Source organism: Labedaea rhizosphaerae, from assembly GCF_004362825.1.
Lineage (GTDB): Bacteria > Actinomycetota > Actinomycetes > Mycobacteriales > Pseudonocardiaceae > Labedaea > Labedaea rhizosphaerae.
In genome coordinates this window covers 113,086-334,971 of record NZ_SNXZ01000004.1, presented here as the reverse complement: position 1 = coordinate 334,971, position 221,886 = coordinate 113,086, and the positions used below count along the sequence as shown (strand labels likewise).

The following is a 221,886-nucleotide window of genomic DNA, read 5'->3' as shown; positions in this document are numbered from 1 at the left end:
GCAGGTCGGGGATCAACTTCAGGTCGAAGGCGATGCCCGCGACCGTGGACACGACGCTCTTGGTGACGCTGTAAGCCATTTCCGGGATCTCGGGGTTGCCCCATCCGGCGATGCGCTCGCCGCTGTGGACGATCACGCCGCTGGCTCCGGACGCGGGCAGCAGGGGCCCGATCACCTCCCGGTGCGCACCGTCCTTCACCTGACGCGCCAGGTAGGCCCGCATGTCCTCGGTGCCCCGGGTGGCGCGCTCGGCCTGCGCGGTAGCGGCGGCGCGGACAGCGGGGAGGTCCAATGTCATGACTCCCTCTGGCGCACGTCCGCCAGCACGTCCGGCACCGGGCCGGGGTGGACGATGCCCAACCGCTGCGTCGCCCGCGTCATCGCCACGTACAAGTCGTTGTGCCCCAAGGGGTTCTCGGTCAGGATCCGGGCCGGGTCGGCGATCAGGACCACGTCGAACTCCAGGCCCTTCGCCTGCGCGGGGGTCAGCACGACCACCGGCGCGGTCAGGTCCGGCTCCGCGGCCACGCCCAACGCGGCCACCAGCGTCGCGTGGTGCGCCCGCGGGGTGATCACCGCGAGCCGTCCCGTCGTGTGCTCGGCGACCGCGGCCACGATCGACGACGGCAACGGGCCTTCGAGGCGCCACGGTTGGTGCCCGGTCGAGCGGACCGATCGCGCCGGCGTCAGGCCGGGGTGGTGCGCCGCGAACAGCTTCGCGGCCGCGGCCATGACCTCGGTCGGCGTCCGGTAGTTCACCGTCAGCTGCGCCAGCCGCCACCGGTCCTCGACGTGCGGGCCGAGCACGTCCGCCCACGACGTCGTGCCGGCCGTGGTCGAGGTCTGCGCGAGGTCGCCCACGATCGTCATGGAGCGGGTCGGGCAGCGGCGCATCAGCATCCGCCAGGCCATGGGGGAGAGCTCCTGCGCCTCGTCGACCACCACGTGCCCGTACGTCGGGAACCCGCCGTCGCCGAGCACGGCCGCGGCCTCGTCGAGCACCGGGACGTCGGCCTCGCTCCAACCGTCCGGCCACCCGAGCACCTCGGCGGCCACGTCCTCGGCGCGCAGGTGCGGCCAGACCTCGTCGAGCGCGTCGGTCACGCCGGGATCGGCCAGCAGCGCATCGCGCAGCGACGCCTTGTCGGCCTCGTCGAGCACCGTGCGGGGCGCCTGCGGCTGGTCCGGGTCGATGATCACACCGGCCGCCTCCAGCGCGCGCAGGTCGGCCGCGCCCAGCGTGCCGTCGGTGCTGCCACCGTCGAGCGCCTCGCCGGACTCGGTGAGCACGACCCGTTCCATCCGGTCGGCCAGCTCCCGCGCCAGCGCGTCGAGCACGTGCCGCTGGAACACCAGGCGTGCCGCGTTGTGCGGCAGCCCGGCCGCGCGGGCCGCGGTGATCGCCGCACCGGGATCGACGACCAGGCGCTGCTCCTCGAACTCGACCTCGAGCTCCCGCCGCCGCACGCGGGCGCGCACGGCGGCCGCGACCTGTTCCGGCGTCACGGTTTCCGTGGTGCCCGCACGTGTGATGACGGCGTCCGGGCGCATCCCGGCGATGGTCGTCGTGACCACCGAGTTCTCGCCGAGCCCCGGCAGCACCTGGCCGATGTAGTCCAGGAAGATCGTGCTCGGCCCGACCACGAGCACGCCCCGGCCGCGCAGCTGCGTCCGGGTGTAGAGCAGGCATGCCAAGCGGTGCAAGGCAACCGCCGTCTTGCCGGTGCCCGGGCCGCCCTGCACGACGAGCACGCCGGGGTGGTCGTCGCGCACCACACGGTCCTGCTCGGCCTGCAGCGTGGTGACGATGTCGTGCATCCGGCCGGTCCGCTCGGCGCCGAGCTCGGCCAGCAGCGCGGCCTCGCCGACCAGGTCACCGGGATCGCCGGCGTCGCCGTCCAGCAATTCGTCGTCGAGGGCGACGACGGTCCGCCCGCGCGTGGTGATGCGCCTGCGCCGGCGCACGCCACCCGGCTCGGCCGCCGTCGCGACGTAGTACGGGCGCGCCGCCGGCGCCCGCCAGTCGACCAGCAGCGGTTCGTCGTCCTCGTCCCGGAACAGGCCGAGCCGGCCGATGTAGGCGCGCCGGCCGTCGACGAGGTCGAGCCGGCCGAAGCAGAGCCCGTCCTCCACGGCCGCGAGCCGCGCCGATTCGCCTTGCCAGAACGCCTTCACATCGGGCTCGACCGCGACGGCCAACCGGTCGGCGGCCTGCGCCCGCAGGGCGTCCAACTGGTCGTAGAGGGTCGCGACGTACTGCTGCTCGTTGTCGATCTCGGTACTGGACAAGCCCCCACCTTCCGCGTGCCGGCCACCGAGGGTGCCTGTCCACATCGGCGAAAAACAGTCTTGTTCTTTTCTACGCGCTGAGTCGGACCCTCGGTGGCTGTCGTCCACAGGGGGCGGGAGACCAGCCGGATCCTGGTGCCACGCAAGGCAGTTCGCGCGAGTTCGGCCCCGCAGGCGGCGCCGCGACGGTGCTGGGCCGGAAAAGTTCGCTGACGTTGCGTGCCCGGCGCGCGCGACCGGTAAGCCATTGCGGCCGTGGACCGGACCATTCGCTAGGGTCGACGGTTGTCGGGCGCGCGTCGGGGGGCGCGATCAGCCACGCAACCAAGGAGTAAGAGCCATCGACAAGGGCCACCTGATCGCGGGGCGGTACCGGCTGCTCGAACTCGTCGGCAGCGGCTCGATGGGCATCGTCTGGCAGGCGCGTGACGAACGGCTCGACCGGACCGTGGCGATCAAGCAGTTGCTCGTGCGGCCGGGCCGCACCGAGGAGCAGGCCGACCAGGCGCGGCGCCGCGCGATGCGTGAGGCACGCATTGCGGCCCGGCTGCAGCACCACAACGCCGTCGTCGTCTACGACGTCGCCGAGCACCAAGGCGATCCGTGTCTCGTGCTCGAGTACCTGCCCTCGCGCAGCCTGTCGCAGGTGATCAGCGAGCGCGGTTCGCTGCCGCCCGAGGAGGCCGCCGCCGTCGGCGCGGAGGTCGCCGTCGCGCTCGCGGCCGCGCACGCCGCCGGGATCATCCACCGCGACATCAAGCCCGGCAACGTCCTCATCGCCCACTCGGGCACCGCGAAGATCACCGACTTCGGCATCGCGCGGGCCATCGACGACGGCACCATGACCCAGAGCACCGGCACGCTCGCCGGCACGCCGGCCTACCTGGCCCCCGAGGTCGCCCGCGGCGACGAGACCTCGCGCGCCTCCGACGTCTTCTCCCTGGGCGCCACGCTCTACCACGCCGTCGAGGGCGAGCCGCCGTTCGGCCGCGCCGAGAACCCGCTCGCGCTGCTCTACGCCGTCGCGGGCGGGCAGGTGCGCCCGATGTCCAAGGCCGGCCCGCTCACCCCGGTGATCACCAGCCTGCTGCGCCCCGACCCGGCCCAGCGGCCCTCGATGGAGGAGGCCGCTGCCGCGCTCTCGGAGGTCGCCTCCGGCGCGAAGGTCACCGCGCTGCCGCCCCGCACGGCCACCCGCACGATGAGCCCGGCGATGCCCACCACGCCGGCGACGCCGGTCACCCAGGCACCGCCGCCGAGGCCCCAGCGCATCCCGCCGACGCCGCCACGCCCGCAACCGGCGATCCTGCCGTCGACCCCGCAGACGCCCGCCCGCGGCATGGCGCAGCCGCCGAAGAAGGTGTTCACCGGGCGCCTGGTCGCGATCCTGGTCGCGGTCCTCGTGCTCGCCGGCGTCGTCACCGCCGTCGTCATCGCCGCGAACCAGCCCGACACCCCGGCCGCCGGTGCGACCTCGACGACGCCACCGCCGCCCGCGTCCTCGACGAGCACCAGCACCGCGACGACGACCACCACCAAGCCACCGGCGGTGCAGAGCAATGGCGTCGTCAACTACCAGCTGGCCGGCCAGCTGGTGATCGACTACTACAACGGCCAGCCCGACGTCGACGCGATGTGGGCGAAGCTGACCCCGCAGGTCCAGCAGAGCTTCGGCGACCTCAACGCGTTCAAGGCGTACTGGGCGCAGTACCCCGACCTCAGCGCGCGCAACGCCCGCGGCGTCACGCCCAACGGCGACGGCTCGGTCAACGTCCCGGTCGACGTGACCTACAAGGACGGCCAGAAGCAGCACAAGGTGCTGAAGGTGATCGCCCAGGGGACCACGCTGCTGATCGCCAGCGACGGCCACTGACTGGCCACTGACCGCCCACTGACCGGCCCCCGGGCAGGGGCGAAGCGCAGACAACTAGACTCGGGCGTCGACCTGGCAGAAGACCGCGCGCCCGGGTGCGCCCCCGCGGTGCGCGCCGCCACGTCTCGCACACACGTCAAGTCCCGAGGAGTCCAACCGTGAAGAGCACCGTCGAGCACCTCAGCCCGACGCGGGTCCGGATCAACGTCGAGGTGCCGTTCGACGAGCTCAAGCCGAACTTCGACGCCGCGTACCGCAAGATCGCCAAGCAGGTGCGCATCCCGGGCTTCCGGCCCGGCAAGGCGCCGGCCCGGGTCATCGAATCGCGCATCGGCCGCGCGCCGATCCTGGACGAGGTGGTCAACGAGGCCATCCCGGCCAAGTACATGGAGGCCATCACCTCCGGTGAGGTCCGCACCCTCGGCCAGCCCGAGATCGAGGTCACCAAGATCGAGGACGGCGAGCAGCTGGCGTTCACCGCCGAGGTCGACGTCCGCCCCGACATCACCCTGCCGGCCTTCGGCGAGCTGTCGGTGTCGGTCGACGACCTCGAGCTCACCGACGACGAGGTCACCGAGCAGCTCGACGAGCTGCGTGCCCGCTTCGGCACCCTGACCGGCGCCAACCGCCCCGCCGAGAACGGCGACTTCGTCTCCATCGACCTGTCGGCCACGGTCGACGGCGAAGAGGTCGAGGAGGCCAAGACCACCGGCCTGTCCTACGAGATCGGCTCCGGCGAGCTGGTCGAGGGCATCGACGAGGCGCTGATCGGCGCGTCGGAGGGCGAGACCAAGCAGTTCACGACCAAGCTGGTCGCGGGCGAGCACGCCGGCAAGGACGCCGAGGTCTCCGTCACCGTGCAGTCGGTGAAGGTGCGCGAGCTGCCCGAGCCCGACGACGAGTTCGCCCAGCTGGCCAGCGAGTTCGACACCATCGACGAGCTGCGTGACGACCTCAGGCAGCGCTTGACCCGGGTCAAGCGCATGCAGCAGGGCGTGCAGGCCCGCGACAAGATCCTGGACGCGCTGCTCGACACCACCGAGGTGCCGCTGCCGGAGAAGGTCGTCGAGTCCGAGATCGAGGTGCGCCAGCACGACGCCGTGCACGCCTTCGACCACGACGACGAGAAGTTCAACGAGTTCCTCACCGAGCAGGGCAAGACCCGCGAGGAGTTCGACGCCGACGTCCGCACCGAGGCGGAGAAGGCGGTCAAGACCCAGCTCGTGCTCGACCAGATCGCCGAGACCGAGCAGGTCAGCGTGAACGACGCCGAGCTGACCGAGCGGATCATCTACCAGGCGCAGCGCTTCGGCGTGAGCCCCGACGAGTACGTGCAGCGCGCGCAGCAGTCGGGCCAGCTCGGCGCGATCTTCGCCGACGTGCGGCGCGGCAAGGCGCTCGCGTCCGTGGTGCACCAGGCCACGGTGACCGACGCCTCGGGCGAGACGCTGGACCTCGTCGAGTTGTTCGGCCCGGCGCCCCAGCCGGCCGCGGCTCAGGCGGCAGATGGTGCGGACGTCACGGACGCCACCGATGTGACGGACGCCGCCGACGAGTCGGCCGAGGAGCCCGCCAGCAGCAACTCGTGAAGCTCTGAGCGAAAGTGGGCGGTGTCGGGAAGTCGGCGCCGCCCACGTTGGTTAGGGTCGATTACGAGATCAGTTCCGACCTCGTCTGGTCAACCAGAGGGAGAAGGCAGGCAGACGTGACGCAGCGACTCATCACCCCCCACATGCGGTCGGCGACCGCGGGGCTCAACCTGAACGACTCGGTGTACGAGCGGCTGCTCCGTGAGCGCATCGTCTTCCTCGGCTCCGAGGTCGACGACGACATCGCCAACCGGATCACCGCGCAGCTGCTGCTGCTCGCGGCCGAGGACCCCACCAAGGACATCACCTTCTACATCAACTCCCCGGGCGGTTCGGTGACCGCGGGGATGGCCATCTACGACACCATGCAGCTCATCGAGCCGGATGTGCAGACGTGGGCCATGGGCATGGCGGCCTCGATGGGCCAGTTCCTGCTGGCCTCCGGCACGCCGGGCAAGCGCTACGCGCTGCCGCACGCCCGGATCATGATGCACCAGCCGTCCGGCGGCGTCGGCGGCACCGCGTCGGACATCGCGATCCGCGCCGAGGTGCTGGTGAAGTGGAAGAAGGAGATGGCGGAGCTGACCGCCGAGCAGACCGGTCAGACGGTGGAGCGGGTCACCGCGGACGCGGACCGCGACCGCTGGTTCACCGCCGATGAGGCCAAGGAATACGGCTTCATCGATCACGTGGTCGCGCGTGCGAGCCAGACCAACTGAGCTCGCGAAGGAGACAGTGACATGAGCAACCCTTACTCCCCGCAGGCGCGGTACATCCTGCCCTCGTTCGTCGAACGGACGAGCTACGGGGTCAAGGAGTCCAACCCCTACAACAAGCTGTTCGAAGAGCGGATCATCTTCGTCGGCGTGCAGATCGACGACGCGTCGGCCAACGACGTGATGGCGCAGATCCTGTACTTGGAGTCGGCCGATCCGGATCGTGAGATCAAGATGTACATCAACTCGCCGGGTGGCTCGTTCACCTCGTTGATGGCCATCTACGACACCATGCAGTTCGCCCGGCCGGACATCGAGACCTACTGCCTCGGCCAGGCCGCGTCGGCCGCTGCCGTGCTGCTCGCCGCGGGCACGCCGGGCAAGCGCTACGCGCTGCCCAACGCCCGCGTGCTGATCCACCAGCCCTCGATGGAAGGCGCCTACGGTCAGGTCTCCGACCTGGAGATCCAGGCCAACGAGATCCAGCGGGTCCGGCGCTCCATGGAGGAGATCCTGGCTCGGCACACGAAGAAGTCGGCCGACGAGGTCCGCAAGGACGTCGAGCGCGACAAGATCCTCACCGCGGAGGAAGCCAAGGACTACGGGATCGTCGACGAGGTCCTGCCGTACCGGAAGCTCTCCACCGGCTGATTCGACCCCGGTGTGCCGGGTGCGTTACGCATCCGGCATGCCGGGATCGGCGGTGATGCTCCCCTTATGGGGGTGTTGGCAGGTACCGTCGAGAGCAACGCGCTCATCCCGGTGCCGGGACGGGTAGGACAGCAGCCAGGCGCACCGGGTTTCGACCCGGGACGTCGGAGGGGACAGAGGTCAGCGGTCATGGCACGTATCGGTGACGGCGGAGACCTGCTCAAGTGCTCTTTCTGCGGGAAGAGTCAGAAGCAGGTGAAGAAGCTCATCGCCGGTCCTGGCGTCTACATCTGCGACGAGTGCATCGACCTCTGCAACGAGATCATCGAGGAAGAGCTCGCGGAGGCCGGCGACGTCAAGCTCGACGAGCTGCCGAAGCCCGCCGAGATCCACGAATTCCTCGACCAGTACGTGATCGGCCAGGGCGACGCCAAGCGCACGCTCGCCGTCGCGGTCTACAACCACTACAAGCGCATCCAGGTCGGCGACCGCAGGCCGGAGGGCCGCGAAGGCCGCGACAGCCGCGAAGAGACCGTCGAGCTGGCCAAGTCGAACATCCTGCTGCTCGGTCCGACCGGCTGCGGCAAGACCTACCTGGCGCAGACGCTCGCGAAGATGCTCAACGTGCCGTTCGCCATCGCGGACGCCACGGCGCTCACCGAGGCCGGGTACGTCGGTGAGGACGTCGAGAACATCCTGCTCAAGCTGATCCAGGCCGCCGACTACGACGTCAAGCGGGCCGAGACCGGCATCATCTACATCGACGAGGTCGACAAGATCGCCCGCAAGAGCGAGAACCCGTCGATCACCCGCGACGTGTCGGGCGAGGGCGTGCAGCAGGCGCTGCTGAAGATCCTCGAGGGCACGACCGCGTCGGTGCCGCCGCAGGGTGGGCGCAAGCACCCGCACCAGGAGTTCATCCAGATCGACACGACGAACGTGCTGTTCATCGTGGCCGGCGCGTTCGCCGGGCTGGAGCGGATCATCCAGGAGCGGGTCGGCAAGCGCGGCATCGGCTTCGGCGCCGAGATCCGGTCGAAGGCCGAGATCGACGAGGCCGACTTCTTCTCCGACACGATGCCCGAGGACCTGATCAAGTTCGGCCTGATCCCCGAGTTCATCGGCCGCCTGCCCGTCGTGGCGAGCGTCACGAACCTGGACAAGGCCTCGCTGGTCTCGATCCTGACCGAGCCGCGCAACGCGCTGGTGAAGCAGTACCAGAAGCTGTTCGAAATGGACGGCGTGGAGCTGGAGTTCACCGAGACGGCGCTCGCCGCGGTGGCCGACCAGGCGATCCTGCGAGGAACCGGTGCTCGCGGGCTGCGGGCGATCATGGAAGAGGTTCTGCAGTCGGTGATGTACGACATCCCGAGCCGGACCGACGTGGCCAAGGTCGTCATCACCGAGCAGACGGTGCGGGAGAACGTGAACCCGACCATCGTGTCGCGCCAGCCCACCCGGCGCGAACGGCGCGAGAAGTCCGCCTGAGTCGAGCCTGCCGGGCCGCCGCGGTACGGCCGCGGGGTCCGGCAGGAAGACCTGGAAGTCGACCGGGCTACTCGCTGGCGACTGGTCCTTCTGATCGTGGTCGCCGGGCGATGACCAGCGTGCCGAGCAGGCACACGGGGATCACCAGGACGACCAGGAACGCCGTGTAGGTGTCCCTGCGTTCGTTGCACTCCTGGTCGAAGCCGGCCGCCATCGAGTCGAACACGGGCGACGGCAGGGACACCGACGGTTCGATGTGGAAACTCGTCCAGCTGTGCGGGGTCGTGTTCAGTTGCGCGTGATCGGTCGGCCAGCCGACGGTCGCCACCGCACCGCAGGTGACCTGCAGGTCGGGGATCGTGACGGGGCGGCCGGCGCTGTCCTGGGTGTTCTCACCTTCGACGCTGAACCGCGGTCCGCGGAACAACAGCACCGCCATCAAGATCAGCAGGACGACGACGATGCCGGTCGTGATGCGACGCGCGGTCTGCGACATGACGTGTGCTCCCCGGCCGAAGATCAGGTGCTGCGGGACCTTACCCGCCGGACGGCGGAGCGGGGTGCTGATCAGCGGATCCGCCTAGGCGGCCGGCTTCCGGCCCCACGCCGAGATCATCGGTGCCGCCGACAGGTGCAGCGCGTCCAGTTGCCCGAGGTGGGCATCCAGCTCGTCGGGGGTGGCCAGCCCCGCGTTGAGCAGGTCGCCGTACAACGCCGTCACCGTCGTCCGCTCCAGCGCCGCGCACTCCGGGCCGGTCATCGGGAAGTACCCCGACGCGGTCACGTCGGCCAGCCCGAGGTCCCGCAACGCGCCTGGAATGGTTCGCCCGCAAGCCAGCTCGATGCCGCGCGAGGCCAGCAACGAGTGCACCCCGGCACGCACCTTGTTCGCCAGTACCTCGGCCGGTCCGCGTTCGTCCGGGCAAGCCAGCGGCTGCAACCGCGGGTCGAGGTCCTCCACCACCAGCCAGCCACCCGGTCGCAGGGCTCGCACCATCGCCGCCAGGGCCTGCGCCCGGTCGGCGACGTCCGCGATGTCCGCGAGCACCATGCGCGCGTGCACCAGGTCGAACCCGCCACCGGGGATGGGATCGGCGCAGACGTCGTGGCGCAGGACGATCACCGTCGGGCCGGCCGCGGCCGCGACCACGGTGGTGTCGGTGTCCGTGGCCAGCACGTACCCGGCCCGCCCCGTGCGTCCGGCGAGCCAGTGCACGATCGACGTGCCACCGGCGCCGACTTCCCAGCAGCGCCAGCCCGGCCCGATGCCGAGCCCGTCCAGGTGCCCGGTGGTGATCGGGTCGAACAGGGAGGCCATCGCGACGACACGGTCGCCTGCGGGGAGCCGGTCGTTGTCAAGCAAGTAGCCCATGCCCGCACGACCTGACGTTCCCACAACGATCTCTACGGACCCATCCTAACGGCGGGAACGCGCTGGTGGAGACCCTTCGGGCCTCATCCGGCCACGCGCTGCGCTCCGGTGTAGACGTTCATGGAGTCCCCGCGCAGGAAGCCGACCAGGGTCATGCCCTGCTCGTCGGCCAGCTCGACGGCCAGCGACGACGGTGCCGAGACAGCGGCGAGCACGGCCACCCCGGCCATCGCGGCCTTCTGCACCAGTTCGAACGACGCCCGCCCGGAAACCAGCAACACGGTGCCCCGCAGCGGGACTCGGCCTTCCAGCAAGGCCCAGCCGAGGACCTTGTCCACGGCGTTGTGCCGGCCCACGTCCTCGCGGACGGCCAGCACGGCGCCGTCCGCGGTGAACAGGCCGGCACCGTGCAGGCCGCCGGTGGACTGGAACACGCGCTGGCGTTCGCGCAGCGTGCCGGGCAGGGCGGCCAAAGTGGACGGGCTGACCCGCACGGGGTCCTCCGCGGTCGGGAAGCGGGTCTTGAGGCGCACGGCGTCCAGCGCCGCCTTGCCGCAGACCCCGCACGACGACGTCGTGTAGAAGTTGCGCTCGACGCCGGTCTGCGGTGGTTCGACGCCCTCGGCCAGGGTGAGGTCGAGGACGTTGTAGGTGTTGCGGCCCTCGTCGTCGGTGCCGTCGCAGTAGCGGGCGAGGCTCACGTCCGCCGCGGCGCCGATCACGCCCTCGGTGAGCAGGAAGCCGTGGGCGAGTTCGACGTCGTGGCCCGGCGTCCGCATGGTCACCGCGAGCGCCTTGCCGTCGACCCGCAGTTCGAGCGGCTCTTCGGCGGCCAGCGTGTCGGGACGGCGGCGCACCTTGTCGCCGTCCAGGTGCACCACCGGACGGCGAACGGTCACGCGACCCATGACGACCGCCAGTACCACTGACCGAATAGATAGTGCATAAGGGTGATTCTCCACTTAATGTTGCTTGCGCACGCAATGACGCGGAGGTGTTCGCATGGCCGACGGCTTCCTCTCCCGCTCTCGCATCATCGCACCGCCAGGCTGGAGCCGGTGGCTCATCCCACCCGCGGCTCTGTCGGTCCACCTCGCCATTGGCCAGGCGTACGCCTGGAGCGTGTTCAAGGCGCCGCTGGAGAAGGACATGGGGCTCAGCGGCACCCAGAGCGCGCTTCCCTTCCAGCTTGCCATCGTGATGCTGGGGCTGTCGGCCGCGGTCCTCGGCACCAGGGTCGAGCGCAACGGCCCGCGCTGGGCCATGTTCATCTCGCTGCTGTGCTTCTGCGGCGGCTTCCTGATCGCCGCGCTCGGCGTCGCGACCGAGCAGTACTGGCTGGTCGTGCTCGGCTACGGCGGCGTCGGCGGGATCGGGCTCGGCATCGGCTACATCTCCCCGGTGTCGACGCTGATCAAGTGGTTCCCGGACCGGCCGGGCATGGCCACCGGCATCGCGATCATGGGCTTCGGCGGCGGTGCGCTGATCGCGTCCCCGCTGTCCAAGGCGCTGATGGACGCGTTCGGCGTCACCTACGACAAGGCGGGCAAGGTGCTCGCGGTCACCGACGGCTCGATCGCCAACGCGTTCCTCGTGCTGGGCATCGCCTATGCGGTCTTCATGGCGATGGGCGTATTGCTCGTGCGCGTGCCCGCCGACGACTGGAAGCCCGCGGGCCTGCGACGGGTCGAATCGACCCGCGCCCTGATCAGCACCGCGAACGTGTCCGCCGCCAACGCCATCCGGACGCCGCAGTTCTGGCTGCTGTGGGTCGTGCTCTGCCTCAACGTGACCGCCGGCATCGGCATCCTGGAACGCGCGGCACCGATCATCACGGCGTTCTTCAAGGACACGCCAGCGCCGGTGAGCGCCACGGCCGCGGCCGGGTTCGTCGCGATGCTGTCGCTGGCCAACATGGCCGGCCGGTTCGTCTGGTCGACCACGTCGGACGCGATCGGCCGCAAGAACATCTACCGGTTCTACCTGGGCGTCGGCGCCCTGATGTACCTGGCGATCGTGCTCACCACGAACGGCTCGAAGCTCGTCTTCGTGTTGTGCGCCATGCTGATCCTGTCGTTCTACGGCGGTGGGTTCGCGACCGTGCCGGCCTACCTGAAGGACCTCTTCGGCACCTACCAGGTCGGCGCGATCCACGGCCGGCTGCTCACCGCGTGGTCGGTGGCGGGTGTGCTCGGCCCGCTGATCGTCAACCGCATCGCCGACAGCCAGATCCGTTCGGGCAAGTCGGGGCCCGACCTCTACACGCTGTCGTTCTCGATCATGATCGGGTTGCTGGTGGTCGGCTTCGTCGCCAACGAGCTGGTGCGCCCGGTCAACCCGAAGTACCACGAGCCGCGCGACACGGGGGACGCCGCGGCCACGGCTGAGGAGGTGGCGAAGTGACCGAGCAGACCGGCGGGCGCACCGCGTTGCTGGTGATCGCCTGGCTGTGGGTGCTGATCCCGTTCGGCTACGGGCTGTACCAGTTGATCCGTTCGATCACCCAGCTCTTCAGCTGAGCCGCATACAGTTGTCACCATGACTACCGGGTATGACGTGGTGATCGTGGGTGGCGGGCACAACGCGTTGGTCGCGGCGGCCTACCTGGGCCGGGCCGGCAAATCGGTGCTCGTGCTGGAGCGCCTCGGCCACCTCGGTGGCGCCGCGGTCAGCGCGGAGGCGTTCGCCGGTCTACCGGCGCGGTTGTCCAGGTTCTCCTACCTGGTCAGCCTGCTGCCGGACCGGATCGTGGGCGAGCTCGGCCTGCGCATCGACCTGCGGTCGCGGTCGGTCAGCTCGTACACGCCGTGGACGCGTGACGGCGTCGAGAGCGGCCTGCTCGTCGAACGCCGGCCGACCGCGGCCACCGCGCGCTCGTTCCGCGAACGCACCGGCTCGGACCGCGAGTTCGCCCAGTGGCAGGAGTTCTACGGCCGGATCGAGGAGGCGGCGAAGGCGCTCGCGCCGACGCTGACCGAGCCGTTGCCCGACCGCGAGCAGGTGCGGTCACTGGTCGCCGACGCGGCCGGGTCGCAGCTGTTCGACGACCTCTTCGAGCGCCCGCTCGGCTACGCGATCGACGACTGGTTCACCGACGACCTGGTGCGTGGCGTGGTCGCCACCGACGGGTTGATCGGGACCCACACGTCGCTGTACGACCCGAGCCTGCTGGCCAACCGGTGCTTCCTGTACCACCTGATCGGCAACGGGTCGGGGGAGTGGCGGGTGCCGGTCGGCGGCATGGGTGCCGTCACCGACGAGCTCATCCGGGTGGCCCGCGAGGCCGGCGCGGACCTGCGCACCGGCGTCACCGTGACCTCGGTCGAGGCCGGGGAGAACGGCGGCCAGGTCCGGTTCACCGATGGCGACACCGAGCAGACGGCTGATGCCCGCTTCGTGCTGTCCGGCGTGGCGCCGGCCGTGCTCGACCGGCTGCGTGGCCGGGAGTCGAGCACCCCGCGCGGCGCCCAGTTGAAGATCAACATGCTGTTGACCCGGCTGCCCGTCCTGCGCAGCGGCATCGACCCGGCGCTGGCGTTCGCGGGTACGTGCCACCTGGACGAGACGGCGACCGACCTGGAGAACGCGTTCCGGGACTCGGCGGCCGGGCACGTGCCGGACCCGCTGCCGGGCGAGATGTACTGCCACTCGCTGACCGACCCGTCGATCCTGGGGCCCGAGCAGCAGCGCCAGGGCTGGCACACGATGACCCTGTTCGGCCTGCACCTGCCGTCGACGCTGTTCGAGGGCCGCAACGACGACCTGCGCAAGCAGCTGGCCGACGGGTACCTGGCCGGGCTCAACCGCTACCTGGCCGAGCCGATCGAGGACTGCCTCGCCACCGACGCGCACGGCGAACCGTGCGTGGAGGCGAAGACGCCGCTGGATCTGGAGGACGAGCTCAACATGCCCGGCGGCCACATCTTCCATGGCGACCTCAACTGGCCGTATGCCGACGAGAGCACCGACAAGTGGGGGGTGGCGACGGACGCGCCGAGCCTGCTGCTGTGCGGCAGCGGGGCCCGGCGCGGTGGAGCCGTCAGCGGCCTCGGCGGTCACAACGCCGCCATGGCGGTACTCGAGCGCTCTTAGGCGTTCGCGAGCTGCGCCTTGACCTGGTCGATCGACGGGTTGGTCAGGGCGGCGCCGTTCGGGAAGTGGACGGTCGGCACCGTCTGGTTGCCACCGTTCACCTTCATCACGAAGTCGGCGGCGGCCGGGTCGCGCTCGATGTCGACCTCGGCGTACTCGATGCCCTCGCGCTGCATCAGCGTCTTGAGCCGACGGCAGTAGCCGCACCACGTGGTGCTGTACATGGTGACGATCTCGGGGGCCTGCTGCGCGCTCACGGGCACCTCTCCTGTGGAGTCCTTCTACCTTCGTCGAAATTCAACGCCACGGGCCGCCCCCACATGCCCGCGCGTGACACCCGTCACAAAAGGGGCGTGGCCCCCGCGAAAGATCGCGGGGGCCACGCAAGCTGGGGTCACTCAGACGGCGCGAACGCCCTGGGCCTGCGGGCCCTTCTGGCCCTGGCCGATCTCGAACTCCACGCGCTGACCTTCGTCCAGCGACCTGAAGCCTGAGCCCTGAATCTCCGAGTAGTGCACGAACACGTCCGGCCCGTTGCCGTCCTGCTCGATGAACCCGAAGCCCTTCTCACTGTTGAACCACTTCACAGTGCCCTGCGCCATACCACTAACTCCCTAAATGTTGAGCCGTGCCCTCGTTGGTGATGGGCGCGGTCTCAAGGAGGCATACTGCCATCTTTCTCTCGGTTGGGCTCCCCCCAGAGCGCACTGAGTTGCTAAGAATCTGCGAACGGTGACCCTCCCGCGGGGCCGTCACGGCAGGCCGCGCGCTCGAGTTCCCGCAGCGCAGAGGCCAGATCACCGCCCGGGAAGGGCACTCGCCGGCGGGCCAGCAGCAGCACGTCCTGATCGACCGGGCGGACCACCAGGTAGAGCCCCCAGCCCCGGTCGAGCGAGCCCTTGGCCGCCGGTGCGGGCAAAACGGACAGCAGGACGTCGTTCTCGGACCGTTCCAGCAGGCGCACGCCGGGCAAACCGACCAGCGCGGCCACCACCTCGGCGTGCGCCCCCGGCCCCGACAGTCGGGTCCGCATCCCCGTGGTCGCCTCGAACGAGGCGAGCGTGCACCGGGCGAACGCGGTCCACAGCGCGAGGGCGGCGACCACCGCGACGCCGAGCAGCAGCCAGGTCAGCCACGTGGGGACCGACATGCCTCAGCCCGCGATCGACGCGGACAGGTCGGCCGAGCGGACGGCGGTGAGGAAGGCCTTCATCCGCCAGCGCAGGGTGTGCGCCTTGGTGGTGCCCCGCAGCGCCCTGCGCGAGTACCGGACCACGGCGATGCGCGCCTCGGTGCCGCCTTCGTCGACGTCGGTATGCAAGGCGATCTGCTGCCGGACGCCGGTCAGCACGCTGGATTGGGCCACCATCGGGTTGCCGTCGTCGATGATCGACCAGCCCCGGCCGGACACGGTGTCGCGGAAGATGCCGCGAAGGTCGGCGTCGGACAGGCGGGTGTGCACCAGCCGCGGCCGGAACGCGCGCCGCTTGGCGGTCTCGTACGCGGCGGTCACCGCGACCAGACCGCCGATCACGGCGATCAGGAGCAGTGCCCCGGCCGCCGCGCCGGACGCCGGGACGGCGAGTACTTGGGTGTGCATCGCGAACCTCCCGGTTGGGAAACGGAAAGCGGGTCCTTGTTGATCGTCGCCCTTGTTTCCGTCGGGTCCACTGGTTCGCGGTTGTTGTCCAGAAGCTGTCTATTCCCAGCGAATGCCGTAGGAGCGGCTGGGTTTGAGGCGGCGGAACTCCACCATGACCTCGCCGGCCTCGTCGATCCGGACGAGATCTCGCGGTGCCACCTTGTCCTCGATATCGCCTTGCAACACCCCGTCCAGCAACCAGACGTAGTTCGGTGGCCGATCGGAGGGGAACCGCACCCGCAGTTCGAAGTGGTCGCAGGGGTGCAGCGGCGTGCAGACGTAGTGCGGGCGCATCTGCTCGCTCGGCGCCCGGTACCGCAGCGCGACCTCGACCACCTCACCGCGGCGGAGCGGCGTGGCCAGGCGCAGCATCAACCCGATCCGGTCGGCGGCCTCGAGTTGCCTGCTGACCAGCGTGCCGCCGTAGAGGACCTCGACCGGCAGGTCCTCGGGCAACTCGACCTTGCTCATCGTCCAGGCGAGGTCGACCTCGCCGAGCCCGTCGCGTTCGGCGGCGACCCGGCGGAACTCGATCAGCTCCGGGGTCGGCCGGTCCAGGGAGAGGATCGAGCGCAGGCTCTCGGTGCGCCAGCCGCCGTCGCCGTCCTCGACCGGACCCGCGACAGCCGGGGCGAGCGCGAGTTCGGCGAGCTGGCGGATGCCCTCGTCGATGCGCCTGCGCACCGTGCGGTCGTCGCGTTGCAATTGCTCGGCGGCCCAGCGCACCCGGTCCTGGTAGAAGGGCAAATCGACGTCCTTCTGCAAGCCGAATGCGGCGACGACGCAGATCCGCAGGTCCTGGGGCAAGGACTCGGACAGCTCGCGAAGACGCCGCGCGACGGCTTGGCGTAACGACGCGCCGTCGGCTGCCGGGTCGATACCGAACACTTCTCGCAAGCCGGGGCCGATCCGCTCGGTCAGTGCGGCGGCCCCCATTCCGCGCCCCTTCCGCAGCGTCTTGAGCTCGGCGACCAGGTCGTCACGGGCGACCGTCATCTTGCTCCTCCCGGGAATGCGTCCGGTGGCTGCGCTGCTGTGCGACCTCCAAGCGATACCGCAATGACGACACGGTGTCCACTGCTGGACAGCAGTGGACACCAAACTGGACATCGCGGTATGCGGCCCTTGGTGTCCCACCCCCTATCGCCGGTCATCCGTTGCGTGTTTCCCGGTGCTCCCGGAAACGGTCAACTCATTGTTGCCGCCGGTCTTCGGTCGCATTCTAGGTATGCACAACAAATCGTTGTGACGCCACCCAGGCCAAACCAAAGGGGTGTCTCGTGAAAATCGTCTGCTCGGTTTCGACGGCCTGCCGGATCATTTTCCGGATGATTCTCGCCGGATTCGTGCTCGCCATCGTGGTCACCGGCGGCGAGCACGGGCCCGCCGGCGGGCCATCGGTCCCCTCGGCCCGGGTGACGCACTGCCAAGCGGGGGAGGAGGTGAACGACCCATGCAGTCGCACCTGATCCGGCTCATCCTCAAGCTCCTCGGCTGAGGTTGCCGCCGAACCGCCAGGAGCCGGGCGAGCGCGCGATCGCCCGGCAACGGGAACGATCAGGTGGATCAGTGGGAACCGAGGACGGCCGGGCCGCGTCGGAGCAGCCGAGGCCGAGGAGGTTTGTCCGATGGCGCCGGGTTTTGAGATGAACACCCAAGAGGTGGACGGGCACGCGAAGACCGCGTGCGAGCTGGCCGAACAGCTGCGTTCGGCCCGGACCACATGGGACGGCGCGACCCGCGACGGCGGTAACGCGTGCGGGATGGACATCACGTCGAAGGCGTACACCGCCATGCAGGACGCCTGGTTCGACGAGATCGGCGTCTACATCTCGGTGCTCGAGCAGCTGTGCGAGGCCATGCACACGGCCGCGCAGCAGTCAGGCTCCGACGACGACGCAGCGGCGCAGGCGCTCACCGCGGGCCGTGGAGGTCAGGGTGTCCAGTAGCGACTACGGGCAGATCACGACGATCGTCCACAAGCTGCAGGAGCTCAGCTCGCTGCTCAACCCCGTGAAGGTCGTGCAGATCGTCGTCGAGGTGATCCACCAGGTCGCCACGCCACCACCCGGCGACGCGGGCGCGCTCGAAGCCCTCGCCGGTGCCTACCGCACGGCGGCCGACGCGATCTCGCCGGTGGCCGCCGACGTGCGCAAGCTCGGCAACGACCACCTGCCGCAGTCGTGGAGCGGGGGCGCGGCCCGCGAGGCGACCGCCGTGCTCGGCGCGACCGCCGACGCGATCGACCGCGCACCTGGGGTCTTCCGCACGGCCGCGACGACCCTGCACGAGCTGTCGACCGAGGTGAAGGACCAGCAGAAGCGCCACGACGACCTGCACCAGGCGCTGTACGACGCGTGGCACGACGCCACCCACGTCGGCGGTCTGCCCATCCCCGATCCGACCGCGCTGGGCGATCTGGTCAACAAGGTGCGCGAGCTGATCACCGGCTGCATCGGCGTCTACAACGACGCCCTGCAGAGCGCGGACAAGGCGACCATGGTCTTCAACGACCTCGCGGGCCAGGCCCGCGCCGCGGCCGCGGTGGACAGCGGCCTGGCCCCCGACGATGCCGTGGTGCTGGCCGCGAAGGTGGTCAGCGTCAATGGCATGGGCGACGGCTACGACGATGGCATCCTCACCACCGCGCAGCTCGCCGACGCCGGCAAGAAGATGGCGGCGATGAGCCCCGAGGACCGGGCGAAGTTCGACCAGCTGCTGGCCAACGCGGGCTCGGACACCGAGCGGGCGTGGCTGTTGAAGGGCCTGTCCGCCGGGCACAACGTGACCGAGCTGAGCGCGTTCGCCGACAAGATCCGCGGCAAGGACGAGAACTGGCTCAACGAGCACCTGTCGCTGATCGACCGCGGCGGCCCCGGTGCGCAGAACCGCTTCGGCGATCGCGTCAACCAGTTCGACGACTACACCTGCGGCACGACGTCGTTGATCGTCTCGCACGCCGAGACCGACCCGCTGTACGCGCTGTCGCTGACCGACGGGGACCCGTCGAAGTTCGACGAGCGCTTCTCCGCGGAGCAGGCCCGCGTCCACGACCAGACCAACACGATCTGGCCGGAGAAGCTGGGCACGTCGCCGGTGGGCATGGCCGACTACATGAGCAAGAACACCGGCACGGACTACACGTGGCACCTGGTGGACGACACCGAGCAGGGCAACGTGTCGTCGAACCTGCGCCAGGCCGTGGGCGCGGCGGACTCGGGCCACCCGGTCCCCATGCTGGTCGGCGGGGCCACGCCGCGGCACTACGTGCTGGTGACCGGTCACCAGGGCGGCAACGTGATGATCTTCGAACCCAGCTCGGGCCAGACGATCGCGGTGCCCGAGTCGGACTTCCTCAACGGGAAGCTGAGCGGCTCGGCCGGCTTCGACCACGTCCAGGCCGTGGTGGTCCCGAAGTAAATCCGCTTGCCCAGCGCTCGCACCGCGATCACTGTTGCGGCTGTGCAGATCCGTCCCACGACCGAGCAGGACCTGACGGTCTTCGTCGACACCATGCATGCCGCGTTCGGGCGGTTCCCGGAAGGGCCGGCCGACAGCGAGGGGATGTGGTGGTCGGCGCTCGAGATGGACCGCGCCCTGCTCGCCACGACCGAGCAGGGCGCTCCGATCGGCACGGCCGCCGCGTACTCCTTCGAGCTCACGCTCCCCGGCGAGGTCGTCGTCCCGGTCGCCGGGGTGACCACGGTGGGCGTCCTGCCCACGCACCGGCGTCAGGGCGTGGCCAGCGCGATGATGCGTCACCAGCTGACCGAGGTCCGGGCCCGAGGAGAGCTCGCCGCGGTGCTGCTGTGCACCGACGCGCGGATCTACGGCCGGTTCGGCTACGGCCCGGCCACCTACATGCAGCGCATGACCGTGCAGCGCCACCAGGCCGCGTTCCGCCCGGCGCACGGGCCGGCCGCCGGCTCGATCGAGGTGCTGCCCATCGAAGTGCTGCGCCGCGCGGAGGGTGGCGAGGTCCTGGAAGCGGTCTACGACCGGTACCGGCGTGCCCAGCCCGGCGCCCTCTCCCGCCCGCACCGGTGGTGGGCCGTGGGCGCGGGTCAGCCCCCGGTCTCCCGGGCGCCGCGCTACCTGGCCGTGCACCGCGATGACGCCGGCGTCCCGGACGGCTACGCCAGCTACACCGTCACCGAGTCGGGCACCTTGACCGTCGACGAGACCATCGCCACCGACGACGCCGTGGCCACCGCCCTGGCCCGGTTCGTGCTCGACCACGACCTGGTCACGCAGGTGGTGTTCAAACAGGTCCCGCTCGACCACCCGCTGCGCTGGCAGCTCGAGGACTTCCGCGGCGTCCAGCTCGGCGACGACGGCGACTGGCTCTGGGTGCGGCTGCTGGACGTCCCGCGGGCGCTCACGACGCGCAGGTGGTGGGCCGACGGGGAGCTCGTCCTCGACGTCGTCGACCCGTTCCTCGGCGAGCACGGCCGCCACCTGCTGACCGTGCGGGACGGCACGGCCGACTGCGTGCCGACCGACCGGGCCCCCGACCTGTCCCTGGACGTGCGCGACCTGGGCTCGATCTACCTCGGCGGCACGGCGCCGAGCACGCTCGTGCGGGCCGGGCACGTCCAGGCCCACCACCCGGGCGTGGTCGCCCTCGCCGACTCCCTGTTCCGCTCGAATCGCGCACCCCACTGCCTGCACTGGTTCTGACCACGCAACGCGTGTGCACTGTCGCGCGTCCTGGGGGTCATGATCGACGACTTCGCGAAGGACTACCTGCACAACGAGCTGCGGGAGATCCGCGAGGAACTGCTCGCCAAGCTCGACGGGTTGTCCGAGTACGACCTTCGGCGCCCGCTGACCGCCACCGGGACGAACCTGCTCGGTCTGGTCAAGCACCTGGCGCTGTGGGAGTCGCGCTACCTCGGCGAAGTCTTCGGCCGCCCGTTCCCCGAGGCCCTGCCGCGCTGGGACGACCTCGAAGCGCGCGGTACCGACCTGTGGGCCACCGAGCACGAGACGCGTGCGCAGATCATCGACCGTTACCGGCGGGTCTGGGACCACGCCGATGCCACGATCGCCGCCCTGCCGATCGACGCGCCGGGACACGTGCCGTGGTGGCCGCGGCCGGACGTGCTGCTGTTCAACGTCGTGGTTCACCGGATCACCGAGACCAATCGGCACGCCGGGCACGCGGACATCCTGCGTGAACAGCTCGACGGCGTGGTGAGCGCGCCGGGCCGGGACGCGGCCTTCTGGGCGCAGCGGCACGCCGAGATCGAGCGGGCCGCCAGAGCGGCCGATCCGGCCACGGCCGTCCTCGAATAGCGCTACGGTCAGGGCGTGGCCGACGCCAAACCCGTTTCCCCGCAACGACTCCGCGCCCTGTTGGCCAGTGCGACCGTGCTCCCGTGGTGGTGGGTCACCGCACTGGTGGTGGTGGCGGTCGGATCGACCGTCGACATCTCGATGCCGGCCAAGGGTGCGACCAGCTGGCACATCGCGGTGGGCCCGACCACCTTGGTCGCGATCGGGTTGATCTGGCTGCCCAGCGCGATCCGGCTGCTCGCGCTGGCCGGGGGCAGCGTGAAGGCGGGCGGGTGGGAAGCCTCCTCGACCGGCTTGATGCAGGCGCCGGAGCAGTTGATCGAGGACCTGACCGAGCTGCGCACCACCGCCGAGCCGCCTCCGGGCGAACGTGGCACCGTGCAGGGCGACGTCGACCGGATCGCCGCGCGCTACCTGCCCCCCGAGCAGACCTTGACCCCTGAGGTGGTCAACCGGCTCGCGCGCGAGTACGAGGCCATCCGCCGGCGCATGCGAGGTGGTGACAAGCGCACCGCGGCGATGAACCGGCTGGTGAACGAGGTGCGGATCCGAGCCGCCGCGGCGCCGGAGACCGCGCGCGCCATGGCGCCGGCGCTGTTGCGGTCCAGCGCCGACGGTGACCGCATCGTCGGGCTCGCGTTGGTGCAGGGCACCCCGGCGGCGAGCGTGCACGAGGACGTGCTGCGGATCGTCGGCACGGCGGCGAGTGCGTTCGAGCAGTACCACGCCTTGCGGGCCCTGGACAAAATGCTCCCGGTGCTCGATGCGGACGAACGAGCCCGCACGAAAGCCGTGCTGGAGCGGGAAAAGACAGATCCACGGGGGATCGGCGTGATGAAGGACGCGCCGATCGCCTCGTGGATCGATCACCTGCTGGTCGTGCTCAGTGATCCAGCCGCGGGCCGGTGAACGCGCCGATCAGGAAGCCGGAGAAGCGGCCGATCGGGATCAGCCAGCCGGCCGGTTCCCACTTCAGGTAGAGCGGCGACGCGAGCCCGGCCGCCGCCGACACCAGCGACGCCCCGGTCACCCAAGACGGCACTTCGCCGGTCCGGCGCCCGGCCAACCCGAGCGCCCCGATCAGCAACCCGTAACCGACGCCGTGCACCGGCCCGCCCGCCAGGAAAGCCAAGCGGGACAACGTTTGCGTGGTCTCGTCCGGACGGTCCTTTGTGGTCAGCGAGGTGCTCAGCGCCGCCGACGTCGCCAGCGAGGCCGCGGCCAGCACCCCGCCGCCGAGCGCCGTCGCCTCCAGGGTCCGCGAACCCGACCGGGTGGCCAGGCCGACCACCGAGCCGGTGAAGCGGCCCAGCGCCGCCACTGAGATGAGCTGACCGGTCACGCTGATCCGGGCGGCGGTCGAGCTGCCGCGGAAGTACTCGCGGATCTGGGCCGCCGTGGAACCGGGGCGGGGGAAGGGATCCTTCGCCAGCTTCATCGCGGTACCGAGCCCCGCAAGGAAACTCACGGCCGTGAGCGGGCCGGACAGCTTGCCGATCTTCATGAGGTCCTCCGGGAAAGAAGGAAAACGACGACCGCGGCGACGGCGATGATCCCGGCGGCGACCGCGGTGGCCGCCGCGTAGCCGTCGACGAGGCGCCGCAAGCCGTCGGCCTGGGGCGAACCGGCGGCCACGGCGACCGCGACGGTGTTGAGCACGGCGGTGCCGATGGAGCTGCCGGCCTGGTTGGCGGTGTTGACCGCCGCGGCGGCGACCCCGGCGTTGCGCGGCTCGACGCCGCTGGTCACCGCGCCGATCGCCGGGGTGAACACGCAGCCGATGCCGAGGCCGACCAGCACCTGCCCGGGCAGGATCACCCGCCAGTAGCTGGGGTCCGCGCCGAGCCGGGTGATCAGCAGCAGCCCGGCGGCGGCGACGAGCATGCCCGGCACCATCAGCTGCCACGGCCGCACCTTCGGCGCGAGCCGTCCGGCCACCAGGTACGCGCTGAGCAGCAGCGTCGCCGACAGCGGCAGGAACGCGACCCCGGTCCGCAGCGGCGTGTAGTGCGCGACCACCTGCAGGTAGTAGGTCAGCACGAGGAACATGCCGAACACACCGATCACCGACGACGCGACCGCGAGGAACGCACCGGCGCGCCGGCGGTCGGTGACGACGGACAGCGGCAACAGGGGATCCGCTGCCCGCCGCTCCCGCAGCACGAACGCCACCAGCAGCACGGCCCCCACCCCCAGCGGGAGCCAGAACGCCAGGTCGGCGCTGTGCGTGCTCAACCGACCGCAGGCGTAGACGATCCCGATCAACGCGACCGAGGCCAGGGCCGCGCCCGGGGTGTCGAGCGTGCGCCTGCCGCGCGACGGCGCGGTCGGCAGGACCCGCAGCGCGACAGCCAGGACGATCGCGATCACGACGACGTTGACGAACAGGCACCAGCGCCAGCTCACGTACTCCGTCAGCGACCCGCCCAGCAGCAGCCCGAGCGCCCCGCCGCTGCTCGCGACCGCGCCGTAAACGCCGAAGGCCTTGCCGCGCTCTTCCGGCGTCGGGAACGTCGTGGCCAGCAGGGCCAGGCCGGACGGGATCAGCAGCGCACCCGCGGCGCCCTGGATCGCGCGACCGGTGACCAGCAGCCCGAACGTCGGCGCCGCGCCGGCGAGCAAGGACGCCGCGCCGAACGCGGTGAGGCCGATCAGGAACGCCTTGCGGTGCCCGATCGTGTCGGCGACCCGGCCGCCCAGCAGCAGGCAGCCCGCGAGCGCCAGCGTGTAGGCGGTGATCGTCCACTGCCGGGCCGCGTCGCCGAAGCCGATCTCGTGCTGCGCGGAGGGCAGCGCGATGTTGAGGACGGTCGCGTCGAGCGCGACCACGAGCTGGGCCAGCGCGATGACCAGCAAACCGAGCCACCGGCCCGTGCCGGGCGCCCGCGTCTGCCCCTCTGTGGTTGTCGTCATGTCACACCTCGAAAGTGGAGGAAGTCTTTCCGCTTGCCCCGACGGTAACACTGACTGGAGGCTTTGTCTCCACTTTTCCGGAAGTTCTGGAGGATCTTCCTCCGCATCAGGTGATACTGTGGCGGCATGACCGGCGACATACCGGCCGTGGACGGCGATCGACCGTTGCGTGCCGACGCACGCAGGAACCGCGACCAGATCCTGGGCGCGGCCAGAGACGTGTTCGTCGAGCACGGCGCCAACGCGCCGCTCGAGCTGATCGCCAAACGGGCGGGCACCGGCATCGCCACGCTCTACCGCCGCTTCCCGGACCGCGCCGCGCTGATGCGCGCAGTCGTGCTGCAGGCGTGGCGGCGCACCGAGGAGATCGCGACCAGCGCGGCCGACGAGGAACCCGACCCGTTCCGCGCGCTGATCCACTACATGCACAGCGCGCTGGACATCCGCGTCGCCGCGGTCGTCCCGGCGCTGCTGGCCGAGATCGCCGAGCTGGACGACGTGGAGATGCAGACCGCCCGTGGCAGGGCGGCCCAGCGGGTGCAGGCGCTGATCGACGGCGCGCACCGCTCGGGCGCGCTGCGCCCGGACGTGACCTTCGCCGACATCGGCCTGCTGGTGGTGCGGCTCTCCCGGCCGTTGCCCGGCTCGATGTCCCGCGAGCTCAACGACGAGCTCGCGCACCGGCACCTGCAGTTGCTGGTCCACGGCCTGCGTGCCGAGCCGGACGGCGACGTGAAGATCCAGGGTCCCGCGCTGAGCCTCGAGGAGCTGAACCGGTCGGGGCCGTTGGCGCCGCCGCGCTGAACCCGGCCCGAACCAGGCGTCTTGCGTGCGAGAGTGCGCGGATGGATGACTTGCTGTTGCTGGCAGCCATCGTCAGCGCGGTCGTCGGTGCGTGGTCGCTGAAGCAGTACTACGCCGGGCCGCCGCTCGCGGTCGGCCCGGTCGCGGGCACAGAGACGTGGACGGTCGAGGAGGTCGACGCGCTGCGCCTGGGCAGCGTCGAAGTCAGCGGGCCGGGGGAGTTCCGGCGCCTGGTGAGCGTCGTCGCTACCGCGCGGCCCGGGCCCGGTGGCCCGCTCAGGACCCGCGAAGATGGCGTCGAGTGCGTGTGGTGGCGCAGCGAGACCACCCGGCACCACGTCGAACTCGTCGACGGCGAGCGGGTCGCGCGCAGCGAGCGGGTCGGGCACAACTGGAGCCGCGAGCCGTTCACCCTCGCCGACCCGACCGGCACGATCACGGTGTGGCCCGACGGCGCGGAGGTCACCGGGGCAAAGGCTGTGCACCGGGTGGACGAGCAGGTCACGCCGGAGGCCGCGGAGTCGGTGTGGAGCAAGCTCACCGACAAGGACACGACGACCGCGGTGGTCACCGTCGAGTACGCGGTGCGCGCGGGCGAGCGCGTGTTCGTGCACGGCGAGGCGCACGACCGGCTCGACGGCCTCACGATCGCGAAATCCCCGTCTGGCGCGCCGTTCCACATCTCCACGAAGCCCGAACACGTCCTGCGGGAACGGGCCGAGAAGGCCGATCGAGCGGTGGCATCGCTGCGCCTGCGCGGCTACGGGCTGATCGGGCTCGCGGTCGTGTTCATGATCCTGTTCTACGTGGTGTGATCGCCTGGCGGTAATGCGGATGAAGACGTTGTCAAGACCTTCGTAGAATCTTCCTTGTGACCAATACCGAAGCCCCGCGTACCACTGACCTTCCGACCGCCTGGGACCCGGCGGCCGTCGAGGGACGGCTGTACCAGGGCTGGGTAGACGCCGGCTACTTCACCGCGGACGTCGACAGCGATAGGCCGTCGTACACGATCGCGCTGCCGCCGCCGAACGTCACCGGCAGCCTGCACATGGGTCACGCGCTGAACCACACGATCATGGACGCGCTGACCCGGCGCCGGCGCATGCAGGGCTACGAGGTCCTGTGGCTGCCCGGCATGGACCACGCGGGCATCGCGACGCAGAACGCGGTGGAGAAGGACCTGGCCACGGAGGGCAAGTCCCGCCACGACCTGGGCCGCGAGGCGTTCATCGAACGCGTCTGGGACTGGAAGGCCGAGTACGGCGGCAAGATCCTCGGCCAGATGCGCCGCCTCGGCGACGGCGTCGACTGGTCGCGTGAGCGCTTCACGATGGACGACGGGCTCTCCAAGGCCGTCCAGACGATCTTCAAGAAGCTCTTCGACGACGGCCTGATCTACCGCGCCAACCGGATCATCAACTGGTGCCCGCGCTGCCTGACCGCGTTGTCGGACATCGAGGTCGACCACTCCGACGACGACGGCGAACTGGTCTCGATCCGCTACGGCGACGGGGAGAACTCCATCGTCGTCGCGACCACGCGTGCGGAGACGATGCTGGGCGACACCGCGGTCGCGGTCCACCCCGACGACGAGCGCTACAAGCACCTGATCGGCAAGGAGGTCCCGCTCCCGCTGACTGACCGGGTGATCCCGATCGTCGCCGACGAGCACGTCGACCCGTCGTTCGGCACCGGTGCGGTCAAGGTGACCCCGGCCCACGACCCGAACGACTTCGAGATCGGCCAGCGCCACCAGCTGCCGTCGATCACGATCCTCGACGAGCACGCGGTCGTCACCGTGCACGGGCCGTTCCTGGGCATGGACCGGTTCGAGGCGCGGCCCGCGGTCGTCGCGGCGCTGCGCGAGGAAGGCCGGATCGTCGCGGAGAAGCGGCCGTACGTCCACTCCGTCGGGCACTGCTCGCGGTGCGGCACGGTGGTCGAGCCGCGGTTGTCGTTGCAGTGGTGGGTCAAGGTCGAGCCGCTGGCCCGTGCCGCCGGCGACGCCGTGCGCGACGGCCGCACCCAGATCCACCCGCCGGAGCTGGCCAAGCGCTACTTCGACTGGGTCGACAACATGCACGACTGGACCATCTCCCGCCAACTGTGGTGGGGGCACCGGATCCCGGTCTGGTACGGCCCGAACGACAAGGTCATGTGCGTCGGCCCCGACGAGGAACCGCCCGGCGAGGGCTGGACGCAGGACTCCGACGTCCTGGACACGTGGTTCTCCTCGGCGCTCTGGCCGTTCTCCACCCTGGGCTGGCCGGACCAGACCAAGGCGCTCGAGAAGTTCTATCCCACCAGCGTCCTGTCCACCGGCTACGACATCCTCTTCTTCTGGGTCGCCCGGATGATGATGTTCGGCCTGTACGCGATGGACGAGGTCCAGCCGTTCGACCACGTGTACCTGCACGGCCTGATCCGCGACGCGCAGGGCAAGAAGATGTCGAAGTCCAGCGGGAACGGCATCGACCCACTCGACTGGCTGGACCGCTACGGCGCCGACGCCACCCGGTTCACGTTGGCGCGTGGCGCGAACCCGGGTTCGGACATGGCGGTCGCCGAGGAGTGGGCGGCCGGTTCGCGCAACTTCGGCACAAAGCTGTGGAACGCCAGCCGGTTCGCGTTGATGAACGGCGCCACCACGGCCCTCGAGGTCCCGTCGCGGTCGGAGTTGACCGACGCCGACCGCTGGATCCTCGACCTGGAAGCCAAGCTGGTGTCCGATGTGGATGGCCTGTTCGAGGACTTCCAGTTCGCCAAGCTGTGCGACGAGCTCTACCACTTCACGTGGGACGAGTTCTGCGACTGGTACCTGGAACTGGCCAAGGTCCAGCTCGCCGAGGGCGGCGCGCGCGCGGACGCGACGCGTGCGGTCCTGGGCAAGGTCCTGGACACGATCCTGCGCCTGCTGCACCCGGTCATGCCGTTCATCACCGAGGTCCTGTGGAAGGAGCTCACCGGCGGCGAGTCCCTGGTGATCACGTCGTGGCCGACGGCCGGCGAGGTCACCGCGGACACCGTTGCGGCGCAACGGATCGAGGGCATCCAGAAGCTGGTGACCGAGGTCCGCCGGTTCCGCTCGGACCAGGGGGTGAAGCCGGGTCAGCGCGTCCCCGCGCGCCTGTCCGGCGTCGCCGAGGCGGGGCTCGGCGAGTTGGAGGCCTCGGCCCGGTCGCTGGCCCGGCTGACCGAGCCCGAGGACGGCTTCGCGGCGAGCGCGTCGCTGGAGGTCTCGACGCCCACCGGCACGGTGACCGTCGAGCTGGACCTCTCCGGCACGGTCGACGTCGAGGCGGAGCGCAAGCGCCTGACCAAGGACCTCGCGGTGGCGGAGAAGGAACTCCAGCAGTGCGAGGCCAAGCTGAACAACCCGAAGTTCACCGAGAAAGCCCCGGCCGACGTCGTCGAGAAGATCAAGTCTCGCCGCGCGGTCGCCGTCGCCGACATCGAGCGGATCAAGGCGCGCCTGGCCGCCATGTGAGCTGACGACGAAGGCCCCGCTTCCAAGCTTGGGAGCGGGGCTTTCGTCCGTCCGGGACTACTCGAACGGGCGGTGGTCGGGAACGCACACCGTCCCCGGTGCGGGCAGCGTCCCGGCGCCGAAGTAGCGGTCGACCGCCTGGCCGACGCACGCGCTCTGACCCAGCGACCCGTGGCCGTACGCGTCCAGCGCCAGCAGCCGGGCGTTGCCCAGGTTGCGCACCACCCGTTGCGCGCCGTCGAACGGCGTCTCCGGGTCACCGAGCTGGTTGCCCAGCACCAGCACCGGCACCGCCGTCTCGCGGTCCCACGGCCCGCGGTAGGTGTCCTGCGTGCGGTCGGGCCACAGCGGGCACGGCAGCGACTTGTAGGCGTCCTCCGGGCCGAAGCCGCGCACCTGCTGGTTCGCCTGGCTCGCGTAGGACCACCACAGTTCCGGGGTGGCCGGGTTCACCGTGTCCGCGCAGAACGTCGCGCCACCGGCGACCAGCGAGTCCACCGGCGTCTTGATCGGCGTGGCCCCGGTCGGCGCCAGTGCGAGCGCGGGTGTGGGCTCGGGTGACGACGTCGCAGCGGGCGCGTCCGGTGCCGTCCGCACCGCCTGCAACAAGTCGGCGAGCTTCGGCGCGTCGCGCTGGAAGGTCAGGGCTTGGTCCACCTGGGTGACCAGCGCCGGGTAGTCCACCACCGTCGGCTTCCCGGTCGCCGGGTCGGTGATGCGCACCGGTCCCTTCGCGAGGCGGTCGAGCAGGGCGTCGTACTTCACGTTCAGGTCGCCGCCGCGGAACGCGCACTTCGGCGACGCCGCACACGCCCGCAGGAAGGTCTGCAGCGCGTCTTGCGCGCCGTTGAAGGCGCCCAGCCGCACGCTGAACGGCACGTCCGCGTCCTGCGGGCGGTAGCCGGTGAACCAGTTGACGGTGTCGTCGGCGGCGTCGAGCACCATGGCGGCCACGTGGTCGGGGAACATGTTGGCGTAGGTCTGGCCGAGCACCGTGCCGTACGACAAGCCGTAGTAGCGCAGCTTGTCCTCGCCGAGCGCGGCGCGGATCCGGTCCAGGTCACGGGCCACGACGGCGGTGGACAGGTGGCTCAGCAGCGGTCCGCCGTTCTTGGCGCACAACCCGGTGAAGTAGCGGACCGCGGCCAGCTGCTCCTGGCTCTGCTCGTAGGTCACCGGGAAGGTGCCGACCGCCTTCGACACCACGTCCAGCTGCTTCGGGTCGGTGAAGCAGCGCACCGGGGTGCTCGCGCCGACCCCACGCGGGTCGAAGCCGACGAGGTCGTAGCGCTGGTGCAGCCCGGGGGTCAGCGGCGGGGCGAACCGGCCGGAAACCCCGGGACCACCCGGGTTGTAGACGATCGTCCCCAGCTTGTGCGCCTGGTCGACGGCGGGCAGCCGACCGAGGGCGAGCCGGACCGTCGGGCCGCTGGGGTCCTGGTAGGACAGTGGGACGTCCAGCGTCGTGCACTGGTAGCCGGGGTGTGCGGGATCGGCGCAGTCGGTCCAGACCGGTCCGGTGGCCGCGGCCGGGGTGACAACCGAGGCGGCCACCGCGGCGAGGACCACCGCGGCCACGGCAACTGTTTTGGTGATCATTTTTCCACGATGGCGCACACGGTTGGGGTGTGTCGGGGGCGCGAGCCCCAAACCCGCTGGTGGTGCTGGCTCCACCGCCGATCGGGTGGCCCGGCACGGTGATCAGCGGCGACCACGCAGCGTGGCCGCCGAAGATCATCCATGCGGACTACGCACCGGCATGTCGAGAAAGCCCGCGCGGCTCCGACCACGCCACGACAACGGACCAAACGCTTGAAGGAGAACACATCATGGGCAAGGTTGTGCTGGACGTGACGGCTTCCGTCGACGGCTTCACCTCGGGGCCGAACGTGCGCCCCGAGGAGCCGATGGGCGACCGCGGCGAGCTGCTGCACGAGTGGATGGGCGGGGAGGGTGCCGACGCCGAGCAGTTCGCCGAGCTCAACGCGAGCGTCGGCGCCACCGTCGTCGGACGCACCACGTTCGACCTGGGGCTGAAGAACTGGGGCGGCACGCCGTACCCCGGCGTCCCGTGCTTCGTCGTCACGCACCGGCCTGAGGAAGACTTCGTCGGCGACAACGGCGGCCAGTTCTCCTTCGACGGCCTGGAGGCGGCGGTGCGCCGGGCCAAGGAGGCCGCGGGGGACAAGGTCGTCTACGTCCTGGGCGCCGACATCGGCCGCCAGCTCCTGGCCGCCGGCCTGCTCGACGAGCTGAGCCTGCACATCGCCCCGGTGCTGCTGGGTGGTGGCGCGCGGCTGTTCGACGGCGAGCTGGCCGAGCTGGTGGCGGAGGGCGACCCGGTGATCGGGACCGCGCTGCACCAGCGCTACCGCGTGCAGCGTTAGGCGCTGTCCTGCGGATCCGTGGTCGCGGTCTTCGCGCCGAGGCAGCCCCTGGCGGCGTTGGCGGAAAGCCCGAGTACCTCCGGTACGAGGGCTTCCCGCCGCCTTGCCAGGAACCACCTCGATCACGAAGCCCATCGACCGAGAGCCACAGGACAGCGCCTAGGCCAGGCGGTAGCGCAGTTCGGGACGCCCCACCGAACCGTAGGTGGGGCTCCGCTCCGCTTGGCCCGCGTCGACCAGGTACTCCAGGTAGCGGCGGGCGGTCACCCGCGACACCCCGACCGCGTCGCCGACCGCGGTGGCCGTGGCGCCGTCCTCGGCCCGCAGCACCCCGCGCACCGCGTCCAGGGTCGCGTCGCTCATCCCCTTGGGCAGCTGCGTTTCCGGGCTGCGCAACGTGGCCAGCGCGCGGTCGATCTCCGACTGGTCGCTCGCCGTGCCCTCGGTCAGCGACCGCCGGAAGCTGGCGTAGCGCTCGAGCTTGTCGCGCAACGTCCGGAACGTGAACGGTTTCAACAGGTATTGCACGACGCCGGCCGACACGGCGGCACGCACCACGGCCAGGTCCCGAGCCGAGGTCACCATGATCACGTCGAGCTCCCGGCCCGCGGCCCGCAACGACCGGCACACGTCGAGCCCGGTGCCGTCCGGCAGGTACATGTCCAGCAGCACGAGGTCGACCAGATCCCGGTCCACCAACCGCAACGCCTGCGCGCCGGAGTGCGCCACCCCGGCCACCCGGAACCCGGGCACGCGGTCCACATAGGTCCGATGCGCTTCGGCGGCCACCTGGTCGTCCTCGACCACCAGAACGGCGATGGGGTCGGTCGTGTTGGTGCTCATCGCAGTGGCATCCGCACCGTGAACGTCGAGCCGTCCACTTCGACCGTCCCGCGGTGGCGCCGCACCGCCTGACCGACGAGGGCGAGCCCGAGACCCCGGCCGCCGCCGTCCTTGGTCGACCAGCCGCGCCGGAACGCACTGTCCACATCGGCCGGATCGAGCCCGCGTCCTGAGTCGGAAACGGTCACCAGCAACGCATTGCGCTCCGTGCTCACGGTCACCTGGACCCGGGGCGACGTGGCCGGCGGCGACGTGGCCACCGCGGCATCGATGGCGTTGTCGAGCAGGTTGCCCAGCACGGTGACCAGGTCGTGCTGGTCGATGCCGGTCAGCGCGCCGTCGTCGATGCGCGACTCGGGGGTCACTTCGAGCTCGACCCCGCGCTCGCTGGCCTGCGCCGCCTTGCCCAGCAGCAGAGCCGCGAGCACCGGCTCGTCGACCGCCGCGACCACGGTGTCGGTCAGCCGCTGGGCCAGCTCCAGTTCGGTGGTGGCGAACTCGATGGCCTGCTCCGGCTTGCCGAGTTCCACCAGCGACACCACCGTGTGCAGGCGGTTGGCCGCCTCGTGGGCCTGCGAGCGCAGTGATTCCGCGAGCCCGCGCACGGAGTCCAGCTCGCCGGTCAGCTGCTGCAACTCGGTGTGGTCGCGCAACGTCACGACCGTGCCGAGCAGCCGCTCGCCCTTGCGCACGGGCGAGGAGTTGACCACCAGCACGCGGTTTTCGGTCAGCCGCAACTCGTCCCGAACCTCTTGTCCGGCAAGGGAATCCGGCAATCCCAGCTCGGGCAGCGTGCGTCCGACCGCGTCCTGGGCGCCGAGCAGGTCACGGGCGCCGTCGTTGGCCAGGTGCACCACGCCGTGCCCGTCGAGCAGCAACAAGCCCTCGCGCACCGCGTGCAAGGTGGCCTCGTGGTACTCGAAGAGCCGGCCGAGTTCCTGCGCCGACATGCCGTGCGTGTGCCTGCGCAGCCGGACGGTCACGACGTAGGTCGCGCCGCTGCCGATCAGCAACGCGAGCGCCGCCACCCCGGCCAGCACGAGCAGCCGGTCGCGCAGTTCGGCGTTGACCGCCTGGACGGTGATGCCGACGCTCACCAGCGCGCGGATGCGCCCGGTGCCGTCGACCACCGGCGTGACCGCGCGGATCGACGGCCCGAGCGTGCCCGTGTACGTCTCGGTGAACGTCTGCCCGGCCAGCGCCGGCTCGATGTGCCCGAGGAAGTGCTCGCCGATGCGGGCCGGGTTGGGGTGGGTGTAGCGGATGCCCCGTGGGTCCATGATCGTGATGAAGTCGACGCCGGTGCTGGTGCGCACCCGCTCGGCGAACGGCTGCAGCTGACTGCTCGGGTTTGGCGTGTCCAACGCGCTGAGCAGCGACGGGGTGGCCGCGATGGTCTTGGCCAGCGCGGTCACCTCGCGGGTGGCGTTCTCGCCGGCGCGTGCCTCCGCATCGGAGTAAGCGAGCAGGGCACCGCACAACACGACGACGAGCACGATGACGGCCTGCAGCACGAACAACTGCCGGGCCAGGCTCCACCGCCGCATCGGGCTCACCGCCTTTCGCGAACGCAATGTACGCAATGGTGACCTGGGTCATAGCGGTGCGGATAGTCGGCACCCATCGCGTCCGCGTTCCCCCGCCCTAGGAGGACCCTGTGTCAACGCAGGCACCGGCTCGCCATAGCCGGTTATCGACCCACTACCTGTACATCCTCGTGCTCGTGGCCGTGGCCGCGGGCATCGTCGTCGGCTTCGCGGCGCCGGACGCCGCCAAGCACCTGGCCCCGCTGGGCAAGGCGTTCGTCTCGGTCATCCAGATGATGATCAGCCCGATCATCTTCTGCACGGTGGTGACCGGGATCGGGGCGGTGTCGAAGGCCGCCAAGGTCGGCAAGGTCGGTGGCATGGCGCTGGGCTACTTCGTCGTCATGTCGTTCGTGGCCCTGGCCATCGGCCTGGTCGTCGGCAACATCCTGCACCCCGGCGAGGGCCTGCACCTGACCGACGCGCTGGCCGCCAAAGGCACGGACCAGGCGGGCGAGCCGCAGAACAGCACGCAGTTCCTGCTCGGCATCATCCCGGTGTCGCTGCTGACCGCCCTGGTCAGCGGGTCGGTGCTGCAGACCCTGCTGGTCGCGCTGCTTACCGGGTTCGCGTTGCAGGTCATGGGCTCGGCGGGCCGGCCGATCCTGCGCGGGGTCGGGCACCTCCAGAAGCTCGTCTTCCGGATCCTCGGCATGGTGATGTGGGCGGCGCCGATCGGTGCGTTCGGAGCGATCGCCGCCGTGGTCGGGACCGCCGGTGCCGGCGCGCTCAAGGGCCTCGCGGTGATCATGCTCGGCTTCTACGCGACCTGTCTGATCTTCGTGTTCGTCGTGCTCGGCGCGCTGCTGTGGTTCGGCGCCCGGATCAACCTGCTCTCGCTGCTGCGCTACCTCGGCCGCGAGTTCCTGCTGATCCTGTCCACGTCCTCCTCCGACGTCGCGCTGCCGCGGCTGATCGCGAAGATGGAGCACCTCGGGGTGAGCAGGCCGGTGGTCGGCATCACCGTGCCGACCGGGTACACGTTCAACCTGGACGGCACGATGATCTACCTGACCATGGCGTCGCTCTTCGTGGCCTCGGCGATGGACAAGCCGATGTCCGTGGGGGAGCAGATCGCCTTGCTGCTGTTCATGATGGTCGCGTCCAAGGGGGCGGCCGGCGTCACCGGCGCCGGGCTGGCCACCTTGGCCGGTGGGCTCGCGTCGCACCGGCCCGACCTGGTCGGCGGCGTCGGCCTGATCGTGGGCATCGACCGGTTCATGTCCGAGGCCCGCTCGCTGACCAACTTCGCGGGCAACGCCGTGGCCACCGTGCTGATCGGCAAGTGGGTCGGGGAGTTCGACCGCGATCGCGCCCTCGACGTGCTGGCCGGCGGGCAGCCGTTCGACGAGGTCACCCTGCTCGACGAGGAGCCGGAAGCCGAGGAGAAGTCCACATCGGACAGGGAGCCGGTTCCCGCGTAGGCCGGATGGGGGCCACGTAGACTGTTCTGCGTGGCCCCCATCGATCCAGGCGTGCTCGACCGGCTGCGCCAGGTCGAGGCCGAGCTGAACACCCGCTGGCCCGAGACCAAGATCGACCCGTCGCTTTCGCGGATCGCGGCGCTGGTCGACGTGCTCGGCGAGCCGCACAGGGCGTACCCCGTCATCCACATAGCGGGCACCAACGGCAAGACCTCGACCACCCGGATGATCGACGCGCTGATCACCCGGATCGGCCTGCGCACCGGCCGGCTGACCAGCCCGCACCTGCAGCTGGTCACCGAGCGGATCGCGCTGGACGGCAGTCCCATCGACCCCGAGCGCTACGTCGACACCTACGACGACCTCAAGCCCTACGTCGACATGATCGACAGCCGCTCGGACGTGCCGATGAGCAAGTTCGAGGTGCTGACCGGCATGGCTTTCGCCGCCTTCGCCGAGGCGCCGGTCGACGTCGGCGTCATCGAGGTCGGCCTCGGCGGCACCTGGGACGCCACCAACGTCGCCGACGGCAAGATCGCCGTCGTCTGCCCGGTCGCGGTGGACCACGTCGAGTACCTCGGCGGGGACATCGCGGGCATCGCCAAGGAGAAGGCCGGCATCATCAAGCCCGGGTCGATCGCCGTGCTGGCCGAGCAGACCCCCGAGGTCGGCCGGGTCCTGCTGGAGCGCACGGTCGAGGTGGACGCCACCGTCGCGCGCGCCGGCATGGAGTTCGGCGTGCTGCAGCGCGACGTCGCCGTCGGCGGGCAGCTGCTCCGCCTGCAGGGTCTCGGTGGCGTGTACGACGACATCTTCCTTCCGTTGCACGGCGAGCACCAGGCGAAGAACGCCGTGCTGGCGCTGGCCGCGGTCGAGGCGTTCTTCGGCGCGGGTGCCGATCGCCAGCTCGACGTCGCGGCGATCCGTGAGGGTTTCGCCTCGGTGGTCGTGCCGGGCCGGCTGGAGCGGGTGCGCAGTGCCCCGTCCGTGTTCGTCGACGCCGCCCACAACCCGCACGGCGCGACGGCGCTGGCCGAAGCCCTCACCACCGAGTTCGGCTTCCGCAAGGTCGTCGGCGTGCTCGCGGTGATGCGCGACAAGGACGCCGAGGGCATCCTCACCGCACTCGAGCCGGTGTTCACCGAGGTCGTCGTCACGGCGAACTCGTCGCCCCGCGGCATGACCGCCGATGAGCTCGCCGGCGTGGCCAAGCAGGTCTTCGGCGAGGACCGCATCGTGGTCGAGCCGCGGCTGGTGGACGCCATCGAGACGGCGGTCCACCTCGCCGAGGAGACCACCGACGAACGCGACGCCGTGTCCGGTGGCGGCGTGGTGGTGACCGGTTCGGTCGTCACCGCGGGCGAGGCCCGGTCCCTGTTCGGCAAGGAGCCTGCGTGAGCACGCCTGCCGACCCGAAGCCCGCGCCCGACCCGATGAAGGGCTTCCGCGGCGTCGCGGCCGGAACGTTGATCCTGGAAGGGATCGTCGTGCTGCTCGCCCTCCCCGTGGTCGCGAAGCTCGGCGACGGGCTGGCCACCTGGCAGGGGATTCTCGTTGGCGGGCTGGGGTTGCTGATGTTCCTGGCGTGCGGCGTCGTGGGCCGGCCGTGGGGCATCCCGGTGGCGCTGGCGTTGCAGGTCGTGATGATCGCGTCCGGCCTCGCCGTGCTCACCCTGGGCGGCCTCGGCATCCTGTTCGGCTTGGTGTGGGTCTACTTGTTGTGGCTGCGCAAGGACATCCGGCGCCGGATGGCCGAGGGCACGCTGGCCAGCCAGCAGCCCCAGTCCACATCGGACTGACCGCTTCTGCCTCCTTCGAATACATAGGACCCACTCGGCTTCGGCCACCGTTCGAACGTCAGGCGCGTAAAGCCGCCTGCACGATCGCCAACGCCTCGGTGGGCGAGATCCCCAACGCGTGCGCCCGCGCCGCGTAGTCCCCGGCCGCCCGCTGCACCGCGGCCCGGCTGCGTTCCCCTGCCGCGCTAACGAACGTCCCGGCCCGGCCGCGGGTCTCGACCAGTCCGGCCTCCTCCAGCTCCCGGTAGGCGCGGGCCACGGTGTTCGCCGCCAGCCCGAGGTCGGCGGCCAAGCCCCGGACCGTCGGCAGCCGCGTCCCGACCGCGAGCGACCGGTCGTTGATCCGCGCCGCGAGTTGCGTGCGCACCTGCTCGAACGGCGGGGTCGGTGCGTCCGCGTCCACGGTGATCAGCGGTTCGTCCACGCAGCACTCCTCTTCGTCAGCAGCTCGGCGACACCCCATAACACCGCCGACAGCACGCCGTACCCGATCAGCCACCACAGCACGTGCGACCCCGGCGTCGTGGCCACCCCGGCAACGAGCGCCACGACCACCGGGTACGGCGTGACCGCCCGGCGCGCATCCATCCGGCGCAACGCGTCGTCCACGGCGAGGGATTCCCGTTCGGCCGCGAGCGCGGGCCTGCGCAGCACGTCGAACAGCACCACCGCGCCGATCATCCCGAGCACGACCACCGTCACCGTGAACGCCACGCCGATCGCCCGCTCGTCGGACTCCGCCGCCACCACCGCCCCGACGGCGATCCCGGCCGCATAGATCAGCACGGCCGCCGTGGCGTAGTACCGGCCGAGCACCCCGCGCACCGTCCGTCCGCCGGGATGCGTCACCCGCGTGCGCATCCGCGCCGCGACTTCGCGCTCGCGGCGCCGCTGTACCCGCATGCCGAGCCACGCGCCGAACACCAGCACCAGCACCGAGATCGCGAACTCGGCGACCCCGGTCAGCGGCGTGCGGCCGGGTCCTAATCCCGCCCGTCGTTGCAGCACACCCCAGACGACGAGCAGGACCATCCCGATCGCGACGGCCCAGATCTCCGCCCGCGTCCCCTGCCTGCGCGCCGCGAGGCGTTCGGTCAGCGTGGGCGTCAACGTGACCCACCCCAGATCGTTGCGTCGCAGCCAGCAACTGGCGTTCTGCGCGTCGGTCATCGGCTACCTCCCCGTGTTTGTATCGAGTACTGTAGCACGCACATGAGGCAATGCCCAATACAAAACGAGCCCTGGCTACGCTGACAACGCCCGGGAACGAGCTGTCTGGGCCGATTCCCAACCCGTGAAGAGGAGTAGCAGTCGTGACTGAGCGCACCCTTGTCCTGGTCAAGCCGGACGGCGTGAGCCGCGGCCTGGTCGGCGAGGTCATCTCGCGCATCGAGCGCAAGGGCCTGAAGCTGGTCGCGCTGGAGCTGCGCAACGTCGAGCGCGACCTGGCCGAGCAGCACTACGCCGAGCACGCGGGCAAGGGCTTCTACGAGGACCTGCTGTCGTTCATCACCTCCGGCCCGGTCGTCGCGGCCGTCGTCGAGGGCCCCCGCGCCGCGGCCGCGTTCCGCCAGCTGGCCGGCGGCACCGACCCGGTCGAGAAGGCCGCCACCGGCAGCATCCGCGGCGACTTCGGCATGGAGGTGCAGTACAACCTGGTGCACGGTTCCGACTCGCCCGAGTCCGCCGAGCGCGAGGTCAAGCTCTGGTTCCCGGACCTGTAAAGCCATGCCGGACATCGGGGGAATGGTGCGGCGCGCCAAGCAGGGCGCCAAGCAGGTCATCGGCAAGGGCGACAAGAACGACAAGGACAGCGTCGACCCAGTCGACCCAGTCGAGGCGGTCGAACCGGTCGAGCCGGAGACGCCGGAGGTCGAGGACATCGCCGAGGTCGTCACCGAAGAGTCCGCCGAGGACGCCGCGTCGGTCGCCGATGTCGCCGAAATCGCTGAGGAGGTCGGCAGGCTGCGTGCGCTGATCGAGCGCACGCGGCCGGACCCCGGACCGGTGACCGGCCGCTGGTCGCTGGGCATCGGCGACCTGTTCGCCGAGCACCCGAAGGTGCCCAAGCGGCTGCGCGGGCTGGTGCGCAAGCTCGACCGCTACGGCGGGCTCGCGATCACCGAGGAGACCGTCGAGTTCGACGGCGACGACGTCGAGTGGTCCTCGGTCACCGAGATCCGCACCCGCAACCTCGTCGAGTACCTGCTCTCCGACGCCGTGGACCAGCAGCTGGAGTCCGTCCCGCTGCCGTGGTTCCCGGGGCGCAAGCGCGTGCTCGACGCCGTCGGCAAGGCCGTGCTGACCTTGCTGATCGCCGCCGCCAAGGAGCAGCTCGAGCGGCGCGACGTCGACATCCGCATCCCGGCCGAGGTGCACTACCGGGGCACCTTGCGCCGCCGCCGCGAGCTGGCTCCGGGCGTGCTGGCCGCGCTGGTGCTCGCCGATCCGGCGGTCAACCAGTGCCTCGTGGCCACCGCGGCCGCGCACGGCATCGAGGTCCGGGAAGCCGACGACGACCTGATGGCCGACGCCGAGGAGCGGGCCGCGAAGGTGCGCGCCAAGCTGGCCGCCCTGGAGGCCAAGCTGGGGAAGTTCCGGCCGAACGGCAATTGAGTCGATTCCTGTCGGTGGCCGTCGCTAGGGTGCGGCTCGTGGGTGGCGATGGGGCGCTGGTCAGCGCGAAGGGCTTGCTGAAGTCCTTCGGCGAATTCCAGGCCGTCAAAGGAATCGACGTCGAGGTGCAGCCGGGGGAGTCCTTCGGCTTCCTGGGCCCGAACGGCGCGGGCAAGTCCTCGACCATGCGGATGATCGCGTGCGTGTCGCCGCGGTCGGGTGGTGAGCTGAGCGTTCTGGGCCTCGACCCGAACATCGACGGGCCGAAGATCCGCGCGCGGCTCGGCGTCGTGCCGCAGGAGGACAACCTCGACGTCGAGCTGACCGTGCGGCAGAACCTGCAGGTCTACGGCCGCTACTTCGGCCTCGGCCGCGCCCACGTCAAGGCCAAGGCGGCCGAGCTGCTGGAGTTCGCCCAGCTCACCGACCGCGCCGACGCCGAGGTCGACTCGCTCTCCGGCGGCATGAAGCGGCGGTTGACCATCGCGCGTGCACTGGTCAACGACCCCGAGCTGCTGCTGCTCGACGAGCCGACCACCGGCCTCGACCCGCAGGCCCGGCACCTGTTGTGGGACAGGCTTTTCCGGCTCAAGCAGGCCGGCGTCACGCTGATCGTCACCACGCACTACATGGACGAGGCCGAGCAGCTTTGCGACCGGCTGGTCGTGATGGACAGCGGCCGGATCGCCGCGCTGGGCAGCCCGGCCGAGCTGATCGCCCGCTACTGCACCCGCGAGGTGCTCGAGCTGCGCTTCCCGCCGGGGGAGCAGGCGGCGGCCGAGCCCAAGGTGGCCGACCTCGCCGAGCGCACCGAGGTGCTGCCCGACCGGTTGCTGCTCTACGCCCACGACGGCGAGGCCGCCCTGGCCGCCGCGCACAACCGCGGGGTCCGGCCGCTGTCGGGCCTCGTGCGCCGCAGCTCGCTGGAGGACGTGTTCCTGCGCCTGACCGGACGGACCCTGGTGGACTGATGAGCACCGACACCGTTCGGCCGCCGCTGGCGGTCCGCCCGAGCACCGGCCGCGTCGTCGGCCCGCTGGCCGCCGCGTGGCTGGTCGTCGAGGCCAAGTGGACGTGGTACCGCAAGGGCTGGCGGGCCACGATCGGCAGCAGCATCCTCATGCCGTTGCTGTTCCTGATCGCGCTCGGCTACGGGTTCGGCACGCAGGTCAAGTCGGGCGCGGCCACCGAGGGCATGCGCTACGTCGCGTACCTGGCGCCTGCGCTGCTGGCATCGGCCGCGGTGCAGAACGCGGCGAGCGAGTCGACGTTCCCGATCCTCGCCGGGTTCAAGTGGCAGAAGATCTATTGGGGCATCGGCGCGACCCCGATGTCCCCGGCGCGCATCGCCGCGGGGGAGCTGTTGTGGATCAGCATGCGGGTGCTGATCTCCGGCACGGTGTACCTGGTGATCGCCATGCTGCTGGGCGCGATGTCGGGCCTGGGCGTCGTGCTCGCCCTGCTCTTCGCGACGCTGTGCGGGATGAGCCTGGCCGCGCCGCTGGTCGCGTTCTCGGCCACGATCGAGCGCGAAGGCCAGCAGTTCAACAACATCTTCCGGTTCCTCGTGCTGCCGATGACCTTGTTCGCCGGCACGTTCTTCCCGGTGGCGTCGCTGCCGGTGTACCTGCGCCCGATCGCGTGGCTCACCCCGCTCTGGCACGGCACCGAGCTGACCAGGGCGGCGGTCTTCGGGCGGATGCACCTGTGGCCGGTGCTCGGCCACACGGCGTACTTGCTGGCGTTGTTCGGGCTGGGCGCATGGCTGGCGGCACGCCAGTTCCAGCGCAGGCTGGCGGTGTGAGGTGACCACCGACGTGCGCGCCGAACCGGCCACCACCCCCGAACCACGCGGGCTCTTGCTGCGCATCCTGCCGTCCGCGTCGTACGCGGGCCGGGCCAACGTCGTCATCGAGCGCGCCTTGAAGGTATACAGCCGCGGCTGGATGGTGATCTTCTCCGGCTTCGCCGAGCCGCTGTTCTACCTGGTGGCGCTGGGTGTCGGCTTCAGCAAGCTGACCGGTGACGTGGTCGGTCCGAACGGCCAGCTGATCAGCTACACGGCGTTCGTGGCCCCGGCGCTGCTGGCGTCCTCGGCCATGAACGGCGCGGTCTACGACGCCACGTTCAACGTCTTCTTCAAGTTCAAGTACGGCAAGCTCTACGACGCGATGCTGGCCACGCCGCTGGGCCCGGTCGACGTCGCCATGGGCGAGATCAGCTGGGCGCTGATCCGCGGCGGCCTCTACTCGACGGGGTTCCTCGTCGTGATGGCGGTCTTCGGCCTGCTCTCTTCGTGGTGGGCGATCCTGGCGCTGCCCGCGGCCCTGCTGATCTCCCTGGGCTTCGCCGCGATCGGCATGGGCGCGACGACGTTCATGCGTTCCTGGCAGGACTTCGACCTGGTCCAGCTGTCGATCGTGCCGATGTTCCTGTTCTCGACCACGTTCTACCCGGTCACCGTGTACCCGGGTCCGATCCAGGTCGTCGTCGAGTGCCTCCCGCTGTACCACGGCATCGAGCTCATGCGGGGCCTGACCAGCGGCGTCGTCGGCTGGTCGATGCTCGGGCATGTGGCGTACTTCGCCGTCATGGCGGTCATCGGCCTGGTGGTGGCGTCCAAGCGCCTGGGCAAACTCCTGCTCACCTGAGCGCTGGGCAGTTCCACTACTCGGTGATACCGTGTACCAGTACTCGGTGCCACCGAGTACTGGTACGTCCGGGAGGGCCGGGATGGACGACCTGACGGAGATGCTGAAGGGCACCCTCGAGGGCTGCGTGCTGCAGATCATCGGCAGCGAGGAGATCTACGGGTACGCCATCACGCGTCGGCTGAACGAACTCGGCTTCGTCGACGTCGTCGAAGGCACGGTGTACACGATCCTGCTGCGACTGGAGAAGAACGGGCTCGTCCAGGTCACGAAGCGACCGTCCGGGCAGGGCCCGCCACGCAAGTTCTACAGGCTCAACGACGCTGGGCGAAAAGAACTCAAGGCGTTCTGGGCGAAATGGGAGTACATCTCGATACGGATCGACAAGCTCAGGGAGGGCGGGGAATGAACTTCTGGGAGACCATCACCGGCAGCGATCTCACCCGGGAATGGAAAGCGTTCGAAGCCCGGGCCACGAAATTGCCTGCCGACTACCAGGCGGCGTGGAGTCAGATCAAAACTCATCTGTTTCCTTACGGCGGGTTCTCCGGTCGCAACCTCATGCCGATCCTCGACGGTGCGCTGCGTCTGCTCGAGGAGTCGGCGTCCGACGAGCTTGGCATCCACGAGGTGCTGGGCGACGACATCGCGGGTTTCTGCGCGGCGCTCGCCGGCGGGCACGGCGCTCGGACCTATCGCGACCGGTGGCGCGAGCAGTTGAACGGGACCGTCGCACGGAAATTGAGCCGGCTGGGAGGGTGACATGGGAATCAAGGACATCATCGACGGCAAGAAGTACTGGCGCGCGCACGTGGCCCGGATCAAAGCGCTCCCACGGGACTACCGGATCGTCTACAACGAGATCCAGCGCTACTTCTTCAAGGTCGGGCCGGTCGAGTTGCTCGACGGGTCCCTGTTCGAGGGGATCCTCGACTTCTTCGAGGAGGGCGTGGCGGCCGGCAAAGGAGTCCTGGAGCTCGTCGGCAACGACGTCGCGGCCTTCTGTGACGACTTGATCAAGGGCTCACGCACGTTCGCGGATATTTACCAGGAATCCCTCAACGCCAGGAAATAGCGTCAAACGACCTCGGCGACGTGGTAAGCGACGCCGCCCTCGACGACGTATCCCGAACCGACGCAGACGATGTCGTTGAGCCATTGGAGCCGGTCGGCGCCGGTCTCGAACAGCAGGGCGGTGCGGAAGTAGTGATTGCCGGGCACACCGTCCGGGCGGACCCACCGGCCGCCGTAGGTCATGTGCACCAGGTCGCCGTCGTCGGTGCGCAAGGTCAGCCGGACGTCGAGGGTCATGGTCCCGTCGGGCCGGAACAGGGCCCAGTCACCGCCGCCGGGCAGGACCTCGCCGCGCAGCCGGTCACCGTCGAAGCTGCCGCCCGCGGCGCCGAACAGGACGCGCCGGCCGAGCGGTCCGGCGCCGATGTCCAGCCGCGGGTTCAGGTCGATCACGATGTCGAACAGCGGCCGCACGCCGATCGGCGCCACGGACCGGACGCGGGGGTCGAGGGTCATGCGTTCACCCCGAACAGCTTGCCGCGCACGGCATCGGTCGACACGCCGGACTGGGCGCACAACGTCGACAAGTCGAAGAAGAACCGTTCCGCGGCGATCAGGCCGTCGGCGAAGCGGAACTGGATGAACACCGGCACCTCGGCGCGGCGGCCGTTGGGCGTCACGCCGAACCGGGTGCCGGTCATCGTCATGCGGGCGGTGCCCCAGCAGGTCAGGCTTTCACCGTCGCTTGCGTGCCCGTCGAGGGTGACCGCGTAGTCGGGAAACGATGCGAAGAAGCGGGTCAGCGCGCGCTCGTTGGCGGCGATGCCGCGGGCCGTCGTGCCGAACGCGGGCGTCGTCAGCTCCATGTCCGGGTGCAGCAACTCCAGGGCCGCGGGCACGTCCTGCGCGCTCTTCGCGACCGCCAGCGCTTGTACCAAGGCGAATTCCTTCATGAACTAAGCGTACGGTCGTACGTACTTATAAGCAAGGAGGTGTGCCAGGATGACGTCGATGAGCGAGGACCGGCGGCTGTTGCGGGGTGCCCAGTCGCGGCAGGCGATCGTGCGGCACGGCGTCGACCTCGCCTCCCTCGAAGGGCTCGACGGCCTGAGCTTCGGCCGGCTCGCGACCGACCTGGGTATCAGCAAGAGCGGGATCCAGACCTTGTTCGGCACGAAAGAGCAGCTGCAGCTGGCCGTCGCGGAAGCGGCCCGGGCCGCCTTCGAGACCGCGGTGATCACGCCGACCGGCCACCACCCGCACGGCGCGGTGCGCCTGCGGGCCCTGGTCGAGAAATGGCTGGTCTACGCCGAGGAACCGCTCTTCCCGGGCGGGTGCTTCTGGGCGGCCAACCTGCCGGTGTTCGACAGCCGGCCGGGTCCGGTGCGTGACGCCCTGGCCCAACACCAGCGCGACTGGCGGCTGCTGCTCGCCACGCAGCTTCGCCACGCCGGCAGCTCTGCCGACGCCGAGCTCACGGCCTTCCAGCTCGACGCGGTGCTGATGGCCGCCAACACCGCTTTGCGGCTCGACGACAACAGCGCCGTACGGCGGGTCCACCGCATCGTGGACACCCTGCTCGCCCCGGCATGAGAACAGCGCAGCTACTCTGGGGAACCGTGCGTGGAGAGTCCGTTTTCCCCCAGCTGGAGCAGTTGCTGCCCCGGGTGTCCAAGCCTGTCCAATACGTAGGCGGCGAACTCAACGCCACCCTCAAGAGCTGGGACGAGGCGACCGTCCGCTGGGCCCTGATGTACCCGGACGCGTACGAGGTCGGCCTGCCCAACCAGGGCGTCATGATCCTCTACGAGGTGCTGAACGAGCAGCCCGACGTCCTGGCCGAGCGCACCTACGCGATCTGGCCGGACCTCGAGGCCCTCATGCGTGAGAACGGCGTCCCCCAGTTCACGGTGGACGGCCACCGCCCGGTCGGCGACTTCGACCTGCTCGGCGTCAGCTTCGCCACCGAGCTCGGCTACACCAACCTCCTGTCGGCGCTGGACCTCGCCGGCATCCCACTGCACGCCGAGGACCGCGGGGACGACCACCCGGTGGTGGTCGCGGGTGGGCACGCCGCCTTCAACCCCGAGCCCATCTCCCGGTTCATCGACGCGGCGGTCCTGGGCGACGGCGAGGAAGCCGTCCTGGAGATCACCGAGGTGACCAGGACCTGGAAGAACGAGGGCAAGCCCGGCGGCCGCGACGAGTTGCTCCTGCGCCTGGCCGAGACCGGCGGCGTCTACGTCCCCAAGTTCTACGACGTCACCTACGCCGACGACGGCCGCATCGCGGAGGTCCGGCCCAACCGTGACCGGGTCCCGCCACGCGTGGTCAAGCGCACCACCATGGACCTGGACGCCTGGCCGTACCCCAAGAAGCCGCTGGTCCCGCTGGCCGAGAGCGTCCACGAGCGGATGAGCGTGGAGATCTTCCGCGGCTGCACGCGGGGTTGCCGCTTCTGCCAGGCCGGCATGATCACCCGTCCGGTCCGCGAGCGCTCCATCGAGGGCATCGGCGCGATGGTCCACAGCGGACTGGACGCGAGTGGGTTCGAGGAGGTCGGGCTCCTGTCGCTGTCCAGCGCCGACCACTCGGAGATCGCCGAGATCACCAAGGGCCTGGCCGACCGCTACGAGGGCACCAACACCGGTCTCTCGCTGCCGAGCACCCGCGTCGACGCGTTCAACATCGACCTGGCCAACGAGCTCTCCCGCAACGGCCGCCGCTCCGGGCTGACCTTCGCGCCCGAGGGTGGCAGCGAGCGGATCCGCAAGGTCATCAACAAGATGGTGTCCGAAGAGGACCTGATCCGCACGGTCAGCGCGGCCTACGCGGCGGGCTGGCGGCAGGTGAAGCTGTACTTCATGTGCGGGCTGCCGACCGAGACCGACGACGACGTCCTGCAGATCGCCGAGATGGCCAAGAACGTCATCCGCGCGGGCCGGGAAGCCAGTGGCCGCAAGGACATCCGCTGCACGATCTCGATCGGCGGGTTCGTGCCGAAGCCGCACACGCCGTTCCAGTGGGCCGCCCAGTGCGACCCGGAGACCGTCGACAGCCGGCTGCGCAAGCTGCGCCAGGCCATCAACGCCGACCGCGGCCTCGGCCGCAACATCGGCATGCGCTACCACGACGGTCAACCGTCCCTTGTGGAGGGTTTGCTCTCCCGCGGCGACCGCCGGGTCGGGGCCGTGATCGAGCAGGTGTGGCGCGACGGCGGCCGCTTCGACGGCTGGAGCGAGCACTTCTCCTACGAGCGCTGGATGTCCGCGGGGGCCGAGGCGCTGGCACCGTTCGGTGTGGACGTCGCGTGGTTCACCACCCGCGAGCGCGACGAGGACGAGGTCCTCCCGTGGGACCACCTGGACTCCGGCCTGGCCAAGGACTGGCTCTGGGACGACTGGCAGGACGCCCTCGACGAACAGGAACAGGACGACTGCCGCTGGACCCCGTGCTTCGACTGCGGCGTCTGCCCGTCCATGGGCACCGACATCGAGGTCGGCCCGACCGGCCGCACCCTGATCCCGATCACCCCAGTGGGCTCCTCTCTCTGACCAGAAGCTTGGACGGACCTGCTGCGGGAAATCGAGTAGCAAGCGCCGTTACGGTGGACCGATGGGATCGGTCAGGCAGTTCCAGGTCACCTTCGACTGCGCGGAACCCGAGCGTGTCGCCCGGTTCTGGTGCGAGGTGCTGGGCTACGTCCCGGCACCTGGAGGATCGGCGTGCGTCGACCCCGAAGGGGTGGGACCGCGGCTGTACTTCCAGCGCGTTCCCGAGGACAAGGTCGTCAAGAACCGCGTGCACCTGTGCGTGCGGGCCGGCACCGGGCTCGTGGGCGCGGAACGACTCGCGGCGCTCGAAGCCGAATGCGCGCGGCTGGTCGCGCTCGGTGCAACGCACTTCCGGACACTGCTCGCCGACGGCGAGAACGAGTCGTGCATCGTGATGCAGGACGTCGAGGGCAACGAGTTCTGCCTCGACTGACTGGTGCTAACCGGTGACCGCGGCCAGCGCGTTCACCAGGCCGTGCCCGTAGAACCCGTTGTACGGCCCGTATCCCGTGCAGTAGCCGTCCTGCGTGCCGGTGCCGTTGAGGTCGTAGTCGGCCGGGCATGGCACCTGGCTGGCCTCACCGGTCAACATGGTGGCCAGCTCCCGCGGGGTGCTGCCGGGGTGCCGCGAGGCGAGCAGCGCCACCACACCGGTCGCGTGCGGTGCCGCCATCGACGTGCCGCAGAACCGGTCGTAGCCACCGGGAACGGTGGAGAGCACGCACTCCGAATTCGGGTCCGTGGCGCTGCGGGTGAACTCGCCACCCGGAGCTGTCACATCCACCACGCCTAACCCGTAGGAGCTGTAGCCGGCCTTGACGCCGTTCTCCCCGACGGCCGACACCGCGATCACGTCGCGTAACCCGGCGGGCAGGACCTTGCAGCCCCGGTCGAGTTGCCGGTCGGCCTGGTCGGTGCCGACCGTGCTGTCGCTCGTCGGCTGGGCCTGCGGGTCGCTCAGGTCGGTCGCCTCGTTGGTCGCCGCGGCGACGGTGGCCACGCCCTGCTGGGTCGAGTAGCGCACCGCGCGGCGCACCGCTTCGTACACAACGCCTTCGGAGCCGTCGTGGTCGCAGGTCAGCAGCCACGGGTCGACGAAGTAGCTGTTGTTGGTGACGGTCATGTGCTGCTTCGCGGCCCACATCAGCCCGCACACGGCGGCCTCGGGGTAGATCAGCCCGTCGTCGTCGACCACCTTCACCGAGGCGATCCGCACGCCCGGCGCCACGCCCGCGACGCCCTTGCCGTCGTCGGCGGCCGCGATGATGCCCGCGACGTGCGTGCCGTGCGCGGAACCCGTTGGCGCCCAAGCCTTCGGCGACGTGTCCGGCTTGCCGCTCAGGCAGCCCGCCGACTTGTTCGCCGCGACCGCGTCCGCGAGATCGGGGTGCTTGGCGTCCACGCCGGAGTCCAGCACGCCGACGACCACGTCCTTGCTGCCCTCGAGCAGCAGGTGCGCCTTGTCGGCGCCGATCATCCGCATGTCCCACTGGTCGTCGGCGCGGTCGACGGTGCTGACCTGCTCGGTCGCGTGCGTGCTCTTGCTCGCGTGGGTCTCGTCGGCCTTGCGCCGGTGGGCCGTGCCGTCGTCGGTCTCGGCCAGCCGCTGCGCGCTGAACGCGCGCTCGGGGCCGATCCGGTCGTCGAAGTGCGAGTCCTCGGTGGTGGCCACCGCGACCGCGATCTGCGGGTAGTAGATCGTCGTGGCGCCGCACGCGGCCCCGATCTGCGACTTGGCGGTCTGCTCGACGGTGCCCGGGTCGAAGACGACCAGGTAGCGCAGCTGGTGCCCGGTCGGCGTGCACTCGCCTGGCACCGGGTCGGGGCCGGACGCCGCAGCTGTGCTCAGCGGGAGCAAGCCGGTGACGACCACGGCCGCACAGACCGCCGCCACCTTCGCACCGCGCGGTGCGCGCACGGGCACAACCTCCACTTTTCGGGTCGGCCGGAGTTCGGGGTTTCCCGGCTGTCCACCTGAGCGGACGGTAGCCAGCCGGGATCGCCCAGACAAGTTCAACCGCGCAATTGGCCCTCCCGGTACGGTGCTCACAGCCAGTCGAACCACGACTGGAGCAGGACGGACCCCACCAGAAGGAGTAGCGCTGAGCCGCGCCGACCAACCCAACCCGTCCGCCCCGGCCGTGCAGCGGATGCGTATCCGGTACGCGAAACGGGGACGACTGCGGTTCACCTCGCACCGCGACGTCGCGCGGGCCTTCGAGCGGGCGCTGCGGCGCGCGCACGTGCCGATGGCGTACTCCCAGGGGTTCAGCCCGCGCCCGAAGATCTCCTGGATCGGCGCCGCGCCGACCGGGGTGGCGAGCGAGGCCGAGTACGTCGAGATCCAGCTGGTCCGCGAGGTCGACCCGGCCGGGCTGGTCGCGGTGCTCGACGAAGCCATGCCGCCTGGCCTGGACGTCCTCGAAGCGGTTCCGGCCGGAACCGGCTCGCTGGCCGAGCGCGTCGAGGCCAGCCGCTGGCGCATCGAGTTCGACGGAGTGCCCCCTGAGCAGCTGAAATCGGCGGTCGACGCGTTGCTGGCGGCCGAACGGGTGGACGTCGAACGGCTCACGAAGGACGGCAAGCGCACGATCGACGCCCGGGCCGCCGTGGTGGCGGCGGTTGTCGACGCGGCCCCCGGTGAGTCGGCTCCGTGTGGGATACTCGACGTGGTTGTGCGGCAGACAACGCCTGCGGTGCGACCCGACGACGTGTTGAGCGCGCTCCGTGTCGTTGCCGACCTGGCCCCGCCGGTACCCGCGAAGGCGACCCGGATGGCGCAGGGACGGCTCGACGACAGCGGCGGCTTGTCCGACCCGTTGGCCCAGGACAGGGTCGCGGCGCCGGACCGGCAACCTGCGGCGCCTCGATCCGACGCCGACTGACCTGCCGCTACCGGTTCGCCGGGCGGTGTGAGGCAAGGATTTCGCCGCTGCGAGGCGGTGGACAGGCAGACCCTCGACCACGGGTGCGCGGTCGAGAACGAACGAGGCCCCTGCGCGGCCGCGTCCTCGAGGACGCGCCCGGGGGCGGAGGAGCTACATGTCGGAAACATCTACGCCCGCCGGTGGCACCGGCGGGGATAACAGCACATCCGCACGTCCTGAGCTGGCCGAGTTGCCGGCCAAGGTCCGCGTGCACGCGCTGGCCAAGCTGCTCGGCAAGAGCAGCCGTGAGGTCATGGACGCGCTCGACAACCTCGGCCAGGGCGCGCGCAGCGCCCAGTCCAGCGTGACGAAGGACACCGCGCTGCAGGTCGCGGACGCGCTCCTCGGTTCGGTCGACCCGGTCGGCTTGGCCGGGCTGGTCGAGGAGGCGGCGGCTGAGCCCGCCGCCCCGGTCGCGGCGCCCACCAAGCAGCCGCCGCCGACCCCGGTGTTCGCCACCGCGTCGCCGCTGTTCCTGCCGCCGACGGAGGCGCCCGCGCCGGTCCGTCCGGCGCGCGAGGAGCCCAAGGCCGAGCCGGAGCCGATCGACCAGGCCGATGAGGACGCGGAGTCCGCTGACGTCGACGACTCCGACGATGCCGGGGCCGACGGGGCTGATGATGGCGACGAGGGCTCGCGCCGCAGGCGCAGGCGTGGTCGCCGCGGTCGTGGCCGGGGCAAGGGCGGCGCGGACGACGGCGACGACACCGCAGAGCAGTCCGCCGACGCCGGCGACCAGGCCGAGGACGACCCGAAGGCCAAGGACGACCAGGACGACTCGGCCAAGTCCGAGAAGGCGTCCGAGAAGTCCGACGACGCCGAAGGCGACGAGGGCAGCAAGCGGCGTCGCCGCCGCCGCCGGCGCAAGGGCAACGGCGAAGCCGACTCGACCACCGAGGACGACCCGCCGAACACCGTCGTGCACGTGCGCGAGTCCCGTGAGGCCAAGCCCGAGACCAGCCGTGACGAGGTGCGCAGCGTGCGTGGCTCGACCCGGCTCGAGGCCAAGCGTCAGCGCAGGCGCGACGGCCGTGAGGCCGGTCGCAGGCGTGCGCCGATCCTGTCCGAGTCCGAGTTCCTGGCCCGGCGCGAGGCCGTCGACCGCACGATGGTGGTGCGCGAGCGCCCCGACCGCACGCAGATCGCCGTGCTGGAGGACGGGGTGCTCGTCGAGCACTTCGTGACCTCGGCCGGCAGCGGCTCGATGGTGGGCAACGTGTACCTGGGCCGCGTGCAGAACGTGCTGCCCAGCATGGAGGCGGCGTTCGTCGACATCGGCCGTGGCCGCAACGCCGTGCTCTACGCCGGTGAGGTCGACTGGGACGCCGCCGGGCTCGAGGGCAAGGCGCGGCGCATCGAGCAGGCGCTCTCCACCGGCGACAGCGTCCTGGTGCAGGTCACCAAGGACCCCGTCGGGCACAAGGGTGCGCGGCTGACCACGCAGATCAGCCTGCCGGGCCGGTTCCTGGTGTACGTGCCGGGCGGCGGCGCGACCGGGATCAGCCGGAAGCTGCCGGAAAACGAGCGGCGCAGGCTCAAGGACGTGCTCAAGCGGATCGTTCCCGAGGACGCGGGTGTGATCATCCGCACCGCGTCGGAGGGCGTCAGCGAGGAAGAACTCGCCCGCGACGTGCGGCGCCTGCAGGCGCAGTGGCAGGTCATCAAGGACAAGGTCGACGCCGAGGCGTCGAACAAGGGCAAGAAGTCCAGCGCGCCGACGTTGCTCTACGAGGAGCCGGACCTGCTGGTGAAGGTCGTGCGTGACCTGTTCACCGAGGACTTCGCCGGGCTCGTGGTCCAGGGTGCCGACGCCTGGGACACGATCGACGCGTACGTCCGGCATGTGGCACCTGAGCTGACCGACCGCGTGCGCAGGCACGTCGGCCCGGCGGACGTGTTCAACGAGCACCGCATCGACGAGCAGCTGCTCAAGGCGCTGGATCGCAAGGTGTGGCTGCCCTCGGGTGGCTACCTGGTGATCGACCGCACCGAGGCCATGACCGTCATCGACGTGAACACCGGCAAGTTCACCGGCAGCGGCGGCAACCTCGAAGAGACGGTGACCAGGAACAACCTGGAATCGGCCGAGGAGATCGTCCGCCAGCTGCGCCTGCGCGACATCGGCGGCATCATCGTGATCGACTTCATCGACATGGTGCTGGAGGCCAACCGGGACCTGGTGCTGCGCAGGCTGACCGAGTGCCTGGGCCGCGACCGCACCCGCCACCAGGTGGCGGAGGTGACGTCGTTGGGCCTGGTCCAGATGACCCGCAAGCGCGTGGGCACTGGCCTGCTGGAGGCGTTCAGCACGCCGTGTGAGCACTGCAAGGGCCGTGGCGTGATCGTGTCCACGGACCTGGAGGCTCCCGCGAACGGCGGTCACCAGCACCAGCACGCCCCGGCCAACGGCAAGCGCAACGGCCGCGACCACGGCAAGTCCAAGGACACGTCCACCAAGGACACGAAGGACGCCCGCGACAAGGCCCCCGACCCCGACGCGCCCGGCAAGGGCACGGCGGTGGCTTCGACCAGCGCGGCGGCTTCGACCAGCACGACGGAGCCGGCCCCGGCCGAGTCCGCGAGTGCTGCGGCGACTCCGCTGAGCACCGAAGCTCCCGCGGCGGCGGCGGTCGCTGCCGGCACGACCGACAGCTCTGCTCCCGTAGATCAGAGGTCAACGGTTGCGCCGCATGCTGCTGCGGATGATTCCACCCAGGCAGGCCCGGAAGCGGGATCGCCGCAGGTGAACTCGGCCCCGGCGGCCGATTCCACCGCGACGGGCACCGGTTCGCCGGCCGCGCCGATCGCCGGCTCGGCCCCGGTGGACGCGGGCGCGCCGGCCGTGTCGCCGAGCGTCGAGGCGGTGTCGACCCCGGCTGTTGCCCCGGCAACGTCGTGGGACAGCTCCTCGGACCAGTCCGACGAGGCCGAGTCGTCCTCGGCTCCGGCCGCCATCGAGTCCGCGGCGCCGACCTATGGCACCGCGCCCGTGGCCCAGGCCGAAACAGCGCCTCAGCCGCAGGCTGAAGCCCCGACGGCCGGTTCTCCGGTCACGGGCAGCGAGCCCGCGCAAGACGCCGCTGAGTCGGCCCAGGCCTCGGTGGCGACCGAATCGGAGCCGGCCGGCTCCGCGGCCGCTAAGTTGCCTGCTGAGCCGGCGCAGGTCGAGTCGGCGGCGGCGGAGTCCGTGCAGGTGGACGGGGCTCAGGAGCGCGCTGAGCAGGCCACCCGCCGGCGGCGGCACGGGAAGGTGGTCCGGCCCGCCGGGGCACCAGCGCCCGTCGTGGCGCCTGCTGTCGAGGTCAGTGTGCCGCCGGTGCCGGAGGGGCAGTCGCGGGTGCTGGTTGCGCCCGAGGAGTCGCTCAACGGCCACGAGGCGCAGGCCGAGACCCCCGCCGAGAACGTGGTCTCGAGCGCTGCGGCGTCCGAGGCGGACGGGCCCGAGGCACTGGCCCTCCCGCGTCGGCACCAGCCGCGCCGGGCCGTGTCGCGGCCTGCCGGTCCACCGGTCCACACGCCGGGCGAGCCGTCATGACCCACCCCGGTTTGACCCTCGTTCCGGCCGCCACGTAACCTGTATGTCGGCCCGCCGTTCCGGTGGGCCGAGTCGTGCAGAGACCGGTTCAGAGCAAGAGTGGACCCCGGTCACGCGTGACCCCCTAATCGTCGAGTAGCAGGAGACTTCCGTCCCGATGTACGCGATCGTCAAGACAGGCGGCAAGCAGTACAAGGTGGCTGTCGGCGACGTCGTCGAGGTCGAGAAGCTCGAGGGTGCCGCGGGCACCGAGCTCACCTTCCCCGCGGTGCTCGTCGTCGACGGCGACGACGTCACCACCGACGCCGCCGCGCTCGAGAAGGTTTCGGTGACCGGCAAGGTCGTCGAGCAGACCAAGGGTCCGAAGATCCGGATCCACAAGTTCAAGAACAAGACCGGGTACCACAAGCGGCAGGGTCACCGTCAGAAGCTGACCCGCGTCGAGGTCACCGGCATCACGACCAAGTAAAGGACGTCCAGCAGCCATGGCACACAAAAAGGGCGCATCCAGCTCGCGGAACGGGCGTGACTCCAACGCCCAGTACCTGGGTGTGAAGCGCTACGGCGGCCAGGTCGTGAAGGCCGGCGAGATCCTGATCCGCCAGCGCGGTACCAAGTTCCACCCCGGCGTCAACGTCGGTCGCGGCAGCGACGACACGCTGTTCGCGCTGTCGGCCGGTGCGGTCCAGTTCGGCGAGAAGCGCGGTCGCAAGACCGTGAACATCGTCCCGGCCGAGGGCTGAGCCCCGCCGAGACAACGCAAGACCCCAGTACGAGGGGCGGGCCGGTGCATCAACCGACCCGCCCCTCGTCGCATGCATGAGAGGTTCCCGTGTCCAAGTTTGTTGACCGCGTGGTGATCCATCTCGCCGGCGGTGACGGTGGGCACGGCTGCGCGTCCGTCCACCGCGAGAAGTTCAAGCCGCTCGGCGGCCCCGACGGCGGCAATGGCGGCAACGGCGGTGACGTCGTACTGGTCGTCGACAGCAACGTCCACACGTTGCTCGACTTCCACTTCCGCCCGAACGCCCACGCCACCAACGGCAAGCAGGGCCAGGGGTCCAACAAGGACGGCGCGGTCGGCGAGGACCTCGAACTGCACGTGCCCGACGGCACCGTTGTGCTCACCGCCGACGGCGATGTCGTCGCCGACCTGGTCGGCCCCGGCACCCGGTTCATCGCCGCCCGTGGCGGCCGTGGCGGCCTGGGCAACGCCTCGCTCGCGTCCAAGGCACGCCGGGCCCCCGGCTTCGCCCTGCTGGGCGAACCCGGCGAGGCCAGGGACCTCGTGCTGGAGCTGCGCTCCGTCGCCGACGTCGGCCTCGTGGGCTTCCCGTCCGCGGGCAAGTCGTCGCTGATCTCGGTGCTGTCCGCGGCCCGTCCCAAGATCGCGGATTACCCGTTCACGACCCTCGTGCCCAACCTCGGCGTGGTGACCGCGGGGGAGACCGTGTTCACCATGGCCGACGTGCCCGGCCTGATCCCCGGCGCCAGTGAGGGCAAGGGCCTCGGCCTCGACTTCCTGCGGCACATCGAGCGGTGCTCCGTGCTCGTGCACGTGGTCGACTGCGCCACCTACGAACCCGGCCGCGACCCGCTGTCCGATGTGGACGCGCTGGAAGCGGAGCTGGCCCGCTACACCCCGGCGCTCGGCGGCGACCTGGCCGACCGCCCACGGGTCGTCGTGCTCAACAAGATCGACGTGCCCGAGGCACGCGAGCTCGCCGAGCTGATCCGCCCGGACCTCGTCGAACGTGGCTTGCCTGTCTTCGAGGTGTCCACCGCGACCCACGAGGGCCTGCGCGAGCTGACCTTCGCCCTCGCCGAGGTGGTCGAGCGCGACCGCGCGAGCAAGCCGGTCCAGGAAGCGACCCGGGTGGTGCTGCGCCCGTCCGCCGTGGACGAGACCGGCTTCACCGTCGAACCCGACCCCGAGCAGCCCGGCGGCTTCGTCGTGCGTGGCGAGCGGCCGGAGCGCTGGATCCGGCAGACCAACTTCGACAACGACGAGGCCGTCGGCTACCTCGGCGACCGGCTGGCCCGCCTCGGCGTCGAGGAGGCACTGGCCAAGCTCGGCGCCGAACCCGGCTGCCCGGTCACCATCGGCGACTGGACGTTCGACTGGGAGCCGTCCACGCCGGCCGGCGTCGCGGTCATGATGACCGGCCGCGGCACCGACGCCCGGCTCGAGCAGAACGACCGCGTGAGCGCGGCCGACCGCAAGGCGGCCAAGCGTGCGCGCCGTGCGCTCCGGATGGGCTTCGACTCGGGTGCCGCCGACGAAGACGAGGGCGACATCGAGTGAGCCAGCCGGTGACCTCCCGGTCGGCGACCCGTGAACGCATCGCGGCCGCCGGCCGTGTGGTGGTCAAGGTCGGTTCGTCGTCACTTACCACCGCCCGTGGCGGGCTCGATCCTGCTCGGCTGGACGCGTTGGTGGATGCTCTCGCCGTCCGGCGGGCCGCGGGCAGCCAGGTGGTGCTCGTGTCCTCCGGGGCCATCGCCGCGGGCCTCGCCCCGCTCGGCATCGGCAAGCGCCCGCGCGATCTCGCGACCCAGCAGGCGGCCGCGAGTGTCGGCCAGCTGGCGCTGGGCCACGCCTACGTCGCCTCGTTCGCACGGCACGGCCTGCAAGTGGGTCAAGTACTGCTCACCTCCGATGACGTGGTCCGGCGCGCGCACTACCGCAATGCGCAGCGCACGTTCGATCGTTTGCTCAGCCTCGGCGTCGTGCCCGTGGTCAACGAGAACGACACCGTGGCCACCCAGGAGATCCGCTTCGGCGACAACGACCGGCTGGCCTCGCTGGTCGCGCACCTGATCGGGGCGGACGCCCTGGTCCTGCTGTCCGATGTGGACGGCCTCTACGACGGCGATCCGCGCCGGGGCAAGGCCAACCGCATCGACGAGGTCGCCGACGACGCGGACATCGCGGACGTCGAGGCCACCACCAACGGCGCCTCCGGGCTCGGCACCGGCGGCATGGCGTCCAAGCTCAGTGCCGCTCGGATCGCCAGTGCCGCGGGCGTTCCCGTGCTCGTGGCCGCTGCCGGCGATGCCTCGGCGGCCCTCGGTTCCGCCGAGGTTGGCACGGCCTTCGCCGCCCACGAACGCCGCATGCCCGCCCGCCGCTTCTGGCTCGGCTACGCGGCGGACGCGGCCGGACGCCTGCGCCTGGACGCGGGTGCCGTCCGTGCCGTGGTCGCCAAGCGCCGTTCCCTGCTCGCCGCAGGCATCACCGAGGTCAGCGGCGCGTTCGAAGCCGGCGACGTCGTCGACCTGGTGGACCCCGACGGCAAGGTGGTCGCCCGCGGCGTCGTCGCGTTCGACTCGGCCGAACTGCCCGGCCTGATAGGTCTGTCCAGCCACGAACTGGCCCCGGAACAACGCCGCGAGGTCGTGCACGCCGACGACCTGGTCCCGCTACGGGCTCGCTGACCCTCGATCCAAATCTTCGCTCCTTCCCGTCTGCACTACCTCCGGTCAGCTCGTCGTGGCCAAGGCGAACGGCAGCACCGAGTCCGCGCCCGCGTCACGCAGCAGCTTCGCCGCGACGGTCATCGTCCAGCCGGTGTCCACCTGGTCGTCCACCAGCAGCACCGGACCCTCTACTTCGGACAATCGGGCGGCCAGCTCGCCCGGTACCTTCAGCGACTCGGTCAGCTGCGCCAGCCGCTGCGCGCTGTTCGCCCGATGCCCCGTCGGCCCGCTCAGTTCCACCGTGCCGAAGAACGGCAGCCGCCCGATCGCCGCGAGCCGCTCGCCGACACTGCGCACCAGCACAGGTCGCCGATGTGAACCAATGCTGACCACCCCGACCGGTCGCTCACCCCATTCCCATTTCGCAAGCACGCCAACGCATGCGCCGAACAGGTCCTCCGGCAGTGCCTGATCCGCCACCGCGCCGTCCTCGCCGGTCGCGAACAGCTCCCGCAAACGATTGCCCCAGCCAATGTCGGTGAGCCTGCCCACCGCCCGTCCCGGCTGCGCGCTCTGTCCGGCCGGGATCTTCCCCGACAAGCTCACCCCGACCGACGACATGCCCGTCGGCCATTGCTTGCGTGGCGCGATCTCCACCCCTGGTCGCCCCAGCCGCTCCTGCGCGGCGTCGGCGACCTCTTCGGACACCTTCACGTCCCACGAGGAAGCAGTGCAGTTGTCGCACCGGCCACACGGCGCGGCGTGCGGATCGTCCAACTGCCGCAACAGGAATTCCATCCGGCAGCCCGTGGTGCGCTGGTACTCGATGATCGCCTGCTGCTCGGCTTTCCGTGCCTGGCCGATGCGGTGGTACCGCTCGCCGTCGTAGGACCAGCCCTGTCCCGTCGAGAGCCAGCCACCCTTGACCCGTTGCACGGCGCCGTCGACATCGAGCACCTTGAGCACCATCTCCAGGCGCGTGCGGGACAACTCGACGCGCGGTTCGAGCGCCGCCGTCGACACCGGCCGCGACGCCTCGTCGAGCGCCCGCAACACCTGTCGCACAACAGGTTCCGGCGGAAACGCGAGCGAGGCGAAGTATGCCCAGATGTCCCGGTCCTCAGTGCCCGGCAACAACAACACGTCGGCCTTGCGCACGCCACGGCCCGCACGGCCGATCTGCTGGTAGTAGGCGATCGGCGACTGCGGTGCGCCCATGTGCACCACGAAACCCAGGTCCGGCTTGTCGAACCCCATGCCCAGGGCCGACGTCGCCACCAACGCCTTGACGCGGTTGTTCAGCAGGTCCTCCTCGGCCTGCAGCCGCTCCTCCTGCGGCGTCTTGCCGGAGTACTCGTGCACCGGGAAGCCGCGATCACGCAGGAAACCGGCCACTTCGGACGCAGCCGCCACGGTCAGCGTGTAGATGATCCCGGATCCCGTCAGCTCACCCAGGTGATCGGCGAGCCACGCCAGCCGCGTGCGGGAGTTGGGCAACTGCAGCACCGCCAGGTGCAGGCTCTCCCGATCGAGCGCACCACGCAGCACCAACGCCTCGGAGCCGTCGATGCCGAGTTGCTCCACCACGTCGGTGACCACGCGGTCGTTCGCGGTCGCCGTCGTCGCAAGCACCGGCACCCCCGGTCGCAGTTCGCCGAGCAGCGACCGGAGCCTGCGGTAGTCCGGGCGGAAGTCGTGGCCCCAGTCGGAGATGCAGTGCGCCTCGTCGACCACCAGCATGCCGGCGGACGCGGTCAGCGACGGCAACACGGTGTCGCGGAAATCCGGGTTGTTGAGCCGTTCCGGGCTCACCAGCAGCACGTCGACGTTCCCGGCGGCGACTTCGTCCTGCACCTCCGTCCACTCGTGCTGGTTGGCCGAGTTGATCGTGACCGCACGCACGCCGGCCCGTGCCGCGGCGTCGATCTGGTTGCGCATCAAGGCAAGCAGTGGCGACACGATCACGGTCGGGCCTTCGCCCTGTGCCCGCAGTAACGCCGTGGCGACGAAGTAGACGGCCGACTTGCCCCAGCCGGTTCGTTGCACCACGAGCGCACGCCTGCGGTCGACCACGAGCGCCTTGATGGCGGTCCACTGGTCGTCGCGGAAGCGGGCGTCCTCGCCCGCCAACGCCCGCAGGTGCTTCTCCGCGGAATTCCTGATCGCGTCTTCGTTCACGGAACAACACCTACCCCAGCCCACCGACAGGCTCCAGGACATGTCCGGGCGAGGGGTGCCCTTCGCCCGGCTTTCTCGATTCAGTCGGGGTGGGATGCGCGCGTGACCGATCACCGCCCCGTACCCTGACCAGCTATGTCCCCGCGTCGAATCGGGATCATGGGCGGCACGTTCGACCCGGTCCACCACGGCCACCTCGTGGCCGCGAGCGAGGCTCAGTCCCGGTTCGCGCTCGACGAGGTGATCTTCGTGCCGACCGGGACGCCGTGGCAGAAGAGCGACCGCACGGTGAGCCCGTCGGAGCACCGCTACCTGATGACCGTGATCGCCACGGCGTCCAACCCCGGGTTCTCCGTGAGCCGGGTGGACATCGACCGCGGCGGCCAGACCTACACCGTGGACACCCTGCGTGACCTGCGCGAGGCCTACCCGGACGCGGAGCTGTTCTTCATCACCGGCGCGGACGCGCTCGAACAGATCCTCTCCTGGCACCAGGCCGACGAGCTGTTCACGCTCGCGCACTTCATCGGCGTCAACCGGCCCGGCTACCACCTCGACGACGAGCACCTGCCGCGTGGCTCGGTCAGCCTGATGGAGGTGCCCGCGATGGCGATCTCGTCCACCGACTGCCGCGTGCGCGTCGCGGGCGGCAAACCGGTCTGGTACCTCGTCCCCGACGGCGTCGTGCAGTACATCTCCAAGACCGGCCTGTATGCGGCGGACGACGGCTGACGGGCGTCTGCGGGTACCCTCGGGTGGCTTGAACACCCGAGTCAGAGGAGTGACGTGGCAGCGACATCCGATGCCCGCCGTCTTGCATTGGTGGCGGCCGCCGCTGCAGCCGACAAGAAGGCGACCGACGTGCTCGTGCTCGACGTGTCGGAACAGCTCGTCATCACCGATTGCTTCGTGATCGCCTCGGCTCCCAACGAACGCCAGGTCAACGCCATCGTCGACAGCGTCGAGGAGAAGATGCTGGCGGCGGGCACCAAGCCGGTGCGGCGCGAGGGCGCCCGCGAGGGCCGCTGGGTGCTGCTCGACTTCACCGACGTCGTCGTGCACGTCCAGCACTCCGAGGAGCGCTCCTTCTACGCCCTGGAACGGCTGTGGAAGGACTGCCCGCGCATCGAGTTCGACCCGGTCGGCGCGGACGGTCCGACGTGACCCTTGCGCGGTTGGTGCTGTGGCGGCACGGCGAGACCGACTACAACGCGTCCGGCCGCATGCAGGGTCACCTCGACTCGCACCTGACGGAGACCGGCTGGAACCAGGCCCGGTTCGCCGTGCCCGTGCTCGCCCGGTTCGCGCCGGACATCGTCGTCGCCTCCGACCTGCACCGTGCGACCGACACCGCGACCGTGTTCACCGACGCCACCGGCGTACCGCTGCGCATCGACAAGCGGCTGCGGGAAACCCACCTCGGGACCTGGCAGGGCCGCACGACCGTCGAGGTCGACGCGGAGACCCCGGGCATCATCAGGACCTGGCAGAACGACCCGACGTGGGCGCCGCCCGGCGGGGAGACCAGGGTCGAGGTGGCCGAGCGCGCGTTCGAGGTGGTCGAGGACGTCGACGCCACCGAGGACACCGCCGCGATGCTGTGCACGCACGGCGGCCTCATCACGGCCCTGACCGGGCGGTTGCTGGACCTGCCGGTCGACACGTGGCCGGGGCTCGGCGGCATCGGCAACTGCCACTGGGTGGTGTTCGAACGCAGGCCCGGCACGCTGCGCTGGCGGCTCAAGACCTACAACGCCGGGATCATCGGCTAGTGCCTCGTCACAGAAGGTTGGTGCGGTTGTCCGTGGATCCAGTCGTTCGCTGGCAAGGCGGCCGGAAGTCCTCGTACTGGATGTACTCGGGCTTTCGGCCAACGCAGCCGGCGGGCGACTGGGCCGCGGAGAATCGTGCTGAACCTTTTGTGGCGGGGCACTAGTGCCTACGTTGCTGGTGTTCGGCGACTCGCTGAGCTTCCACGGTCCGGACGGGCCGAAACCGTCGAGCGAGCCACGGCTCTGGCCCAATGTCGCCGCGGGACTCCTCGGTGTCCAGGCGGAGCTCGCCGCCGGTTTCGGCTGGACCGCGCGCGACGCCTACTGGTCGCTCACCGGCGATCCACGCGTGTGGTCCCTGCTGCCGGACACCAAGGCGATGGTGCTGGCCGTCGGCGGGATGGACACGCTGCCCTCACCGTTGCCCACCTACCTGCGCCAAGGCATCCGGTACCTGCGGCCGGATCGGCTGCGCCGCCTGGCCCGGCAGGGGTACCTCGCCGCGCAGCCGTGGCTGGCGCGCGCGCTCCGTGGGCGGCCGGTCGCGTTGCCGCCTGCGTTGACCGTGGCGTACCTGGACCGCACGGTCGTCGCGGTGCGCGCTCTGATGCCTGACCTGCCGATCGTGGGGGTGTTGCCCAGCCTGCACCGCGCGAGCGCGTACGGGCTGGTGCACACGGGCCGGGATCGGGCCGTGCCGCTGCTGCGTGCCTGGAGTGCGCGGGCGGAAGTCCCCCTGATCGACCTGGCGGAACTGACCGGCGAGCACGTGCTGAGCGGCTCGGGGAACCCCGACGGCATCCACTGGGGCTGGGCCGGGCACGACACGGTCGGCAAGGCGGTCGCGAGCCTGCTGGACCCGCTGGCGGCGTGATACCGGCTCGCTGCGGTCCGGGGACGTAGGCTCCACTGCCGTGTCCGTCGCCGTCGTCACCGACTCCACCGCGCACCTGCCGGAGGGCTTCGCCGCCCGGCACGCGGTGCACGTGCTGCCGCTGCACGTGCTGGTCGACGACGTGGCCGGGCTGGACGGTGTGGACATCGGACCGGCCGAGCTGGCCAAGGCGTTCAGCGAACGGCGCACCGTGACGACGTCCCGGCTGGTGCCTGCCGAGCTCGCCGAGCGGTACCGGTCGTTGTTGGACGCCGGCGCGGACAGCGTCGTGTCGGTGCACCTGTCGCGTGAGCTGTCCGGGACGTGGGAGTCCGCGCGTGCGGCCGCCGAGGAGGTCGGTCCCGACCGGGTCCGGGTGGTCGACTCCCGCACCACCGCGATGGGGCTGGGGTTCGCCGTGCTCGCCGCGGCGCGAGCCGCAGCCGATGGCGAGGACGGCGCCGGGGTCGAAGCCGCCGCGGCGGCCGCCGCCGAGCGGACCATGACGTTCTTCGTGCCGGAAACCCTGGAGCACCTGCGTCGTGGCGGGCGGATCGGCGCCGCCGCGGCCCTGCTCGGCACGGCGCTCGCCGTGAAGCCCGTGCTGCACGTGGACGCGGGTCGGATCGTGCCGCTGGAGAAGGTCCGGACCATGGGCCGGGCGCTCGCCAGGCTCGTCGAGCTGGCCGCCGACGCCGCGGGATCGGGGGAGGCGCAGCTCGCCGTGCACCACCTCGCCGCGCCCGAGCGGGCCGCGGAGCTGGCCACCCGGCTCGACGAAAGGATTGCCGGCTCGAGCGGCTGCGTGGTGTCCGAACTGGGTGCGGTGATCGGCGCACACACTGGTCCAGGCGTGTTGGGCGTGGTCGTCCACCGGCTCTGAAACCCGAGTTGTCCACAGGCCACCAGTTGTCCACAGATCTGTCCGCGCAGCGTTGACCAGCCCCGATCCCCACTACCGTCGAATGCGTGTTCGATTCCACGCGACAGCTCCTCGCCGACCGCTCCTCGGCCGCCGCGCGCCTGCGCGCGCTCGCCAACCGGGCTGACCCGCGCCGCCCGGATGACGAGCTGCCCGACGATCAAACCTGGACAGAAGAGCCGGGTGCGCCGCCGCCCGTTCGCGGCTACGTCCACGGTGGGCACGGTCGCCGCTGGCTGGTGATCGGGCTGGCCGCCGTGGTGCTGCTGGCCGCCGGGATCGGCATCGCCGTCGCGTCCGGTGGGCCGGTGGCCGAACCGGTCAGCGACCTGCCCGCGGCCGCCAACACGCCGACCGCCGCGCCGACCGTCAGGAGCGCGGCGGTCCGGCCGAGCACGGCGTCGACGCCGCGGATCGTGGTCAGCGTGCGCGGGAAGGTCCGGCACCCCGGCTTGATCACGCTCGCGCCGGGCGCGCGTGTGGCCGACGCGATCAAGGCGTGCGGCGGCCTGCGGCACGGCGCCGATCCCGGTGCGCTCAACCTCGCCCGCAAGCTGGCCGATGGCGAACAGATCTACGTGGCGATCCCCGTTCCGCCGGGTGCGGACGTCGCGGTCGCGCCATCGGCGGACGGTGACGCGCCAGGCCAGTCGAAGGTCGACATCAACACGGCGAGCGCGGAGAAGTTGGACACCCTGCCCGGCATCGGCGAGGTCACCGCGCAGCGGATCGTGCAGTGGCGTCAGCAACACGGCCGGTTCGCGAGCGTGGACCAGTTGCAGCAAGTGCCCGGTATCGGCGATGCCAAGCTCGCGTCGCTGCGCGATCTGGTGGTGGCCGGGTGAGCGGATTCCTGCCCGTCGGAGCTCGTCCCCGGGATTGGCGGCTGGTGCCGGCGGCCGTCCTCATGTGGCTTGGCGGTCTTCTCGGCGTGCTCGTCGACTGGCGGTTCGGCCTGGCCGCCGGCCTGTTCGGCGCCGGGATCGGGGCTGCCGCGTTGGTCATGCGCGGTGAGTCCGAACGTGCGCGGTGGTTTCGGCGTGGTGCAGGGTGGTCGTTGGTGGTGTGCGGCATCCTGCTGGCCGTTCCGGTCACCCTCCGGGTCCACAGTGCACAGACGGATCCGCTGCGGTTGCAGGCACTCGTCGGTGCGCACGCGGATTTGCGGGTGACCATCACGCAGCGGCCACGACCGGTGTTCTCGCCCGGGTTCGGTGGCCGGCCGTCGGGCGTCACCACCGACGTGATCACGGCTGAGGTCATCGATGCCCGCGCCGATGGTCAGGTGATCAACTCGCATGGTTCGGTGCTGCTGCTCGCGCCGGTCGCCGGGTGGTCCTCCTTGTTGCCCGGACAGCAGGTCACCGCGCACGGCACGTTGGCACCGGCCCGATCCGGAGACCTGACGGTGGCGGTGCTCAAGGTGCGCGGGCCACCGGAACGCGCCGGTCCGGCTCCGGTGTGGCAACGCGCCGCGGGCTCGCTGCGGGCCGGTCTGCACTCGGCGTCGTCCGCTGTGCTGTCGCCGGAGCCCGCTGGGCTGCTGCCCGCGCTGGTCGTCGGTGACACGGACGAGGTCAGCAAGCAGGTGCAGGACGAGTTCCGTGTGGCGGGCCTGTCGCACCTGCTCGCGGTGAGCGGCGCGAACCTGGCCATCCTGTGTGTCGCGGTGCTTCTGCTGTTGCGTGCCGCTCGCGTCGGCCCGCGGTGCGCTGCCGTGGGTGCGATGGCGGCGACGGTCGGGTTCGTCCTGCTCGCCGGGCCGGAACCGAGCGTGCTCCGCGCCGCCGTGATGGCCGCGGCCGGTTTGCTCGCGTTGGCCCTCGGCCGGGAACGGGCGGCGTTGCCCGCGTTGGCCGCCTCGATCATCGTCCTGGTCGCGTACGACCCGGCGATGGCCGTGTCCGCAGGCTTTGCGTTGTCGGTGCTGGCGACGGCCGCGTTGGTGCTGCTGGCCCCGCGTTGGTCGACGGCGTTGTCGCGACGCGGGGTGCCGGTCGCGGTGGCCGAGGCGATCGCGGTGCCCGCTGCCGCGCACGTGGTCACCGCGCCGGTGATCGCGGGGTTGTCCGGGCAGATCAGCCTGGTCGCGATCGTGGCCAACCTCGTGGTGGCGCCGGTCGTCGCGCCGGTGACGGTGCTCGGCGTGCTGGTCGCGGTCGTCGCACCGATCGCGGGGTGGCCTGCGGAACTGCTGGCGAGGCTCGCCGGACCGGAGGTCGGCTGGCTGATCACCGTCGCCCGGCACGCGGCCGCGGTGCCGGGCGCCACGATCAGCTGGCCGGGTGGCTGGCTCGGTGGGGCGTTGCTCGCCGTGATTCTCGCTGGATTGTTCATTGCCTTGCGGCACAGGCGAACGCGGGTCGTCGTCGGTGCCGTGCTGGGCGCGCTCCTGCTGGTGGTCGTGCCGATCAAGGTGATCGCGCCCGGCTGGCCTCCGCCCGGCTGGGCGATCGTCGCCTGCGACGTCGGCCAGGGCGACGCCTTGGTGCTGGCCACCGCCGATCCCGGCCGCGCCGTGGTGGTCGACACCGGCCCGGACCCCGGCCCGGTCGGCAGCTGTCTTGATCGCCTGGACGTGTCCCGCGTTCCACTGGTGGTGCTCAGCCACTTGCACGCCGACCACGTCGGCGGCTTGGCCGCGGTCCTGGACGGTCGCTCGGTCGGTGCCGTGGCGGTCGGTCCGGCCCGCGTGCCCGGCTGGGCATGGCACCAGGTGCAACAGGAGACGGCTGCCGCGAAGGTGCCGCTGGTGCAGTTGGCAGTGGGGGAGCACCTGCAGTGGCCGGGCTTGGGCATGGACGTCCTGGGTCCGGAACCCGCCGAGGCCACGCCGCGCACGGAAGCCGACGGCACGGAGATCAACAACAGCTCGGTGGTGCTCAAGGCCACGACCCCGGCGGGCCGGATCCTGCTCACCGGCGACGTGGAACTGTCCGCACAAGCCGATCTCTTGAGTGCCGGCGTGGATCTCAGCGCTGACATCGTCAAGGTGCCCCACCACGGCAGCCGCTACACGGCCCCGGCCTTCCTGGACGCGGTGCACGCCCGTGTCGGCTTGGTCAGCGTCGGCGCCGGAAACCCCTACGGTCACCCAAGTCCAACAACGTTGGCAGTACTGGCAACCCGTGGCGTGATGGTCCTCCGTACCGACCAAGACGGCGACGCGGCGGTCCTGCCCGGCCCCACCATCGTCCGCCGCGGCCACCACACGATCCTCGCCGTCCCTCAACCCCGAGCCCCACCACGGCCGACCAGGTGATCACCGCCATGCGATGGCGATGACGTGTTCGGTGGTGCGGCAGCGCAACTTTCTCGTTCTTCCAGGCCGGCTACGTGGAATGCCGTTGATCGGCGGCGGTGAGCCGAGTATTTGGGGGTGGTACTCGCTTTCTCCACCAGGGCCTGCGTGCGCCGCGGCCACCACACAATCCTCGCCGCGTCCCAGCCCCGAGCCCCACTGCATCCGGCCAGGTGATCACTGCCCAGAGATGGCGATGACGTGTTCCGTGTGAGGCAGCGCAACTTCTCGTTCTTCCAGGTCGGCGACCGGGAATGGCGCTGGTCGGCGGCGATGAGGCCGGGTGGTGCTCGGCTTCCCCACCAGGGCCTGCTTGCGCCGCGGCCATCGAGCCGACACCCAGCGGCGTCGAGCCGGGCCGGCGCCTGGGTTCCACTACAACCAGGCACCGGCGCCGTTGGTCAGCGGCCTGGCTGGTCGAGTACCGCGCGCCCCGCGTCCGTCGACGGGGCACCGTACCGTTGTCCGCCGCGGCCACCACACGATCCTCGCCGCGCCCCAACCCCGAGCCCCATCGCGTCCGGCCACGTGATCACCGCCGAGTGTTGCGGCAGCGCGACTTCTGGTTCTTCCAGGTCAGCGACCTGGAATGCCATTGATCGACCGCGGTGAGCCAAGTATTTGGGGGTGATACGCGCTTTCTCCGCCGGGCCTGCGTGCGCTGGCCATCGAGACGACGCCCAGCGGCGTCGAGCGAGCCGGTGCCTCGGTCCCACTACAACCCAGGCACCGGCGCCGTTGGTCAGCGACCCGGCTCGTCGAGGGCCGCGCGGACCGCGGCCGCCGACGGGGGCACCGTGGCACGCGGGCCCACGTGGTCCTGAATGGCATCCAGGGTCTTGAGCCCGTCGCCGGTGATCAGCAGGACGGTCTCCGCGTCCGGGTCCAGCTTGCCGCTCTCGACCAGCTTCTTGACCGTGGCGACGGTGACGCCACCGGCGGTCTCGGCGAAGATGCCTTCGGTCTTGGCCAGCAAGCGGATGGCTGCCACGACTTCCTCGTCCGTCACGTCCTCGACCGCACCGCCGGTGCGGCGGACCGTGTCGAGCACGTACGGGCCGTCGGCGGGGGCGCCGATCGCCAGCGAACGGGCGATGGTGTTCGGCTTGACCGGGCGCACCACGTCCTGGCCATCCTTGAACGCCGTCGCGACGGGCGAGCAGCCGGTGGCCTGCGCGCCGAACACCCGGTACGGGGTCGGCTCGACCAGGCCGAGTTCGCCCAGCTCGCGGAAACCCTTGTCCACCTTGGTCAGTTGCGACCCGGACGCGACCGGCACCACGACCTGACCCGGCAGCCGCCAGCCCAGCTGCTCGGCCACCTCGTAGCCGAGCGTCTTGGAGCCCTCGGCGTAGTACGGCCGGACGTTGACGTTGACGAACGCCCAGTCCTCGTGCTCGGAAGCCAGCTCGGTGGCCAGCCGGTTGACGTCGTCGTAGTTGCCGTCGACGGCGATCAGGGCGCCGTCGTACACGGCCGTGGTCAGGACCTTGGCCCGCTCCAGTGAGGACGGGATCAGCACGACCGACTCCCAGCCGGCGCGGGCGGCGGCCGCGGCGACGGCGTTGGCCAGGTTGCCGGTCGACGGGCACGCGAGCACCTTGAAGCCGAGCTGGCGCGCGGCGGCCAGCGCCACGGCGACCACGCGGTCCTTGAACGAGTGCGTCGGGTTGCCGGTATCGTCCTTCACCCACAGGTCGCGGATGCCGAGTGCCTTGCCCAGCCGGTCCGCGCGCACCAGGCGGGTCAGCCCGGGCTGGGTGTTCGGGTGGGTGTCCACATCGGACGGTACGGGCAGCAGGTCACGGTAGCGCCAGATCGACTTGGGGCCGGCCTCGATGGACGCGCGGGTGATCGGGCCGAACTCGTAGGAGACCTCGAGCGGCCCGAAGCACTCGGCACACGCGAACTCGGCGGCGAGCGGTACCTGGTGGCCGCATTCCCGGCAGGACAGGGCGCGGGCCGGCCCGAGGTCGAACGTGGTGGGCGCATCAACGGCAGAAGTCATCGCAAGGATCTCCTCATCTGTCCCGCGTGGCGGGTCGGAATTGGCACCTGGACGTCACGAATGACGCTGGTTGCCGGGGCTTCGTCGGGCCGTTCCCTCTGCCCCTCTGGATGAGCGGTATTCAGTTGTGTGGCCATCGGCCGCCGGTCACGCTACGGCACGACGCTCGAGCGAGCCAACCGCGCCTCCCAGATCCCGGGAGGCCTTGCGCGTCGGTGCCGCGTGGCAGGATGACCGTGTGACCACGCCCGCTGTGACGCCGCCGCCGTTGCAACTGGTGATCGGCGAGGAGGAACTGCTGATCGAGCGAGCCGTGCGCACCGCGCTGGACACCGCCCGCCTCGCCGACCCGACGGCGGACCTCGTCCGGGTCGGGGTGGCTGATCTCACACCCGGTGAGCTGGCCGAACTGGTCAGTCCCTCGCTGTTCGCCGAGGGCCGGGTCGTGGCGATCGAAGGTGCTCAGGATGCCGGGCAGGAGATCGCCGACGCCATCCTCGGCTACAGCAAGGCGGCCGCCGACGGTGTCACGCTCGTCGTCCTGCACAACGGGGGCGGCCGCACGAAGGCCGGCAAGGGGCTGCCCGCGGCGCTGCGCAAGGCGGGCGCCGTGGTGACCGAGTGCGACAAGATCACCAAAATGTCCGACCGAGAAGCCTTCGTGCGCAACGAGATCCGGCGCGCGGGCGGCAAGACGGACTCGGGCGCGGTGACCGCGTTGATCGACTCGGTGGGTTCGGATCTGCGCGAGCTGGCCGCGGCGGCCGCGCAGCTGGTGGCCGACACCGACGGCCAGGTCAACGAGGAAGCCGTGCGCCGCTACCACCGCGGCCGGGCCGACGTGACCGGGTTCGCGGTGGCGGAGAAGGCCATCACCGGCGACGTCACCGGCGCGTTGGAGACGTTGCGCTGGGCCATGCAGCTCGGCGTGCCGCACGTGCTGGTCGCGGACGCGCTCGCCGACGCCGTGCGCACCGTGGCGCGCGTGGCGGGCATGGGCCGGGCCAACCCGAACTCGCTCGCCGCCGAGTTGGGCATGCCGCCGTGGAAGGTGCGCAAGGCCATCGGCCAGTCGCGTGGCTGGCAACCCGCCGGGCTCGCCGCCGCCATGCAGGTGGTCGCCCAGGTCAACGCGGACGTGAAAGGTGCGGCCGCCCACCCCGATTACGCACTGGAGCACGCCGTGCTCAAGCTCGCGGCCGCCCACGACCTCCACTGACCTCTGAGTCAATGGCGCCCACGAACCGCTGTGCCGCGAGTTTCGCCCATCCGGGCTAACTCGAGGCCGCCTTTTCCCGCGATGATTCGTTCTGGGTGATCACGCGGTACTTCTCGTTCCGCTGTTCCCGTGAATGTGGCTATTCCAACGGGGTCTTGTCCGCGTCCGCGCCGAAGTTTTTCTGCCTTCCCCCGCTGCGTGCAGATAACTTCGGTAGGGTTGTCGGCCGGTATCGATGAGTTGTGGGGGAACACATTGACGGTCAGCCGCGCAGGGCGTCGTCCTGGGTATGAGGATTACAGCATTTTCCCAGCCAGGTACCCCAACCGATGCAGCCTCTGCGGGAAAGGTCTCGCCGTCGGCATCGACGTGATCGGCAAGAGGAAGGCACGCGGCGACTGGGACATCGTGTGCGTTGCCTGTGGCACCGCTGCGGCAGCGCCGCCAACGAATCGGCGGGTGAAGCGAACCCCGTCGCCGGCCACGCGTGAGGACGCGCGTGGTCCCAAGGCATCGTCCGGTCCGGCCCGGAAGGTGGAGCGGTCCGAGTGGTCGACCTTGGTCGACTACCTGCTGTCCTGCGTGCTCAAGGAATCCCTGGTCGCTCCTGTTCCGCTGCACCAACGAAGCAGGTGGTCGGTTCTCCCGCTTTCGGCGGAATCGGTGCTGTGCGGCAATGACCTCCTGCTGCCGATCCTCCCGCAGCTCACGGAGTTGTTCGCCGACCTCGAGCCGCTCGAAGGCGTGTTCTACGGCTGGCCGACCGTGGTCGTTCTGGACGAGCGCCGGTGCCCGTTCATTGCTCCGTTGTTCATCCGCCAACTGAATGCTCCGGACGCAGAGCTGGACGGCGTGCCGGTCGACGATCAGTTGCCGCAGCTCAACGCGGGCCTGCTCGACATGAAATGGTTCCCGGCAGAGACGTTGTCGGCGGCGATGGCGACTGTCGCCGGTGGCCTGGTGGGTTTCGGGCAGGCCGCGGCCGTGTCCGCCCTAGCGCGCACTGTGCTCTCCGCACTCGGGGTCCCGCTGACGACACTGGACCCGATGGCTTTGCTGGACACCACGACGATGGACGACCCGTGGCGTCCGCAAGAGGTCGGGGTGTTCAACTTCGCGATGGCGTTCAAGGGGCAGTTGGACGCGGCCACGCGCAACCTCGTGAAGGACCTCGAGTGGATGCGTCGGGCCCGCGATTGGCGGGACAGCGCGGCTCGCTTCCTGTTCGAGGAGGCCCCGGTCCCGCCGGCCTCCCTACCGATCTCGGCGGCGCTCTCGTTGAACGACGCGCAGGAGACCGCGCTGTCCTGGTCGGCGACGGCTCCCCTGACGGTGATCACCGGGCCACCCGGCACCGGCAAGAGCCAGACGGTCACGGCGATCCTCGCCGACGCCTGGCGGCGCGGCGAGACCGCGTTGTTGTCCTCGACGAACAACACCCCCGTCGACGATGTGATCGACAGCAAGGCGGTGGCCGTGGACGACGCCCTCGTCCTGCGCACCGGAAATGCCGAGAAGCGGTTGCAGCTCGGCGAGCGGCTCAGGGAACTGGTCGCCGGAGCGAACCGGCGTTCGGCCGACTCGACCGCGGACGACCTCACCGCGGCGGGCTACGAGCGGCACCAGCTCGCGGCGGCCATGCAGCAGGCCGCCGACCTCGCCCAGGGCGTTCTCGTTGCGGCCGTGCGAAGGGATGCGGCGAGGTCGGTGCTGTGGTCCGGGCACCAGCCGCCGCCGGTCGACCGAGACGCGATGCGCAGGCGGGCCGGACGCGCCGATCGCACCGGGTGGAAGTGGCTGCGCCGCCGCCGCACCCGTCGCCTGCTCGCGTTGCTCGGGCTCACCGATCCGGTGCTGACCGCTCGGCACGTGCTCGACTGGCTCGAGGCGGAACGCACCTTCGACGAGGCTTGGCGTCGCCTCGAGTCCGCCGGAACCACCCAACGGGACTTGCTCGAATCCTTCGACGACGCGAACCGCCGGTGGCTCTCCGCCTCGACCGCGACCGTCCGCAACGAGGTGTCGACCGGTCTTCGCGAGGGCGCCGAGGCCTTGGCCACGCTGGCGGAAACGCTCATCGAGGAGCTTCCTCGCCGGGAAGCGATGGAGAGCGCGATGCGCCACGTCAGGGGGTGGGCGACGAGCGCGTTGTCGACGCGGCCGAACTTCGACTGCCGTGCTGGTGCCATCGACCTCGTGGTGATCGACGAAGCAAGCCAGTGCAACCTTGCGCAGGTGCTCCCACTCGCTTACCGCGCGAAGCGCTTGGTCATCGTCGGTGACCCGCACCAGCTGTCGCCGGTGGTGACCGTCGCCGCGGCCGAGTTGCGCGCACTCGCCAAGGCGGCGGGCACGAGCCATGAAGCACTGGTGACGGCGCACTACTCGTACGGCCAGGATTCGGCGTTCACGGCCTTCGCCGCCCGTTTCCGGCCGGCTCCGTTGTTGCTGGACGAGCACTACCGGTGCCACCCCGAGATCATCGAGTACTCCAACCGCCACTTCTACGGCGGCCGCTTGACGGTTCTCACCAGTGTCGATCGGGCCGATGGGGCCCCGCGCGGCATCGAGTGGCACGACATCGACGGCCGCACGGAGCCTGGTCGCACCGGCAGTTCGCTGAACAAGGCCGAGGCCGACGCGGTCGTCGAGTGGGTGCGGCAAGCAGGCCTGCCGGCCGATCGGCTGGGCGTCGTGACGCCGTTCCGCGCCCAGGCGACCCGCATCAGGCAGCTCCTCGACCAGGCCGGGGCGGTCTTCGGGGACGTGCGGGTCGGCACCGCGCACAAGTTCCAGGGTGGCGAGCGCGACGTGATGGTCTTCTCCACGGTCATTTCGGCGGGTGCGAAGCCGGGCACGGTCTCCTGGCTCGAGAACGAGCGGAACCTGATCAACGTGGCCGTGAGCAGGGCCAAGCAGCGGTTGGTCGTGTTCGGCAACCACGCCGAGCTGCAGCGGCTCGACGCGAAACTGCTGCTCGGTCTGGCGGACGCCGCCGGTCGGCACCACCGCCGGGCCGCCGACCCGACGCCGGCCGCGTTGACCTTGCACGCCGCGCTGGTCGCGCGGGGGCTTCCCGCGACCCTCGGCGCCGTCGACGAGGGATATCCGCTGGCGATCTCCCTGCGTGCGGTGCACGGCGCCGGCATCGACGTCGAGGTCGACGAGTTCCCGGACGGTGATCCGCGCGGCAGGCTCCAGCGGCAGCGAGCCGTGCGGGACGCCAACGTCCGCCGCCTCGGGTGGCAGGTGGTGCGCGTGCCGGGTTGGCAGGCGTACCTCCAGCCGGACTCGGTCGTCGACCACGTCCAGCGGTTGGTGACCAGCGGCGACGCGTGACCCTCTCGGGTGGTCAGGGGTCTTCAGGAGGTCTTGCGGCCGGCCAGGATCTCGTCGCGGCGGGCGAGGCGGTGGCTGCGGCGGATCTCCGCCTCCCGGTACCGGCGCTCGTCCTCGGCGGACTCCGGCAGCACCGGCGGCACGTCACGCGGCGAGCCGTCCGGGTTGAGCGCCACGAACACCAGGTAGGCCGTCGCCACCCGAGTCGGGGCCACGCCCGCTTCGTTCCATGGTTCGGCCACCACCCGGACCCCGACCTCCATCGACGTCCGGCCGGTCCAGTTCACCTGCGCGTGCGCGTGCACCAGGTCACCGACCCGCACCGGCGCCAGGAACGTCATGCCGTCCATCGCCGCGGTCACGGCCGGGCCACCCGAGTGACGCTGCGCGACCGCCCCGGCGACGTCGTCGACCAGCTTCATGATCACGCCGCCGTGCACGGTGCCCAGGAGGTTCGTGTCGACCGCGGTCATGATGTGGGACAGCGACGTGCGGGCAGCGGATGTCGGCTTCGGCTCCATGAGCGGCAGTCTGCCCGAAACGCAAAAAGCGGCGCCGTCCACCTGGGACGACGCCGCTTTCGAGCCGAAGCTCAGAGCTTGTTGGCGAGCTGAGCCATCGCCGACTTCTTGTTGGCGGCCTGGTTGGCGTGGATGACGCCCTTGCTGGCGGCCTTGTCCAGCTTGCGGCTGGCGTCCTGCAGCAGCTCCTGGGCCTTGTCCTTGTCACCGGCGGCGGCGGCCTCGCGGAACTTGCGGATCGCGGTCTTCACCGAGGACTTCACGGACTTGTTGCGAAGCCGAGCGGCCTCGTTGGTCCGGATCCGCTTGATCTGCGACTTGATGTTGGCCATGCGTGCGTGCTCCTCAGTGTTCGCGATGGGTGTCGAGCCGCGTTGTGATGGCCCCGCCGAAGCGGGCTTCCTCCATGACGGAATGCCACACGACCCGACGGTCAAGAGTAACAGCAGGTAGTTCTGGGAACGGCAACGCCCCCGCGCCCCCTGCCGCGACCGCCGGGAGCGAACTAGCGTCGCCAGTCGTGCGCCGACTCCTGATCGCCACCGCCGCGTTCCTGCTCCTCGGAGCCACCCAAGCCACCGCGGACACGGTGGTCACCGACTACCAGGACCCGCTGCAGGCCTTGCCGTCGGTGAGCCGCCCGGCGACCGACTCCTGCACGGTCACCGCGATGCACCACGTCTTCGCCAACTCCTACGGCCAGCCCTACGTCGGCACGCTCACGCCGCCGAGCAGCTGTGCGGGCGACTGGACGAAGGTCGTCCTCGACTGGACCGCGTCCAGCGCGGGCCGCCAGTACGACCGGCTCGCGGGCATCTGGATCGGCGGCGCCGAGGTCGCGCGCACCTCCACACCCGAGCCCGACCCGACCGGCATCACCTGGCACTTCGACAAGGACATCACCGAGTTCAGCCCGCTGCTGCACCAGGCGCAACCGTTCGTGGTCGACCTCGGCAACATCGTCAACGACACCTACACCGGCCCCTACGACGTCACGGTCACGATCACCTACTTCAAGGCCGACCGGCACCACCCGGCACCGCGCCAGGCCGACAAGGTGCTCCCGCTCGCGGCCGACCACAACAGCCCCGGCTGGCAGGCGCTGGGCGACGGTCAGACCTACAACGCCCAGGTCACCGTGCCCGGCAACACCGCCAAGCTGACCGCCGAGATCTACGCCCGCGGCGGCGGCTGCGAGGAGTTCTGGTGGTCGAACGTGCCCACCTCGGTCAGCCAGGGCAACCCCGACGCCGGGCTCTGCGGCGGCGGCACCTACCGCGAGGTCGACGTGGCCGTGGACGGCCACCCGGCCGGCGCGGTCATGCCGTACCCGACCATCTACACCGGCGGCGTCGCGCCGATGCTGTGGCGCCCGATCTCCGCCATCGACGCGATCGTCACGCTGCCGTACACGATCGACCTGAGTCCCTTCATCGGCACGCTGACCGACGGCAAGGCGCACACGATCACGCTGACGCCGCCGAAGGGCATCGTCGACGTCTGGACGCTGGGCGGGAACCTCTTCGCCACGACCGATCCGCACACCAAGCGGGTCACCGGCGAACTGCGCACCGCCGACGTCCCCGAGGCGCAGGTGCACACCGACCTCACCGGCACCGGGATCGACGTCACGGCCACGACCACCGTCGACCGCAGCTGGCACACCGAGGGCGTCCTGCACACCTCGCAAGGGCGGATCACCGTGAAGGCGGGCGGCCAGTGGACCTTCGCCAACACCACGAGCCTCACCGACAGCGCCGCCCGCCAGCAGACCACCCACCGCGTTGACGGCGCTTACACCGCCAACGGCCGCACGGACCGGTTCGGCTTCACCCTCGACGCCGACTCCACCACGGCCTACACCGACTCGAACAACTACCGCATCGACGCGACCGTCCACATGGGACGCGTCCTGCGCACGGAGCTCGGTCACGGGAGGCTGCTCGCGTTCAGCGACGACCAGATCGACACCAGCGGCGGGTTCGGTCGCACGAACGGCCAGCTGACCTACGCCGACGGCCAGTCCAGCGAACGGTGGCGCGGGCTCGACGACACCGGCCGCTGCCTGGACCGCACGCTGGTCACGGCGCACGGGTGGGTCACCGGCGATCGTACTGTTAACGCGCGGTGTCGATGATCGTCAAGCCTGGTGAACCGCGTCTGCTTGGGACAAGATGCGGAAATGAACCGGGCGAGCGGCAACGGCGATCTGTTCGACAACTACCTCGACCCGAAGCGGCCGCACGCGGGCGCCTTCGACGAGATGTTCGCCGCGGATTCGACCGTGCGCAGCGCTTATCGCCGGTTGTACGACTCGCTCTCGCCGTCGAAGCCCGCTGACCTCGCGACCCGGGCGGAGGCGCTGGACCGCGCGCTCGTCGACCAGGGCATCACGTTCTCGTTGTCCGGTCAGGAGCGCCCGTTCCCGCTCGACCTGATCCCGCGGGTGATCACGGCGGGGGAGTGGGCCAAGCTCGAACGCGGGATCGTGCAGCGGGTGCGCGGCCTCGAGGCGTTCCTCGCCGACATCTACGGCGACCAGCAGATCATCCGCGACGGCGTGCTGCCCCGCCGCCTGATCACCTCCTGCGCGCACTTCCACCGCCAGGCCGCCGGCGTCTCGCCGCCCAACGGCGTGCGCATCCACGTCTCGGGCGTCGACCTGGTGCGCGACGAGGACGGCACGTTCCGGGTGCTGGAGGACAACCTGCGCTCGCCGTCCGGGGTGTCCTACGTGATGGAGAACCGGCGCACGATGGCGCGGGTCTTTCCCGACCTGTTCGCCAAGCACCGGGTGCGGGCGGTGGGCGACTACGCGGTGCACCTGTTGCGTGCGCTGCGCGCGGCGGCCGCGCCGAACGTCGCCGATCCGACCGTCGTCGTGCTCACGCCCGGGGTGCACAACTCGGCCTACTTCGAGCACTCGCTGCTGGCCCGGCTGATGGGCGTCGAGCTGGTCGAGGGCCGTGACCTGTTCTGCCGCGACAACGTGATCTACCTGCGCACCACCGAGGGCGAGCGCCAGGTCGACGTGATCTACCGGCGCATCGACGACGAGTACCTCGACCCCGTGCAGTTCCGGCCCGACTCGGTGCTCGGCGTCGCCGGGGTGATCAACGCGGCCCGCGCGGGCAACGTCGTGATCGCGAACGCGGTCGGCAACGGCGTCGGCGACGACAAGCTCGTCTACACCTACCTGCCCGAGATCCTGAAGTACTACCTGGACGAGGCGCCGCTGCTGCCCAACGTCGACACCTACCGCTGCTGGCTGCGCGAGGAGCGCCAGTACGTCTTCGACCACGCCGACGAGCTGGTGATCAAGCCGGTCGAGGGCTCCGGCGGCTACGGCATCGTGTTCGGCCCGGACGCCAGCGCCAAGGAACTCGCCGCCATCCGCAGGCGCGTGCGGGCCAACCCGCGTGGCTGGATCGCGCAACCGCTCGTGCAGCTCTCGACCGTGCCGACCAAGGTGGGGCAACGGCTCAAACCGCGGCACGTGGACCTGCGGCCGTTCGCCGTCAACGACGGCAAGTCGGTGTTCGTGCTGCCCGGCGGCCTCACGCGGGTCGCGGTGCCGGAAGGCTCGCTGGTGGTGAACTCCTCGCAGGGCGGCGGTTCCAAGGACACCTGGGTGCTGGCCGCTCGGTCGTCCACTGTGGACCCGGAGCTGAGCGGGCAGCGGCTCGGCACCCCGCAGGAGGAGAGCGCTCCCGAACGCGGGCCCGAGCTGACCTCGGCGCAGCAACAGCAACAACAGCAGCAGTGAGGAGGATCCGGTGCTGGCACGCAACGCTGAATCGCTCTACTGGATCGGCCGCTACGTCGAGCGGGCCGACGACACCGCGCGGATCCTCGACGTCTCGGTGCACCAACTGCTCGAGGACGCCACGGTCGACGCCGACGCGACGAGCCGTCAGCTGCTGACCGTCCTCGGCATCACCCCGCCACCCGGCATGGAGCTGGACGTGTGGACGCTGACCGAGCTGGTCGCCATGTCGCGCGAGCACGCCGGCTCGATCGTGTCGTCGATCAGCAGCGCGCGGGAGAACACGCGGGTGGCCCGCGAAGTGGTGTCCACGGAGCTGTGGGAGTGCATCAACTCGATGTACAACGCGGTGCCGGAACGCCAGCGGGCCGCGAAACGGGTCGGCCCGAGCCTGTTCTTCTCCTTCGTCGAGGAGCGGGCCGCGATGTTCGCCGGGCTCGCCGACTCCACGATGAGCCGCGACGACGGCTGGCGGTTCCTCGTGCTCGGCCGGTTCGTCGAACGCGTCGACATGATCGTGCGCCTGCTGATGTCGCGGGTGGGGGACAAGCCGTCGTCGCCGGGCTGGGTCACCGTGCTGCGTTCCGCCGGCGCCCACGACACCTACCTGCGGACCTACCGCGGCGCGCTGGACGCGACCCGGGTCGTGCAGTTCCTGCTGCTCGACCGGCTCTTCCCGCGGTCGGTGTTCCACGCCCTGAGCCAGGCCGAGTCGTGCCTGGACCACCTCGACAACCAGCCGAGCACCCGGGTGGGGGCGAAGGCCGAGGCGTCCCGGCTGCTCGGCAAGGCCCGCAGCGAGCTGGAGTTCCTGCGTCCGGAGGAGCTGCTCGAGGACCTCACCGGACGGCTGCTGGGCCTGCAGCAGTGCATCCGCGACGTCGGCGAAGCCGTGGCGCTGCAGTACTTCCACTCGGTGCCCTGGGTGGCCTGGACCAACGCGGAGGTGAGCTTGTGACGACCACCCCGGAGGCCGTGCGGCAATCCAGGACCGGCACGATGGACCCGGTGAGCTGGCGCGTGCGGGTCGTGCACACGACCGGGTACCGGTACGAGGCGCCGGTCGTGCAGTCCTACAACGAGGCGCGGCTCACCCCGCGCAGCGACCGGCGGCAGAACCTCGTGGTCGCGCGGCTGGAGACCACGCCCGCGACCCGCTCCTACCGCTACACCGACTACTGGGGCACCGAGGTCACGTCGTTCGACCTGCACGCCCCGCACACCGAGCTCAAGATCGTGGCGTCGTCCGTGGTCGAGACCACCGAGCACGTGCAGCCGATCGACGACGCCTCCTGGGCGGACCTGCGCGGTGACGGTATCGCCGACCGCTACGGCGAGCTGCTGGAGCCGACCCGGTACGCGCCACGCAACAAGGAGCTGATCTCGATCGCCCGCAAGCTGCGCACCGGGCGGCGGCCGATGGAGGCCGTGCTCGCCGTGTCGGAGTGGGTGCACGACCAGCTGACCTACCACCAGGGCACCACCGGCGTGCACAGCTCGGCGATCGACGCGTGGCAGGCCCGTGAGGGCGTCTGCCAGGACTACGCGCACCTCACGCTGGCGATGCTGCGCTCGATCGGCATCCCGGCCCGCTACGTGTCCGGCTACCTGCACACGAAGCCCGACGGGGCCATCGGGGAGACCGTGCGCGGCGAGAGCCACGCGTGGATCGAGGCCTGGACCGGGGGCTGGTGGGGCTTCGACCCGACCAACGACATCGAGATCGGCCAGCGGCACGTGTGGGTGGCGATCGGGCGTGACTACGGCGACGTCTCCCCGCTCAAGGGGACCTATTCCGGCGGCGCCGCGTCGGCCATCGAGGTGTCGGTGGACATGACTCGCCTGGCCTGACAGCCCAGCATGGGACAATGGCGGACGGCCATGCCTGAATCATGCCGATCCGCATCGCAAGGGACCTGAGTGAGCACGTTCGCCGACACCACCTTCACGGCGCCGGAGCAGATCCGCAACTTCTGCATCATCGCGCACATCGACCACGGCAAGTCCACGCTTGCCGACCGGATGCTGCAGATCACCGGCGTCGTCCAGGCGCGCGACATGCGGGCCCAGTACCTCGACCGGATGGACATCGAGCGCGAGCGCGGCATCACGATCAAGGCGCAGAACGTGCGGCTGCCGTGGACCCTCGACGGCGCCCAGCACGTGCTGCACATGATCGACACGCCGGGCCACGTCGACTTCACCTACGAGGTCTCCCGTGCGCTCGACGCGTGCGAAGGCGCGATCCTGCTGGTCGACGCCGCGCAGGGGATCGAGGCGCAGACGCTGGCCAACCTCTACATGGCGCTCGACCGCGACCTGCACATCATCCCGGTGCTGAACAAGATCGACCTGCCGGCCGCCGACCCGGAGAAGTACGCGGCGGAGATCGCGCACATCCTCGGCGGCGAGCCCGAGGACGTGCTGCGGGTCTCGGCCAAGACCGGCATGGGCGTGTCCGAGCTGCTGGACGAGGTCGTGCGCCAGGTCCCGCCGCCGGTCGGCGTGGCCGACGCCCCGGCCCGCGCGATGATCTTCGACTCGGTCTACGACACCTACCGCGGCGTGGTCACCTACATCCGCGTGGTGGACGGCAAGATCACCCCGCGCGAGCGGATCCGGATGATGTCCACCGGCGCGGTGCACGAGCTGCTCGAGGTCGGCATCATCTCCCCGGAGCCCAAGCCGAGCCAGGGCCTCGGCGTCGGCGAGGTGGGCTACCTGATCACCGGCGTGAAGGACGTCCGCCAGTCACGGGTCGGTGACACGGTGACCTCGGAGCGCAAGGGCGCCACCGAGGCGTTGTCCGGCTACCGCGAGCCGCAGCCGATGGTCTACTCCGGACTGTATCCAGTGGACGGTTCGGACTACCCCGACCTGCGTGAGGCCCTGGACAAGCTCCAGCTGAACGACGCCGCCCTGACCTACGAGCCGGAGACGTCGGCGGCGCTGGGGTTCGGGTTCCGATGCGGTTTCCTGGGTCTGCTGCACCTGGAGATCACCCGCGACCGGCTGGAGCGCGAGTTCGGCCTGGACCTGATCTCCACCGCGCCCAACGTGGTCTACCGGGTCGTGCTGGACGACCGCGGCGAGCTGACCGTCACCAACCCGTCGGACTGGCCCGAGGGCAAGGTCGCCGAGATCTTCGAGCCGGTCACCAAGTGCACGATCATCGCGCCGAGTGAGTACATCGGCACGATCATGGAGCTGTGCCAGGGCAAGCGCGGTCAGCTCGGCGGCATGGACTACCTGTCCGAGGACCGGGTCGAACTGCGCTACACGATGCCGCTCGGCGAGATCATCTTCGATTTCTTCGACTCGTTGAAGTCGCGCACGCGTGGTTACGCGTCGCTGGACTACGAGGAGTCGGGCGAGCAGGCCTCGGACCTGGTGAAGGTCGACATCCTGCTGCAGGGCGAGCCGGTCGACGCGTTCAGCGCGATCGTGCACAAGGACGCGGCGTACGGCTACGGCACCCGGATGGCGACGCGGCTGCGTGAGCTGATCCCGCGCCAGCAGTTCGAGGTGCCCATCCAGGCGGCGATCGGGTCGCGCATCATCGCCCGCGAGACGATCCGCGCCATGCGCAAGGACGTCCTCGCCAAGTGCTACGGCGGTGACATCACGCGCAAGCGCAAGCTGCTGGAGAAGCAGAAGGAAGGCAAGAAGCGCATGAAGATGGTGGGGCGTGTCGAGGTCCCCCAGGAAGCCTTCGTCGCGGCGTTGTCGACCGATGAGCCGACCGGCAAGGACAAGAAGAAGTAACCCCGTGACTCCGAGCCGTACCCGCGAAGGCGTCCTGCCGGGTGTGGCGGCCGTCGTGGTCGTCGAGTTGCTCGTCGCCGGGCTCTTCGCGGTGGGCGTGCACCCGTTCGGCTGGATGGACGCCGACTTCGCCGTGGTGATGGGGGTCGTGCTCGCCGTCGCCTTCGTCCTCGGCGCCGCGTTGTCGTTGGCGGGCAAACCGTTGGGGCGTGGCCTGCTCGTCGGTGTCGCGGTGTGCCTGGTGCTCGGGCTGGTCGCGATCGTCGTCTTCTGGATCGTGTTCGCGAAGACGTTCACCTTCTGATTACGCTGCCCGGCATGGCCTCCCCGCCGCTGGACCGCTTGCGCGCGCTGTGCCTCGCGCTGCCCGAGGCCACCGAGAAGCTCAGCCACGGCTCGCCCACGTGGTTCGTCAAGAAGGTCTTCGTGATGTACGTCGACGACCACCACGGCGACGGCATCACCGGGTTCTGGTGTGCCGCACCTCCTGGCGTGCAGGAGGAGTTGGTCGCCGAGGAACCGGACCGGTTCTTCCGGCCGCCCTACGTCGGGCACCGCGGCTGGCTCGGCGTGCGGCTGGACGGCGAGGTCGACTGGGCCGAGATCGGCGAGATCGTGGTGGACGCGTACCGGTGCGTCGCGCCGAAGAAACTGGTCGCCGAACTGGAGTCGCGTCGCTCGTCCGGGTGAACCGCGAGCAGTGTTCGCAGAATTGTCGGTCCCCTCTGCTTGGCTTGGCCACGACCAAGAAAGGGGTAGACGTGTTCACCGTGGACGACCTTGCCACCATGCCGGACGATGGTCGTCGCTACGAGCTCATCGACGGGATGCTCGTTGTGAGCCCATTGCCTGGCTTCCGCCACCAGAAGGCCGTCATGAAGTTGCTCGTGGCGTTGGAGATGTCGTGCCCGGACGACGTGGAGGTGCTGGTAGGTCCCTTCGCGGTGCGACCGTCGCCAACCCTTGAACTGCGACCGGATGGCTTGGCGGCGAGAAGATCGGATCTGACCGAGGACTGTCTGCCCGTCGCGCCGTTGCTCGCCGTCGAGGTCCTGTCGCACAGTTCGGCCATCAACGATCTCAACAACAAGAAGGCGGTGTACGAACGACTCGGAGTTCCGAGCTACTGGGTCGTCGACCCCGGGCCGCCGAGCCTCGTGGCGTTCGATCTGGTGGATGGCGCCTATCGGCTGACGACCGAAGTCCAAGAAGACGAGGTGTTCGAGGCGACCCAGCCCTTCCCGGTGCGGATCGTTCTCGCTGAATTGCTGGGTCAGGCTCGTGAATAGGTGTCCAGCAGGCGGGTTGCCTTCTCGTACTTGGCGCGCAACCTCGACCGGGTCGGCCCGTCGAGTTCGTCCATGCGCTCGGGGGACGAGTTGTCGGCGATGTCCGCGCGCTTCACCGCGAGCGCCATCGGGTTGGCCGCCACACGGGCGAGGTAGTCCTCGTGGTCCTCACCCGGGCGCTTGCTGATGGCGATCACCGCCTCGACCACGGCGTCCGGGCAGCCGGCCGCGCGCAGGTCGTCCGCCGTGACCTCGGTGTCCTCGACCACGTCGTGCAGGACGGCGGTCATGCGCTCGTGGTCGGTGCGCATCATGCCCATCACCCGAAGGGGGTGGCCTATGTAGGCGTGACCCGACTTGTCCCGCTGGCCCCGGTGGGCCTTCGTGGCGATCGCGATCGCGTCCTCGACCATGAACGGCATGCGTGGACTATCCCACGCGGCCGGCACGGCCCGGTTCGGGTTACCGTCGAGGGATGTTCGCGCAGCTGCGGGTGCCGGTGATCGCGGCGCCGATGGCCGGTGGTCCGTCAACGCCCGAGCTCGTCGCGGCGGCCTGCGACGCGGGCGGCTTCGGCTACCTCGCGGCCGGGTACCTGACGCCGGATGCCGTACGCGCCCAGCTCGCCGCGACCCGCGAGCTGACCACGCAACCGTTCGGCCTCAACCTGTTCACGCCCGGTCAACGGTCCACGGTGGACCTCAGCCGCTACCAGGCGGTGGTGGCCGCCGAGGCGGCGCGCTACGACACCACCGAAGGCCGGCCCGGCTGGGACGACGACCACTACGCGGCGAAGCTCGACCTCGCCGTCGCCGAGCGGGTCGCGGCCGTGTCGTTCACCTTCGGCGCGCCGCTGCCCGACGATGTGGCCCGGCTGCGCGACGCCGGCATCCACGTGACGGTCACGGTCACCACCCCGGCCGAGGCCGCTCGCGCGGCCGCGACGGGAGCGGACGCGCTGTGCGTGCAAGGCATGTCGGCGGGCGGGCACCGCGGTGTCTTCGAGGACGATCCGTGGCTGCCCGGTGGCGGTGACCTGTTCGGCACCCTGGACGCCCTGCGCCTGGTCGCCGCCGAGGTCGACCTGCCGCTGGTGGCCGCCGGTGGCCTGATCCGCGGTGCCGACGTGGCCGCGGTGCTGGCCGCCGGTGCGGTGGCCGCCCAGCTGGGCACGGCGTTCCTGCGTTGCCCGGAGGCAGGCACGTCCAAGGTCCACCGCACCGAGCTGGCCGAGGGGGCGAGGCCGACCGCGCTGACCCGCGCCTTCAGCGGCAGACCGGCGCGCGGGCTGCTGAACCGCTTCATGACCGAGCACGAGCAGCAGGCACCGGCCGCCTACCCGCAGCTGCACCACCTGACCAAGCCGGTGCGCGCGGCGGCCGCGGCCGCCGGCGATCCGGAGGCCGTGTCCATGTGGGCGGGGACAACCTACCGGCAGGCCGTCGAGGCGCCGGTGGCCGAGGTGATGGCCACGCTGGTAGCCGAGGCGCGCGAAGCGCTCGCCACCGCCACCAAGCGGCTGGCCTGACCGCGGTCCTGCCGGACTTGTCGCTGCGCACCAGGTACTGCGGCTCGTCCGGCGACGTCCTCACCTTCCGGCCTGTGGCCTCGGACGTGATCTTCAGCTCGACCGTGCCCGGCGGCGTGCCTACCGGGTGAAGACGATCTTCCCGTTCGTCTCGCCGTCGAGCATGGCGCGCATGCCTTGTGCCGCCTCGGTCATCGGGAGTTCGGAGCCGATCTTGGGCCGGATGCCGGCCTGGTCGCAGAAGCGCAGCAGGTCGCCGAGCTCTTCGCGGGTGCCCATCGTCGAGCCGACGACGCGCAGCTGCAGGAAGAACAGCCGCTGCAGTTCGGCCGCCGTCGCGTCGCCGCTGGTGGCGCCCGAGATCACGACGATGCCGCCGGGCTTGAGGGACTTCATGGTGTGCGACCAGGTGGCCTTGCCGACCGTTTCGAAGACGGCGTCGACCCGCTCGGGCAGGCGCGCGCCGGACTCGAAGGTCTCGTGGGCGCCGAGGTCGAGGGCCAGCGAACGCTTCGCCTCGGTGCGCCCTGTCACCCACACCCGCATGCCCGCCGCGCGACCCAGCTCGATCAACGCGGTCGACACGCCACCGGACGCGCCTTGCACGAGCATGGTCTGCCCGGGTCGCAGGCCGGACTTGGTGAACAGCATCCGGTAGGCGGTCAGCCACGCCGTGCCCATGCAGGCGGCCTCGGCGAACGACAGGCTCGACGGCTTCGGCAACGCGTTGCGCGCGGGCACCACGACGGTGTCCGCGAACGTGCCCTGGTGCTTCTCCGTGAGCAGGGTCCGCTTGGGGTCGAGGGTCTCGTCGCCGCGCCAGGCCGGGTCGCCGATCACCGAGTGCAGCACCACCTCGGTGCCGTCCTCGAGCACGCCGGCGCCGTCGCAGCCCAGGATCATCGGGAACTGGTCGGCCTTGATGCCCACGCCCCGCAGGGTCCAGAGGTCGTGCATGTTGAGGCTGGCCGCCCGCACGTTCACGGCGACCCAGCCTTCGGGCGCCTGCGGGTCCGGCCGCTCGCCGACGGCGAGTGCGGCGAGGGGATCGTCGGGCTTCGGCTCCGTTGCATACACCGCGAACATGTCTGGCAACCTAGTCCGCTCACCCTGGTCGCGCCCCGTGACACTGGTCATGCCGTAGGGTCGAGGCCGTGCAATGGCTGTCGGACTGGTGGAACGACATCGAGCTGTGGATGACGCAGCAGTCGTTCTGGCTGCAGTTCGCGTTGGTCATCGTGGTGGTCGGACCGCTGTGCGTCGGCGTTGCCTGGCTGATCGACCGGCTCGTCGACAAGGCGGCCGCCCGGTTCGGCCCGGCCCGGCGCGCGGGGCACAAGCTGCAAGCACTGCCGGAGCCCGAGCGGCGGCCGGAGCCCGGGGACCAGCCGGCCGGCACGGCTTCGTAGGCTCTCGGGGTGGGTTCGCGCAAGCGCATCACGCTCGCCCTGGTCGGGCTCGTGGTGCTGGTCGTCGTCGGCTGGCTGGTGAAGGAGAACACCGGCGACTCGTCGCCGCCGTCTTCATCTTCACCGTCGTCGTCCGGGATGCAGGTCAAGCCGCTCTCGCAGCTCCCGCCGGAGGTCGGCGACACCTGGCGGTTGATCGTCAAGGGCGGCCCGTACCCGTACCGGGAGGACGGTCAGACCTTCCAGAACCGCGAAGGCCTGCTGCCGCACGAGAAGACCGGTTACTACCGGGAGTACACAGTGGACACGCCGGGCAGCGACGACCGCGGCGCGCAGCGGCTGATCTACGGCTCCGGCAAGGAGTTGTACTACACCGCGGACCACTACAAGTCGTTCGTCGTCGTCGATCCGGAGCATTGATGCAGCAGGCGGACACCACCGAGGAAGCGCTGGCGACCTACCCGGACGCGACGCCGCACCTCATCGACGGCCCGGGCAGCAAGGCGAAGTTCATGACCGCCATCGCCGCCGCACTGTCCTTTCCGGACTGGTTCGGCCGCAACCTGGACGCGTTGCAGGACTGCGTCCGCGACCTGTCGTGGCTGGAGCCGGGCGAGCACCTGCTGGTCTGGCGCAACCCCGGTGCGTTGCGCGGCGGCGATGCGGCCACGTTCCACCACGTCGAGGACATCCTCACCCAGGCGGACGGCAGGACGGCGGGTGCCGTGACGCTGCACGTCGTCGCGGTGGACTAGGCGCGCTGGCCGGGGCCGGGCAGGACGTCGACGTCCGTGGCGTTCATCCGCTCGCCGCAGACCGAGCAGCGCAGCTCGACGTGGCTGATCTCGCCGCACGCGTGGTGGCGGTAGAGCACCGGCGGCCCGGCCTCGCCCGCGGTGAACCGGTCGCCCCAGCGGACCATCACCAGGAGCAGGTCGCAGAGTTCGCGGCCCTTCGCGGTCAGCGCGTACTCGAAGCGCGGCGGCCGGTCCGTGTACTGCTTGCGCTCCAGCACCTCCTGGCCGACCAGCCACTTCAGCCGTTCGGCGAGCACTTTGCGGGAGATGCCGAGCTCCTGCTGCAGCTGGTCGAACCGCGTGATGCCGACGTAGACGTCGCGCAGGATCAGTGGTGACCACGGCTCACCGATGACGTCGAGGGTGCGGGCGATCGAGCAGGCCATCTCGCCGAAGTGGGTGCGTTGCACGGTGCCATGCTAACGTAGATGGTTCCTTGAAGAAACTAACCGCGAGAGGGGCAGGCATGAATCGCCCGGAAGTCGTCACACCGCAGCAATGGCAGGCCGCGCGCGAGGAGTTGCTGGTCAAGGAGAAGGAACTCACCCACGCGCTGGACGCGCTGGCCGCCGAGCGGTGCAGGCTGCCGATGGTCCAGCTGAGCACCGATCACCGGTTCGTCGCGCCGGACCGCACCGAGGTCTCGCTGACCGACTTGTTCGACGGTCGCAGGCAGCTGGTGATCTACCACTTCATGCAGTCGCCCGATCAGGACTGGGTCTGTGCCGGCTGCGCGTCCTTCACCGACAACCTGGCCGGCGACCAGACGCACCTCAACCAGCGGGACACCCGGTTCATCCTGATGGCCCGCGCACCACAGGACGAGCTCGACGTGCTGCTCAAGCGGTTCGGCTGGACGCACCCGTGGTACACCGCGGGCCAGGGGTTCTACGACGAGATGGGGCTGGACGACCTCTTCGCGTTGACGGTGCTGCTGCGCGACGGCGACGAGGTGTTCCGCACCTACGCCACCACCCGCCGCGGCGTCGACCGGCTGCGCACCGACTTCAACCTGCTGGACCTCACGCCGTACGGGCGCCAGGAGCAATGGGAGGACTCACCCGAGGGCTGGCCGCAGACCGAGACGATGGCGTGGATCCAGCTCAGGGACGAGTACTGACGTCTGATTCGTACAAGCCGTGGCGTCGTCGTGGCGGCAGACTCGGTGGCATGGAACAGAACGTGCACTTCATCACCGTCGCCACGGACGACCTCGACGCGGTGCGGGCCTTCTACGTGGACGGCCTGGGCTGGGAGTCGCGACTGGACGTTCCTGGCAACATCATCTTCTTCCAGGTCGCGCCGGGCGTGATGCTCGGCCTGTTCGACAGCGCGACGTTCCGCGAGGACCTCGGCGGCGCGGTCACCGACACGAGCATCACCGGCCTGACGTTGTCCTACAACGTCGACGGGCCCGATGCGGTGGATCGCGTGATCGAGGAGGCCGCCGCCGCGGGCGCGCGGGTGGTCAAGAAGCCGCAGCGCGCGGCGTTCGGCGGCTACCACGGGCACTTCGCCGACCCGAACGGGCTGGTCTGGGAGGTCTGCCACAACCCCGGCTGGCGCATCGACGCCGACGGCACCGTGACGGTGAACTGACTAACCCACGCCGCGCAGGCGCAGGTACTCGCCGAGCCGGGCGGCGGCGTCCAGCATCGCCAGCCCCTGCGTCGTCAGCCGTTGCTGCCAGTCGTCCAAGGCGCCGGCCAGGGCCTCGGTGCCACCCGCGGTGCGGACCTGCTCGACGACCGTGCGGATGTGGTCGAGCGGGTAGCCGCCCCGGCGCAGCAGGCGCGTGAGCTCCGCATCCCGCAGGTCACTGGGCTGGTAAACCCGGTACCCGGTTCCCTTGTGGCGGTCCGGGACGAGAATGCCGGCGCGCTCCCAGTTGCGGACCGTCGCCGGCGTGACGCCGAGCCAGCGGGCGAGCTCGCCGATGGTGCGGGTGCTCGCCGGCGCCGCGAGTTCAGCGGCTTCGGAGGTGAGCGGGCCGACCGCTTTCCGCACCGTGGCAAGGGTTTCCCGGTCGCGGAGCAACTGGGCGTGCGCGCGGTCGATGAGCAGCAGCGCCTGGTCGAGCTGACCCTCGTTGGCCGCGAGCATGATCCGGCCCGCGCCCGCGTGGCCGTAGGCCGGGATGAGCGCGAGGAACGCCCGCAGCGCCGCCGCGTGCACGTCGGTGTAGGTGCGGTAGCCACTCGCGCTGCGCGCGGCGGGCGGCAGGAACCCGTCACGCTCGTAGTTGCGGACCGCCTGGGTCGAGATGCCGTGCTCGCGCGCGAGGTCGGCTGGCCTCAGGGTGGACATCGGTTTGAGACTCTAGCTCAAGTCCTCGCTGGTCGAGTTGTGCAAAGTCTCAACCGAGCTTTCAACGATACGCTTGAATCTCATGAGTCACGACATCCGCGCTTTCCTGCCCGCCGACTGCGACCTGCTGGGCATCGGCGAACCCACCCACCAGGAACCGGGCTTCGGTCGGATCCGTAACGAGTTGTTCGCACAGCTGACCGAGCTCGGCTTCCGTTCGGTCGCCATGGAGACCGACCGCGTGGCGGCGCTGGTCGTGGACGAGTTCGTCCGCGACGGCGTGGGCACCCTGGACACGGTGATGAGCGAGGGCTTCTCGCACGAATTCGGTGCGCTGGAACCCAACCGGGAGCTGGTTTCCTGGATGCACGAGTACAACATGGACCGTCCGCCCGCGGACCGCCTCGCCTTCCACGGCTTCGACGCGGCCATGGAGACGATGAGCGCGCCGAGCCCGCGCGCCTACCTCGAACACGCCCGCGACTACCTGGGCCTGGACCTCGACATCGCGAGCCTCGCCGGGGACGACGAGCAGTGGAGCCGGGTCGAAGCGGTCATGGACCCGGCCATGTCGCCGGGCGCGACGGCCGAGGCCGACCAGTTGCGCGTGCTCGCCGACGACCTGCTCCTCGCGCTCTACACGCGCGCCCCCGAGCTGATCGCGATCACGTCGCGGGCCCGGTGGCTCGCCGCCAAGGCGCACCTCACCGCGGGCCTGGGCTTGTTGCGCTACCACAAGCAGTGCGCGCAGCCGCTGGAACTCAACGCCCGGATCGCCAAGCTCTCCAACTGCCGCGACGCGCTCATGGCGCAGAACCTGCTGGAGCTCAGGCAGCTCGAGTCCGGCCGCGGCCCGACCCTGGTGTCCGCGCACAACAGCCACCTGCAACGCAGCCCGAGCGCCTGGCGCGACGACAACATCGACTTCGGCTGGCTCGGCGCGGGCGCGACGATCGGCGCGCTGCTGGGGCAGCGGTACACCGTGGTCGCGGGCAGCCTCGGGTGTAGCGCGGCGATCGGGCTGGCCGAGCCCCCGCCGCACACCTACGAGGCGTCACTGCAGGACCGCGTCACCGACTGGGCGCTCATCCCGACCGATGAGGTCGCGCCGGCCGAGAAACGCACCGACACGAACCCGCGGCAGGGCTACTTCCCGCTGGACAAGACGATCCTGGACGGGATCGACGTCGTCCTGCACCTGCGGGGCTAGCCAAATGTCTAGGCCTCGGGCACCCAGTTCGCCTTGCGCTTCTGCACGAACGAGGCGATGCCCTCCTGGCCTTCCTCGCCGGCGAAGTGCTTGGCGGACAGTTCGAGCATGTCGGCGAAGTCGTCGGCCATGGTCGCGGCCTTCTCCCGGCGCAGCATCTGCTTGGTCGCGGCGAGCGCGCCGGGCGCGCCCAGCACCAGCAGGTCGGTGTAGCGCCTGACCTCGGCGTCGAGCTGCTCGGCGGGCACCGCCGAGTTGATCAGACCGACCTGCGCGGCGCGCTTGCCGTCGAAGGTCTCGCCGGTGAGGAAGAGCTCGTGGGCGGCCCTGGGCAGCAGCCGGGGCAGCACCGTCACCGAGATCACCGCGGGCACCACACCGATGCGCACCTCGGTGAACGCGAACGTCGCGTTCTCGGCGGCGACCGCGATGTCGGCCGCCGCGACCATGCCGACACCGCCGGCGCGGGCCGGCCCTGAGAGGCGGGCGACCACGGGTTTGGGGCTGGTCCACAGTTGTTCGAGGATCTGCGGGAACTCCTGCACGCCTTGGGACTCGGAGCCCGCGGTGCCCGCCTCCTTGAGGTCCATGCCCGCGCAGAACACCGTCCCGGTGTGGGTCAGCACGATCACCCGGGCGGCGTCGTCCGCGGCGGCCGCGGTCAGGTGCGCCTTCAGTTCCCGGCGCAGCTGCGCGGACAGCGCGTTGCGGTTGTGCGGCGAGTCCAGCGTGATCGTCGCGATTCCCTTGGACACCTCGTAGTGCACCAGCTCGTCGGCCATGGGGTGCACCTTAGTTCGTGCCACCGAACCCGGCTGTGAGGAAATCCTCGAGACGCCGGTAGGTGTCGGCGCCGGCGATGAGGCCGTCCGCGGTGTCCCGCAACGATTGCGCGCCGGTTCCCAGCTCTTGGCCGCGGTCGGCCAGGTACCGGGTGACCGCGGCACTGAACGGGCCCGCGGCCGGCACGTCGCCGAGCACGTGGGCGACCAGCTGGAGCCCGCCGGTCACGTCGGCGGCGTTCTGCAGCTTCTCGGCCGAACCGTCGAGCTGCCCGGCCGCCTCGGTCAGGGCGTCGGGGTCGGTCTGGTAGCCGTCGCCGGAGTCGAGGCCGAGCTCGGTCAGCGGGGTCCGGGTGATGTCGTCGTGGTGGTCGTGGCCGTCGTCGTCGTACTTGTCGGCCCCGGACTCGTGCACGGTGACGATCTCGCCGTCGATCTCCTCGATCTCCTCGACGCCGTGGATCGGGTCGCCGTCGGCGTTGTCGCCGAGCCGGTACTCGTCCCGCGCGTCCCAGGTGTCCGGGTCCAGCAGGTCGAAGCCGCGGTAGTCGCGGTCCTGGGTGATGAACGAGCTGCCGCTCTCGCCGTCGGACTGGCTGAACACGAACTGGTCGTCGCGCACCACGACGCCCTGCACGTGTTGCGGGGTCGGGTATTCGCCGGGGACGTCGCCGCCCGCGTACGGGTCGGGCTCGCCGGTGGGCGTGACGCCCTTGATCGAACCGTCCTTGCCGGTGTTGAAGCTGTAGAGCTTCGGGTCGCCGTCGGTGGCGTACTGACCGATCCACAGCTTGCCGTCGGCGTAGGTGATGTAGCTGCTCGCCGGCACGTTGATCACCTGCGTCGGGTGCACGGTCGCGCCGGGCTGGGCTCGGTCGATCGCCTTCTGCGAGTACACGTAGACCTGGCTGGTCTGCGTGCCGTCGTCGTTCACCACGGTCGAGGTCACCCACACGTTGTCGCCGTGGGTGGCGACCCCGCCCGCGTGGTTGGGTGGCGCGCCGGTCGCGGGCTGACCGGCCGGGCCCGAGTACTCCAGGCCGCCGAGGTCGACGTGCTTCTGCTCCTCGCCGGTCGCGTTGTCGACCAGCGTGAGCCTGCTCTGCGAGTCGGCGTCCTTCGATTCGTTGTACGAGGTGACCAGCAGCTGGTCGCGGTCGGCCCGGTAGGCGAGCCCTTGCGGGATCCACGGCTGACCGGGGCCGACGTGCGTGAGATCGGTCCAGTCGCTGCTGCCGGGGTCGAGGTGGGTGGCGAGCGTGCCGAGCCTGCTCTCGTAGGTGTAGCGCGCGGCCAGCAGGTTCCGCTGGACGCTGAGGGCGAGGGCCGGGTCGGCGTTGCCCGCGGCGCGCCACGGCCGGATCGCGGAGTCAGCGGATCGGTGCAGGTCACCGTAGGCCGTTGCGGCGCCGGCGAGCACGCGGTCGACCGTGCGCAGCCGGCGGTAGACCTCGGCCGTGTCGGTGACGGTCGCCGAGACGTCGGTCAGGAACTCGGTGCGCGCGTCGCCCCGCCAGTGGGTCGCGGCGGTGGTGGCCCCTTCGGTGATCCCGTCCGCGGCGGCCCGCAAGGACGCCCGGACCTGCGTCAACGCCTTGCGGACCGCCGTGATCCCGGCCTCGTCGCCCGAGGTGAGCTTGCGGTAGAGGACCATCGGATCGGGCATGGGCGCTGCTCCCGGACTCGGACGAAACGTGCGTTCTGTTCAGAGTCCGCGGGGCGGCTTTCGGTTCCCGTGTGGTCAGTGGTGGTAGCGGTGCACCACGGCGTGACCCTTGCCGCGGCCGATCATCCAGCGGTTCACCGGCACGGTCACCACGAAGGCCAGCACGAGCGAGGCGGCAAGGCTGCCCCAGAACAGCGCCGACGCGAGGCCCGCGTCCATCGCGCCGGGGATGACCAGCACGAACGCGTTGTCGATGACCTCCATGACGGCGATCGACACGGTGTCCGCCGCGAACGCGATCGGGATGGCCACGCCGAGGGCGACGCCCGCGCGCAGGATCGGCCGCATGGTCAGCGAGTAGCCGAACAGGAACGCCAAGGCGATCGACAACACGACGGTGGCCGCGTTGCCCCAGCCGAAGGCCGTCCCGATGACCATGCCGAGCACCTCGCCGATGGCGCAGCCGGTGAGGCAGTGCAAGGTCGCCGTGATCGCGGTCCGCCAGGAGGAGTCGTGGTGCTGGTGTTCGGTCATGGTGCTGAGGGTACCCCCCTGGGGTATTTCCTGCCGGGTGATGTCGGTCATGCTCGTGGCGTGGAGCCAGCGATGGTGATCGAGGCTGCTCGAACGACGCGCAACGCGCTGGCGGGCGCGCCTCGGGACGCGTGGTCGGGTGAGGTGCCGCACCTCGACTGGACCGTGCGCGAGACGGTCGCGCACGCCATCAAGTCGGCGTACTTCTGCGGGATCGACCTGGCGGCCGGCGACCTGAGGATGCGCGCGCCCTCGGTCGTGGTGGACGCCGAAGCTCCGGTCGACCACCTGCTCGACGGCCTGCTCGGCGCCGCACGGCTCACGTCACACGTCGTGCGGGCGGCGGCACCGCACGCGCTGGGGTACGACCCGGATGGACCGGCGGACGCCAGCGGATTTGCCGCGATGTGCTGCGCGGAGTTGCTGATCCACGGCTGGGACGCGGCGACCGGTCTGGCGGTGCCCCTGACCGCGGACGCGCGGTTGGCGTCGGCGGTGCTTGCGCGGTTGTTCCCGGAACTCGTGCCGCAGGGAGATCCCTGGTCGGAGTTGTTGTGGGCTTGTGGCCGGATTGCCTTGCCCGGCAAGGGAAAGCGCGTCAACTGGACGTGGTGGGTGCGTCCACTCGACGAGCACTAGCGCGCCGCTTTCCTTGCTTCGCAAGCAAAACCCACGCTGTCGCCCTGTGGTTGAGTACCCGTGCCCCCACCCGCTCCGGGGGGCGACCCCGAAGCCAGTCTATCGGTTTTCCAACCCCGCAACGGGAAATAGCGGGATCTGTGGACAACTGCCCAGCTGTGGATAACTCCAAACGCGGGATGGTGAACGCGGGCGAGGCAGCACAAGAGGAGCGGGGAGGCGGGAGTGGACAGGCGGGCAGGCGAGAGCGGGCAGGCGGGCAGGCGAGAGCGGGCAGGCGGGAAGGGGCAGGTGGGCAGGCGGGCAGGGGAGAGCGGGCAGGGGAGAGCGGGCAGGCGAGGAGGCGGGCAGGCGGGGAGGCGGGCAGGCGGGGAGGCGGGCAGGCGGGAATGGAGAGGTGAGGGAGGCGGGAGCGGGAGTCAGGCGTAGCGGGCGGTGGCTTCTTCGGTGGCTGCCTCGTCGTGGCGCCGGAGCACCAGTTCGGCGACTTCCGGCGCCGGGCCCAGCGGTTCGGCGATGATCGCCGACGGATCGATCGCGTGGATCGCGGCCTCGATCCGGTCCGGGAGGCGGCCGGGCGCCAGGAACCACGACGCCACCGCGAGGCGTCGCGCCCCAGCAGAACGCAGCGCGGCCACCGCGTCGTCGACCGTGGGTGAGCCGGCCGACGCGAACGCCGCACGGGCGCGGGGCCACGAGCGGGCCAACGCGTGCACGGCGTCGGTCGAGGACCGGCGCGACGAGCCGGCCGCCGCCACCACGATCCCGAGCGACGGGTCGTCGAGCGACACCCCGGACTCACGCAACCGGCGCACCGCCGCCCGCCGAAGCAGCGGATCCGGTCCCAGCACCGAGGACACCGCCACCGACAGCCGCGGGTTGCGCGCCACCGCCTCGTGCACCAGGTTCGGCAGGTCCACGTCGGCGTGGAAAGCCCGGCCCAGCAACAAAGGCACGATCACGGCCCGCGACAGCCCGGCCAGCACATCGCCGACGCGGGGCGCGGACAAGTCGAGGAAGGCCACCCGCACGTCGAGACCCGGCCGCGCGGCGCGCACGACGTCGGCGAGCGCGGCGATCGTCGCGGCCGAGCGGGGGTCGCGGCTGCCGTGGGCCACCAATACCAAGCTCACAGCGCACCGCCGAGCCCACGCGCGGCCAGCACGACCCGCTCCAACGGGCGGAAGACCAGCAACTCGATCCCCACCCCCACGAAGAGGATCAACACGATCGCCGAGATCACGGTGGGCATGTCCGCGAGGAACCGGCCGTTGTCGAGGTACGCGCCGAGGCCGGTGCCGAGGTCGGGTGACGTGGCGATGATCTCCGCGGCCATCAGCGACCGCCACGAGAACGCCCAGCCCTGCTTGAGCCCGGCCAGGTAGCCGGGCAGTGCGGCCGGCAGCAGGATGTGCCGCGCCCCGGCCAGGCGCCCGGCGCCCATCACCTTCCCGGCTCGCGGCAGGATCGGCGGGATCTGGTCGATCCCGGCCACGAGACCGTTGGCGATCGACGGAATGCTGCCCAGCAGCAGCACCACGTAGATCGTCGTCGGGGTCACGCCGAACCACAGCACCGCGGCCGGCACCCACGCCACCGACGGCAGGCTCTGCAACCCGGACAACAACGGCCCGATCGCGGCGCGCACGAAGCGCACCTTGGCCACGACCAGGCCGATCGGCGTCGCGATCGCCACGCCGATCAGGAAGCCGAGCACGGCGCGGTGCACCGAGGTCCAGATGAAGCCGAGCGCCTCGCCGCTGGTCAACCGCGCCCACAGCTCGCCGCCGACCGTGGCCGGTGCGGGCAGCTTGAACTCCGGCCAGAACGCCAGGGCCCACAACGCCTGCCACACGCCGATGACCAGCACCAGCGTGACGAGCGGGGGCACCGCGGTGCGGGCGATCCGCCGCCACACCGGCGTCCGGCTGCTGCCGGGGTCCGGCGTGTCGAGCGCGTCGAGCCCGGCGGCGACCGCGTCGGGCTCGACGGTGTCCACGCCTGCGTCAGGCGGCGGCATGGCTCGAGATCACTTCACGCAACCGCCCGTTGATCTCGTCGACGGTCTTCGCCTCGCCGGCCGCCGACAGGCGGTCCACCTGCCATTCCTGCACGACCCGGCCGGGCCGCGACGACAGCAGCACCACGCGCTGCCCGAGCCGGACCGCCTCGCGCACGTCGTGGGTCACGAAGAGCACCGCGGTGCCGGTCGTGCGCCAGACGCGCAGCAGTTCGGCCTGCAGCACGTCGCGGGTGATCGCGTCGAGCGCGGAGAACGGCTCGTCCATGAGCAGGAGCGCCTGCTTGCCGCCACCCGCGCCGTGGACAGCCGACGCGAGCGCACGCGCCAGCGCCACGCGTTGCCGCATACCACCGGAGAGCTCGTGCGGGCGCTTGTCGCCGACCTCGCCGAGCCGCACCAGGTCCAGCAGTTCGGCGGTGCGCCGGCGCCGGTCCGCGCGCTTGACGCCCGCGATCCGCAGTGGCAGCTCCACGTTGCGCGACGCCGTCAGCCACGGCATCAACGCGGCCTCCTGGAACATGACCGCGGGCCGGGCGGTGTTCAGCTCGATCTCGCCGCCGGACACGGCATCCAGGCCCGCGACCAGGTTCAGCAGCGTGGTCTTGCCGCAACCGGACGCGCCGAGCAGGCACACGAATTCGCCCGGCTCGACCGCGAGGTCCACGCCGTCCAGCGCGACGACGGACCGTGCGCCGGTGCCGAAAGCCTTGCGCACTCCGGAAAGCCGCACCGCATGTTCCACAGTGGACTGGGTTTCGGGCTCGAGGATCGCGGTCATGTGCCTCTCCTACTTGTCCAGTCCGGCGGCGTCGACGGCCGGCTTGCCCGCCTTGGTCAGCACCGCGTTGAGCTGGGTGACGTCGAGGAACCCGTCCAGCGCGGGCGCGCTCTTCGCGATCCCGGCCGTGACCTGGTCCTTCGCGAGCTGCGGGTACGTGCTCGCCAGCGGGTCGGTGGAGAGCTGGATCCCCGTGAACGCCCGGTCGATGGTCGCGGCGGGCAGGGTCTTGCCGGTGAGCTGCTTGAGCTGGCGGTTCACCGCGGCCTTCGCCTCGGCGGGGTTCGACGCGGCCAGGTCGTTCGCGTCGAGGACGCCGCGCAGCACGGCCTGCACGGTCGCCGGGTGCTGCTGCAGGAACTGCGTGCGCACGATGACCACCGTCGTCGGGAACTTGCCGCCCGGCCACAGGGTCTTCTCGTCCACCAGGACCTTCGCGCCCGCGTCGAGCACCAGGCGCGAGGCCCACGGCTCGGGCACCCACGCGCCCGCGATGGTGCCCTTCTTGAACTCGTCGAGGGTCAGCGCGTTGTCGAGGTTCTGGATCTTGACGCCGGTCAGCTTCTGCTGCGCGATCCACTTCTTGAGGGCCACGTCCTGCGTGTTGCCCTGCTGCGGGTCGGCCACCGTCTTGCCGACGAGGTCGGCGGGGGAGTGGATGTCGCCGCGCACCACCAGTTGCGCGCCGCCCGAGGTGGCGCCGGAGACGACCCGCACGGTGTCCGGCCCGGACTTGGCGAACGCGTTGATCGCGGGCCCGGAACCGATGAACCCGATGTCCACCGAGCCGCCGAGCAGCGCGGCGGTCTCCTCGGGGCCGGCGTTGAACTTGACCGGGGTGAGCTTCGTCTTGCCCAGTTCCTTCTGGAACAGGCCCTGGTCGAGGCCGATCAACGCGGACGCGTGCGTGACGTTCGGGAAGTACGCCAGCTTGACCTCGGCCGCCGCACCTTGGTCGGCTTGCGGGGCAGCGGCGCCGTCGGGCTCACCGCGCCGCGAGCACGCGCTGAGCATCGCCAACGCCACGAGGACGATCGACAGGACACGCGTTTTCATCAGGAGCCTTCCGGGTCAGGTGCCGGGCAACGGGGTGCCGGCGAGGCCGGCGGCCAGCGTGGTGCCGTCGGCGTTGTCGATGACGATGAACGCACCCGTGCGCCGGCTGTCCGCGTAGTCGTCCAGCGGCAGCGGCTCGGCGGTGCGCAGGGTCACGAGGCCGATCTCGTTGAGCGACAGGCCATCCGGTGCGTCCACAACGGACAGTGCCTGCTCGTCGAAGCGGGCGTCGACGGCCGCCACGATCGCGGGCACGGTGCGGGTGCCGTGCTTGACCAGCACGCGGGCGCCGGTGCGCAGCGGTTTGTCGGCGAGCCACGCCAAGGTCGCGGCGAACTCGTCGGTCACGGCCGGTGGCGCGTCGGCGGCCGCGATCAGGTCCCCTCGCGCGACGTCCAGGTCGTCGGCCAGCAGCAGGGTCACCGACTGACCCGCGACCGCCTCGGTCAGCTCGCCGTCCGGCGTGTCGATCCGCTCGACGGTCGTGGTGAGCCCCCCAGCCACCACACTGGGCAGGACGGTCACCCGGTCGCCCACCCGCACGGTGCCGGCGGCGACCTGACCCGCGTAGCCGCGGTAGTCCGGGTGCTCGGCGGTGCGCGGCCGGATGACGTACTGCACGGGGAAGCGCAGCGGCGCCTCGTGCGGATCCGGTTGCACGGCCACGGTTTCCAGGTGGTCGAGCAGCGTCGGCCCGGCGTACCAGGGCGTGTTGGCCGAGGGCTCCACCACGTTGTCGCCGACCAGTGCCGACACTGGCACCGAGAGCACCGAACCCATCGGGTAGCCGAGCTTGTCGGCGTGCGCGGCGAACTCCTGGGCGATGGTCTCGAAGACGCCTTCGTCGTAGCCGACCAGATCGATCTTGTTGACCGCGAGCACGAGGTTCGGCACGCCCAGCAAGGCCAGCACGGCCGCGTGCCGCCGGGTCTGCTCGATGACGCCCTTGCGCGCGTCCACCAGCAGGATCGCCAGCTGCGCGGTGGACGCGCCGGTCACGGTGTTGCGGGTGTACTGCACGTGCCCCGGCGTGTCGGCCAGCACGAACGAACGCTTGCCGGTGGCGAAGTAGCGGTAGGCGACGTCGATGGTGATGCCCTGCTCGCGCTCCGAGCGCAGGCCGTCGACGAGCAGCGAGAGATCCGGTGTGGACAGTCCCTTGTCGACGCTCGCGCGGGTCACCGCGTCGAGCTGGTCGGCGAGCACGGACTTGGTGTCGTAGAGCAGGCGGCCGACGAGGGTGGACTTGCCGTCGTCGACGCTGCCTGCCGTGGCCAGGCGCAACAGATCCGACATCAGAAGTAGCCCTCCCGCTTGCGGTCTTCCATCGCGGCCTCGGAGAGCCGGTCGTCCGCGCGGGTCGCGCCGCGCTCGGTGAGCCTGCTGGCCTGCACCTCGGCGATCACGTCGGAGACGGTCAACGCCTCGGACTCGACCGCGCCGGTGCACGAGCCGTCGCCGACGGTGCGGTAGCGCACCATCTTCGGGAACACGGCCTCGCCGTCGCGCGGACCACCCCATGGCCCGGAGGTCAGCCACATGCCGTCGCGCTGGTAGACCTCGCGCTTGTGCGCGTAGTAGATCGAGGGCAGCTCGATCTTCTCGCGCTCGATGTAGCGCCAGACGTCCAGTTCGGTCCAGTTCGACAGCGGGAACACCCGCACATGCTCACCCGCGCGGTGCCGTCCGTTGTAGAGGTTCCACAACTCGGGACGCTGCCGGCGCGGGTCCCACTGGCCGAACGCGTTGCGCAGGCTGAAGATCCGCTCCTTGGCCCGCGCCCGTTCCTCGTCGCGGCGGCCGCCGCCGAAGACCGCGTCGAACTTGTTCGCGGTGATGGTGTCGAGCAACGGCACGGTCTGCAACGGGTTGCGGGTGCCGTCGGGACGCTCTTCCAGCCGCCCGTCGTCGATCCACTCCTGCACGTGCGCGACGACCAGCCGCACGCCGTACCGCTCGACCATCCGGTCGCGGAAGTCGATGACCTCGTCGAAGTTGTGCCCGGTGTCCACGTGCAGCAACGGGAAGGGCACCGGCGCGGGCCAGAACGCCTTGACCGCCAGGTGCAACAGCAGCGTCGAGTCCTTGCCGCCGGAGAAGAGGATCACCGGCCGGTCGAACTCGCCGGCCACCTCACGCATGATGTGGATGCCCTCGGACTCGAGTGCGTCCAGATTGTCGAGCTTGTCGGGTGCCTCAGCCATGCAGACCACACTCCGTCTTGGCCAGGCCGGCCCACCGGCCGCTGCGTGGATCGGCGCCGGGCACCGGCTTCGCGGTGCACGGTGCACACCCGATGGAGAGGTAACCCTCCTGCACCAACGGGTTCTGCAGGATTCCGTGCTCGGCGATGTAGGCGGCGAACTCCTCGTCCGACCACGGCGCGATCGGGTTGACCTTCACCAGCCCGTTGCGCTCGTCCCACTGCACGATCGGCGTGTCCGCCCGGGTCGGCGCGTCCACCCGCCGCACGCCGGTGACCCACGCGTCGTAGCGCGCGAGGGTCTTCCGCAGCGGCACCACTTTGCGCAGGAAGCAACACCGGTCGGGCGCGGTCTTGTTCAGCAGGCCGAACTCGGCCTCCTGGTCAGCGACCGACTGCTCGGCTTCGGCGTTGACGATCGTGATGTCCGGGTAGGTCACCTCGACCGCGTCGCGGGTGCCGATGGTCTCCACGAAGTGGTAGCCGGTTTCCAGGAACAGCACGTCGATGTCCGGCTTCGCCCGCACGGCGAGGTCGATCAGCACGGCGTCCTGCATGTTGGACGCCACGATCCAGTTGTCGCCGAAGGTCTTCGCGGTCCACTCGAGCACCTCGGCCGCGCTCGCGCCGGCCAGGTCGTGCTCCGCGTGTTCGGCCAACGTCTTGAAGTCCTGGGTGGTGGTCACTTCACGGCCTCCGGAAGGTTCAGGCCGAGGAACTTCACGCCGAACACCCGGCGGCACCCGGTGCACAGCCACGCACCGTGTGGTTCCTCTTGCGGCCGCAGATCTTCGTCTCCGCAGTAGGGGCAGTAGAACGGCGTCGCGCGCTCAGTCACTTCAGGTCCGCCTCGTCAGCGCGCGCGACCCACTGGGCGAAACGTTCGCCGTCGAGGCGCTGGGCCACGAAGTTGCGCACGACCCGCTCGACGTAGCCGGGCAGCTCGGCGCCGGTCACCTTGTGGCCGCGCAGTTTCCGGCCGAACCCGGCGTCCAGGCCGAGCCCGCCGCCCAGGTGCACCTGGAAACCCTCGACCTGCTTGCCGTCGGCGTCGGTGACGATCTGGCCCTTCAACCCGATGTCCGCCGTCTGGATGCGGGCGCACGAGTTCGGGCAGCCGTTGATGTGCACGCTGATCGGCGTCGTGATCCCGGCGGTTATGTCGGCCAGGCGCGTCTCGAGCTGGTCGACCAGGTCGACCGCGCGGGCCTTCGTCTCCACGATCGCGAGCTTGCAGAACTCGATGCCCGTGCACGCCATCACGCCGCGCCGCCACACCGACGGCTCGCTGCGCAGCCCGAGGTTGGCCAGTTCCTGTTGCAGCACCGGCACTTCGCCCTCGGGGACGTCCAGCACGACGATCTTCTGCAACGGGGTGAACCGGACCCGGGAGGAGCCCACCCGCTCGGCCGCCTTCGCCACGCCGACCAGCGTGGAGCCGGACACCCGGCCGGCGATCGGGGCGGCGCCCACGTAGTAGCGGCCGTCCTTCTGCCGGTGCACGCCGATGTGGTCGTGCGGCTGGTCGGGCACCGCGGGCGCGGGACCGTCGACCAGCTTGCGGTGCAGGTACTCGGTCTCCAGCACCTCGCGGAATTTCTCCGGACCCCAGTCCTTGACCAGGAACTTCAGCCGCGCGCGGTGGCGCAGCCGCCGGTAGCCGTAGTCGCGGAAGATCGAGATGACGCCGGCCCACACCTCGGGCACCTCGTCGAGCGGCACCCACGCGCCCAGCCGCACCCCGATCATCGGGTTGGTGGACAGGCCGCCGCCGACCCAGAGGTCCAGGCCGGGCCCGTGCTCCGGGTGGTTCACGCCGACGAACGCGACGTCGTGGATCTCGTGCGCCACATCAGGAAGACCAGAGATGGCCGTTTTGAACTTGCGCGGGAGGTTCGCGAACTCCTTCTCCCCGATGAACCGGCTCTTGATCTCTTCGACCGCGGAAGAAGCGTCCAGCACCTCGTCCTCGGCGATGCCCGCGAGCGGCGAGCCGAGGATCACCCGCGGGCTGTCACCACAGGCCTCCATCGTGGTCAGGCCGACGCCTTCGAGCTTCTCCCAGATCGCCGGCACGTCCTCGATGCGGATCCAGTGGTACTGGATGTTCTGCCGGTCGGTGATGTCCGCGGTGTCGCGGGCGTAGATCTCCGACACCTCACCGATCGCGGCCAGCTGCGCCGTGGTGACGGCGCCGCCGTCGATGCGCACCCGCATCATGAAGTACTCGTCGTCGAGCTCCTCCGGCTCGAGCGTGGCCGTGCGGCCGCCGTCGATCCCGGGCTTGCGCTGGGTGTAGAGGCCGAACCAGCGGAACCGGCCACGCAGGTCACCGGGGTCGATCCCGTCGAAGCCCGTGTGCGCGTAGATGTTCTCGATGCGGCTGCGGACGTTGAGCGGGTTGTCGTCCTTCTTGCTGCGCTCGTTGGGGTTCAGCGGTTCGCGGTACCCCAGGGCCCACTGACCTTCCCCTCGGCGCTGGGACGTCTGCTGGGGCGTCCGTGCTGGCGTCCGCGTGCTGGCCATCTCGGTCCTCTCGGTGGGAGCTGGGCGCTCGTGCGCACCGAACGTCCGGGTGAGGACCGTCACGGCGCGCCCGGGCGCCGGCGGCTGCAGAACTGCTGCAGGGCTTCGCGGCGGCAGGGCCTATCGCGGGCGACGGCAGATCGCGCTGGAGACACGACGGAGGTCGATGTGGCGGCGTTGCACCAACAGCACCTCGGTCGCGGACATGTCGCAAGCGTGCCACGCGTCCACGGGGTGACCCAACGCCATCCGAATGCTGGGACACCGGCGGGAACGGTTGACGTGGGCGGGAAATCCAGAAAGTCCGGAACGTCTGATGTTTTCGTCAGTAAATGATTGGCTCGACCCAGAACTGGATGGGTCTCCCGTGCGTCGCAGTGGTCAGGAGGTGCGCATGGTCGAGAAAATGGTCGTCACGTTCGCCGCGCTCCAGGACGCCGAGAAGAACATCCGCACGTGCGCCAAGAACGTGCGCGGACGCCTCGACGACCTGGCCGGCTACCTGACCCCGCTGACCGACACCTGGCAGGGCGAGGCCAAGGAGGCCTACCAAGCGCGCATGCGGGAGTGGCATGCGGCGGCGCAGGACCTCGTCACCGCGCTGGAGAAGATCGCGGGCATCGTGCGCACCGCCGAGTCCAACTACGGCAACGCGGTGTCCACCAACAAGAGCATGTGGCCGGTGAGGTAACCGATGGCTCCGATCCCGCCCGAGAACACCGGCAAGGTCGACGTCACGCCGGACGAGGTGAACTCGGCCGCGACCACCTTCGCCAAGCAGCAGGACCAGCTCGGCAACGTCTGGTCCACCCTCAACTCGTCGCTGAGCGCCGGCATGGCGGGCAACGACGGCGGTGCGCAGAAGTTCGCCGCCAAGTACGACCCGGCGGCCAAGGCCGTGTGGAAGGCGTTCGAGTCGGCGATCCGGGTGCTCGGCGGCACCGCCCGCGGCCTGGTCCAGACGGCGAACAACTACGTCAAGGCCGAGGAACACTCGACGGCGGGCAAGAAGCCGGCCGGCGACAAGTTCCCGGCGCCGATGGTGGCCGACGACATCTGGTGCAGTGGTCCCGACCCGGCCGAGGGTGAAGGGCACTCGAGCGTCCCGGACTGGCTGGCCAAGTACTGGCCCAACGGTGACCCGGACAAGCTGCGTGACGCCGCCAAGGCCTGGCGGACCGCGCGCGACGGCGTCGGCGACGTGACCACGACGCTGCACAGCGCCGTGATCAGCATCACCGACTACAACAGCGCCGACGACATCACCGCGATGGGCGAGTTCTGGGACTCGCTCGCGAAGCCCGGTGACAAGAAGGCCGTGCTGACCGGCCTGCACGACGCGTGCGACGACATCGCGAAGGCGTGCGACGCCTACGCCAAGGCCATCGACGACGCCCGGAGCAACCTGAAGACGGCGCTCGCGGAGGCCGGCATCGCCGTGGCGCTGACCACGGTCGTGGGCATCCTGCTGACGCCGTTCACGCTCGGCGGCTCGGACGCGGCGGCCGGTGCGGCGGACGCGGCCGAGGTCGCGGCGATCGCGGGCCCGCTGGTCGAGGAGTTCGAGGCGACGGTGGCCACCGAGGTCGGCACGGCCATCGCCGAGGACGTGGCCATCGACCTCGAGGCGACCGCAGAGGCCGTACCGGACATCGAGGCCGCCGAAGCGGAGGCCGCGGACGTCGACGAGACGATCGACGAGGAGCTCACGTCCGAGGAGGAGTCCGCGCCGGACGGCAAGGACGTGCCCGACAGCGAGCAGCCGGCGGGGGTCAAGGACGGCTGGACCGAACGCACCGCCGACAACGGCAAGGGCAAGGTGTACCAAAAACCGGGCGCGACCGGGAACGCCGACCAGGTGCGCATCATGGAACCGACGCCGAGATACCCCGACGGCTACGTCCGTTTCTACAACGACCGCGGGCAGCCGATCAACCTCGACGGAAAGCCGGGGCCGAACTCGGAGACGCACATTCCATTGAACCCCGACGGAACTTATCCGCTGCCGAAGGGATGGTAGGATTCCACTATGGACCTCGAACTCGACGGTCAGCAGGTCACAGCCCAGGAAGCGGAGTTCAACCTGACGCTGCGCACCGACCGGGGCAGCGAGCTGCAAATCGAGACGGCCTATACCGTTCAGAACGCCGGAACGACAATTTCCGTCACTCCCGGGGAATCGGATCCGCCGTCCTTGGTGGAACAGCGGATCAGCTCCGCCTCGGCCACCGATTCCGGTCGCCTGGAGGTCGTTTTCGAATCGGGTGTCGCGTTGCGGGTGGAACCCGACCCGGATTTCGAGGCCTGGACGTTCGTCGCACCGGGTGGCAAGCGCGTGGTGTCGATGGCCGAGGGTGAACTCGCCGTCTGGTCCGGTGACTAGAACACCGCCGGTGCTCGACGACCAGGGCGGACAGCTGATCAACTTCGCCAACTCCACCTTCCAGTGGATCAACATCAAGCTCTTCGGCTCCGCCGGCGAGCTTCCGGCCGACCGCGACGTGCTGGCGCGGGTGCTCGCCGACCCCCGCTACCGCGACAGCTACGCGGGTGGCGGAGAGGCCGACGCGGCACCCATTCATGGGCCGTTCCGGCTCGACGCCATCACCGTCGACTCGTTCGAGCCGGCGGACGCGGCGACCGAGATCGCCACGCTCGGCGAATGGGCACAGCGGTACGCGCCGCTGCCCGAAGCCGTGGCCGAACAGGTGGAAACCGAGGTGTACCAGCGCATCCGGGCGGCGACCGCCCGGTACCGGTTGCGCAACCTCGGGGAAGACCAGTTCCACGAGTGGGGATTCGCGATCGACAACAACGGGTTCCACGAGCTTGTGCTCATCGACCGTCCCTGCCGGTCGGTCGCGTTGGTCGTGGCCAGCGACGACTGAACCGCAGGGCTGGCGCACACTGGTCGGGTGGCATCGCAGCTCCCCGATGGTGAACCGGCTCCCGAGGACGGCGCGTTGCCGGGCTCCGCGCTGAGCGGGCTCGGCCAGCGCCCGTTCGGGGTGTACGTGCACGTCCCGTTCTGCGCGACCCGGTGCGGTTACTGCGATTTCAACACCTACACCCCCGGCGAGCTCGGCAGTTCGGCGTCCCCGGCGAGCTGGCTGGACGGCCTACGGGCCGAACTCGACCTCGCCGCCGCGGTCCTCGGCTCGGCGCCGCCCGCGGACACCGTGTTCGTCGGCGGGGGCACGCCGTCGCTGCTCGGCGCGGACGGGCTGACGTCGGTGCTGGACGCCGTGCGCGGCGCGTTCGGGCTCGCGCCGGGCGCTGAGGTGACCACCGAGTCCAACCCCGAGTCGACCTCGCCGGAGTTCTTCGCGGGCATCCGCGCGGCTGGGTACACGCGGGTGTCGCTGGGCATGCAGTCCGCGGCGCCGCACGTGCTGGCCGTGCTCGACCGCGTGCACACGCCCGGTCGGCCGGGCGCGGCCGCCCGCGAGGCCCGCACCGCCGGGTTCGAGCACGTGAACCTCGACCTCATCTACGGCACGCCGGGGGAGACCGACGACGACCTGCGTGCGTCGCTGGCGGCGGTGCTCGAGGCCGGGGTGGACCACGTGTCGGCGTACTCGCTGATCGTCGAGGACGGCACGGCGCTCGCGCGGCGGGTCCGGCGCGGCGAGCTGCCGATGACCGACGACCTGGTCCTCGCCGACCGCTACGAGATCATCGACGCGACCCTGCGCGCGCACGGGATGCACTGGTACGAGGTGTCCAACTGGGCGTCCACTGTGGACGCCCGGTGCCGGCACAACCTCGGCTACTGGCTCGGTGGCGACTGGTGGGGCGCCGGGCCGGGTGCGCACAGCCACGTCGGCGGCGTGCGCTGGTGGAACGTCAAGCACCCGGCCGCTTACGCGAAGGCACTGGCCGAGGGCCGCTCACCCGCCGCGGCGCGCGAGCTCCTGAGCCCTGAGGACCACGCGTTGGAGCGGGTGCTGCTGGAGATCCGCCTCGTCGACGGCCTGCCCGTCTCCGCCCTCGACCCGTCGGCGCTGCCGGAGGCGCGGGCCGCCGTCGCGGACGGCCTGCTCGACGCGGGTGCGCTCGACGCCGGCCGCTGCGTGCTCACCGACCGCGGCCGCCTGCTCGCCGACGCGGTCGTCCGCCGCCTCACCTGAGCTGGTTCTCCGGTCTCGCGCTGTGACCATCGCCACACAACGGTCGGTGCCCTCGGCCACCTGGCGCACTGTCCCACACGGTCGCTTGCCGGTTACGTAAACTTGGTGTGGGCAGAAGACCAGGAGGACCCAAGGTGGCGAGTGCCGAGGAGCGTCGTTTCGACGTGCTGCGCGCGATCGTCGCCGACTACGTGTCCAACCACGAGCCGGTCGGGTCCAAGACGATCGTCGAGCGGCACAACCTCGGCGTGTCCAGCGCGACCGTGCGCAACGACATGGCCGCGCTCGAGGACGAGGGCTACATCACCCAGCCGCACACCAGCGCGGGGCGGATCCCGACCGACAAGGGTTACCGCTTGTTCGTCGACCGGCTCTCCGAGGTGCGGCCGCTCTCGGCCGCCGAACGCCGGGCCATCGGCAACTTCCTCGAGGGCGCGATCGACCTCGACGACGTGCTGCGCCGCAGCGTGCGGCTGCTCGCGCAGCTGACCAGGCAGGTCGCGGTCATCCAGTACCCCACGCTGACCCGCTCGACGGTGCGGCACGTCGAACTCGTGCTGATCACCCCGGCGCGGATCATGCTGGTGCTGATCACCGACACCGGCCGGGTCGACCAGCGGATGGTCGACATGGGCGACGTCGTGAGCGACGAGGACCTCGGCCGGATGCGCGCGATGCTGAACTCCGCGCTGGTCGGGCACCGGCTCAGCGAGGCGGCGGCCAAGGTGGCCGAGCTGCCCGAGCACGGCCCGACCGACCTGCGCGACGCTCTGGTGCGCCTGTCCAGCGTGCTCGTCGAGTCGCTCGTCGAACACCCCGAGGAGCGGCTGGTGCTCGGTGGCACCGCCAACCTGACCCGCAGCGTCGCGGACTTCCCCGGGTCGCTGCGCCAGGTGCTCGAGGCGCTGGAAGAACAGGTCGTCGTGCTGAAGCTGCTGGCCGCGGCACGCGACCCCGGGACCATCACCGTGCGCATCGGCGAGGAGAACGAGGCCGAGCAGATGCGCAGCACCTCCGTGGTCTCCATCGGCTACGGCACGCACGACACCCTGCTCGGCGGCATGGGCGTGGTCGGCCCCACCCGGATGGACTACCCGACGTCCATCGCCGCGGTGCGCGCCGTGGCGAACTACGTGGGGGAGATCCTGAGCGGGCGCTGACGCCCGCGACCAAGCCCGGCGCCGCTCGCGCCGGAAGAGGAACGAGGACTGGAACAAGGTGGCGAGGGACTACTACGGCACTCTGGGCGTGCGTCAGGACGCGAGCGCCGAGGAGATCAAGCGGGCCTACCGCAAGCTCGCCCGCGAGCTGCACCCGGACGTGAACCCGGATCCCGATGCGCAGCAGCGCTTCCGGGAGGTCACGGCCGTCTACGAGGTGTTGTCGGACCCGCAGAAGCGCAAGCTCGTCGACATGGGCGCCGACCCGCTGGAAGGTGCTGCCGGTGGTGGCGGCGGGCGTGACCCGTTCGCCGGCTTCGGCCTCGGCGACATCATGGACGCGTTCTTCGGGGCCGCGGCGGGCGGCGGTGGCGGGCGTGGCCCGCGCAGCCGCGTGCAGCCCGGCACCGACGCGTTGATCCGGCTCGACCTCACCCTCGACGAGTGCCTGACCGGCGTGAGCCGCGAGCTCACCGTCGACACGGCCGTGCTCTGCGACGTGTGCCGTGGCGCGGGCACCGCCGAGGGCACGTCGCCGGTCACCTGCGACACCTGCGGCGGGCGTGGCGAGATCCAGTCCGTGCAGCGTTCGTTCCTCGGCCAGGTCGTCACCGCGCGGCCGTGCCCGGTGTGCCGCGGCTTCGGCGAGGTCATCCCCGACCCGTGCCACCAGTGCGGTGGCGAGGGTCGCGTGCGGGCGCGCCGCACCATCACCGCGAAGATCCCGCCGGGCGTCGCCGAGGGCATGCGCGTCCGGCTGGCCGGTCAGGGCGAGGTCGGCCCCGGCGGCGGCCCGGCCGGCGACCTCTACGTCGAGGTCGAAGAGGTGCCGCACGAGACGTTCGAGCGCGAGGGCGCCGACCTGCACTGCACCGTGCGCATCCCCATGACGACGGCGGCGCTGGGCGCGAACCTGCCGCTGGAAACCCTCGAAGGCGTCGAGGAACTGGACATCGCGCCGGGCACGCAGCCCGGCGCCGAACTGGTCATGAGCGGGCGCGGCCTGCCGCGGCTGCGGTCGTCCGGCCGCGTCGACGGACGCGGTGACCTGCACGTCCACATCGAGGTCGAGGTCCCGACCCGCGTGGACGCCCGGCAGGCCGAGCTGTTGCGCGAGTTCGCCGGGCTGCGTGGCGAAGAGGCGCAGATGCTGGCCACGACCAACGGCAAGGGTGGCCTGTTCTCCCGGCTGCGCGCCCGCCACCGGTGACCACCACCGCGCTCCCGGTCTTCCTCGTCGAGTCCCTGCCGTCGGGCACCGCGGTCCTCGACGGCCCGGAAGGCCGGCACGCGGCGACCGTGCGCCGGTTGCGGGCGGGGGAGCAGTTGCTGCTCACCGACGGGTCCGGCGGTCTGGCCCGGTGCTCGGTCACGGCCGTGGACGGATCGTCGCTGCGGCTCGACGTGGCCGAGAGCTGGCAGGAGCCGGTGCCTTCGCCGCGCGTGGTCGTGGCGCAGGCACTGGTGAAAGGTGACCGGGGCGAGCTCGCCGTCGAACTGGCGACCGAAGCGGGCGCGGACGCGATCGTCCCGTGGCGCGCGTCGCGCTGCGTCGCCCGATGGGATGAAGGTCCGCGCGGCGCCAAGGCGTTGGAGCGGTGGCGCTCGACCGTGCGGTCGGCCGCGAAGCAGGCGCGCCGAGCGTGGGTGCCCGAAGTGGCCGAACCTGTTGGTACGAACGGGTTGTCGTCGCTCATCCGATCGTCGGCTGGTGCGCTCGTACTCGATGCGGCCGCCCCGGACCGGCTGGCCGACGTGGAGTTGCCCGATTCGGGTGACCTGGTCGTCGTCGTCGGCCCGGAAGGCGGCATCACCGACGAGGAGATCGCCGCCTTCGCCGACGCGGGCGCCCATCCTGTGCGGCTGGGCAACACCGTGCTGCGGGCCTCCACCGCGGCGGCGGTCACCCTGGGCGCGCTCGGCGTGCTCACCCGCCGATGGGTGGTTTAGGGGTCCCCAGCAGTGGCGTAACCAGTGCTAGGAGCGTTACGCTTGTGATGTCTACCGGTGAGTACCACATCGGCAGACCGCAGGTTTCCGCCGGGCACCTCCCCCTCGGCCCGGCGGCGCAGCGCCGCAGTGGAGCGACCCCCAGGCTTCCCTGCGGCGCTGCTTCCTTCCGGGCCTCGGGAGCCCATGCTCGCGGAGAGCGCTCGCCATGGGGCCCTTCAGGATTTCCGGGGGCCGAGCCCCCGGGCCCCCACGGTGCGAGCTTCTTCCGAACCAGCGTGTGGCGGTTGGGTGGAGACCAGCGTGACCGGATTCCCGCAGTCGGGTCGTTCTTGGCGTGGTTCGCTAGCCTGCCGGGCATGAGTCAGCCGGACTGCTTGTTCTGCAAGATCATCGCGGGCGAGATCCCGTCCACCGAGGTCCTCTCGACCGACACCGTGTACGCCTTCCGCGACATCAACCCGCAAGCCAGCACCCACGTCCTCGTCGTGCCCAAGGCGCACCACGAAGACGCACGTGCCCTGGCCGCCGACGCCCCCGAACTGCTCGCCGACGTCGTCCGGGCCGGTGCCGAGGTCGCCGCCGCGGAAGGCATCGCGGACAGCGGCTACCGGCTGGTCTTCAACACCGGCGACGACGCCGGCCGCACCGTCTTCCACGCTCACCTGCACGTCGTCGGCGGTGAACCGCTCGGCTTGTTCGGCAAGGGCTGAGCGCATATCCGGTGCGGATTGTCGGTGGGGGCGACTAGCATCGGAGCGGTCAGGACGTTGTGAACGGCGCATGAAGGCGCAGAAAGCAGGCCCGAGGGCACGTGGCCGGAACCACAAACGGTGGAACCCCCAACACATCGGCGGCAGCCGGCTCCACCGAAGCTCGATCGAAGTTCTCCGTGCCCGACGAGGCCGTGCTGGCCTTGCTCGGGTCGCGTGACGAAAACCTCCGCACCGCCGAAGAGGTCCTCACCGCGGACGTCCACGTCCGGGGCAACGAGGTCACCCTGTCCGGCGAGCCGAGCGACGTCGCGTTCGCCGAGCGCGTCTTCGCCGAGCTGGTCACCCTCGCCCGGCGCGGCCAGCAGGTCGACCCGGCCACGGTGCGGCGCACCGTCGCGATGCTCTCCAGCGACGCCGCCGAGTCGCCCGCCGAGGTGCTGAGCCTGGACATCATCTCCCGGCGCGGGCGCACCATCCGGCCGAAGACGTTGAACCAGAAGCGTTACGTCGACGCGATCGACGAGCACACCCTGGTCTTCGGCATCGGGCCCGCGGGTACCGGCAAGACCTACCTCGCCATGGCCAAAGCCGTGCAGGCGTTGCAGGCCAAGCAGGTCAACCGGATCATCCTGACCCGCCCGGCGGTCGAAGCGGGCGAACGCCTCGGCTTCCTGCCCGGCACCCTGTACGACAAGATCGACCCGTACCTGCGCCCCCTGTACGACGCCCTGCACGACATGGTCGACCCCGAGTCGATCCCGCGCCTCATGCAGGCCGGCACCATCGAGGTCGCCCCCCTCGCATACATGCGTGGCCGCGCGCAGCCGGTCGACACCAAGGTGCTCACGCCGTTCGGCTTCCGGCCGATCGGTGACCTGCGCGTCGGCGATCTTGTCGTCGGCTCGAACGGTGAACCGACGCCTGTCCTCGGCGTCTACCCGCAGGGGCCGAAGAAGACCTATCGCGTGCACGCCCAGGACGGGTCCTCGGTCCTCTGTTCCGAGGACCACCTCTGGACGGTCCGCACGGCGGGTGACTCGTGGCGGGTACGGCAGACGAAGGACATGCTTGGGCAGCGGGGGATCCACGAACTGCCGATGCTGACCGCGCCGGTGGCGATGCCGTATCGCGCCGTGCCAACGGATCCATATGGGTTCGGATCCAGCTTTGCCGCCGGGCTTCCGATTGGCGGCGGGACCGCGCTCGCGACCTCCATGCGGGTCTACCTGGACAACTGCGTCGAGGTCCGGTTGAGCGCGCTACAGGGATTGCTCGACACCGGCGGCGCACCTGCCACCGGCCACATTGAGTACCGGGCTCCGTCAACGGAGATCGCGGTGGATGTCGTGGCCCTGGTGCAGTCGTTGGGTGGCACGGCCACTCCACGAGGTCACGTGTTGGAGATCCGGCTGCCGCAGGACATCGCACCGTTCCGGGTGGTCGACAAGCTCGGGCGCTACGAGGGCACTGACCAGCCCGTGCGGTTCATCGATCGGATCGAACCGGCGGGTGTCGAGGAAGCAGTCTGCATCCAGGTGGCGGCTGAGGACTCGTTGTACGTCACCGAGGACTACTTGCTCACCCACAACACGCTCAACGACGCCTTCATCATCCTGGACGAGGCGCAGAACACCACGCCCGAGCAGATGAAGATGTTCCTCACCCGCCTCGGCTTCGGCTCGAAGATCGTGGTGACCGGTGACGTCACCCAGGTCGACCTGCCCGGCGGGCACGCGAGCGGGTTGCGCATCGTGCGCGACATCCTGCAGGGCGTGCGTGACGTGCACTTCGCCCAGCTGACCAGCCACGACGTGGTCCGCCACCGCCTGGTCGGCGACATCGTCGACGCCTACGAGCGCTGGCAGGCCACCCTGGACGAGTCCGAGGTCCAGGTCGGCAGGGCGGGTCAAGGACGGCGCGGTCGCTGACCAGGGGACAATCAGACCCGTGAGCATCGAGATCGCCAATGAGTCGGGGGTGTCGGTCGACGATTCGTCGATCGTCGCCGCGGCCCGGTTCGCCCTGGACCGGATGGGCGTGAGCCCGATGGCGGAATTGTCCGTCCTGCTCGTCGAGCTGGACGTGATGGCGACCCTGCACGAGCAGTGGATGGACCTGGAAGGCCCGACCGACGTCATGGCCTTCCCGATGGACGAACTGGAGTCCGCGCGCCGCCCGGACGCCGCCGACGCCGGTCCCGCCCTGCTCGGCGACATCGTGCTCTGCCCGGCCTTCGCCAAGGACCAGGCACGCAAGGCCGGGCACAGCCTGCTGGCCGAGCTGCACCTGCTGACCGTGCACGGCGTCCTGCACCTGCTCGGCTACGACCACGCCGAACCGGCCGAGGAACGCGAGATGTTCGCGCTGCAGAAGCGGATCCTCGCCGACTTCACCGCCGAGTCCGCCGCGGCCAAGCGCCGGGCCGAGCAGCGCAGCGCCGACGACAAGGTGCTCGGCGTGGTCGGGCTCAACGAGCCGCCGCGCCGCACCGCGACAGAGGACGAACCAGCGCACGACGAGCCGGCCGACGAAGGCTGACCCGTGACGGGCAACTCGGCGGTCCAGCTCGTCGTCGCGATCCTGCTGGTGCTCGTCGCGGGCGTGTTCGCCGGTGCCGACGCCGCGATCTCCGCGGTGTCACGGGCCCGGGTCGACGGCCTGGTCCGCGCAAGGCGGGTGGGTGCCAAGCAGCTCGCCGCCGTGGTCGCCGAGCGGCCGCGGCACGTGAACCTGCTGCTGTTGCTGCGGTTGAGCTGTGAGCTCGGGGCGACCGTGCTGGTCACCGTCGTGTTCCTCAGCACGGTCAGCCCGGAGTGGCTCGCCGGGCTCCTCGCCGCCCTGGCCATGATCGTCGTGTCGTACGTGCTGGTCGGCGTCGGCCCGCGCACCATCGGCCGCCAGCACCCGTACGCCGTCGGCACGCTGGTCGCCGGTCTCGTGCGGGTGCTGGGCCTGGTGCTCGGGCCGTTGTCGCGGCTGCTGATCGTGGTCGGCAACGCGATCACGCCGGGCCGCGGCTTCCGCGAGGGCCCGTTCTCCTCCGAGGTCGAGCTGCGCGAACTCGTCGACATGGCGGGTGAACGCGGCGTCGTCGACGAGGACGAGCGCGAGATGATCCACTCGGTGTTCGACCTGCGCGGCACGCTCGCGCGTGAGGTCATGGTGCCGCGCACCGAGATCGTGTGGATCGAGCAGACGAAGTCGGTGCGCCAGGCGCTGGCGTTGTCGCTGCGCACCGGGTTCACCCGCATCCCGGTGATCGGCGAGAGCGTCGACGACATCGTCGGCGTGGTGAACCTCAAGGACCTGGTGCGCAGCGTCCTCGACCCGGCCACCGGCGTGCAGGGCGACCTGCGGGTCTCGGTCGGCGAGGTGATGACGCCGGTCGGGTTCGTGCCGGACACGAAGCGCCTGGACGACCTGCTGCACGAGATGCAGGTGTCGCGCAAGCACATGGCCATCGCGGTCGACGAGTACGGCGGCACCGCCGGCCTGCTCACCATCGAGGACATCCTCGAGGAGATCGTCGGCGAGATCACCGACGAGTCCGACACCGACGACCGGCCACCGGTCGAGCACCTCGCCGACGGCACGATCCGGGTGAGCGCCCGCCTGCCGGTCGAGGACCTGGGCGAGCTCTTCGCCACCGAGATCGACGACCACGACGTGGAGACCGTCGGCGGCCTGCTCGCGCAGCGCCTGGGCCGGGTGCCGCTGCCCGGCGCGGAAGCCGAGATCAGCGGGCTGCGCCTGCACGCGGAGGGTGGCAAGGACAACCGCGGCCGGATGCGGATCACCACCGTGCTCGTGCGGTCCACGGTCGCCGACCACAAGCAGGACACCGAGTCGCAATGGGAGAGGAGCGCCGAGCGTGGCTGACCTGGATCCGGAGGACGCCAAGATCGTGACGCTGGCCCGGTCGTCGCGGGCACGCACGGGCGCCGCCGAGGGCGCCGCGGTCCGCGACACCGACGGCCGCACGTACGCGGCGGCCACGGTCGCGCTGCCGTCGTTGCGGCTGACGGCGTTGCAGGCGGCGATCGCGGCGGCGGTGTCCAGCGGCGCGCCCGGCCTCGAGGCCGCCGCCCTGGTCACCGACGCCGACTCGGTCGACGCCGATTCCCTTGCCGCCGTCCGCGATCTCAACGCGGGTGCCCCCGTCTTCCTCGCCGACCCCCGCGGCGAAGTACAAGACACCGTGCGCTGACAACCTCCCGCCGCCTCTCGTGCGTGAGGAACACCGAACACGGCGAGAGGCGGGGGGAATGACACCCGATGAAGACGCGAGTTTCCGGGAATTCGCGAGGGCGAAGACGGTGCAGCTGCGGCGCACCGCCTACCTGCTCTGCGGCGACTGGCACCTCGCGGAGGATCTGGTCCAGACCACTCTGATCAAGCTCTACCGGGTCTGGAGCAAGGCGCACCGCGGCGGTCCGGTGGACAACTACAGCCGCCGGATCCTGGTGCGCTGCTGGTTCGACGAACAACGCAAACCGTGGCGTCGCAAGGAAAAACGCGACGGCCAGGTGCCCGAGGTGGTGGACGCCCGAGTCGATCCTGCCGCGGCGGGCCTCAGCGACCACCTCGTCAAGGCCCTCGCCGAGCTCACCCCGAGACAGCGCGCCACCGTGGTGCTCCGGTACTGCAACGACCTACCGGTCGCTGAGGTCGCCGCGGTGCTGGGCTGCTCGGAGGGAACCGTCAAGAGTCAGACCGCACGCGGCCTCGACGCGTTGCGCGCGGTTGTCACAGGGCTGGACGTGCAGGCGTCCGCCACAGAGAGGAGCCGGTGATGGAGCAGAGCCAGATCGAGCAGGGACTGCGGGACGTGCTGCTGGCCGAGCCGCCGTTGGGCATCGACCCCGATCGGGTCGCCGACGCCGCCGCGCGCAGCCGGCGCAACCGCCGTGCGGGCTTCGCGACCGGCATCGGCTTCGTGGCCGTGGCCGCCGTGGCGGCCGGAGCCACGATCTTCGCCAATGCCGGGCAAGTGCAGCCGGCCGCGCCACCGAAGCCGGGCAAGCAGCAGGAAATCGATCGAGAGATGGCGCGCAACGCCGCGTATCTGCGCTTCGTGCTGCCGAAGATGCTGCCGCAGGCCAGGGACCTCGAGGTGAGGTACGAGCAGGCGACGCCGCCTGGCGAACACGGCGCGATCATGACGGCGCACATCACGTTCACCGACTCGGCGGGGCCCGCGGAGATCCAACTGTTCATCGAAAGCCCCGGCGGCACCCGCACGACGACCGCGTCCATGAGGAAGAACTGCGTGGACGTTCGCAAGCAGGTGTCCACCGAGGGGAGGCCGTTGCGGTGCACGGTCACCACGCGACCGGACCACACCGTCCTCGGCATCAACGAGATGGGCTTGGTCGACATCAAGTTGCCGGACGACCAGCCCGTCCAGGTCAATGAGGTGGACATGACCCACCTGCGACCGGGCGTCGGCGCGATCGCGATCGACAACGTCCGCTACCCGATCGATGAGAACACCCTCCGCGAGCGGTACCCGCTGACCGAACAGCAGGAGATCGCGCTGGTGACCGACCCGGCGCTGGTCATGCACGACCCGAAGGGCTGAGCACGCGGTGCGGCCGGGGCTCCCACGCCCCGGCCGCACCATCGGGGACAATGGCCAGGTGAACGCACCTCATCGGTCCGGCTTCGCCTGCTTCGTCGGCAGGCCCAACGCGGGCAAGTCCACCCTCACCAACGCGCTGGTCGGCACCAAGGTCGCGATCACCTCGAGCAAACCGCAGACCACCCGGCACGCCATCCGCGGCATCGTGCACCGCCCGGACGCGCAACTGATCATTGTGGACACGCCGGGCCTGCACCGCCCGCGCACCCTGCTCGGCCAGCGGCTCAACGACGTCGTGCGGGAGACGTGGTCCGAAGTGGACGTCGTCGGGTTCTGCGTGCCGGCCGACCAGAAGGTCGGGCCGGGCGACAGGTTCATCGCCGCGGAGCTGAAGAAGGTGGCCAAGCGGACACCGGTGATCGGTGTGGTCACCAAGACCGATCTCGTTTCCCAGCAACAGGTCGCCGAGCAACTGGTCGCCATGCAGGAAGTGCTGGACTTCGCCGAGCTGATCCCGGTGTCCGCTGTGGACGGTTTCCAGGTCGGCACGCTCGCCGACCTGCTGGTGACGCGGCTGCCGGAAGGACCGCAGCTCTACCCGGACGGCGAACTGACCGACGAGCCCGAGGCCACGCTGGTCGCCGAGCTGATCCGGGAGGCCGCGCTGGAGGGCGTGCGGGACGAACTGCCGCACTCGATCGCCGTCACCGTCGAGGAGATGGTGCCGCACGAGGGCCGCGACGACATGGTCGACGTGCACGCGTTGCTGTACGTGGAGCGGCCGAGCCAGAAGGGCATCGTGCTCGGGCACAAGGGCGAGCGGTTGCGTGATGTCGGGTCGACCGCGCGCAAGCACATCGAGGCGCTCCTGGGCAGCAAGGTCTACCTGGAACTGCACGTGAAGGTGGCCAAGGACTGGCAGCGCGACCCGAAGCAGCTGCGCCGGCTGGGGTTCTGATGAGCGTGCACCGCGCCGATCTGCAATGGGTGACCCTCGCCAACGGCGACGCGGTGTCCCTCGGGACCGCCGGTGCCCGCTTGCTGGCCAGACTGCTCGACGCGCTGCTGGTGTGCGTGCCGTACGGGGTGGTCGTGCTGGTGGTCTTCGGCAAGCCGCACGGCCTGGCCGAGCTCGCCGCGGTGCTGCTCGGGCTGGTCGTGGTGCTCGTCGGCTACGACGTCCTCACCACCGCGGCCCGGGGCGGCTCGGTGGGCAAGCGGATCATGGGCGTCGTGGTGACCGGGCTCGACGGCGGTCCGCCTCGCGCAGGCCGGCTCGCGACCCGGTCGCTCGTGTTGTTCGGTCCCGCGTTCGTGCCCGGTCTCGGCCAGCTCTACCTGCTGTGTTGCGTCATCTCGGCCGTGGCCGACGAGGAGTTCAAGCGCGGCTGGCACGACCGGGCGGCGGGCACGGTCGTCGTGGCGGAGCCGTGATGTCGGTGCCCGGTGCGACAATGAAGCCGTGAGCCTGTACCGCGACACCGGCGTTGTGCTGCGGGTGCAGAAGCTCGGCGAGGCCGACCGGATCATCACCATGATCACCCGCAAGCACGGCAAGGTGCGCGGGGTGGCGAAGGGGGTGCGGCGCACCTCGTCGCGCTTCGGCGCCCGGCTCGAGCCGTTCTGCCACGTCGACGTGCAGCTCTACACCGGTCGCACGCTGGACGTGGTCACCCAGGTCGAGACGGTCGACGCGTTCGCGCCGTGGCTCGTGACCGACTACCAGCGCTACACGGCGGCGAGCGCGGTGCTCGAGACCGCCGACCGGCTCTGCCCCGAGGAGGGCGAGCCGGTGATGCGGCTGTACCTGCTCGTGGTGGGCGCGTTGCGCGCCCTGTCGAGCACCGAACGCGACCCGTCGCTGGTGCTCGACGCGTTCCTGCTGCGGGCCATGGCCTACGCGGGCTGGGCGCCCGCCGTGTCGGAGTGCGCGCGCTGCGCCGCCCCGGGCCCGCACCGCTCATTCAGCGTCGCTGGCGGCGGGATGGTGTGCATGCGCTGCCGCCCGCCCGGCTCGGCGTCGCCCGCCGCCGACACGGTCGTGCTCATGGACGCGCTGATGCACGGTGACTGGGACGTCGCCGACGGCACGGCCCAGCCCGCCCGGCGCGAGGCCAGCGGCCTGGTCGCGGCCCACCTGCAGTGGCACATGGAGCGCCAGTTGCGGTCGCTGCCGCTGGTGGAGCGCAAGGCCAAGGAGGCCTCCGGATAGGGTCGGGGCATCGCACGCAGGAGTTCTGGAGGTCGTGTGCTGCGCCGCGGCAAGTCTCGTCCGCAGGTCAAGGAGCCGATCCGGCCGACACCGCACCCATCCGGAGCGCGGCCGCCGAACCTGCCCAAAGACCTGGTGCCCAAGCACATCGCGATCGTGATGGACGGCAACGGGCGCTGGGCCAACCAGCGCGGGCTGACCCGGGTCGAGGGGCACAAGCGCGGTGAGGCGCAGGTCATCGAGGCCGCGAGCGGGTGCATCGAGCTCGGCGTGCAGTGGCTCTCGCTGTACGCGTTCTCCACGGAGAACTGGCGGCGTAGCCCCGAAGAGGTCAAGTTCCTGATGGGCTTCTCGCGCGACGTGATCCGCAACCGCACCAACGAGCTCGACGCGATGGGCGTGCGGGTGCACTGGGCGGGACGGCGGCCGCGGCTGTGGCGCAGCGTCATCAACGAGTTGGAGGCCGCGCGCGAGCGCACCAAGCACAACACGGTGATGAACCTGGCCATGTGCATCAACTACGGCGGCCGCGCCGAGATCGGCGACGCCGCCCGGGAGATCGCCCGGCTCGCCGCCGCTGGCAAGATCAACCCGGAGAAGGTCGACGAGCGCACGCTCGGCCGGCACATGTACGTGCCGGAGATGCCCGACGTGGACCTGTTCCTGCGGCCGTCGGGGGAGCAGCGCATCTCGAACTTCATGCTGTGGCAGTCGGCGTACGCGGAGCTGGTCTACCAGGACGTGCTCTGGCCGGACTTCGATCGCACGCACCTCTGGCGGGCGTGCGAGCAGTACGCGCGGCGTGACCGGCGCTTCGGCGCCGCGCAGGACTCCGAGGACGTGCGCGCCGCTTTGGACGAGGGAGCTTCATGACCGAGCAGGATGTCGAGGCGCGGATCACCGCGCAGATCCTCACCAACGCGCGCGAGGCCCTGGAGACCTTCCACGACGTTCGGGTGGACGACGACGGCGCGCTGACGTTCCGGCACGGCGAGGTGCCGTGCGCGGTGCAGGCGATGCAGTTGTCCGAGGGACTAGTGGTGTTGAGCCTGACCTGCGTGGTCGCGTGGGACCTGCCGGATGAGCCCGCGCTGGCCATCTCGGCCGCGGAGCGGGCGGGGGAGGGGCTCTTCGGCACGCTCGGCGTGGTGCACACGGCGCGGGGCATGGACGTCACCTTGCGGTACGCGTTCCCGGCGCATGGGTTGGAAGTTTCGGCGCTTGGCACCTTGCTGATGCTCGTGGTGTCGACGGCGTCGCAGCTGCGTGCGGACCTGTTGGGGTCGGCAAGCTAGTCGTTACTGTGACCGCCGCCACTTCCGCGGTCCTACTGCTTCGCGCCGTCGGTCCGTGACACGATGCGCAAGTGACAACCATTGTCGACAGGGACAAACGCCGCATAACCTCTGTCGAGGTCCTGTGCGCCCTGCTGGTCATCGCGCTGGTGGGCCACACGTGGCTGGCCGACCTGCTCGACGTGCCTGCCCTGCGCACAGGCGCGACGGTGTTCGTGGCGGTGTGCGCACAGGCGTTGCCGTTCCTGGTGCTCGGCGTGCTGATCAGCGGGGCGATCGCCGCTTTCGTGCCGGCCAAGGCGTTGCGTGCCGTCCTGCCACGCAACCCGGTCCTCGCGGTCCCGGTGGCCGGTGCGGCGGGCGTCGCGTTGCCGGGCTGCGAATGTGCGTCGGTCCCCGTGGCGCGCCGGCTGATGCAGCAAGGCGTCGCGCCGTCGGTCGCATTGGCGTTCCTCCTGGCCGCTCCCGCGGTCAACCCGGTGGTCCTGGTGGCGACCGCGGTGGCCTTCCCCGGTCAGCCCGAAATGGTGGCCGCGCGCTTCGCCGGGTCGCTGGCCACCGCGATCACCACCGGCTGGTTGTGGGCCAAGTTCGGCAAGAACAGTTGGTTCGCGTCGAAAGCCCTGACCCGCCTGCCCGAACAGGACGGCGGCCGCTGGCCGACCTTCGCCGAAACCGCCCGCCACGACCTGGTGGAAGCCGGCGGCTTCCTGGTGCTGGGCGGCATCACCGCCGCCGTCCTCAACGTCGCCGTCCCCACGAGCCTGCTGTCGGCGGTCGGCGGCAACATGGTGCTCGGCGTCGTGGTCCTGTCGCTGCTGGCCGTGGTCCTCGCCCTCTGCAGTGAGGCGGACGCCTTCGTCGCCGCGTCACTGACGACGATGCCTTTGTTGCCCCGCTTGGTGTTCCTGGTCGTCGGACCCGCCGTGGACGTCAAGCTCATCGCGTTGCAGGTGGGCACCTTCGGCCGGTCGTTCGCCCTGCGTTTCGCGCCGTTGACCTTCGCCGTGGCCATCACGTGCGGCGTGATCGCCGGTGCCGTCTTCGTGGGCGGTGCGTGATGCGCAGGGAAACCCAGAACATCCTGTTGCTGCTGTTGGGCGGCGCCCTGCTGAAGATCGCCATCACCGGCGACTACCTGCGCTACGTGAAGGCGTCCCAGCAACCGTGGCTGATCGCGGCTGGTGCCGTGATGCTCGCGCTGGCCGTGACCGCCATCGCCCGCGACATCCGAACCGCGCACGCCAACGAGTCGCAAGCCGAGTCCGGTCACGGTCATGATCACGGCCACGATCACGGCCACGATCACGGCCACGCCCGGTCGGCCTGGCTGTTGCTGCTCCCGGTGCTGGCGATCCTGCTCGTGGCCCCACCGGCCCTGGGCGCCGATTCGGTCACCAGAGCCGGGAACCGCGCCCCCGCACCGCCGGCCGACGACCTGGTCGACTTCCCGGCCTTGCCCAGCACGTCGCCCGTCGACGACACGTTGAGCGACTTCAACGCGCGTGCGGGCTGGGACCGCGCGCACAGCCTGGAAAACCGCCCGGTTCGGTTGACGGGCTTCGTCGTCCACAAGGGCGCGGACACCTATCTGGCGCGCTTGGTCATCGCCTGTTGCGCGGCCGATGCGTTCCCGGTCACGGTCAAAGTCACCGGTGCCGACGTGGAGTCCCTGCCCGACGACACCTGGCTGCAAGCGACGGTGTTGCTGGTTCCCGGCTCGTCGACCCGAGCCAACGACTGGACCCCGTCGGCCACCGTCGAAGCCTTGCGCCACATCAAGGAACCGACGGACGCCTACGAGTACTGATTGACCCTCACCTGTGCCCACATTGGAGGAAGCACGTGCCCAACGGGAACATGTTCAGCGTTTATGGACGGATGACCGCGTTACCGGGTCGGCGAGACGAGCTGGCGGCCCTGCTCGTCGAGGGACTCCGCGCCGGCGGCGAGGACAGCGGCCTGCTCGCCTATACCGTCAACACGGCATTGGACGATCCGGACACGGTCTGGCTGACCCAGCTGTGGGTCGACAAGGACGCTCACGACGCGACCACCCGTTCCGAGCCGGTCGCGGCCGTGTCCCGCCGGGTGCCGCCGCTGCTGGCTCGGCAACCCGAGGGCTGCTACGGCCACGCCGTCCACGTCCACTGCCCCGGCTGATCGCGGGGGCGCTCAGCGCGAGCAGGAGGCGCAGGTGCCGAACAACTCGACCGTGTGACTGATGCCGGTGAAGCCGTTCTCGCCGGCCACCCGGTCGGCCCAGCGTTCGACGGCCGGGCCCTCCACCTCGACGGTGAAGCCACACTTGCGGCACACCAGGTGATGGTGGTGGTGGCGCGAACACCGGCGGTAGATCGATTCGCCGGTGTCGGTGCGCAGCACGTCGATCTCGTCGGCGTCGGCCAGCGACTGCAGCGTCCGGTAGACCGTGGTCAGGCCGATGCCGTGCCCCTGCTTGCGAAGCTCGTCGTGCAGCTCCTGCGCGGAGCGGAAGTCGTCGAGCTGGTCGAGCAACTCCGCGACGGCGGCCCGCTGCCTGGTCGACCGTCGCCCGGGCACGACCGTGGTGCGCTGGTCGTCGCCGACGTCGCTGTACTTCTCCGAGGTCTTCTCGGGGGTCACGAGCGGCCCTCCTCGACGTGTGCCACCGCGTCGACCACGATATGCGACAGGTGCTCGTCCACGAGCCGGTAGGTGACCTCGCGGCCGTGCCGCTCGCCACGGACCACGCCCGCGCCCTTGAGTACCCGCAGGTGCTGGCTGATCAGCGGTTGGGCGACGCCGAGCGCGTCCACGAGTTCGTGCACGCAGCGGTCGGCCCCACGCAGTTCGAGCACGATCGCGATCCGGACCGGCGCGGCGAGCGCACGCAGCAGGTCACCCGCGGCGTTCAGCGTGGCGACCGGCCGCGGCGGCACCGTGCCCGCCGCCTTCCGCTCGGTGGAGTGCGGTCCGTGATCGGCCTCGGTGTCGGGTTCCCGCGTGCCTGCGGGCTGCGCGCTCGCCATGGCCACCTCCGGACTGCTGAATTCGGTTACCGTGTTCAACATCCTAGGCGCAGGGCGTGTTCCCCCGGTGGGTTCAGCGCCCGGCTCAGCGCATCGTTCAGCGCATCGTTCAGCGCACGGCCAGCGTGATGGCGATGACCACGAGGATCAGCAGCACGGCCACCCGGCCGGCTCGCTGCGAGGTGTGCAACGCACCCCATGTCGAGGCCAGCAGCCCGGCCAGTGCGAGCGCGAGCACCCCCAGCACGAGGGCACCGATCGCGCCGCCGATCAACACACCGCCCGCGAAGACCGCGACGACGATGAGGAACGCCGCGACGGGTGGCACCCGCGCCAGCAGCCCGTCGCCGGGCAGCAGCTGACCTTTGCGTGATGGTCGCTGGGGCAGGGGCACGGGTCGATCCTCTCGGGCGTGGGGTGACGGCCCGACGGTACCCGGCTGTCCGGTCCACTCATCCGGGTGAGGCATGCTCGTTCCCGCAGTCGTCACCGCAGTCGTCGTGATGGGAGGACCGGCTCGTGTTGCTGGTGTGCAGGTTCACGGTGCCGCAGGAGCGGGTCGCCGAGTTCGTCGAGCAGGCCGGACGCGCGCTCGACCTCTTGCAGGCCCAGCCGGGCTGCGTGCACGGCACCCTCGGGCGGTCGACCGATGACGACGACCGGTTCGTGCTCAGCGTGCTGTTCGAGTCGGTGACCGCCTACCGCCGGTCGATGTCGCCGTTCCCGGTGCGTGAGCTGGTGGTCCCGCTGCTCTCGCAGGCCGACAACGACGGACCGAGCGCGTTCGAGGTGCTCGTGGAGGCCGACCGCGAGGGCGGCGTGCGCAGGCACGCGAGCCTGGTCGCGGCGGACGCGGGCACCGTCCGTGTGGGTGACGCGGCAGGTCCGTCCCGGTCGCGTTGACGTCAGGACCGAAACGACCACGGACCGTCACCGATAATCCGGTCGGGGCAGTTCGCGGGCACAAGCTACGCTGAGCTTCCCACCCAAGTTGTCCAGCAACACCCAGTATGGAGTGTCCGTGCCCGCCGATCGTGTCGACACCGTCGTCAGCCTGTGCAAGCGCCGTGGTTTCGTCTTCCCCTCTGGCGAGATCTACGGCGGAACGCGGTCGGCCTGGGACTACGGACCCCTCGGCGTGGAGCTCAAGGAGAACATCAAGCGCGCCTGGTGGAAGGCCATCGTCCAGGGCCGCGACGACGTCGTCGGCCTTGACTCGTCGGTGATCCTGCCGCGCCAGGTGTGGGTGGCGTCCGGCCACGTGTCGACGTTCCACGACCCCCTGGTCGAGTGCACCTCCTGTCACAAGCGTTTCCGTGCCGACCAACTCGCCGAGGAGTACTCGGAGCGAACCGGCAAGCAGACCAGCGAGGACGACCTGTCCGACGTGCCGTGCCCGAACTGCGGCACCCGCGGGCAGTACACCGCGCCGCGCGAGTTCAACATGATGCTCAAGACCTACCTCGGCCCGGTGGAGTCCGAGGAGGGCCTGCACTACCTGCGCCCCGAGACGGCGCAGGGCATCTTCGTGAACTTCAACAACGTGGTCACCACCGCACGGCGCAAGCCGCCGTTCGGCATCGGCCAGATCGGCAAGTCGTTCCGCAACGAGATCACCCCTGGCAACTTCATCTTCCGGACCCGCGAGTTCGAGCAGATGGAGATGGAGTTCTTCGTCGAGCCCGGCACCGACGAGGAATGGCACCAGTACTGGATCGACGAGCGCACCCGCTGGTACACCGACCTCGGCATCGCCAAGGACAACCTGCGGCACTACGAGCACCCCAAGGAGAAGCTGTCGCACTACGCGAAGCGGACCGTGGACATCGAGTACCGCTTCCAGTTCTCCGGCCAGGAATGGGGTGAGCTGGAGGGCATCGCGAACCGGACCGACTTCGACCTGACCGCGCACTCCAACAGCTCGGGCGTCGACCTGTCCTACCGCGACCAGGCCACCGACTCGCGCTACAAGCCGTTCGTCATCGAGCCGGCCGCCGGTGTCGGCCGTTCGATGATGGCCTTCCTCGTCGACGCGTACACCGAGGACGAGGCGCCCAACACCAAGGGCGGCGTGGACAAGCGGGTGGTGCTCAAGCTCGACCGCAGGCTCGCGCCGATCAAGGTCGCGGTGCTTCCGTTGTCGCGCAACGCCGACCTCACGCCCAAGGCGCGTGACGTCGCCGCGGCGCTGCGCAAGCACTGGTCGGTCGACTTCGACGACGCGGGCTCCATCGGCAAGCGGTACCGGCGTCAGGAAGAGATCGGTACTCCTTTCTGTGTGACGGTGGACTTCGACTCGCTCGAGGACCAGGCGGTGACCGTGCGCGAGCGCGACACCATGCGCCAGGAACGGATCGCCATCAGCCAGCTCGAGTCCTACCTGGCCGGCCAGCTCATCGGCTGCTGACCAGCCACGCCTTTCCAGTCGCTCCGGCCGCCATCCCCATGCGGCCGGGGCGCTGTCACGTCAGCGGTCCGACAGGGGATCGGCACTCCTTTCTTCGCGTCCGGCCGGCTTCGAACGCCCGAGGGCAAGGCGGCGAAGCCGGTGCTGTCCGGTCACCTCGGCGGCCCCACTCGGGTCGGGGCGTGGAGGTGACGCCTTCATCGAGCCGTGTAACGCACGTTCGGGGTGCTCGAACTCGGGATGTTCGAGCCGTCGCCACATCAGGCTCAATGAATGTCCACTTCGGACTAGCTGTCGTCGATCAGCTCGATGCGCGGCATGGTTCACCCCTCCGGCTGACGTGCTTGTAGGCGTGGCGGAGTTCGGCGGCCACCGCCGCCGGTTCGCTGAACAGGCGTGCTTTCGGGGTGTGCACCACCGGCACCCCGGCCGCCGCCAAGTCGCGGTCGTGCCGCGATGACTCGCCGAACTCCCACGCCAAGCCGGGCTTCGGCCACCACGCGTCGACGACGGCGAGGAAGCGGCCGTCGTCGGTGTGGTGCAAGGCCGCGGTCCAGCTCGGCGCGGGCAGACCGGACGCACGGACGACGTCCCTGGCCTGCACTTCCGCGGGCGTGTACGCCCCCGCGGCCATCTCCTGCAACGCCTTTCGTGCCACCCCGCTGCCGGCCGACCGGGACCGGCCGAGTTCGGCACGGAGCTCCGCGATGTCGGTGTGCCCACCACGCACCAGCATGCCGAGCAGACCGCGTGCTCTGTCCACTGTGCCCAGCACGCGGGCCGCGTCCAACGCCGCGCGAGGCACCGGCGCGCAAGGGAATCCTTTACGCATCACCGGTTCTGGCAGCTGCGTGGTCCCCGTGACGCGCACTTTGTCGTTGCTGCGCGCTCCGGCACTGCTCGGTGCGAGCACGTGGATCGGCCCAGGTTCGGCCGCCGTCACGCCGTGCAGGTGCAGTGCGTCCATGCCGGTCACGACCGCGTGCGACCCGGCGTAGAACAACGCCGCCTGAAGGAACTGCGTGCGTCTCGGCGGTGACTTGCCGAGCATGACGACGCCGGGGAGCAGCGTCTGCCCGTACTTGGCGTTCAGGCCGAGCGCGGCCAACTGGCCGACCCGGGCGATCCGGTGCGGGAACAGTCCGGACAGTGCCGGTAGGTGCACGAGGGCTTGCATGGCTCCAGCTTCGGCCCTGTCAAGGCGGTGTGGGTGGGGGTGAGCCGGATCTGTGGATAACTGGGTGCCTGTGGATAATCCGTTCGTGATCCGGATACTTCTGGCCGATGACCAGGCATTGGTCCGTGGCGCACTGTCCGCGATGCTCAACCTTGAATCGGACATCGAGGTGGTCGCCGAGGTCGGGTCGGGGGACGAAGTTCTGGATGCGGCGCTGCGAACGACCCCGGATGTCGCGCTCCTCGACGTCCAGATGCCGGGCAAGGACGGTCTTGTGGCCGCCGCCGAACTGCGCGAGCGGCTCCCGTCGTGCAAGGTCATCGTCTGCACGACCTTCGGCCGGCCGGGCTACCTGTCCAGGGCGATGGCGGCGGGCGCCGTCGGGTTCGTTGTGAAGGACTCGCCGCCGGAGCAGTTGGTCGACGCCGTGCGCCGGGTGGACTCCGGGCTGCGGGTCGTCGATCCCGCCCTCGCCGCGGAATCCCTCGCCAGTGGCCCGAGCCCGCTCACCGAACGCGAACGCGAAGTTCTGGCCGCGGCCAGCGTGGGCGGCACGATCGCGGACGTCGCGAAGCAGCTGCACCTGTCGCAGGGAACCGTGCGCAACCACCTGTCCGCGGCCATCGGCAAGACCGGTGCGCGCACACGCGCGGAGGCCGCCCGGCTCGCCGAGGACCGCGGCTGGTTGTAGCCCGCCCATGACGCTCCCATGACACGGCTCTGCCAGGATGGGGCGGGTGACCACGCCGATGACCACCGCTGCCCGGGTGCGCCGGGCACTGCGCCGCGGCGTGCTCGGGCTGGTCCTCGTCGGGGCGCTCGTCGTCGGCGGCACGGCGTTCCGCGTGTGGCAGCTCGGCCGGATCGACGACCGCACCCACGCCGATGCCGTCGTGGTGCTCGGCGCCGCGCAGTACAACGGCAAACCGACGCCGGTGTTGAAGGCCCGCCTCGAACACGCCAAGCGGCTGTACCAGGACGGTGTCGCGAAATACATCATCACGTCTGGTGGCAAGCGGTCCGGCGACCGCTACACCGAGGCTGAGGCGGGCGTGCGCTGGCTCACCGCCAACGGTGTGCCCGCCGACCACGTCATCCCGGTCGGCGAAGGCAGCGACACGCTCGGCACGATGCAGGCCGTGGCCAACACGGTGAAGGGCCGGGGCTGGCACTCGGTGGTCCTGGTCAGCGATCCGTGGCATTCGCTTCGGGTGCGCACCATGGCATCCGACGTCGGCCTCGACGCCTGGACCTCGCCCACGCACAGCGGCCCCATCGTGCAGACGCGGGAGACGCAGTTGCGGTACATCCTGCGTGAGACCGGCGCCCTGCTCTACTACCGCGCGACCCGCGCGCCGGCCGACGACATCGGCATCGACCTGGGATAACGCCGGCTCGATCGGCTTTGTCGGTGGGAGCGCCTACCCTTTTCGGCGTGGTTGCGGGATACGCCGAACACGACATCGCCCGCAGGTTCGCCGAACCTGCGAAGGGCGGTGCGCTCCCGGGTGCGCCCGTGAGCAGGCGCAGCCCCTTCTCCCGGGATCGGGCCCGGGTGCTGCACTCCGCGGCCTTGCGCAGGCTCGCGGGCAAGACCCAGGTGGTCGGCCCCGGCGAGGGCGCCGAGATCAGCGGGATCCCGCGGACCCGGCTGACGCACTCGCTCGAGGTCGCCCAGATCGGCAGCGGCATCGCCGAGGAGCTGGGCTGCGATCCGGACGTCGTGGACACGGCCGGGCTCGCGCACGACATCGGGCACCCCCCGTTCGGGCATAACGGCGAACGAGCACTCGACGAGGCGGCGCAGGCCTGCGGCGGGTTCGAGGGCAACGCGCAAACCCTGCGGATCCTGACCAGGCTCGAGCCGAAGGTGCCCTCGGCCGGTCTCAACCTGACCCGTGCCTCGCTGGACGCGGCGACCAAGTACCCCTGGCCGAGGGGGCCGGGCATGGTGAAGTTCGGGGCGTACGCCGACGACCTCGGCACGCTCGCGTGGGTGCGGGAGGGCGCACCCGGGCGGCGGCGGTGTCTCGAGGCGCAGGTCATGGACTGGGCCGACGACATCGCCTATTCGGTGCACGACGTGGAGGACGGGGTCCGCTCAGGACGGATCTCGTTCGGCATGCTCCGCGATCGCATCGAGCTGGCTGCGGTGGCCGAGCTGGCGGCGAAGCACTTCTCGCCCGAACCCGTGTCAGCGCTGGAAGACGCGGCCCAGGACCTGCTGCGGCTGTCGTTGGTGGCCGGCTTCGCGCAGCGGCCCTACGACGCGTCGCTGGACGCCCAGATCACGTTGAAGCAGCTGACCAGCGAGCTGGTCGGCCGGTTCGCCACGGCCGCGGTCGCGGCCACCCGGGCGGTCGCGGGTGATGGCCCGCTCACCCGGTACGCCGCCGACCTGGTGGTGCCGCCTCGGGTCCAGGCCGAGGTGGCGCTGCTCAAGGCGGTCGCGGTGCGCTACGTGATGAGCGACGAACGCAGGCTGGCCGAGCAGGCCCGGCAGCGCGAACTGCTCGCCGAATTGCTCGACACGCTGGCCCGCACGGCGCCGGACACGCTGGAACCGGCGTTCTTGCCCGCCTGGCTGGCCGCAGCCGACGACGCCGCGCGGCTGCGCGTGCTCGTCGACCAGACCGCGTCGCTGACCGACCAGCAAGCGGTGACTTGGCACCACCGCTGGTGCACCGGCCGGGGAGTGTGATCGGTGGCACACTCGAATCATGTTGGGTGCATTCATCCGGTTACTGCGCAGGTTGACCAGACTGACCAAACGACGAGCCCGAGCCGGTGGGTCCGGTGGGAATCGCGGCGGCGGGGGTGGTGGTGCCGCTGGGGTGCGTGAGCCGCGCAAGCCGAAGCCGGTCGGTCCGCGGGCCGACGCGGCGGCCAGGCCGACACCGCCCGAAGATCAGCACGTGACGTTGCCCGATGCGAGGCGGTAAGCAGGAGAGGTGACGGACGAGCACGCACACCTCAATTTCTGCCTCCGCCTGCACCGGGCCTTGGCCGCCGACCCGGACACCACGTCGTGCTGGTCGCCGTTCTCGGTGGCGAGCGCGCTCAGCCTGCTCACCGCGGGTGCCAGCGGGGAGACCCGCGACGAGCTGAGCGCCGCGCTGGCCGACGGCGACCACGCGGACTTGGTCGAGTTACTCGAGGAGGCCGGTGAGCTGGCGCCGGTGGGTGAGCGCGACGACCCGCCGCAGCTGGCCGTGGCGAACACCCTCTGGGCCGACGCCTCGATCTCGGTGCGCGAGGAGTTCGTGACCGAGCTGGCCGCTCGGCGTGGGGGTGGCGTGCGTGAGGCGCCGTTCCACGAGGACCCGGCGAAGGCACGACGGCTGATCAACAACGACGTGGCGGAGACGACCAACGGACTGATCCCTGAGCTGATCCCGTCCGGCGCACTGCGCGCGGACACGGTGTCGGCGCTGGTGAACGCGCTGTACCTGAAGGTGGCGTGGCGATTCCGGTTCAGCGAACAGGCGACGACCGATCGTCCGTTCCGCAGCCCGGCCGGCCGCATCGAGGTGCCGACGATGCAGCTGACCGAGTCGCTGGACTACGCCCACCTCGGCGGCTGGCAGGCGGTGGGGCTGCCCGCGCTCGGCGACGTGCAGGCGGTCGTGCTGTTGCCCGACTCGCGTTTGGCCGATGCCGAGCCCGCGCTGACCGGTGCTCGTCTTGCCGTGATCCTGGGTGCGCTGGGGCGCCAACGCATCGCGTTGTCGATGCCGAAGTTCCGGCTGTCGATGCGGGCCGATCTGGTGCGTGCGCTGACCGAGCTCGGCGTGCGGAAGGTCTTCACCGACGACGCCGAGCTGGACGGCATCACGTCGAGCCGGCTCGCCGTGCACGCCGTGCTGCACGAGGCCGTGCTCAACGTAGACGAGCAGGGCATCGAGGGCGCGGCCGCCACGGCGGTGCTGATGCGCACGGTCGCGGCCATGATCAGCCGCCCGGTCACCGTGCAGGTCGACCGGCCGTTCCTGTTGCTGGTCCGGCACCAGGAATCCGGCGCGGTCTACTTCATGGCGCGCGTCACCGAGCCGTAGCCAGCACGGGTTGTCACATCTCGGCGCGCCGCCTCGTCACCCCCTTCGACAGACCAACGACCAGGGGAGGCCGAGATGCCGAGGATCACCGGGATTCCGACTCGTGAAGCAGGGTTCGTACTGAAGGCCGTGTACTGGTTCACGCGCAGGCAGTACGGCGCGGTCATGGAACCGCTCACGGTGACCGCCCACCACCGCAAGATCCTCAAAGCCAGCATCAAGCACGAGCTGGCCGTGCAACGCGGTGCGAAGGTACTGCCCACCTCGGTGCGGGAGCTCGTCCAGTACCGGACCGCGCAGCAGGTCCAGTGCTCGTGGTGCATCGACTTCGGCACCATGCTGCAGAAGCACGAGGGGCTCGACATCGAGCGGTTGCGCAAGATCGACGACTACGCCACCGCCCCCGAGTACACGCACCAGGAACGGATCGCGCTCGCCTACGCCGACGCCATGACCGCGACCCCGACCGTGGTCACCGACGAGCAGGTGGCCGAGCTGGTCGGGGAGTTCGGCAAGGACGGCGTGGTCGAGCTCAGCTACATGATCGCGTTGGAGAACGCCCGCGGCCGGTTCAACAGCGCGCTGGGCATCACCGACCAGGGGTTCACCTCGGGCGATGCCTGCAAGATCCCCGTGCCGGCCGACGCGGAGGTCAGTCGGGAACGCGGGTGAGCTTGTCGGGGTTCACGATGTCGTAGATCGCGACGACCAAGCCGTCGCGGATCGCGAACGTGGTCACGCGGCGGTCCATGTCCCAGCGGCCGTCCTCCCCGCGCGAGCCCGGCAAGAGCATCCCGAGGTCGCCGTTGATGCGCACGACCCGTCCGTCGCCCAGTCGCCTGGGTCCGTAGCGCTCGGCGAGGCCGAAGAAGAAACGGGTGATCTTCTCCGCACCGACCAGCCTGCGCCGGGCCGTGCGGGCCTTGCCGTCGCTGTCGCCGACCAGCACGGCGTCCGGGTGCAGCAACCGCACCACGGATTCGAGGTCGCCGGTGGTCACGGCGATGACGAACTGCTCGATCACGGCGAGCTGGTCGGGCATGGGCGCGCGGCCCGGGGGATCGGCGTCGGCGACCGCCCGCCGGCCGCGCGAGGCGTACTGGCGCGCAGTCGCGACCTCGCAGTTCAACATCGCGGCGATCTGGTCGAACGGCACGGCGAACGCGTCGTGCAGCACGAACGCCACCCGCTGCTCCGGGGTGAGTTGGTCGAGCACGATCATGGCGGCCATCCGCACGCCGTCCTCGCGCACCACGACGTCGAGCGGGTTCTCGCCGGTCCCGGTCATGTCGGTCACCACCGGCTCCGGCAGCCACGGGCCCACGTAGCGTTCCCGGCGCGCCGTCGCCGAGCGCAGCCGGTCGAGGCAGAGCCGGCCGACCACCGTCGTCAGCCACGCGGGCAGGCTTTCGATCTCCTGCGCGTCCACAGTGGACAAGCGCAGCCAGGCCTCCTGCACGGCGTCCTCGGCGTCGGCCATCGAGCCGGTCAGCCGGTAGGCGATGCCGAGGAGGCGAGTGCGCTCGGATTCGAAACGCTCCGCCAGGGACTGCTGGGTAACCGGCACGACCTCATTCTTCCAGGCCGATCTAGACTGTGCCGGTGGCAGGACGTATCCGGGAAAGTGACATCGCCCTGGTACGTGACCGCAGCGCGATCGACGACGTCGTCGGCGAGTACGTGGCGCTGCGCAGGGCGGGCGGTGGCGCGCTCAAAGGGCTGTGCCCGTTCCACGACGAGAAGACCCCGTCGTTCAACGTCCGCCCGTCGCACGGCACGTTCCACTGCTTCGGCTGCGGCGAGGGCGGCGACGTCATCGCGTTCGTGATGAAGCTCGACCACCTGAGCTTCGTCGAGGCGGTCGAACGCCTCGCCGACCGCGTGGGCGTGCAGCTGACCTACGAAGGTGGCGGCACCAGCGTCCAGCGCGACCGCGGCACCCGCTCCCGGCTCATCGACGCCCACCGCACCGCCGCCGAGTTCTACGCCGAGCAGCTCAGGACCAATCCGGAAGCGGCGAAGGCACGCGAGTACCTGGAGAACCGCGGCTTCGAGACGACCGGGGCGCCGTTCGGCTGCGGGTACGCGCCGTCCGGCTGGGACCGGCTGACCAAGCACCTGCTCGGCCGCGGCTTCGAGGTCCAGGAGCTGTACAAGGCGGGTCTCTGCCGGGAAGGCAGGCAAGGCCCGACCGACCGGTTCATGCGCAGGCTGTTGTGGCCCATCAAGGACATCGGCGGCGAAGTGGTCGGCTTCGGCGCACGCAGGCTCTTCGACGACGACCGGATCGAGGCGAAGTACCTCAACACCGCCGAGAGCCCGATCTACAAGAAGTCGCAGGTGCTCTTCGGGCTCGACCTCGCCAAGCGGGAGATCGCCAAGCGGCACCAGGTGGTCGTGGTCGAGGGCTACACCGACGTCATGGCGATGCACGCGTCCGGCGTGCCGACCGCGGTCGCCACCTGCGGCACGGCATTCGGTGAGGAACACATCTCCGTGCTGCGCAGGCTGTTGATCGACGACGACGCGTTCCGCGGCGAGGTGATCTTCACCTTCGACGGTGACGCGGCCGGGCAGAAGGCCGCGCTCAAGGCGTTCGAGGACGACCAGCGCTTCGCCGCGCAGACCTACATCGCGATCGCGCCCGACGGCATGGACCCGTGCGAGCTGCGCCAGGCCAAGGGCGAGGCCGCGGTGCGCGACCTGGTCGCCCGCCGCCAGCCGCTGTTCGCCTTCGCCATCCGCGCCGAACTGGACAACCACAACCTCGAGAACGCCGAGGGCCGGGTCGAGGCGTTGCGCCGCACCGTGCCCATGGTCGCCCGGATCAAGGAAGTGGCGTTGCGCGACGACTACGCGCGCCAGCTCGCCGGCTGGGTCGGCTGGGAGGACACGGCCACCGTGGTCCGCCGGGTGCGTGAGGTCGCGGGTACCCCGGTGACGGTGTCCACTCGTGGTCGCCGGCCGCGCCAGCCCGATCCCGCGCAAGCCGCGCTGGCCGTCGACGTGGACGGCCCGGCCCGGCCGCGCCGCGACGACCCGCAGCTGTGGGTGCAACGCGAGGCGCTCAAGGCGGCCTTGCAGGCCCCCGCGCTGGCCGGTCCGCACTACGACCAGGTGTCGGAAGAGGCGTTCACCGATCCCGCGTACCGCGAGGTGCACCAGGGGATCATCAAGTCGGGCGGCACGTCGAGCGGGCTCGCGGGTCCCGCGCTGATCGAGACGATCGCCCGCAACTGCCCGCACCAGGTCGTGCAGTCGCTGATCACCGAGCTCGCGGTCGAGCCGCTGCACCACCGGCGCGAACCCGACGTCCGCTACATCGGCAGCCTGATCGCCAGCCTCCAGGAGGGCCTGGTCGCGCGGCAGATCGCGGACCTTAAGTCGCGGTTGTTCCGGGTGAACCCGGTGGACGAGGCCGACGAGTACCGCGCGCTCTTCGGTGATCTGGTGGCATTGGAGCAGTACCGCAAGTCGCTGGCCGAGCAGGCGGCCGGAGGTTTCGAGTGAGCTGGTGGGACAAGGTGCTGCGCCAGGGTGCCCCTGAGGGGTTCTCGGGCAAACTCGACGCGCAGGAGAACGTGCTGGCCACGGCCGAGGTGACGGGCGGTGGCCATGTGCTGGCGACCTCGCACGGGCTGTGGCTGCCGGACGAAGACGGCGCCCGGCGCATCGGCTGGCACCTGATCAGCAAGGCGACCTGGGGCAATGGCTCGCTGGTGGTGATCGAGGCCGTCGAGGACGGGCACGCGGGCGCCGCGGTGCTGCTGTCCGACCTGCCCGCGCGCCGGTACAAGCTGGCCAAGCCGGGCAAGGTGCCGCAGGTCGTGCAGGAGCGGGTCACGGGGTCGATCAAGACGCGGCACCGCCAGGAGTTCCCCGGTGGGGGCGCGTGGTTCGTGCAGCGCAAGGTGGCCGGTCGCGACGGCTTCGTGTTGCAAGTGCGACCCGACCCCGGCACCGACCGCGACTCGGTGGCCGCCGTGGCCGAGAAGGTGGCCGCGGCCGTCGAACAAGCACGGGAGAAGCGCGCCGCCAACTGATACAGTACGTACGTACTGTTTATTTGGTTGGGGGTGACGCTGATGTGGGATCCCGTCCAGTACCTGGCGTTTTCCGATCACCGCGCGCGGCCGTTCCACGACCTGCTCGGCCGGGTCGCCGCTGACACGCCACGCCGGGTTGTCGACCTCGGCTGTGGGGCCGGAAACCTGACCGAGGTGTTGGCTTCGCGCTGGCCATCGGCCGTGGTCGAGGCCCTGGACTCGTCGCCGGAAATGGTCGAGGCGGCGCGCTCGCGTGGGCTCGCGGCCGAGGTCGCCGACGTGGCCGACTGGATGCCGAAGCCGGACACGGACGTCGTGGTGACCAATGCCGTGCTGCAGTGGGTGCCCGGCCACGACGAGCTGCTGCGCAGGTGGATCGCCGCCCTGCCGCAGGGCGCTTGGTTCGCCTTGCAGGTCCCGGGCAACTTCGGCGGGCCGTCACACACCCTCGTGCGCGAGCTGGCCGCTCGGTGGAACCTGACCGCGTTCCGCGACGAGGACCCGGTCCTGGACCCGGCGGGCTACGCCGACGTCCTGAGCGAGGCCGGCTGCCAGGTGGACGCCTGGGAGACGACGTACCTGCAGCAGCTCAGCGGCCCCGACCCGGTGCTCGAATGGGTCGCCGGCACCGCCTTGCGCCCCATCAAGGCGATCCTGGGCGACGACTCCTTCGAGGATTTCCGCGCCGAACTGGCCCCCATGCTGCGCACCGCCTACCCGGCCTCCGCCGACGGCACGACGTGGTTCCCGTTCCGCCGCGTGTTCGCGGTCGCGCGGGTTCAGGGCCGCGGGTAGGCAGGCCGCGCGCGCCGCTCGTCGGCATCGATGCGCTTCTTGCCGATCCCGGTGGTCTCGCTGATCTTGGCCCGCGCGATGCCCGCGGCGCCCTGCACCATCGGGTGATCGGCGATCGCGCGGTAGGTGCGCAGGATCTGCTCGTAGCGCTCGCGCCCGGCCTTGGCTCCCAGCACGTAGCCCACGGCCGCGCCCGCGACGAAACCGATCATGTCCTGCCTCCCGCGTCGAGTGGAGTCCCCATCATCGCGCAAGCAGGGCGAATCCGCTGGCCCCGGTGGGTAGGCCCCCTGCCAAAACCCGGTGGAGGGGTGCGCTAGAGTTACGCGTCGTCGGGTCAAGTGGCCGGGCAACGAAGAGCGGTCCTCCGTAGCTCAATTGGCAGAGCATGCGACTGTTAATCGCAGGGTTGTTGGTTCGAGTCCAACCGGAGGAGCTTAACCCCAGGTCAGCGGCCTGGGGTTTCGTTGTTTCTGGTGCCCGTCAATTGCGCCGGGGCTCAATCGGAGCCATCTAATGGACGCGTCATCTGCAGGACGACCTCGATGAACTGGTCGAGGGGCAGCCTGGCCCGCAGGTCGCGCAGCCAGGCCAGACTGCCCGGGTCGGGCGTGACGTCCATCTTCAGGCCGAGGTCGGCCAGTTGCTTCGACGCAGCGTTCACCACGGGCGGCCCCTGAGCCGGCAACTCCTTCAGCGCGTCGTCGTCGCCGCGCAGGTAGTCGGTCGTCTTGTGCGTCGGCCAGCCGAACGCGGCTTCGATCGCCGCCAGAACCTTGCGTCCCACGTATTCGCCGGCCTCGGCGCCGGCCACGCTCCGCTCACTGACCCCGGCCGCCTCGGCGAGGCGAGCTTGGCTGCTGCACTGCCGGGCCATGCGTGCTTCCTTGATCGCCTCACCAAGCACGCGGCGGCGCGGGTCGTGCTGCGGCTTCGGCCGGGCTGCGGGTGGGTGTCGACGGGAGTCGCGGGCCTGGGGCACACCTGCAGAATGCCGCAGATTCGTCCGGCGGCCAAATCGGCGCGACTCTGGCTCAACCTGCGCATCTACTTGCTCGAACATCTCCGCAGATTAACGCAGAATTTTGCAGAACTCAACGGTGCCGCCCATCATCCCTGGTCAGGCCAACTTGATAGAGGCGCGCTGATCTGCAAAAATCTGCACCATGCCGAAGCCGAACGGAGCGCAGATCCGTCGACGGCGCCAGGAGCGCGGCCTCACGACTGCGGAGCTCGCTGCTCGGGTTGGCTTCACCAACGAAGGATCGATGCGCAACATCGAGAACCGCAACGACTCGACAGCCATGATCAAGCTGTACCGGATCGCGCGGGAACTGGGCGTCGCCGTCGAAGAGATCATCGCGGCCGACGACGCCGAACCGTCGGCCGACGGCGATCCGGACCACGCCCGATTACCGGCGCCGAGTGGTGATCGCCGGTAACAAGTTTCCGGCCGGGTCCGCTGCGGAGTGGACCCGGCCGGATATGGCCTTTTCTAGCCGAGCCGCAAATGCAAAACGCTCACGACGACGAGGGCCGCAATGACCGTGGCAACGAACAGCGTGAGCAGGCGAAGGAAGGCCGCGGTGGAACCTTCCATGACGCTGCGGACGATGTTCCAGATCAGCTTGTACAGGTTCACCAGGGGCACCACTCGCTGCACGAGAGCATGGCAGGGCCCGGTGTTGCGGATATCATGGGCTGGACAGCTCCTTCCAGGATGACGGGTTGTCGCCGGGCGGGTCGTTGCGGTGCAAGCGCGCGACCCGCCCTCTTCATGCCCGAAGGATTATGGCGAAGTGTGAGATCGACGGCAGTAGTGGGGTCATTTGAATTCCCCCACCCAAGTCGCCCTCTACCAGTTGTGCTGACCGCATTGCAATCCACAGGGTTGCCCCCAAAGGCTGATCTGGCACCGATTATTTGGTTGTTCGCAATTGCTCCCGCCGCAACCTTTTCGTGGCAGGTCAACGCCGTCCCGTGAATGATCGCTCGCCGCGGAGCTCAGCCGTGCACACCAGATGGCCCGGCATGTCCAGTGGCTCAACGCCGGACGGCAGTAGGTTCGAGCGCCCTTGGTGCCGCCAGGCAGGTCTCGCGGCTCGCGGCTTGGTCATCTCTGAAGACCTCTTCACCGTCGTCCGAGGTAACACCACGCGACCTGACGCAGGCCGGCCTCCGCTAGGATGACCGCGTGATAGACGCGTAGTCAGCTTCCCTCTGGCTGTGGTTGGAGCAGCTGCACCCCAGGTCACGGGCCTGGGGTTTCGTCGTCTCGGGGCGGTAGCTCAGCTGGTTAGAGCAGAGGACTCATAATCCTTTGGCCGTGGGTTCGAGCCCCACCCGCCCCACCAGTAAAACCGCTTCTCGCCAGGGAAACCCTCTCATCCGGGGCCACTCTCGTCTGCCACAATCTGCCGTGATTTGGCCCTGTTTGCCACCCTTCACGGGACAGTCACGGGACAGACTCAGCGCCAGGGACGCCTCTCTGACCTGCGAAGATCGCGGGCGATGGCACCTAGTGCATCGATTCAAAGGGAAGAGGCGCGCCCTCAGTGGCCGACGACTGCTGAGGAAGGACCCTCCAGATCTCAGGTCGGCGACGGTGAGATGCCAGGCGCGACTGGTATGGCGAGCGATTGCTTGCCTGGGTTTAGTCGTCGGTCGACCCTTCAGTACTCGGTGTAGGGATCGTTGGTTGAGGTCTGAATTCTCCACACCTTAACCACGGTCTCTGTGGAGTTCATTGCCAGCGAGCAGGCAATGATCTGCGTGACTGCTATTCCAAACATCAGCATCATTGAGCGACTTGAGTCGTCAAGTGGGAAGTTGTGATCTGAGATCAAGTGAAGGGATGCGACCAGCAGCGCAAGCAATGATCCGAACCCCGTCAACGCTCCCCAGAAAATTGCGGGTAGCGAAAGTGCGGCTACAACCCATCCTGGCTCCTTGCCCTTGAGGGCCAGCACGTAGGCCGCGACTATGCCGACTGCTGACGCAAGGACGTAGGTCTCGACGATTGGATCCCAATGAAGTGATTGGAGCACAGTGCCCCACTGTGGTCCGCTTGGAGGAACATTTCCGGTAAAAAGATACGATGTTCCATTTCCTATTACGTAGGATAGCCAAAGCCACATACCTTGGACGCCCACAATTGTTGCTGTTGTCAGGCTCGCCACCGCGGCCGCTGTTCGTGGCATCTGGCTCAACCTTGCCGATGCCTGCCTCGCTGTCGTGGCGGTCGCTCGGGCTACCTTTGCGCCAGTCTGCCAGGCGCCAATCCAGGCCACAGTCAGATTGCCTAAGATGAACACGATGGTGATGATTGCCGCCGGTCCGAATATCGCCTTTAGTGCATCCTCAACCAGATCGTCTGGCTTGGGGATCGAGTCAAGAGGCACCATTCATCTCACCGACTTATTCTAATCGGCTGGACAACCTTGCAAGCTAGGATCGCCTTCGGTGTCTGACTTGTTTCAAGATCTTCCCTGCTTGGTCGAAGTCAAGAAGAACATAGCGAACGCATACTATCTTTCAAGCGCGACATCGATCCTTGCGTTTAGCGCATCGCGCTCACCGTGGATGCATTTGGCATAGACGGTGAGTAGTACCGCCACGGAGTGGCCGGCCCGCGCTGCGACCTCGGTTGTGCAGCACATAGACCAAGACGGCGAAGCCGAGCCCGAACGGCACCAGCCGGGTCAGGTTGTCGGCCATGTCAGCTCACCTCCATGGCAGAGGCGGGCAGCTGCGTCACCCGATTGTCGAGACTTTGCTCAGGTGACAACTTGTTGCTGTTACTAGGCTTTTGGGTGAGACCCCTTGCGGTGTCACCCAGTGCGGGTTCTACGCTTCTCGCGTCTACTCCAGTGTTTCGGGTGGACAGCGCAGAAGCGGGAAAAGGTTGGTAGCCAGGGTTCCGCTTCTGCGTCCAGCACTCGGTGAAACTTGATCCGGGCATGCGGCATCGCCACATGACCAGCGTGTGTTTGTCTCTTGTGGACTATTCGGAACTGCTCAGTTAGTCGAGAGATCACCCACTTTGATCAACGTGCAGTCGTGGAGTTGCCGGACGAGGTTGTGCGCGAGCACCCACCGGATCCGCGAGTCGGTCAGAGCGACCAGCTCATCTCCGATCACCTGTGGGACGCGGCCGGTGACGTAAAAACCACCGCGAACCGCGACTACCGGATACCGCCCGGCTCGAACCGCCACGGCTCCCCGCCGCAACGCCGGGCATGCGCGCGACGCGACCCGCACGCACGGCAGGCACACGGGGGGTTCGGTGGTCGCAATACCTTCGGGCCAACCCGACCGGTCGTCCCGGTGATCTGGCAGCAGCCACAAAACGCCGTCGGCGGTCTGGTCGGCGGGACTGTTGCAGACCTGGCAATGCAACCGCCGCATGGCCTGCCTATGCCGCAACGGATGCACCTGCCCAAGCACCGGTCGTCCTTGGCGTGGCGCCCAGGACATCCGCGCCCACAGCACACCGTGCTCGTCCCGATCGATGACCCGTTCATCCGCGTAAGCGATGCCCCGCCCGGGGATCTCCGTGAACAAGCACGGCAGTAGTTCCTCCGCCGACCACGCCGAGATGTACGGCGCGAGAGCAGAGCGGCTCGTGAGGTCAGTAGTCATAGGGCTGGCCTTCATCCCGCGGCTTCGCGTGCCGCCCCTGGGGCGTGTACTTGGGGTCCAGCTCGTCGGCGAGGATCGACGCTTCTCGTGCCAGCTCCACGCAGAAGTCCAGCAGCAGCCGCGCACCGTCATCATCCGGCGCAGCCGTGATCACGACGTCCGCCGAGTTCAGGTACAGCACCAGCGCCGATTGGTGGACGGTGAGCTGCGTGTACTCCGCCTTCGCTTTGGTGCGGAGCGAGTACGTCACCTGCGCGGTCATCGCTTCCGCCCCGGTTTGGCCGCCGCGAGCTGCACCCGCAGGTAGTTGACCTGCTCGGCCAGCACCAGCAACGCGGCTTCGTCGATCAGCAACGCCAGTCGATACCCGTCGCCGAACCGGATCTCGCCCCGGTTCGCGCCCGGCACGGCCGTGACCTGCGTCGGTACCTCGGTCGTGATGTTGACCGTCACCACATCACGCACGGCGGCCTCCCAGCTCGTCGTGCGGCCGCTGGTGGGGAGTGGGCCGCAGCACCGGGGCCGGCGAGTAACCATCTCGCCCCGCTCGTGCTTCCCAGTCCCGAGCCTGGAACTCGAACGCCTGCACCGCCGCACCAACCGCCGCCGAGGTCCACCACGGCAGACCAGGAGCAGCGCCCAGCTCCTTCCAGCAGACAGCAACGTCACGTGACGCAGCTGCCATGCTCCGAGCCGCATTGCGATCGCCCGGCTCCGCCATGGCCACCATTTGTGAGGCGTGCCCGTAGCTGCGGTAGGCCGCCTGCCATTGCTGCACCAGTTCATCGGGAACCATCGAGGTCCGAACCTTCCCGGGCCGCACCATGAGACCGACCGGCGCCCGGCCGGGCAATCCGAAGACCGACCCGACCGGGAACCCGCTCATGCCGCCCATCTCGTGTCTCACGCGGCCTTGGAGGTGGACTCGGTCGACTTCTGCGTCCGGCCACCGGCACTCGCTGCCCGGAAGCCAGAAGCGCGGAACAGGTACGACTGGTACTTGAACTCGCCGTTGCCCGCGACGCGCGGCTCAGCGGTCAGCCCGTCCAGCTCGACCGCCCGCATGCCGGGCAGTGCCTCCTGAGTGGTCGACACCGGCCGACCCGCTGCCCGGTCCTCCCGCGACTGGTACTCGGTATCGGGCGCGACCTCGCCGACCAGGACGAGGCCCTGCGGGAACGCCTCCGCGAAATCGATCGGGAACCTGTGTCCCTTGGAGATAGCCATCAGAGTGTGGACCTTCCGTTGTGTGCACCGGCCAATCCGGCGCTAGAAACACAATCGGTGGAATCCAGTCTCTTCTGTTCTGCGTTTATGGCTCATCTGGTCTCAACTGGTCGCGTCCGTATCTCGGCTGTGTCGCACGGAGTCTCATCCGTGTCTCATGAACATGCTATCGTGCCTGCATGGCAACAACGGGGGAGCAAGCCGAGGACCGGACGACGCTGTTCAAGATGCTGCTCAAGGAACGGCACTTGCAGGAGCACCGCGCATTCTGTCGCGAGTACGACCGGGTGGCCGCGAAGATGAATCCACGGCCGGATGCGCAGCCACCCAGCAAGGCGCAGTTCTACCGATGGCTTGCCGGCGATATGCGTCGCCTACCGTATCCGGACCACTGCCGAATCCTGGAGCGGATGTTCCCGGACTGGACCGTGAACCAGCTCTTCGAGCCGTACTCGGACGGTCTCGCCTATGTCCCGGAGCCAGCGCCTGCCGCCGAGCCGATGACGCCGACGCCGGCCGCGAACGTGCCGCCGGAGTTCGTCGCCCTGTACGCGCATCGCGCCGACACGCCCAACGAGCTGTGGCTGAAGCTGCTCAAGGGCGCCAACGAGCGGATCGACTTGTTCGCCAACGCCAGCCTGTTCCTGCCCGAGGACAACCCCGAAGCCATCGAGGTGATCAAGGCCAAGGCTGGATCTGGCGTGAAGGTCCGGATCCTGTTGGGTGATCCGAAGTCAGAGGCCGCGAAGCTCCGCGGCTACGAAGAACAGCTCTTCGACGGCATCCCCGGCCGCATCCAGATGGCGTTGGCGTACTACAAGCCGCTGGTGGGCATCGATGGCGTCGAGTTCCGCTTGCAGGCGACATCGCTCTACAACTCGATCTTCCGCTACGACGACGAGATGCTGATCAACCAGCACATCTACGGCGCATACGGCTACATCGCGCCGATCCTGCACCTACGGAAGCAACCCGGTGCGGACATGTTCGACACGTACATGAAGAGCTTCGACCGCGTGTGGGACGAAGAGTCGTACGAGTACCTGCCCGACTGAGCTACTTCGCGCGCACCGCCGCCAAGGTCGACAGGAACGTAGCCGTGTCTCCGAGGTCGTGCAGAGTCGCGTCCGGCCCGCAGCCAACCAGCTCGTCGTATGGATGCACGCCGGTAGCGACGGCGATGACCTTGGCGCCACCGTCGTGGCCTGCCTTCACGTCGAGCGGGGTGTCCCCGATCAGGATCGTCGAGTCCCGGTCGAAGGTGCGGCCGTACTTCTCGGCGACCTTGCGCCGGGATGCGTCGACAAGCTTCGACCGCACCGCATCATCGGACCCGAACCCGCCGACCTCCAGGTCAAGCCACTTTTCGAGTCCGAACGCGGTAACCTTGGCGTAGGCGTTAGGCGCGATGTTGCCTGTCAGCGCCGACTGGAGCACCGCATCGTCGTCGTGGAGGGCGGTCAACGCCTCGATGATGCCGGGCAGCACGTGCCCGCGGGCGGGGAGTTCGGGCGCCTTCTCCTGCATCGACTCGATCAACACGTCCGTGAACTGGTCGATGGAGGTGTACTGCTCTGCGGGTTCGCCGTTGGCCTCTAGCAGCTCCCGCATGATCACGAAGTCGGTCCGCCCGTGCGTCTCGGGCCTCACGGCGGCGGCCTTGCCGGTCAGTCTCGTGAAGGCGCCGAGATACGTCTCCTTGCTGACCCCGCCGTTCTCGATCAACGTGTGGTCCACGTCCCAAAGCACGAGCGTCGAGGGCATGCCGGCCGGTGCGTGATCCATGATCGAAGGGTCTCATGGACGCAGTTGCCGAACAGGGAAGGCGCTTGAACACCGATCTGGCGAAGCTGCTCACGATCGCGGAACAGGCCGTCGACCTGGCCCACGGCATCGTGACGACCCACCGGCCGGCCAACGTCCGCAACAAGACCGACCGCGACACCGTGACGGACGTTGACCTGCGCATCGAACGCGAGCTACGAGCGTTCCTGGCGCGGAAGACGCCGGAGATTGGTTTCCTCGGCGAGGAGGAAGGCCGTCACGAGTCGACTCAGCAGGATGCGTTCTGGGTCCTCGACCCGATCGACGGGACGTCGAACTTCGTCCATGGTGTTCCGCTCAGCGCCGTGTCGCTTGCGCTGGTCGTCGACGGCGTGAGCCACGTGGGAGTGATCGATACGCCCTTCTTGGCCAGCCGGTACACCGCCACCAAGGACGGCGGGAGCTACGTCAACGGAGCTCGTATGCAGGCCAGCAGCACCGAGCGAATGTCCGAAGCCATCGTGTCCGTGGGGAACTACTCGGTTGAGCCGGGTCTGAGGCCGAGAACGCGCGCAAACTGCGGATCACGCAGCTGCTGGCCGAGCGAGTCGAGCGGGTACCAATGTTCGGCTCAGCGGCGATCGACCTCGCGTGGGTCGTCGAAGGGCTATGTCTCGTGAACTACTTCCAGCTCGTCTCCATGCATGTAGGCAAATTCGATCTGCGCCTCACTGCATTGTGCTCGTGCAATCACGAGAGATTCGTCGGGGATGTGGTCCATTGCGGCCATGAAGTGAATATCAGCTCCCAACGCGCAGGCCATTTCGACGTCGCGGGATATCTGGTCTAGATCGAATGCTTGAGCCTGTGTCTTTACTTCGCCGGATATAATTAGACCGTCGCGGACGCCGAAAATGTCACACTCTAGCTTCCTGTTTCCCTCCAGAACAACGTCGACTCCGGGTAGTAGATACGTAGTAGCGGCATCATTGGTTAACGCTTCTATGGCCACCAGATGCGGAATTACGCCTTGATCGCTAGCTCTATCAACTAGCGCGTTCAGGCGATACGTACTTGTAACGCCATTCTTGTCCGTCTGGTAGCCCTGTGCGGTCCCGCAACCCGGACAGCTAGGTGTGCCACTGCCTGGAACTTCCGCCAGCGGAACAAAACTGTGCACGCCGCAAGTTGCACATGCGATCTCGAATCCTCTTTCGGACCATGACATTGAGCAGAGAAGTTCTAGAGCAACGGTGGCCGAGGCCACGCCTAGGCCGCCTATTGACCGATTGCTACGGTATCGACGTTCACCGCGGAAACCCCAATCGTTAACTAGCTTCTCTACCGCGGAGGCGTCGATATCCACCCCGGTCGTCTGTAGCTGCGCCAACTCTTGTCGAAGTCGCTGTGCGCGCGGCGTTGTGAGGCTGGAAATAACTTGATAAATATTTGGCTGCAACAGGCCAGACGTCGATCCCCGCGCGGAAAGAGCTTGGCCGATTCTCCCCTTATCGGAAAGTGAATGCGATTCGCAGGACTCTTTAAGTATGACATCGACGGCGGTCGACAGGGATGGAATGCTGAGTTTAAGAAAGTAATCATCAGAAGCGTATGTATTGATCTGAAGGGAGCTGTTGCGCCACGTAGAGTTTCTAAGTATCAGCTCGGCGACTCCCTGTCTGCGCGGATATTTGTCAAAGGTATCGCCTTTGATCCTGAGGAGGTTAAAACCTTCGCTCAATGAAGCGGGCGCCTTAAATCTTAGCGACGTTTCATTCCGGAAAAGCTGAACGTCTACTGGTGCTGCTTGACCGTACTCTCGCCGCCATGCAAACCAATGACGTACGTCGATGTAGGATTTGTCCGCAGAGATTCCAACCCGGTATGTAAACGGCTTCTGACGAAAAATCGGCGGTGTACGAAATCCTATCTTCGGTTTCTTGAAAGATTTTGTTAGATTTAGGTATTCCGCAACAGTTTCGAGGTCGACTTCGCTTGCGGTAAGGCTGCAGATGATGAGGTCGGGAGAGTAGCCTTCAGGGCGTTCTAGGGCGCCGGCGAGCATTTTGCCAAACTCGGTCCAATGTGTTACGTCAGACAGAGGACATAAGGCCATTGGAACAGCGTCATGCCTCAGTGGCCTTAGGGCGCGAATATTCCAGAAGTAAATACAATCGCGGATATCGTCGTCTTTGACAAGCCAGAGCAGTGCGGGTACGTCTCCTACAAAATCACGCTCGTGCTCGTAAAACTGCCGGGTGGTCTTATCCAAGGCTGTGTCGAGCATTAATTGCGCTGTGCCGATCTCTGCCCCGGTACGCGACCGCCGTCCCCAACCGGCTGCTTGAATCTCGTCTCGGTGATCAAAGTCGATGATGTCGCCGGCTGCGGCAACTTCCCAGAGTGAGGCATTAGGGCTGGCTATCACGCAGTTCATCTCACCAGGAGATCTGTCGCTTGCCGACAGCGGATGTGTCGTCCAATATGTAGGAGTTGCCCAATTGTCAATATATTCGAGAGGTATGAGAGCGAGATTCAACTTCTCGGCTACTAGGGACGCTTGATCGATCAAAGCGTCGACGTTGACCAAGCAATCAACGTCAGCCGCGGAAACTACCTGCAGTGACCAAGGCGAGAGAGTTCCATCTTCAGGTATCTCAATGATGGGTTCGGTAGCGCCACCCCATCGTGTGGTTGCTTCTTGAGCTGCACGGATAAAGCCACTGCGGCTGCCACTGGCAATCAGATAGGTAGCACGTGCCGGCACAGACGAAACATGCAAGACTGATTGCCCGAGATATTCATCAGTTGATGATTGCTTGCGGGACGACTGTTTAGCGTCAGTGATATTCAGCATCTTACGTCGCCTGCCTCTAAGTACCGCAACTACAACGGCCCAGTCTGTGTAGCTGTTCGCACCGTACTGCCGAACTCGGCTCTAGGGGATCAAGGCGCGCCGCCCGCGGCGGCGCGCTGGTGCGGTGCCGTTCGGCCGGCTGCGCCTGCGCGGCAGGGATCGGCCTACCGCTCCGCTCCCGGACGCGCGGCGAGCCAGCCGACCTGTTCCGCGCCGTAGCGCCGCCACGGCGAGGCGCGCTGGTGAACTGTGCCTATGGTCGACGAGCCGCCATCATGACTTGCGTGACGCAGTGGATCCGCTACTACTGGCCGGACGATGACATCTGGCACTACCTCGAAATCGACGACAGCGACGGCCACGCCTCTCGCCACGTTGAACTGCAAGGCTCCGAGCTGCGACCAACCGGGGCAGCCACGCTGACCGAGACCCTTGCAGCCCGAGACGCTGGCCTGGCCGCGATGCAGCGTTACGAACGCGCCTACGGCGTACTGCCTGAGGGCGACTGCCGGAACTGGGACGGATTCGACGCCGAGCTGATCACCGTCACCGAGTTCGATGAAGCCTGGACAGCAGCGCGGCGGGCACTCGACCAGCGGACGTAGCCGACACAAGAACACATGTCCTCGCCGGGCGGGCAGCCTCCAGGGAAGCAGGGGAGCGCTGTCGAGTGGCGGCGGGTGGTTCGGTTCCGTGCGACGGGGAAGCCACCGAGACTCCCGTTGTGTGGTGGGGAGCCGCGGTGGCCAAGTAGGGTTGTGAACTGGCGTTTCAGCAGGTCAAGCTGCTGATTTGGCTGCGGAGGGACCTACGGGCTCACCGCGGGCTGATCATGGAACGTGAGTCCGCGAGCGCGGTAAAGCGGCAGGTCAGAGACGGTTTCCTGTAGCGCGGAGCGTGGCTCTCATAATCCTTTGGCCGTGGGTTCGAGCCCCACCCGCCCCATCTCATCTGACCAGGAAAAACGGCGCATGGCCAAGCTCGTAAGTTGATCTCTGGGTGCCGCTCGGGGTGCGAGTTACCATGCGTGCATGAGCGATGATCGTCCCGAAGGGCGTCGACGGGGCCGGATCGAGGAGCGCGGCGGCGCGCTGCGCGTGATCGTCTACGCGGGTCTCGACCCTGTCACCGGTAAGCGTTCCTACCTGCGCGAAACCGTCAAGGGTGTCGACAAGGCGGCGTGGAAAACGCAGAAAACAAGCTGGCTGAACTCCGAGCCCTGGTGATTCAGCAGCAGAACGCTGCGTCGTCTGTGAGTCTCAGCTACGCGATCGATGAGTGGTTTCGGAAGGCTGACCTGGCGATCAGCACGCGCGCCAGCTATTCCGGGTACATCGAACGAGTCATTCGGCCTACGCTCGGACGGGAGCCGATCCGGAAGATCGTGCCCGTGAGCTTGAGAGCCTGTACGCGGAACTGCGTCGTTGTCGGAAGCGCTGCGACGGCAAGCCGTTCATCGAGAAGCACAAGGCCGAGGGTGAGCACGACTGCGTGGCAAGCAAATGCGTGCCCCATGAGTGCAGCCCTATGGCGCGGTCGACCGTCCGGCAGATTCACTCAATCATCAGCAGCGTGATGAACGCTGCTGTGCGCTGGGGTTGGATCGCGGCCAATCCCGCACGCATAGCCCAACGGCCGAAGCAGAAACCGCCGGAGCCCGACCCGCCGTCGAGTGCCGACGCAGCTCGTCTGGTCGATAAGGCATTCGAGGTCAAGGACGACTGGGGAACGCTCGTGTGGCTGGTCATGACCACAGGCATGCTGCGAGGCGAGGTCGCTAGCCGCCGATGGCGAAACATTGATCTCGATGGCGAAGTAATCACGATTCGTCGCAGCTTCGTGTTGGGCCAAGAGAAAGACGCGAAGAGACACCAGATGCGCCGTGTCGCTCTGGACTCGGAGACGGTTGCCTTGCTTCGCGACTACCAGAGGTGGTGTGCAGAGGAACTTGCCAAGGTCGATGTCGAGCTGACCGATAACATGTACGTGTTCATGCGTGCCCGGAAGAAGGACCCAACCGCGCCATACTCGCCCGACACGATCTCCAGCCGCTACAAGCGGATGGCGACATCACTGGGCATCAACACACACATTCACGCGCTCCGTCATTTCTCCGCCACCGAACTGCTGACGGCCGGAGTTAACCTGCGAACGGTGGCCGGACGACTCGGTCACGGTGGGGGAGGGGCTACGACCCTCCGGGTTTATGCGGCATGGGTCGCCGGTGCCGACCGGAAAGCAGCGGAAATTCTGGGGTCCAGGCTTCCCAAACGTGCCGCGCGTTCGACAAAGCCGACGAGCAACGCACGCTCCAAGAAGCCGAAGACAGCCAGTTAGATGGAAGACAATGTTGCAATAGACGAACTCATCCTCGCCGAGAGGATCATCCTGGCACTCCACGCCATCAGGGCCGAGTCGGGCTGCGGCATCCACGAAGCCATCGACGAGTTCCAGCGACGCTACGATCGGCTGCGCGCCGAACGACCCGACGACTTCACGCTTCCACCTGATAAATACGGTCGCAATTTTTACTCATGAACGAAAAGCGAAACCTGACCGGTTGCGTTAGTTGATGTTCAGCGTCGCACGCACCGCGGGAAATATCTGCTGTGGTGGTATGAGCTGACCCAGCTTGCCTGTTCCGATCCAGGCAACAGCGGCGTTCTCTTCCGGGTCAAGGTTGCGGCATCTCTGGTCACGTAGCGGCACAGCACGTAATCACAGAGAACCTGCGTCGTCGGATGCAGGCGGCTACCCAGCTCGTTCACCACCGCACAATGGACTCCAGTCTCGGCGAGCGTTTCCCGGACCGCGACGGTCCGCGGGCGCATGCCTGGCTTCACCACTCCTGCGGGAAACTGCCAGGCGGTCTCGTCGCTTTCCGGGTCGTTCCGGCAGACCACCAGCGCTTCATTAGCGCGGACCACAATCGCAATTGCCACCTGTAGGGCACGTGCGGTATTCGCGGACGACTCGGATGGTGGTTGCAGTAGCTCATCGATTGCAACGCCGAAGATGGTTTCGAGCAGTCGTGCAGTGGCCGGCCGAACGGCTCCCAGCGGCCCGCGTCATCTCCACGTCCAGAGGCCAGCCGTAGCAGGTGTCGATAGCTCAACGTCCCCGGCTCGCCCTGCTCGACTGCGAACCCGTTCGCGAAGTCGACGAATTCCTCGAAGGTCAGTCGCCGTTCGCGGATCTTCAGCTCAAGTATGGTTCGTGCCGACCGGTTTGCCGGTCCCTTCGGCGGGTACGCCGCCGCGAACGACGCGCCGAACCTCGCGAATCGTCAGAACAGGCTCATTCGCTCATCGACCAGGTGCGTTGGCTCACCCAAGAACACATCCGCGCCGACCGGGCCGTACGCCAAGTTCAGCGTCTCGGCGCGGTAGGACCACTCGCCGGTCGAGGTATCGACCAGCCGATAGTTCAGCATCCACCGCACCCACGAACCGAGCGTCAGATTGACCGCCGGCGGTCGATGGCGGCGACGCACGCTGCCCCACGGCGAAGCGGTCGCCTGAACACGCAGCTGGGCGTTCACCAGCTTCAGCGTCACGATGGACGCATCGGGAACGGAGTGGGTCGCCTGCTCACGAGGCTCGAAATCGGAGCACTCGTCCATCATGACCTCGTGCAGGACCGGCAGGGTGACGTCAGGAAGCGGGAACGAGATCGGAGCCGCGTTGCGCCGGTCTGCCGCCGGAGCGCCGCGGGATCGCTTGGTCCACGACGTCGTGACCACCTGCGCGGCGATGTCCATGACCGGATTACAGCAGGACGGCACGTCGTCGACCGAGCCAATTACACGACACGCCCTCGCCTGGCAGGCAGCCTCTAGGGAAGCAAAGGAAGTGGCGGCGGGTGGTCGGGTTCCGTGCGGTGGCTTCCCCGTCGGCTGGCAGTGCCTACCCGGCGCGAGGCAGCCCACAAGCATGGACTGACTGCTTGCAGGCCGGCCACTCGCCGGGTCGAGACGGCAACCAGCCGACGGGGAAGCCACCGGAGGCGCACCTTGGTGAGCGGGCGAGTCCGAGTGTCAGTCGCGTGCGACGAAGCGGGCTACTCCTGCACCTACGGCGATGTGCCAGTGGAGGTGCTTGTTGTGTTGTTCGTCGCCCAAGGTGGTGAGCACTTGGCAGCCGCCGTGCTGCTCTACGGCCCGCGCAGCGGCCTGCTTGACCGCGCCGAGCAGTTCTGTGGCCAAGTCGTCGTCGAGGTCGAGCAGGGATGAGACGTGCTGGGTGGGGATCACGATGATGTGGTCGGTGCCGAAGCCCGGCTGTGGTGGACGGAACGCCAGGGTGTTCTCGGTCCGAGCGAGCACCTCCATCGTCACCTTGCCTGGAATGACTTCATCGCAGTACCAGTCTGGCCCCATGACTCGACCATATCGATGAGATCCGCGGTACGGTGTTTCCGCAGGTCGTGACACACTTCGGGGTGCAGGGCGGGCTACGGGCTCACCACGGGCTGATGATGGAACTTGAGCCCGTAGACGCGGTAAAGCGGCAGGTCAGAGGCGGTTTTCTGTAGCGCGGAACGTGGCTGTCATAATCCTTTGGCCGTGGGTTCGAGCCCACAATGGACGATATCTGCCGTCATTTGGCTCTGTTTGCCGCTACGGACTGCTCGTGGACGACCTTGCTCCGAATCCGGCCGCTGACCTGCGGTTACTGCCGTCCTGAGGTGGCCGCCACGGGCAAGTCGCTACAACTCCAGGAAGCGGTGCACATCGGCGGCGAGTTTGCGCATGTCCTCACCGGGCGCGTGCTCGGTGATCGCCGTGAAGTGCCACTGATCGTCGACGATCCGATCGTGCAGACCCCACGTCAGCTGCACCCGCGATCCCAGGTGCTCTGCAGACAGCGTGAGTTCGCGCTCCATGGAGCGCCACGTGCGAGCGTCGTTCCACCCGCGGAAGTCTTCCGCCAACTCGGTCAGGAAGGCGACAAGCCCATCACCGCCCATGGTTCGCACCGAGAGCTGGACTCGCACGGATTGGTTGTGTGCTATCACTAAGAAGTCGCGGAACGGATCGGCGGGGTCGTCCTGGGCGAACGGACGCAACAACTCACTGAAGCGCAGCTCGATCGCTTCCGGGTGCAGCCCACCCACTCGAATGACCGGAGCCGTTTCCTCATCCTCAAGCACGAACGGCAGGCTACGGCTCCAAAGCAAGCATCGGTACCCGTTATGCATCAGCTCACCCTCAGCCAGGACTCCGGAAGCGGGCAATCGGATTCCCGCAGAGCCAACGCTTCGACCGCTCGAGCCGCCGCGTGAATACATGGTCGCGAAGAACCCTCCTAGTGGCCGCCTGCGGCTGGCATTCCGTTGTCCCACATAGGTCACCGCGGTAAGCAGCTCCCGAGCTGCCGCTAGTTCACCTTCATCCCCGGATCGATCTGCCGCAGCGGGGGAGTGCTCTTGCGCTTGATTCGAGCCAACGGACTGTCGGTCAGTACCTCTCGTTCCACCGCCGATCGCGTCTGCCGTGTCGACCGCATCGAGGTCGTTGTCCGGCCGCCGCAGATCAAGCAGCCACAGGCGCGCTCGGATGCCATGGCCGTTGACCCTAGCGGCCTGGACCGTCAAAGCCGGTACGGCTGCGGTAGACGCGCGTCTCGCATATGGGAATCCACAGTGGACGTCGTTCGCTCTGTGTGCTGCTCTCTACGGGCATAAACCTTGGTCTGAATCCGGCTTCTGACCTGCGGATAGAGCCTGAAGCCAAGCGAGGACGGCGTCCAGATCGGCATCGGTGAGGCCGGTGCGTGGGTCGACCGAAGCCAGCAATGTCGGTGCTGCGTTGAACTTTCTTTTGATCAGGAAGGCTTCGCGGGCCTGTGGGCGAAGCTCGAAGTCATCGTCGAGCCAAGCAAGTGGTCGGCCGTAGCAATGCCTCGCTACCGCACGGAACTTCCAGTCGGGCCCGCTGTCTGCCAATGACCCGGCAAAGTCGATGACCGGCAGCCGTGGGAGGCCGATCGCGGGACCAATCACCACGTTGGCCCGGTCGCCCCAACTGGTGGCCCAGACCAGTTCGGCACCGGTCACGTCCGCGAGCGCCAGGAGAGCCGCACCGTGCGCGGGATTGAGCCAGACCGACGCCGTGGCCCTCCGCCAGCGCGACAGCCGATAACGGTGCTCGACAAACCCCGGTGGCCGGCCCTGTGCCGTCGCGGCCCACGGGTGCAATGGGCCGTCCACATCGAGCAGCAGCAACGGACGCATGATGTGCCCAGGCTATGCCGTCGCCCATGAGTCACGCGTTTCCCAGGTACACCGAAATGCGGGGCGTTGTGCGCGTCGGGCTCAGTGTGCCGTCGCGGCGTTCCACCACAGAACGCACCCGCGACGGTGTCAGGAGACGCGTACGCCGGCTGCGGGGAGGACCGTTCGCCACGGCTTGATGTTCGCGGCCATCGCCTGGGCGTCGAATGCCGCATCGAGCAGGCTTGTGGGGGAAGCCGTCGCGGCCAGGTTTGGGCCCAGCGTGTCCTGGTTCGCGGCGTGGGCTCGTAGCGACTCCAGCTCGGCCAGCTGCTCCGCGGTGAACTTCGGCGACAGGTTCGCGCCCTTGCCCACCAGGTCGAACGCCTGACCATTCACCGTCAGGCGCATTGTCGCCAGGAAGGTGAAGTGCGCTTCGACCTCATCGCACGGCGCCTCGAAGGCGACTTCGTCCGCGCTCGACAGCCGCAACCGCCCGCCATCCAACGCCAAGATCGCGGGCACGCACTTGGCGCCATTGATCTTGCTCCTCCGCCAGTACAGGCCGGCGGCGAACGACACAGGCGGCGGAGTCGGGTGCACGGTGCGAGTGTATGTAGCCACCGGCCACACCCTCACGACGCCCTCGCCGGCCCCGGTCGTGGGCGGGGACATGGGGTCAGGATGCGGGGCTTCGCGTTGCCTCGCGACGTGGTTCTCGACGGCATCTGTCAGTTGGGTCCTTTGTGGTCGGAGAAACGGACAACCCGATCGTGGTCGCACGGGTGGTGAGGTGTCGAAACGCCGGGGCCGATCGGGTGCGTGCAGCCGGAGATGTGGCTGGTCACCGGCCTGCTTGGACCAATTCGGGTGTAGGCTCCAGGTGTCGATGGGCACTTCGCATGCCGGCAACCGAGCTGGTTTCGTCCTCGGCGAGCCCGTCCGGCCGACGTCTCGGCCGGGAAGGGAATCCCGACATGGTGTCGGTCCCGCATGATCCCGTTGCCACCTCTGAGGCCAATGCTGCCGAGCAGTCGTTGCGCGTGCACCTGAAGCCGACGGCGCCCAATCCCGAGGGCCCGGGACATGTCGACGGGGCATGGTGGCCCCGTTCACGGGATCTGGCCGCCGGGTTGCCGACGTTGATCGCGGCGCTGGCAACTCGGCTCGGCGCTGTCGACCGGGTGGCTTACAACCTCGACGAGTGGCAGAGCGCGGCACGTCGCATCGAGGGTGGGGCGAACCGCGTCCGGCTCGAAGGTTTCCACTCGCAGGGCACCGACACGGTTGACGTCATCGGGCCCCGCGGCCGGGTGACGATCCTCGTGATCCCTCCGGCGAGGTCGGCCGAGACCGCGAAGACGATCGCGCTGGCCGCCGCCGACGGGCGCAACACGGACTCGGTCGGCACCCTCTTGGCCCGAGGCGCCGCGATGCCCGTAACGCAACCGGCGTCGGTGTGATGGAACGTCGACCGACCCAGCAGGGAGCACACATGACACCGACGCCGGGGGACGATCAAGGACGACCGATGTCGCAGTTCGCGAACTCCCGTGCGCGGGCCCAGCGCGAGCGAACCGATCACCGCAACCGCGCCATTCGCACGGTCGCGGGCCAGGCACGCGATCGCGAGGAGTTCATCGGTTTGCTGGCCATGCTGGGACTTGACGACACCGACGGCGGCTGGTCGGCGCTGAGCCGGTCGCTCGCCGACTACGTGCAACAGGTGGCGGCCGCCATCGGCGTGCCGGCCCACGCCGTCGCCTACGAGGTGACCGACACGGCCACCGCGTACCTCGGCCTCGCCCAACGCTCACCCAACCACGCCGGCCGCGATCTCATGCTGGTGTGGGACGAACAGCTCGGCTGGTACGTCGCCATCGAGACCCACCCCGACGAGACGCCGCTCGTCCTCAGCTACCTCCGTGGCGATGCCGTGCCGCCGCCCGCCGTGGTCGCGCGGTTCGTCGCCGCGGTCCTCGACGGCGTCCGCATCGATCGGCTCCACTCGGTCCAGCCGCCGCTCGACCGGATCGCGATGGCAAGGAAGATGTCCGACACCCGCGTGACCCACCAATGAGTCCACTGTGGCCGAAGGACCAGCAGGTGGCGGTCGCATTCCGATCCGCGATCGGCACGGTCCGGGCGTAGACTGACACCGCTGACAGCGTTGGTCCCAGACCCCGATCGACGCCCGGTGCCGCCAAGTGTCTAAGGGGTCTTCTGGTGCGAGTCGGAATTCTGGATTTGCTGGGTCCACCGGCGCGCCGGCCGGTCGACCTCGGCTATCAGCTGCTGATCACCAAGCAGTACGCCAGCATCACCCCACAGGCCATTTCGGTGTGGTGCCGTCGCAAGGGGCACGAAACCTTCTACGCGACCTATTACGGCGTCGGCAAGCCGCACCGCATGCTGCCGATGGACCTCGACGTCGTGTTCATCTCCTGTTACACCCAGGTCAGCCACATCGCGTACGCGGTGGCGAAGCTCTACCGCGCGGCCGGTGTGCGCACGGTGATCGGCGGGCCGCACGCGAAGGCGTTCCCCGTCGACTGCTTGCGGTTCTTCGACCTGGTGGTGCGGGAATGCGACCCGGAACTGATCGAGGACATCGTCACCGGTCAGCACGACCCAGGTTCGATGATTTCCTCGGACCGGCCGTTCGACGACGTGCCGACGGTCGAGGAACGGATGCCGGAAATCCGTTCGTCGGCATTCTTCTGGGGGCGCAAGCGGCTTCCGCTCAGCGCGGTGCCGATGCTCGCGAGCATGGGCTGCCCGTACCGGTGCGACTTCTGCATCGACTGGAGCAGCACCTACCGGCCGCTGCCCGTCGACCGGCTCGCGGCCGACCTCGGCTACCTGTCCGAGCACCTGCCCGGCTCGCTCATCGTCTTCCACGACCCGAACTTCGCGGTGAAGTTCGACGAGGTCTTCAAGACGCTGGAGGCCCAGCCGCCCGACCGCCGGCCGCCCTACATCATCGAGAGTTCGCTGACGGTGTTGCGTGGCGATCGGCCCCGCCGGTTGAAGGAGACCAACTGCGCCATGGTCGCCCCGGGCGTGGAATCGTGGACCGACTACTCGAACAAGGCGGGGGTGGGTCGCACCGCCGGGGTGGCGAAAGTCGACCGGGTGGCCGAGCACTTCGCCCAACTCGCGGAAAACGTGCCCTACCTGCAGGCGAATTTCATGTTCGGGCTGGATTCCGACCAGGGCGACGCTCCGGTCGAGCTCACCAAGCGGTTCATGGACAAGGCGCCCTTCGCGTTCCCGACGATCAACATCCCGGTGCCGTTCGGGGGCACGCCCCTGCACGACCAGCTCACCGCGGCCGGGCGGATCCTGACCGCGATGCCGTTCAGCTTCTACTACGCGCCCTATATGGTGACCACGATCAAGAACTACGACCCGGTGACCTATTACGAGAAACTCATCGACCTCTATTCCCACGCCTCGTCACCGGACATGCTGCGGCGGCGGCTGAAGACCACGACCCACCGGCCGATCGCCTACGTGCACCGCGCCCGCACGGCCAGTTTCCGGGCCGACATCAGGAGTTTCCAGCGGATCGCGGACATGCTGCGTTCCGACCCGCAATTCCTTGCCTTCCACGAAGGCAGGAGCACGGCATTGCCCGCCTTCTACCGCGAGATAGGGGAGCGCATGCTGGGCCGCTACGCCGAACTGCTGTCCCCGGCCGAGCGGACGCCGGACCTCTCACCCGCCGACAACCGGTCGCACCCGCATGCGCTCACGATCACCAAGCGGTAGCGCGCGAGATCCGCGAGGGAGGCACCGTGGGCGGTACGCTCCACTGATGGTGTACTGCTTCGGCGTAGCGCGCGGCCTGCATCCGGCGGCCCGCAGTGGACGCTGACGAACGCCAGAGCGTCGTGTGGTCGGCGATCGAGGCGCTGGCCGCTGAGGACGGCGTTGCGCCTTCGGTCCAGCACGCGTGCCGGGCTTGCGTGGCCGCCGTCTCCGCCATCGGTGGTGGCGTGTCGATGGCGCATCCATCGGGGGTCGCGGAGCCGCTGTTCGCCACCGACGCGGCCAGCGGTGAAGTCCAGCTCCTGCAGTTCACCGTCGGGCAGGGACCGTGCGTGGACGCGCTGGCCGGGCAGCGGGCGGTGCTGGTCAAGGACATCAAGTCGCCGGACAGCGGCCGTCGTTGGCCGTTGTTCTCCCGGGGCGCGGTGGCCCTGGGAGTAGGGGCGGTGTTCTCGTTCCCGATCCAGTCAGGGGCGATCCGCTTCGGTGTGCTGGACCTGTACCGGCGGGCGACCGGAGGATTGAGCGCGCTCGAGCTGACCGACGCGTTGCTCTACGCCGATGCGGCCCTGGCGCTCGCGCTGGATCGCGATGGCGACTCCAGCTCGGTCGAACGGTTGCTGGATGTGACGTTCGTGGGCCGGCAAGCCGTGGTGCACCAGGCCGCGGGGATGGTTTCCGTGCAATTGGGTATGTCCATCGCCGACGGGATGGCGCGGTTGCGGGCCCACGCCTTCGCCGAGGACCGCCAACTCGGTCAGGTGGCCGCCGACGTTGTCGCACGCAAGCTCCGGTTCCACGCCGACGGCGAAGGCACGACCGTACGCACGACCGACGAGACAGCAGACGACATCAACACCTCCGGTGACGGCGCAGGGGACGCGTCGTCACCGGACTCCGGAGGATGAGGGACAAATGAGCGCAACCGATGCGCGGGCACGTGAGGTTTTCGTGGAACTCGCGGACACCCTTGTCGCGGATTTCGACATCATCGACTTTCTCGAGACCCTCGCCGAGCGGGTGGTGGAGTTGCTGGACGTCGCCGCGTGCGGACTCCTGCTGGTCGACCAGCACGGCGCGTTGAACCTGGTCGCCGCCTCCACCGAACAGACCCGCATGCTCGAGCTGTTCCAGGTCCAGACCGCCGAGGGGCCGTGTGTGGAGTGCTTCCGCACCGGTCAGCCGATCGACGTCCCCGATCTGGCCGTCGCCGACACCCGGTGGCCGGTCTTCGCGCCCGCGGCACGCGCCGCCGGCTACCGCGCGGTGCACGCGCTCCCGATGCAGTTGCGCTCGGACACGATCGGCGCGCTGAACCTGTTCAGCGAAACGGGCTCGGTGCTGTCCGCGGACGCGCGGCAGCTGGGTCAGACCATGGCCAACGCCGCGACCATCGCGATCCTGCACCAGCGGGCCATCAGGCACATGGAACTCGTCGCCGACCAGTTGCAGACGGCGCTCAACAGCCGGATCGTGATCGAGCAGGCCAAGGGCGTGCTCGCCGAGCGGCACGGCGTCGACGTGGACGAGGCGTTCGTGTTGTTGCGCTCCCACGCCCGCCACCACCGGTACAAGCTGTCCGACCTCGCGATGGCGGTCATCCACAACGAACAGGTGATTCCGGCTCCGTGAGCGGTTGTCCGAGGTCCCGGCATGCGGGTGACAAGGTGTCGGCGGCACAATACGAAGCGTATGGTCGAGTGACTGGACTGTGGCACTCGTCCTGCGTTGATCCCCGTTGGCCCGGACCCCGCCGACCCGCGTCCGAGGGTGGAGGCGTCGGCACATGGCGGACATCGACCGGCGCTTGCGGCATCTGCTGCGCGAGCGGGCGGCGCTCGCCGACGGCCCGAGCCTCAAGCCGGTGTTGCGGCACGTCGTCACCGTGGCCAGGGAATTGGTCGGGGTTCCGTACGCGGCCGCGGGCATCCTCGACGAGGACGGGCAGCTCGACGACTTCGTCTACGAAGGAATCGACGAGCCCACCGCCGAGCTGATCGGGGCCCCGCCGGAGGGCCACGGCCTGCTGGGGAACCTGCTGGACCGGGCGACGCCGATTCGCGTGGACGACCTGGCCGAGCAGCCGGGGACGGCTGGATTCCCGCCGCGCCACCCGGTCATGAAGAGCTTCCTCGGCGTGCCGATCCGGATCCAGGGCCGCACGCGCGGCCAGCTGTACCTGGCCGACCCGGCGCGCGGCCGGTTCGATTCCGACGACGAGGACCTCGTCGTGGCGTTGGTCACCAGCACCGCGGTCGCCATCGAGAACGTCGAGCTGCGCAGGCACTCGCGGCAGCGGGAACGGTGGCTCGCCGCCGCGGCGGCCGCCGCCGGCCAGGTGCTCGGTGGCGGTGGTGCCCGCCCGTTCGACCCCGTGCCGCGGTTCGCGCAGCAGACGGCCGAAGCGGACTTCGCCACCCTGGTCCTGGTCACCGACCAGGACCGCCTCCAGCTCCAGGCGGCCACCGGGATCTTCGCCGACGAGGCGCCCGGACGCCTGCTCGACATGGACACCAGCCTCGCCGGGCAGGTCGTGCGGTCGGCCCGGCCGGTGCGCACGCAGGGGTACCCGGACACCGGGGACACGCACGTGGCAGCGCGAATCGGTTCGGTCGTCGTCGTGCCGATCGCTTCCGGCGGTGTGGTCATCGGCGCGCTGGGCGTCGGGCGACTCGCCCCCAGGCGCTCGTACACCGACGCGGACATCGGCCACCTCGTCGAGTTCGCCGAGCATGTGGGACTGGCCATGGAACTGAGCCGAGCCCGCACCAGGACCCGAGACCGCGGCGCGGCCGAGGTCGACCGCATCAGCGTCGAACTCGACAAGCAAGTGGTCCAGCGGCTCTTCGCGGTCAGCCTCGGACTCGAGGGCCTGATGACGATCGGCATGAGCCCGGTGGTCCGCGACCGGCTCACCCGGTCGGTCAGTGCGCTCGACGATTCGATCGACCGGATCCGCTCCATGGTGTACGGCATCGACAGCACGATCGGCCGGGACCGGCCGCGGTCCCTGCAACACCAGGTGCTGGCCGCCGTCGAAGACTGCACGCCGGCGCTGGGCTTGTCGGTGACGACCACCTTTTCCGGGGAACTCGACAGCACCGTTCCCGACGCGGTGGCCGACACCGTGATCGAGATCGTGCACCTGGTGCTGCAGTCCATCGCGGAGCACGCCGGTGCCTCACGAGTCGAACTGGGCATGACCGTCAGCGCCGACTTGCTCACCATCGATGTCGTCGACAACGGCAGCGAAACGCACGCTCCAGGACCTTCGTTGCGCGAACAGGCCGAAGCGCATGCCGGCCGCCTCGACACGCACTCCACGCCCACTGGTGGCACCCGCATGACCTGGACCGCCAAGATGGCGTGAGGTTGAGCGGCCAACCCGAGGTGGACCGCTTCCGGTGGTCAAACCTGCGGGGTTGCGGGGTCGGTGCCGCCCTGGTCGAGCCGGAACGGCGGATAGCGGTCGGTCATCAGGCCGGTGTAGGCCGCCACCCGCAGCGCCCACCGGTCGAAACCGAGCACGAGGTCGTAGAGCGACCGCGGGTACCGGCCGGTGAACAGCAAGGCGATCGCGCTGATCAACACGAGCAACGCGACCAGCCCGCCGCCCGTGGACAGGACGTTCCAGCCGTCGTCGGTGGTGGCGCGGGAACCGGCCCACAACCCGCCGCCGACGATGATCGACAGCACGATGAGGTGCGGCAGGACGAGCAGCCACCACTTGACCAGCACCAGGCCCCGGGACAGGTGTTCGGGGTAAGGCACCTCGAGGTGTGCCGGGTAGACAGCCACCTCGGCGAGGGTGAAGGGCGGGTACCGGTCGGTGCCCAAGGCGCCGTAGCCGTAGTAGTTCACCCGCCAGGTCCACCGCAGCACACCGACGTTGAAGTCGAACAATGGTCGTGGATAGCGCCCGGTGATCAGGATCGCGAAGAACGCGATCACGCTGACCACGCAGAAGCCCACCCACAGGAACAACAAGGCGATGAAGTGCGGGATCAGCAAGAACCACTTGACCAGCCACAGACCGCGGGAGACCGAAGGTTCGGCGTCCGCGTCTACGCGGACCGGGTAGGGCGTGCGGGGGTCGGTCATGGTGTGCTCCCGGGGGCCGGCTCGTCGGGGAGGACGGAGATGACGAGCTTTCCGCAGGCCTTCCCGTCGAGCAGGTGGCGAACGGCGGCGGCGACGTCCGCCAACGGATAGCTGCGCTCGATCGCCGGGGTGAGGCTCCCGTCCTCGATCAGTCCACTGAGGACAATCAGGTCGGCGGCGGTTTCCTTGGCGACGAAGGTGCCCAATTCCTGGTGGACGAACGGGGACAGCAGCTTGGCCCGGACCTGGCGCCCGCTGCCGCCGAGCAGTCGCCCGTCGGTCTCCCCGCCGACGATGACGAGCCGCCCCCGCGGGGTGAGCGCACGGCGGAGCCGGGACAGTCGGGCATTGCCGCCGATGTCGAGGATGACGTCGTAGCGCTGTCCGCCGTCGGCGAAGTCGTCGCGGGTGTAGTCGATGACGTGGTCGGCGCCCAGGGATCGGACCAGGTCCACCTTGCCGGTGCTGCAGACGCCGGTGACGTCCGCGCCGAACGCCTTCGCGAGCTGCACGGCGAACGTGCCGACGCCGCCGGACGCGCCGATGATCAGCACCTCCTCGCCGGCTTGGACGTGTCCGTGGTCGCGCACCGCCTGCAGGGCGGTCACGCCCGAGACAGGGACGACCGCGGCTCCCTCGAAGGAGAGGCGTGGGGGCATCGGTGCGAGCTTGCCGGTTCGGGCGATGGCGTGCTGGGCGAAGGTGCTGGTGGCCATCCCGAACACCGCGTCGCCGGGCGCGAAGCCGCTGACGCCGGGGCCGATCGCCTCGACCGTCCCGGCGAAGTTCCGGCCCGGGTTGGCGAACTTCGGCCGCCGCAACCCGAAACCGGCGAGCCGGATCGGGTAGGGCAGGCCGGACATGATGTGCCAGGTGCCCCGGTCGACGCTGGCCGCGTGCACCCGCACCAGGACCTCGTCGTCGCCGGCGGTCGGCGTGTCGATCCGCGCGAGCCGGAAGAGACCCTCGGGCGCAGGGCTGTAGTGGTCCTGCACGACGGTCGTCGTCATGCCGGTCTTGGTCGAAGAGCCTTTGCTGTCGTCGAGCCGCGCGGTGCGCATCGTGGCCTTCGCTCTCATGGAGCATCGGAGAGGCGCGAACGCGCCGCATCCCCGCGGGGCCGGTCCGTGACCTCTCGACAGCGCGCGAGATTCGTGCGCCGTAAGGAAACCGTGTACCTCGGCCACGCCGACGTCAAGGGGGTAAAGGTCCCCAAGTGTCCTGATCGGCCCCGCGGTCCGCGCAATGGCTAACCCGCCAGGGCACGGGCTTCGACCCGCGCGGCTGGGACCTGGCGGACGCCGGGGTGGACGAAAACGAACACCGTCAGCGCCGCCATCATGACCGCGCCCAGGACGTAGGGCACCGCGGGTGCGATCTCGTACAGGCCGTTGCCGATGAGCGGGCCGACCATGAACGTCAGTGCCGTGCAGGAGTTGAGAAGTCCGGCGACCGAGCTCTGTTCTTCTTTGCCGGCAAGGAGAGTCGGCGCGGACATGATGCCCGGCATGCCGAAGCCGAGGCCCAAGCCGAGCACGCCTACGCCCACAGCCACCAGCACGCCCGTCTGGGCGACGGTGACCGCGACCATGCCGACGGTCATGATCAGCGCGCCGGTTTGGATCAGGCGTGCCGGCCGCCAGCCCAGCCGTGGGATCACCAGGGCTTGGACCAGCACGATCATGCCCGCCCCGGCCAGCATGACCAGGCCGGTGGCCTGACCGGTCTCGTCGGCGGCCAGGTGCAGGCGGTCCTGCAGCAGGAAACCGACGGTCATCAGGACCAGGGTCAAGCCCAGGTACATGCCGAAGCAAGCGGTCAGGAACGGCCACATGCGACGGTCGAACGCGCTGACCTTCACCGTCACCGGGCGTTCGCGGTGGGCTTGGGGTTTGGGCAGGCTGAGCCACAGGACCACGGCGATCGCGCCGAGGATGACCGGTGCCACGTACATCGGGACCAGCAGGCCGCCGAAGCTCAGCAGGCCGCCGAGCGCGGGACCGACGGCGAGAGCAAGGCCTTGGGCCGCACCGAACAGGGACATGCCGCGGATGCGTTCGGCCTCGCCGGTGGTCACATCGGCCACATAGGACTGTGCGGTCACGGGCGTCGCGGCCCAGGCCAGACCGAACGCCAGGCCTCGGGTGAGCAGGACAAGCACGAACAGCAGCGGCACGGCCAGCACGCCCGACAGGCCGACCTGGGCGACGACGGCGAACGCCAGCAGGGCGGCCATCGCGCCCACCAGTGAGGTCAGCAGGACCGGGCGGTGGCCCCAGGCGATCGCGCGGCGTCCCCAGAACGGGCTGGTCAGCACCACACCCGACGCGCCGACCGTCATGACCAGGCCCAGCGCCAGTTCGCTGAACCCCAGCTCGCGCGCGAGCGGGGCGAGGATCGGGTTCACCATCTGCTGCCCCGTCATCAGGCCGAACACGGCGAGGCACACCAGGAGGATCGGCCGTCTGGAGTTGCCAGCGGCCTCGGAGGAGTTTTCGAACATGTTCCGAAAGTAGCACCGACCGTCGGCGGCTGTCGAACGGGAAGGCATGATGGGGCGATGCCCCGATCACCAGCCGCGCCCCGATCACCAGCCGTGCAGGGCCGCACCGGCCGGCCGCCGCGGACCTCGCGTGAAGAGATCCTGGCGGCGGCACGCGCGCTGGTCGATCGCGACGGGTGGGACAAGCTCACGATCCGGCGGCTGGCCGGGGAGCTCGGCGTCGGGGCGACCACGCTGTACCACCACCTGCGGGACAAGCAAGATCTGCTGGTCCAGCTGCTCGACCACTACGCCGAGCAGATCCCGCGCCCAGAGCTGCCACCCGATCCGCGCGAGCGCATCATCGTCGCCGCCATCACGATGCACGACTCGCTGGCGGGGTGGCCGCGGATCGCCGAGTTGCTCACGGCCGACGACCTCATCGGACGGTCGGCGTTGTGGATGGTCGACGCGATGGTGGGCGGGGCGATGGACTGCGGGTGCACGCCGGAGCAGGCCGTCGATGTCTACCGCGGGATCTGGTACTACACGGTCGGCGAGATCACGGTGCGGGCCCACGCGGCCCGGCGGCGCGCGACCGACGAGCGCCCGGTGCACCGCGATGTCGTCTACCGCAGCTTGGACGGTGCTGAGTTGCCCGCATTGGCGGCGGTCGCGCAGGACTGGCCGCGGTGGACCACGAAGGACACCTATCGGCAGGGGCTGCGGGCTTTCGTCAGCGGGATGCTCGCGGAGCTGACCGGGGCGGGGTGACACGATCAGGTGAATCCGCGTGGCGGCACCTGGTCTTTCGGATTTTGGTTGTCAGGAGCACCTTCTTCGGTCCGGCACACTTCCCGCCATGGCACTGTTGTTCGAACTCGGGACGGAAAACGTGCCGGACTCGACGATCGCGTGGTTCACCTTCGGTGGCGCCGTGGGCGGGGTGCTGATCGCCGGGCTGGTCGCGTTATTCGTGGCCGCGGGTAGGCGGCGGGCGGAGCGGCGGCGGCTGGTCGCCGAGCACCACCGGCAGCTCCGGCTGGACCGGCGCGAGGTCTACGCCGGGTACTGGACGGCCTGGAACCGCCTGCACCACGACATCAGGACGCTCTACCTGCGGTCGCGCGCGGGTGAGGCTGGCGACGGCGAGCGGCTGCGTTCGTCCGAAGTGGACTGGCGGGCGGCGGCCAACCTCCTGGCGTTGCTCGGTGGGCCGGCCGTCGTTGACGCGGCCCGTGGGCACGTGGCGATGACCGACGAGAAGCTGGCCCAGGCCCGCGACGGCAAGTGGCACCGCGACCACGACGGCGCCGCCTACCGCGCGCTCACCGCGGCGATGCGGGTTGACCTGGTCGAACCGGCGACGTGACCGGCAGCCGGTAGCGCGCCACCACCGGCAGGCTCACCAACGCGAGCACACCGGGCAACACCGTGAACCCCAGCAGGATGCCGCTCAGCGCGCTCGCCGGCTGCGGCACCGGATCGCCGCTGCTCGACACGAACGACGACAACGCCAGCACCGCACCGAACAACGCCGGGCCCGCCGCCAGCGCCAGCGTCTCCGCGCCGGTCCACACCCCGCTGAACGCGCCGGACTGCCGGGTGCCTGATCGTGCCTCGTCCGCCGCGATCGTGTCGGGGAGCATGGCCAGGGCGAACAACTGCTGACCGGCGTACCCGATGCCGACCAGCGCGAGCTGCCCGCACGCGAGCCACTTCGTCGACGGGTGCAGGGTCGCGACCATGGAGATCGCGGCGACGCCGAACAAGGTCACCGAGGTGATCAGGCCGGCGCGCTTGCCATAGCGGGCACCGAACTTCGCCCACGCCGGCATGACCAGGATCGCCGGGCCGATCGTGCATAGGAACAACACGGTGGTCAGTCCCGAGTCGCCGAGGCGGTACTCGGCGATGTAGGGCTCGCCGGCGAGCATCACGCCGACGCCGAGGCTCTGCGCGAGGAAAGCCGCGAGCAGCAGCACGAACGGCTTGTTGCCCAGCGCCAGCCGCAACTGCGCACGCACCCCCATGCCCGGCGCGCCGTGCGGGTGCAGCGGCAGCCGTCGGGTGGTGAACGCCGCGATGAGCAGCGATGCCGCGATCACCACCGCCATGACGACGCCCATCAGCGCGTAGCCGCCGCGGTTCTTGCCCGCCGCCGCCACGATCGCCGGTGCGCCGGCGCCCGCGATCAGGATGCCGAGGGTCAGCATGACCATCCGGTACGCGGTCAACCTCGTGCGTTCGGCCGGGCTCTCGGTCAGTTCGGCGGGGAGCCCGACGTACGGGACCTGGAACACCGCGTATGCCGTGGCGGCCAAGGTGAACGTGACGCCGACGTAGACCGCGGCCACGCCCGGGGACACGTCGGGGGTCGCGAACATCAACGCGAACAACGGCGGCAGCGTGCAGCCGCCCGCCACCAGGAAGCGCGTCCGTCCACCGTGGACGGCGGCGCTGCGGTCGCTGAGGGCACCGATCACCGGGTTCGCGACGACGTCCCACGCCTTGGCGCCGAACAACACCGCGCTCGCGACGCCCGCGGGCACCGCCAGCACGTCGGTGAGCTGGTAGAGCAGCAGCAACCCGGGCACGGTGGCGAACGCGGCCGCGCCCACCGAACCGACCGCATACCCGAGCACCGCCCGCCGCGGGAGCCGGTCCGTCACGGCAACGGCTTGAGCATGGCGTCGGCGACGCGGTGCAGGTGCAGCCGGAACGCCTCCACCGCGGCGGGGTCGCCCGGGCCGGTGCGGTGGTCGTCGCGGTCGAAGACACCGCCGGTGCAGAAACCGTAGATGGACCAGACGAGGGTGCGCACGAGCAGGTGCGGGCTCTCGGCCTGGTCGCCGACCGCGGCCTCGATCTGCCGGTAGGCGGGCAGCGCGTAAGCGGTCTCGGCGTCGGGCAGGTCGCCGTCCTCGTCGAGCCAGCGGCGCATCCACAACATCGGGACCTCGGGGTTCGCGATGCAGAACGCCAGGTACCGGTCGAGGGCCTCGAACAGCGCACGGCGCCGGGCCGCCGGGTCGTCGGGCAGCGCGTCCGGGAGCGCACCCAGCAGCACCGTGCGTTCCTGGCGGTCCATCTCCTCGAGGACCTGCTGGTAGAGCTCGCGCTTGCTGCCGACGTGATAGGCGATCGTGGCGATGTTCAGCCCGGCCTCCGCACCGATCGCGCGGGTCGAGGTGCCCTCGTAGCCGGTGCGGGCGAACAGGGTGCGTGCCGCGTCGAGGATCCGCCGCTTGCTGTCCGGCTCCGTCGCCTGATCATCCATCCGGCGAGTGCAACACAGCCGCGGTGGCACAGTCAATCAATTGATTGCTTGACCTGGAGCGCGCACCAGCACCTAGCTTTCGATCGCACACGAACCAAGGGGTGGGGACATGACGTCAGTTGCTTTGATCACCGGCGGCTCGACCGGGATCGGTGCCGCCGCGGCCCGCCAGCTGTTGGCCAAGGGACACCAGGTCACGGTTACCGGACGCGGCAAGGAAAAGCTCGACCAGTTCGCCTCGGGACTCGACCCGGCGAACGTGCTGACCATCGCCGGTGACGCCGCCGACGACGCGTCGGTGCGGGACGCGGTGGCGGCGACGCTGGAGCGGTTCGGGCGGATCGACACCGTGGTCGCGAACGCCGGCTTCGCCACCCACGACACCCTGGCCGACGGCGACACCGCCGCCTGGCGGGAGATGGTGCTGACCAACGTGCTCGGCCCGGCCCTGCTGATCCGCCACGCGCTGCCCGCGTTGAAGGAATCGAAGGGGCGGATCGTGCTCGTCGGCAGCGTCGCCGGGTTCCAGAACGCGCCGGGGAACATCTACGGGATCACCAAGTGGGCGGTCACCGGGCTCGCCGAGAACACGCGGCGGATGGTCACCGCGGATGGCGTCGGGGTCACCCTGATCGCGCCCGGACGGGTGGAGACGCCGTTCTGGGATGGGCTCGGGCACCTGCCGGAGGGGCGGTTGCTCACCGCGGACGAGCTAGCCGCGTCGATCGTGTGGGCCATCGAGCAGCCGGCAGGGGTGGACGTCAACACCATGATCATCCGGCCGGTGGGTCAGCCGGTCTAGCGACATGTCGTTTTTCCGCTAGACCTCGGCGGGCTCGGCGGGCAGGCTCGTGGGGTGCATGAGGACTTCGACCGGTGCGTGCGTGCCGTGCAGGGCAAGGACGCCCGGTTCGACGGGTGGTTCTTCACCGCGGTGCTGACCACCGGCATCTACTGCCGGCCCAGCTGCCCGGTGGTACCGCCGAAGGTCGAGAACATGCGGTTCTACCCGAGCGCCGCGGCCGCGCAGCAGGCCGGGTTCCGTGCCTGCAAGCGGTGCCGGCCGGATGCGAGCCCGGGCTCGCCGGAGTGGAACCAGCGGGCGGACCTCACCGCGCGCGCCATGCGGTTGATCGCCGACGGCGTCGTCGACACCGACGGCGTCCCCGGGCTCGCCGCGCGGCTGGGCTACAGCGTGCGGCAGATCGAGCGGCAGTTGCGGGCCGAGCTCGGCGCGGGGCCGCTTGCCTTGGCGCGGGCCCAGCGGGCGCAGACCGCTCGCGTGTTGATCGAGACCACCGAACTGCCGATGACGGAGGTGTCCGCGGCGGCGGGGTTCGCGAGCATCCGCGCGTTCAACGACACCGTGCGCGAGGTGTTCGCGACCTCGCCGACGGAACTGCGTCGTCGCGGCAAGCCACACGGGACGCCAGGGGTGCTCGATCTCCGGTTGCCGTTCCGGGCGCCGCTCAACCCCGACAACCTGTTCGGCCACCTCGCGGCGACCGCCGTCCCCGGCGTCGAGGAGTGGCGCGACGGTCGGTACCGCCGGACGATGCGGTTGCCCCGCGGGCACGCCGTGGTCGCGTTGCGGCCGACGCCCGAGCACATCGACTGCCGGTTGTCGCTGACCGACCTGCGTGATCTGCCGGTGGCCATCAGCCGCTGCCGGTGGCTGCTCGACCTCGACGCGGACCCGGTCGCGGTGGACGACCTGCTGTGCGAGGACCCGATGATGGCGCCGTTGGTGCGCAAGGCGCCGGGTCGGCGGGTGCCGAGAACCGTCGACCCGCCAGAGTTCGCGGTGCGGGCCGTGCTCGGGCAGCAGGTGTCGACCGCTGCCGCCCGCACGCACGCGTCGCGACTGGTGGTGGCCCACGGCAGGCCGATCGAGGATCCGGGTGGTGGGCTGACGCACTTGTTCCCGTCGGTCGCCGCGTTGGCCGAGCTGGATCCGATGGCGTTGGCCATGCCGCAGTCGCGGCGGACGACCATGACCACGTTGGTGGGTGCCCTGGCCTCGGGTGAGCTCTCCCTGAGCGTCGGCAGTGATTGGGAGCAGGTGCGGGCGCAGCTGTCGGCGTTGCCGGGGTTCGGGCCGTGGACGGTGGAGAGCATCGTGATGCGGGCGCTCGGCGACCCGGACGCGTTCCTGCCCAGCGACCTCGGGATCCGTTACGCCGCGCGGGATCTGGGGTTGCCCACCACGCCGGGCGCGTTGACCAAGCACTCCGCGGCATGGCGGCCGTGGCGTGCGTACGCCGTGCAATACCTGTGGGCGACCGGTGACCACGCCATCAACCGGCTGCCTGATCAGAGGGTGGAATGAGTCGTAGTCACACCATTGTGGACAGTCCGATCGGGTCGTTGACGCTGGTTGCGGTGGACGGCCTGCTCGCCGGGCTCTACATGGAGCAGCACCGGTATGCGCCCGACCACGCCACCTTCGGACCACGCGACCCGACGGTGTTCGCGGCCGCTGTCGCGCAGCTGGAGGAGTACTTCGCCGGTGAGCGGCGGGAGTTCGACATCCCCGTCGTGTTCGAGGGGACGCCGTTCCAGCAGACCGTGTGGCGGGCGCTGCAGGAGATCCCGTGCGGCGAGACGGTGTCGTACCGGGAGCTGGCGGAACGGATCGGGCGGCCGAGCGCGTCGCGTGCGGTCGGGTTGGCGAACGGGCACAACCCGATCAGCATCGTGGTCCCTTGCCATCGGGTGGTGGGGTCGAACGGCAGCCTCACCGGGTACGGGGGCGGCATCGAGCGGAAGCGCTATTTGCTGAACCTGGAGCGTGGGCAGGCCATGCTCAGCTGAACGTTTGAGGCTGAGCTCGTGCCGCGGTGCTCGCGAAGGTCGAACAGCGCTTGTCTGGGCGGCTCTCGCCGGTGCCGAGCCGACGGACGAGGCCGCGTGCGGTTGCCGGGCTCGACGGCGTTGTCAGGGGCCGCCAACCAGGGACCACGATCCGGCCAAGGACGACGTGGGTCATCGGCGTGTCAGCGATTTGGCCGGACACCGGACATCGGCAGTGCTCTGAATCGACAGTGGCTGTGGGTCCTCCCGTTGGCTTGAATCGATGGGCTGAGCAGCACCTGGGGTGCAGGGGCCGCGTGCGGAGGGATGAAAAGCCGGGTTTGTGGGCGTGCTGTGGGTAGCATGTGGCGCGCCCGGGTCGTCGGTGAGTGGAGAGCGCAGGCATGGTCGTCGGGGACGGGCGCCGGGAGCGGGTGGTCAGTCCCGTCGATTGGGTGATGCTCGCGCTTGCGGTGTTTTCCGTCGGGTTGCTGGGTTACATCACCTTCTTTCGGCACAGTGCGGAGACCGCGCACGCCGTTTTCGTCGTGGACACGAGCATTTGCGGGGTGTTCCTGCTCGAGTTCCTGTGGCGGTGGCGGCGGGATCGGTGGGCCAAGTCGTTCGTGGCGCGGAACTGGTTCGAGATCCTGGGCATGATCCCGATCGCGCACCCGGCGTTGCGTGGGTTCCGGTTGCTGCGGATCGTCGTGTTGTTGTTGCGGTTGGCGCGGGCCACGGACCGCGCACTGGGAGAGCGGTTCACCCAGCGGTTGGTCGAGCGGCTGTCGCGGCCGATCGTGCTGGCGATCAAGAAGCCGATCACGATCGCCGTGATGGACGAAGTGGTGAAGGTGCTCGAGACCGGGAACTACCCGGAGAACCTCTCGCGCTCGTTGTCGGCGAACCGGCAGCAGTTGCAGGAGATCATCACCGAGAAGTTGCGGGAGGACCCGCAGGCCGGACGGTTCAAGCGGTTTCCTTTCCATGACGAGATCGTGCAGTCCGTGCTCGACACGGCCATGCGGGTCACGCTGGCCGTACTGGCCGACCCGCGGATCGACGAGTTCTTCGCCGACGTGGTGCGGGACAACCGGGAACAGATCCGGCAGGCCATCCAGCTCGGGTTGAACGAACGAGCTGACGACGACGCGGACGAGGAGCGGCGCGAGGAGCTGATGAAGCAGCTCCCGGCTCGGCCGCAGGGCGCGCTGGCGCATTTCCCCAAGGCCGCGCAGGATTCCGAGATCTGAGTCGAGGCCGGTCCGGCTCGGGTGGCCGCCGAACTGATGCGTTCGGCTCAGGCCCGCTGGAGGGCCTCGACCAACGGGGTTAAGCGGTCCATGCCCACGGCGAAGGCCAGGTGGTCGGCGTAGTCGCGGGACCGCAAGATCAAGCCGTCGCGAACGGTGAGGACGTAGATGTTGCGGACCACGAACTCCTTCGTGTTCTCGCCGTGGGGTCGGACGTGGTACTCGAACTCGCCGATCACCGTCTCCGGGTCGGTGGTCTGGTGGACGACGATGTTGTGCGCGGACATGTCCATCGGCATGTCCCGGGCGCTGTCGAAGTGCCGGCGGAGGGCTTCCCGGCCACGCAGCACGGTGGCGCGCGGGGTGTTCATCGGATGCTCGACGACCGTGTCCTCGGCGTACAGCGGCGGCAGGTCGTCCCACTTCTTGCCGGTGACACCGTCGATCAGGGCGTACATGACCTCGGTGGGCGTTGCGGACATGGCGATCTCCTCGAAGGAAGTACAATCGGACTCGTGACTCCGATTACTATACGGACTGATCAGTCCGGTTGTCCAGTGGGGGGTGGAAGTGGTGCGCGCTGACGCGCGGCGCAACCGCGCCAAGCTGCTGGAAGTGGCCGAGCAGGTCTTCAAGGAGCGCGGCACCGATGTCCCCACGGAGGAGATCGCGCGTGCCGCCGGCGTGGGCGTCGGCACGCTGTTCCGGCACTTCCCGACCAAGGAAGCGCTGCTCGAAGCCGTCTTCCTCAACCGGATGGAGCGGCTGGCCGAGCGGGCCGAGCGGCTGATCGCCGACGAGGAGCCCGGTTCGGCGTTCTTCACGTTCTTCCTGATGCTGGTCGAGCAGTCGGCCATGAAGAACGTGCTCGCCGCCGCGCTGGCCGAGGCGGGGATCAACGCCAAGGACGTCACCGCCGGCATCCGGGGCGGGTTCCGCGGGCACATCGCGACCCTGCTCGAACGCGCGCAACAGGCCGGCGCGGTGCGAGGCGACATCGGGGTGGACGACGTGATCGCGTTGCTGCTCGGGCTCGCGGCCGCCGGGGAGCAGACCGAGTTGGACGCCGCCGTGGCCAGACGCACCGTGGACATCGTGCTCGCCGGGTTGAAAGTGGCGCCGCAAAAGGATTTGACCACCGGTTTAGCGTCGCCGTCGTGATCCAAGCGGCATTGCGTGCGAGCATCGAAGGCCGGTCGGTCCGGGTGGGGCCGTTCCTGGTGGTGTTCAACGAACGCAGCGACAACCCGTTCCGCAACTACGCCATCCCGGACGACGGCGCCGAGCCGACCGATGCCGAGCTGGCAGCGCTGGTCGACGCCTTCCGTGCGCGGGAACGAAAACCGCGTTTCGAGCTCGTCACGCCCAACCCGCCCGTCGAGGCGGCGCTCGAGCGGTTCGGGTTCACCGTCGACGACCGGCTCGTGCTGATGGCGATCGACGAGAACGATCTGACCGCACCTGATCCGGTGCCCGGCATCGAACTGGTGGTGGCCGACACCGACGAGACGATGTGGGATGCGCTGCGCATCCAGTACGTGGCCTACGCGGAGGGTGCCGAGCTCGTTCAGGCCGATGTGGACGGTGCGTTGCGCGCCGGGGCCGACGGTCAGGTCATGGTGCTCGCGACCGTGGACGGCAAGCCGGCGGGTGCGGGCCAGTCCACCGTGCCGAAGCTGGGTATGACCGAGATCGCCGGGGTCGCGGTGCTGCCGGAGTTCCGCAGGCGCCACGTGGCCTCGCTGATCGGCGCGGAGCTGACGAAGCGCGCGTTCGCCGCCGGTCTGCGGCCGTACCTGCAGTGCGAGACCGAGAACGAGGGCCGGCTCTACGGCAAGCTCGGCTACCGCAACTCCGGCGAGCTGGTGACCGCGTCCTTGACCTGCAGTTAACTTCAGCTACCACCATGGGTGCGACAGGACCCAAGGAGAGAACATGTCTGTCGCACTCATCACCGGGGGCTCGCAGGGTTTCGGCCGCGCGCTGGCGCGGGCGCTGGTCGCGCGGGGCGACCGCGTGGTGCTCGACGCGCGGGGTGCCGGCGCATTGCGTGCGGTCGCCGCGGAACTGGGCGACCGGGCGGTCGCGATCGTCGGTGACGTCACCGATCCCGGGCACCGGGCCGAGCTGGCGGCCGCCGTGCGCGCGCTCGGCCGCCTCGACCTGCTGGTGAACAACGCCAGCACGCTCGGTCCCAGCCCGCAGCCGAAGCTGGCGGACTACCCGGTCGCGGAGTTCGAACGGGTGCTCGCGGTGAACCTGACCGCGCCGCTGGCGTTGACCGCCGAGCTCATGCCCGAGCTGGTCGCGGCGCGTGGCACGGTGGTCAACATCAGCTCCGACGCCGCCGTCGAGGCCTACGAGGGGTGGGGTGGCTACGGCAGCGCCAAGGCCGGGCTGGACCACCTGAGCGCGGTGCTCGCCGTCGAGCAGCCCGACCTCGCCGTGTACGCCTTCGACCCGGGCGACATGCGCACCGAGATGCACCAGGCGGCCTTCCCCGGTGAGGACATCTCCGACCGGCCCGAGCCGGAGACCGTGGTGCCCGCGCTGCTCCGGTTGCTGGCGCGGCGACCACCGAGCGGGCGGTACGTCGCGAGCCAAGTGGTGGCGGCATGACGCTTACGTTCACGTTGCCCGGCGAGCTCTCGGCCGCGGAGCCGCCGGAGGCACGCGGGCTGACCCGCGACGGCGTGCGCTTGCTGGTCGCGGGCCCGCAAGGTTTGACGCACACGACGTTCGCCGCGCTGCCGGACCACCTGCGGCCAGGCGACCTGGTGGTGATCAACACCTCGCCCACGCTGGCCGCCGCGGTCGAGGCGCGCCGGGCCGACGGACGCCACGTCGCGGTGCACTTCGCCGGCCATCGGCCGGACGGCTCGTGGGTGGTCGAGATCCGGCCCGCGCGGCAGGCGACCGGGCCGGTTCAGGACATCGTCGTGGGGGAGCGGTTCACGGTGTCCGGCTTGACCCTCATCGCCCGCGAGCCGGTCGACGCTCGGTTGTGGACGGTCACTGTGGACGGTGATGTGCTCGAGCTGTTGGCATCGCACGGCAAGCCGATCAGTTATGCCTATGTCCACGGTTCGTGGCCGATCGCCGACTACCAAACGGTTTTCGCCCAGGACGACCGTGGCTCGGGCAGCGCCGAGATGCCCAGCGCCGGGCGGCCGTTCAGCACCCGGACGATCACCGACCTGGTGGCGAAAGGGGTCGCCGTGGCGCCGATCGTGCTGCACACGGGCGTGTCGTCGGCCGAGAAGGGCGAGCCGCCGCAGGCCGAACCCTACCGGGTGCCCGCGCCGACCGCGCGCCTGGTCGAGCTGACCAGGGCCAACGGCGGCCGGGTGGTGGCCGTCGGGACGACGGTGACCAGGGCGTTGGAGACGGTGGCCGACCCGGACGGAACGGTGCATGCCGGCGAGGGCTGGACGGAGCTGGTGCTGGGGCCGGACCGGCCCGCGCGGGTGGTGACCGGGCTGGTCACCGGGTGGCACGCGCCCGGCGCATCGCACCTGTCGTTGTTGGAAGCCGTTGCGGGACAAGAACTCGTGGCGAAGGCGTATGCCGAGGCGGTCGCGCGGCGCTACCTCTGGCACGAATTCGGCGACAGCTGCCTGCTGTTGCCCTAACATTCGAGCCATGACCTTCGAGGAGCAGTTCCTGGGCCGGTGAGCGGCCGCGACCCGCGCAGCAGGCGGGAACTCGGCAAGCAGCGACGGCCCAGGGCGCACCTCTGTTGGGGCCACCTGACCATCGCGCCGTTGTGGCCCTTGCACGGGGCGAACCTCGGTACCTTGTTGCGCACTTGCGACGCGGTGGGTGCGTGCCTGGCGGTGCCGCGGTGGCCGTGGGTGAAGCAAGCGCTTGCGCGCGGCAACACGTTGCGGCACCGGTCGTGCGTGCACTGGGTGAACGACCCGGTCCGCTGGCTGCAGCGCCAGGCCGCGGCCGGGCACGCGATCGTCGGGGTTGAACTGGTGGACGGCGCCTGCCGGTTGGCCGACCTGCCGATGGCACGCGAGCCGACGATCGTCGTGCTGGGGCACGAGCAGACCGGGATCCCGGTCGCGGCGCTCGACCTGGTGGGCACGGCGGTGGAGATCCCGATGGTGGGCACGGGGATGAGCCTCAACGTTGCCGTCGCCGGTTCGCTCGTGGCTTACAAGCTCGCGGGGATGATCTAGCGATCACCGGTGGTTGAGCAACGCATGCGACTCGGAATTTCCCTGCAGCCGGCCTGGCCGATCGAGGACGGCGCGAGCGTGCTCCGCGCCGCGCGGCACGCCGAGGACCTGGGCTTCGACCACGTCGCGGTCGGCAACCGCGTGCTGGACAGCGGGTTCGGCCTCGACGCGGACCCGTTCGTGCTGCTCTCGGCGGTGGCGGGCGCGACGACGCGGGTGCGGCTGCTGACGTCCGTGCTCGTCGCGCCGTACTACCCGGCGCTGCTGCTGGCGAACCAGGCCGCCAGCCTGGACGTCCTGTCTGGCGGCCGCCTGATCCTGGGCGTCGGCACGGGCTGGAACCCGGACGAGTTCGCCGGGCTCGGGCTGTCGGCCAAGGAACGGGGCGCGCGCACCGACGACCACCTCGCGGCGGCCAAGGCCCTGTGGACGCGGCGGCCCGCGGACTTCGAGGGCCGGTTCACGACGCTGCACGGCGCGAACCTGGGCACGCCGCCGCTCACGCCCGGCGGGCCGCCGGTGTGGGTCGGCGGGCAGAGCGAGGCGGCGTTGCGCCGGGTGCAGCGCTTCGGTGCCGGGTGGTACGGCTCGGGCGCCGATGCCGCTGCGGTCGCCGCCGTCCGGGAGGAACTGCCGGAGCACCTGACGCTTGCGTCGGCGCAGTTCTTCACCCCGCCTGGCGTCGACGCGGTGTCCCCGTTGTCGGGCCGGCCACTCGGCGGGGAGACGCCCAGCGCCGCGAGCATCGCCGACGATCTCGGGCAACTCGCCGAGGCCGGGCTCACCACGTGCACGTTGTGGCTGCCGATCGCGGCGGCGGACGTCGAGCGGACGATGGACTGGATCGCGGCCGAGGTCGTCCCTCTGCTAGGCAGCTGAGGGAACGAGCAGTTCGCGGATCTCGCGGACGGCGGTGCGGCCCGCGCGGTTGGCGCCGATGGTGCTGGCCGACGGGCCGTAGCCGACCAGGTGCAGCCGCGGTTCGGCGACCACGCGCGTGCCGTCCATCCGCACGCCGCCGCCGGGTTCGCGCAGCTTCAACGGGGCCAAGTGGTCCAGGGCGGCGCGGAAACCGGTGCTCCACAGGATCACGTCGGCCCGCTCGAAGCGCCCGTCCGGCCAGACCACGCCGTCCGGCGTGATGTGGTCGAACATCGGCTTGCGGTCGAGGATGCCGTTGGCCAGGGCCGCGCCGATCTCGGGCGTGCGCATCAGGCCGGTCACGCCGACCACGCTGATCGGCGGCAGGCCGGCACGCACCCGCCGGTCGACCATGGCCACGGCGCGACGGCCGAGGTCCTCGGTGAACGGTGGCTCGCGGAAGACCGGTGGCCTGCGGGTCACCCAGGTCGTGGTGGCCACTGTGGACAGTTCCAGGACCAGCTGCACCGCCGTCGTGCCGCCACCGACGACGATGACGTGCCGGCCCGCGAACTCGGAAGGTCCGACGTAGTCGGCCGCGTGCAGCTGGCGGCCCAGGAACGACGACTGGCCCGGGTAGTGGGGCCAGAACGGGCGAGTCCAGGTACCCGTCGCACTGATCACGGCACGCGCCGGGAAGTTCCCCGCGGTGGATTCCACGAGCAGGCCGCCGTCCACGCGACGGACGGCGGACACCGGCGCGGGACGGATCACGTCGAGGTCCCACGCGCGCTCGTAGCGGTCGAAGTAGTCGGCCACGACGTCGCTTGCCCTGCGGTTCTCGTCGACGGCGCCCAGCGGCAGGCCGGGCAGCTCGTGCAGGCCGTGGACGTCGCGGAACGCCAGCGTGGGCCAGCGGTGCCGCCACGCGCCGCCGGGACCGTCGTTGCCGTCGAGCACGACGAAGTCGAGGCCGTGCTTGCGCAGGAAGTACGCGCTGGACAGGCCCGCCTGCCCAGCACCGATCACCACTACGTCGTGCACATCCCGATCAACGCGAGGACGGCGCCGGGTCTTCCTTGGCGAGCACCGCTGTGACCTCCACCTCCAGCAACGCCCCCGGCTTGAACAGCGCCGCCACCTGAACCGTCGTGCTCGTCGGCTGCCGCCCGGCCATCCGGGCCCGCCGCACGGCGCCGTAGTCGGCGAGTTGGCCCAGGTCCAGCATGTAGGTGCGGATGTTCACCACGTCGGCGAGCGTCGCGCCGTAGGCGCTGAGCAGCGCCGCCACGATGTCGAAGATCCGTTCCGACTGCGCTGCCACGCCGTCGAGGACGTTGCCGTCGTCGTCCACGCCGATCTGGCCGGAGAGCACGAGCAGGGTCGCGGCGCCCACGTCGATCCGGGCGACCTGGGAGTACGGGCCGACGGGGCCGGGTGCGCCCACGGGGTTCTCGATCACTGCGGTCATGGCGTCGAGCATCGCCGAGATCCACCCATGCGACTAGCGAAGATCAGGCATGGCTGCTATGCGTGGACGACATGGATACCGCCGCGCTCGCCGTCTTCCGCGAAGTGGCCCGCCTCGGGTCGTTCACCGCGGCCGCGAAGACGCTGCGCTACACGCAGTCGGCCGTGTCGCGGCAGGTCGCGGCGTTGGAGGCCGACCTCGGCATCGAGCTCTTCGAACGCCTCCCGCGTGGTGTGCGCCCGACGCCGGCCGGGCAGGCCCTGCTCGGTCACGCCGAGGCTGTCCTCGACCGGCTGGCCGCGGCGCGCCGGGAGCTGGAGGCGATTGGCGGGCTCGGCGCCGGTGGGCTCCGCATCGGCGCGTTCCCCAGCGCGGTGGTGTCACTCGTGCCGCAGGCCATGGCGCGCCTGCGGGCCGAGCACCCGGCACTGGAACTGACGCTGACCGAAGGGCTGACCAGCGGGCTGGTGACCGCGGTGGCCGCCGGTGACCTCGACGTCGCCGTGGTCAGCTCGCCGGGGAAGCCACCGGGGGTGCGGCTGGTGAAGCTGATGGACGACCCGGTGCTCGTCGCCTTGCCTGCCGGGCACCGGTTGGCCGGGCGGAAGACCGTGCGGCTGGCGGAGCTGGCCGGGGAGGACTGGATCGCGGGGCGGCGCAGTGCGCAGGACACGTTGATCGCGCTCGGCAGCGACTCGTTGCCGCCGATCAGGCACCTGGTCGCGGAGTGGTCGGCGAAGCAGGGCATGGTCGCGGCGGGGCTCGGCGTCACGGTGATCCCCTCGCTCGCCGTGCGGGGAACGCGTTCGGATCTGGCCCTCGTGGCCTTGCACCCACAGCAGCCGCGGCCGGTGTACGTGGCGACGGCGAAAACACCTTCCCCTGCGGTGCAAGCGTTTTCGGACGTGTTGGGCCAAGTCGCAGCGCAGCCGCGCTGAGCCTGTCATGCTCGGGTGAGTGACGGACCGTGTGGAGCTCGACACGCAGGAGGCACACCGGCTCGCCGGTGCCCTCATCGCCCTCATCGACGGCGCGCGGCACCGGGTGAACCCCGACGGCGCCTCGCCGGTGGTCGAGCGGATCACCGAGCACGTCGGGTGCGCGCTCGCCGACATGCCCAACGTCAGCACCCGGTTCGACGTGTGGGACCACGTGAACGTCGACCGCGGGGTGCAGAGCTACCTGGCACAGCGGTCGCCGCGGGCCGAGTGGTTCGGCATCACCGGCGTGCACCACACCCACGCCGACCTGCTCGACATGCTCGCGCAGGCCGCCCGGTCCGGTGCCTACCAACTCGGCGCGGTGGACTACGCGACAGCGGCGACCGGGCCGGACGAGGCGGCCGAGATCGTCCAGTTCGGACTCGTGCGGACCACCGCACCGGACGGGGCGCCGGTGGTGCTGGCGCTGCGCGGCCCCGTGGACTACATGCCCGACACCGGGTGCGTGCTGCGGGTGCTCGCCGCCGACCGCGACACCGCCGCCGCGGTGCGCGCCGAGATCGAGCGGCTGGTGCGGGCACACGACGTGTACCGAGGGCAGCTGCTCTCCTTCGACGTCAGCGAGCACCGGGGCAACGGTCTGGTGTCGTTCCTGCCGCGCCCGGTGCTGGACGCGCACGACGTCGTGCTGCCTTCGGGTGTGCTGGCGGCGGTCGAGCGGCACGTCGTGCGCAGCGCGGAGCAGTCCGACCGGCTGCGTGGGCACGGCCAGCACCTCAAACGCGGCGTGATGTTGTACGGCCCGCCCGGCACCGGGAAGACGCACACGGTGCGGTACCTGATGAGCCGGCTCGCCGGCCGGACGGTGCTCGTACTGTCCGGGCGGGCACTTGTGCGGATGCTGCCGCAGGCGGTGAGCATGGCGCGCCGGTTGCAGCCGTCGGTGCTGGTGCTGGAGGACGTCGACCTGGTGGCCGAGGAGCGCGGTGCACCGGGCAGCTCGCCGGTGCTGTTCGAGCTGTTGAACCGGATCGACGGCGTGGACGCCGACGCCGACGTGACGTTTCTGTTGACCACCAACCGGGTCGACACGGTCGAGCGGGCGTTGAGTGAGCGGCCCGGCCGCGTCGACCTCGCGGTGGAGATCCCGAAACCCGACGCCGACGGCCGCGAGCGGTTGCTGCGGTTGTACGCCGAGGGTGCCGACCTGGAGCTGCCGGACGCGTCGCGGATCGTCGCGGACACCGACGGGGTGACGGCGTCGTTCATGCGGGAACTGGTGCGCCGCGCGGTGTCCGAGCAACTCCACCGGGTCGCCCGCGACGAGCGGGTGCGGCTGACCGAACCCGTGCTGCGCGAAGCGCTGGACGAGTTGCTGGACCAGCGCAACCGGCTCACGCGGGTGATCGTCGGTGGCCGATGAGGCCCGATCCGCGGTCACGGCCGCCGGTGCGGACCGCGAAGTTGTTGCGGCTGTTGTACGAACGCGAGATCGACTGGGTGCTCAGTGGTTCGGCCGTGCTGGTGCTCTACGGCGCGGACCTGCGACCCAACGACCTCGACGTCGTGCCGTTGCTCGACTCGGCCAACCTGCGCAGGCTCGCCGAGGTGTTGCTCGAAGTCGACGCGGTGCCCGCGTATTGGCCGGATGGCTTGTCCCTCGAGGACTGCCTGGCGTGGACGCCGGAGCCGCCGACCGCCGGGCAACTGGACCACTTGTTCGTGACCAGCCTTGGCATGGTCGACATCCCACCGGCTTCGACCGGCAGCTACCTCGAGCTGGCGCCGAACGCGACCGAGCTCGAGTTGGCCGGCGTGCCGGTCTGCGTCTGCGCGCCCGAGGCGGTGCTCGACCGGTTGCCGGCCAAGCCACGCACGAAAGATGTCGCACGGGCCGGGCAGTACGCGGTGGTTCGCGAGGCGCTGGGCAACGGCCGGGCACCGCGGTCGAACCCGTGGTTCGAGCACTGACTGTCGCATTCGTTCAAGAATGGTGTGGGTGGGGTCGCTAGCGTCGTCGGCATGCGATCGAACGAGTTGATGGCAGCGGCCGCGCCCCAGGCGAAGCGGGTCGTCGCGGGGGTGCGCGACGACCAGTTGGACGCACCGACGCCGTGTTCGCAGTGGACGGTGCGGCGGCTGCTCAACCACTTGTTGTTGTGGTCCGGCACCATCAACGCACTCGCCGCGAAGCGGGAGCCGATCCCCGTCGACCTCAAGGACGGCGAGACCGACTACGTCGCCGAGCCGGGCTGGGCGAAGCAGTTCGCGCAGTCGCTCGACGACGCCGTCGCCGCGTGGTCCGAGCCGGGCGCGCTGGAGGGCACCACGTCCATGGGGCGCTCGGACATGCCCGCCGAGGTGGTCGTGAAGATGCTCTTCGGCGAGTTGGTCTTCCACGTCTGGGACCTCGCCAGGGCGACCGGTCAGCCCTTCGACTGCGACGAGGAGTTGGCCGAGGCCGCCCGGCAGGTGGTGGAGATGTTCGAGCAAGGCCGCGAGCACGGCGTGTACCAGGCCGTGGTGCCAGTGCCCGACGACGCCTCCACACTGGACAAGGCCCTGGCGTTGAGCGGGCGCGACCCGGACTGGTCCGCCTGATCCGACCGGATCCGCACTAGGGTGTTACCGACGAGTCACCTTGTGCGGATTCTGGGAGATGCCCATGGCGGACCTCACGGCCCGGCTGGCCGAGCTGGTCGGCGACGAGCACGTGCTGCCCGGCGAAGAGCAGCCGGACTACGGCCACGACGAGGCGCTCGGCGCCACCCCGCAGGCCCCCGCCGCCGTGGTGCGGCCGGGTTCGGCCGACGAGGTCGCGGCCATCCTCAAGGTCGCGGCCGAGCAGGGCACGCCGGTCACCGCGCGTGGCTCGGGTTCGGGGCTGTCCGGCGCGGCGCGGCCGGTGCCCGGTGGCATCGTCGTGTCGTTCGAGCGGATGAACAAGCTGCTCGAACTCGACGAGGACAACCACGTCGCGGTCGTGCAGCCGGGCATCACGCTGACCGAGCTGGAGGAGCGCACCAAGGCGGCCGACCTGGTCTACCCGGTGTACCCCGGTGAGCTGTCGGCGAGCCTCGGGGGCAACATCGGCACCAACGCGGGTGGCATGCGTGCCATCAAGTACGGCGTCACCAGGCACAACGTGCTCGGCCTGCAGGCCGCGCTGCCGAGCGGTGAGCTGATCAGCACCGGCGGCCGGTTCGTCAAGGCGAGCACGGGCTACGACCTGACGCAGCTGATCATCGGCTCGGAGGGCACGCTCGCACTGGTCACCGAGGCGATCCTGCGGCTGCAGCCCAGGCTCACCCAGCAGGCCACGGTGCTCGCCCCGTTCGGCACGCTCGCCGAGGTCACCGACGCCGTCACGAAGGTGGTCAAGAGCGGGGTCGCGCCGCTGATCCTCGAATACATCGACGCGTTGACCATGGGTGCCATCACCTACACCAACGACTTGCAGCTCGGCATTCCCGACCAGGTCCGCGACAGCTCGCAGGCCTACCTCGTGGTGATGCTGGAGAACGCCGATGCCGACCGGCTCGACGAGGACACGGAGAAGCTCGGCGAGTTGCTGACCGGGCTCGGCGCCGCCGACGTGTACGTGCTGCCCGGCCCGTCGGCCCGCCGGCTGATCGAGGCGCGCGAGAAGGCGTTCTGGACCGCGAAGGCGGCGGGCGCGCAGGACATCATCGACACCGTGCTGCCACGGGCGGCGCTGCCGGAGTTCTTCACCGAGGTCACGCGCATCCAGCAGGCGACGGCCAGCGGCATCGTCGGGTGCGGGCACGCGGGCGACGGCAACGTCCACCTGGCGATCTTCCAGGCCGACGACCAGGCGCGGGCCGGCGTGCTGGAGCAGCTGTTCGCCGCGGCCGCCAAGCTCGGTGGCGCGATCTCCGGCGAGCACGGCATCGGGCGCGGGAAGAAGTCGTACTTCCTGGCGTCCACCGACCCCGCGAAGGTCGAGCTGATGCGCCGGATCAAGCAGGCCTTCGATCCCAGCGGCGTCCTGAACCCGGGCGTCCTGTTCGACTGATTCGCTGTTCAGAGGGGACTCGATCACGTGACGATGAACGGTGCGCAGGCGTTGCTGCGGACGCTGGTCGACCAGGGTGTCGACGTCTGCTTCGCCAACCCCGGCACGTCGGAGATGCACTTCGTCGCCGCGCTCGACGCCGTGCCCCAGATGCGGGGCGTGCTCGCGTTGTTCGAGGGCGTCGTGACCGGTGCCGCCGACGGCTACGGCCGGATGGCCGGCAAGCCCGCCGCGACGCTGCTGCACCTGGGTCCCGGGCTGGGCAACGGCTGGGCGAACCTGCACAACGCGCGGCGCGCGCACACCCCGATCGTGAACGTGGTCGGCGACCACGCGACGTACCACCTGAAGTACGACGCGCCGCTGACCACGGACATCGCCGGGCTCGCCGGTCCGCTCGAGGGCTGGGTGCGCACGTCGGCGAGCACCGAGCAGGTCGGTGCGGACGCCGCCGCGGCCGTGGCGGCGGCGGTCAGCGCGCCGGGCCAGGTGGCGACGCTGATCCTGCCCGCGGACGTGTCGTGGGGCGAGGGCGGCACGGCCGGCGAAGCGGTGCCACCGCGCGCGTTGTCCACTGTGGACGACGCGGTGGTGCGGGAGGTCGCCGCGGCGCTCGACGAGACGGCCGTGCTGTTGATCGGTGGCGCGGCCAACCGCGAACGCGGCCTGCGGGCGGCGGCCCGGATCGCCAAGGCGACGGGAGCGAAGCTCTTCATCGAGACGTTCCCGGCCCGGCTCGAGCGCGGCGCCGGGTTGCCGTCGATCGAGCGGCTCGGGTACCTGGCCGAGCAGGCGATCTGGCAGCTCGGCGAGGCCAAGCACCTCGTGGTCGCGGGCACGAAGGCGCCGGTGTCGTTCTTCGCCTACCCGGGCAAGGCAAGCGATCTGGTGCCCGAGGGTTGCCAGACGCACGTGCTCGCCCGGTCGGCCGACGACGTGGTCGACGCGCTGGAGCGGGTGGCCGCGATCGTGGCCGCCGACGTGGAGCCGGAGGTGGCGCCGGAGTCGCGGCCGGAGCTGCCGGACGGCGAGTTGTCGGCGCAGACGTGGACGCAGGTGATCGGCGCGACGCTGCCCGAGGGCGCGATCATCGTCGACGAGGCGAACACCTCGGGGCTGATGCTGCCGATGTCGACCGCCGGCGCGCCGCGGCACGACGTGCTGACGCTGACCGGCGGCGCGATCGGGCAGGGTCTGCCCGTGGCGGTGGGTGCGGCGGTCGCGAGCCCCGACCGGCCGGTGCTGTGCCTGGAGGCCGACGGCAGCGCGCTGTACACGATCAGTGCACTGTGGACGATGGCGCGGGAGAACCTCGATGTGACGACGGTGATCCTGTCCAACCGGGCGTACGCGATCCTGCGGATGGAGTTGCAACGCGTCGGCGCGACCGAGGCCGGGCCGAAGGCGCAGTCGCTGCTGGACCTGTCCCGTCCGGAGATGGACTTCGTCGCCATGGGAACGGGTTTCGGCGTGCCGTCGACCCGCGCCACCACGGTCGCCGAGTTCCACGAGCAGCTGCAGCGCGCGTACGCCGAGCCCGGCCCGCACCTGATCGAGGCGGTCGTGCCGCCACTGATGTAGGGGGACACATGGCGAAGTCCGAGTTCAATTTCCACGGTCCGACCGTGTTCATCAACGAGCCGCGGGACACGGTCGTCAAGGACTTCCAGAACAAGCACTCGGCCGACGTGACCGCGCAGCTCGCCGAGCTGTTGCGGTTGGTGCTGGCCAGCAACGACCTCTCCGACCAGGAACGCGAGGAGACCGCGCGGCTGGTCGACGAGGTGGCCGAGCAAGCCGACGCCGACGATCCCGCCGCTGAGCCGGCCGAGGCCCAGTCGCGGCTGAGCCGGATCGGCCGGGTCGTCTCGAAGGCGGCGGACATTGCCACGCCGGCGTCCAAGATCGTCGAGGCCGTCGCCCCGCTGTTTTCGTGATGGAGCTCGACGTCGTCGTCTGGGTCGGCGACCACGCCCGCCTGCGCGGCGGGCCGGGGCACAGGGCGGCCTATGCGCTGACCAACAGCGATGCGCCAGTGGACTGGGACAAGGCCACCACCATTGCGAATCGTGACCTGCTGACCGTCGAAACGGACCCGCAGGGCACGGTGGGCGCCTTCGCGAAGCAGGCGTTGCAGGCGTCGTGGAACGACCGGGCCGACGTGCTGAGGGTCTGGGCCGAGGACGCGGTCACCGGTGCGAGCCTTGCCGACGACGCGGTGGTCGGCGAAGTCCTCGACCCGGGCGACCTGGTGGTCGTCAAGGCCGAAGTGCCGTCGACGTCGTCCTACCAGCTGCTCTCGCTCGGCCGGCCCGAGCAGTTGTTCGATGTCCTGCACGTGAGCGCCGCACTGGAGGTCGCCGCGTGGCCGCGGCTGTGGGGCGCGTTCCTCTACACCGAAGAGGACGCGGACCTGGCGACTTATGTGCGCACCCACTTTGACGAGCTGAATGCGTTGTCCGGCAAGCACTTGCGGCTCTTCGTGGTGGAACGGCCGCCGGACTGGAAGCGTGCCAAGAAGTACTGGCGGGCCCAGATCGAACCGCCGTTGCTGCGGGCGCTGGCCACGATGCGCTGGCTCAAGACCATGCCGTACGACAAGAGCGGCCTCTACGACGTCGCCCGCGATCTCGGGGTCGCGCCTGACCAGTTCCCTTGCCTGGTCCTGTTCGGCGGCAGCAGCGACGACACGATCATCTTTCCGATCCGGTCCGCGGCGCCCGCCGCGATGCGTGAGCTCTTCGCCACCATCCTCGGTGCGATCGGTGACGAGCCGGTCGACTACCAGCCCGACAAGGTATTCGAAGACAGCCGCGACAGGCATCGGCGCGAGCCGTCCGTGCAGGGAGCCGAAGCGCTGCAAGCGCTTGCGGCATCGGCGTCCTGGGCCGACCGGGCCGCGCTCGCGCGGGTCGAAGCGGCCAAGCAGGCGGTACGGGAAGTGGCCGGTCCCAACGTGATCGTGGCGCACGGGAACCTGCGCGACCTCACGTTCACCGGGCCGACCACGTTCATCAACAAGCCGATCGACACGGTGATCAGCGACTTCCAGAACACCTACGCCTCGACGGCGGGCGGTCAACTCGCCGAGGTGCTGCGGCTGGTGCTGACCAGCGCGGACCTGGCCCCGGCGGACAAAGTGGACCTGGCCCGCCGGGTCACCGACGCGGTGGCCTACGTCGAATCCGACGACGAGAACGAGCGGTGGAGCGCGAAGTACGCCTTGCAGGACATCGAGATCGCGGCCTACCGCGGCCGCGACATCGCCGATGCCGTGCGGACAATCATCCGAAACCTACGGAACGAGTAGGGCATCGCTTGTAACGTCTCGGCGGTGCACCTCTTGACCAGCGAGCAGCAGGACCGGTTGCGACGCCTCGCCCGGCGCAGCCCGGCGTTCATCGGCATGAAGATCCAGGTCCACGACGACCACGTCGAGGTCCTCGAGCCGCACGAACTGGAACTCGGCTTCGAGTCGTTGTCCGCGCGGCTGCGGGACACGCCCCCGGACGACTGGGCCGACGCCGTCGACGACCACTTCCGGCGCGCCATCGAGATGGTCACGAGCGACACCACCGAGCTGGACGGACCCACCGAGGACATCCTCGACCACGTCTACCAGCGGCTCATGCCCAGCGACATGGAGTTCTTCCCGGACTACACGTTCCCGGTCGCGCCGGATCTGGTGTGGACGCTGGCGTTCGATCGGCCCGACACCATCTCGATCCTCAACGACGCGCACGTCCAGCGGCACGGCTTCGAGCGGCTCAGCGAGGCGGGGCTGACCAACCTGTGCCGCGAGGTGCCCGAGCAGGTCGCGGTGGGGGAGGGCGACATCAACGTCCTCGAGGGCTCCGACTACGTCGGGTCGCTCGTCCTGGTCATGCCGTGGCTGACCGAACTCATCTGCGCGGAGCCCGAGCCGCCGTACGGGGTGCTCGTCGGCGCGCCGAGCCGCAACGTCACGATCTTCCACATGATCCGTGGTGGTGTCGAATCCCGTTATGCCATCGGAGAAATCGGGCGCATCGCGGCCGAGTGCGCCGACGACGCGTCGCACCCGCTGAGCCGGGCCGTGCACTGGTGGCGGCCGGGGCGGCTCGATCCGGTCACCGGAGCGAACGGGGTGGAGGCGGCCGCCGAGCTGGACGCGCTGCTGCGCGAGCTCAGTTGAGCTCGAGTTCCAGCCAGCGCGCGAGGTCCGCCAGCTCCCGGTCCACCGCGGCGCTCATCGCCTTGGTGAACGGTTCGTCCTCGTGGATGGCGTTGACGACCAGCACACCGGCCTTGCGGTCGGCCCGCGCATCGACCTTGCCGACCAGGCAGTCGCCGTACAGGATCGGCAACGCGTAGTAGCCCCACCGCCGTTTGGCCGCGGGCTTGAACATCTCCAGCTGGTAGTCGAACTCGAAGATGTCCACCATGCGCTTGCGGTCGTGCACCAGACGGTCCAAAGGGGACAGGATGGCCGCGCGTCCAGTGAACCGCCGGCCCAGCCCCAGTTCCAGCGCCACCGGGTCCACCCGCCACTCGCCTCGCACGCCCTCGATCACCGCCGGCTCACCGACGTCGCCCACGTCCCACGGCTCGACGGGGCACTCCTGGCCACGGGCTCGGGCGATGCCCAGCGCACGCAACCGGCGTTCGCCGCGCAGCTGCCGCGCCTCGGGCGCAGGCACCGTCGGGCCGGGCGGGTAGACGCGTTCGGCCAGGTCCCACAGGCGACCCGACCGGTCGCGACCGGCCACCGCCACGTCACCGGTCTTCTCCATCAGCTCCAGCATGAGCGTGACGTTGCGGTTGTTGTTCCAGCCGCTCGACTTCCACGGCTTCACGCACGTGTCCGGGAGTTCGCGCGCCGAGAGCGGACCCGCCTCGTCGAGCCGGGCCAGGATGTCGCGGCGGCAGCCGTCGTTGGCCTCGAGCCAGCGCGCCTCCGCGAGCAGCCACCCGGAGACCGTCCCGGTGCCCGGCCACTCCGCCATGTCCGCGCGGTAGAGGGCGAGGTCCTTGCTGGGCCGGATCATCGACCGCAACTCGATCAGCGACCGGTCGGCCAGCGCCGTGGTCAGCTCCGCCCGGTCGTAGGCCGAACCGAGCCTGCTCCACACCACGAGGTCGGCGCTCGGCGCGACCGCTGAGGTCTGGTCGACCTGCAGCATCGTCAGGCCGTCGACGACCTCGAGCAGCGCGGTCGGACGGGGCTTGACCAGCAGCTGCGCGCACACCGCGATGCGCCGGGCGTCCTGGCGCGAGAGCTCGTGCGGCCTCATGGGCCGAGATTACGGGGTAGGGTCGCAACCAGCACGTGGTTGTGTCTAGGGTTCCGCCCGCGACCCGCCCGACGACCCACAACCAGGGCCGCGGGGACCGGACCGAGCGACACCAGGGCGCGCGAGCGCCCCACACCTGACGGGACAAAAGCCCTGAGGGCTCCATCCGGCCTGCCCGCGAACAGGAGCCCGAAGTGAGTCCGTCCGTCGTCGCCGTCGTCCTGGCTGCCGCATTGATGCACGCCACCTGGAACGCGATCGCCCACAACATCGCCGACCGCGTGGCCGGCTTCGCGCTGATGGGGATCTCCGATCTCGTCGTGGGTGGCGCGATCGTGAGCTTCGCCGGTAGCCCGGGCGCGGCCTGGCCCTACGTGCTGATCTCCGCCGGCCTGCACATCGTCTACGCGTTGTTCCTGTTGCTCAGCTACCAGCTCGGCGAGTTCAGCCAGGTCTACCCGCTCGCGCGCGGCATCGGGCCGCTGATCGTCGGCGTCGTGTCGATCGTCGCCCTCGGCAAGCACCTGCCCGCCGTGCAACTGGCGGGCGTGGTGCTGATCTCGGCCGGGCTGATGGGGCTGGTGTTCGTCGGCGGCAAGCCCGGTCGCAAGCAGCTCCCCGCCCTGGGCGCGGCCGCGGTGACCGGCGTGATGATCGCGTCGTACACCGTGGTCGACGCGCTCGGCGTGACGCACGGGCCGCTGCTGGCCTACATCGGCTGGCTCTTCCTGTCGCAGGGGCCCGTCATGCCGTTGGTCGTCCTGGCGCAGAGCAAGGGGCGCACGGTGGCGCGGCTGCGCGTGCACGCCGGCGCGGGCCTGCTCGGCGGAATGGTGGCGTTGGGCGCCTACGGGTTGGTGTTGTGGGCGCAGACCAGCGGAGCACTCGCACCCGTGGCCGCGTTGCGGGAGGCGAGCATCGTCTTCGGCGCGTTCATCGGGGCGCTGTTCCTCGGCGAGAAGCTCGGGCACAAACGGGCGATCGCGGCGGCCGTCGTCGTTGCGGGGATCGTGGCACTCACCGTGTGACCGCCTGACATTTGTCATCGCCCACCGATGAGTGACCTCACTACTGGCGCGGCCCGCCGCTCGCGATTCTGATGAGCATGACCTTTCGAACCGCGAAGATGCTGGTAGTGGCCTACGTCGTGCTCAGCGTGCTGACGCTGGGCGCCATCGTGGTGCTGCGCAACCACCCCGACCTCGTGACCGACGCCGTGTGGGTGCGGGCGACGATCGTCGTGCTCAGCTCCCTGCTCACCCTCCTGTTCACCAGGCAGGCCGCGAAGGGCTCACGCCGCGGCTACCTGCGCCTGCGGCTGGTCTCGGCGATCATGCTCGTGGCCATCGTCGTGATCGTCGCGCTGCCCGGCGCGTTCCCCGTGTGGCTGCGACTGGAGCAGGCCGTCTGCGGGTTGTTGCTGCTCGGCGTCGTGATCGACATCAACAGCAGCGGCGTGCGCGCCGCGTTCGCGGCCAAGTAGCGTGCCGGGCATGCAGGACGATCCGCAGCGGTGGGTGTACGGCTGGCGGCGGTTCGTCCTGGACGCGGGGCTGTTGGTCTACCCGGCCATCGTCGGGGTGAACGCCGTGCAGGACGGCCGGGCGCTGCCCGGTCTCCTGCTCGTCGGCGCGTTCTGCGTGGTGTACGGCTTGGCCGTGGTGATGGCGGTCCGGTTGAACCCGGTCGGGTTCTGGCCGGCGGTCGGAGTGCTCCTCGCGTTGTTCGTCGTCGCGTTGCCGGTGGTGCACGGCAACGCGATCTACCTGCTCACGGTCGTGCTCGCGGTGACCGCACCCGCGCTGGACGAGTGGGCGCCGATCGCCGTGGCCGCCGGCGCGCTCGTGGGCATCCTCGCGCCGCTGCTGTGGGGCGAGGACCCGGCCTGGGCGCAGACCGTGGCGCTGATCTTCACCGTGCTGGTGGTCTACGTGTTCGCCGAGGCGATCCGGGCCAACCGGGCGCTGGTCGAGGCCCGCGCCGAGGTCGCCCGCCTGGCCTCCGACGCCGAACGCAACCGCATCGCCCGCGACCTGCACGACCTGCTCGGCCACTCGCTCACCGCGATCACCATCAAGAGCGACCTCGCAAGGCACATCGCGGAGAAGGAGTCGTCCCAGGCGCTGGGGGAGATCAGCGACGTGGAGCGCCTCGCCCGCCAGGCGCTGACCGACGTGCGGGCCGCCGTGTCCGGCTACCGCGAGGTGACCCTGGCCGGGGAGCTCGCCCGGGGCCGGGAACTGTTGCGGGCCAGCGGGGTCACCGCCGACCTGCCCACCGCGGTCGACGTCGTGGACGCCGGCCGCCAGGAGCTCTTCGGGTGGGCGGTGCGCGAGGGGTTGACCAACGTCGCCCGGCACGCGCGTGCCACCCGCTGCACCGTGACCATCACACCGTCCGAAGTGGAGATACGCGACGATGGGATCGGCGGGATCGGCGGTGTCGGGAGCGACGGCAACGGTCTCGCCGGGCTGCGTGAACGGGTGACCGCCGCGGGCGGCACGGTCGAAGCCGGACCGGCCGAGCCGCGCGGCTGGCGACTGCGGGTGGTGCTGTGACGATCAAGCTGCTGGTCGCCGACGACCAGGACCTGGTGCGCCAGGCGTTGTGCGCTTTGCTTGCCCTGCAAGCCGATTTCGAAGTCGTGGCCCAGGTCGGCCGCGGTGACGAGGTGGTGGCGGCCGTGCTCGAGCACGAGCCGGACGTCGCGTTGCTGGACATCGAGATGCCCGGCCTGGACGGGCTCGCCGCCGCGGCCGTGGTGACCGCGCAGGCGCCGTCGTGCAAGGTCGTGATCCTGACGACGTTCGGGCGCGCGGGGTACCTGCGGCGCGCGATGGACGCGGGCGCGGCCGGGTTCGTCGTGAAGGACGCCCGCGCCGAGGTGCTGGCGGATGCGATCCGGCGGGTGGTGCAGGGGGAGAAGGTCGTCGACCCGGCGCTGGCGGTGGCGACGTTGACGGTGGGGGAGTCGCCGTTGACCGCGCGGGAGCGCGACGTGCTGATCGTCGCGCGCGACGGGTCGACGGTGGCTGAGATCGCGGGGAAGTTGTACTTGTCCGAGGGGACCGTGCGGAACTACCTGTCGAACGCGATCGCCAAAACCGCGACGCGCAACCGGATGGAAGCGGTGCGGGTGGCCGACGAGCGGGGCTGGCTGTAGCCGCGTTGACCCTTGTCGTACAAAGGATTTTCCGCCAAGCCGATCTTCACTCGAACGTAGGTACGGCCGCCGTTGGCATTGCTCGGCCAACAAGGGCTCTAGTTCAGGTAGGCGATCGGCGGAAGTTTTGTTGCCCTTTCCGGCCGCCGATCGGCCACCGGGACGGGCCCGTGGACACCCGTCCCACCCGCGGCCCGCGCGACCGTGCCTTCCCATCACCCCGGAGGGTCGCGCGGGCCGCACCTGTTGACGGCGAAAACGGGGGGTTCCTTTGCGGGTCACGGTGTCCGACGCGGCAGGCGAGCTGCTCGTGCTGCGCAAGGCACGCGACAACAAGATGTGGCGGCACGAGGTGGGCCACGTCATCTACGACGACGGCCGGCCGCTGAAACCGTGGCTGCTGCCGCACTTCCACCGCCTGCTCGCCGACGGCCACCTGATGATCGTGGCCCGCCGCTACACCACCGGCGTGTCCGAACGCGTCGAACTCACGCCGTTGGGACGGGAGCGGCTGTGGTCCCGTGAGCGGGAGTGGCGCGGCGGCCTGGGCTGAAGCCCTGCTTCCGTTGCAAAGCCCTGAATGTCCCATTCGGGGCACTGGGTGCCTCGAATGGGACATTCAGGGTGGTCAGTCCAGTTCGCCGTCGATGATGGTGGGGTCGTCGGCCTGGGCCTTCTTGGCGGCCTCGCGCATCTCGAAGACCTCGGTGGCCCAGTCACCGGCTTCCCTGGCGATCTCCCGCACCGCCCCGGTGATGATCGTGGCGATCCGGCCGATGTGCACGGCGGCCGACTCGGTCAGCACCTGCACGGTGTCCTTGGCGCTTTCGGCGGCGTCGACCATGGTGTGTCTCCTAGGCAGCGGGTCGCAACACTTCGACCGTACCGCTGGGCGGCGTCGACGGCTGCTTCTTGCCGGGCAGGGCCAGCTTGAAGATCTTCTTGGCCACCGACGTCAGCTGCTTGGTCAGCCCGCCGGTGTTGTACGGCAGCCCGTACTTCTCGCAGATGGCCCGGATCTCGGGTGCGATCTGCGGGTAGCGCCGCGCGGGCAGGTCCGGGAACAGGTGGTGCTCGATCTGGTGCGACAGGTTCCCGCTCAGGATGTGGAACAGCGGGCTGCCGGTGATGTTCGCCGAGCCCAGCATCTGCCGGTAGTACCACTGCCCGCGGGTCTCGTTCTCGGTCTCCTCCTCGGTGAAGCTCTCCACCCCGGTGGGGAAGTGCCCGCAGAAGATGATCGCGAACGCCCACACGTTGCGGACGAAGTTCGCCGTGACGTTCCCGGCGAGGGTCGAGAAGAACATCGGACCGGACAGCGCCGGGAACAGCACGTAGTCCTTGAGCGTCTGCTTGAGACCCTTGTGCCACATCCGCCCGCGCACGCCCTTGGTCTCCGACCACTTGCGCTCGCCGGACAGCAACCGGTCGGCCTCCAGGTCGTGCAGCATCACGCCCCACTGGAAGAACACCATGAGCAGGAACGCGTACACCGGATTGCCGAGGTAGTACGGGTTCCACTTCTGCTCGGGGTCCATCCGCAGGACGCCGTAACCGATGTCGCGGTCCTTGCCGAGGATGTTGGTGAACGTGTGGTGGATGTAGTTGTGCGAGTGCTTCCAGTTCTCCGCGGGCGCCACCGTGTCCCACTCGAACATCCGGGAGTTCAGGTGCGGGTCACGCATCCAGTCGTACTGGCCGTGCATGACGTTGTGCCCGATCTCCATGTTGTCGAGGATCTTCGACAGCGAGAGCGCGGCGACCCCGGCCAGCCACGCGGGCGGGAAGAAGCCCGCGTACATCAGGCCGCGGCCCGCGACCTCGAAGCCGCGCTGCCACTTGACGACGTCGTAGATGTACTTGCGGTCTTCCTCGCCGAGGTCGTCGATGACCCGCTTGCGCAGCGCGTCGAGTTCCTTGCCGAGTTCCTCGAACTGCTCGGGCGTCAGCTTTGCTTGGTGTGCCATGGAATCCTCCTCTACAGCTCGATGGTGACGTCGCCGACCGGGACGTTGACGCAGAGCTGGATCTCCTCGTCCTCCTCGGTCGACACGTCCCCGGAGAGCACGTTGCGGACCCGGCCGTGCCGCTTGACCTGCGTGCAGGAGAAGCAGATCCCCATGCGGCAGCCGTGCTCGGCGTTGATGCCCGCGGCCTCGGCCTGTTCCAGCAACGTCGTTCCGTCGTTGTCCCCGGCGGTGTCGCTGCGGGCGAAGGTGACGACGCCGGTGGCCTCCTCGTCCGCCGCGACCGGGGCGGGGGCGAACTCCTCGGTGTGCAGTCGTTCACCGAGCCCCAGCTCGTCGTACAGCTCGCGGACACCGCGCATGAGCCCGCCGGGCCCGCACAGGTAGGTCTGCGCTTCCTTGTAACGGGGTTCGGCCTGCGCCAGGTGTTCGTGACTGAACAGGCCCTTGAGATCGCCGTCGGTGGCCTCGGTGTAGGCGAGTACCAAGTGGACGTTCTCGTGCTCGTCGGCCAGCGCGCGCAGCTCTCGCAGGTAGGGGACGTCGTTCTCGGTGTACGCGTAGTGCAGGAACGTCACGTCGCCGGTGTGGCCCTCGGCGCACAGCGTGCGGAGCATGGACATGACGGGTGTGATCCCGCTGCCGCCGCTGATCAGCAGCAACCGGTCGGGTCGCGCGGCCGGCAGCCGGAAGGTGCCGTCGGCCTGGCTGATGTCCACGACCAGGCCCGGCTTCGCGTTGGCGTGCAGGTAACCGGAGACGAGGCCGTCGGGATGGGCCTTGACGGTCAACTCGATGTGGTCGCCCTTGGTCGCGGCGTTCGCGGGGGAGTAGCACCGGCTGCGCAGCACGCCGTCGATCAGCACGCTCACCCGCAGGTACTGGCCCGCGTCGAAGCCCTTCCAGGTGCGCGTCGGGCGCAGGGCCAGGGTGACCGTGTCCGGCGTCTGCCGGTGTACGGCCGTCACCTGAGCACGCACGGCACGCACGGTCAGCATGGGGTGCACCAGCTCGAGATAGCGGTCCACGCCGTGCGGCGTGGCCAGGGCTTCCAGCAAAGAAAGCACTTCGCACCTCCTCCCGTTTCAGTGCACAAGCGTACACTGAGACCGGTGGGTGGCTGTCAACGTGATGTGGAGTACAAAGTGACTGTGGAGTCGGTGAGTCGTCAGGAACGCAAGCAACGCACACGCCAGGCCCTGTTGGACGGCTCGCTGCGGCTGCTCGCCGACCGGAGCCTGGCCAGCCTGAGCCTGCGTGAGGTCGCCCGCGAAGCCGGGATCGTGCCGACCGCGTTCTACCGGCACTTCGAGTCGATGGACGACCTCGGCGTCGCCCTGGTCGAGGAGGCCATGCGCACGTTGCGCCGGATGATCCGCGACGCCCGGCGCCGGCCGTCCACCGACGCCATCGAAAGCTCCGTGCAGACGCTCGTCGAGCAGGTGCGCGCCAACGAGTCGCATTTCCGCTTCCTCACCCGTGAGCGCTACGGCGGCACGCCCGACGTGCGCCGCGCGATCGCCACCGAATTGCGGCTCTTCGCCAGCGAGCTCGCGACCGACCTCGGGCGGTTCCCGGGGATGGCCCAGTGGAGCGCCGACGACTTGCGGATGGGCGCCGATCTGATGGTCGCCGCGATGCTGTCGATCGTTCTAGCGCTGCTGGAGGTTGACCGGAATCACGCTGAAGACGAACTCGAGGTCATCGATTCAGCACGCCGTCAACTGCGGATTATCGCGCTCGGAATGTCCCAGTGGCGTAGCACACCGTGACCTTGGTCGGTGTGGAATGGTACAAGTTCCCCCGTGACGCAGCACACAACGGTGGGAGTGCCCGCGGAGACAGCGGCCGGTGAACGACGGGTCGCGCTCGTGCCCAAAGTGGTCGAGCGCATCGTCGGCAAAGGCCTGAGAGTCGTCGTCGAGGCGGGGGCGGGCGCCGGCGCGCTCATCGCCGATGACGCGTACATCGACGCGGGGGCCGAGATCGGCGACCCCTGGCAGGCTGACGTCATCGTGACGGTGGCCCCGCCCGACGAGGACCGCATCGGCAAGCTGCGTTCCGGCAGCGTGCTGATCGGCTTCCTCGCCCCGCGCACCGAGCCCGAGAAGATCAAGGCGCTCGCCGCGGCCGGCGTGCAGGGTTTCGCGATGGAGGCCGTGCCGCGCATCTCGCGTGCGCAGGCCGCCGACGCGTTGTCCTCCCAGGCAACCGTGGGTGGGTACAAGGCGGCGTTGCTCGCCGCGCAACACCTGACCCGGTTCTTCCCGATGCTCACCACCGCGGCCGGGACCGTGGCACCGGCCAAGGTGCTGGTGCTCGGCGTCGGCGTGGCCGGGCTGCAAGCCCTGGCCACCGCGAAGCGGCTCGGCGCCCGGACCACCGGCTACGACGTGCGGCCCGAGGTCGCCGACCAGGTGCGTTCGGTCGGCGCGACGTGGCTGGACCTCGGGATCGAGGCGGTCGGTGAGGGCGGCTACGCGCGTGCGCTGACCGACGAGGAGCAGGCCGCGCAGCAGAAGGCGCTGACCGAGGCGATCAAGGGCTTCGACGCGGTGATCACCACCGCCCTCGTGCCCGGGCGCACCGCGCCCACGCTGGTGACCGCCGAGGCCGTGCGCGGCATGAAGGCGGGCAGCGTCGTGATCGACCTCGCCGGTGAGGCCGGCGGCAACGCCGAGGACAGCGTGGCCGGTGAGGTCGTCGTGGTGAACGACGTGACCCTTGTGGCGCCGCTGAATCTGCCGGCGACCATGCCGGAGCACGCGAGCGAGCTGTACGCGCGCAACGTGTTGTCGCTGCTGGAACTGATGCTCGACGAGAACGGCGCGCTGGCGCTGAACTTCGACGACGAGGTGATCGCCGGCGCGTGCGTGACGCGCCAGTACGCCACACCCGAGGAGAACTAGATGCTGGTACAGAACCTGGCGGTGCTGGTGCTGGCCGGTTTCGTCGGCTTCGCGGTGATCTCGAAGGTGCCCAACACCTTGCACACGCCGCTGATGTCCGGCACCAACGCCATCCACGGCATCGTCCTGCTCGGCGGGCTGATCGTGCTGGGCCTGGGCGTCGAGGGCACGCTGAACAAGATCCTGCTGGTGATCGCGATCGCGTTCGGCACGATCAACGTCGTCGGCGGGTTCCTCGTCACCGACCGGATGCTGGGCATGTTCAAGCCCAAGCCCAAGGCCGCTTCCTCGCAGGCCACGGACGGCTCGGACGGCGAGGTGAAGAGGTGAACTGGGTGCACGACGTCGAGTTCATCCAGTGCCTGTACATCATCGCGTTCGCGTTGTTCATCTACGGGCTCATGGGGTTGACCGGGCCGCGCACGGCGGTGCGCGGCAACAAGATCGCCGCCGTCGGCATGGCGCTGGCGGTGATCGCGACGCTGCTGCTGCCCGGGATGGGCAACTGGTGGCTGATCGTCCTGGGTGTCGTGATCGGGACGGTGGTCGGCGTTCCGGCCGCGCGCAACGTGAAGATGACCGCGATGCCGCAGATGGTGGCGCTGTTCAACGGCGTCGGCGGTGGCGCGGTCGCCCTGATCGCGTGGGTGGAGTTCCGGCACAGCAACGGTTTCGACGGCGAGCCGGCCTACGTGGCGATCGCGTCGCTGTTCGCGGCGATCATCGGGTCGGTGTCGTTCTGGGGGTCCAATGTGGCCTTCGCGAAGCTGCAGGAGCTGATCTCCGGGCGGCCGGTGTCGATCGGGAAGCTGCAGCAGCCGCTGAACCTCTTGCTGCTGCTGGTCGCCGTCGGGTGTTCGGTGGCGATCGTGGCCGGCTCCTCGTCGGAGATCCTGATCATCCTGGTGCTGGTGGCGGCGGCCGTCCTCGGCTTCACCGTCGTGCTGCCGATCGGTGGCGCGGACATGCCGGTGGTGATCTCGCTGCTGAACGCGTTCACCGGTCTGTCGGCGGCCGCGACGGGCATCGCGCTGAACAACACGGCGCTGATCGTCGCGGGCATGATCGTCGGCGCGTCGGGTTCGATCCTGACCAACCTGATGGCCAAGGCCATGAACCGCTCCATCCCGGCGATCGTGGCCGGCGGGTTCGGTGGCACGGTGACCGCGTCGGCCGGTGCCGTCGAGGGCGGGACCGTGCGTTCGACGTCGGCGGCCGACGCGGCGGTGCAGCTGGCGTACGCGAGCCAGGTGATCGTCGTGCCGGGCTACGGCATGGCGGTGGCGCAGGCGCAGCACGCGGTGCGGGAGATGGCGGAGCTGCTGGAGGAGAAGGGCATCTCGGTCTACTACGCCATCCACCCGGTCGCGGGGCGCATGCCCGGGCACATGAACGTGCTGCTGGCCGAGGCGGACGTGCCCTACGACCAGCTCAAGGAGATGGACGAGATCAACGGGGAGTTCTCCCGGACCGACGTCACGCTGGTCATCGGGGCGAACGACGTGACCAACCCGGCGGCGCGGACCGACCCGGGGTCGCCGATCTTCGGGATGCCGATCCTGAACGTGGACGAGAGCCGGTCGATCATCGTGCTCAAGCGCGGGATGTCGTCCGGGTTCGCGGGCGTGGACAACGCGCTGTTCTTCGACCCGAAGACGAGCATGCTGTTCGGCGACGCGAAGGCCTCGGTCGGCACCGTGATCGAGGAACTCAAAGCCCTCTGACCCCGGGCGTGTCCCACCTTCCAACCGGGCGTGTCCCCCGTTCCGACCGGGTGTGTCCCACGTTGGCGCGGGGTGTGTCCCCCGTTCCGACTGGGTGTGTCCCACGTTCGCGCAGGGTGTGCCCCACACTCGAGTGTGGGACACACCCTGCTTGAGTGGGGGACACACCTGTTCTGAGTGTGGGACACGCCCGGTTTGGGTGTGGGACACGCCCCGGCGGGGGATGCTGGAAGCCATGGACCAGGGGTTGTTCGGGCCCGAGTCGGTGACGTGGCAGTTGCACGCCGACCCGGCCATGTGGATCGCCGGCATCAGCAGCCTGTTCTTCCAGGCTTTGCACCCGCTGGCGGTGGCCGGCGTCGTGCAGAATTCGGACTTTCAGCGCGATCCGCTCGGCCGGTTGTTCCGGACGGCGGACTTCGTCGGAGTCACCACCTACGGCAGCACCGAACAAGCGCACCGGATCGCCGCGAAGGTGCGTTCCGTGCACGCCGTCCTGCGGGCCCGGGACCCGCGCACCGGCGACGAATTCCGGCTGGACCGGCCCGACCTGCTGTTATGGGTGCATTGTGCCGAAGTTGCCTCATTCTTGAGCGTTGTCCGTCGCGGCGGTTACCCGTTGTCAGAAGCACATGGCGATCAGTACGTGAACGAACAACGCCGCAGTGCGGCGCTCGTCGGACTCGAACTGGAAGATGTTCCAGGTTCGCTTGCTGAACTGCGCGCCTACTTGCGGTCGATCCGCCCACAGCTGCGCCGAACCGACGACGCCATGACGATCTACCGCTTCCTGCACCGCCCGCCGGTCAAGCTCCCGTGGCGGCTCGGCCTACCGGTGTACCAGCCGCTCGCCGGACACCTCGCCTATTCGGTTCTGCCCCGTTGGGCGCGCGCTCACTACGGCAAGAGCGCTTATCCGCCCGCCGTTGCCACGTCGATGCTGCGCTCGTTGCGCGCGGCCATGCTCGCGATCCCGCGGCGTGGCCACGGACCGCACATCGACGCCGCCGTCCGGGAATTCGGCGCGGACGTGCTGCCCTCGCCCCGGCGGCTGCCCGCCTGACCTCGCGCAGGTCAGCGGCCGTGCGCCTCCTGGAACCGGGCGACGAGGTCGCGGGAGAGCCGGCCGCGCTCGGCGACGTTCTCGCCCTGGCTGCGTGCCCATTCCCGAACGGCCTGGGTGTCCACGCCGGCACTGCCCACGGCGGTCTTGCCGCGGCCCCGGCGGCTGCTCACCTTGCGCGCGTGGCCGACGAACTCGGCGAGCCTTTCCCGCAGCAAGGTGGCGTTCTCGTTGGACAGATCGATGACGAAGTCCACGCCGTCAATGGAGAATTCGACGGTTTCGTGGGCTTCACCACCGTCGAGATCGTCGACGAGCTCGACCACGGTCTTCTGTGCCACGTTTTCCTCCGGCATCCGTATTCACGCGCATGTCGCCCTTTGCAACAGGAGAATAGCGAATGAATGACAGACGTCAGACACCGGCGCGCGATCAGTTCACCGGATTAGCCGCAATGGACCTTAAATATTTACTAATTGCGGTGACTGTCCGTCACTATTTCACGGCGGCGATCCGCGCGGGCACCCGGTCGGGGTCGTGGTGCGCATAGACCTTGAGCAGCAGTCGCAGCAGCTCCTGGCGCTCTTCCCGATCGAGCGGGGCGAGTAAAAGATCGTTGATCTTGCGTGTGAGCTCCAACCGGCTGCGCAGCGTTTGCTCGCCGTCCTGGGTGATCCGCACGACGTAGCGCCGCCGGTCACGCAGGTCGCGGGTGCGGCTGGCCAGTCCCTGCGCCTCGAGTTCGTCCAGCAGCGTGACCAGGTCGGACGCGTCGATGCGCAGCCGCTCGCTGATCTCCTTCTGCGACGACGGGCCGAACTCCTGGAGGCAGGCCAGGACGGCCACGTGCGGTGCACGCAACCCGTCGGGGTGCAATGCCGAGGCGAGCTTGCGGGCTTCCCGAGCCACCTGGAACACCAGGAAGCTGGGGAATTCCAGCAACGGCTCGGGCAGGACAAATACCCCATCCGGGCTTGATGCGTTCATATCGCCAGATGCTAGCGCCTGGCCATCGTTGGAGGTACCCGCCGAGTTCGCCGGTTGCCGCGCGCCCGCGGATCTGCTGCGGTGGGCGGGTGAATGAACAAGTGGACGTGATCGTCATCGGGGCCGGACCGGTCGGGGAGAACGCGGCCGACCGCGCGGTGCGCGGCGGCCTGCGGACCCTGCTGGTCGACCGGGAGCTGTTCGGCGGTGAATGCAGCTTCTGGGCGTGCATCCCCAGCAAGGCCTTGCTGCGCCCGGGCCACGCGCTCGCGGCGGCACGCCGGTTGCCGGGCGTGCCCGTGGGCGAGCGGCTCGACCCCGGGCCGGTGCTCGCCCGCCGCGACGAGTTCATCCACAACCTCGACGACACCAGCCAGGTCGACTGGGCCAAGGGCGCGGGCATCGAGGTCGCCCGCGGTCACGCCCGGCTGACCGGCGAGCGCGAGGTGACCATCAGCCGCGTCGGCGAACCCGACACGGTGGTCACAGCCAACCACGCGGTGATCGTGTGCACCGGCAGCGTCCCGCGGGCGCCGCGCATCGACGGGCTCGACCAGGTGCCCTACTGGGGTTCGCGCGAGGCGACCAACGCCAAGCAGGTGCCCTCGAGCATGGTCGTGCTCGGCGGCGGGGTCGTCGGCGTGGAGATGGCGCAGGCCTGGTCGCGCCTCGGCGCGCGGATCGACTTGGTGTTGTCCGGGTCGCGGCCGTTGCCGCGGTTCGAGCCGTTCGTGGGTGAGTTGTTGCTGGCCGCGTTCGCCGAGGACGGGATCACCGTGCACCGCGACGCTTCGGCGGTCGCGGCCGCGGGCACCGACGACGGGGTTTCCTTGACCCTGTCCGACGGGTCGGTGCTCTCGGGGGAGCGGCTGCTGGTGGCGACCGGGCGCCGGCCGAACACCGACGACATCGGGCTCGAGGTGGCCGGCCTGTCGCCGGGCTCGACTTTGGCGGTGGACGACTCCGGGCAGGTCGAGGGCGTGCCGTGGTTGTACGCGGCGGGCGACGTGACCGGGCGGGCGCCGCTGACCCACCAGGGCAAGTACGCGGCGCGGATCACCGGGGACGTGGTGGCGGCGCGGGCGCGGGGTGAGTCGGTGGACCTCTCGCCGTGGAGCAGGCACCAGTCGACCGCCGATCACTACGCGGTGCCGCAGGTGGTGTTCACCGACCCGGAGGTCGGGTTCGTGGGGCGGACCGCCGAGCAGGCGGCGTCGGCGGGGCTGAACACCAAGGTCGTCGACGTGGACATCGAGACGGCGGGGTCATACCTGCACGCGGACGGCTATCGCGGCAAGGCGCGCCTGGTGGTGGACGAGGACCGGCGGGTGCTGGTCGGGGTGACGTTCGTCGGTCAGGACGTGGCGGACCTGCTGCACTCGGCGACGATCGCGGTGGCGGGCGAGGTGCCGGTGGACCGGCTGTGGCACGCGGTTCCGTCGTTCCCGACGATCAGCGAGGTGTGGCTGCGGCTGCTGGAGTCCTACGGGTTGTGAGGCGCGGCGGTCGCGGTCCGTGTCATTGCGGGGGCGGGAGCTGGGCCGCGCGCCGCGCCAAGGCGTCCAGCGCCTCGTCGTCCGGCTTGGGCGGAGTCTTCACCCAGGTCGTCTGGGCGATCACGACCGAGGTGCCGTTGGCCTGGCTCCCGTAGCCCGCCGAGTCGAAGCTGGGCTTCAGGGCCTGCGGCCACGGCTTGCCCTGCGCGGCCGGGTCGAGGACGGTGCCGCTTCCCGGCGTGTCCGCGACGACCTTGAAGCTCGCCGCCGTGGCGTTGTCCGGGAAGCTGAGCACCGCGAGTAACACCGCGGCTTGCTTGCCGTTGACCGCCACCACGTAGCGGGCCCGCAACAGGCGGTCGCACCCGTGCTGCTGCAGCCAGGCCTGCATGTCGCCGGTCGTGTCGGCGGCGCAGTCCGCGTCCTGGGTGGTGTCCTTCGCGACGAAGTCGCCGTCGGACAGGCCCGGCATGGCGTTCGCGTCGGTCCGGGCGGGTTTCGCGGGTGCACTGGTCGGTGCACTGGTCTTCGCCCCAGCCCTGGTGGGCGCCGGCGTCGGCGCCGGGTCACCGCCGGCGGACGCGACGGCCACGATGATGCCGGTCAGCAGCAACACGCCGATCAAGGCGACCGCGGCGATCGGGAGCCAGCGGATGCCGCCGCCGGACTTGGGCTTGGCTGGGCGCTTCGGCTTGTCCGCGTCGCGGAAACGCGGGATGAGCGTCGTGCTGGCGCTCGCCATGTCCGAGGCGGTGGGGAAGCCCTCGGCCGTCAGCTCCTCGTCCATCGGCAGGCGCAGGTCGGGGGCGAGGGCGGCCAGGATGACGTGGGCCTCGCGGACCGTGCACGGCCGCTCCCTCACAGCCAGTTCGCGCGTCGCGGTCAGCAGGGTCATCGGCTCGGGGTGCAGGATGCGCACACCGCGCACCAGGTCGGCCGTCGGCTGCTCGACCTTCTCCACGTACGGCCCGACCGCGACCACGGTGCCGACCGGCACGGGCTCGGCGCGGTTGGACTGCAACAGGTTCGCGATCGCCGTGGACGCCTCGATGGCCTCGGCCGCGGGATTGGTGGCGGCGTCGTCGCCGGGGCGCACCAACGGCCAGCCGTCGGTCTTCCACGCGCCGGCCAGCGGGGCGTCGAGGCGCATGGCGGGATCCGGCAGGTCGACGCCCGCGACCACCAGGACGCCGCGGGGCAGCACCACCACCGCGTCCACCGGCCCCGGGCAGCCCGGCGGCTGCGCCCCGACCAGGGCGAACCCGCCGACCACGCCGTCGCCGCGGCCCCACGAGGTCAAGGCGGCCGAGACATCGGCCCCGATCCGGGACGGCTCGTCACCGATCCGCAGCAGTCGCACGACACACCTCCCCGACCCACCCCGTCAGCCTGCCGGACGCACACGGTATCGCCTGGACCCCTACCCCGTGGCGGGGGAGTTGTGCTGACAAGTGTGGTTCCTGTGGCAGAAGTGGACGATGACGGGGCACAATGGGCCCGGGTCGTCACACGGCACACCGGTGGACCGCCGCATCGAGAGGGCGTAGGGGAAGACGTTCCCTCGTCGAGCAGCGGAGGTCAGCAGTGAGCAGCAGTGGCAGCACCCATGGCGTGGTGTACGTCCACTCGTCGCCGTCTGCGGTGTGTCCGCACGTCGAGTGGGCGATTTCGGGCACCCTTGGGGTGCGCGCAGAGCTGACGTGGACCGCACAACCCGCGGCCCCCGGTCAGCTCCGTTCGGAGTGCTCGTGGACCGGTGAGGCCGGCACGGGCGCGAAGCTCGTGAGCGCGCTCAAAGCCTGGCCCATGATCCGGTTCGAGGTGACCGAGGACCCCAGCGAGGGCACCGACGGCGAACGCTACTGCTTCGCCCCCGGTCTCGGGCTGTGGCGCGCCCGCACCGGCGCGAGCGGCGACATCGTGGTCGGCGAGGACCAGCTGCGGGCCATCGCGACCAAGAGCAGGGGCGGCGAGTCGTTCGCGCACGCGGTCGACGAGCTGCTCGGCGCCTCGTGGGACGACGCGCTAGAGCCGTACCGCCGGGCGGGCGACGGCGCGCCGGTCACCTGGCTGCACCGGGTGGGCTAAGACCTGGGTGGGCTAAGACCTGGGTGGGCTAAGACCTGGGTGGGCTAAGACCTGGGTGGGCTGAGAACCGGGTGGGCTGAGAAACAGGGTCGGATGAGAGGCTGTCGCGTGTGGCATCGGCGACCCGAGGCAAGCAGCTCTGGTTGATCCCTGTGCTGGTCGTGGTGCTCGCGCTGACCGCGGTCGGCGCGTTGATCGCCCGGGACCGCTACCAGGAACCCGAGGAGCCGCCGCAGGAAACGACCGTGCTGCCGTCGACCACGTCGATACCGCCGGCCGCGCGGCCGGGTTCGAAGACCGTGGTGGGCACCCCGGACGCGACCGGGCACCCGCTGTACGACCAGACGCGGGCGTTGCTGCAGGTCTTCTTCGACGCGATCAACGCGAAGAACTACGACCACTGGCGGTCGGCCGTCACCCGCGAGCGAGCCGAGCAGCAACCGGAATCGGACTGGCTGAAGTCGTACCAGTCCTCCCGCGACGGCAGCATCGTGATCTACCGGATCGAGCTAGGTCAGCCGGGGACGGCGCGCGTGCTGCTGAGCTTCGTCAGCACCCAGGACGTGCGCGACGCCCCGCCGGAGCTGCCGGTGGCGTGCATCCGCTGGCACGTCGTGTTCGCGCTGACGGTGGAAGAGGGGACCTGGCGCGTCGACGGCGGCCCCACGGGAACCTCGCCCCAGCACGAGGAGTGCTGAGGCGCTACTTGCCGGCGAGGCCTTCGATGAGCCGCGTGATGTGCATCTGCCCCACCGCGAAGGCGGCCAGCGTCGACTCGATCTTGGTGAAATTCGCGTTGACCGTGGCGAAGTTCTCGTTGACCTTCGCGAAGTTCTCGTTGATCTTGGCGAAGTTCGCCTGGGTCTCGGTCCGGAAGTCGGTGAACTCCCGGTAGTGGTCGAGCTGGGTCTGCCGCAGGGCGTTCAGCGTTTGGGTGTGGGCACGTAGCTGTTGTCGGACGTCGGCGACATCATGGTCGGCACCAGACGCCAAAGCTCGTGCCGCTGCGGCTTGCGCGCGCGCCTGTTCGGCGTTCTCGTTCGCGCTGGCGATGTCGCGTTCCATCTTGACGAGCCTCGGTTCGAGGGTGTTCGGGTCGGTCACGTGTTCGAGGCTAGGAGTTGGCCCAGGGGCAAGTCGCGTCCCGAACGAATGGTCGAGACGCGACTTGCCGCTCGGCTCACGGACCCGTGAAGGCCAGGGCGACGTTGTGCCCGCCGAACCCGAACGAGTCGTTGATGGCCGCGGTGATCTCCATCTTGCGCGGCTCACCGGTCACCACGTCCAGCTGCACCTTCGGGTCCAGCTCCTCGAGGTTGCGGGTGTGCGGTACCAAGCCGTGGTAGATCGAGAGCACGGTCATGATGCTTTCCACCGCGCCCGCACCGCCGACGAGGTGACCCAGCGAGGCCTTCGGCGCGGTCAGCACCACGTCCTCGCCCAGCGCCTTGCGCACAGCTGCCGCCTCGCCCACGTCACCGACCACAGTGGACGTCGCGTGCGCGTTGACGTGCTGCACGTCCGCCGCGGTCAGCCCAGCCGAGCGCAGCGCCTTCTGGATGGCGCCGATCTGGCCGATGCCCTCGGGGTGGTTGCCGGTGATGTGGTAGGCGTCGGAGGTGATGCCGATGCCCGCCACCTTGCCGTAGACCCGCGCCCCGCGCGCCGCCGCGTGGTCCGCGCGCTCGATCACCAGCACGCCCGCGCCCTCACCGAGCACGAACCCGTCGCGCGCGGTGTCGAAGGGCCGCGACGCCGCCTCCGGGTCGTTGTTGCGGGTCGAGAGCGTCCGCGACTGGGCGAACCCGGCCACGGTGATCGGGTGGATGCACGCCTCGGCGCCGCCGACCACGACCACGTCGGCCTCGCCGTACTGGATCATCCGCCAGCCCTGCGCGATGCCCTCCGCCCCCGACGCGCACGCCGACGCGGGCGAGTGCACACCCGCTCGCGCCCGCAGTTCGAGGCTGACCATCGCGGCCGGCCCGTTGGGCATCAGCATCGGCACGGTGAGCGGCGAGACCTTGCGCAGTCCCTGGGTTTCCAGCAGGTCGTCCTGGTCGAGCAGGGTGACCGGCCCGCCGATGCCCGTGCCGATCGCCACGCCGAGCCGGTCCGGGTCGACCGGCTGCGCCTCGTCGGTGGGCATGTCGAACCCGGCGTCGGCCCACGCCTGGCGGGCCGCGATGACCGCGATCTGCTCGCAGCGGTCCATGCGCCGCGCCTGCACGCGGGGCAACACCTCGGTCGGGTCGACGGCGAGCTGCGCCGCGATCCGCACCGGCAGGTCGAACTTCTCGGGCCAGTCGCCGCGGATCTTCGACACACCGCTGCGGCCCTCGAGCAGCCCATCCCACGTGGACTGCACATCGCCACCGAGCGGCGTGGTTGCGCCGATCCCGGTGATCACGACCTCGACGTTCGTCATGCCTCCCCCTTGAGGGCGGTCGGGTTGGCGGCGCCGCTGTGCTCGGCGCCGGCCAGGAAAAACCTTGTGAACCGAACTACTTGTTCATCGACTTCGCGACGTAGTCGACGGCGTCGCCGACGGTCTTGAGGTTGGCCAGCTCGTCGTCGGGGATCTTGACGCCGAAGCGGTCCTCGGCCTGCACCGCGATCTCCACCATCGACAGCGAGTCGATGTCCAGGTCGTCGACGAAGGACTTGTCAGCGGTCACCTCGTCGGCCGCGACACCCGCGACCTCCTCGACGATCTCCGCCAAGCCCTTGAGGATCTCCTCGTTCGCCATGAACCTTTCCTTTCGTCTTGTCGCCCGGGCGGGCGCTTGAAAATCAGGGGCAGACAGCGACCTGTCCCGCATAGGACAGACCCGCGCCGAATCCAACCATCAGCATCACGTCGCCGCGGTGCACCCGCCCCGCTTGGCGCATGTGGTCCAGCGCCATCGGGATGGAGGCCGACGAGGTGTTGCCGGAGTACATGATGTCGTCGGCGACTTCCATGTCGTCGCGCGCACCCGCGGCACGCAGCTTCTTGGCGATCGCCTCGACGATGCGCAGGTTCGCCTGGTGCGGGATCAGCACGTCCACATCGGACGGCTCGATCCCCGCCACCTCCAGCGCGCGCATCGCGATGGGGGCGATCTGCGTTGTGGCCCAACGGAAAACCGCCTGGCCCTCTTGGTAGATGTACTTGTCGTCGCGCATGCCGATCGTGTGCACGAGGTCGCCCGCGCTGCCCCACGCCACCGGGCCGATGCCCGGCTCGTCGGCCGGGCCGACGACCGCGGCGCCGGAGCCGTCGGCGAAGATGATCGCGTTGGCCCGGTCGGTGTGGTCGATCGAGTCGGTCAGCTTCTCCGCGCCGATGACCAGCACCTTGCCCGCGGACCCGGACTTGACCAGGTCGGACGCGGTGGCCAGGCCGTAGCAGAACCCGGCGCAGGCGGCGTTGAGGTCGAAGGCACCGGCCGCCTTGACGCCGATCCGGTCGGCCACCTGCGCGGCCGCGTTCGGGATCTGGGTCGGCATGGTGCAGTTGGCGACGATCACGGTGTCGACGTCGGCGGGCTGCAGGCCGGCGTCGGCCAGCGCCTTCTCACCCGCGGCCACCGCCATGTCGGGCAGCGAGAGCTCCGGCGGGGCGAACCGGCGCTCGACGATGCCGACCCGGGTGCGGATCCACTCGTCGTTGGTGTCCATGCGGGTGGACAGCTCGTCGTTGGTGACCACGCGGTCGGGCTGGTAGCTGCCGACGCCCAGGATCGCGGTGGCCGCCGGTCCACTTGCCTGCCGGATGGTGCGGGTCATGCGATTGCCTCCGACTTGATCAGCTCGGCCACCTCGGCGACCTGCTCGGGTGTCTTCATGCCGACGATCGTGGCGCCCTTCAGCTCACGGCGGGCGAGGCCGACCAGCGCGCCCGCGGGGGGCAGCTCGGCGAGCGTGGTCGCGCCCAGCTCACGCAAGGTGTCCATGCACAGGTCCCAGCGCACCGGCAGGACGACCTGCGCCACCAGCCGGTCCAGCATCTCCTTGCCCGAGGTCACGACCTGGCCGTCGGCGTTGGAGAGCAGGCGGTGCGCCGGATCGCGCACCTCGATGCCGGTGGCCTTGGCGCGCAAGGCTTCCTGCGCGGGCTCCATGTACTTGGTGTGGAACGCGCCCGCGACCTTCAACCGGATCACCTTCACGCCGGCCGGCGGTTCGGCGATCGCGGCGTCCAAATCGGACAGCAGGCCGGCCGCGACGGTCTGGCCGGCGCCGTTGCGGTTGGCGGGCACCAGATCGTGCTTGTCCAGCCACGCGAGCACCTCGTCCGGGTCGCCCTTCATGACCGCGGCCATGCCGGTCGGCGCGAGCGAGCACGCGGCGGCCATCTCGCGGCCGCGCAGACCCGCGAGGGTCATCGCGTCGACGGGGGAGAACACCCCGGCCGCGGCCGCGGCGGCCAGCTCGCCGACCGAGTGCCCGGCGAACACCACGTCCGCGGGGACGTCGGTCTGTGCGCGCAGGTGGTCGAACGCGAGCAGCGACAACGCGACGATCAACGGCTGGGTGACCGCGGTGTCCTGGATCTCCTCGGCCTCGGCCGTGGTGCCCAGCCGCAGCAGGTCGAGCCCCGCGGCCTCGGACCACTCGGCGACGCGCTCACGAGCGCCGTCGAGCTCGAGCCACGGGGTGAACATGCCGGGGGCCTGGGAACCTTGACCAGGGGCGAGTAGCGCGATCACACCTCCACTGAACACGGTGACGACCCCTCGCAGTGATGCTGTGGCTCACCAAGTCGGCGCCACGGATTTGTAGGAACCCTCCAAAGGTTACTGGCGAATGACCCTGATCACACCGAAAATGTTGTGTGGGTTACGACCCCTGTGCGTCTGATCTTCACCATAGGCCTCTTGCCCTGGCGAGCCGGCCGACGCAGAGCGCGATCCGCAGGACCAGGGCGTCGCGGGGGTCGATCGGGTTGCGGCCGGTCAGCTCCGTGGCCTTGCGCAGCCGGTACCGAACGGTGTTCGGGTGGACGAACAGTAGCCGCGCGCAGTTCTCCAGCACGCCGCCGGACTCCAGGTAGGTCTGCACGGTCTCGAGCACCGCGCCCCCCGCCTCCTCCAGTGGCCGGGCGATGCCGTCGACGAGCTGCCACTCCGCCTCCGGGTCGCCGGCCAGCGCGCGCTCGGGCAGCAGGTCGGCCGAGCGCACCGGGCGTGGCGCGGCCGGCCAGCCGACCACCGCACGCAGGCCGGACAACGCCTCCGCGCTGCTGCGGTGCGCCTCCGCGAGGCTCGCCACGGTCGGGCCCGCGACGACCGGGCCCGCGCCGAACGCGTCGGCCATCCGGCGCAGGACCTCGGCGTCGTCGGGCGTCTCGGTCGCGCCGGCGAGCACCACCACGAGCCGGGAGCCCTGCACGCTCAGCAACGCCGCCCGGCTGGCCCGCGCGGCGCGGCTGCGCACCTCGTAGACCACGGTCGGCTGGTCGTCCGACGGCGGGTTGCCGACGAGCACGGTCGCCTCGGCGCCGGGGTCCCACCCGAGCGCGGCCGCGCGGGAGAGCAGCGCCTCCTCGGCGTCGCCGCGCACGATGCCGTCGACGACGAGCGCCTCCAGCCGGGCGTCCCACGCGCCCCGGGTCTCCGCGGCCGACGCGTACGACATGGCCGAGGTAAACGCGACTTCCTTGCCGTAGCGCAGGACCGCCTCGGTCAGCACGGCCCGCTCGGCGTCGTCGGCGGCGAGCGGGGGCACCTCCTGCTCGAAGACCGAGAGCGCCGCGCGCACGAGTTCCACGGTCTGGCGCAGGCTGATCCAGCGGGAGAGCTCGCGCGGAGCGGTGCGGAACGCGTCGGTGGTCAGCCGCAGGGCCTCGGAGCGGTCACGCATCCAGGCGGCGAACCCGGCGACCCCGCCCTGGGCGATCAGCAGCACGCTCGCCCGTTGGTCGGCGGGCATCCGCTGGAACCAGGGGAACTGCTCCTCCATGGCGGCCAGCGACGCCGACGCGAGCCGGCCGGAGGCGCGGTCCAGCGCGTCGAGGGTGGCCTCGGACAGCGCGGGTGAGTCCGTCATGGCGCCCAGAATTCCACGCGGTCGGATCTTCGGGCGCGGGAGCCGCGATCGGTTGGGCGCACGTGGCCCGCAACCTCTGGGCACGATTGTTCAATGCGCTGAGACAGGCCTCAAGGGCGCCTGCGGCGTCGCTTCGCGATGGGCTTCGCCCACCCTTGACCCTGTCCTCAGCGCACTGAAGGGCGCCCGGACGAGGTTGAGGGGGCGGTCTGGCCCCGTTGCCGGCTTGGCCTGCTGAGTTCCAACTCGTGATGGGGGTGGGCCTGACGGCACATTGGGGCTGGGGCTGGGTTGGGGCTGGGGCTTGCGTGCGCCGCAGGGCGCACTGCTGGTCCCCACGAATCGGGACCACGCTGGTTCGGCAGGAGCTCGCACCGTGGGGGCGCGGGGGCTCGGCCCCCGCACACGATGACGGGCCCCGGCGAAAGTGCGCCAGCACTGAGCAGGCGCAGCCGCGTCGAGGCCTCGGACCGTCCGACCATGGTTGTCGCCCCGGTCGGACGGTCCGGCTCCCCGGTCCCCACCGGTGATTCCACTATGGACTGATCATGAGTCGGGCGCCATCTATGTCCCCCATTCGTGTGATCACTTCCAAGTTGCGACGCGGTCAAGGCTGGGAAACGATCTTTTACACCAAAATGCGGGGGTTTCGGCGAGGAGGAACCGTGGGCGAACAGATCAAGAACGGTTTGGGGCAGGCGTGGACGCTTGTCGCGACGTTCGTCCCGAAGTTGTTGGCATTCCTGTTGATCCTGTTCGTCGGGTGGTTGATCGCCAAGGCCATCTCGAAGGCGCTGGGCATGGTGATGGGCCGGCTGGGCTTCGGCCGGCTGATCGAGAAGACCGGTCTTTCGCACCTGACCGCGCGTTCGGGCGTGAACGTCGGCACCATTCTGGTGAAACTGGTCTATTACTTCGTTCTGCTGATCGCGTTGCAACTCGCGTTCGGCGTGTTCGGGGAAACCAACCCGGTCAGTTCCCTGCTGAACGACGTCATCGGGTTCCTGCCGCGCATCGTCGTGGCGATCGTGCTCGTGGTCGTCGCGGCGGCCATCGGCAAGGTGGTGCGCGACCTGATCACCAGCGCGATGGGCACCCGCCAGCTCGGCCCGGCGATGGGCACGGCCGCGTACGTCTTCATCGTGGCGATCGGCGCGATCGCGGCGCTGAACCAGGTGAACATCGCCACCACGGTCACCATGCCGATCCTGATCACCGTGCTCGCCACCATCGGCGGCGTGATCGTCGTCGGCTTCGGTGGCGGGCTGATCCGCCCGATGCAGGCGCGCTGGGACGGCTGGATCAACCGCGTGCAGCACCAGCTGAACGCCGGCGCGCCCGAGCCGCGCAAGGAGACCGCGCCCGGTGGCGCGCAGCGCCCGGTGACCGCCGGGGTCGCCGCCGGCCACCAGGGTCAGCAGCGGCAGGCCGGGTCGTCGATGCAGGCCGACGGACAGGCCCACGGGCAAGCCGACGGTCACTTGCGCGGCCAGGTCAACCAGCCGCAGCCGCCGCCGTCGGACACGCCGACGCCGCCGACCGGCTTCGAGCAGCAACGCCCGCAGCGCTGACCCGCTGCCACATGGACGCGGCCCCGGCTTCGGCCGGGGCCGCGTTTTCTTGGTCACACCAGCGTCGCGGAACACCCGGGGTGGGTGCAGTGTTGTGTCTCACGACGTGCGTTCCGGGGTCGGTGAAATTCCGAGCCGGCGGTACAGCCCGCGACCCGCCTGCACCCGCAGGTGGTTGACCTGGTGGAACTCCAGGGCCGACGGTGAGAGTCCGGATGGGAGGAGCGCACGGGCTGGAGGATGCCGTGCACGTGTTGTTGGACAACGGAATCCCGTTCCTCGGGCAGACCATGTCCTACGCGGAGTTCATCGGTCAGATATTCGCGATCGCGGTCGTGTTCCTCGCGCAGCGACGCACTCTCTGGACCTGGCCGGTGCAGTTGGTTTCGGTGGCCCTGCTGTTCGGCGTGTACGCGTCGGCGCACCTGGGCGGCCTCGCCGTCCGTCAGGTGATCGTCGGCGTCATCGCCATCTACGGCTGGTGGGCCTGGGTTCGCAGGCGTGACCCGGTCTTCGGCGTCGTAGTGCGGACGGGTACCTGGCGTGAACGTGCGGTCGCCGCCGCGGTCTTCGTGGCCGGGACGGTCGGGTTCGCGCTGGTCCTGGACGCGCTGGACGCCTCGTGGGCGCCTTGGCCGGACGCGGCGATCTTCGTCGGGACGGCGTTGGCGTTCACGTTGCAGGGGATCGGGCTGGTGGAGTTCTGGGGCGTCTGGCTGGTGGTGGACGCGATCGGCGTGCCGCTGCAGCTCAAGTCGCACCTGTACTTCAGCGCGCTGGTGTATGTGATCTTCGCCGTGCTGGTGGTCAACGGCCTGTGGTCGTGGCGCAAGGCGGCGAAGCGAGCACCGGAGAAGGCGGCGGCCACGGCCGCGGCCTGACCTGAGTGCGGGACACACCCCGCCTGAGTGCGGGACACACCCCGCCTGAGTGTGGGACACGCCCTGCCTGAGTGTGGGACACACCCGGCTTGGGTGGGGGACACGCTTGGGCGGGGTGGTCAGGCCGACGCGTCGGCGCGGAAGGCGTCGGCGTCGGCCTGGTCCGCGATCGGGACCGCCAAAGCCTTGGCGCGCAAGGACTCTGCTCCCGCCGGGTCGCCGTTGAGGGCGGCTGCCCGGGACAGTGCCAGGTACGCGTAGGCGCGGTCGAAGTCCTGCAGGTCGTGCCGTTCGGTCAGCGCCCAGCACCGCTCGGCGTGGTGGGCGGACCGCTCCGCGACCCCGGCCAGCGTGTACGCGTGCGCCAGCAACCATTCCGCGCGCTGGCGTTCTTCGGGCCCACCGGCCTGGTACCAGTGGTAGGCCTGCGCCTGCGCGGCCCGGATCACGGCCTCGGCGTCCTCGCCGCTCAGCGACGCCCGGTCGCCGATCCGGACCCACGTCTCGTTGTTGAGCAACCGCCCGAAGACCTGGTGGATCCCCGGATCGCCCGCGGCCGAAGCGAAAGCCGCCAGGACGGCGTCCCAGTCGACCGGGTCGCCGCCCGACTGCTCGATGCGGATGCGGGTCGTCACCGGGGTGGTGGCGGTGAGCTCGACGAGGACGTCCGCCTCGCCGAGGCGCCACCGCAAGGCGCCGAAGGGCACCGACTCGACCTCGACCGGCGCGGTCGCCAGGGGCCACCACGCGGAGCGGCCCTCGGTCAGCAGACCGAAGGCGCGCTCCGCTGCGGCGAAAACCCCGCGAACGGCCATCCCTTACGCGACGCCCGGGTCGGACGTCTGCGGGCCGGCGGCCGTCACGTCGTCGATGCGGTACTTGCGTGCCGCCTCCACGACCCGCTGCTGGTCGACCTCGCCGCGCTGGGCGAGCCCGGCCAGGGTGCCGACCACGATCGACTCGGCGTCCACCAGGAAGTGGCGGCGAGCCGCCGGCCTGGTGTCGGAGAAGCCGAAGCCGTCCGTGCCGAGGGTGACCATGGTGGTGGGCACCCACGGGCGGATCAGGTCGGGCACGGCACGCATCCAGTCCGTCGCCGCGACGACCGGCCCGGCGGCCTCGCTGAGCACCTGCGTCACGTACGGCACGCGCGGCTCGGCCTCCGGGTGCAGCAGGTTGTGCCGGTCGACCTCGACCGCGTCGCGGCGCAGTTCCGCGAACGACGTCGCCGACCACACGTCGGCCTGCACACCCCACTCCTCGTTCAGCAGCTCCTGCGCCTTGAGCGCCCACGGCATCGCGACGCCCGAGGACAGGATCTGCGCGCGTGGACCGGTGCCCTGCGGCGCCGCCTGGTAGCGGTAGAGCCCGCGCAGCAGACCCTCCACGTCCAGGTCCGCCGGCTCGGCCGGCTGCACGTACGGCTCGTTGTAGATGGTCAGGTAGTAGTAGACGTCCTCGGCCGCCTCGCCGTACATCCGGCGCAGACCGTCCTTGACGATGTGCGCGATCTCGAACGACCACGCCGGGTCGTAGGAGATCACCGCCGGGTTGGTCGCCGCCAGCAGCAGCGAGTGCCCGTCGTTGTGCTGCAGGCCCTCGCCGGTCAGCGTGGTGCGCCCGGCGGTCGCGCCGAGGATGAAGCCGCGGGCCATCTGGTCGGCCGCGGCCCACAGCCCGTCGCCGGTGCGCTGGAAGCCGAACATCGAGTAGAAGATGTAGATCGGGATCATCGGCTCGCCGTGCGTGGCGTAGGACGTGCCCGCCGCGGTGAAGCTGGCCGTCGACCCGGCCTCGTTGATGCCCTCGTGCAGGATCTGACCTTGCTCGCTTTCCTTGTAGGACAACATGAGCGTTGCGTCCACAGAGGTGTAGAGCTGGCCGTTGGGGTTGTAGATCTTCTGCGTGGGGAACATCGAGTCCATGCCGAACGTGCGGGCCTCGTCCGGGATGATCGGCACCAGCCGCGGCCCGATCTCCGGGTCCTTGGCCAGGTCGCGCACGAGGCGCACGAACGCCATCGTGGTCGCGACTTCCTGCTTGCCCGACCCGCGCCGGATCACGTCGTAGACCTTGTCGCCGGGCAGCACGAGCGCCTTGGCCTTGTGCCTGCGCTCCGGCACGAACCCGCCGAGCTGGCGGCGGCGCTCGGCCAGGTACTGGATCTCCGGCGCGTCCGGACCCGGGTGGTAGTACGGCGGCAGGTACGGGTCGCGCTCGAGGTCGGCGTCGCTGATCGGGATCCGCAGCTCGTCGCGGAACATCTTCAGGTCGTCGAGGGTCATCTTCTTCATCTGGTGCGTGGCGTTGCGGCCCGCGAAGTGCGGGCCGAGGCCGTAGCCCTTGATGGTCTTGGCGAGGATGACGGTCGGCTGGCCGTGGTGCTCGGTGGCCGCCTTGTAGGCCGCGTAGACCTTGCGGTAGTCGTGACCGCCGCGCTTGAGGTTCCAGATCTCCTGGTCGCTCATGTTCGCGACGAGCTCCTTGGTCCGCGGGTCGCGGCCGAAGAAGTGCTCGCGCACGTAGGCGCCGTCGTTGGCCTTGTAGGTCTGGTAGTCACCGTCGGGGGTGACGTTCATCAGGTTGACCAGCGCACCGTCGCGATCGCCGTGCAGCAGCGTGTCCCACTCGCGGCCCCAGATGACCTTGATCACGTTCCAGCCGGCGCCGCGGAAGAACGACTCCAGCTCCTGGATGATCTTGCCGTTGCCGCGGACCGGGCCGTCGAGGCGCTGCAGGTTGCAGTTGATCACGAAGGTCAGGTTGTCGAGGTGGTCGTTGGCCGCGACGTGGATCAGCCCGCGCGACTCCGCCTCGTCCATCTCGCCGTCGCCCAGGAACGCCCACACGTGCTGGTCGGACGTGTCCTTGATGCCGCGGTCGTGCAGGTACCGGTTGAACCGGGCCTGGTAGATCGCGTTCATCGGGCCGAGGCCCATGGAGACCGTCGGGAACTCCCAGAAGTCCGGCATCAGCCGCGGGTGCGGGTAGGACGGCAGGCCGCCGCCGGGACCCGCGTGCGAGTACTCCTGGCGGAACCCGTCGAGCTGGTGCGCCGAGAGCCGGCCCTCGAGGAACGCGCGGGCGTACATGCCGGGGGAGGCGTGGCCCTGGAAGTAGACCTGGTCGCCGCCGCCCGGGTGGTCCTTGCCGCGGAAGAACCAGTTGAAGCCGACCTCGTACAGCGTGGCCGACGACGCGTACGTCGAGATGTGCCCGCCGACGCCGATGCCCGGGCGCTGCGCCCGGTGCACCGTCATGGCCGCGTTCCAGCGGATCCAGGCCCGGTAGCGGCGCTCGGTCTCCTCATCGCCGGGGAACCAGGGCTCGCGCTCGGTGGGGATGCTGTTCACGTAGTCCGTGCTGGTCAGCGACGGGACGCCGACGTGGTTCTCGCGGGCGCGCTCCAGCAGGCGCAACATCAGGTAGCGGGCGCGTTGCTGGCCGCCGCCGCGCATCATCGCGTCGAACGACTCAAGCCACTCTGCGGTCTCTTCCGGGTCGATGTCGGGCAGGTATGCCGCAAGACCGTCGCGGATGACGCGGACCCGCTCAGGTGTGTTCGAACCGGTGTTCTGCGGGGCCAACGTGTCTCCTCGCGTTAACTTCATCGTCGTTGATGCCTCATACCGCGCGTACGCGCGCGCGGTATGCACGGTCCATCCTCGTCTGAATCGAACCGTCCGTCATCCTTACTGGTCAGTACGCCCGCGTGGGGTGTGCCACGAGGGTGCCGGACGACGATCGCGCCGTGGTGGACACCCACCGGTTCCGGCGTGTCCGGGTGCAAAGTGTTGCGCATGTGGGCACCGCCAGTGTTCGCTATCGCAGACCGGAGTGAGGTGCGGTACGAATCGTGCCTTGGGGAAGATCGAACGTGGAGGAGTGGAACCGTGGTCGCCGCGGGAGACGGCCGGTATTCGGACGTCGCCGAAAGGCTCGGTATCGAGCCTGGCATGGTGGTTCAGGAGATCGGCTGGGATGAGGACGTCGATGACGACGTGCGCTCGGCGATCGAGGAACAGATCGGTGGAGATCTGCTCGACGAGGACGCCGACGAGGTCGTCAACGTCGTGCTGTTGTGGTGGCGGGAGGACGACGGGGACCTGGTAGACGCCCTCGTCGATGCGACCGGGCCCCTCGCCGAGGACGGCGTCATCTGGGTGCTGACCCCCAAGACAGGCCGCGAAGGCCATGTCGAACCGAGCGAGATCGCCGAAGCCGTGCCGACGGCTGGGCTGTCCCAGACGTCCAACGTGAACGTCGGCACCGATTGGAGCGGATCGCGGCTTGTCTGGCCGAAGACCTCGAAGTCCAAGCGCTGAGAGCCCAGCGCGTCCGCCTGCCGGGGTGCCCTAGGCTGGTGACCCCTGCGGGTGTCACCGCAGGTCACACCCGGGAGGAAGTTCGGTATGGCGGTCGAGGTCGGCTCCAAGGCTCCTGACTTCACCTTGAACGACTACAACAGGCAAGCGGTCACCCTCTCGTCCTTCCAGGGCGAGAAGGCCGTGCTGCTCGTGTTCTACCCGTTCGCGTTCAGCGGTATCTGCACCGGTGAGCTGTGCCAGCTGCGGGACGAGTTCGAGACCTACGACTCGGACGTCGTCCAGGTCCTCGGCGTGTCCGTGGACACCCCGTTCAGCCTGAAGGCGTGGGCGGACCAGCAGGGCTACCAGTTCCCGCTGCTGTCTGACTTCTGGCCGCACGGCAAGGTGGCGCAGGCCTACGGCGTGTTCAACGAGGACGCGGGCCTGGCCGTGCGCGGCACGTTCTTGATCGACAAGGACGGCATCGTGCGGTTCGCCGAGGTCAACGCGCCCGGCGAGGCACGCGACCAGGAAGGCTGGAAGAAGGCCGTAGCGGCATTGTGATGTTCGTCCGCCCACGCTCAGGTGCGTGGGCGGGCCAGGGCGTATAGCTCAGCGGAAGAGCACTCGGTTTACACCCGAGCGGTCGCAGGTTCAAATCCTGCTGCGCCCACTCGCTCAGGCCTACCCTGCTCGCGGAGTGCGCTCGCCGGTTCGCTCGTCGTCATTCCCGGGGGCCGAGCCCCCGGACCCCCACGGTGCGAGTTCCTGCCGACCCAGCGTGCGGGCGTTGAGTGGGGACCAACGGCGGCGGATAGCCGAACAGTTCGGTTCCTGCCGAGCCACCATGGTTGAGTTGGGGCTGCGGGCGTGTGTTGCCATCCGGGTTTTACCGGGCTCTGCACCCTGGTTCCTCGAGTGGATAACCGAACAGCTCCGGCCCGCAGCCGGCCAGCGTCTTGGCGCTGCGGGCGTGGGATGCGATCCGGGGAACCGAGGTCGCCCTCGGCCAAAGGAATCGAACCTTTAATCGCCAGATAACCGAATCGCTTCGGCCCGCAGCTGACCCTAGTTTAGGGCCCGTGACCGCCGCGGGCCACCGAATTGAGCCGGGCGCGCAGGAACGCTCGTTCCGGCTCGGTCTCCGTCAGGGCAAGGGCTCTCTCGTAGGCCTCAGCCGCTTCGGCCGGGCGACCCAGGCGGCGGAGCAGGTCCGCGCGCACGGCGTGGAACACACGGTACGACGGCAGGTCCAGTTCGTCCACAAGGGACAAAGCGGCCGCCGGACCGTCCACTTCGGCCACGGCGACGGCGCGGTTGAGGGCCACGACCGGGGACGGCGTCAAGGCCAGCAACTGGTCGTACAGCTGCACGACCTGCGTCCAGTCGGTCGGCGGGTCGCTGTGCACGGCGTGGATCGCGGCCTGCAGCTGGTACGGGCCGGGCTGTCCGCGGCGCAGGCACGCACGCACCAGCGACTGGCCCTCGGCCACCATCGATGCGTTCCACAGCGTGCGGTCCTGGTCGGCCAGCAACACCAGCGAGCCGTCCGGGGCCGTCCGAGCAGGGCGGCGGGACTCGGTGAGCAGCATCAACGCCAGCAGGCCCATCGCCTCGGGCTCGTCCGGCATCAACGCCACCAGCACGCGTGCCAGCCGGATCGCCTCGGCGCACAGGTCCTTGCGCACAAAAGAGGAGTAGCCCTCGTTGAAGATCAAGTACAGCACCGACAGCACACTTTGCAGCCGGTCCGGCAGGTCCGATTCGTGCGGCACCCGATACGGGATGCCAGCATCGCGGATCTTGGCCTTGGCGCGCACGATCCGTTGCGCCATCGTCTTTTCCGGCACCAGGAACGCGCTCGCGATCTCCGTCGTGGTCAGGCCGCCGAGCAGGCGCAGCGTGAGCGCCACCCGCGCGGGTTCGGCCAGGGCCGGGTGGCAGCAGGTGAAGATCAGCCGCAGGCGGTCGTCGGGCACCGCACCCTCCTCGACCGGTTCGGCCTCCGCGTGCAGCAGGGCCGCTTGGGCTTGTTTGTCCGCGCGGGCGGCCTCGCGGCGCAGCCGGTCGATGGCCCGGTTGCGCGCGGTCGTGATGATCCAGCCGGCCGGGCTGGGCGGCGGGCCGTCGACCGGCCAGCGGCGGGCGGCCTCGGTGAACGCGTCCTGCACGGCGTCCTCGGCGATGTCGATGTCGCCGAAGACCCGCACCAGCACGGACACCGAGCGGCCGTACTCCTCGGCGTAGACGCGCCCGACGTCCATCAGTCCACCAGCGGCCGCACTTCGATGGGCAACGTGGTCGCCTCGGCGAACCGGCGACCCCACGCCAGCGCCTCGTCCAGGTCGGCGGCCTTGATCACGGTGAAGCCGCCGAGGTGCTCCTTGCCCTCCACGAACGGCCCGTCGGTGATCATGGCGTCGCCGCCCTTCGCGCGCACCACGGTCGCGGTGTCCGGGGCGTGCAGGCCCGCCGAGAACACCCAGGACCCAGATTTCCGCAGGTCACGCTGGATCTGCTGGAGCTGCGCGATGATCGGCTCGAGGAACTCCGGCTCCGGCGTCGGGCCGTCCGGCTGGTAGATGCTGATCAGGTATTGCTTCATGTCTCCCATACGAACCACATCCCGCCGGATCGACATGTTGAATCGGATCATGACCGAATCCGTGCGGCAATTCTGGGACGAGCAGGCCGCGACCTTCGACGACGAGCCCGACCACGGTTTGCGCGACCCGGCCGTGCGCCAGGCGTGGGCCGAGCTGTTGCTGCCGCTGCTGCCCGAGCCGCGGCAGGTCACCGACCTCGGCTGCGGCACCGGCACCCTGTCCGTGCTGCTCGCTGAAGCCGGGCACGACGTGCGCGGGCTCGACCTGGCCGACGAGATGGTGGCCGCCGCCCGGCGCAAGGCGGCCGCGGCCGGCGTCACCGCCGAGTTCCGCCAGGGCGACGCGGCCGAGCCGCCGTACGAGGACGCGTCGACCGACGTGGTGCTGGCCCGGCACGTGCTGTGGGCGATGCCCGACCCCGGCGAGGCACTGCGCCGGTGGACGCGGCTGCTGCGGCCCGGCGGCATGCTGATCCTTGTCGAAGGCCGCTGGCGCACCGGCGAGGGGAGCGCGGGAATCGCCGCCGGCGAATGCGCGTTGTTGGTGCGCGAACACCGCGGGGAGGCCGTCGTGCGGTTGCTGCCCGAGCCCGTGTACTGGGGCAAGGAGATCGACGACGAGCGCTACCTGCTGGTGAGCGCGCGCTGAACAGCCAGAAATGCAGTGTCAACCAGTGAAGGGTTAACTAGGCCCCATGCCTCTTGACGGAACATACGAGCCCAGCCCGGAGAAGTGGGTTCGGGACCAGGTCGAGACCTTCGAGAAGACCGGTGGCGCAGAGGCCAACACCATGCGCGGCAAGCCGGTGATCATCCTCACCAGCAAGGGCGCGAAGTCGGGCAAGCTGCGCAAGACGCCGCTGATGCGCGTCGAGCACGACGGCAAGTACGCCGTCGTCGCGTCGAAGGGCGGCGCTCCGCAACACCCCGTCTGGTACCACAACCTGGTCAACCACCCGCACGTCGAACTGCAGGACGGCGACGTCCGCAAGGACTACAAGGCCCGCCTGGTGGAGGGCGACGAGAAGCGCGAGTGGTGGGACCGCGCCGTGCAGGCGTGGCCGGACTACGCGGAGTACCAGACCAAGACGGATCGCGAGATCCCGGTCTTCGTGCTGGAGGAGATCAGCTGAGGCTGAGCATGGGCGCCCGCTCGCGGGCGCCCATCGCGTTCTCGGTCAGTTGCCGGTCGGTGCCGGGGTCTTCTCGGGCTCGGCCGGTGCCGCCGCGGGCTTGGTGACCCGCCGCGTCAGGAACGGGACCGGGGCCCGGTGCACCTGGTGCGGACTGCGTCGTTCCGGCACTCGCACGACCGAAACGGCTGCGCTCGCCAGCAACGTCATCTCTTTCACGCGTCCTCTCGGGCAAGGCAGTGGGCAACACCGTGATCGACGGCATGCCCGTCTGCAACATTGTGATTCCCCATGGAGCTGGCCGAAGTTTCCCGGCCGCCGAACAACGCTAGGAGGCGCGCGCCCAGCCCACAAGCACGCGTTCGTGTGAACAACGCGTTAAGGCGGGTGGCGTGCGTCTCAGTCCGGGGTCAGCCGCGGTTCGACCGGGAGATCACCGCTTGAGCAGGGCGCCGATCTCCTGGCTCGACTCGCCGGCCTGCGCGAGGTGCTGGAGGTTCTCCGGCACCTCCTCGCCGCGGTGCAGCTTGGCCTGCGTGTAGAGCCGGCCCGCGCGGTAGGACGAGCGCACCAGCGGCCCGGCCATCACGCCCGCGAACCCGATCCGCTCCGCGGCTTCCTTGTGCCGCAAGAACTCCTCGGGCTTGACCCACCGGTCGATGGGGTGGTGGCGCAGCGAGGGCCGCAGGTACTGGGTGATCGTGATGATGTCGCAGCCCGCGTCGTGCAGGTCCTGCAACGCCGCCACGACCTCCTCTTCGGTCTCGCCCATGCCGAGGATCAGGTTCGACTTGGTGACCATGCCCGCCTCGCGGGCCAGGGTCAGCACCCGCAGCGAGCGCTCGTAACGGAACGCCGGGCGGATCCGCTTGAAGATCCGCGGCACGGTCTCCAGGTTGTGCGCCAGCACCTCCGGGGCGGAGCCGAAGACCTCGGCCAGCTGGTCGGGCTCGGCGTTGAAGTCCGGGATCAGCAGTTCGACGCCGGTGCCCGGGTTCAGCGCGTGGATCTGGCGGACGGTCTCGGCGTAGAGCCAGGCACCGCCGTCTTCCAGGTCGTCACGGGCGACGCCGGTGACCGTCGAGTAGCGCAACCCCATGGCCTGCACGGATTCGGCGACCCGGCGGGGCTCGTCGCGGTCGAGGTCGGCCGGCTTGCCGGTGTCGATCTGGCAGAAGTCACAGCGCCGCGTGCACTGCTCGCCGCCGATGAGGAAGGTGGCCTCGCGGTCTTCCCAGCACTCGTAGATGTTGGGACAGCCGGCCTCCTCGCACACCGTGTGCAGGCCTTCGCGCTTGACCAGGCCCTTGAGTTCCCGGAACTCCGGCCCCATCTTCGCGCGGGTCTTGATCCACGATGGCTTCTTCTCGATCGGCGTCTGGCTGTTGCGGACCTCGAGCCGCAGCAGCTTCCGACCTTCGGGCACAACCGTCACGCCAGCCAATCTACGCCCTCGTGATCGAGCGCCACCCGAAGCGCGAGCTCAGCGCGGATCGGGTGTGACGCCCGTCATCTCCGCGGTGATCCGCCACAGTTCGGCGGCCGCGGCGTCGTCGCGGGCAAGGCCGCGTTGCTTGGCCGGTGCCGGTGCGCCCCACAGCTCGCCGGGGCCGCTCGGGCCGTAGTACGTCCCGCTCCGCACCTCGGGCGCCGTGGCCGCGTACAGCTGCGGCAACGCGCCCTTGGCGGTCGACTGGTTGAACAGCCGGTAGCCGTGGCCGGCGACGGTGGTGAGCACCTTGCCGACCCGGCTGGGGCCGACGAACGACCGCACGGTGTTCGCGACCAGGTCGGAGTCGGTGAACCCGGGGTGCGCGGCCACGCTGGTCAGCCCGGTGCCCGCGGCCCGCCGGTGCAGCTCGACGGCGAACAGCAGGTTCGCCAGCTTGGACTGGTTGTACGCCGAGGTCGGGTTGTAGCGCCGCTTCTCGAAGTTCAGGTCGGTCAGGTCGAAGCCCGGCAAGCGGTGCGCGAGGCTGGACAGCGTCACCACCCGCGGGTTGTCCCCGCCCCGCAGGGCGGGCATGAGCAGCCAGGTCAGCGCGGCGTGGCCGAGGTGGTTCGTGCCGAGCTGCAACTCGAAGCCGTCCGCGGTCCGCCGGTGCGGGGTGGCCATCACGCCCGCGTTGTTCACCAGGACGTCGAGCTTGTCGCCGGTCAGCTCACGCACCCGCCGCGCCGCCTCGCGGACCGACGCCAGGTCGGCCAGGTCGAGCTGGACCAGCTCGGCGTCGCCGGGCACCGCGTCAAGGGCGAGCTTGCCGCGTTCGGGCGACCGGCATGCCATCAGGACTCTCGCACCCTTGGCCGCGAGCACCTGGGCACTGCGCAGCCCGAGGCCCGAGTTGGCGCCGGTGATCAACACCGTGCGCCCGGTCTGGTCCGGGATGTCACGCTCGGTCCAGGTCATGGCCGAACCCTACTGGCGAGTCGGTTTACTCGGGTTCCCAGCCCGTTAGCCGCTAGTCCGCCATCGGGACTCGCTGTCGTGACAGCGGATTTCAGACGCTGGCGACCAGCTTGCGCAGGAACTGCTCGATCGGGTTGCGGCGCCGTTCCGGCTCGGGTGCGGGCTCGTGGTCGGGCGTCGTGCGGATCAGGGCCAGCAGCGCCTGCCCGATGCGGGTGATCTCCTCCGGGTCCTCGCCGTGCTCGGCCAGACCCGAGGCCAGCGCCAGCATCCGGTGCTCGCCCGCCAGCGCGGGGCGCAGCGCGCCGTCGAAGTCGTCGGCGTGCGCGTCGAGCAGCCGGCGCAGCACCGGGAACTCCCGCGCGGTTGCCAGCCACGCCGTCCGCACGGCGTCGACGCGGTCGATCGACGGGTCGCTCTCGGCGTCGGCGACGGCCATCCCGAGCCGCCCGGTGAGCTTCATGGTCCAGCGGTAGTGCAGGGCGAGCAGCAGCTCGGCCGGCCCGGTGAACACCTCGGTGGCGTGCGGGACCTGCGCGAAGGGCAGCGGGCCCTCGGGGTCGCGGCTCGCCAGGCGCTCGGCGGCGTCCAGGGCGTCTCGGCGGCGGTAGAAGTCTTCCCAGCTCATGGTCGTGTCCCCATTCCCCATGTGACCTCGGCAATACCGTGGGTTTGCGGCATACCGGCGGTATGGGTTCAACCTACCACGGGTACGTACCGTCGGTATGTCCTAAGGTTGTGAAGGTGGTGACAGTGCGGTCGCGACGAGCCGACTATTCGGAATCCACCCGGCAGGCGCTGGTGGACTCCGCCGTCGAGCTGTTCACCAAACGCGGCTATTCGGCCACTTCGCTGGACACCATCGCCAAGCGCGCACGGGTCACCAAAGGCGCGCTCTACCACCATTTCTCCGGCAAGCAGGCATTGTTCGAGGCGGCCTTCGACGCGGTCGAGCGCATGATCATCGCCCGGCTCGCCGAGGCCGTGGCCGAGCCGCCGGGCGCGCCGTGGAACCAGGCGCTCAACGGCCTGCGCGCCTACGTCGACGTGTGCCTGGACCCGTCGTACCAGCGGATCGCGATCCACGAGGCGCCGGTGGTGATGGGCTGGGAGCGCTGGCGCGAGAGCGAGGAGCACTTCAGCTTCGGGCTGATCCGGGCCGTGGTCGAGTCGCTGGTGGAGGCGGGCGAGATCGACGACGTGCCGGTCGAGGTGACCGCGCGGATCCTGTTCGGGGCGTTGTCCAGTGGCGCGTCGATCATCGCGAGCGCCGAGGACCCGAAGAAGGCGAGCACCGAGGTCTACAGCACGGTCGTGCGGGTCTTGGAAGGCCTGCGCATGGTGCACGCCAGCCGGGTCGCCGCCCAGGCCGACAACGCGGACGAACCCGGCGCCGGGGTCGATCTGGGCAAGCTGTTGCGCCGCGTCACGGGTGGCTGAGCTGGGTCTAGGTTGACCCCCGTGGACTTGCGAATCTTCACCGAACCCCAGCAGGGTGCGCACTACGACGACTTGCTCCGGGTCGCGCGGTGCGCCGAGGACGCCGGCTACGACGCGTTCTTCCGGTCCGACCACTACCTGTCCATGGGCGCAGGCGACGGCATGCCCGGGCCCACCGACGCGTGGACGACGCTGGCCGGGCTCGCGCGGGAGACCTCGCGCATCCGGCTCGGCACGTTGATGTCGAGCGCGACCTTCCGGCTGCCCGGGCCGCTCGCGATCACGGTCGCGCAGGTCGACCAGATGTCCGGTGGCCGGGTCGAACTCGGCATCGGCACCGGCTGGTACGCCGCCGAGCACTCGGCCTACGGCATCCCGTTCCCCAGCCTCAAGGAACGCTTCGACCGGTTCGCCGAACAGCTGGCGATCATCACCGGGTTGTGGGGAACGCCGGAGGGGCAACGGTTCTCCTTCGACGGCGAGTACTACCAGGTGGCCGACTCGCCCGCGTTGCCCAAACCCGTGCAGGACGGCGGACCGCCGGTGATCCTCGGCGGCGCCGGTGCCACCCGCACCCCCGCGCTGGCCGCGCGGTACGCGGCGGAGATGAACACCCCGTTCCTGGGCATGGAGGCCGCGGCCCGGCAGTTCGAGCGGGCCGACGCCGAGCGGGCCGCCGACCGGCCGCCCTTGCGCCGCTCGGCCGCGCTGGTCGTGTGCGTCGGCAAGGACGAGAAGTCGTTGCGCCGCCGGGCCGAGTTCCTCGGCCGCGGCCTGGACGACTTGCGCACCAACGGGCTCGCGGGCACGCCGGCCGAGGTCGTCGACACCATCGGCCGGTGGCGGGAACGGACCGGGATCTCGCGGCTGTACCTGCAGTTGCTCGATCTGTCCGATGTGGACCAGGTGGAGCTGATCGCCGCCGACGTCCGACCCCAGCTGTGACGACGCAGGCGCCCGGCGCCGCGTTGACCGACCCCGGCACCGCGACCCTGTTCGGGATCTACCGGCGCCGGGTGCGCTCGGCGCGCAAGGGCTTGTGGCTGTGGCCGCTGATCTTCGCGGTGTGGCTGGTGTTGTTCGTGGTGGGGACGTCGATGCACGACACGACCGACGTGGCGCTTGCCGTCGCGTTCGTGGCGATGGCCGCGGCCATGACCACCGCGTCGGCCTTCGTGCTCGTCCGGGTGGGCCGCTGGCTCACCGAGATGGAGGTCGTCCTGGCCAACGAGCCGTGGCGCCCGGTACCCGCACAGGTGCTGACCTGGGACCGGCGGGCGGTGCTCGAGCTCGCCGGCCTCGGTCGCGTCCAGTTCGTGCGCGTGACGACGTCCCTGCTGCGGACGATCGAGCTGACCGGGGGCGTGGACGTCGCCGGCCCGGGGCCGTCGGGCTGGCTCGCCCTGCGCGTTGCGGGCTCGTGCTGGCCGGTGCCGGCCCGCACGGTGGCGCAAATGCCTGCGGCAGCGGCGAAACCACCGCCCGACGACGGGACCGCCGAGGCGGCCGACCCGGTCACGGCGAGCGTCGCGGCCACCGCGCGCCGCCGGATCGCCATGGTGCTCATCGGGCCTGCGCTGGTCACCGCGATCGGGATCGGGCTCATCGCCGCGGGGCTCGTCACGGGCGAGCCGGAGGTCCTGGTGCCCGTCGGGGTGTGCCTGGTGGCGCTCGGCGTGGTCAGCGTGGCGAAGACCATGCCGACCGCGCGCGCGATCATGCGCCTGCCGGCCCAGCTCGCGGCGGCGCCGTGGACGGCATACCCGGCGCAGCTGGACCCCTGGCAGGCGCCGCGTGGATACGTCACCGCGACCGGCCGCCTGCACACCCCGTTCGGTGACGTCCTGGCGTTCGAGCTGCCGCGGGCCAACTACGACCTGCTGGTCGCGATCAGCATGACGGGGACCGTGCACGTCGCGGGGACGCCGAAGCCCGGGCTCACGTTGCCGGTCGGGGTCCCGCAGCGGCCGGTGCTGGGCTACGTCCGGTTCAGGGCTGCTGGAGGGCGAAGGTGACACCGGCGGCGCTGGGCTGA

The 221,886-nt window shown here is 69.7% G+C and carries 243 protein-coding genes, 3 tRNA genes, 4 pseudogenes and 2 riboswitches (2 of these 252 cut by a window edge); of the genes and pseudogenes, 157 read left to right on the top strand and 93 right to left on the bottom strand.

Annotation, left to right across the window (positions count from 1 at the left end; translation table 11 throughout):
• On the bottom strand, window positions 1–298 hold the start of the coding sequence (locus EV186_RS24440) for a serine hydrolase domain-containing protein (RefSeq protein ID WP_243754242.1). Its footprint begins 728 nt before the window's first position; only the first 298 of its 1,026 coding nucleotides appear in the window; it begins with the start codon at window positions 296–298; the stop codon falls past the left edge of the window.
• Entirely contained in the window at window positions 295–2,289 is a 1,995-nt protein-coding gene (locus EV186_RS24435) for a HelD family protein (protein ID WP_243754241.1), read from the bottom strand. The genes EV186_RS24440 and EV186_RS24435 overlap by 4 nt, the downstream gene beginning before the upstream one ends.
• Window positions 2,290–2,629: 340 nt before the next feature.
• On the opposite strand from EV186_RS24435, the gene EV186_RS39500 reads away from it, so the two are divergent.
• The 5 genes from EV186_RS39500 (at window position 2,630) to clpX (ending at window position 8,606) form a co-directional block, all read left to right on the top strand.
• Entirely contained in the window at window positions 2,630–4,162 is a 1,533-nt protein-coding gene (locus EV186_RS39500) for a serine/threonine-protein kinase (protein ID WP_279538326.1), read from the top strand.
• 158 nt (window positions 4,163–4,320) lie between these two features.
• On the top strand, window positions 4,321–5,751 hold the full coding sequence (gene tig, locus EV186_RS24425) for a trigger factor (RefSeq protein ID WP_133851729.1): 1,431 nt from the start codon (window positions 4,321–4,323) through the stop codon (window positions 5,749–5,751).
• A 116-nt stretch (window positions 5,752–5,867) separates the two neighbouring features.
• Window positions 5,868–6,470, top strand: coding sequence for an ATP-dependent Clp protease proteolytic subunit (locus tag EV186_RS24420; protein ID WP_133851728.1), 603 nt, complete (start codon window positions 5,868–5,870; stop codon window positions 6,468–6,470).
• Window positions 6,471–6,491: 21 nt separating this feature from the next.
• Window positions 6,492–7,118, top strand: a complete 627-nt coding sequence (locus EV186_RS24415) for an ATP-dependent Clp protease proteolytic subunit (protein ID WP_133851727.1) — start codon at window positions 6,492–6,494, stop codon at window positions 7,116–7,118.
• Between the two features lie 189 nt (window positions 7,119–7,307).
• Window positions 7,308–8,606, top strand: a complete 1,299-nt coding sequence (gene clpX, locus EV186_RS24410; RefSeq protein WP_133851726.1) for an ATP-dependent Clp protease ATP-binding subunit ClpX — start codon at window positions 7,308–7,310, stop codon at window positions 8,604–8,606.
• A gap of 67 nt (window positions 8,607–8,673) precedes the next feature.
• Here the strand turns inward: clpX and EV186_RS24405 are convergent, their stop codons facing one another.
• The 3 genes from EV186_RS24405 to fdhD all read right to left on the bottom strand — a co-directional run bounded on the left by EV186_RS24405 (window position 8,674) and on the right by fdhD (window position 10,886).
• Window positions 8,674–9,102 carry a hypothetical protein gene (locus EV186_RS24405; RefSeq protein ID WP_133851725.1) on the bottom strand — a complete coding sequence of 143 codons (429 nt, stop codon included), beginning with the start codon at window positions 9,100–9,102 and terminating at the stop codon, window positions 8,674–8,676.
• Between the two features lie 84 nt (window positions 9,103–9,186).
• Window positions 9,187–9,978, bottom strand: a complete 792-nt coding sequence (locus tag EV186_RS24400) for a class I SAM-dependent methyltransferase (RefSeq protein WP_133851724.1) — start codon at window positions 9,976–9,978, stop codon at window positions 9,187–9,189.
• 83 nt (window positions 9,979–10,061) lie between these two features.
• Window positions 10,062–10,886, bottom strand: coding sequence for a formate dehydrogenase accessory sulfurtransferase FdhD (fdhD, locus tag EV186_RS24395; protein WP_133851723.1), 825 nt, complete (start codon window positions 10,884–10,886; stop codon window positions 10,062–10,064).
• Between the two features lie 94 nt (window positions 10,887–10,980).
• Here fdhD and EV186_RS24390 point away from each other — a divergent pair, with 94 nt between their 5' ends.
• Genes EV186_RS24390 through EV186_RS24385 form a run of 3 tightly spaced genes read left to right on the top strand, consistent with a single transcriptional unit; the run spans window position 10,981 to window position 14,070 of the window.
• Window positions 10,981–12,381, top strand: a complete 1,401-nt coding sequence (locus EV186_RS24390) for an OFA family MFS transporter (RefSeq protein ID WP_133851722.1) — start codon at window positions 10,981–10,983, stop codon at window positions 12,379–12,381.
• Window positions 12,378–12,497 carry an MFS transporter small subunit gene (locus EV186_RS40835; RefSeq protein WP_424983285.1) on the top strand — a complete coding sequence of 40 codons (120 nt, stop codon included), beginning with the start codon at window positions 12,378–12,380 and terminating at the stop codon, window positions 12,495–12,497. The genes EV186_RS24390 and EV186_RS40835 overlap by 4 nt, the downstream gene beginning before the upstream one ends.
• Before the next feature lie 19 nt (window positions 12,498–12,516).
• Window positions 12,517–14,070, top strand: a complete 1,554-nt coding sequence (locus EV186_RS24385) for a phytoene desaturase family protein (protein ID WP_133851721.1) — start codon at window positions 12,517–12,519, stop codon at window positions 14,068–14,070.
• Here EV186_RS24385 and EV186_RS24380 read toward each other — a convergent pair.
• The 5 genes from EV186_RS24380 to EV186_RS24360 all read right to left on the bottom strand — a co-directional run bounded on the left by EV186_RS24380 (window position 14,067) and on the right by EV186_RS24360 (window position 16,708).
• Window positions 14,067–14,327, bottom strand: a complete 261-nt coding sequence (locus EV186_RS24380; protein ID WP_279538320.1) for a mycoredoxin — start codon at window positions 14,325–14,327, stop codon at window positions 14,067–14,069. The genes EV186_RS24385 and EV186_RS24380 overlap by 4 nt on opposite strands.
• Window positions 14,328–14,468: 141 nt before the next feature.
• Entirely contained in the window at window positions 14,469–14,672 is a 204-nt protein-coding gene (locus EV186_RS24375) for a cold-shock protein (RefSeq protein ID WP_133851720.1), read from the bottom strand.
• Window positions 14,673–14,785: 113 nt separating this feature from the next.
• Complete coding sequence (locus tag EV186_RS24370) at window positions 14,786–15,220, bottom strand: hypothetical protein (protein ID WP_133851719.1); 435 nt, start codon at window positions 15,218–15,220, stop codon at window positions 14,786–14,788.
• A gap of 3 nt (window positions 15,221–15,223) precedes the next feature.
• Complete coding sequence (locus EV186_RS24365; RefSeq protein ID WP_133851718.1) at window positions 15,224–15,670, bottom strand: hypothetical protein; 447 nt, start codon at window positions 15,668–15,670, stop codon at window positions 15,224–15,226.
• 99 nt (window positions 15,671–15,769) lie between these two features.
• Entirely contained in the window at window positions 15,770–16,708 is a 939-nt protein-coding gene (locus EV186_RS24360; protein WP_133851717.1) for a hypothetical protein, read from the bottom strand.
• 332 nt (window positions 16,709–17,040) lie between these two features.
• Here EV186_RS24360 and EV186_RS39040 point away from each other — a divergent pair, with 332 nt between their 5' ends.
• From EV186_RS39040 to EV186_RS24335, 6 genes are all read left to right on the top strand, one after another.
• Window positions 17,041–17,181: a hypothetical protein gene (locus EV186_RS39040; RefSeq protein ID WP_166659305.1), complete on the top strand. Its 141-nt coding sequence runs from the start codon at window positions 17,041–17,043 to the stop codon at window positions 17,179–17,181.
• Window positions 17,182–17,358: 177 nt separating this feature from the next.
• Entirely contained in the window at window positions 17,359–17,661 is a 303-nt protein-coding gene (locus EV186_RS24355; RefSeq protein ID WP_133851716.1) for a hypothetical protein, read from the top strand.
• The gene (locus tag EV186_RS24350; protein WP_133851715.1) at window positions 17,651–19,132 is read left to right on the top strand and encodes a cysteine peptidase family C39 domain-containing protein; all 1,482 of its coding nucleotides are present in this window, start codon (window positions 17,651–17,653) and stop codon (window positions 19,130–19,132) included. The genes EV186_RS24355 and EV186_RS24350 overlap by 11 nt, the downstream gene beginning before the upstream one ends.
• A gap of 42 nt (window positions 19,133–19,174) precedes the next feature.
• Window positions 19,175–20,392, top strand: coding sequence for a GNAT family N-acetyltransferase (locus EV186_RS24345; protein WP_133851714.1), 1,218 nt, complete (start codon window positions 19,175–19,177; stop codon window positions 20,390–20,392).
• Window positions 20,393–20,431: 39 nt separating this feature from the next.
• A complete protein-coding gene (locus EV186_RS24340; RefSeq protein ID WP_133851713.1) occupies window positions 20,432–21,010 on the top strand; it encodes a DinB family protein in 579 nt (192 codons plus the stop codon).
• Between the two features lie 15 nt (window positions 21,011–21,025).
• The gene (locus tag EV186_RS24335) at window positions 21,026–21,919 is read left to right on the top strand and encodes a hypothetical protein (protein WP_133851712.1); all 894 of its coding nucleotides are present in this window, start codon (window positions 21,026–21,028) and stop codon (window positions 21,917–21,919) included.
• Here the strand turns inward: EV186_RS24335 and EV186_RS24330 are convergent.
• Both EV186_RS24330 and EV186_RS24325 read right to left on the bottom strand, forming a co-directional pair.
• Entirely contained in the window at window positions 21,894–22,514 is a 621-nt protein-coding gene (locus EV186_RS24330; RefSeq protein ID WP_133851711.1) for a hypothetical protein, read from the bottom strand. The genes EV186_RS24335 and EV186_RS24330 overlap by 26 nt on opposite strands.
• Window positions 22,511–23,923, bottom strand: a complete 1,413-nt coding sequence (locus tag EV186_RS24325; RefSeq protein WP_133851710.1) for an MFS transporter — start codon at window positions 23,921–23,923, stop codon at window positions 22,511–22,513. Before EV186_RS24325 ends, EV186_RS24330 begins: the two co-directional genes overlap by 4 nt.
• Before the next feature lie 126 nt (window positions 23,924–24,049).
• Here EV186_RS24325 and EV186_RS24320 point away from each other — a divergent pair, with 126 nt between their 5' ends.
• Genes EV186_RS24320 through EV186_RS24310 form a run of 3 tightly spaced genes read left to right on the top strand, consistent with a single transcriptional unit; the run spans window position 24,050 to window position 28,217 of the window.
• On the top strand, window positions 24,050–24,727 hold the full coding sequence (locus EV186_RS24320; protein WP_133851709.1) for a TetR/AcrR family transcriptional regulator: 678 nt from the start codon (window positions 24,050–24,052) through the stop codon (window positions 24,725–24,727).
• Window positions 24,728–24,768: 41 nt separating this feature from the next.
• The gene (locus EV186_RS24315) at window positions 24,769–25,542 is read left to right on the top strand and encodes a GIDE domain-containing protein (protein ID WP_133851708.1); all 774 of its coding nucleotides are present in this window, start codon (window positions 24,769–24,771) and stop codon (window positions 25,540–25,542) included.
• Window positions 25,543–25,598: 56 nt separating this feature from the next.
• Window positions 25,599–28,217, top strand: a complete 2,619-nt coding sequence (locus EV186_RS24310) for a valine--tRNA ligase (protein WP_133851707.1) — start codon at window positions 25,599–25,601, stop codon at window positions 28,215–28,217.
• Window positions 28,218–28,274: 57 nt separating this feature from the next.
• Here EV186_RS24310 and EV186_RS24305 read toward each other — a convergent pair whose 3' ends face one another.
• Window positions 28,275–29,816 (bottom strand): alpha/beta hydrolase, encoded by a 1,542-nt coding sequence (locus EV186_RS24305; RefSeq protein WP_133851706.1) that lies wholly within the window; start codon window positions 29,814–29,816, stop codon window positions 28,275–28,277.
• 230 nt (window positions 29,817–30,046) lie between these two features.
• On the opposite strand from EV186_RS24305, the gene EV186_RS24300 reads away from it, so the two are divergent.
• Entirely contained in the window at window positions 30,047–30,604 is a 558-nt protein-coding gene (locus EV186_RS24300) for a dihydrofolate reductase family protein (RefSeq protein WP_133851705.1), read from the top strand.
• Between the two features lie 159 nt (window positions 30,605–30,763).
• Here the strand turns inward: EV186_RS24300 and EV186_RS24295 are convergent, their stop codons facing one another.
• Both EV186_RS24295 and EV186_RS24290 read right to left on the bottom strand, forming a co-directional pair.
• Window positions 30,764–31,447 (bottom strand): response regulator, encoded by a 684-nt coding sequence (locus tag EV186_RS24295; protein WP_133851704.1) that lies wholly within the window; start codon window positions 31,445–31,447, stop codon window positions 30,764–30,766.
• Window positions 31,444–32,994 (bottom strand): sensor histidine kinase, encoded by a 1,551-nt coding sequence (locus EV186_RS24290; RefSeq protein ID WP_133851703.1) that lies wholly within the window; start codon window positions 32,992–32,994, stop codon window positions 31,444–31,446. Before EV186_RS24290 ends, EV186_RS24295 begins: the two co-directional genes overlap by 4 nt.
• Before the next feature lie 176 nt (window positions 32,995–33,170).
• On the opposite strand from EV186_RS24290, the gene EV186_RS24285 reads away from it, so the two are divergent.
• From EV186_RS24285 to EV186_RS24275, 3 genes are read left to right on the top strand one after another with little or no spacing between them, the layout of a single operon-like run.
• Window positions 33,171–34,457: a cation:dicarboxylate symporter family transporter gene (locus EV186_RS24285; protein ID WP_424983277.1), complete on the top strand. Its 1,287-nt coding sequence runs from the start codon at window positions 33,171–33,173 to the stop codon at window positions 34,455–34,457.
• A 30-nt stretch (window positions 34,458–34,487) separates the two neighbouring features.
• Window positions 34,488–35,855: a bifunctional tetrahydrofolate synthase/dihydrofolate synthase gene (gene folC / locus EV186_RS24280; protein WP_133851701.1), complete on the top strand. Its 1,368-nt coding sequence runs from the start codon at window positions 34,488–34,490 to the stop codon at window positions 35,853–35,855.
• A complete protein-coding gene (locus EV186_RS24275) occupies window positions 35,852–36,256 on the top strand; it encodes a DUF4233 domain-containing protein (RefSeq protein WP_166659304.1) in 405 nt (134 codons plus the stop codon). Before folC ends, EV186_RS24275 begins: the two co-directional genes overlap by 4 nt.
• Window positions 36,257–36,314: 58 nt before the next feature.
• On the opposite strand, the gene EV186_RS24270 is transcribed toward EV186_RS24275, so the two are convergent.
• Both EV186_RS24270 and EV186_RS24265 read right to left on the bottom strand, forming a co-directional pair.
• Window positions 36,315–36,668, bottom strand: coding sequence for a GntR family transcriptional regulator (locus tag EV186_RS24270; RefSeq protein ID WP_166659340.1), 354 nt, complete (start codon window positions 36,666–36,668; stop codon window positions 36,315–36,317).
• Window positions 36,665–37,426, bottom strand: coding sequence for a hypothetical protein (locus EV186_RS24265; RefSeq protein WP_133851699.1), 762 nt, complete (start codon window positions 37,424–37,426; stop codon window positions 36,665–36,667). Before EV186_RS24265 ends, EV186_RS24270 begins: the two co-directional genes overlap by 4 nt.
• Before the next feature lie 143 nt (window positions 37,427–37,569).
• Here EV186_RS24265 and ndk point away from each other — a divergent pair, with 143 nt between their 5' ends.
• From ndk to EV186_RS24225, 8 genes are all read left to right on the top strand, one after another.
• Entirely contained in the window at window positions 37,570–37,980 is a 411-nt protein-coding gene (gene ndk / locus EV186_RS24260) for a nucleoside-diphosphate kinase (protein WP_133851698.1), read from the top strand.
• 4 nt (window positions 37,981–37,984) lie between these two features.
• Window positions 37,985–38,872, top strand: a complete 888-nt coding sequence (locus tag EV186_RS24255; RefSeq protein ID WP_208115773.1) for a hypothetical protein — start codon at window positions 37,985–37,987, stop codon at window positions 38,870–38,872.
• Window positions 38,873–38,910: 38 nt separating this feature from the next.
• Window positions 38,911–39,843, top strand: a complete 933-nt coding sequence (locus EV186_RS24250) for an ABC transporter ATP-binding protein (protein ID WP_208115772.1) — start codon at window positions 38,911–38,913, stop codon at window positions 39,841–39,843.
• Window positions 39,843–40,676: an ABC transporter permease gene (locus EV186_RS24245; RefSeq protein ID WP_133851696.1), complete on the top strand. Its 834-nt coding sequence runs from the start codon at window positions 39,843–39,845 to the stop codon at window positions 40,674–40,676. The genes EV186_RS24250 and EV186_RS24245 overlap by 1 nt, the downstream gene beginning before the upstream one ends.
• Window position 40,677: 1 nt before the next feature.
• Window positions 40,678–41,523, top strand: coding sequence for an ABC transporter permease (locus tag EV186_RS24240; protein ID WP_243754240.1), 846 nt, complete (start codon window positions 40,678–40,680; stop codon window positions 41,521–41,523).
• A gap of 82 nt (window positions 41,524–41,605) precedes the next feature.
• Window positions 41,606–41,932, top strand: a complete 327-nt coding sequence (locus EV186_RS24235) for a PadR family transcriptional regulator (protein WP_133851695.1) — start codon at window positions 41,606–41,608, stop codon at window positions 41,930–41,932.
• A complete protein-coding gene (locus EV186_RS24230; protein WP_133851694.1) occupies window positions 41,929–42,285 on the top strand; it encodes a DUF1048 domain-containing protein in 357 nt (118 codons plus the stop codon). Before EV186_RS24235 ends, EV186_RS24230 begins: the two co-directional genes overlap by 4 nt.
• 1 nt (window position 42,286) lies before the next feature.
• Window positions 42,287–42,598, top strand: coding sequence for a DUF1048 domain-containing protein (locus EV186_RS24225; RefSeq protein WP_133851693.1), 312 nt, complete (start codon window positions 42,287–42,289; stop codon window positions 42,596–42,598).
• 2 nt (window positions 42,599–42,600) lie between these two features.
• Here EV186_RS24225 and EV186_RS24220 read toward each other — a convergent pair whose 3' ends face one another.
• Window positions 42,601–43,053, bottom strand: a complete 453-nt coding sequence (locus EV186_RS24220) for a DUF3237 domain-containing protein (RefSeq protein WP_133851692.1) — start codon at window positions 43,051–43,053, stop codon at window positions 42,601–42,603.
• Window positions 43,050–43,490 carry an ester cyclase gene (locus EV186_RS24215; RefSeq protein ID WP_133851691.1) on the bottom strand — a complete coding sequence of 147 codons (441 nt, stop codon included), beginning with the start codon at window positions 43,488–43,490 and terminating at the stop codon, window positions 43,050–43,052. Before EV186_RS24215 ends, EV186_RS24220 begins: the two co-directional genes overlap by 4 nt.
• Window positions 43,491–43,548: 58 nt before the next feature.
• Here EV186_RS24215 and EV186_RS24210 point away from each other — a divergent pair, with 58 nt between their 5' ends.
• From EV186_RS24210 to EV186_RS24200, 3 genes are all read left to right on the top strand, one after another.
• Entirely contained in the window at window positions 43,549–44,130 is a 582-nt protein-coding gene (locus tag EV186_RS24210; RefSeq protein WP_243754239.1) for a TetR/AcrR family transcriptional regulator, read from the top strand.
• 26 nt (window positions 44,131–44,156) lie between these two features.
• Window positions 44,157–46,091, top strand: coding sequence for a TIGR03960 family B12-binding radical SAM protein (locus tag EV186_RS24205; protein ID WP_133851689.1), 1,935 nt, complete (start codon window positions 44,157–44,159; stop codon window positions 46,089–46,091).
• A 61-nt stretch (window positions 46,092–46,152) separates the two neighbouring features.
• Window positions 46,153–46,524 (top strand): VOC family protein, encoded by a 372-nt coding sequence (locus tag EV186_RS24200; protein WP_133851688.1) that lies wholly within the window; start codon window positions 46,153–46,155, stop codon window positions 46,522–46,524.
• A gap of 6 nt (window positions 46,525–46,530) precedes the next feature.
• On the opposite strand, the gene EV186_RS24195 is transcribed toward EV186_RS24200, so the two are convergent.
• On the bottom strand, window positions 46,531–48,009 hold the full coding sequence (locus tag EV186_RS24195; RefSeq protein ID WP_243754238.1) for a S8 family peptidase: 1,479 nt from the start codon (window positions 48,007–48,009) through the stop codon (window positions 46,531–46,533).
• Window positions 48,010–48,232: 223 nt separating this feature from the next.
• Here EV186_RS24195 and EV186_RS24190 point away from each other — a divergent pair, with 223 nt between their 5' ends.
• The 6 genes from EV186_RS24190 (at window position 48,233) to proB (ending at window position 55,991) form a co-directional block, all read left to right on the top strand.
• Window positions 48,233–48,976 carry a TIGR03936 family radical SAM-associated protein gene (locus EV186_RS24190; RefSeq protein WP_133851687.1) on the top strand — a complete coding sequence of 248 codons (744 nt, stop codon included), beginning with the start codon at window positions 48,233–48,235 and terminating at the stop codon, window positions 48,974–48,976.
• A 157-nt stretch (window positions 48,977–49,133) separates the two neighbouring features.
• Window positions 49,134–52,553 carry a translation initiation factor IF-2 N-terminal domain-containing protein gene (locus tag EV186_RS24185; RefSeq protein ID WP_133851686.1) on the top strand — a complete coding sequence of 1,140 codons (3,420 nt, stop codon included), beginning with the start codon at window positions 49,134–49,136 and terminating at the stop codon, window positions 52,551–52,553.
• 157 nt (window positions 52,554–52,710) lie between these two features.
• Window positions 52,711–53,022 carry a 50S ribosomal protein L21 gene (gene rplU, locus EV186_RS24180; protein ID WP_133851685.1) on the top strand — a complete coding sequence of 104 codons (312 nt, stop codon included), beginning with the start codon at window positions 52,711–52,713 and terminating at the stop codon, window positions 53,020–53,022.
• Between the two features lie 16 nt (window positions 53,023–53,038).
• Complete coding sequence (rpmA, locus tag EV186_RS24175; protein ID WP_133851684.1) at window positions 53,039–53,296, top strand: 50S ribosomal protein L27; 258 nt, start codon at window positions 53,039–53,041, stop codon at window positions 53,294–53,296.
• An 89-nt stretch (window positions 53,297–53,385) separates the two neighbouring features.
• Window positions 53,386–54,858, top strand: coding sequence for a GTPase ObgE (gene obgE / locus EV186_RS24170; protein WP_133851683.1), 1,473 nt, complete (start codon window positions 53,386–53,388; stop codon window positions 54,856–54,858).
• A gap of 8 nt (window positions 54,859–54,866) precedes the next feature.
• The gene (gene proB, locus EV186_RS24165; RefSeq protein ID WP_133851682.1) at window positions 54,867–55,991 is read left to right on the top strand and encodes a glutamate 5-kinase; all 1,125 of its coding nucleotides are present in this window, start codon (window positions 54,867–54,869) and stop codon (window positions 55,989–55,991) included.
• A 45-nt stretch (window positions 55,992–56,036) separates the two neighbouring features.
• Here proB and EV186_RS24160 read toward each other — a convergent pair whose 3' ends face one another.
• Window positions 56,037–58,151 (bottom strand): RecQ family ATP-dependent DNA helicase, encoded by a 2,115-nt coding sequence (locus EV186_RS24160; RefSeq protein ID WP_243754237.1) that lies wholly within the window; start codon window positions 58,149–58,151, stop codon window positions 56,037–56,039.
• A gap of 135 nt (window positions 58,152–58,286) precedes the next feature.
• Here EV186_RS24160 and nadD point away from each other — a divergent pair, with 135 nt between their 5' ends.
• The 7 genes from nadD (at window position 58,287) to EV186_RS24125 (ending at window position 64,981) form a co-directional block, all read left to right on the top strand.
• Complete coding sequence (gene nadD, locus EV186_RS24155) at window positions 58,287–58,883, top strand: nicotinate-nucleotide adenylyltransferase (RefSeq protein ID WP_133851680.1); 597 nt, start codon at window positions 58,287–58,289, stop codon at window positions 58,881–58,883.
• A gap of 54 nt (window positions 58,884–58,937) precedes the next feature.
• Entirely contained in the window at window positions 58,938–59,315 is a 378-nt protein-coding gene (gene rsfS / locus EV186_RS24150) for a ribosome silencing factor (RefSeq protein ID WP_133851679.1), read from the top strand.
• Window positions 59,312–59,923, top strand: coding sequence for a histidine phosphatase family protein (locus EV186_RS24145; protein ID WP_133851678.1), 612 nt, complete (start codon window positions 59,312–59,314; stop codon window positions 59,921–59,923). The genes rsfS and EV186_RS24145 overlap by 4 nt, the downstream gene beginning before the upstream one ends.
• Before the next feature lie 163 nt (window positions 59,924–60,086).
• A complete protein-coding gene (gene octT, locus EV186_RS24140) occupies window positions 60,087–60,797 on the top strand; it encodes a diglucosylglycerate octanoyltransferase (protein WP_133851677.1) in 711 nt (236 codons plus the stop codon).
• A gap of 40 nt (window positions 60,798–60,837) precedes the next feature.
• The gene (locus EV186_RS24135) at window positions 60,838–61,680 is read left to right on the top strand and encodes a DegV family protein (RefSeq protein WP_133851676.1); all 843 of its coding nucleotides are present in this window, start codon (window positions 60,838–60,840) and stop codon (window positions 61,678–61,680) included.
• An 86-nt stretch (window positions 61,681–61,766) separates the two neighbouring features.
• Window positions 61,767–62,564: a ComEA family DNA-binding protein gene (locus tag EV186_RS24130; protein WP_243754236.1), complete on the top strand. Its 798-nt coding sequence runs from the start codon at window positions 61,767–61,769 to the stop codon at window positions 62,562–62,564.
• A 62-nt stretch (window positions 62,565–62,626) separates the two neighbouring features.
• A complete protein-coding gene (locus tag EV186_RS24125) occupies window positions 62,627–64,981 on the top strand; it encodes a DNA internalization-related competence protein ComEC/Rec2 (protein WP_133852141.1) in 2,355 nt (784 codons plus the stop codon).
• Between the two features lie 781 nt (window positions 64,982–65,762).
• On the opposite strand, the gene thrC is transcribed toward EV186_RS24125, so the two are convergent.
• A complete protein-coding gene (gene thrC, locus EV186_RS24120) occupies window positions 65,763–67,028 on the bottom strand; it encodes a threonine synthase (RefSeq protein WP_133851675.1) in 1,266 nt (421 codons plus the stop codon).
• A gap of 10 nt (window positions 67,029–67,038) precedes the next feature.
• A riboswitch (SAM riboswitch) is annotated at window positions 67,039–67,145 on the bottom strand.
• A 121-nt stretch (window positions 67,146–67,266) separates the two neighbouring features.
• Between thrC and holA the strand changes: the two genes are divergently transcribed.
• The 3 genes and pseudogenes from holA to EV186_RS40825 all read left to right on the top strand — a co-directional run bounded on the left by holA (window position 67,267) and on the right by EV186_RS40825 (window position 71,586).
• A complete protein-coding gene (gene holA / locus EV186_RS24115) occupies window positions 67,267–68,247 on the top strand; it encodes a DNA polymerase III subunit delta (protein WP_133851674.1) in 981 nt (326 codons plus the stop codon).
• A gap of 900 nt (window positions 68,248–69,147) precedes the next feature.
• A pseudogene (locus tag EV186_RS40830) lies at window positions 69,148–70,542 on the top strand (AAA domain-containing protein); the annotation flags it as partial.
• A gap of 6 nt (window positions 70,543–70,548) precedes the next feature.
• Window positions 70,549–71,586, top strand: a complete 1,038-nt coding sequence (locus EV186_RS40825) for an AAA domain-containing protein (protein WP_424983422.1) — start codon at window positions 70,549–70,551, stop codon at window positions 71,584–71,586.
• 23 nt (window positions 71,587–71,609) lie between these two features.
• Here the strand turns inward: EV186_RS40825 and EV186_RS24105 are convergent, their stop codons facing one another.
• Both EV186_RS24105 and rpsT read right to left on the bottom strand, forming a co-directional pair.
• A complete protein-coding gene (locus EV186_RS24105) occupies window positions 71,610–72,107 on the bottom strand; it encodes an acyl-CoA thioesterase (RefSeq protein WP_133851672.1) in 498 nt (165 codons plus the stop codon).
• Between the two features lie 71 nt (window positions 72,108–72,178).
• Window positions 72,179–72,439 (bottom strand): 30S ribosomal protein S20, encoded by a 261-nt coding sequence (gene rpsT, locus EV186_RS24100; protein WP_133851671.1) that lies wholly within the window; start codon window positions 72,437–72,439, stop codon window positions 72,179–72,181.
• A gap of 188 nt (window positions 72,440–72,627) precedes the next feature.
• Here rpsT and EV186_RS24095 point away from each other — a divergent pair, with 188 nt between their 5' ends.
• The 8 genes from EV186_RS24095 (at window position 72,628) to EV186_RS24060 (ending at window position 80,927) form a co-directional block, all read left to right on the top strand.
• A complete protein-coding gene (locus EV186_RS24095) occupies window positions 72,628–74,244 on the top strand; it encodes a peptide-N4-asparagine amidase (RefSeq protein WP_166659302.1) in 1,617 nt (538 codons plus the stop codon).
• Between the two features lie 45 nt (window positions 74,245–74,289).
• The gene (locus EV186_RS24090) at window positions 74,290–75,873 is read left to right on the top strand and encodes a circularly permuted type 2 ATP-grasp protein (RefSeq protein WP_133851669.1); all 1,584 of its coding nucleotides are present in this window, start codon (window positions 74,290–74,292) and stop codon (window positions 75,871–75,873) included.
• A gap of 10 nt (window positions 75,874–75,883) precedes the next feature.
• Complete coding sequence (locus tag EV186_RS24085; protein WP_133851668.1) at window positions 75,884–76,831, top strand: alpha-E domain-containing protein; 948 nt, start codon at window positions 75,884–75,886, stop codon at window positions 76,829–76,831.
• Window positions 76,828–77,724 (top strand): transglutaminase family protein, encoded by an 897-nt coding sequence (locus tag EV186_RS24080; RefSeq protein ID WP_243754235.1) that lies wholly within the window; start codon window positions 76,828–76,830, stop codon window positions 77,722–77,724. The genes EV186_RS24085 and EV186_RS24080 overlap by 4 nt, the downstream gene beginning before the upstream one ends.
• A gap of 69 nt (window positions 77,725–77,793) precedes the next feature.
• Window positions 77,794–79,638, top strand: coding sequence for a translation elongation factor 4 (lepA, locus tag EV186_RS24075; RefSeq protein WP_133851667.1), 1,845 nt, complete (start codon window positions 77,794–77,796; stop codon window positions 79,636–79,638).
• Window positions 79,639–79,642: 4 nt separating this feature from the next.
• The gene (locus EV186_RS24070; RefSeq protein ID WP_133851666.1) at window positions 79,643–79,942 is read left to right on the top strand and encodes a hypothetical protein; all 300 of its coding nucleotides are present in this window, start codon (window positions 79,643–79,645) and stop codon (window positions 79,940–79,942) included.
• Window positions 79,943–79,956: 14 nt separating this feature from the next.
• On the top strand, window positions 79,957–80,328 hold the full coding sequence (locus tag EV186_RS24065) for an MmcQ/YjbR family DNA-binding protein (RefSeq protein ID WP_133851665.1): 372 nt from the start codon (window positions 79,957–79,959) through the stop codon (window positions 80,326–80,328).
• Window positions 80,329–80,399: 71 nt separating this feature from the next.
• Window positions 80,400–80,927, top strand: a complete 528-nt coding sequence (locus EV186_RS24060) for a Uma2 family endonuclease (protein ID WP_279538319.1) — start codon at window positions 80,400–80,402, stop codon at window positions 80,925–80,927.
• On the opposite strand, the gene EV186_RS24055 is transcribed toward EV186_RS24060, so the two are convergent.
• Window positions 80,912–81,349 (bottom strand): bifunctional (p)ppGpp synthetase/guanosine-3',5'-bis(diphosphate) 3'-pyrophosphohydrolase, encoded by a 438-nt coding sequence (locus EV186_RS24055; protein ID WP_133851664.1) that lies wholly within the window; start codon window positions 81,347–81,349, stop codon window positions 80,912–80,914. The two genes, EV186_RS24060 and EV186_RS24055, sit on opposite strands and share 16 nt — an antisense overlap.
• A gap of 53 nt (window positions 81,350–81,402) precedes the next feature.
• Between EV186_RS24055 and EV186_RS24050 the strand changes: the two genes are divergently transcribed.
• Window positions 81,403–82,455, top strand: coding sequence for a nitronate monooxygenase (locus EV186_RS24050; RefSeq protein ID WP_133851663.1), 1,053 nt, complete (start codon window positions 81,403–81,405; stop codon window positions 82,453–82,455).
• On the opposite strand, the pseudogene EV186_RS40165 reads toward EV186_RS24050, so the two are convergent.
• Window positions 82,454–82,564, bottom strand: a pseudogene (locus EV186_RS40165) (hypervirulence associated TUDOR domain-containing protein); the annotation flags it as partial. The gene EV186_RS24050 and the pseudogene EV186_RS40165 sit on opposite strands and share 2 nt — an antisense overlap.
• 11 nt (window positions 82,565–82,575) lie before the next feature.
• Window positions 82,576–83,541, bottom strand: coding sequence for a zinc-binding dehydrogenase (locus tag EV186_RS24040; protein WP_133851662.1), 966 nt, complete (start codon window positions 83,539–83,541; stop codon window positions 82,576–82,578).
• Between the two features lie 68 nt (window positions 83,542–83,609).
• Here EV186_RS24040 and EV186_RS24035 point away from each other — a divergent pair, with 68 nt between their 5' ends.
• Genes EV186_RS24035 through EV186_RS24025 form a run of 3 tightly spaced genes read left to right on the top strand, consistent with a single transcriptional unit; the run spans window position 83,610 to window position 84,619 of the window.
• Entirely contained in the window at window positions 83,610–83,864 is a 255-nt protein-coding gene (locus EV186_RS24035) for a hypothetical protein (RefSeq protein WP_133851661.1), read from the top strand.
• 9 nt (window positions 83,865–83,873) lie between these two features.
• The gene (locus EV186_RS24030) at window positions 83,874–84,284 is read left to right on the top strand and encodes a guanyl-specific ribonuclease (RefSeq protein ID WP_133851660.1); all 411 of its coding nucleotides are present in this window, start codon (window positions 83,874–83,876) and stop codon (window positions 84,282–84,284) included.
• Complete coding sequence (locus EV186_RS24025; RefSeq protein ID WP_133851659.1) at window positions 84,284–84,619, top strand: barstar family protein; 336 nt, start codon at window positions 84,284–84,286, stop codon at window positions 84,617–84,619. The genes EV186_RS24030 and EV186_RS24025 overlap by 1 nt, the downstream gene beginning before the upstream one ends.
• Here the strand turns inward: EV186_RS24025 and EV186_RS24020 are convergent.
• Window positions 84,616–85,071: a winged helix-turn-helix transcriptional regulator gene (locus EV186_RS24020; protein ID WP_133851658.1), complete on the bottom strand. Its 456-nt coding sequence runs from the start codon at window positions 85,069–85,071 to the stop codon at window positions 84,616–84,618. The two genes, EV186_RS24025 and EV186_RS24020, sit on opposite strands and share 4 nt — an antisense overlap.
• Before the next feature lie 56 nt (window positions 85,072–85,127).
• Here EV186_RS24020 and EV186_RS24015 point away from each other — a divergent pair, with 56 nt between their 5' ends.
• Both EV186_RS24015 and EV186_RS24010 read left to right on the top strand, forming a co-directional pair.
• Window positions 85,128–85,781, top strand: coding sequence for a DUF899 domain-containing protein (locus tag EV186_RS24015; protein ID WP_133851657.1), 654 nt, complete (start codon window positions 85,128–85,130; stop codon window positions 85,779–85,781).
• Between the two features lie 50 nt (window positions 85,782–85,831).
• Window positions 85,832–86,260: a VOC family protein gene (locus EV186_RS24010; RefSeq protein WP_133851656.1), complete on the top strand. Its 429-nt coding sequence runs from the start codon at window positions 85,832–85,834 to the stop codon at window positions 86,258–86,260.
• Here the strand turns inward: EV186_RS24010 and EV186_RS24005 are convergent, their stop codons facing one another.
• A complete protein-coding gene (locus EV186_RS24005; RefSeq protein WP_133851655.1) occupies window positions 86,261–86,968 on the bottom strand; it encodes a TioE family transcriptional regulator in 708 nt (235 codons plus the stop codon).
• An 82-nt stretch (window positions 86,969–87,050) separates the two neighbouring features.
• Here EV186_RS24005 and EV186_RS24000 point away from each other — a divergent pair, with 82 nt between their 5' ends.
• Window positions 87,051–88,178: an erythromycin esterase family protein gene (locus EV186_RS24000; RefSeq protein ID WP_133851654.1), complete on the top strand. Its 1,128-nt coding sequence runs from the start codon at window positions 87,051–87,053 to the stop codon at window positions 88,176–88,178.
• A gap of 8 nt (window positions 88,179–88,186) precedes the next feature.
• Here the strand turns inward: EV186_RS24000 and EV186_RS23995 are convergent, their stop codons facing one another.
• From EV186_RS23995 to EV186_RS23985, 3 genes are all read right to left on the bottom strand, one after another.
• Window positions 88,187–88,960: an enoyl-CoA hydratase-related protein gene (locus EV186_RS23995; protein WP_133851653.1), complete on the bottom strand. Its 774-nt coding sequence runs from the start codon at window positions 88,958–88,960 to the stop codon at window positions 88,187–88,189.
• Between the two features lie 10 nt (window positions 88,961–88,970).
• Window positions 88,971–90,626: a WXG100 family type VII secretion target gene (locus tag EV186_RS23990; RefSeq protein ID WP_133851652.1), complete on the bottom strand. Its 1,656-nt coding sequence runs from the start codon at window positions 90,624–90,626 to the stop codon at window positions 88,971–88,973.
• A 75-nt stretch (window positions 90,627–90,701) separates the two neighbouring features.
• Window positions 90,702–91,160: a DUF4396 domain-containing protein gene (locus tag EV186_RS23985; protein WP_133851651.1), complete on the bottom strand. Its 459-nt coding sequence runs from the start codon at window positions 91,158–91,160 to the stop codon at window positions 90,702–90,704.
• Window positions 91,161–91,220: 60 nt separating this feature from the next.
• Here EV186_RS23985 and EV186_RS23980 point away from each other — a divergent pair, with 60 nt between their 5' ends.
• The gene (locus tag EV186_RS23980) at window positions 91,221–91,799 is read left to right on the top strand and encodes a maleylpyruvate isomerase N-terminal domain-containing protein (RefSeq protein WP_133851650.1); all 579 of its coding nucleotides are present in this window, start codon (window positions 91,221–91,223) and stop codon (window positions 91,797–91,799) included.
• A 419-nt stretch (window positions 91,800–92,218) separates the two neighbouring features.
• Here EV186_RS23980 and EV186_RS23975 read toward each other — a convergent pair whose 3' ends face one another.
• The 10 genes from EV186_RS23975 to EV186_RS40820 all read right to left on the bottom strand — a co-directional run bounded on the left by EV186_RS23975 (window position 92,219) and on the right by EV186_RS40820 (window position 100,592).
• Window positions 92,219–92,932 (bottom strand): sirohydrochlorin chelatase, encoded by a 714-nt coding sequence (locus tag EV186_RS23975; RefSeq protein ID WP_208115771.1) that lies wholly within the window; start codon window positions 92,930–92,932, stop codon window positions 92,219–92,221.
• A complete protein-coding gene (locus EV186_RS23970) occupies window positions 92,929–93,819 on the bottom strand; it encodes an ABC transporter permease (RefSeq protein ID WP_133851649.1) in 891 nt (296 codons plus the stop codon). Before EV186_RS23970 ends, EV186_RS23975 begins: the two co-directional genes overlap by 4 nt.
• Window positions 93,806–94,600, bottom strand: a complete 795-nt coding sequence (locus EV186_RS23965; protein ID WP_133851648.1) for an ABC transporter ATP-binding protein — start codon at window positions 94,598–94,600, stop codon at window positions 93,806–93,808. The genes EV186_RS23970 and EV186_RS23965 overlap by 14 nt, the downstream gene beginning before the upstream one ends.
• 9 nt (window positions 94,601–94,609) lie before the next feature.
• Window positions 94,610–95,656: an ABC transporter substrate-binding protein gene (locus EV186_RS23960; protein ID WP_208115770.1), complete on the bottom strand. Its 1,047-nt coding sequence runs from the start codon at window positions 95,654–95,656 to the stop codon at window positions 94,610–94,612.
• 15 nt (window positions 95,657–95,671) lie between these two features.
• Window positions 95,672–96,952 (bottom strand): sulfate adenylyltransferase subunit 1, encoded by a 1,281-nt coding sequence (locus tag EV186_RS23955; RefSeq protein ID WP_133851647.1) that lies wholly within the window; start codon window positions 96,950–96,952, stop codon window positions 95,672–95,674.
• Entirely contained in the window at window positions 96,952–97,860 is a 909-nt protein-coding gene (gene cysD / locus EV186_RS23950) for a sulfate adenylyltransferase subunit CysD (RefSeq protein ID WP_133851646.1), read from the bottom strand. The genes EV186_RS23955 and cysD overlap by 1 nt, the downstream gene beginning before the upstream one ends.
• A complete protein-coding gene (locus tag EV186_RS23945; RefSeq protein ID WP_133851645.1) occupies window positions 97,853–98,545 on the bottom strand; it encodes a phosphoadenylyl-sulfate reductase in 693 nt (230 codons plus the stop codon). Before EV186_RS23945 ends, cysD begins: the two co-directional genes overlap by 8 nt.
• Complete coding sequence (locus tag EV186_RS23940; RefSeq protein ID WP_133851644.1) at window positions 98,542–98,697, bottom strand: Insertion element protein; 156 nt, start codon at window positions 98,695–98,697, stop codon at window positions 98,542–98,544. Before EV186_RS23940 ends, EV186_RS23945 begins: the two co-directional genes overlap by 4 nt.
• Entirely contained in the window at window positions 98,694–100,385 is a 1,692-nt protein-coding gene (locus tag EV186_RS23935; protein ID WP_133851643.1) for a nitrite/sulfite reductase, read from the bottom strand. Before EV186_RS23935 ends, EV186_RS23940 begins: the two co-directional genes overlap by 4 nt.
• Before the next feature lie 120 nt (window positions 100,386–100,505).
• Window positions 100,506–100,592 carry a putative leader peptide gene (locus EV186_RS40820; RefSeq protein WP_424983420.1) on the bottom strand — a complete coding sequence of 29 codons (87 nt, stop codon included), beginning with the start codon at window positions 100,590–100,592 and terminating at the stop codon, window positions 100,506–100,508.
• A gap of 187 nt (window positions 100,593–100,779) precedes the next feature.
• Here EV186_RS40820 and EV186_RS23930 point away from each other — a divergent pair, with 187 nt between their 5' ends.
• From EV186_RS23930 to EV186_RS23820, 24 genes and pseudogenes are all read left to right on the top strand, one after another.
• Window positions 100,780–101,076, top strand: coding sequence for a WXG100 family type VII secretion target (locus EV186_RS23930; protein ID WP_166659301.1), 297 nt, complete (start codon window positions 100,780–100,782; stop codon window positions 101,074–101,076).
• Between the two features lie 3 nt (window positions 101,077–101,079).
• Complete coding sequence (locus tag EV186_RS23925) at window positions 101,080–102,405, top strand: WXG100 family type VII secretion target (protein ID WP_133851641.1); 1,326 nt, start codon at window positions 101,080–101,082, stop codon at window positions 102,403–102,405.
• A 9-nt stretch (window positions 102,406–102,414) separates the two neighbouring features.
• A complete protein-coding gene (locus EV186_RS23920) occupies window positions 102,415–102,768 on the top strand; it encodes a DUF6188 family protein (RefSeq protein WP_133851640.1) in 354 nt (117 codons plus the stop codon).
• On the top strand, window positions 102,761–103,273 hold the full coding sequence (locus EV186_RS23915; protein WP_133851639.1) for a hypothetical protein: 513 nt from the start codon (window positions 102,761–102,763) through the stop codon (window positions 103,271–103,273). Before EV186_RS23920 ends, EV186_RS23915 begins: the two co-directional genes overlap by 8 nt.
• 27 nt (window positions 103,274–103,300) lie before the next feature.
• Entirely contained in the window at window positions 103,301–104,515 is a 1,215-nt protein-coding gene (gene hemW / locus EV186_RS23910; RefSeq protein ID WP_133851638.1) for a radical SAM family heme chaperone HemW, read from the top strand.
• A 134-nt stretch (window positions 104,516–104,649) separates the two neighbouring features.
• Window positions 104,650–105,675 carry a heat-inducible transcriptional repressor HrcA gene (gene hrcA / locus EV186_RS23905; RefSeq protein ID WP_133851637.1) on the top strand — a complete coding sequence of 342 codons (1,026 nt, stop codon included), beginning with the start codon at window positions 104,650–104,652 and terminating at the stop codon, window positions 105,673–105,675.
• Window positions 105,676–105,733: 58 nt separating this feature from the next.
• Window positions 105,734–106,885 (top strand): molecular chaperone DnaJ, encoded by a 1,152-nt coding sequence (dnaJ, locus tag EV186_RS23900; protein ID WP_133851636.1) that lies wholly within the window; start codon window positions 105,734–105,736, stop codon window positions 106,883–106,885.
• Window positions 106,882–107,625, top strand: coding sequence for a 16S rRNA (uracil(1498)-N(3))-methyltransferase (locus EV186_RS23895; protein WP_133851635.1), 744 nt, complete (start codon window positions 106,882–106,884; stop codon window positions 107,623–107,625). Before dnaJ ends, EV186_RS23895 begins: the two co-directional genes overlap by 4 nt.
• Window positions 107,626–107,984: 359 nt before the next feature.
• Entirely contained in the window at window positions 107,985–108,338 is a 354-nt protein-coding gene (locus EV186_RS23890) for a histidine triad nucleotide-binding protein (RefSeq protein ID WP_208115769.1), read from the top strand.
• A gap of 101 nt (window positions 108,339–108,439) precedes the next feature.
• A pseudogene (locus tag EV186_RS40160) lies at window positions 108,440–109,159 on the top strand (PhoH family protein); the annotation flags it as partial.
• A 771-nt stretch (window positions 109,160–109,930) separates the two neighbouring features.
• Window positions 109,931–110,269, top strand: a pseudogene (locus tag EV186_RS40155) (PhoH family protein); the annotation flags it as partial.
• 19 nt (window positions 110,270–110,288) lie between these two features.
• A complete protein-coding gene (gene ybeY, locus EV186_RS23880; protein ID WP_133851633.1) occupies window positions 110,289–110,879 on the top strand; it encodes an rRNA maturation RNase YbeY in 591 nt (196 codons plus the stop codon).
• Between the two features lie 3 nt (window positions 110,880–110,882).
• On the top strand, window positions 110,883–112,220 hold the full coding sequence (locus EV186_RS23875; RefSeq protein WP_133851632.1) for a hemolysin family protein: 1,338 nt from the start codon (window positions 110,883–110,885) through the stop codon (window positions 112,218–112,220).
• The gene (locus EV186_RS23870) at window positions 112,213–112,548 is read left to right on the top strand and encodes a cytidine deaminase (protein ID WP_133851631.1); all 336 of its coding nucleotides are present in this window, start codon (window positions 112,213–112,215) and stop codon (window positions 112,546–112,548) included. Before EV186_RS23875 ends, EV186_RS23870 begins: the two co-directional genes overlap by 8 nt.
• A gap of 58 nt (window positions 112,549–112,606) precedes the next feature.
• Complete coding sequence (locus EV186_RS23865) at window positions 112,607–113,134, top strand: SigE family RNA polymerase sigma factor (RefSeq protein ID WP_133851630.1); 528 nt, start codon at window positions 112,607–112,609, stop codon at window positions 113,132–113,134.
• The gene (locus tag EV186_RS23860) at window positions 113,134–113,922 is read left to right on the top strand and encodes a hypothetical protein (protein WP_133851629.1); all 789 of its coding nucleotides are present in this window, start codon (window positions 113,134–113,136) and stop codon (window positions 113,920–113,922) included. Before EV186_RS23865 ends, EV186_RS23860 begins: the two co-directional genes overlap by 1 nt.
• A gap of 58 nt (window positions 113,923–113,980) precedes the next feature.
• A complete protein-coding gene (era, locus tag EV186_RS23855; protein ID WP_133851628.1) occupies window positions 113,981–114,880 on the top strand; it encodes a GTPase Era in 900 nt (299 codons plus the stop codon).
• Window positions 114,880–115,356, top strand: coding sequence for an RDD family protein (locus EV186_RS23850; protein WP_133851627.1), 477 nt, complete (start codon window positions 114,880–114,882; stop codon window positions 115,354–115,356). The genes era and EV186_RS23850 overlap by 1 nt, the downstream gene beginning before the upstream one ends.
• Before the next feature lie 28 nt (window positions 115,357–115,384).
• A complete protein-coding gene (gene recO / locus EV186_RS23845; RefSeq protein ID WP_133851626.1) occupies window positions 115,385–116,134 on the top strand; it encodes a DNA repair protein RecO in 750 nt (249 codons plus the stop codon).
• A 36-nt stretch (window positions 116,135–116,170) separates the two neighbouring features.
• Window positions 116,171–117,007: an isoprenyl transferase gene (locus EV186_RS23840; protein WP_133851625.1), complete on the top strand. Its 837-nt coding sequence runs from the start codon at window positions 116,171–116,173 to the stop codon at window positions 117,005–117,007.
• Window positions 117,004–117,429, top strand: coding sequence for a hypothetical protein (locus EV186_RS23835; protein WP_133851624.1), 426 nt, complete (start codon window positions 117,004–117,006; stop codon window positions 117,427–117,429). Before EV186_RS23840 ends, EV186_RS23835 begins: the two co-directional genes overlap by 4 nt.
• Window positions 117,430–117,500: 71 nt before the next feature.
• Window positions 117,501–118,490, top strand: coding sequence for a permease (locus EV186_RS23830; RefSeq protein WP_133851623.1), 990 nt, complete (start codon window positions 117,501–117,503; stop codon window positions 118,488–118,490).
• Entirely contained in the window at window positions 118,490–119,239 is a 750-nt protein-coding gene (locus tag EV186_RS23825; protein ID WP_133851622.1) for a TIGR03943 family putative permease subunit, read from the top strand. Before EV186_RS23830 ends, EV186_RS23825 begins: the two co-directional genes overlap by 1 nt.
• A gap of 50 nt (window positions 119,240–119,289) precedes the next feature.
• Window positions 119,290–119,592, top strand: a complete 303-nt coding sequence (locus EV186_RS23820; RefSeq protein WP_279538325.1) for a putative quinol monooxygenase — start codon at window positions 119,290–119,292, stop codon at window positions 119,590–119,592.
• Window positions 119,593–119,604: 12 nt separating this feature from the next.
• On the opposite strand, the gene EV186_RS23815 is transcribed toward EV186_RS23820, so the two are convergent.
• The 3 genes from EV186_RS23815 to EV186_RS23805 all read right to left on the bottom strand — a co-directional run bounded on the left by EV186_RS23815 (window position 119,605) and on the right by EV186_RS23805 (window position 120,834).
• The gene (locus tag EV186_RS23815; RefSeq protein ID WP_133852135.1) at window positions 119,605–119,991 is read right to left on the bottom strand and encodes a Fur family transcriptional regulator; all 387 of its coding nucleotides are present in this window, start codon (window positions 119,989–119,991) and stop codon (window positions 119,605–119,607) included.
• Window positions 119,992–120,050: 59 nt separating this feature from the next.
• On the bottom strand, window positions 120,051–120,440 hold the full coding sequence (locus EV186_RS23810; RefSeq protein ID WP_133851620.1) for an ArsR/SmtB family transcription factor: 390 nt from the start codon (window positions 120,438–120,440) through the stop codon (window positions 120,051–120,053).
• Window positions 120,441–120,549: 109 nt separating this feature from the next.
• Window positions 120,550–120,834 carry a DUF6703 family protein gene (locus tag EV186_RS23805; RefSeq protein WP_243754234.1) on the bottom strand — a complete coding sequence of 95 codons (285 nt, stop codon included), beginning with the start codon at window positions 120,832–120,834 and terminating at the stop codon, window positions 120,550–120,552.
• Window positions 120,835–120,959: 125 nt separating this feature from the next.
• On the opposite strand from EV186_RS23805, the gene EV186_RS23800 reads away from it, so the two are divergent.
• Both EV186_RS23800 and EV186_RS23795 read left to right on the top strand, forming a co-directional pair.
• Window positions 120,960–121,343, top strand: coding sequence for an antibiotic biosynthesis monooxygenase family protein (locus EV186_RS23800; RefSeq protein ID WP_133851619.1), 384 nt, complete (start codon window positions 120,960–120,962; stop codon window positions 121,341–121,343).
• Window positions 121,344–121,461: 118 nt separating this feature from the next.
• A complete protein-coding gene (locus tag EV186_RS23795) occupies window positions 121,462–122,847 on the top strand; it encodes a glycine--tRNA ligase (RefSeq protein ID WP_133851618.1) in 1,386 nt (461 codons plus the stop codon).
• 301 nt (window positions 122,848–123,148) lie between these two features.
• On the opposite strand, the gene EV186_RS23790 is transcribed toward EV186_RS23795, so the two are convergent.
• The gene (locus EV186_RS23790) at window positions 123,149–124,024 is read right to left on the bottom strand and encodes a hypothetical protein (protein WP_133851617.1); all 876 of its coding nucleotides are present in this window, start codon (window positions 124,022–124,024) and stop codon (window positions 123,149–123,151) included.
• Between the two features lie 85 nt (window positions 124,025–124,109).
• Here EV186_RS23790 and EV186_RS23785 point away from each other — a divergent pair, with 85 nt between their 5' ends.
• The 5 genes from EV186_RS23785 to EV186_RS23765 all read left to right on the top strand — a co-directional run bounded on the left by EV186_RS23785 (window position 124,110) and on the right by EV186_RS23765 (window position 128,751).
• A complete protein-coding gene (locus EV186_RS23785) occupies window positions 124,110–124,715 on the top strand; it encodes a response regulator transcription factor (protein ID WP_133851616.1) in 606 nt (201 codons plus the stop codon).
• A 58-nt stretch (window positions 124,716–124,773) separates the two neighbouring features.
• Entirely contained in the window at window positions 124,774–125,412 is a 639-nt protein-coding gene (locus tag EV186_RS23780) for a YdcF family protein (protein WP_133852133.1), read from the top strand.
• Window positions 125,413–125,459: 47 nt separating this feature from the next.
• Window positions 125,460–126,725, top strand: coding sequence for a deoxyguanosinetriphosphate triphosphohydrolase (locus EV186_RS23775; protein WP_133851615.1), 1,266 nt, complete (start codon window positions 125,460–125,462; stop codon window positions 126,723–126,725).
• Between the two features lie 250 nt (window positions 126,726–126,975).
• Entirely contained in the window at window positions 126,976–128,079 is a 1,104-nt protein-coding gene (locus EV186_RS23770) for a serpin family protein (protein ID WP_133851614.1), read from the top strand.
• A 75-nt stretch (window positions 128,080–128,154) separates the two neighbouring features.
• Window positions 128,155–128,751 carry a carboxymuconolactone decarboxylase family protein gene (locus EV186_RS23765; protein ID WP_133851613.1) on the top strand — a complete coding sequence of 199 codons (597 nt, stop codon included), beginning with the start codon at window positions 128,155–128,157 and terminating at the stop codon, window positions 128,749–128,751.
• Here the strand turns inward: EV186_RS23765 and EV186_RS23760 are convergent.
• Window positions 128,732–129,646, bottom strand: a complete 915-nt coding sequence (locus EV186_RS23760; RefSeq protein WP_133851612.1) for a sigma-70 family RNA polymerase sigma factor — start codon at window positions 129,644–129,646, stop codon at window positions 128,732–128,734. The two genes, EV186_RS23765 and EV186_RS23760, sit on opposite strands and share 20 nt — an antisense overlap.
• A 35-nt stretch (window positions 129,647–129,681) precedes the next feature.
• On the opposite strand from EV186_RS23760, the gene dnaG reads away from it, so the two are divergent.
• From dnaG to EV186_RS23745, 3 genes are read left to right on the top strand one after another with little or no spacing between them, the layout of a single operon-like run.
• Window positions 129,682–131,589, top strand: coding sequence for a DNA primase (gene dnaG, locus EV186_RS23755; protein ID WP_133851611.1), 1,908 nt, complete (start codon window positions 129,682–129,684; stop codon window positions 131,587–131,589).
• On the top strand, window positions 131,586–132,122 hold the full coding sequence (locus tag EV186_RS23750; RefSeq protein WP_166659300.1) for a hypothetical protein: 537 nt from the start codon (window positions 131,586–131,588) through the stop codon (window positions 132,120–132,122). Before dnaG ends, EV186_RS23750 begins: the two co-directional genes overlap by 4 nt.
• Before the next feature lie 42 nt (window positions 132,123–132,164).
• A complete protein-coding gene (locus EV186_RS23745) occupies window positions 132,165–132,920 on the top strand; it encodes a trans-aconitate 2-methyltransferase (RefSeq protein WP_133851610.1) in 756 nt (251 codons plus the stop codon).
• Here EV186_RS23745 and EV186_RS23740 read toward each other — a convergent pair.
• Entirely contained in the window at window positions 132,905–133,132 is a 228-nt protein-coding gene (locus tag EV186_RS23740; RefSeq protein WP_133851609.1) for a hypothetical protein, read from the bottom strand. The two genes, EV186_RS23745 and EV186_RS23740, sit on opposite strands and share 16 nt — an antisense overlap.
• 151 nt (window positions 133,133–133,283) lie before the next feature.
• On the opposite strand from EV186_RS23740, the gene EV186_RS23735 reads away from it, so the two are divergent.
• Window positions 133,284–133,356 (top strand) — tRNA-Asn (locus tag EV186_RS23735).
• 63 nt (window positions 133,357–133,419) lie between these two features.
• On the opposite strand, the gene EV186_RS23730 is transcribed toward EV186_RS23735, so the two are convergent.
• Complete coding sequence (locus EV186_RS23730) at window positions 133,420–133,983, bottom strand: helix-turn-helix domain-containing protein (protein WP_133851608.1); 564 nt, start codon at window positions 133,981–133,983, stop codon at window positions 133,420–133,422.
• A gap of 103 nt (window positions 133,984–134,086) precedes the next feature.
• Between EV186_RS23730 and EV186_RS40720 the strand changes: the two genes are divergently transcribed.
• The gene (locus EV186_RS40720; protein WP_133851607.1) at window positions 134,087–134,362 is read left to right on the top strand and encodes a helix-turn-helix domain-containing protein; all 276 of its coding nucleotides are present in this window, start codon (window positions 134,087–134,089) and stop codon (window positions 134,360–134,362) included.
• A gap of 53 nt (window positions 134,363–134,415) precedes the next feature.
• Here EV186_RS40720 and EV186_RS39035 read toward each other — a convergent pair whose 3' ends face one another.
• Window positions 134,416–134,562: a hypothetical protein gene (locus EV186_RS39035; RefSeq protein WP_166659299.1), complete on the bottom strand. Its 147-nt coding sequence runs from the start codon at window positions 134,560–134,562 to the stop codon at window positions 134,416–134,418.
• 635 nt (window positions 134,563–135,197) lie between these two features.
• Between EV186_RS39035 and EV186_RS23720 the strand changes: the two genes are divergently transcribed.
• Window positions 135,198–135,274: transfer RNA gene (locus EV186_RS23720), tRNA-Ile, on the top strand.
• A gap of 318 nt (window positions 135,275–135,592) precedes the next feature.
• Here EV186_RS23720 and EV186_RS23715 read toward each other — a convergent pair.
• From EV186_RS23715 to EV186_RS23690, 5 genes are all read right to left on the bottom strand, one after another.
• The gene (locus tag EV186_RS23715; RefSeq protein ID WP_133851606.1) at window positions 135,593–136,324 is read right to left on the bottom strand and encodes a hypothetical protein; all 732 of its coding nucleotides are present in this window, start codon (window positions 136,322–136,324) and stop codon (window positions 135,593–135,595) included.
• Between the two features lie 613 nt (window positions 136,325–136,937).
• The gene (locus EV186_RS23705) at window positions 136,938–137,561 is read right to left on the bottom strand and encodes a hypothetical protein (RefSeq protein WP_133851605.1); all 624 of its coding nucleotides are present in this window, start codon (window positions 137,559–137,561) and stop codon (window positions 136,938–136,940) included.
• The gene (locus EV186_RS23700) at window positions 137,551–137,823 is read right to left on the bottom strand and encodes a hypothetical protein (protein ID WP_133851604.1); all 273 of its coding nucleotides are present in this window, start codon (window positions 137,821–137,823) and stop codon (window positions 137,551–137,553) included. Before EV186_RS23700 ends, EV186_RS23705 begins: the two co-directional genes overlap by 11 nt.
• Window positions 137,820–138,026, bottom strand: coding sequence for a hypothetical protein (locus tag EV186_RS23695; protein WP_133851603.1), 207 nt, complete (start codon window positions 138,024–138,026; stop codon window positions 137,820–137,822). Before EV186_RS23695 ends, EV186_RS23700 begins: the two co-directional genes overlap by 4 nt.
• 438 nt (window positions 138,027–138,464) lie before the next feature.
• On the bottom strand, window positions 138,465–138,788 hold the full coding sequence (locus EV186_RS23690) for a hypothetical protein (RefSeq protein WP_133851602.1): 324 nt from the start codon (window positions 138,786–138,788) through the stop codon (window positions 138,465–138,467).
• 179 nt (window positions 138,789–138,967) lie between these two features.
• On the opposite strand from EV186_RS23690, the gene EV186_RS23685 reads away from it, so the two are divergent.
• On the top strand, window positions 138,968–139,843 hold the full coding sequence (locus tag EV186_RS23685; protein WP_133851601.1) for a phospholipase D-like domain-containing protein: 876 nt from the start codon (window positions 138,968–138,970) through the stop codon (window positions 139,841–139,843).
• 1 nt (window position 139,844) lies between these two features.
• Here the strand turns inward: EV186_RS23685 and EV186_RS23680 are convergent, their stop codons facing one another.
• Window positions 139,845–140,573: an HAD family hydrolase gene (locus EV186_RS23680; RefSeq protein ID WP_133851600.1), complete on the bottom strand. Its 729-nt coding sequence runs from the start codon at window positions 140,571–140,573 to the stop codon at window positions 139,845–139,847.
• 44 nt (window positions 140,574–140,617) lie between these two features.
• Between EV186_RS23680 and EV186_RS23675 the strand changes: the two genes are divergently transcribed.
• On the top strand, window positions 140,618–141,232 hold the full coding sequence (locus EV186_RS23675) for an inositol monophosphatase family protein (protein ID WP_166659298.1): 615 nt from the start codon (window positions 140,618–140,620) through the stop codon (window positions 141,230–141,232).
• On the opposite strand, the gene EV186_RS23670 is transcribed toward EV186_RS23675, so the two are convergent.
• Window positions 141,220–143,409 carry a hypothetical protein gene (locus EV186_RS23670; RefSeq protein WP_133851598.1) on the bottom strand — a complete coding sequence of 730 codons (2,190 nt, stop codon included), beginning with the start codon at window positions 143,407–143,409 and terminating at the stop codon, window positions 141,220–141,222. The genes EV186_RS23675 and EV186_RS23670 overlap by 13 nt on opposite strands.
• A gap of 284 nt (window positions 143,410–143,693) precedes the next feature.
• On the opposite strand from EV186_RS23670, the gene EV186_RS23665 reads away from it, so the two are divergent.
• From EV186_RS23665 to EV186_RS23655, 4 genes are all read left to right on the top strand, one after another.
• Complete coding sequence (locus tag EV186_RS23665; protein WP_133851597.1) at window positions 143,694–144,014, top strand: hypothetical protein; 321 nt, start codon at window positions 143,694–143,696, stop codon at window positions 144,012–144,014.
• Window positions 144,015–144,440: 426 nt separating this feature from the next.
• On the top strand, window positions 144,441–144,635 hold the full coding sequence (locus EV186_RS40145; protein WP_243754232.1) for a hypothetical protein: 195 nt from the start codon (window positions 144,441–144,443) through the stop codon (window positions 144,633–144,635).
• Window positions 144,636–144,984: 349 nt separating this feature from the next.
• Window positions 144,985–145,746, top strand: a complete 762-nt coding sequence (locus EV186_RS40140; protein WP_243754289.1) for a tyrosine-type recombinase/integrase — start codon at window positions 144,985–144,987, stop codon at window positions 145,744–145,746.
• The gene (locus tag EV186_RS23655; RefSeq protein ID WP_133851596.1) at window positions 145,747–145,947 is read left to right on the top strand and encodes a hypothetical protein; all 201 of its coding nucleotides are present in this window, start codon (window positions 145,747–145,749) and stop codon (window positions 145,945–145,947) included.
• 38 nt (window positions 145,948–145,985) lie between these two features.
• On the opposite strand, the gene EV186_RS40815 is transcribed toward EV186_RS23655, so the two are convergent.
• The 6 genes from EV186_RS40815 to EV186_RS23625 form a co-directional block, all read right to left on the bottom strand.
• A complete protein-coding gene (locus EV186_RS40815) occupies window positions 145,986–146,351 on the bottom strand; it encodes an NUDIX hydrolase (protein WP_166659297.1) in 366 nt (121 codons plus the stop codon).
• A gap of 344 nt (window positions 146,352–146,695) precedes the next feature.
• Window positions 146,696–147,169, bottom strand: coding sequence for a hypothetical protein (locus EV186_RS23645; protein WP_133851595.1), 474 nt, complete (start codon window positions 147,167–147,169; stop codon window positions 146,696–146,698).
• A 276-nt stretch (window positions 147,170–147,445) separates the two neighbouring features.
• A complete protein-coding gene (locus EV186_RS23640) occupies window positions 147,446–147,787 on the bottom strand; it encodes an HIT domain-containing protein (RefSeq protein ID WP_133851594.1) in 342 nt (113 codons plus the stop codon).
• 329 nt (window positions 147,788–148,116) lie between these two features.
• Window positions 148,117–148,560: a DUF6228 family protein gene (locus tag EV186_RS23635; RefSeq protein ID WP_133851593.1), complete on the bottom strand. Its 444-nt coding sequence runs from the start codon at window positions 148,558–148,560 to the stop codon at window positions 148,117–148,119.
• A gap of 522 nt (window positions 148,561–149,082) precedes the next feature.
• The gene (locus tag EV186_RS23630; protein ID WP_166659296.1) at window positions 149,083–149,643 is read right to left on the bottom strand and encodes an HAD domain-containing protein; all 561 of its coding nucleotides are present in this window, start codon (window positions 149,641–149,643) and stop codon (window positions 149,083–149,085) included.
• Between the two features lie 129 nt (window positions 149,644–149,772).
• Entirely contained in the window at window positions 149,773–150,225 is a 453-nt protein-coding gene (locus tag EV186_RS23625; protein ID WP_133851592.1) for a hypothetical protein, read from the bottom strand.
• Window positions 150,226–150,524: 299 nt separating this feature from the next.
• On the opposite strand from EV186_RS23625, the gene EV186_RS23620 reads away from it, so the two are divergent.
• The 6 genes from EV186_RS23620 to EV186_RS23595 all read left to right on the top strand — a co-directional run bounded on the left by EV186_RS23620 (window position 150,525) and on the right by EV186_RS23595 (window position 156,766).
• Window positions 150,525–151,085, top strand: a complete 561-nt coding sequence (locus EV186_RS23620; RefSeq protein WP_133851591.1) for a DUF5994 family protein — start codon at window positions 150,525–150,527, stop codon at window positions 151,083–151,085.
• Window positions 151,086–151,153: 68 nt separating this feature from the next.
• Window positions 151,154–151,702, top strand: coding sequence for a DUF6292 family protein (locus tag EV186_RS23615; protein WP_243754231.1), 549 nt, complete (start codon window positions 151,154–151,156; stop codon window positions 151,700–151,702).
• 146 nt (window positions 151,703–151,848) lie between these two features.
• A complete protein-coding gene (locus tag EV186_RS23610; protein ID WP_133851590.1) occupies window positions 151,849–153,396 on the top strand; it encodes a B12-binding domain-containing radical SAM protein in 1,548 nt (515 codons plus the stop codon).
• A 95-nt stretch (window positions 153,397–153,491) separates the two neighbouring features.
• Window positions 153,492–154,304 carry a GAF and ANTAR domain-containing protein gene (locus EV186_RS23605; protein WP_133851589.1) on the top strand — a complete coding sequence of 271 codons (813 nt, stop codon included), beginning with the start codon at window positions 153,492–153,494 and terminating at the stop codon, window positions 154,302–154,304.
• 7 nt (window positions 154,305–154,311) lie between these two features.
• A complete protein-coding gene (locus EV186_RS23600) occupies window positions 154,312–155,028 on the top strand; it encodes a GAF and ANTAR domain-containing protein (RefSeq protein WP_133851588.1) in 717 nt (238 codons plus the stop codon).
• A gap of 154 nt (window positions 155,029–155,182) precedes the next feature.
• Window positions 155,183–156,766, top strand: a complete 1,584-nt coding sequence (locus EV186_RS23595) for a GAF domain-containing sensor histidine kinase (RefSeq protein WP_133851587.1) — start codon at window positions 155,183–155,185, stop codon at window positions 156,764–156,766.
• 38 nt (window positions 156,767–156,804) lie between these two features.
• On the opposite strand, the gene EV186_RS23590 is transcribed toward EV186_RS23595, so the two are convergent.
• The 3 genes from EV186_RS23590 to EV186_RS23580 form a co-directional block, all read right to left on the bottom strand.
• Window positions 156,805–157,497 (bottom strand): DUF4389 domain-containing protein, encoded by a 693-nt coding sequence (locus EV186_RS23590; RefSeq protein WP_133851586.1) that lies wholly within the window; start codon window positions 157,495–157,497, stop codon window positions 156,805–156,807.
• A complete protein-coding gene (locus tag EV186_RS23585; RefSeq protein ID WP_243754230.1) occupies window positions 157,494–158,576 on the bottom strand; it encodes an NAD(P)-dependent alcohol dehydrogenase in 1,083 nt (360 codons plus the stop codon). Before EV186_RS23585 ends, EV186_RS23590 begins: the two co-directional genes overlap by 4 nt.
• Window positions 158,577–158,746: 170 nt before the next feature.
• Window positions 158,747–160,000: an MFS transporter gene (locus EV186_RS23580; protein ID WP_166659295.1), complete on the bottom strand. Its 1,254-nt coding sequence runs from the start codon at window positions 159,998–160,000 to the stop codon at window positions 158,747–158,749.
• 57 nt (window positions 160,001–160,057) lie between these two features.
• Here EV186_RS23580 and EV186_RS23575 point away from each other — a divergent pair, with 57 nt between their 5' ends.
• Window positions 160,058–160,753 carry a TetR/AcrR family transcriptional regulator gene (locus tag EV186_RS23575; RefSeq protein WP_133851584.1) on the top strand — a complete coding sequence of 232 codons (696 nt, stop codon included), beginning with the start codon at window positions 160,058–160,060 and terminating at the stop codon, window positions 160,751–160,753.
• Between the two features lie 88 nt (window positions 160,754–160,841).
• Window positions 160,842–161,351, top strand: coding sequence for a hypothetical protein (locus EV186_RS23570; RefSeq protein WP_133851583.1), 510 nt, complete (start codon window positions 160,842–160,844; stop codon window positions 161,349–161,351).
• On the opposite strand, the gene EV186_RS23565 is transcribed toward EV186_RS23570, so the two are convergent.
• Both EV186_RS23565 and EV186_RS23560 read right to left on the bottom strand, forming a co-directional pair.
• Window positions 161,308–162,651, bottom strand: a complete 1,344-nt coding sequence (locus EV186_RS23565; protein WP_133851582.1) for an MFS transporter — start codon at window positions 162,649–162,651, stop codon at window positions 161,308–161,310. The genes EV186_RS23570 and EV186_RS23565 overlap by 44 nt on opposite strands.
• The gene (locus EV186_RS23560) at window positions 162,648–163,259 is read right to left on the bottom strand and encodes a TetR/AcrR family transcriptional regulator (RefSeq protein ID WP_133851581.1); all 612 of its coding nucleotides are present in this window, start codon (window positions 163,257–163,259) and stop codon (window positions 162,648–162,650) included. The genes EV186_RS23565 and EV186_RS23560 overlap by 4 nt, the downstream gene beginning before the upstream one ends.
• Before the next feature lie 109 nt (window positions 163,260–163,368).
• Between EV186_RS23560 and EV186_RS23555 the strand changes: the two genes are divergently transcribed.
• The 4 genes from EV186_RS23555 (at window position 163,369) to EV186_RS23540 (ending at window position 167,305) form a co-directional block, all read left to right on the top strand.
• Window positions 163,369–164,061 carry an SDR family oxidoreductase gene (locus tag EV186_RS23555; protein ID WP_133851580.1) on the top strand — a complete coding sequence of 231 codons (693 nt, stop codon included), beginning with the start codon at window positions 163,369–163,371 and terminating at the stop codon, window positions 164,059–164,061.
• Window positions 164,062–164,115: 54 nt separating this feature from the next.
• Complete coding sequence (locus EV186_RS23550) at window positions 164,116–165,588, top strand: AlkA N-terminal domain-containing protein (protein ID WP_133851579.1); 1,473 nt, start codon at window positions 164,116–164,118, stop codon at window positions 165,586–165,588.
• Complete coding sequence (locus tag EV186_RS23545; RefSeq protein WP_133851578.1) at window positions 165,585–166,073, top strand: methylated-DNA--[protein]-cysteine S-methyltransferase; 489 nt, start codon at window positions 165,585–165,587, stop codon at window positions 166,071–166,073. The genes EV186_RS23550 and EV186_RS23545 overlap by 4 nt, the downstream gene beginning before the upstream one ends.
• 383 nt (window positions 166,074–166,456) lie before the next feature.
• Window positions 166,457–167,305, top strand: coding sequence for an ion transporter (locus EV186_RS23540; RefSeq protein ID WP_133851577.1), 849 nt, complete (start codon window positions 166,457–166,459; stop codon window positions 167,303–167,305).
• Window positions 167,306–167,352: 47 nt separating this feature from the next.
• On the opposite strand, the gene EV186_RS23535 is transcribed toward EV186_RS23540, so the two are convergent.
• Complete coding sequence (locus EV186_RS23535; protein ID WP_133851576.1) at window positions 167,353–167,787, bottom strand: nuclear transport factor 2 family protein; 435 nt, start codon at window positions 167,785–167,787, stop codon at window positions 167,353–167,355.
• Window positions 167,788–167,878: 91 nt separating this feature from the next.
• Here EV186_RS23535 and EV186_RS23530 point away from each other — a divergent pair, with 91 nt between their 5' ends.
• Genes EV186_RS23530 through EV186_RS23505 form a run of 6 tightly spaced genes read left to right on the top strand, consistent with a single transcriptional unit; the run spans window position 167,879 to window position 172,371 of the window.
• A complete protein-coding gene (locus tag EV186_RS23530) occupies window positions 167,879–168,466 on the top strand; it encodes a TetR/AcrR family transcriptional regulator (RefSeq protein ID WP_243754229.1) in 588 nt (195 codons plus the stop codon).
• Window positions 168,463–169,197, top strand: a complete 735-nt coding sequence (locus EV186_RS23525) for a GNAT family N-acetyltransferase (protein ID WP_133851574.1) — start codon at window positions 168,463–168,465, stop codon at window positions 169,195–169,197. The genes EV186_RS23530 and EV186_RS23525 overlap by 4 nt, the downstream gene beginning before the upstream one ends.
• Window positions 169,198–169,240: 43 nt before the next feature.
• Window positions 169,241–169,924 (top strand): SDR family NAD(P)-dependent oxidoreductase, encoded by a 684-nt coding sequence (locus EV186_RS23520; protein WP_133851573.1) that lies wholly within the window; start codon window positions 169,241–169,243, stop codon window positions 169,922–169,924.
• Entirely contained in the window at window positions 169,921–170,937 is a 1,017-nt protein-coding gene (locus EV186_RS23515; RefSeq protein WP_133851572.1) for an S-adenosylmethionine:tRNA ribosyltransferase-isomerase, read from the top strand. The genes EV186_RS23520 and EV186_RS23515 overlap by 4 nt, the downstream gene beginning before the upstream one ends.
• Window positions 170,938–170,976: 39 nt before the next feature.
• Window positions 170,977–171,492 (top strand): TrmH family RNA methyltransferase, encoded by a 516-nt coding sequence (locus tag EV186_RS23510; protein ID WP_133851571.1) that lies wholly within the window; start codon window positions 170,977–170,979, stop codon window positions 171,490–171,492.
• A gap of 24 nt (window positions 171,493–171,516) precedes the next feature.
• On the top strand, window positions 171,517–172,371 hold the full coding sequence (locus tag EV186_RS23505; RefSeq protein WP_133851570.1) for a TIGR03619 family F420-dependent LLM class oxidoreductase: 855 nt from the start codon (window positions 171,517–171,519) through the stop codon (window positions 172,369–172,371).
• Here the strand turns inward: EV186_RS23505 and EV186_RS23500 are convergent.
• Both EV186_RS23500 and EV186_RS23495 read right to left on the bottom strand, forming a co-directional pair.
• Window positions 172,360–173,382 (bottom strand): NAD(P)-binding domain-containing protein, encoded by a 1,023-nt coding sequence (locus tag EV186_RS23500; protein WP_243754228.1) that lies wholly within the window; start codon window positions 173,380–173,382, stop codon window positions 172,360–172,362. The two genes, EV186_RS23505 and EV186_RS23500, sit on opposite strands and share 12 nt — an antisense overlap.
• 22 nt (window positions 173,383–173,404) lie before the next feature.
• Window positions 173,405–173,824 carry a RidA family protein gene (locus EV186_RS23495; RefSeq protein WP_133851568.1) on the bottom strand — a complete coding sequence of 140 codons (420 nt, stop codon included), beginning with the start codon at window positions 173,822–173,824 and terminating at the stop codon, window positions 173,405–173,407.
• A 71-nt stretch (window positions 173,825–173,895) separates the two neighbouring features.
• Here EV186_RS23495 and EV186_RS23490 point away from each other — a divergent pair, with 71 nt between their 5' ends.
• From EV186_RS23490 to EV186_RS23450, 9 genes are all read left to right on the top strand, one after another.
• Window positions 173,896–174,762, top strand: coding sequence for a LysR family transcriptional regulator (locus EV186_RS23490; RefSeq protein ID WP_133852128.1), 867 nt, complete (start codon window positions 173,896–173,898; stop codon window positions 174,760–174,762).
• Between the two features lie 19 nt (window positions 174,763–174,781).
• On the top strand, window positions 174,782–176,188 hold the full coding sequence (locus tag EV186_RS23485; RefSeq protein WP_133851567.1) for an AAA family ATPase: 1,407 nt from the start codon (window positions 174,782–174,784) through the stop codon (window positions 176,186–176,188).
• A 26-nt stretch (window positions 176,189–176,214) separates the two neighbouring features.
• Entirely contained in the window at window positions 176,215–176,736 is a 522-nt protein-coding gene (locus EV186_RS23480; RefSeq protein ID WP_133851566.1) for a nucleotidyltransferase family protein, read from the top strand.
• A gap of 51 nt (window positions 176,737–176,787) precedes the next feature.
• A complete protein-coding gene (locus EV186_RS23475; RefSeq protein WP_133851565.1) occupies window positions 176,788–177,366 on the top strand; it encodes a TIGR03086 family metal-binding protein in 579 nt (192 codons plus the stop codon).
• Window positions 177,367–177,430: 64 nt separating this feature from the next.
• The gene (locus EV186_RS23470; RefSeq protein WP_133851564.1) at window positions 177,431–178,801 is read left to right on the top strand and encodes an FAD-binding oxidoreductase; all 1,371 of its coding nucleotides are present in this window, start codon (window positions 177,431–177,433) and stop codon (window positions 178,799–178,801) included.
• 33 nt (window positions 178,802–178,834) lie between these two features.
• Window positions 178,835–180,382, top strand: a complete 1,548-nt coding sequence (locus tag EV186_RS23465; RefSeq protein WP_133852127.1) for an acetolactate synthase large subunit — start codon at window positions 178,835–178,837, stop codon at window positions 180,380–180,382.
• 8 nt (window positions 180,383–180,390) lie between these two features.
• A complete protein-coding gene (locus tag EV186_RS23460; protein ID WP_133851563.1) occupies window positions 180,391–180,738 on the top strand; it encodes a hypothetical protein in 348 nt (115 codons plus the stop codon).
• Window positions 180,735–182,111 carry a hypothetical protein gene (locus EV186_RS23455; RefSeq protein WP_133851562.1) on the top strand — a complete coding sequence of 459 codons (1,377 nt, stop codon included), beginning with the start codon at window positions 180,735–180,737 and terminating at the stop codon, window positions 182,109–182,111. The genes EV186_RS23460 and EV186_RS23455 overlap by 4 nt, the downstream gene beginning before the upstream one ends.
• A 24-nt stretch (window positions 182,112–182,135) precedes the next feature.
• Complete coding sequence (locus tag EV186_RS23450; RefSeq protein ID WP_133851561.1) at window positions 182,136–182,975, top strand: hypothetical protein; 840 nt, start codon at window positions 182,136–182,138, stop codon at window positions 182,973–182,975.
• Here EV186_RS23450 and EV186_RS23445 read toward each other — a convergent pair.
• The gene (locus tag EV186_RS23445; RefSeq protein ID WP_133851560.1) at window positions 182,968–184,074 is read right to left on the bottom strand and encodes a DNA glycosylase AlkZ-like family protein; all 1,107 of its coding nucleotides are present in this window, start codon (window positions 184,072–184,074) and stop codon (window positions 182,968–182,970) included. The genes EV186_RS23450 and EV186_RS23445 overlap by 8 nt on opposite strands.
• A 194-nt stretch (window positions 184,075–184,268) precedes the next feature.
• On the opposite strand from EV186_RS23445, the gene EV186_RS23440 reads away from it, so the two are divergent.
• The 5 genes from EV186_RS23440 to EV186_RS23420 all read left to right on the top strand — a co-directional run bounded on the left by EV186_RS23440 (window position 184,269) and on the right by EV186_RS23420 (window position 187,790).
• The gene (locus EV186_RS23440; RefSeq protein WP_243754227.1) at window positions 184,269–185,102 is read left to right on the top strand and encodes an EamA family transporter; all 834 of its coding nucleotides are present in this window, start codon (window positions 184,269–184,271) and stop codon (window positions 185,100–185,102) included.
• A gap of 77 nt (window positions 185,103–185,179) precedes the next feature.
• Window positions 185,180–185,557 carry a hypothetical protein gene (locus EV186_RS23435; protein WP_243754226.1) on the top strand — a complete coding sequence of 126 codons (378 nt, stop codon included), beginning with the start codon at window positions 185,180–185,182 and terminating at the stop codon, window positions 185,555–185,557.
• 10 nt (window positions 185,558–185,567) lie between these two features.
• Window positions 185,568–186,632, top strand: coding sequence for a sensor histidine kinase (locus EV186_RS23430; RefSeq protein ID WP_133851558.1), 1,065 nt, complete (start codon window positions 185,568–185,570; stop codon window positions 186,630–186,632).
• Window positions 186,629–187,237: a response regulator transcription factor gene (locus EV186_RS23425; protein WP_133851557.1), complete on the top strand. Its 609-nt coding sequence runs from the start codon at window positions 186,629–186,631 to the stop codon at window positions 187,235–187,237. Before EV186_RS23430 ends, EV186_RS23425 begins: the two co-directional genes overlap by 4 nt.
• Window positions 187,238–187,520: 283 nt before the next feature.
• Complete coding sequence (locus EV186_RS23420) at window positions 187,521–187,790, top strand: hypothetical protein (protein WP_133851556.1); 270 nt, start codon at window positions 187,521–187,523, stop codon at window positions 187,788–187,790.
• A gap of 75 nt (window positions 187,791–187,865) precedes the next feature.
• On the opposite strand, the gene EV186_RS23415 is transcribed toward EV186_RS23420, so the two are convergent.
• The 3 genes from EV186_RS23415 to EV186_RS23405 are packed head-to-tail and all read right to left on the bottom strand — an operon-like array spanning window position 187,866 to window position 190,271.
• On the bottom strand, window positions 187,866–188,081 hold the full coding sequence (locus EV186_RS23415; RefSeq protein WP_133851555.1) for a hypothetical protein: 216 nt from the start codon (window positions 188,079–188,081) through the stop codon (window positions 187,866–187,868).
• Between the two features lie 10 nt (window positions 188,082–188,091).
• Window positions 188,092–189,204, bottom strand: coding sequence for a fatty acid desaturase family protein (locus EV186_RS23410; protein WP_133851554.1), 1,113 nt, complete (start codon window positions 189,202–189,204; stop codon window positions 188,092–188,094).
• A gap of 11 nt (window positions 189,205–189,215) precedes the next feature.
• Window positions 189,216–190,271 carry a ferredoxin reductase gene (locus EV186_RS23405; protein WP_243754225.1) on the bottom strand — a complete coding sequence of 352 codons (1,056 nt, stop codon included), beginning with the start codon at window positions 190,269–190,271 and terminating at the stop codon, window positions 189,216–189,218.
• 135 nt (window positions 190,272–190,406) lie between these two features.
• Here EV186_RS23405 and EV186_RS23400 point away from each other — a divergent pair, with 135 nt between their 5' ends.
• From EV186_RS23400 to EV186_RS23380, 5 genes are all read left to right on the top strand, one after another.
• Window positions 190,407–190,976 (top strand): TetR family transcriptional regulator, encoded by a 570-nt coding sequence (locus tag EV186_RS23400; protein ID WP_341815363.1) that lies wholly within the window; start codon window positions 190,407–190,409, stop codon window positions 190,974–190,976.
• Window positions 190,977–191,009: 33 nt separating this feature from the next.
• Window positions 191,010–192,113, top strand: a complete 1,104-nt coding sequence (locus EV186_RS23395; RefSeq protein WP_133851552.1) for an NAD(P) transhydrogenase subunit alpha — start codon at window positions 191,010–191,012, stop codon at window positions 192,111–192,113.
• Window positions 192,114–192,443, top strand: a complete 330-nt coding sequence (locus EV186_RS23390; RefSeq protein ID WP_133851551.1) for an NAD(P) transhydrogenase subunit alpha part 2 — start codon at window positions 192,114–192,116, stop codon at window positions 192,441–192,443.
• Between the two features lie 5 nt (window positions 192,444–192,448).
• Window positions 192,449–193,837 carry an NAD(P)(+) transhydrogenase (Re/Si-specific) subunit beta gene (locus EV186_RS23385; protein WP_279538324.1) on the top strand — a complete coding sequence of 463 codons (1,389 nt, stop codon included), beginning with the start codon at window positions 192,449–192,451 and terminating at the stop codon, window positions 193,835–193,837.
• 277 nt (window positions 193,838–194,114) lie between these two features.
• Complete coding sequence (locus EV186_RS23380; RefSeq protein WP_243754224.1) at window positions 194,115–194,900, top strand: oxygenase MpaB family protein; 786 nt, start codon at window positions 194,115–194,117, stop codon at window positions 194,898–194,900.
• An 11-nt stretch (window positions 194,901–194,911) separates the two neighbouring features.
• Here EV186_RS23380 and EV186_RS23375 read toward each other — a convergent pair whose 3' ends face one another.
• Together EV186_RS23375 and EV186_RS23370 are read right to left on the bottom strand one after the other, a co-directional pair.
• Window positions 194,912–195,241, bottom strand: coding sequence for a histone-like nucleoid-structuring protein Lsr2 (locus tag EV186_RS23375; RefSeq protein ID WP_133851550.1), 330 nt, complete (start codon window positions 195,239–195,241; stop codon window positions 194,912–194,914).
• Window positions 195,242–195,395: 154 nt separating this feature from the next.
• Window positions 195,396–195,887: a MarR family winged helix-turn-helix transcriptional regulator gene (locus EV186_RS23370; protein WP_133851549.1), complete on the bottom strand. Its 492-nt coding sequence runs from the start codon at window positions 195,885–195,887 to the stop codon at window positions 195,396–195,398.
• Window positions 195,888–195,994: 107 nt separating this feature from the next.
• Here EV186_RS23370 and EV186_RS23365 point away from each other — a divergent pair, with 107 nt between their 5' ends.
• A complete protein-coding gene (locus tag EV186_RS23365; protein ID WP_166659337.1) occupies window positions 195,995–197,383 on the top strand; it encodes a dihydrolipoyl dehydrogenase family protein in 1,389 nt (462 codons plus the stop codon).
• Between the two features lie 22 nt (window positions 197,384–197,405).
• Here EV186_RS23365 and EV186_RS23360 read toward each other — a convergent pair whose 3' ends face one another.
• On the bottom strand, window positions 197,406–198,743 hold the full coding sequence (locus tag EV186_RS23360) for a P-loop NTPase family protein (protein ID WP_133851547.1): 1,338 nt from the start codon (window positions 198,741–198,743) through the stop codon (window positions 197,406–197,408).
• Window positions 198,744–198,967: 224 nt separating this feature from the next.
• On the opposite strand from EV186_RS23360, the gene EV186_RS23355 reads away from it, so the two are divergent.
• Window positions 198,968–199,471, top strand: coding sequence for a DUF3145 domain-containing protein (locus EV186_RS23355; RefSeq protein WP_243754223.1), 504 nt, complete (start codon window positions 198,968–198,970; stop codon window positions 199,469–199,471).
• 152 nt (window positions 199,472–199,623) lie between these two features.
• Window positions 199,624–200,169, top strand: a complete 546-nt coding sequence (locus EV186_RS23350) for a hypothetical protein (RefSeq protein WP_208115789.1) — start codon at window positions 199,624–199,626, stop codon at window positions 200,167–200,169.
• Between the two features lie 4 nt (window positions 200,170–200,173).
• Here the strand turns inward: EV186_RS23350 and EV186_RS23345 are convergent, their stop codons facing one another.
• The 6 genes from EV186_RS23345 to EV186_RS23320 form a co-directional block, all read right to left on the bottom strand.
• Window positions 200,174–200,536, bottom strand: a complete 363-nt coding sequence (locus tag EV186_RS23345) for a hypothetical protein (protein WP_133851544.1) — start codon at window positions 200,534–200,536, stop codon at window positions 200,174–200,176.
• 115 nt (window positions 200,537–200,651) lie between these two features.
• Complete coding sequence (locus tag EV186_RS23340; protein ID WP_133851543.1) at window positions 200,652–201,899, bottom strand: beta-ketoacyl-[acyl-carrier-protein] synthase family protein; 1,248 nt, start codon at window positions 201,897–201,899, stop codon at window positions 200,652–200,654.
• Window positions 201,900–201,975: 76 nt separating this feature from the next.
• On the bottom strand, window positions 201,976–202,221 hold the full coding sequence (locus EV186_RS23335; RefSeq protein WP_133851542.1) for an acyl carrier protein: 246 nt from the start codon (window positions 202,219–202,221) through the stop codon (window positions 201,976–201,978).
• 43 nt (window positions 202,222–202,264) lie between these two features.
• The gene (locus EV186_RS23330) at window positions 202,265–203,242 is read right to left on the bottom strand and encodes a beta-ketoacyl-ACP synthase III (RefSeq protein ID WP_133851541.1); all 978 of its coding nucleotides are present in this window, start codon (window positions 203,240–203,242) and stop codon (window positions 202,265–202,267) included.
• Window positions 203,239–204,180, bottom strand: coding sequence for an ACP S-malonyltransferase (locus EV186_RS23325; protein ID WP_133851540.1), 942 nt, complete (start codon window positions 204,178–204,180; stop codon window positions 203,239–203,241). Before EV186_RS23325 ends, EV186_RS23330 begins: the two co-directional genes overlap by 4 nt.
• 139 nt (window positions 204,181–204,319) lie before the next feature.
• Window positions 204,320–205,504, bottom strand: coding sequence for a PucR family transcriptional regulator (locus tag EV186_RS23320; RefSeq protein WP_133851539.1), 1,185 nt, complete (start codon window positions 205,502–205,504; stop codon window positions 204,320–204,322).
• A gap of 665 nt (window positions 205,505–206,169) precedes the next feature.
• Between EV186_RS23320 and EV186_RS23315 the strand changes: the two genes are divergently transcribed.
• A complete protein-coding gene (locus EV186_RS23315; protein WP_133851538.1) occupies window positions 206,170–207,075 on the top strand; it encodes a mechanosensitive ion channel family protein in 906 nt (301 codons plus the stop codon).
• A 105-nt stretch (window positions 207,076–207,180) separates the two neighbouring features.
• A riboswitch (FMN riboswitch) is annotated at window positions 207,181–207,306 on the top strand.
• Window positions 207,307–207,320: 14 nt separating this feature from the next.
• A complete protein-coding gene (locus EV186_RS23310) occupies window positions 207,321–207,956 on the top strand; it encodes a nicotinamide mononucleotide transporter family protein (RefSeq protein ID WP_133851537.1) in 636 nt (211 codons plus the stop codon).
• A gap of 119 nt (window positions 207,957–208,075) precedes the next feature.
• Here the strand turns inward: EV186_RS23310 and EV186_RS23305 are convergent, their stop codons facing one another.
• Both EV186_RS23305 and aceE read right to left on the bottom strand, forming a co-directional pair.
• Window positions 208,076–208,771, bottom strand: a complete 696-nt coding sequence (locus EV186_RS23305) for a hypothetical protein (protein ID WP_133851536.1) — start codon at window positions 208,769–208,771, stop codon at window positions 208,076–208,078.
• 3 nt (window positions 208,772–208,774) lie between these two features.
• A complete protein-coding gene (gene aceE / locus EV186_RS23300) occupies window positions 208,775–211,567 on the bottom strand; it encodes a pyruvate dehydrogenase (acetyl-transferring), homodimeric type (protein ID WP_133851535.1) in 2,793 nt (930 codons plus the stop codon).
• A gap of 282 nt (window positions 211,568–211,849) precedes the next feature.
• Here aceE and EV186_RS23295 point away from each other — a divergent pair, with 282 nt between their 5' ends.
• From EV186_RS23295 to EV186_RS23285, 3 genes are all read left to right on the top strand, one after another.
• The gene (locus tag EV186_RS23295) at window positions 211,850–212,281 is read left to right on the top strand and encodes a DUF3052 domain-containing protein (RefSeq protein WP_133851534.1); all 432 of its coding nucleotides are present in this window, start codon (window positions 211,850–211,852) and stop codon (window positions 212,279–212,281) included.
• A gap of 87 nt (window positions 212,282–212,368) precedes the next feature.
• Window positions 212,369–212,827, top strand: a complete 459-nt coding sequence (locus EV186_RS23290) for a peroxiredoxin (protein ID WP_133851533.1) — start codon at window positions 212,369–212,371, stop codon at window positions 212,825–212,827.
• Between the two features lie 37 nt (window positions 212,828–212,864).
• Window positions 212,865–212,936: transfer RNA gene (locus tag EV186_RS23285), tRNA-Val, on the top strand.
• 400 nt (window positions 212,937–213,336) lie between these two features.
• Here the strand turns inward: EV186_RS23285 and EV186_RS23280 are convergent.
• Both EV186_RS23280 and EV186_RS23275 read right to left on the bottom strand, forming a co-directional pair.
• Window positions 213,337–214,527, bottom strand: a complete 1,191-nt coding sequence (locus EV186_RS23280; protein ID WP_133851532.1) for an RNA polymerase sigma factor — start codon at window positions 214,525–214,527, stop codon at window positions 213,337–213,339.
• Window positions 214,527–214,868 carry a YciI family protein gene (locus EV186_RS23275; protein ID WP_133851531.1) on the bottom strand — a complete coding sequence of 114 codons (342 nt, stop codon included), beginning with the start codon at window positions 214,866–214,868 and terminating at the stop codon, window positions 214,527–214,529. Before EV186_RS23275 ends, EV186_RS23280 begins: the two co-directional genes overlap by 1 nt.
• Before the next feature lie 49 nt (window positions 214,869–214,917).
• Here EV186_RS23275 and EV186_RS23270 point away from each other — a divergent pair, with 49 nt between their 5' ends.
• Both EV186_RS23270 and EV186_RS23265 read left to right on the top strand, forming a co-directional pair.
• Window positions 214,918–215,517 (top strand): class I SAM-dependent methyltransferase, encoded by a 600-nt coding sequence (locus EV186_RS23270; protein ID WP_133851530.1) that lies wholly within the window; start codon window positions 214,918–214,920, stop codon window positions 215,515–215,517.
• A gap of 46 nt (window positions 215,518–215,563) precedes the next feature.
• On the top strand, window positions 215,564–216,001 hold the full coding sequence (locus EV186_RS23265) for a nitroreductase family deazaflavin-dependent oxidoreductase (RefSeq protein WP_133851529.1): 438 nt from the start codon (window positions 215,564–215,566) through the stop codon (window positions 215,999–216,001).
• Between the two features lie 45 nt (window positions 216,002–216,046).
• On the opposite strand, the gene EV186_RS39030 is transcribed toward EV186_RS23265, so the two are convergent.
• From EV186_RS39030 to EV186_RS23250, 4 genes are all read right to left on the bottom strand, one after another.
• Window positions 216,047–216,220: a hypothetical protein gene (locus tag EV186_RS39030; RefSeq protein ID WP_166659293.1), complete on the bottom strand. Its 174-nt coding sequence runs from the start codon at window positions 216,218–216,220 to the stop codon at window positions 216,047–216,049.
• Between the two features lie 214 nt (window positions 216,221–216,434).
• Window positions 216,435–217,436, bottom strand: a complete 1,002-nt coding sequence (gene lipA / locus EV186_RS23260; RefSeq protein ID WP_133851528.1) for a lipoyl synthase — start codon at window positions 217,434–217,436, stop codon at window positions 216,435–216,437.
• A 48-nt stretch (window positions 217,437–217,484) separates the two neighbouring features.
• A complete protein-coding gene (locus tag EV186_RS23255; protein WP_133851527.1) occupies window positions 217,485–218,411 on the bottom strand; it encodes an oxidoreductase in 927 nt (308 codons plus the stop codon).
• Between the two features lie 91 nt (window positions 218,412–218,502).
• Window positions 218,503–219,039: a hypothetical protein gene (locus EV186_RS23250; RefSeq protein ID WP_133851526.1), complete on the bottom strand. Its 537-nt coding sequence runs from the start codon at window positions 219,037–219,039 to the stop codon at window positions 218,503–218,505.
• Window positions 219,040–219,164: 125 nt separating this feature from the next.
• Between EV186_RS23250 and EV186_RS23245 the strand changes: the two genes are divergently transcribed.
• The 3 genes from EV186_RS23245 to EV186_RS23235 are packed head-to-tail and all read left to right on the top strand — an operon-like array spanning window position 219,165 to window position 221,866.
• On the top strand, window positions 219,165–219,851 hold the full coding sequence (locus EV186_RS23245; RefSeq protein ID WP_133851525.1) for a TetR/AcrR family transcriptional regulator: 687 nt from the start codon (window positions 219,165–219,167) through the stop codon (window positions 219,849–219,851).
• 21 nt (window positions 219,852–219,872) lie between these two features.
• Window positions 219,873–220,796 (top strand): LLM class F420-dependent oxidoreductase, encoded by a 924-nt coding sequence (locus EV186_RS23240; protein WP_133851524.1) that lies wholly within the window; start codon window positions 219,873–219,875, stop codon window positions 220,794–220,796.
• On the top strand, window positions 220,793–221,866 hold the full coding sequence (locus EV186_RS23235; protein ID WP_133851523.1) for a hypothetical protein: 1,074 nt from the start codon (window positions 220,793–220,795) through the stop codon (window positions 221,864–221,866). Before EV186_RS23240 ends, EV186_RS23235 begins: the two co-directional genes overlap by 4 nt.
• Here EV186_RS23235 and lipB read toward each other — a convergent pair.
• Window positions 221,841–221,886, bottom strand: partial view of a lipoyl(octanoyl) transferase LipB gene (gene lipB / locus EV186_RS23230; RefSeq protein WP_133851522.1) — the final stretch only. 695 nt of this gene lie beyond the right edge of the window; the window shows 46 of its 741 coding nt (coding positions 696–741); its start codon lies beyond the right edge, outside the window; the stop codon is at window positions 221,841–221,843. The genes EV186_RS23235 and lipB overlap by 26 nt on opposite strands.

Bases quoted from the DNA above. Each gene is read 5' to 3' on its own strand.
- EV186_RS24415 (WP_133851727.1), top strand. From the start codon at position 6,492: ATGAGCAACCCTTACTCCCCGCAGGCGCGGTACATCCTGCCCTCGTTC.
- clpX (WP_133851726.1), top strand. From the start codon at position 7,308: ATGGCACGTATCGGTGACGGCGGAGACCTGCTCAAGTGCTCTTTCTGC.
- EV186_RS24405 (WP_133851725.1), bottom strand. From the start codon at position 9,102: ATGTCGCAGACCGCGCGTCGCATCACGACCGGCATCGTCGTCGTCCTG.
- EV186_RS24400 (WP_133851724.1), bottom strand. From the start codon at position 9,978: ATGGGCTACTTGCTTGACAACGACCGGCTCCCCGCAGGCGACCGTGTC.
- fdhD (WP_133851723.1), bottom strand. From the start codon at position 10,886: ATGGGTCGCGTGACCGTTCGCCGTCCGGTGGTGCACCTGGACGGCGAC.
- EV186_RS24390 (WP_133851722.1), top strand. From the start codon at position 10,981: ATGGCCGACGGCTTCCTCTCCCGCTCTCGCATCATCGCACCGCCAGGC.
- EV186_RS24385 (WP_133851721.1), top strand. From the start codon at position 12,517: ATGACTACCGGGTATGACGTGGTGATCGTGGGTGGCGGGCACAACGCG.
- EV186_RS24375 (WP_133851720.1), bottom strand. From the start codon at position 14,672: ATGGCGCAGGGCACTGTGAAGTGGTTCAACAGTGAGAAGGGCTTCGGG.
- EV186_RS24370 (WP_133851719.1), bottom strand. From the start codon at position 15,220: ATGTCGGTCCCCACGTGGCTGACCTGGCTGCTGCTCGGCGTCGCGGTG.
- EV186_RS24365 (WP_133851718.1), bottom strand. From the start codon at position 15,670: ATGCACACCCAAGTACTCGCCGTCCCGGCGTCCGGCGCGGCGGCCGGG.
- EV186_RS24360 (WP_133851717.1), bottom strand. From the start codon at position 16,708: ATGACGGTCGCCCGTGACGACCTGGTCGCCGAGCTCAAGACGCTGCGG.
- EV186_RS39040 (WP_166659305.1), top strand. From the start codon at position 17,041: ATGATTCTCGCCGGATTCGTGCTCGCCATCGTGGTCACCGGCGGCGAG.
- EV186_RS24355 (WP_133851716.1), top strand. From the start codon at position 17,359: ATGAACACCCAAGAGGTGGACGGGCACGCGAAGACCGCGTGCGAGCTG.
- EV186_RS24340 (WP_133851713.1), top strand. From the start codon at position 20,432: ATGATCGACGACTTCGCGAAGGACTACCTGCACAACGAGCTGCGGGAG.
- EV186_RS24330 (WP_133851711.1), bottom strand. From the start codon at position 22,514: ATGAAGATCGGCAAGCTGTCCGGCCCGCTCACGGCCGTGAGTTTCCTT.
- EV186_RS24325 (WP_133851710.1), bottom strand. From the start codon at position 23,923: ATGACGACAACCACAGAGGGGCAGACGCGGGCGCCCGGCACGGGCCGG.
- EV186_RS24320 (WP_133851709.1), top strand. From the start codon at position 24,050: ATGACCGGCGACATACCGGCCGTGGACGGCGATCGACCGTTGCGTGCC.
- EV186_RS24315 (WP_133851708.1), top strand. From the start codon at position 24,769: ATGGATGACTTGCTGTTGCTGGCAGCCATCGTCAGCGCGGTCGTCGGT.
- EV186_RS24305 (WP_133851706.1), bottom strand. From the start codon at position 29,816: ATGATCACCAAAACAGTTGCCGTGGCCGCGGTGGTCCTCGCCGCGGTG.
- EV186_RS24300 (WP_133851705.1), top strand. From the start codon at position 30,047: ATGGGCAAGGTTGTGCTGGACGTGACGGCTTCCGTCGACGGCTTCACC.
- EV186_RS24295 (WP_133851704.1), bottom strand. From the start codon at position 31,447: ATGAGCACCAACACGACCGACCCCATCGCCGTTCTGGTGGTCGAGGAC.
- EV186_RS24290 (WP_133851703.1), bottom strand. From the start codon at position 32,994: ATGCGGCGGTGGAGCCTGGCCCGGCAGTTGTTCGTGCTGCAGGCCGTC.
- EV186_RS24265 (WP_133851699.1), bottom strand. From the start codon at position 37,426: ATGACCGACGCGCAGAACGCCAGTTGCTGGCTGCGACGCAACGATCTG.
- EV186_RS24255 (WP_208115773.1), top strand. From the start codon at position 37,985: ATGCCGGACATCGGGGGAATGGTGCGGCGCGCCAAGCAGGGCGCCAAG.
- EV186_RS24245 (WP_133851696.1), top strand. From the start codon at position 39,843: ATGAGCACCGACACCGTTCGGCCGCCGCTGGCGGTCCGCCCGAGCACC.
- EV186_RS24235 (WP_133851695.1), top strand. From the start codon at position 41,606: ATGGACGACCTGACGGAGATGCTGAAGGGCACCCTCGAGGGCTGCGTG.
- EV186_RS24230 (WP_133851694.1), top strand. From the start codon at position 41,929: ATGAACTTCTGGGAGACCATCACCGGCAGCGATCTCACCCGGGAATGG.
- EV186_RS24225 (WP_133851693.1), top strand. From the start codon at position 42,287: ATGGGAATCAAGGACATCATCGACGGCAAGAAGTACTGGCGCGCGCAC.
- EV186_RS24220 (WP_133851692.1), bottom strand. From the start codon at position 43,053: ATGACCCTCGACCCCCGCGTCCGGTCCGTGGCGCCGATCGGCGTGCGG.
- EV186_RS24215 (WP_133851691.1), bottom strand. From the start codon at position 43,490: ATGAAGGAATTCGCCTTGGTACAAGCGCTGGCGGTCGCGAAGAGCGCG.
- EV186_RS24210 (WP_243754239.1), top strand. From the start codon at position 43,549: ATGAGCGAGGACCGGCGGCTGTTGCGGGGTGCCCAGTCGCGGCAGGCG.
- EV186_RS24200 (WP_133851688.1), top strand. From the start codon at position 46,153: ATGGGATCGGTCAGGCAGTTCCAGGTCACCTTCGACTGCGCGGAACCC.
- EV186_RS24185 (WP_133851686.1), top strand. From the start codon at position 49,134: ATGTCGGAAACATCTACGCCCGCCGGTGGCACCGGCGGGGATAACAGC.
- rplU (WP_133851685.1), top strand. From the start codon at position 52,711: ATGTACGCGATCGTCAAGACAGGCGGCAAGCAGTACAAGGTGGCTGTC.
- rpmA (WP_133851684.1), top strand. From the start codon at position 53,039: ATGGCACACAAAAAGGGCGCATCCAGCTCGCGGAACGGGCGTGACTCC.
- nadD (WP_133851680.1), top strand. From the start codon at position 58,287: ATGTCCCCGCGTCGAATCGGGATCATGGGCGGCACGTTCGACCCGGTC.
- EV186_RS24125 (WP_133852141.1), top strand. From the start codon at position 62,627: ATGTGGCTTGGCGGTCTTCTCGGCGTGCTCGTCGACTGGCGGTTCGGC.
- thrC (WP_133851675.1), bottom strand. From the start codon at position 67,028: ATGACTTCTGCCGTTGATGCGCCCACCACGTTCGACCTCGGGCCGGCC.
- EV186_RS24105 (WP_133851672.1), bottom strand. From the start codon at position 72,107: ATGGAGCCGAAGCCGACATCCGCTGCCCGCACGTCGCTGTCCCACATC.
- rpsT (WP_133851671.1), bottom strand. From the start codon at position 72,439: ATGGCCAACATCAAGTCGCAGATCAAGCGGATCCGGACCAACGAGGCC.
- EV186_RS24090 (WP_133851669.1), top strand. From the start codon at position 74,290: ATGAACCGGGCGAGCGGCAACGGCGATCTGTTCGACAACTACCTCGAC.
- EV186_RS24065 (WP_133851665.1), top strand. From the start codon at position 79,957: ATGGCCTCCCCGCCGCTGGACCGCTTGCGCGCGCTGTGCCTCGCGCTG.
- EV186_RS24055 (WP_133851664.1), bottom strand. From the start codon at position 81,349: ATGCCGTTCATGGTCGAGGACGCGATCGCGATCGCCACGAAGGCCCAC.
- EV186_RS24050 (WP_133851663.1), top strand. From the start codon at position 81,403: ATGTTCGCGCAGCTGCGGGTGCCGGTGATCGCGGCGCCGATGGCCGGT.
- EV186_RS24040 (WP_133851662.1), bottom strand. From the start codon at position 83,541: ATGTTCGCGGTGTATGCAACGGAGCCGAAGCCCGACGATCCCCTCGCC.
- EV186_RS24025 (WP_133851659.1), top strand. From the start codon at position 84,284: ATGCAGCAGGCGGACACCACCGAGGAAGCGCTGGCGACCTACCCGGAC.
- EV186_RS24015 (WP_133851657.1), top strand. From the start codon at position 85,128: ATGAATCGCCCGGAAGTCGTCACACCGCAGCAATGGCAGGCCGCGCGC.
- EV186_RS24010 (WP_133851656.1), top strand. From the start codon at position 85,832: ATGGAACAGAACGTGCACTTCATCACCGTCGCCACGGACGACCTCGAC.
- EV186_RS24005 (WP_133851655.1), bottom strand. From the start codon at position 86,968: ATGTCCACCCTGAGGCCAGCCGACCTCGCGCGCGAGCACGGCATCTCG.
- EV186_RS24000 (WP_133851654.1), top strand. From the start codon at position 87,051: ATGAGTCACGACATCCGCGCTTTCCTGCCCGCCGACTGCGACCTGCTG.
- EV186_RS23995 (WP_133851653.1), bottom strand. From the start codon at position 88,960: ATGGCCGACGAGCTGGTGCACTACGAGGTGTCCAAGGGAATCGCGACG.
- EV186_RS23990 (WP_133851652.1), bottom strand. From the start codon at position 90,626: ATGCCCGATCCGATGGTCCTCTACCGCAAGCTCACCTCGGGCGACGAG.
- EV186_RS23985 (WP_133851651.1), bottom strand. From the start codon at position 91,160: ATGACCGAACACCAGCACCACGACTCCTCCTGGCGGACCGCGATCACG.
- EV186_RS23970 (WP_133851649.1), bottom strand. From the start codon at position 93,819: ATGCCGCCGCCTGACGCAGGCGTGGACACCGTCGAGCCCGACGCGGTC.
- EV186_RS23965 (WP_133851648.1), bottom strand. From the start codon at position 94,600: ATGACCGCGATCCTCGAGCCCGAAACCCAGTCCACTGTGGAACATGCG.
- EV186_RS23960 (WP_208115770.1), bottom strand. From the start codon at position 95,656: ATGAAAACGCGTGTCCTGTCGATCGTCCTCGTGGCGTTGGCGATGCTC.
- EV186_RS23955 (WP_133851647.1), bottom strand. From the start codon at position 96,952: ATGTCGGATCTGTTGCGCCTGGCCACGGCAGGCAGCGTCGACGACGGC.
- cysD (WP_133851646.1), bottom strand. From the start codon at position 97,860: ATGGCTGAGGCACCCGACAAGCTCGACAATCTGGACGCACTCGAGTCC.
- EV186_RS23935 (WP_133851643.1), bottom strand. From the start codon at position 100,385: ATGGCCAGCACGCGGACGCCAGCACGGACGCCCCAGCAGACGTCCCAG.
- EV186_RS40820 (WP_424983420.1), bottom strand. From the start codon at position 100,592: ATGTCCGCGACCGAGGTGCTGTTGGTGCAACGCCGCCACATCGACCTC.
- EV186_RS23930 (WP_166659301.1), top strand. From the start codon at position 100,780: ATGGTCGAGAAAATGGTCGTCACGTTCGCCGCGCTCCAGGACGCCGAG.
- EV186_RS23925 (WP_133851641.1), top strand. From the start codon at position 101,080: ATGGCTCCGATCCCGCCCGAGAACACCGGCAAGGTCGACGTCACGCCG.
- EV186_RS23920 (WP_133851640.1), top strand. From the start codon at position 102,415: ATGGACCTCGAACTCGACGGTCAGCAGGTCACAGCCCAGGAAGCGGAG.
- EV186_RS23890 (WP_208115769.1), top strand. From the start codon at position 107,985: ATGAGTCAGCCGGACTGCTTGTTCTGCAAGATCATCGCGGGCGAGATC.
- EV186_RS23865 (WP_133851630.1), top strand. From the start codon at position 112,607: ATGACACCCGATGAAGACGCGAGTTTCCGGGAATTCGCGAGGGCGAAG.
- EV186_RS23860 (WP_133851629.1), top strand. From the start codon at position 113,134: ATGGAGCAGAGCCAGATCGAGCAGGGACTGCGGGACGTGCTGCTGGCC.
- EV186_RS23850 (WP_133851627.1), top strand. From the start codon at position 114,880: ATGAGCGTGCACCGCGCCGATCTGCAATGGGTGACCCTCGCCAACGGC.
- EV186_RS23835 (WP_133851624.1), top strand. From the start codon at position 117,004: ATGACCGAGCAGGATGTCGAGGCGCGGATCACCGCGCAGATCCTCACC.
- EV186_RS23825 (WP_133851622.1), top strand. From the start codon at position 118,490: ATGCGCAGGGAAACCCAGAACATCCTGTTGCTGCTGTTGGGCGGCGCC.
- EV186_RS23820 (WP_279538325.1), top strand. From the start codon at position 119,290: ATGTTCAGCGTTTATGGACGGATGACCGCGTTACCGGGTCGGCGAGAC.
- EV186_RS23810 (WP_133851620.1), bottom strand. From the start codon at position 120,440: ATGGCGAGCGCGCAGCCCGCAGGCACGCGGGAACCCGACACCGAGGCC.
- EV186_RS23790 (WP_133851617.1), bottom strand. From the start codon at position 124,024: ATGCAAGCCCTCGTGCACCTACCGGCACTGTCCGGACTGTTCCCGCAC.
- EV186_RS23780 (WP_133852133.1), top strand. From the start codon at position 124,774: ATGACCACCGCTGCCCGGGTGCGCCGGGCACTGCGCCGCGGCGTGCTC.
- EV186_RS23765 (WP_133851613.1), top strand. From the start codon at position 128,155: ATGCCGAGGATCACCGGGATTCCGACTCGTGAAGCAGGGTTCGTACTG.
- EV186_RS23745 (WP_133851610.1), top strand. From the start codon at position 132,165: ATGTGGGATCCCGTCCAGTACCTGGCGTTTTCCGATCACCGCGCGCGG.
- EV186_RS23740 (WP_133851609.1), bottom strand. From the start codon at position 133,132: ATGATCGGTTTCGTCGCGGGCGCGGCCGTGGGCTACGTGCTGGGAGCC.
- EV186_RS23730 (WP_133851608.1), bottom strand. From the start codon at position 133,983: ATGTTCGAGCAAGTAGATGCGCAGGTTGAGCCAGAGTCGCGCCGATTT.
- EV186_RS40720 (WP_133851607.1), top strand. From the start codon at position 134,087: ATGCCGAAGCCGAACGGAGCGCAGATCCGTCGACGGCGCCAGGAGCGC.
- EV186_RS23715 (WP_133851606.1), bottom strand. From the start codon at position 136,324: ATGGTGCCTCTTGACTCGATCCCCAAGCCAGACGATCTGGTTGAGGAT.
- EV186_RS23705 (WP_133851605.1), bottom strand. From the start codon at position 137,561: ATGACTACTGACCTCACGAGCCGCTCTGCTCTCGCGCCGTACATCTCG.
- EV186_RS23700 (WP_133851604.1), bottom strand. From the start codon at position 137,823: ATGACCGCGCAGGTGACGTACTCGCTCCGCACCAAAGCGAAGGCGGAG.
- EV186_RS23690 (WP_133851602.1), bottom strand. From the start codon at position 138,788: ATGGCTATCTCCAAGGGACACAGGTTCCCGATCGATTTCGCGGAGGCG.
- EV186_RS23685 (WP_133851601.1), top strand. From the start codon at position 138,968: ATGGCAACAACGGGGGAGCAAGCCGAGGACCGGACGACGCTGTTCAAG.
- EV186_RS23680 (WP_133851600.1), bottom strand. From the start codon at position 140,573: ATGGATCACGCACCGGCCGGCATGCCCTCGACGCTCGTGCTTTGGGAC.
- EV186_RS23670 (WP_133851598.1), bottom strand. From the start codon at position 143,409: ATGCTGAATATCACTGACGCTAAACAGTCGTCCCGCAAGCAATCATCA.
- EV186_RS40145 (WP_243754232.1), top strand. From the start codon at position 144,441: ATGAGCGATGATCGTCCCGAAGGGCGTCGACGGGGCCGGATCGAGGAG.
- EV186_RS40140 (WP_243754289.1), top strand. From the start codon at position 144,985: ATGAACGCTGCTGTGCGCTGGGGTTGGATCGCGGCCAATCCCGCACGC.
- EV186_RS23655 (WP_133851596.1), top strand. From the start codon at position 145,747: ATGGAAGACAATGTTGCAATAGACGAACTCATCCTCGCCGAGAGGATC.
- EV186_RS23645 (WP_133851595.1), bottom strand. From the start codon at position 147,169: ATGGACATCGCCGCGCAGGTGGTCACGACGTCGTGGACCAAGCGATCC.
- EV186_RS23640 (WP_133851594.1), bottom strand. From the start codon at position 147,787: ATGGGGCCAGACTGGTACTGCGATGAAGTCATTCCAGGCAAGGTGACG.
- EV186_RS23630 (WP_166659296.1), bottom strand. From the start codon at position 149,643: ATGCGTCCGTTGCTGCTGCTCGATGTGGACGGCCCATTGCACCCGTGG.
- EV186_RS23620 (WP_133851591.1), top strand. From the start codon at position 150,525: ATGCCGGCAACCGAGCTGGTTTCGTCCTCGGCGAGCCCGTCCGGCCGA.
- EV186_RS23615 (WP_243754231.1), top strand. From the start codon at position 151,154: ATGTCGCAGTTCGCGAACTCCCGTGCGCGGGCCCAGCGCGAGCGAACC.
- EV186_RS23600 (WP_133851588.1), top strand. From the start codon at position 154,312: ATGAGCGCAACCGATGCGCGGGCACGTGAGGTTTTCGTGGAACTCGCG.
- EV186_RS23595 (WP_133851587.1), top strand. From the start codon at position 155,183: ATGGCGGACATCGACCGGCGCTTGCGGCATCTGCTGCGCGAGCGGGCG.
- EV186_RS23590 (WP_133851586.1), bottom strand. From the start codon at position 157,497: ATGACCGACCCCCGCACGCCCTACCCGGTCCGCGTAGACGCGGACGCC.
- EV186_RS23585 (WP_243754230.1), bottom strand. From the start codon at position 158,576: ATGAGAGCGAAGGCCACGATGCGCACCGCGCGGCTCGACGACAGCAAA.
- EV186_RS23580 (WP_166659295.1), bottom strand. From the start codon at position 160,000: ATGTTCGAAAACTCCTCCGAGGCCGCTGGCAACTCCAGACGGCCGATC.
- EV186_RS23575 (WP_133851584.1), top strand. From the start codon at position 160,058: ATGCCCCGATCACCAGCCGCGCCCCGATCACCAGCCGTGCAGGGCCGC.
- EV186_RS23570 (WP_133851583.1), top strand. From the start codon at position 160,842: ATGGCACTGTTGTTCGAACTCGGGACGGAAAACGTGCCGGACTCGACG.
- EV186_RS23560 (WP_133851581.1), bottom strand. From the start codon at position 163,259: ATGGATGATCAGGCGACGGAGCCGGACAGCAAGCGGCGGATCCTCGAC.
- EV186_RS23555 (WP_133851580.1), top strand. From the start codon at position 163,369: ATGACGTCAGTTGCTTTGATCACCGGCGGCTCGACCGGGATCGGTGCC.
- EV186_RS23545 (WP_133851578.1), top strand. From the start codon at position 165,585: ATGAGTCGTAGTCACACCATTGTGGACAGTCCGATCGGGTCGTTGACG.
- EV186_RS23540 (WP_133851577.1), top strand. From the start codon at position 166,457: ATGGTCGTCGGGGACGGGCGCCGGGAGCGGGTGGTCAGTCCCGTCGAT.
- EV186_RS23535 (WP_133851576.1), bottom strand. From the start codon at position 167,787: ATGTCCGCAACGCCCACCGAGGTCATGTACGCCCTGATCGACGGTGTC.
- EV186_RS23520 (WP_133851573.1), top strand. From the start codon at position 169,241: ATGTCTGTCGCACTCATCACCGGGGGCTCGCAGGGTTTCGGCCGCGCG.
- EV186_RS23515 (WP_133851572.1), top strand. From the start codon at position 169,921: ATGACGCTTACGTTCACGTTGCCCGGCGAGCTCTCGGCCGCGGAGCCG.
- EV186_RS23505 (WP_133851570.1), top strand. From the start codon at position 171,517: ATGCGACTCGGAATTTCCCTGCAGCCGGCCTGGCCGATCGAGGACGGC.
- EV186_RS23495 (WP_133851568.1), bottom strand. From the start codon at position 173,824: ATGACCGCAGTGATCGAGAACCCCGTGGGCGCACCCGGCCCCGTCGGC.
- EV186_RS23490 (WP_133852128.1), top strand. From the start codon at position 173,896: ATGGATACCGCCGCGCTCGCCGTCTTCCGCGAAGTGGCCCGCCTCGGG.
- EV186_RS23475 (WP_133851565.1), top strand. From the start codon at position 176,788: ATGCGATCGAACGAGTTGATGGCAGCGGCCGCGCCCCAGGCGAAGCGG.
- EV186_RS23470 (WP_133851564.1), top strand. From the start codon at position 177,431: ATGGCGGACCTCACGGCCCGGCTGGCCGAGCTGGTCGGCGACGAGCAC.
- EV186_RS23465 (WP_133852127.1), top strand. From the start codon at position 178,835: ATGAACGGTGCGCAGGCGTTGCTGCGGACGCTGGTCGACCAGGGTGTC.
- EV186_RS23460 (WP_133851563.1), top strand. From the start codon at position 180,391: ATGGCGAAGTCCGAGTTCAATTTCCACGGTCCGACCGTGTTCATCAAC.
- EV186_RS23445 (WP_133851560.1), bottom strand. From the start codon at position 184,074: ATGAGGCCGCACGAGCTCTCGCGCCAGGACGCCCGGCGCATCGCGGTG.
- EV186_RS23435 (WP_243754226.1), top strand. From the start codon at position 185,180: ATGACCTTTCGAACCGCGAAGATGCTGGTAGTGGCCTACGTCGTGCTC.
- EV186_RS23430 (WP_133851558.1), top strand. From the start codon at position 185,568: ATGCAGGACGATCCGCAGCGGTGGGTGTACGGCTGGCGGCGGTTCGTC.
- EV186_RS23415 (WP_133851555.1), bottom strand. From the start codon at position 188,081: ATGGTCGACGCCGCCGAAAGCGCCAAGGACACCGTGCAGGTGCTGACC.
- EV186_RS23410 (WP_133851554.1), bottom strand. From the start codon at position 189,204: ATGGCACACCAAGCAAAGCTGACGCCCGAGCAGTTCGAGGAACTCGGC.
- EV186_RS23390 (WP_133851551.1), top strand. From the start codon at position 192,114: ATGCTGGTACAGAACCTGGCGGTGCTGGTGCTGGCCGGTTTCGTCGGC.
- EV186_RS23370 (WP_133851549.1), bottom strand. From the start codon at position 195,887: ATGAACGCATCAAGCCCGGATGGGGTATTTGTCCTGCCCGAGCCGTTG.
- EV186_RS23345 (WP_133851544.1), bottom strand. From the start codon at position 200,536: ATGGAACGCGACATCGCCAGCGCGAACGAGAACGCCGAACAGGCGCGC.
- EV186_RS23340 (WP_133851543.1), bottom strand. From the start codon at position 201,899: ATGACGAACGTCGAGGTCGTGATCACCGGGATCGGCGCAACCACGCCG.
- EV186_RS23335 (WP_133851542.1), bottom strand. From the start codon at position 202,221: ATGGCGAACGAGGAGATCCTCAAGGGCTTGGCGGAGATCGTCGAGGAG.
- EV186_RS23330 (WP_133851541.1), bottom strand. From the start codon at position 203,242: ATGACCCGCACCATCCGGCAGGCAAGTGGACCGGCGGCCACCGCGATC.
- EV186_RS23320 (WP_133851539.1), bottom strand. From the start codon at position 205,504: ATGACGGACTCACCCGCGCTGTCCGAGGCCACCCTCGACGCGCTGGAC.
- EV186_RS23305 (WP_133851536.1), bottom strand. From the start codon at position 208,771: ATGGCCGTTCGCGGGGTTTTCGCCGCAGCGGAGCGCGCCTTCGGTCTG.
- aceE (WP_133851535.1), bottom strand. From the start codon at position 211,567: ATGAAGTTAACGCGAGGAGACACGTTGGCCCCGCAGAACACCGGTTCG.
- EV186_RS23290 (WP_133851533.1), top strand. From the start codon at position 212,369: ATGGCGGTCGAGGTCGGCTCCAAGGCTCCTGACTTCACCTTGAACGAC.
- EV186_RS23280 (WP_133851532.1), bottom strand. From the start codon at position 214,527: ATGGACGTCGGGCGCGTCTACGCCGAGGAGTACGGCCGCTCGGTGTCC.
- EV186_RS23275 (WP_133851531.1), bottom strand. From the start codon at position 214,868: ATGAAGCAATACCTGATCAGCATCTACCAGCCGGACGGCCCGACGCCG.
- EV186_RS23270 (WP_133851530.1), top strand. From the start codon at position 214,918: ATGACCGAATCCGTGCGGCAATTCTGGGACGAGCAGGCCGCGACCTTC.
- EV186_RS23265 (WP_133851529.1), top strand. From the start codon at position 215,564: ATGCCTCTTGACGGAACATACGAGCCCAGCCCGGAGAAGTGGGTTCGG.
- EV186_RS23255 (WP_133851527.1), bottom strand. From the start codon at position 218,411: ATGACCTGGACCGAGCGTGACATCCCGGACCAGACCGGGCGCACGGTG.
- EV186_RS23250 (WP_133851526.1), bottom strand. From the start codon at position 219,039: ATGAGCTGGGAAGACTTCTACCGCCGCCGAGACGCCCTGGACGCCGCC.